Source organism: Rhodococcus sp. WB9, assembly GCF_007558985.1.
Classification (GTDB): Bacteria; Actinomycetota; Actinomycetes; order Mycobacteriales; family Mycobacteriaceae; genus Rhodococcus_F; species Rhodococcus_F opacus.
Window position 1 is genome coordinate 3293061 of sequence record NZ_CP041769.1, and the last position, 229673, is coordinate 3522733.

At 68.0% G+C, this 229673-nt stretch carries 222 protein-coding genes and 4 pseudogenes (2 of these 226 cut by a window edge); 151 read left to right on the top strand and 75 right to left on the bottom strand.

All coding sequences use genetic code 11. The features are described 5' to 3' along the window. The 6 genes from ffh to trmD all read left to right on the top strand — a co-directional run. A protein-coding gene (ffh, locus tag FND50_RS15205; RefSeq protein WP_005564859.1) for a signal recognition particle protein crosses the window boundary here: on the top strand, positions 1-308 show its 3' portion. Its footprint begins 1279 nt before the window's first position; the window shows 308 of its 1587 coding nt (coding positions 1280-1587); its start codon lies off the left edge, out of view; its stop codon occupies positions 306-308. A 3-nt stretch (positions 309-311) separates the two neighbouring features. After that, a complete protein-coding gene (locus FND50_RS15210) occupies positions 312-1397 on the top strand; it encodes an amidohydrolase family protein (RefSeq protein ID WP_144286259.1) in 1086 nt (361 codons plus the stop codon). A 179-nt stretch (positions 1398-1576) separates the two neighbouring features. Then, complete coding sequence (gene rpsP, locus FND50_RS15215) at positions 1577-2026, top strand: 30S ribosomal protein S16 (protein ID WP_144286260.1); 450 nt, start codon at positions 1577-1579, stop codon at positions 2024-2026. Beyond that, a complete protein-coding gene (locus FND50_RS15220) occupies positions 2023-2265 on the top strand; it encodes an RNA-binding protein (RefSeq protein WP_005240479.1) in 243 nt (80 codons plus the stop codon). The genes rpsP and FND50_RS15220 overlap by 4 nt, the downstream gene beginning before the upstream one ends. Positions 2266-2278: 13 nt before the next feature. Next, the gene (gene rimM, locus FND50_RS15225; protein ID WP_005564862.1) at positions 2279-2830 is read left to right on the top strand and encodes a ribosome maturation factor RimM; all 552 of its coding nucleotides are present in this window, start codon (positions 2279-2281) and stop codon (positions 2828-2830) included. 10 nt (positions 2831-2840) lie between these two features. Beyond that, complete coding sequence (trmD, locus tag FND50_RS15230; protein WP_005259386.1) at positions 2841-3533, top strand: tRNA (guanosine(37)-N1)-methyltransferase TrmD; 693 nt, start codon at positions 2841-2843, stop codon at positions 3531-3533. Positions 3534-3558: 25 nt separating this feature from the next. On the opposite strand, the gene FND50_RS15235 is transcribed toward trmD, so the two are convergent. Further along, positions 3559-4596, bottom strand: a complete 1038-nt coding sequence (locus tag FND50_RS15235; RefSeq protein WP_186301288.1) for a serine hydrolase — start codon at positions 4594-4596, stop codon at positions 3559-3561. A gap of 75 nt (positions 4597-4671) precedes the next feature. Here FND50_RS15235 and FND50_RS15240 point away from each other — a divergent pair, with 75 nt between their 5' ends. From FND50_RS15240 to FND50_RS15270, 7 genes are all read left to right on the top strand, one after another. Next, a complete protein-coding gene (locus FND50_RS15240; RefSeq protein WP_186301289.1) occupies positions 4672-7005 on the top strand; it encodes a Tex family protein in 2334 nt (777 codons plus the stop codon). Between the two features lie 74 nt (positions 7006-7079). Further along, complete coding sequence (locus FND50_RS15245) at positions 7080-7985, top strand: hypothetical protein (protein ID WP_005571203.1); 906 nt, start codon at positions 7080-7082, stop codon at positions 7983-7985. Positions 7986-8079: 94 nt separating this feature from the next. Beyond that, entirely contained in the window at positions 8080-8421 is a 342-nt protein-coding gene (gene rplS / locus FND50_RS15250; RefSeq protein ID WP_005240490.1) for a 50S ribosomal protein L19, read from the top strand. An 81-nt stretch (positions 8422-8502) separates the two neighbouring features. Beyond that, positions 8503-9285: a signal peptidase I gene (gene lepB / locus FND50_RS15255; protein ID WP_005259374.1), complete on the top strand. Its 783-nt coding sequence runs from the start codon at positions 8503-8505 to the stop codon at positions 9283-9285. Further along, entirely contained in the window at positions 9282-9962 is a 681-nt protein-coding gene (locus tag FND50_RS15260; protein WP_081315320.1) for a ribonuclease HII, read from the top strand. The genes lepB and FND50_RS15260 overlap by 4 nt, the downstream gene beginning before the upstream one ends. Before the next feature lie 37 nt (positions 9963-9999). After that, positions 10000-10317: a DUF2469 domain-containing protein gene (locus FND50_RS15265; RefSeq protein ID WP_005240496.1), complete on the top strand. Its 318-nt coding sequence runs from the start codon at positions 10000-10002 to the stop codon at positions 10315-10317. Between the two features lie 33 nt (positions 10318-10350). Then, positions 10351-11394, top strand: coding sequence for a patatin-like phospholipase family protein (locus tag FND50_RS15270; protein ID WP_144286262.1), 1044 nt, complete (start codon positions 10351-10353; stop codon positions 11392-11394). Between the two features lie 57 nt (positions 11395-11451). Here the strand turns inward: FND50_RS15270 and FND50_RS15275 are convergent, their stop codons facing one another. Beyond that, positions 11452-12786, bottom strand: a complete 1335-nt coding sequence (locus tag FND50_RS15275) for an MFS transporter (RefSeq protein ID WP_144286263.1) — start codon at positions 12784-12786, stop codon at positions 11452-11454. Beyond that, complete coding sequence (locus FND50_RS15280; protein WP_144286264.1) at positions 12783-14501, bottom strand: amidohydrolase; 1719 nt, start codon at positions 14499-14501, stop codon at positions 12783-12785. The genes FND50_RS15275 and FND50_RS15280 overlap by 4 nt, the downstream gene beginning before the upstream one ends. A 222-nt stretch (positions 14502-14723) precedes the next feature. Between FND50_RS15280 and FND50_RS15285 the strand changes: the two genes are divergently transcribed. The 7 genes and pseudogenes from FND50_RS15285 to FND50_RS15315 all read left to right on the top strand — a co-directional run bounded on the left by FND50_RS15285 (position 14724) and on the right by FND50_RS15315 (position 21875). Further along, positions 14724-15626, top strand: coding sequence for an Lrp/AsnC family transcriptional regulator (locus FND50_RS15285; RefSeq protein WP_144286265.1), 903 nt, complete (start codon positions 14724-14726; stop codon positions 15624-15626). A 53-nt stretch (positions 15627-15679) separates the two neighbouring features. Beyond that, positions 15680-16552, top strand: coding sequence for an LLM class F420-dependent oxidoreductase (locus FND50_RS15290; protein ID WP_144286266.1), 873 nt, complete (start codon positions 15680-15682; stop codon positions 16550-16552). Positions 16553-16761: 209 nt separating this feature from the next. Beyond that, positions 16762-17118: a YraN family protein gene (locus tag FND50_RS15295; protein ID WP_005259362.1), complete on the top strand. Its 357-nt coding sequence runs from the start codon at positions 16762-16764 to the stop codon at positions 17116-17118. Continuing rightward, complete coding sequence (locus FND50_RS15300) at positions 17118-18626, top strand: YifB family Mg chelatase-like AAA ATPase (protein WP_005259360.1); 1509 nt, start codon at positions 17118-17120, stop codon at positions 18624-18626. The genes FND50_RS15295 and FND50_RS15300 overlap by 1 nt, the downstream gene beginning before the upstream one ends. Then, positions 18623-19777, top strand: a complete 1155-nt coding sequence (gene dprA, locus FND50_RS15305; protein WP_260850989.1) for a DNA-processing protein DprA — start codon at positions 18623-18625, stop codon at positions 19775-19777. Before FND50_RS15300 ends, dprA begins: the two co-directional genes overlap by 4 nt. A 355-nt stretch (positions 19778-20132) precedes the next feature. After that, positions 20133-21023: pseudogene (locus FND50_RS15310) on the top strand (acyl-CoA carboxylase subunit beta); the annotation flags it as partial. Between the two features lie 72 nt (positions 21024-21095). Further along, complete coding sequence (locus tag FND50_RS15315; protein ID WP_144286267.1) at positions 21096-21875, top strand: siderophore-interacting protein; 780 nt, start codon at positions 21096-21098, stop codon at positions 21873-21875. 18 nt (positions 21876-21893) lie between these two features. Here the strand turns inward: FND50_RS15315 and FND50_RS15320 are convergent, their stop codons facing one another. Next, positions 21894-23063, bottom strand: coding sequence for a multidrug effflux MFS transporter (locus tag FND50_RS15320; RefSeq protein ID WP_144286268.1), 1170 nt, complete (start codon positions 23061-23063; stop codon positions 21894-21896). An 85-nt stretch (positions 23064-23148) separates the two neighbouring features. Between FND50_RS15320 and FND50_RS15325 the strand changes: the two genes are divergently transcribed. Beyond that, a complete protein-coding gene (locus FND50_RS15325; RefSeq protein ID WP_037204602.1) occupies positions 23149-24075 on the top strand; it encodes a tyrosine recombinase XerC in 927 nt (308 codons plus the stop codon). Between the two features lie 125 nt (positions 24076-24200). Next, complete coding sequence (locus FND50_RS15330) at positions 24201-25226, top strand: MinD/ParA family protein (RefSeq protein ID WP_144289066.1); 1026 nt, start codon at positions 24201-24203, stop codon at positions 25224-25226. Here the strand turns inward: FND50_RS15330 and FND50_RS15335 are convergent. Further along, the gene (locus FND50_RS15335) at positions 25223-25825 is read right to left on the bottom strand and encodes a M23 family metallopeptidase (RefSeq protein ID WP_144286269.1); all 603 of its coding nucleotides are present in this window, start codon (positions 25823-25825) and stop codon (positions 25223-25225) included. The two genes, FND50_RS15330 and FND50_RS15335, sit on opposite strands and share 4 nt — an antisense overlap. A 243-nt stretch (positions 25826-26068) precedes the next feature. On the opposite strand from FND50_RS15335, the gene rpsB reads away from it, so the two are divergent. From rpsB to FND50_RS15365, 6 genes are all read left to right on the top strand, one after another. Continuing rightward, positions 26069-26953, top strand: coding sequence for a 30S ribosomal protein S2 (rpsB, locus tag FND50_RS15340; RefSeq protein ID WP_144286270.1), 885 nt, complete (start codon positions 26069-26071; stop codon positions 26951-26953). 112 nt (positions 26954-27065) lie between these two features. Further along, positions 27066-27893 carry a translation elongation factor Ts gene (gene tsf, locus FND50_RS15345; protein WP_005259342.1) on the top strand — a complete coding sequence of 276 codons (828 nt, stop codon included), beginning with the start codon at positions 27066-27068 and terminating at the stop codon, positions 27891-27893. Positions 27894-28067: 174 nt separating this feature from the next. Next, positions 28068-28796, top strand: a complete 729-nt coding sequence (pyrH, locus tag FND50_RS15350; RefSeq protein ID WP_005240535.1) for a UMP kinase — start codon at positions 28068-28070, stop codon at positions 28794-28796. 81 nt (positions 28797-28877) lie between these two features. Next, a complete protein-coding gene (gene frr / locus FND50_RS15355; protein ID WP_005240537.1) occupies positions 28878-29435 on the top strand; it encodes a ribosome recycling factor in 558 nt (185 codons plus the stop codon). 28 nt (positions 29436-29463) lie between these two features. After that, the gene (locus FND50_RS15360) at positions 29464-30390 is read left to right on the top strand and encodes a phosphatidate cytidylyltransferase (protein ID WP_007296898.1); all 927 of its coding nucleotides are present in this window, start codon (positions 29464-29466) and stop codon (positions 30388-30390) included. Between the two features lie 10 nt (positions 30391-30400). Continuing rightward, positions 30401-31102 carry a class I SAM-dependent methyltransferase gene (locus tag FND50_RS15365; RefSeq protein WP_054247394.1) on the top strand — a complete coding sequence of 234 codons (702 nt, stop codon included), beginning with the start codon at positions 30401-30403 and terminating at the stop codon, positions 31100-31102. 9 nt (positions 31103-31111) lie between these two features. Here the strand turns inward: FND50_RS15365 and FND50_RS15370 are convergent, their stop codons facing one another. Then, positions 31112-31963, bottom strand: a complete 852-nt coding sequence (locus FND50_RS15370; protein WP_005259336.1) for a CoA ester lyase — start codon at positions 31961-31963, stop codon at positions 31112-31114. A gap of 83 nt (positions 31964-32046) precedes the next feature. Next, positions 32047-32460 (bottom strand): lipopolysaccharide assembly LapA domain-containing protein, encoded by a 414-nt coding sequence (locus FND50_RS15375; protein WP_144286271.1) that lies wholly within the window; start codon positions 32458-32460, stop codon positions 32047-32049. A 114-nt stretch (positions 32461-32574) separates the two neighbouring features. On the opposite strand from FND50_RS15375, the gene rlmN reads away from it, so the two are divergent. Beyond that, positions 32575-33684, top strand: a complete 1110-nt coding sequence (rlmN, locus tag FND50_RS15380; RefSeq protein WP_005240549.1) for a 23S rRNA (adenine(2503)-C(2))-methyltransferase RlmN — start codon at positions 32575-32577, stop codon at positions 33682-33684. A 75-nt stretch (positions 33685-33759) separates the two neighbouring features. Here rlmN and FND50_RS15385 read toward each other — a convergent pair whose 3' ends face one another. Then, positions 33760-34029, bottom strand: a complete 270-nt coding sequence (locus FND50_RS15385) for a DUF2631 domain-containing protein (RefSeq protein WP_005259333.1) — start codon at positions 34027-34029, stop codon at positions 33760-33762. An 81-nt stretch (positions 34030-34110) separates the two neighbouring features. On the opposite strand from FND50_RS15385, the gene dxr reads away from it, so the two are divergent. The 8 genes from dxr (at position 34111) to FND50_RS15425 (ending at position 41905) form a co-directional block, all read left to right on the top strand. After that, positions 34111-35307 (top strand): 1-deoxy-D-xylulose-5-phosphate reductoisomerase, encoded by a 1197-nt coding sequence (dxr, locus tag FND50_RS15390; RefSeq protein ID WP_397493990.1) that lies wholly within the window; start codon positions 34111-34113, stop codon positions 35305-35307. Between the two features lie 6 nt (positions 35308-35313). Continuing rightward, positions 35314-36534 carry an RIP metalloprotease gene (locus FND50_RS15395; RefSeq protein WP_144286273.1) on the top strand — a complete coding sequence of 407 codons (1221 nt, stop codon included), beginning with the start codon at positions 35314-35316 and terminating at the stop codon, positions 36532-36534. 41 nt (positions 36535-36575) lie between these two features. Beyond that, positions 36576-37733 (top strand): flavodoxin-dependent (E)-4-hydroxy-3-methylbut-2-enyl-diphosphate synthase, encoded by a 1158-nt coding sequence (ispG, locus tag FND50_RS15400; RefSeq protein ID WP_144286274.1) that lies wholly within the window; start codon positions 36576-36578, stop codon positions 37731-37733. A gap of 94 nt (positions 37734-37827) precedes the next feature. Beyond that, complete coding sequence (locus FND50_RS15405; RefSeq protein WP_005240559.1) at positions 37828-38664, top strand: GNAT family N-acetyltransferase; 837 nt, start codon at positions 37828-37830, stop codon at positions 38662-38664. A 53-nt stretch (positions 38665-38717) separates the two neighbouring features. Continuing rightward, positions 38718-40532, top strand: coding sequence for a penicillin-binding transpeptidase domain-containing protein (locus FND50_RS15410; protein ID WP_186301290.1), 1815 nt, complete (start codon positions 38718-38720; stop codon positions 40530-40532). 158 nt (positions 40533-40690) lie between these two features. Next, positions 40691-40996, top strand: coding sequence for a hypothetical protein (locus tag FND50_RS15415; protein WP_005259328.1), 306 nt, complete (start codon positions 40691-40693; stop codon positions 40994-40996). A 1-nt stretch (position 40997) separates the two neighbouring features. Continuing rightward, positions 40998-41480: a GyrI-like domain-containing protein gene (locus FND50_RS15420; RefSeq protein ID WP_144286275.1), complete on the top strand. Its 483-nt coding sequence runs from the start codon at positions 40998-41000 to the stop codon at positions 41478-41480. Further along, positions 41477-41905 carry a GyrI-like domain-containing protein gene (locus tag FND50_RS15425; RefSeq protein WP_007296907.1) on the top strand — a complete coding sequence of 143 codons (429 nt, stop codon included), beginning with the start codon at positions 41477-41479 and terminating at the stop codon, positions 41903-41905. Before FND50_RS15420 ends, FND50_RS15425 begins: the two co-directional genes overlap by 4 nt. Positions 41906-41921: 16 nt before the next feature. On the opposite strand, the gene FND50_RS15430 is transcribed toward FND50_RS15425, so the two are convergent. Further along, the gene (locus tag FND50_RS15430; protein ID WP_054247398.1) at positions 41922-43343 is read right to left on the bottom strand and encodes an APC family permease; all 1422 of its coding nucleotides are present in this window, start codon (positions 43341-43343) and stop codon (positions 41922-41924) included. Positions 43344-43397: 54 nt separating this feature from the next. Continuing rightward, entirely contained in the window at positions 43398-44273 is an 876-nt protein-coding gene (locus tag FND50_RS15435; RefSeq protein ID WP_144286276.1) for a LuxR C-terminal-related transcriptional regulator, read from the bottom strand. 109 nt (positions 44274-44382) lie between these two features. Between FND50_RS15435 and FND50_RS15440 the strand changes: the two genes are divergently transcribed. Beyond that, a complete protein-coding gene (locus FND50_RS15440; RefSeq protein ID WP_144286277.1) occupies positions 44383-46005 on the top strand; it encodes an AMP-binding protein in 1623 nt (540 codons plus the stop codon). A gap of 60 nt (positions 46006-46065) precedes the next feature. Here the strand turns inward: FND50_RS15440 and FND50_RS15445 are convergent, their stop codons facing one another. Genes FND50_RS15445 through FND50_RS15460 form a run of 4 tightly spaced genes read right to left on the bottom strand, consistent with a single transcriptional unit; the run spans position 46066 to position 49934 of the window. Then, positions 46066-46851, bottom strand: a complete 786-nt coding sequence (locus tag FND50_RS15445; RefSeq protein WP_144286278.1) for an iron ABC transporter permease — start codon at positions 46849-46851, stop codon at positions 46066-46068. Then, a complete protein-coding gene (locus FND50_RS15450) occupies positions 46826-47728 on the bottom strand; it encodes a 2-aminoethylphosphonate ABC transporter permease subunit (protein ID WP_144286279.1) in 903 nt (300 codons plus the stop codon). The genes FND50_RS15445 and FND50_RS15450 overlap by 26 nt, the downstream gene beginning before the upstream one ends. Continuing rightward, positions 47725-48894 (bottom strand): ABC transporter ATP-binding protein, encoded by a 1170-nt coding sequence (locus FND50_RS15455; protein ID WP_144286280.1) that lies wholly within the window; start codon positions 48892-48894, stop codon positions 47725-47727. The genes FND50_RS15450 and FND50_RS15455 overlap by 4 nt, the downstream gene beginning before the upstream one ends. A 2-nt stretch (positions 48895-48896) precedes the next feature. Beyond that, positions 48897-49934 (bottom strand): 2-aminoethylphosphonate ABC transporter substrate-binding protein, encoded by a 1038-nt coding sequence (locus FND50_RS15460; RefSeq protein WP_144286281.1) that lies wholly within the window; start codon positions 49932-49934, stop codon positions 48897-48899. A gap of 127 nt (positions 49935-50061) precedes the next feature. Here FND50_RS15460 and FND50_RS15465 point away from each other — a divergent pair, with 127 nt between their 5' ends. From FND50_RS15465 to FND50_RS15480, 4 genes are all read left to right on the top strand, one after another. Then, positions 50062-50463 carry a hypothetical protein gene (locus FND50_RS15465; protein WP_144286282.1) on the top strand — a complete coding sequence of 134 codons (402 nt, stop codon included), beginning with the start codon at positions 50062-50064 and terminating at the stop codon, positions 50461-50463. After that, entirely contained in the window at positions 50460-51167 is a 708-nt protein-coding gene (locus tag FND50_RS15470; RefSeq protein ID WP_144286283.1) for a GntR family transcriptional regulator, read from the top strand. Before FND50_RS15465 ends, FND50_RS15470 begins: the two co-directional genes overlap by 4 nt. A gap of 61 nt (positions 51168-51228) precedes the next feature. Next, positions 51229-52086 carry a type I methionyl aminopeptidase gene (gene map, locus FND50_RS15475; protein ID WP_005259297.1) on the top strand — a complete coding sequence of 286 codons (858 nt, stop codon included), beginning with the start codon at positions 51229-51231 and terminating at the stop codon, positions 52084-52086. Then, positions 52083-53621 carry a cobyric acid synthase gene (locus tag FND50_RS15480; protein ID WP_144286284.1) on the top strand — a complete coding sequence of 513 codons (1539 nt, stop codon included), beginning with the start codon at positions 52083-52085 and terminating at the stop codon, positions 53619-53621. The genes map and FND50_RS15480 overlap by 4 nt, the downstream gene beginning before the upstream one ends. On the opposite strand, the gene FND50_RS15485 is transcribed toward FND50_RS15480, so the two are convergent. The 3 genes from FND50_RS15485 to FND50_RS15495 are packed head-to-tail and all read right to left on the bottom strand — an operon-like array spanning position 53618 to position 55577. Next, positions 53618-54316: an ABC transporter permease gene (locus tag FND50_RS15485; RefSeq protein ID WP_144286285.1), complete on the bottom strand. Its 699-nt coding sequence runs from the start codon at positions 54314-54316 to the stop codon at positions 53618-53620. The two genes, FND50_RS15480 and FND50_RS15485, sit on opposite strands and share 4 nt — an antisense overlap. Continuing rightward, positions 54313-55218: an ABC transporter ATP-binding protein gene (locus FND50_RS15490; protein ID WP_144286286.1), complete on the bottom strand. Its 906-nt coding sequence runs from the start codon at positions 55216-55218 to the stop codon at positions 54313-54315. Before FND50_RS15490 ends, FND50_RS15485 begins: the two co-directional genes overlap by 4 nt. Beyond that, positions 55215-55577 carry a GntR family transcriptional regulator gene (locus FND50_RS15495; RefSeq protein WP_005259287.1) on the bottom strand — a complete coding sequence of 121 codons (363 nt, stop codon included), beginning with the start codon at positions 55575-55577 and terminating at the stop codon, positions 55215-55217. The genes FND50_RS15490 and FND50_RS15495 overlap by 4 nt, the downstream gene beginning before the upstream one ends. Before the next feature lie 103 nt (positions 55578-55680). Between FND50_RS15495 and FND50_RS15500 the strand changes: the two genes are divergently transcribed. After that, positions 55681-56247 (top strand): alpha/beta fold hydrolase, encoded by a 567-nt coding sequence (locus FND50_RS15500; protein WP_005259286.1) that lies wholly within the window; start codon positions 55681-55683, stop codon positions 56245-56247. Between the two features lie 30 nt (positions 56248-56277). Here FND50_RS15500 and FND50_RS15505 read toward each other — a convergent pair whose 3' ends face one another. Genes FND50_RS15505 through FND50_RS15515 form a run of 3 tightly spaced genes read right to left on the bottom strand, consistent with a single transcriptional unit; the run spans position 56278 to position 58996 of the window. Further along, positions 56278-56607: a YnfA family protein gene (locus tag FND50_RS15505; protein ID WP_144286287.1), complete on the bottom strand. Its 330-nt coding sequence runs from the start codon at positions 56605-56607 to the stop codon at positions 56278-56280. Beyond that, positions 56604-57989 (bottom strand): mycothione reductase, encoded by a 1386-nt coding sequence (gene mtr, locus FND50_RS15510; protein WP_144286288.1) that lies wholly within the window; start codon positions 57987-57989, stop codon positions 56604-56606. The genes FND50_RS15505 and mtr overlap by 4 nt, the downstream gene beginning before the upstream one ends. After that, positions 57986-58996, bottom strand: coding sequence for an alpha/beta hydrolase (locus tag FND50_RS15515; RefSeq protein WP_105419344.1), 1011 nt, complete (start codon positions 58994-58996; stop codon positions 57986-57988). Before FND50_RS15515 ends, mtr begins: the two co-directional genes overlap by 4 nt. 121 nt (positions 58997-59117) lie before the next feature. On the opposite strand from FND50_RS15515, the gene mqo reads away from it, so the two are divergent. The 10 genes from mqo (at position 59118) to FND50_RS15565 (ending at position 69907) form a co-directional block, all read left to right on the top strand. After that, positions 59118-60662, top strand: a complete 1545-nt coding sequence (mqo, locus tag FND50_RS15520) for a malate dehydrogenase (quinone) (protein ID WP_037204597.1) — start codon at positions 59118-59120, stop codon at positions 60660-60662. A 64-nt stretch (positions 60663-60726) separates the two neighbouring features. Further along, a complete protein-coding gene (locus tag FND50_RS15525) occupies positions 60727-61299 on the top strand; it encodes a GNAT family N-acetyltransferase (protein WP_007296922.1) in 573 nt (190 codons plus the stop codon). Between the two features lie 211 nt (positions 61300-61510). Beyond that, on the top strand, positions 61511-63424 hold the full coding sequence (locus tag FND50_RS15530; protein ID WP_144289068.1) for a magnesium chelatase subunit D family protein: 1914 nt from the start codon (positions 61511-61513) through the stop codon (positions 63422-63424). Positions 63425-63460: 36 nt separating this feature from the next. Continuing rightward, entirely contained in the window at positions 63461-64075 is a 615-nt protein-coding gene (cobO, locus tag FND50_RS15535; RefSeq protein ID WP_005259271.1) for a cob(I)yrinic acid a,c-diamide adenosyltransferase, read from the top strand. Beyond that, the gene (locus FND50_RS15540; RefSeq protein ID WP_144286289.1) at positions 64069-65469 is read left to right on the top strand and encodes a cobyrinate a,c-diamide synthase; all 1401 of its coding nucleotides are present in this window, start codon (positions 64069-64071) and stop codon (positions 65467-65469) included. Before cobO ends, FND50_RS15540 begins: the two co-directional genes overlap by 7 nt. Continuing rightward, entirely contained in the window at positions 65462-65842 is a 381-nt protein-coding gene (locus FND50_RS15545) for a cobalamin biosynthesis protein (RefSeq protein WP_144286290.1), read from the top strand. Before FND50_RS15540 ends, FND50_RS15545 begins: the two co-directional genes overlap by 8 nt. A 47-nt stretch (positions 65843-65889) precedes the next feature. Further along, a complete protein-coding gene (cobA, locus tag FND50_RS15550; RefSeq protein ID WP_144286291.1) occupies positions 65890-67116 on the top strand; it encodes a uroporphyrinogen-III C-methyltransferase in 1227 nt (408 codons plus the stop codon). A gap of 101 nt (positions 67117-67217) precedes the next feature. Next, a complete protein-coding gene (locus FND50_RS15555) occupies positions 67218-68651 on the top strand; it encodes an MFS transporter (RefSeq protein WP_051055328.1) in 1434 nt (477 codons plus the stop codon). A gap of 56 nt (positions 68652-68707) precedes the next feature. Further along, on the top strand, positions 68708-69079 hold the full coding sequence (locus FND50_RS15560; RefSeq protein ID WP_005259260.1) for a glyoxalase superfamily protein: 372 nt from the start codon (positions 68708-68710) through the stop codon (positions 69077-69079). 60 nt (positions 69080-69139) lie between these two features. Then, entirely contained in the window at positions 69140-69907 is a 768-nt protein-coding gene (locus tag FND50_RS15565) for a serine protease (RefSeq protein WP_144286292.1), read from the top strand. Between the two features lie 9 nt (positions 69908-69916). On the opposite strand, the gene FND50_RS15570 is transcribed toward FND50_RS15565, so the two are convergent. Then, a complete protein-coding gene (locus tag FND50_RS15570; RefSeq protein ID WP_025432363.1) occupies positions 69917-70591 on the bottom strand; it encodes a response regulator in 675 nt (224 codons plus the stop codon). Positions 70592-70621: 30 nt separating this feature from the next. After that, positions 70622-72238 carry an ATP-binding protein gene (locus FND50_RS15575; RefSeq protein ID WP_054248023.1) on the bottom strand — a complete coding sequence of 539 codons (1617 nt, stop codon included), beginning with the start codon at positions 72236-72238 and terminating at the stop codon, positions 70622-70624. 67 nt (positions 72239-72305) lie between these two features. Between FND50_RS15575 and FND50_RS15580 the strand changes: the two genes are divergently transcribed. Genes FND50_RS15580 through FND50_RS15595 form a run of 4 tightly spaced genes read left to right on the top strand, consistent with a single transcriptional unit; the run spans position 72306 to position 75775 of the window. Next, positions 72306-73295: a tripartite tricarboxylate transporter substrate binding protein gene (locus FND50_RS15580; protein WP_144286293.1), complete on the top strand. Its 990-nt coding sequence runs from the start codon at positions 72306-72308 to the stop codon at positions 73293-73295. Then, a complete protein-coding gene (locus FND50_RS15585) occupies positions 73292-73831 on the top strand; it encodes a tripartite tricarboxylate transporter TctB family protein (RefSeq protein ID WP_144286294.1) in 540 nt (179 codons plus the stop codon). Before FND50_RS15580 ends, FND50_RS15585 begins: the two co-directional genes overlap by 4 nt. Before the next feature lies 1 nt (position 73832). Then, positions 73833-75392, top strand: a complete 1560-nt coding sequence (locus tag FND50_RS15590) for a tripartite tricarboxylate transporter permease (RefSeq protein WP_144286295.1) — start codon at positions 73833-73835, stop codon at positions 75390-75392. Further along, positions 75389-75775, top strand: a complete 387-nt coding sequence (locus tag FND50_RS15595) for a universal stress protein (protein WP_144286296.1) — start codon at positions 75389-75391, stop codon at positions 75773-75775. Before FND50_RS15590 ends, FND50_RS15595 begins: the two co-directional genes overlap by 4 nt. Before the next feature lie 50 nt (positions 75776-75825). Here the strand turns inward: FND50_RS15595 and yaaA are convergent, their stop codons facing one another. Continuing rightward, complete coding sequence (yaaA, locus tag FND50_RS15600) at positions 75826-76569, bottom strand: peroxide stress protein YaaA (RefSeq protein ID WP_144286297.1); 744 nt, start codon at positions 76567-76569, stop codon at positions 75826-75828. A gap of 56 nt (positions 76570-76625) precedes the next feature. Between yaaA and FND50_RS15605 the strand changes: the two genes are divergently transcribed. The 6 genes from FND50_RS15605 to FND50_RS15630 all read left to right on the top strand — a co-directional run bounded on the left by FND50_RS15605 (position 76626) and on the right by FND50_RS15630 (position 83033). Beyond that, positions 76626-78371 carry a proline--tRNA ligase gene (locus FND50_RS15605; RefSeq protein ID WP_144286298.1) on the top strand — a complete coding sequence of 582 codons (1746 nt, stop codon included), beginning with the start codon at positions 76626-76628 and terminating at the stop codon, positions 78369-78371. 68 nt (positions 78372-78439) lie between these two features. Then, entirely contained in the window at positions 78440-80170 is a 1731-nt protein-coding gene (locus tag FND50_RS15610) for an acyl-CoA dehydrogenase family protein (protein ID WP_144286299.1), read from the top strand. 136 nt (positions 80171-80306) lie between these two features. Beyond that, positions 80307-80708 carry a hypothetical protein gene (locus tag FND50_RS15615; RefSeq protein ID WP_144286300.1) on the top strand — a complete coding sequence of 134 codons (402 nt, stop codon included), beginning with the start codon at positions 80307-80309 and terminating at the stop codon, positions 80706-80708. Between the two features lie 122 nt (positions 80709-80830). Continuing rightward, complete coding sequence (locus FND50_RS15620; RefSeq protein WP_005261398.1) at positions 80831-81127, top strand: hypothetical protein; 297 nt, start codon at positions 80831-80833, stop codon at positions 81125-81127. 267 nt (positions 81128-81394) lie between these two features. Continuing rightward, on the top strand, positions 81395-81853 hold the full coding sequence (locus FND50_RS15625) for an Hsp20/alpha crystallin family protein (protein WP_144286301.1): 459 nt from the start codon (positions 81395-81397) through the stop codon (positions 81851-81853). A 217-nt stretch (positions 81854-82070) separates the two neighbouring features. Continuing rightward, on the top strand, positions 82071-83033 hold the full coding sequence (locus tag FND50_RS15630; protein WP_005261400.1) for an alpha/beta fold hydrolase: 963 nt from the start codon (positions 82071-82073) through the stop codon (positions 83031-83033). Here the strand turns inward: FND50_RS15630 and FND50_RS15635 are convergent, their stop codons facing one another. Further along, positions 83034-83681 carry an FHA domain-containing protein gene (locus FND50_RS15635; RefSeq protein ID WP_043943784.1) on the bottom strand — a complete coding sequence of 216 codons (648 nt, stop codon included), beginning with the start codon at positions 83679-83681 and terminating at the stop codon, positions 83034-83036. It abuts the gene before it with no gap. A gap of 30 nt (positions 83682-83711) precedes the next feature. Next, entirely contained in the window at positions 83712-84338 is a 627-nt protein-coding gene (locus FND50_RS15640; RefSeq protein WP_065490564.1) for a TetR/AcrR family transcriptional regulator, read from the bottom strand. Between the two features lie 102 nt (positions 84339-84440). On the opposite strand from FND50_RS15640, the gene FND50_RS15645 reads away from it, so the two are divergent. Next, positions 84441-85886 carry a DHA2 family efflux MFS transporter permease subunit gene (locus tag FND50_RS15645; protein ID WP_144286302.1) on the top strand — a complete coding sequence of 482 codons (1446 nt, stop codon included), beginning with the start codon at positions 84441-84443 and terminating at the stop codon, positions 85884-85886. Positions 85887-86387: 501 nt separating this feature from the next. On the opposite strand, the gene FND50_RS15655 is transcribed toward FND50_RS15645, so the two are convergent. Continuing rightward, positions 86388-86528 (bottom strand): hypothetical protein, encoded by a 141-nt coding sequence (locus FND50_RS15655; protein ID WP_054248028.1) that lies wholly within the window; start codon positions 86526-86528, stop codon positions 86388-86390. A gap of 985 nt (positions 86529-87513) precedes the next feature. Between FND50_RS15655 and FND50_RS15670 the strand changes: the two genes are divergently transcribed. Continuing rightward, entirely contained in the window at positions 87514-87822 is a 309-nt protein-coding gene (locus tag FND50_RS15670) for a hypothetical protein (RefSeq protein WP_260850991.1), read from the top strand. Positions 87823-87839: 17 nt separating this feature from the next. Here FND50_RS15670 and FND50_RS15675 read toward each other — a convergent pair whose 3' ends face one another. The 4 genes from FND50_RS15675 to FND50_RS15690 all read right to left on the bottom strand — a co-directional run bounded on the left by FND50_RS15675 (position 87840) and on the right by FND50_RS15690 (position 90218). Then, positions 87840-88667 (bottom strand): SDR family NAD(P)-dependent oxidoreductase, encoded by an 828-nt coding sequence (locus FND50_RS15675; protein WP_144286303.1) that lies wholly within the window; start codon positions 88665-88667, stop codon positions 87840-87842. Further along, positions 88664-89149: a nuclear transport factor 2 family protein gene (locus FND50_RS15680; protein WP_144286304.1), complete on the bottom strand. Its 486-nt coding sequence runs from the start codon at positions 89147-89149 to the stop codon at positions 88664-88666. The genes FND50_RS15675 and FND50_RS15680 overlap by 4 nt, the downstream gene beginning before the upstream one ends. Before the next feature lie 101 nt (positions 89150-89250). After that, positions 89251-89694, bottom strand: a complete 444-nt coding sequence (locus tag FND50_RS15685) for a ferritin-like domain-containing protein (RefSeq protein WP_144286305.1) — start codon at positions 89692-89694, stop codon at positions 89251-89253. Beyond that, positions 89691-90218 (bottom strand): hypothetical protein, encoded by a 528-nt coding sequence (locus tag FND50_RS15690; RefSeq protein WP_144289069.1) that lies wholly within the window; start codon positions 90216-90218, stop codon positions 89691-89693. The genes FND50_RS15685 and FND50_RS15690 overlap by 4 nt, the downstream gene beginning before the upstream one ends. Before the next feature lie 197 nt (positions 90219-90415). Here FND50_RS15690 and rimP point away from each other — a divergent pair, with 197 nt between their 5' ends. The 12 genes and pseudogenes from rimP (at position 90416) to truB (ending at position 101422) form a co-directional block, all read left to right on the top strand. Beyond that, positions 90416-90988, top strand: a complete 573-nt coding sequence (gene rimP / locus FND50_RS15695) for a ribosome maturation factor RimP (RefSeq protein ID WP_005240669.1) — start codon at positions 90416-90418, stop codon at positions 90986-90988. Next, the gene (gene nusA, locus FND50_RS15700; protein ID WP_005240670.1) at positions 90985-92016 is read left to right on the top strand and encodes a transcription termination factor NusA; all 1032 of its coding nucleotides are present in this window, start codon (positions 90985-90987) and stop codon (positions 92014-92016) included. The genes rimP and nusA overlap by 4 nt, the downstream gene beginning before the upstream one ends. A gap of 44 nt (positions 92017-92060) precedes the next feature. Next, positions 92061-92414, top strand: a complete 354-nt coding sequence (locus FND50_RS15705; RefSeq protein ID WP_144286306.1) for a YlxR family protein — start codon at positions 92061-92063, stop codon at positions 92412-92414. Positions 92415-92537: 123 nt separating this feature from the next. Next, a pseudogene (locus tag FND50_RS37775) lies at positions 92538-92612 on the top strand (translation initiation factor IF-2 N-terminal domain-containing protein); the annotation flags it as partial. Between the two features lie 179 nt (positions 92613-92791). Beyond that, positions 92792-95446, top strand: a pseudogene (gene infB / locus FND50_RS15710) (translation initiation factor IF-2); the annotation flags it as partial. A 101-nt stretch (positions 95447-95547) separates the two neighbouring features. Continuing rightward, entirely contained in the window at positions 95548-95838 is a 291-nt protein-coding gene (locus FND50_RS15715) for a DUF503 domain-containing protein (RefSeq protein WP_005240674.1), read from the top strand. Positions 95839-95952: 114 nt separating this feature from the next. Further along, positions 95953-96441 (top strand): 30S ribosome-binding factor RbfA, encoded by a 489-nt coding sequence (gene rbfA / locus FND50_RS15720; RefSeq protein ID WP_005240675.1) that lies wholly within the window; start codon positions 95953-95955, stop codon positions 96439-96441. An 11-nt stretch (positions 96442-96452) separates the two neighbouring features. Continuing rightward, positions 96453-97454, top strand: a complete 1002-nt coding sequence (locus FND50_RS15725; protein ID WP_144286307.1) for a bifunctional oligoribonuclease/PAP phosphatase NrnA — start codon at positions 96453-96455, stop codon at positions 97452-97454. 12 nt (positions 97455-97466) lie between these two features. Continuing rightward, complete coding sequence (locus FND50_RS15730) at positions 97467-98855, top strand: MATE family efflux transporter (RefSeq protein WP_144286308.1); 1389 nt, start codon at positions 97467-97469, stop codon at positions 98853-98855. Position 98856: 1 nt separating this feature from the next. Beyond that, complete coding sequence (locus tag FND50_RS15735) at positions 98857-99786, top strand: metallophosphoesterase (RefSeq protein ID WP_025432371.1); 930 nt, start codon at positions 98857-98859, stop codon at positions 99784-99786. Beyond that, positions 99783-100466 (top strand): 4'-phosphopantetheinyl transferase Npt, encoded by a 684-nt coding sequence (gene npt, locus FND50_RS15740; RefSeq protein WP_025432372.1) that lies wholly within the window; start codon positions 99783-99785, stop codon positions 100464-100466. Before FND50_RS15735 ends, npt begins: the two co-directional genes overlap by 4 nt. A 38-nt stretch (positions 100467-100504) precedes the next feature. Next, on the top strand, positions 100505-101422 hold the full coding sequence (gene truB / locus FND50_RS15745) for a tRNA pseudouridine(55) synthase TruB (protein WP_144286309.1): 918 nt from the start codon (positions 100505-100507) through the stop codon (positions 101420-101422). Between the two features lie 4 nt (positions 101423-101426). Here truB and FND50_RS15750 read toward each other — a convergent pair whose 3' ends face one another. Next, positions 101427-102140 (bottom strand): metal-dependent transcriptional regulator, encoded by a 714-nt coding sequence (locus FND50_RS15750; RefSeq protein WP_144286310.1) that lies wholly within the window; start codon positions 102138-102140, stop codon positions 101427-101429. 176 nt (positions 102141-102316) lie between these two features. On the opposite strand from FND50_RS15750, the gene FND50_RS15755 reads away from it, so the two are divergent. The 3 genes from FND50_RS15755 to FND50_RS15765 all read left to right on the top strand — a co-directional run bounded on the left by FND50_RS15755 (position 102317) and on the right by FND50_RS15765 (position 106257). After that, the gene (locus tag FND50_RS15755) at positions 102317-103291 is read left to right on the top strand and encodes a bifunctional riboflavin kinase/FAD synthetase (protein WP_037205628.1); all 975 of its coding nucleotides are present in this window, start codon (positions 102317-102319) and stop codon (positions 103289-103291) included. 110 nt (positions 103292-103401) lie between these two features. After that, complete coding sequence (rpsO, locus tag FND50_RS15760; RefSeq protein ID WP_005240682.1) at positions 103402-103671, top strand: 30S ribosomal protein S15; 270 nt, start codon at positions 103402-103404, stop codon at positions 103669-103671. A 312-nt stretch (positions 103672-103983) separates the two neighbouring features. Next, positions 103984-106257 (top strand): polyribonucleotide nucleotidyltransferase, encoded by a 2274-nt coding sequence (locus tag FND50_RS15765; protein WP_005240683.1) that lies wholly within the window; start codon positions 103984-103986, stop codon positions 106255-106257. Between the two features lie 83 nt (positions 106258-106340). On the opposite strand, the gene FND50_RS15770 is transcribed toward FND50_RS15765, so the two are convergent. Both FND50_RS15770 and FND50_RS36760 read right to left on the bottom strand, forming a co-directional pair. Next, a complete protein-coding gene (locus FND50_RS15770; protein WP_144289070.1) occupies positions 106341-106784 on the bottom strand; it encodes a protein phosphatase in 444 nt (147 codons plus the stop codon). Between the two features lie 10 nt (positions 106785-106794). Next, a complete protein-coding gene (locus FND50_RS36760; RefSeq protein ID WP_260850992.1) occupies positions 106795-107064 on the bottom strand; it encodes a hypothetical protein in 270 nt (89 codons plus the stop codon). Positions 107065-107117: 53 nt separating this feature from the next. Between FND50_RS36760 and FND50_RS36765 the strand changes: the two genes are divergently transcribed. Continuing rightward, the gene (locus tag FND50_RS36765) at positions 107118-107270 is read left to right on the top strand and encodes a hypothetical protein (protein ID WP_260850993.1); all 153 of its coding nucleotides are present in this window, start codon (positions 107118-107120) and stop codon (positions 107268-107270) included. Between the two features lie 22 nt (positions 107271-107292). Here the strand turns inward: FND50_RS36765 and FND50_RS15780 are convergent, their stop codons facing one another. Further along, on the bottom strand, positions 107293-108207 hold the full coding sequence (locus tag FND50_RS15780; protein WP_144286311.1) for a LysR family transcriptional regulator: 915 nt from the start codon (positions 108205-108207) through the stop codon (positions 107293-107295). 11 nt (positions 108208-108218) lie between these two features. On the opposite strand from FND50_RS15780, the gene FND50_RS15785 reads away from it, so the two are divergent. Continuing rightward, positions 108219-109520 (top strand): MFS transporter, encoded by a 1302-nt coding sequence (locus FND50_RS15785; protein WP_144286312.1) that lies wholly within the window; start codon positions 108219-108221, stop codon positions 109518-109520. A gap of 290 nt (positions 109521-109810) precedes the next feature. Here FND50_RS15785 and FND50_RS15790 read toward each other — a convergent pair whose 3' ends face one another. Next, on the bottom strand, positions 109811-110611 hold the full coding sequence (locus FND50_RS15790; protein WP_144286313.1) for a trans-aconitate 2-methyltransferase: 801 nt from the start codon (positions 110609-110611) through the stop codon (positions 109811-109813). A 217-nt stretch (positions 110612-110828) separates the two neighbouring features. Between FND50_RS15790 and FND50_RS15795 the strand changes: the two genes are divergently transcribed. Together FND50_RS15795 and FND50_RS15800 are read left to right on the top strand one after the other, a co-directional pair. Beyond that, entirely contained in the window at positions 110829-111284 is a 456-nt protein-coding gene (locus tag FND50_RS15795) for an SRPBCC family protein (RefSeq protein WP_144289071.1), read from the top strand. Positions 111285-111389: 105 nt separating this feature from the next. Beyond that, on the top strand, positions 111390-112013 hold the full coding sequence (locus FND50_RS15800; protein ID WP_007296960.1) for a maleylpyruvate isomerase family mycothiol-dependent enzyme: 624 nt from the start codon (positions 111390-111392) through the stop codon (positions 112011-112013). A 126-nt stretch (positions 112014-112139) separates the two neighbouring features. On the opposite strand, the pseudogene FND50_RS36770 reads toward FND50_RS15800, so the two are convergent. The 4 genes and pseudogenes from FND50_RS36770 to FND50_RS15820 all read right to left on the bottom strand — a co-directional run. Beyond that, positions 112140-112289, bottom strand: a pseudogene (locus FND50_RS36770) (mammalian cell entry protein); the annotation flags it as partial. 60 nt (positions 112290-112349) lie between these two features. After that, positions 112350-124166 (bottom strand): amino acid adenylation domain-containing protein, encoded by an 11817-nt coding sequence (locus FND50_RS15810; RefSeq protein WP_144286314.1) that lies wholly within the window; start codon positions 124164-124166, stop codon positions 112350-112352. A 1-nt stretch (position 124167) separates the two neighbouring features. After that, entirely contained in the window at positions 124168-127050 is a 2883-nt protein-coding gene (pabB, locus tag FND50_RS15815) for an aminodeoxychorismate synthase component I (protein ID WP_144286315.1), read from the bottom strand. A gap of 1032 nt (positions 127051-128082) precedes the next feature. Next, positions 128083-128265 (bottom strand): hypothetical protein, encoded by a 183-nt coding sequence (locus tag FND50_RS15820; protein WP_005264887.1) that lies wholly within the window; start codon positions 128263-128265, stop codon positions 128083-128085. A gap of 429 nt (positions 128266-128694) precedes the next feature. Between FND50_RS15820 and FND50_RS15825 the strand changes: the two genes are divergently transcribed. Then, positions 128695-128901: a hypothetical protein gene (locus tag FND50_RS15825; RefSeq protein WP_025432377.1), complete on the top strand. Its 207-nt coding sequence runs from the start codon at positions 128695-128697 to the stop codon at positions 128899-128901. On the opposite strand, the gene FND50_RS15830 is transcribed toward FND50_RS15825, so the two are convergent. Beyond that, positions 128867-129592 carry a class I SAM-dependent methyltransferase gene (locus tag FND50_RS15830; RefSeq protein WP_144286316.1) on the bottom strand — a complete coding sequence of 242 codons (726 nt, stop codon included), beginning with the start codon at positions 129590-129592 and terminating at the stop codon, positions 128867-128869. The genes FND50_RS15825 and FND50_RS15830 overlap by 35 nt on opposite strands. 494 nt (positions 129593-130086) lie before the next feature. On the opposite strand from FND50_RS15830, the gene FND50_RS15840 reads away from it, so the two are divergent. The 3 genes from FND50_RS15840 (at position 130087) to FND50_RS15855 (ending at position 133018) form a co-directional block, all read left to right on the top strand. Then, positions 130087-130746 carry a TetR/AcrR family transcriptional regulator gene (locus FND50_RS15840; protein WP_144286317.1) on the top strand — a complete coding sequence of 220 codons (660 nt, stop codon included), beginning with the start codon at positions 130087-130089 and terminating at the stop codon, positions 130744-130746. A gap of 29 nt (positions 130747-130775) precedes the next feature. After that, positions 130776-131969: a hemerythrin domain-containing protein gene (locus FND50_RS15845; protein WP_144286318.1), complete on the top strand. Its 1194-nt coding sequence runs from the start codon at positions 130776-130778 to the stop codon at positions 131967-131969. A gap of 752 nt (positions 131970-132721) precedes the next feature. Continuing rightward, positions 132722-133018 carry an MTH1187 family thiamine-binding protein gene (locus FND50_RS15855; protein ID WP_009479982.1) on the top strand — a complete coding sequence of 99 codons (297 nt, stop codon included), beginning with the start codon at positions 132722-132724 and terminating at the stop codon, positions 133016-133018. Positions 133019-133025: 7 nt separating this feature from the next. Here FND50_RS15855 and FND50_RS15860 read toward each other — a convergent pair whose 3' ends face one another. Then, positions 133026-133988 carry a YafY family protein gene (locus FND50_RS15860; RefSeq protein WP_144286319.1) on the bottom strand — a complete coding sequence of 321 codons (963 nt, stop codon included), beginning with the start codon at positions 133986-133988 and terminating at the stop codon, positions 133026-133028. A gap of 89 nt (positions 133989-134077) precedes the next feature. Between FND50_RS15860 and FND50_RS15865 the strand changes: the two genes are divergently transcribed. The 4 genes from FND50_RS15865 to FND50_RS15880 all read left to right on the top strand — a co-directional run bounded on the left by FND50_RS15865 (position 134078) and on the right by FND50_RS15880 (position 137029). Continuing rightward, complete coding sequence (locus FND50_RS15865) at positions 134078-134494, top strand: VOC family protein (RefSeq protein WP_144286320.1); 417 nt, start codon at positions 134078-134080, stop codon at positions 134492-134494. Beyond that, a complete protein-coding gene (locus tag FND50_RS15870) occupies positions 134494-135099 on the top strand; it encodes a YdeI family protein (protein WP_144289073.1) in 606 nt (201 codons plus the stop codon). The genes FND50_RS15865 and FND50_RS15870 overlap by 1 nt, the downstream gene beginning before the upstream one ends. Positions 135100-135149: 50 nt before the next feature. Continuing rightward, entirely contained in the window at positions 135150-135707 is a 558-nt protein-coding gene (locus tag FND50_RS15875; RefSeq protein WP_144286321.1) for a DinB family protein, read from the top strand. 65 nt (positions 135708-135772) lie between these two features. Then, positions 135773-137029, top strand: coding sequence for a serine hydrolase (locus tag FND50_RS15880; protein ID WP_144286322.1), 1257 nt, complete (start codon positions 135773-135775; stop codon positions 137027-137029). Here the strand turns inward: FND50_RS15880 and FND50_RS15885 are convergent. Then, a complete protein-coding gene (locus FND50_RS15885) occupies positions 137026-137421 on the bottom strand; it encodes an SRPBCC family protein (protein WP_144286323.1) in 396 nt (131 codons plus the stop codon). The genes FND50_RS15880 and FND50_RS15885 overlap by 4 nt on opposite strands. 156 nt (positions 137422-137577) lie before the next feature. Here FND50_RS15885 and FND50_RS15890 point away from each other — a divergent pair, with 156 nt between their 5' ends. From FND50_RS15890 to FND50_RS15905, 4 genes are all read left to right on the top strand, one after another. Beyond that, entirely contained in the window at positions 137578-138261 is a 684-nt protein-coding gene (locus tag FND50_RS15890) for a HemK2/MTQ2 family protein methyltransferase (RefSeq protein ID WP_144286324.1), read from the top strand. 229 nt (positions 138262-138490) lie between these two features. Beyond that, entirely contained in the window at positions 138491-139837 is a 1347-nt protein-coding gene (locus FND50_RS15895; RefSeq protein WP_144286325.1) for a pitrilysin family protein, read from the top strand. A 35-nt stretch (positions 139838-139872) separates the two neighbouring features. Next, positions 139873-140979, top strand: a complete 1107-nt coding sequence (locus tag FND50_RS15900) for an alcohol dehydrogenase catalytic domain-containing protein (RefSeq protein WP_144286326.1) — start codon at positions 139873-139875, stop codon at positions 140977-140979. A 33-nt stretch (positions 140980-141012) separates the two neighbouring features. Beyond that, positions 141013-141330, top strand: coding sequence for a YdeI/OmpD-associated family protein (locus tag FND50_RS15905; protein ID WP_144286327.1), 318 nt, complete (start codon positions 141013-141015; stop codon positions 141328-141330). Between the two features lie 22 nt (positions 141331-141352). Here FND50_RS15905 and FND50_RS15910 read toward each other — a convergent pair whose 3' ends face one another. After that, positions 141353-141838, bottom strand: a complete 486-nt coding sequence (locus tag FND50_RS15910) for a MarR family winged helix-turn-helix transcriptional regulator (protein WP_005563883.1) — start codon at positions 141836-141838, stop codon at positions 141353-141355. Positions 141839-141928: 90 nt separating this feature from the next. Between FND50_RS15910 and FND50_RS15915 the strand changes: the two genes are divergently transcribed. From FND50_RS15915 to FND50_RS15935, 5 genes are all read left to right on the top strand, one after another. After that, positions 141929-142546: a TIGR03086 family metal-binding protein gene (locus FND50_RS15915; RefSeq protein WP_144286328.1), complete on the top strand. Its 618-nt coding sequence runs from the start codon at positions 141929-141931 to the stop codon at positions 142544-142546. A gap of 103 nt (positions 142547-142649) precedes the next feature. Further along, positions 142650-143408 carry a 4-hydroxy-tetrahydrodipicolinate reductase gene (dapB, locus tag FND50_RS15920; RefSeq protein WP_005261171.1) on the top strand — a complete coding sequence of 253 codons (759 nt, stop codon included), beginning with the start codon at positions 142650-142652 and terminating at the stop codon, positions 143406-143408. Then, entirely contained in the window at positions 143405-143884 is a 480-nt protein-coding gene (locus FND50_RS15925; RefSeq protein ID WP_005261170.1) for a hypothetical protein, read from the top strand. Before dapB ends, FND50_RS15925 begins: the two co-directional genes overlap by 4 nt. A gap of 29 nt (positions 143885-143913) precedes the next feature. Then, complete coding sequence (locus FND50_RS15930; protein WP_005261169.1) at positions 143914-144372, top strand: flavodoxin family protein; 459 nt, start codon at positions 143914-143916, stop codon at positions 144370-144372. Between the two features lie 43 nt (positions 144373-144415). Continuing rightward, on the top strand, positions 144416-145648 hold the full coding sequence (locus FND50_RS15935) for a winged helix-turn-helix domain-containing protein (protein WP_144286329.1): 1233 nt from the start codon (positions 144416-144418) through the stop codon (positions 145646-145648). Positions 145649-145652: 4 nt separating this feature from the next. On the opposite strand, the gene FND50_RS15940 is transcribed toward FND50_RS15935, so the two are convergent. The 3 genes from FND50_RS15940 to FND50_RS15950 all read right to left on the bottom strand — a co-directional run bounded on the left by FND50_RS15940 (position 145653) and on the right by FND50_RS15950 (position 146957). Further along, positions 145653-146087: an SRPBCC family protein gene (locus FND50_RS15940; RefSeq protein WP_005261167.1), complete on the bottom strand. Its 435-nt coding sequence runs from the start codon at positions 146085-146087 to the stop codon at positions 145653-145655. Positions 146088-146189: 102 nt separating this feature from the next. Then, positions 146190-146666 (bottom strand): toxin-antitoxin system HicB family antitoxin, encoded by a 477-nt coding sequence (locus tag FND50_RS15945; RefSeq protein ID WP_005261166.1) that lies wholly within the window; start codon positions 146664-146666, stop codon positions 146190-146192. A gap of 27 nt (positions 146667-146693) precedes the next feature. Further along, a complete protein-coding gene (locus FND50_RS15950; RefSeq protein ID WP_260850995.1) occupies positions 146694-146957 on the bottom strand; it encodes a tyrosine-protein phosphatase in 264 nt (87 codons plus the stop codon). Between the two features lie 205 nt (positions 146958-147162). On the opposite strand from FND50_RS15950, the gene thyX reads away from it, so the two are divergent. The 6 genes from thyX (at position 147163) to FND50_RS15980 (ending at position 155423) form a co-directional block, all read left to right on the top strand. Continuing rightward, positions 147163-147915, top strand: coding sequence for an FAD-dependent thymidylate synthase (gene thyX / locus FND50_RS15955; protein WP_005261165.1), 753 nt, complete (start codon positions 147163-147165; stop codon positions 147913-147915). Positions 147916-147958: 43 nt separating this feature from the next. Continuing rightward, entirely contained in the window at positions 147959-148867 is a 909-nt protein-coding gene (gene dapA / locus FND50_RS15960; RefSeq protein ID WP_005261164.1) for a 4-hydroxy-tetrahydrodipicolinate synthase, read from the top strand. Beyond that, a complete protein-coding gene (locus tag FND50_RS15965; RefSeq protein WP_144286330.1) occupies positions 148864-150870 on the top strand; it encodes a ribonuclease J in 2007 nt (668 codons plus the stop codon). The genes dapA and FND50_RS15965 overlap by 4 nt, the downstream gene beginning before the upstream one ends. A 25-nt stretch (positions 150871-150895) precedes the next feature. Beyond that, on the top strand, positions 150896-151519 hold the full coding sequence (locus FND50_RS15970) for a TIGR03085 family metal-binding protein (RefSeq protein ID WP_144286331.1): 624 nt from the start codon (positions 150896-150898) through the stop codon (positions 151517-151519). A gap of 80 nt (positions 151520-151599) precedes the next feature. Continuing rightward, positions 151600-154230, top strand: a complete 2631-nt coding sequence (locus FND50_RS15975) for a DNA translocase FtsK (RefSeq protein ID WP_144286332.1) — start codon at positions 151600-151602, stop codon at positions 154228-154230. A 209-nt stretch (positions 154231-154439) separates the two neighbouring features. After that, on the top strand, positions 154440-155423 hold the full coding sequence (locus FND50_RS15980) for a TerC family protein (protein WP_007296384.1): 984 nt from the start codon (positions 154440-154442) through the stop codon (positions 155421-155423). A gap of 43 nt (positions 155424-155466) precedes the next feature. Here the strand turns inward: FND50_RS15980 and FND50_RS15985 are convergent, their stop codons facing one another. Then, positions 155467-155751: a YciI family protein gene (locus FND50_RS15985; protein WP_005240736.1), complete on the bottom strand. Its 285-nt coding sequence runs from the start codon at positions 155749-155751 to the stop codon at positions 155467-155469. Positions 155752-155824: 73 nt separating this feature from the next. Next, positions 155825-156349: an amino-acid N-acetyltransferase gene (locus FND50_RS15990; protein WP_005240737.1), complete on the bottom strand. Its 525-nt coding sequence runs from the start codon at positions 156347-156349 to the stop codon at positions 155825-155827. A 117-nt stretch (positions 156350-156466) separates the two neighbouring features. Here FND50_RS15990 and pgsA point away from each other — a divergent pair, with 117 nt between their 5' ends. The 13 genes from pgsA (at position 156467) to recX (ending at position 166581) form a co-directional block, all read left to right on the top strand. Further along, the gene (gene pgsA, locus FND50_RS15995; RefSeq protein WP_005261154.1) at positions 156467-157129 is read left to right on the top strand and encodes a CDP-diacylglycerol--glycerol-3-phosphate 3-phosphatidyltransferase; all 663 of its coding nucleotides are present in this window, start codon (positions 156467-156469) and stop codon (positions 157127-157129) included. Then, positions 157126-157626 carry a CinA family protein gene (locus FND50_RS16000; protein WP_005261153.1) on the top strand — a complete coding sequence of 167 codons (501 nt, stop codon included), beginning with the start codon at positions 157126-157128 and terminating at the stop codon, positions 157624-157626. The genes pgsA and FND50_RS16000 overlap by 4 nt, the downstream gene beginning before the upstream one ends. A gap of 71 nt (positions 157627-157697) precedes the next feature. Beyond that, positions 157698-158084, top strand: a complete 387-nt coding sequence (locus FND50_RS16005; protein ID WP_007296380.1) for a helix-turn-helix domain-containing protein — start codon at positions 157698-157700, stop codon at positions 158082-158084. Between the two features lie 157 nt (positions 158085-158241). Next, positions 158242-159069, top strand: coding sequence for a PspA/IM30 family protein (locus FND50_RS16010; RefSeq protein ID WP_144286333.1), 828 nt, complete (start codon positions 158242-158244; stop codon positions 159067-159069). Between the two features lie 18 nt (positions 159070-159087). After that, a complete protein-coding gene (locus tag FND50_RS16015; RefSeq protein ID WP_260850996.1) occupies positions 159088-159918 on the top strand; it encodes a phage shock envelope stress response protein PspM in 831 nt (276 codons plus the stop codon). Positions 159919-160108: 190 nt separating this feature from the next. After that, positions 160109-160285 carry a hypothetical protein gene (locus FND50_RS36110; RefSeq protein WP_007296377.1) on the top strand — a complete coding sequence of 59 codons (177 nt, stop codon included), beginning with the start codon at positions 160109-160111 and terminating at the stop codon, positions 160283-160285. Positions 160286-160301: 16 nt separating this feature from the next. Beyond that, positions 160302-161018 carry a PIG-L deacetylase family protein gene (locus FND50_RS16020; RefSeq protein ID WP_144286334.1) on the top strand — a complete coding sequence of 239 codons (717 nt, stop codon included), beginning with the start codon at positions 160302-160304 and terminating at the stop codon, positions 161016-161018. A gap of 271 nt (positions 161019-161289) precedes the next feature. Next, positions 161290-161922, top strand: coding sequence for a TetR/AcrR family transcriptional regulator (locus FND50_RS16025; RefSeq protein ID WP_144286335.1), 633 nt, complete (start codon positions 161290-161292; stop codon positions 161920-161922). Next, positions 161919-163463: a glycerol-3-phosphate dehydrogenase/oxidase gene (locus tag FND50_RS16030; protein ID WP_144286336.1), complete on the top strand. Its 1545-nt coding sequence runs from the start codon at positions 161919-161921 to the stop codon at positions 163461-163463. The genes FND50_RS16025 and FND50_RS16030 overlap by 4 nt, the downstream gene beginning before the upstream one ends. Positions 163464-163490: 27 nt before the next feature. Beyond that, entirely contained in the window at positions 163491-164639 is a 1149-nt protein-coding gene (locus FND50_RS16035; RefSeq protein ID WP_144286337.1) for a glycosyltransferase, read from the top strand. Between the two features lie 33 nt (positions 164640-164672). Next, positions 164673-164867, top strand: coding sequence for a DUF3046 domain-containing protein (locus tag FND50_RS16040; RefSeq protein ID WP_005240748.1), 195 nt, complete (start codon positions 164673-164675; stop codon positions 164865-164867). A 145-nt stretch (positions 164868-165012) separates the two neighbouring features. After that, on the top strand, positions 165013-166056 hold the full coding sequence (gene recA, locus FND50_RS16045) for a recombinase RecA (RefSeq protein WP_005240749.1): 1044 nt from the start codon (positions 165013-165015) through the stop codon (positions 166054-166056). A gap of 9 nt (positions 166057-166065) precedes the next feature. Continuing rightward, entirely contained in the window at positions 166066-166581 is a 516-nt protein-coding gene (gene recX / locus FND50_RS16050; protein ID WP_144286338.1) for a recombination regulator RecX, read from the top strand. A 101-nt stretch (positions 166582-166682) separates the two neighbouring features. On the opposite strand, the gene FND50_RS16055 is transcribed toward recX, so the two are convergent. From FND50_RS16055 to FND50_RS16070, 4 genes are all read right to left on the bottom strand, one after another. Further along, positions 166683-167582: an amino acid ABC transporter permease gene (locus FND50_RS16055; protein WP_144286339.1), complete on the bottom strand. Its 900-nt coding sequence runs from the start codon at positions 167580-167582 to the stop codon at positions 166683-166685. Beyond that, positions 167579-168259 carry an amino acid ABC transporter permease gene (locus FND50_RS16060; protein WP_005261143.1) on the bottom strand — a complete coding sequence of 227 codons (681 nt, stop codon included), beginning with the start codon at positions 168257-168259 and terminating at the stop codon, positions 167579-167581. The genes FND50_RS16055 and FND50_RS16060 overlap by 4 nt, the downstream gene beginning before the upstream one ends. A gap of 92 nt (positions 168260-168351) precedes the next feature. Further along, positions 168352-169185, bottom strand: a complete 834-nt coding sequence (locus tag FND50_RS16065) for a glutamate ABC transporter substrate-binding protein (protein WP_144286340.1) — start codon at positions 169183-169185, stop codon at positions 168352-168354. Between the two features lie 79 nt (positions 169186-169264). Beyond that, a complete protein-coding gene (locus tag FND50_RS16070; protein WP_005261142.1) occupies positions 169265-169993 on the bottom strand; it encodes an amino acid ABC transporter ATP-binding protein in 729 nt (242 codons plus the stop codon). A gap of 210 nt (positions 169994-170203) precedes the next feature. Here FND50_RS16070 and miaB point away from each other — a divergent pair, with 210 nt between their 5' ends. Both miaB and FND50_RS16080 read left to right on the top strand, forming a co-directional pair. Further along, entirely contained in the window at positions 170204-171721 is a 1518-nt protein-coding gene (gene miaB / locus FND50_RS16075; protein ID WP_144286341.1) for a tRNA (N6-isopentenyl adenosine(37)-C2)-methylthiotransferase MiaB, read from the top strand. Continuing rightward, a complete protein-coding gene (locus FND50_RS16080) occupies positions 171718-172338 on the top strand; it encodes a hypothetical protein (RefSeq protein WP_005261140.1) in 621 nt (206 codons plus the stop codon). The genes miaB and FND50_RS16080 overlap by 4 nt, the downstream gene beginning before the upstream one ends. Positions 172339-172344: 6 nt before the next feature. Here the strand turns inward: FND50_RS16080 and FND50_RS16085 are convergent, their stop codons facing one another. Further along, positions 172345-173730: a DUF349 domain-containing protein gene (locus FND50_RS16085; RefSeq protein WP_005563802.1), complete on the bottom strand. Its 1386-nt coding sequence runs from the start codon at positions 173728-173730 to the stop codon at positions 172345-172347. A 204-nt stretch (positions 173731-173934) separates the two neighbouring features. Between FND50_RS16085 and FND50_RS16090 the strand changes: the two genes are divergently transcribed. The 7 genes from FND50_RS16090 (at position 173935) to FND50_RS16120 (ending at position 181364) form a co-directional block, all read left to right on the top strand. Next, positions 173935-174651, top strand: coding sequence for a class III extradiol dioxygenase subunit B-like domain-containing protein (locus tag FND50_RS16090; protein ID WP_144286342.1), 717 nt, complete (start codon positions 173935-173937; stop codon positions 174649-174651). Then, positions 174648-175577, top strand: coding sequence for a tRNA (adenosine(37)-N6)-dimethylallyltransferase MiaA (miaA, locus tag FND50_RS16095; RefSeq protein ID WP_186301291.1), 930 nt, complete (start codon positions 174648-174650; stop codon positions 175575-175577). Before FND50_RS16090 ends, miaA begins: the two co-directional genes overlap by 4 nt. Further along, positions 175574-176422 (top strand): RNA methyltransferase, encoded by an 849-nt coding sequence (locus FND50_RS16100; RefSeq protein WP_144286344.1) that lies wholly within the window; start codon positions 175574-175576, stop codon positions 176420-176422. Before miaA ends, FND50_RS16100 begins: the two co-directional genes overlap by 4 nt. Before the next feature lie 60 nt (positions 176423-176482). Beyond that, positions 176483-177352, top strand: coding sequence for a diaminopimelate epimerase (gene dapF / locus FND50_RS16105; protein WP_144286345.1), 870 nt, complete (start codon positions 176483-176485; stop codon positions 177350-177352). Between the two features lie 58 nt (positions 177353-177410). Continuing rightward, positions 177411-178865 (top strand): GTPase HflX, encoded by a 1455-nt coding sequence (gene hflX, locus FND50_RS16110; RefSeq protein ID WP_005240762.1) that lies wholly within the window; start codon positions 177411-177413, stop codon positions 178863-178865. Further along, positions 178858-179973: a hypothetical protein gene (locus tag FND50_RS16115; protein ID WP_144286346.1), complete on the top strand. Its 1116-nt coding sequence runs from the start codon at positions 178858-178860 to the stop codon at positions 179971-179973. Before hflX ends, FND50_RS16115 begins: the two co-directional genes overlap by 8 nt. A 68-nt stretch (positions 179974-180041) precedes the next feature. Continuing rightward, positions 180042-181364, top strand: coding sequence for an esterase family protein (locus tag FND50_RS16120; protein ID WP_144286347.1), 1323 nt, complete (start codon positions 180042-180044; stop codon positions 181362-181364). Between the two features lie 14 nt (positions 181365-181378). On the opposite strand, the gene FND50_RS16125 is transcribed toward FND50_RS16120, so the two are convergent. From FND50_RS16125 to FND50_RS16140, 4 genes are read right to left on the bottom strand one after another with little or no spacing between them, the layout of a single operon-like run. Then, positions 181379-181636, bottom strand: coding sequence for an HPr family phosphocarrier protein (locus tag FND50_RS16125; RefSeq protein WP_005240765.1), 258 nt, complete (start codon positions 181634-181636; stop codon positions 181379-181381). 55 nt (positions 181637-181691) lie between these two features. Further along, the gene (locus FND50_RS16130) at positions 181692-183800 is read right to left on the bottom strand and encodes a fructose-specific PTS transporter subunit EIIC (RefSeq protein ID WP_144286348.1); all 2109 of its coding nucleotides are present in this window, start codon (positions 183798-183800) and stop codon (positions 181692-181694) included. Positions 183801-183816: 16 nt separating this feature from the next. Beyond that, on the bottom strand, positions 183817-184797 hold the full coding sequence (gene pfkB, locus FND50_RS16135) for a 1-phosphofructokinase (RefSeq protein ID WP_144286349.1): 981 nt from the start codon (positions 184795-184797) through the stop codon (positions 183817-183819). Continuing rightward, complete coding sequence (locus FND50_RS16140; RefSeq protein WP_005261129.1) at positions 184794-185561, bottom strand: DeoR/GlpR family DNA-binding transcription regulator; 768 nt, start codon at positions 185559-185561, stop codon at positions 184794-184796. The genes pfkB and FND50_RS16140 overlap by 4 nt, the downstream gene beginning before the upstream one ends. Positions 185562-185758: 197 nt before the next feature. On the opposite strand from FND50_RS16140, the gene ptsP reads away from it, so the two are divergent. The 3 genes from ptsP to FND50_RS16155 all read left to right on the top strand — a co-directional run bounded on the left by ptsP (position 185759) and on the right by FND50_RS16155 (position 190101). Then, positions 185759-187429 (top strand): phosphoenolpyruvate--protein phosphotransferase, encoded by a 1671-nt coding sequence (gene ptsP, locus FND50_RS16145; RefSeq protein ID WP_144286350.1) that lies wholly within the window; start codon positions 185759-185761, stop codon positions 187427-187429. A 156-nt stretch (positions 187430-187585) separates the two neighbouring features. Further along, positions 187586-188827 carry a uracil-xanthine permease family protein gene (locus FND50_RS16150; protein ID WP_007296358.1) on the top strand — a complete coding sequence of 414 codons (1242 nt, stop codon included), beginning with the start codon at positions 187586-187588 and terminating at the stop codon, positions 188825-188827. 131 nt (positions 188828-188958) lie between these two features. Then, complete coding sequence (locus tag FND50_RS16155; protein WP_144286351.1) at positions 188959-190101, top strand: acyl-CoA dehydrogenase family protein; 1143 nt, start codon at positions 188959-188961, stop codon at positions 190099-190101. A gap of 79 nt (positions 190102-190180) precedes the next feature. Here the strand turns inward: FND50_RS16155 and lexA are convergent, their stop codons facing one another. After that, positions 190181-190912 carry a transcriptional repressor LexA gene (gene lexA / locus FND50_RS16160; protein WP_144286352.1) on the bottom strand — a complete coding sequence of 244 codons (732 nt, stop codon included), beginning with the start codon at positions 190910-190912 and terminating at the stop codon, positions 190181-190183. Positions 190913-191188: 276 nt separating this feature from the next. Here lexA and FND50_RS16165 point away from each other — a divergent pair, with 276 nt between their 5' ends. Both FND50_RS16165 and nrdR read left to right on the top strand, forming a co-directional pair. Beyond that, positions 191189-191686, top strand: a complete 498-nt coding sequence (locus FND50_RS16165; RefSeq protein WP_144286353.1) for a LysM peptidoglycan-binding domain-containing protein — start codon at positions 191189-191191, stop codon at positions 191684-191686. Between the two features lie 180 nt (positions 191687-191866). Beyond that, a complete protein-coding gene (nrdR, locus tag FND50_RS16170) occupies positions 191867-192331 on the top strand; it encodes a transcriptional regulator NrdR (RefSeq protein ID WP_007296355.1) in 465 nt (154 codons plus the stop codon). A 9-nt stretch (positions 192332-192340) separates the two neighbouring features. Here nrdR and hrpA read toward each other — a convergent pair whose 3' ends face one another. After that, positions 192341-196228, bottom strand: a complete 3888-nt coding sequence (gene hrpA, locus FND50_RS16175; RefSeq protein ID WP_144286354.1) for an ATP-dependent RNA helicase HrpA — start codon at positions 196226-196228, stop codon at positions 192341-192343. 70 nt (positions 196229-196298) lie between these two features. Between hrpA and FND50_RS16180 the strand changes: the two genes are divergently transcribed. Then, a complete protein-coding gene (locus FND50_RS16180) occupies positions 196299-196943 on the top strand; it encodes a Pr6Pr family membrane protein (protein WP_144286355.1) in 645 nt (214 codons plus the stop codon). Between the two features lie 97 nt (positions 196944-197040). Continuing rightward, positions 197041-198120, top strand: a complete 1080-nt coding sequence (locus FND50_RS16185; protein ID WP_039950742.1) for an alpha/beta fold hydrolase — start codon at positions 197041-197043, stop codon at positions 198118-198120. Here FND50_RS16185 and FND50_RS16190 read toward each other — a convergent pair. Then, positions 198082-198300, bottom strand: coding sequence for a VOC family protein (locus FND50_RS16190; RefSeq protein WP_260850997.1), 219 nt, complete (start codon positions 198298-198300; stop codon positions 198082-198084). The genes FND50_RS16185 and FND50_RS16190 overlap by 39 nt on opposite strands. Before the next feature lie 222 nt (positions 198301-198522). On the opposite strand from FND50_RS16190, the gene FND50_RS16195 reads away from it, so the two are divergent. Continuing rightward, positions 198523-199887 carry an MFS transporter gene (locus FND50_RS16195; protein ID WP_007296350.1) on the top strand — a complete coding sequence of 455 codons (1365 nt, stop codon included), beginning with the start codon at positions 198523-198525 and terminating at the stop codon, positions 199885-199887. A 27-nt stretch (positions 199888-199914) separates the two neighbouring features. Here the strand turns inward: FND50_RS16195 and FND50_RS16200 are convergent, their stop codons facing one another. Then, positions 199915-201051, bottom strand: coding sequence for a cation:proton antiporter (locus FND50_RS16200; protein ID WP_144286356.1), 1137 nt, complete (start codon positions 201049-201051; stop codon positions 199915-199917). 223 nt (positions 201052-201274) lie between these two features. Here FND50_RS16200 and FND50_RS16205 point away from each other — a divergent pair, with 223 nt between their 5' ends. Next, a complete protein-coding gene (locus FND50_RS16205; RefSeq protein WP_144286357.1) occupies positions 201275-202507 on the top strand; it encodes an aspartate aminotransferase family protein in 1233 nt (410 codons plus the stop codon). On the opposite strand, the gene FND50_RS16210 is transcribed toward FND50_RS16205, so the two are convergent. Further along, positions 202471-202725 (bottom strand): hypothetical protein, encoded by a 255-nt coding sequence (locus FND50_RS16210; protein ID WP_144289075.1) that lies wholly within the window; start codon positions 202723-202725, stop codon positions 202471-202473. The two genes, FND50_RS16205 and FND50_RS16210, sit on opposite strands and share 37 nt — an antisense overlap. A gap of 66 nt (positions 202726-202791) precedes the next feature. On the opposite strand from FND50_RS16210, the gene FND50_RS16215 reads away from it, so the two are divergent. Beyond that, positions 202792-203508: a hypothetical protein gene (locus tag FND50_RS16215; protein ID WP_144286358.1), complete on the top strand. Its 717-nt coding sequence runs from the start codon at positions 202792-202794 to the stop codon at positions 203506-203508. On the opposite strand, the gene FND50_RS16220 is transcribed toward FND50_RS16215, so the two are convergent. Next, positions 203494-204174, bottom strand: a complete 681-nt coding sequence (locus FND50_RS16220; protein ID WP_065490634.1) for a PhzF family phenazine biosynthesis protein — start codon at positions 204172-204174, stop codon at positions 203494-203496. The genes FND50_RS16215 and FND50_RS16220 overlap by 15 nt on opposite strands. A 111-nt stretch (positions 204175-204285) precedes the next feature. Between FND50_RS16220 and FND50_RS16225 the strand changes: the two genes are divergently transcribed. Beyond that, on the top strand, positions 204286-205209 hold the full coding sequence (locus tag FND50_RS16225; RefSeq protein ID WP_025432399.1) for a hydrogen peroxide-inducible genes activator: 924 nt from the start codon (positions 204286-204288) through the stop codon (positions 205207-205209). Positions 205210-205218: 9 nt separating this feature from the next. Here FND50_RS16225 and FND50_RS16230 read toward each other — a convergent pair whose 3' ends face one another. After that, positions 205219-205968, bottom strand: coding sequence for a LysR family substrate-binding domain-containing protein (locus FND50_RS16230; protein WP_144286359.1), 750 nt, complete (start codon positions 205966-205968; stop codon positions 205219-205221). Between the two features lie 58 nt (positions 205969-206026). Between FND50_RS16230 and FND50_RS16235 the strand changes: the two genes are divergently transcribed. Then, positions 206027-206431, top strand: coding sequence for a DUF5997 family protein (locus tag FND50_RS16235; protein ID WP_005240786.1), 405 nt, complete (start codon positions 206027-206029; stop codon positions 206429-206431). Positions 206432-206434: 3 nt separating this feature from the next. On the opposite strand, the gene FND50_RS16240 is transcribed toward FND50_RS16235, so the two are convergent. The 3 genes from FND50_RS16240 to FND50_RS16250 all read right to left on the bottom strand — a co-directional run bounded on the left by FND50_RS16240 (position 206435) and on the right by FND50_RS16250 (position 211130). Continuing rightward, positions 206435-208939: an RNA helicase gene (locus FND50_RS16240; protein WP_144286360.1), complete on the bottom strand. Its 2505-nt coding sequence runs from the start codon at positions 208937-208939 to the stop codon at positions 206435-206437. A 40-nt stretch (positions 208940-208979) separates the two neighbouring features. Continuing rightward, positions 208980-210017, bottom strand: coding sequence for an alpha/beta fold hydrolase (locus tag FND50_RS16245; RefSeq protein ID WP_005240793.1), 1038 nt, complete (start codon positions 210015-210017; stop codon positions 208980-208982). Between the two features lie 144 nt (positions 210018-210161). Beyond that, on the bottom strand, positions 210162-211130 hold the full coding sequence (locus FND50_RS16250; RefSeq protein ID WP_005568502.1) for a proteasome assembly chaperone family protein: 969 nt from the start codon (positions 211128-211130) through the stop codon (positions 210162-210164). Positions 211131-211410: 280 nt separating this feature from the next. On the opposite strand from FND50_RS16250, the gene FND50_RS16255 reads away from it, so the two are divergent. The 3 genes from FND50_RS16255 (at position 211411) to FND50_RS16265 (ending at position 214143) form a co-directional block, all read left to right on the top strand. Then, positions 211411-212037, top strand: coding sequence for an MBL fold metallo-hydrolase (locus tag FND50_RS16255; protein ID WP_005261108.1), 627 nt, complete (start codon positions 211411-211413; stop codon positions 212035-212037). Positions 212038-212177: 140 nt separating this feature from the next. After that, complete coding sequence (locus tag FND50_RS16260) at positions 212178-212843, top strand: DUF5642 family protein (protein ID WP_144286361.1); 666 nt, start codon at positions 212178-212180, stop codon at positions 212841-212843. 160 nt (positions 212844-213003) lie between these two features. Next, the gene (locus FND50_RS16265; RefSeq protein ID WP_144286362.1) at positions 213004-214143 is read left to right on the top strand and encodes a DUF4192 domain-containing protein; all 1140 of its coding nucleotides are present in this window, start codon (positions 213004-213006) and stop codon (positions 214141-214143) included. A 19-nt stretch (positions 214144-214162) separates the two neighbouring features. Here the strand turns inward: FND50_RS16265 and galE are convergent, their stop codons facing one another. Next, positions 214163-215155 carry a UDP-glucose 4-epimerase GalE gene (gene galE / locus FND50_RS16270; RefSeq protein ID WP_005261105.1) on the bottom strand — a complete coding sequence of 331 codons (993 nt, stop codon included), beginning with the start codon at positions 215153-215155 and terminating at the stop codon, positions 214163-214165. Positions 215156-215158: 3 nt separating this feature from the next. Then, complete coding sequence (locus tag FND50_RS16275) at positions 215159-215851, bottom strand: metal-dependent transcriptional regulator (protein ID WP_005240804.1); 693 nt, start codon at positions 215849-215851, stop codon at positions 215159-215161. Between the two features lie 134 nt (positions 215852-215985). Between FND50_RS16275 and FND50_RS16280 the strand changes: the two genes are divergently transcribed. Together FND50_RS16280 and FND50_RS16285 are read left to right on the top strand one after the other, a co-directional pair. Beyond that, the gene (locus FND50_RS16280; RefSeq protein ID WP_005261104.1) at positions 215986-217257 is read left to right on the top strand and encodes an acetoin utilization protein AcuC; all 1272 of its coding nucleotides are present in this window, start codon (positions 215986-215988) and stop codon (positions 217255-217257) included. Beyond that, positions 217250-220012 carry a bifunctional GNAT family N-acetyltransferase/acetate--CoA ligase family protein gene (locus FND50_RS16285; RefSeq protein ID WP_144286363.1) on the top strand — a complete coding sequence of 921 codons (2763 nt, stop codon included), beginning with the start codon at positions 217250-217252 and terminating at the stop codon, positions 220010-220012. Before FND50_RS16280 ends, FND50_RS16285 begins: the two co-directional genes overlap by 8 nt. A gap of 85 nt (positions 220013-220097) precedes the next feature. On the opposite strand, the gene FND50_RS16290 is transcribed toward FND50_RS16285, so the two are convergent. The 3 genes from FND50_RS16290 to FND50_RS16300 all read right to left on the bottom strand — a co-directional run bounded on the left by FND50_RS16290 (position 220098) and on the right by FND50_RS16300 (position 223104). Further along, complete coding sequence (locus FND50_RS16290; RefSeq protein ID WP_005261102.1) at positions 220098-221069, bottom strand: sigma-70 family RNA polymerase sigma factor; 972 nt, start codon at positions 221067-221069, stop codon at positions 220098-220100. 166 nt (positions 221070-221235) lie between these two features. Then, a complete protein-coding gene (locus FND50_RS16295) occupies positions 221236-222714 on the bottom strand; it encodes a methyltransferase (RefSeq protein WP_144286364.1) in 1479 nt (492 codons plus the stop codon). Positions 222715-222744: 30 nt separating this feature from the next. Next, a complete protein-coding gene (locus FND50_RS16300) occupies positions 222745-223104 on the bottom strand; it encodes a DUF3099 domain-containing protein (RefSeq protein WP_005261100.1) in 360 nt (119 codons plus the stop codon). 77 nt (positions 223105-223181) lie between these two features. Between FND50_RS16300 and FND50_RS16305 the strand changes: the two genes are divergently transcribed. Further along, entirely contained in the window at positions 223182-223418 is a 237-nt protein-coding gene (locus FND50_RS16305) for a DUF3039 domain-containing protein (RefSeq protein WP_005240826.1), read from the top strand. On the opposite strand, the gene FND50_RS16310 is transcribed toward FND50_RS16305, so the two are convergent. Beyond that, positions 223391-224563 carry a YihY/virulence factor BrkB family protein gene (locus tag FND50_RS16310; RefSeq protein ID WP_186301293.1) on the bottom strand — a complete coding sequence of 391 codons (1173 nt, stop codon included), beginning with the start codon at positions 224561-224563 and terminating at the stop codon, positions 223391-223393. The genes FND50_RS16305 and FND50_RS16310 overlap by 28 nt on opposite strands. Before the next feature lie 255 nt (positions 224564-224818). Between FND50_RS16310 and FND50_RS16315 the strand changes: the two genes are divergently transcribed. Next, positions 224819-226579: a DEAD/DEAH box helicase gene (locus FND50_RS16315; RefSeq protein ID WP_144289077.1), complete on the top strand. Its 1761-nt coding sequence runs from the start codon at positions 224819-224821 to the stop codon at positions 226577-226579. 109 nt (positions 226580-226688) lie between these two features. Here the strand turns inward: FND50_RS16315 and FND50_RS16320 are convergent, their stop codons facing one another. Further along, the gene (locus FND50_RS16320) at positions 226689-226883 is read right to left on the bottom strand and encodes a hypothetical protein (RefSeq protein ID WP_005240831.1); all 195 of its coding nucleotides are present in this window, start codon (positions 226881-226883) and stop codon (positions 226689-226691) included. 260 nt (positions 226884-227143) lie between these two features. Here FND50_RS16320 and FND50_RS16325 point away from each other — a divergent pair, with 260 nt between their 5' ends. The 3 genes from FND50_RS16325 to FND50_RS16335 are packed head-to-tail and all read left to right on the top strand — an operon-like array spanning position 227144 to position 229207. Then, positions 227144-227497 carry a DUF952 domain-containing protein gene (locus FND50_RS16325; RefSeq protein ID WP_005261097.1) on the top strand — a complete coding sequence of 118 codons (354 nt, stop codon included), beginning with the start codon at positions 227144-227146 and terminating at the stop codon, positions 227495-227497. Positions 227498-227544: 47 nt separating this feature from the next. Beyond that, positions 227545-228027: a cation:proton antiporter regulatory subunit gene (locus FND50_RS16330; protein WP_005240833.1), complete on the top strand. Its 483-nt coding sequence runs from the start codon at positions 227545-227547 to the stop codon at positions 228025-228027. A gap of 7 nt (positions 228028-228034) precedes the next feature. Next, positions 228035-229207: a cation:proton antiporter gene (locus FND50_RS16335; protein WP_144286365.1), complete on the top strand. Its 1173-nt coding sequence runs from the start codon at positions 228035-228037 to the stop codon at positions 229205-229207. An 81-nt stretch (positions 229208-229288) separates the two neighbouring features. Here FND50_RS16335 and FND50_RS16340 read toward each other — a convergent pair whose 3' ends face one another. Next, positions 229289-229673, bottom strand: partial view of an RNA polymerase sigma factor gene (locus FND50_RS16340; protein WP_005569767.1) — the end only. It continues 989 nt past the right edge of the window; only the last 385 of its 1374 coding nucleotides appear in the window; its start codon lies off the right edge, out of view; it ends in the stop codon at positions 229289-229291.

Here is a 229673-nt window from a genome sequence, read left to right on the forward strand (position 1 = left end):
TCGTCGACCGTTTCTTCGAGGCCCGCAAGATGATGGCCGCGATGGCCGGGCGGATGGGCATGCCCGGTTCACGGAAGCAGCAGCGCAGCAAGAAGGGCAAGAAGGGCAAGAAGGGTGGCAAGGGACCGACGCCGCCGAAGGTGCGCGGAGGATTCCCCGGCGGCCTGCCCGGTGGGTTCCCGGGAATGCCGCCCGGCGGTCTTCCCGCGGGGATGCCGGATTTGTCGAACATGCCGAAGGGCCTGGACGAATTGCCGCCCGGACTCGAGGGCATCGACCTGTCCCAGCTGAAGCTGCCCAAGAAGTAGCCGATGGCTGCACTGCACTTCCGGGGGACCGGTCTGCCCGACGAACAGCCGGTCGAGTTCTGGGTCGACGGCGGTGTGATCTCGACGGAACCGGTTCCCGGCGCCGAGACCGTCTGCGAATCGGGATGGATCGTGCCCGGTCTCGTCGACGCTCACTGCCACGTCGGCATCCGGTTCGGCGGTGGGGGCGGCGAGAGCGTCGAAGGGTTGATCGCGCAGGCGGAGACCGAGCGCGACTGTGGGGTCCTGCTGATCCGTGACGCGGGTTCGCCGGTCGACACCCGGTTCGTCGACAACCGCCCCGACCTGCCGAGGATCATCCGCGCCGGGCAGCACATCGCCGCGCCCAAGCGGTACATCCGCGGACTCCCGGTCGATCTGGAGGATGAGTCGCAACTGCCGGACGAGGTGGTGCGCCAGGCCCGGGCCGGCGACGGATGGGTCAAGCTCGTCGGCGACTGGATCGACCGCTCCGCGGGCGACCTGGCGCCCTTGTGGAGCGACGACATCCTCGTCGAGGCGATCGCGGCCGCGCACCGCGAAGGGGCTCGTGTCACCGCGCACGTCTTCGCCGAGGATGCGCTTCCGGGCCTGATCAACGCCGGAATCGACTGCATCGAGCACGGCACCGGGCTCACCGACGAGACGATCGAGCTGATGGTCTCGCACGGAACCGCCCTCGTCCCGACGTTGATCAACATCGCGACGTTCCCGGACATCGCCGAGTCAGCTTCGCGGTTCCCGCTCTACGCCGCGCACATGCGTGACCTGCACTCGCGGGTGAAGGACACCATCGGTGCCGCGCACGACGCGGGGATCCCGATCTACGCCGGCACCGACGCCGGCGGATCGATCGTCCACGGCCGCATCGCCGACGAGGTCGAGGAACTGAAGGCGGTCGGACTGACCCCGTCCGAGGCGCTCGGCGCCGCATGCTGGGACGCGCGCGTGTGGCTCGGACATCCGGGAGTGGAAGCGGGTGCGCCCGCGGATCTGCTGGTCTTCCGGAACGACCCGCGCGCGAGCAGCGACGCCCTTGCCGCGCCCGATGTCGTGGTGCTGCGGGGCACCGTCGTCAAGACCCGATGACCTGGTTTCCCCCTGACGGTGTTCGTCTGGCAGAATGAACCGCTGTTCGTCGCATCCGGTCACGCACCGCGCGGCGGTCACAGGTTAGAGGCAAAACCGGGCGCGCTATTCCTGCGCGTCGCCGAATTGCACGTGACACGTGGGCACACTCGTGTGCGCACTGAAGGAGAAGTACAGCAGTGGCTGTCAAGATCAAGCTCACCCGGCTCGGCAAGATCCGGAACCCGCAGTACCGCATCGTCGTCGCCGACTCCCGCACCCGCCGCAACGGCCGTGCGATCGAGACCATCGGCAAGTACCACCCCAAGGAAGAGCCCTCGCTGATCGAGGTCGATTCCGAGCGCGCTCAGTACTGGCTCGGCGTCGGCGCCCAGCCCACCGAGCCCGTCGAGGCCATCCTCAAGATCACCGGTGACTGGCAGAAGTTCAAGGGCCTGCCGGGCGCCGAGGGCACCCTCCGCGTCAAGGAAGCCAAGCCCTCCAAGCTGGAGCTGTTCCAGGCTGCGCTCGCGCAGGCCGAGAACGAGCCCGTCGGCGAGGCCATCACACCCAAGAAGAAGAAGGCGAAGGCCGAGGACGCCGAGGCTGCTGCCGACGCTCCTGCAGAGTCCGAGGCTGCTGACAAGTGAGTGCCGTCGTCGCCGATGCCGTGGAGCACCTCGTTCGTGGCATCGTCGCCAACCCCGACGACGTTCGTGTCGAGCTGATCACCGGGCGTCGGGGGCGCACTGTCGAGGTGCACGTCAACCCTGACGATCTCGGCAAGGTCATCGGTCGCGGTGGCCGCACCGCGACCGCTCTGCGGACGCTGGTCTCCGGTATCGGTGGCCGCGGGATCCGTGTCGACGTCGTCGACACCGATCAGTAGAGGCCTTACAGCAGTGGAGCTCGTCGTCGGCCGTGTCGCCAAGTCGCACGGCATCAAGGGTGAGGTCGTGGTCGAGGTTCGCACCGACGAACCCGAGGATCGATTCGCCGTCGGTGCCGTGCTGCGGGGACACAAGCCGCGCGAGCAGACTGTGAGCACATACACGGTGGAAGCCGCCCGGGACCATTCCGGGCGGCTTCTGCTGCGCCTCGAAGGAGTGTCGGACCGCACCGCGGCGGATGCCCTGCGGGGCACGCTGTTCGTCATCGACAGCGCCGAACTCGAGCCGTCCGACGACCCTGACGAATTCTACGATCACGAACTCGAGGGACTGTCGGTGCGCCTCGCGGACGGTACCGAGGTGGGAACCGTCATCGAGGTATTGCATTCCGCGGCAGGCGAATTGCTCTCGATCCGCCGGGCCGGCGAACAGTCCGGCGAACTTCTCGTCCCGTTCGTGGCCGCGATCGTCACGTCGGTGTCCGTCGCCGACGGCGTCGTCGAGATCGATCCGCCGGAAGGTTTGCTCGATCCCGACTTCGGTGAATCCGCCGACGGGAAGTGAGTCGGTAGCCATGCGTCTCGACGTGGTCACCATCTTCCCCGAGTACCTCGAACCGCTTCGAGCGGCGTTGCTCGGCAAGGCCATCGACAAGGGCCTCATCTCCGTCGACGTGCACGATCTGCGGGACTGGACGCACGACGTCCACAAGGCCGTCGACGATTCTCCGTACGGCGGCGGGCCGGGGATGGTCATGAAACCCACCGTGTGGGGGCCCGCGCTGGACGATGTCCTCGCCGCGGGCGACGGCGATTCGGACACGCTGCTGGTCGTCCCCACACCCGCCGGTGTTCCTTTCACGCAGGCCACCGCCGAGCGCTGGGCGGGGGAGAAGCACATCGTCTTCGCCTGCGGACGTTACGAAGGCATCGATCAGCGCGTGTTCGACGACGCCGCCCGCCGGGTGCGCGTCGAAGAGGTGAGCATCGGCGACTACGTCCTCATCGGGGGCGAGGCGGCCGTGCTGGTGATGACCGAGGCGTTCGTGCGCCTGATCCCCGGAGTGCTCGGCAATCAGCAGTCGCACCAAGAGGATTCGTTTTCCGACGGCCTCCTCGAAGGACCCAGCTACACGCGGCCGGCGACGTGGCGCGGACTCGACGTCCCGCCCGTCCTGCTGTCGGGTGATCACGCGAAGGTGGCTGCGTGGCGACACGAGCAGTCGCTGCAACGCACGGCCGAACGCCGTCCGGACCTGTTGCCCTGAACCGATTTCCGGTCCTCCCCGGGCGCTAGCCCTGGGGACGTGCCCAGTCGTCGACGACACCGGTGGGGAACAGGGACTTCACGAATCCGGTCATCGTGTCCCGTGCATGCCGGGCGCTGGAATCCTCGGTGACATCCGTGGTCGCGGTGTCCGGGTACGACTCCTCGTCGTCCTCGTACCGGATGCCCTCGCGGGACGCGACGGCCACGATGTAGCGGTTGTCGTCACCGATCAGGCCCGTCGACACGTGGATCCACCGATCGCCCACACAGCACATCCAACCCTGCTTCACCCCGACGACGTTCTCGCCGGGCAACCCGTCGGGGATGCCGAACCGCTGGTCGTAACCGTCGATGCCCTCGGGCGTCGACGAGCGCAGGTAGTCGACGAACTCGGCGATGCGACCCGGGCCCAGGCCGTCACGGTCGTCGAGAAGCCCGGCATAGAACGTCACGAGGTCGGCGGCGGTCGTCTCGGTGTTCCACCACAACCCGTCCCAGGGCGGTGTGGTCGCGGCGAGTCCGTACCGCCCGGCGACGTCGACGACGACGTCCGAGCCGCCCAGATCGTCCCAGAGAGTGTTGGCCGCGTCGTCGTCGGACGCCTCGAGCATCCGCTTCAGGAGGAGGCGGTCGTAGTCGGACAGTGTCCGCTCACCAAGCGCGTCGAGGTGGTACATCTGGGCGGCGATGAACAGCTTGGCCAACGACGCCGTTTCGACCGGTTCGGCGGCGGCGCCCTCCAGATAGCTGCCGGCGGCGCGGTCCAGAACGGCGATAGACACGTCGGCGCCGCGCTCGGTGGCCGCCGTCGCGACCGCCGCCGAGATGCGTTCGGCGAGGGGTGCGGTGACGGGGACTCGCGCGGACGGGAACGGCTCGGGGCTCACGGTCACGCCGTCACCCGCCGCCGGTTCGTCGGCCGGGAGGAGGTCGGGGGTCGCGACGGCGGGTGACGTCGCCGGGATGTCGACCACGGAGTTCGTCTCGGTCGGGATGGTGCAGGCCGGCGGCGCAGCCAGCAGGAAGACCAGGACCGTCAGGCAACGGATCAGCCTGGACATGAAATTCTCCCGAGATTTCCGTGACGGCCTCACCGCCGACGATATTGTCTCAGGGTAGCGGTAGGGTCCATTTCCGTGACTCTCAAGACCGTGAACCAGCGCATTGCCGAGGAGCTCGACGTCCGGGAGGGACAGGTCGCGGCCGCCGTGGACCTCCTCGACGGCGGAGCCACCGTGCCCTTCATCGCCCGGTACCGCAAGGAAGTCACCGGAACGCTCGACGACGCTCAGCTCCGCCAGCTCGAGGAACGCCTGCGTTACCTGCGGGAACTGGACGAGCGCCGGGTTGCCGTGCTCGAGTCGATCGACTCGCAGGGCAAGCTCGACGACCAGTTGCGTGGGCAGATCATGACCGCCGACACGAAGGCGCGCCTCGAGGACATCTACCTGCCGTTCAAGCCGAAGCGCCGCACGAAGGCGCAGATCGCCCGCGAAGCCGGGCACGAGCCCGTCGCCGACGCGCTGATCACCGATCCCTCCACCGATCCGGCGTCCTACACGGCCGAACAGCTCGAGGGTGCGCGCGCGATCCTCGTCGAGCGTTTCGCCGAAGACGCAGACCTGGTGGGTGAGCTCCGCGAGCTGATGTGGACCCGTGGGCAGCTGGTGTCCGCGGTCCGCAAGGGCAAGGAGACCGAGGGCGCGAAGTTCGCCGACTACTTCGAGTTCTCCGAGCCGTTCGGCAAGCTCCCGTCCCACCGCATCCTGGCGGTGCTGCGCGGCGAGAAGGAAGAGGTGCTCACGCTCACCCTGGCACCCGACACGGAGGAGCCCGTCCCCGGCGAGCCCACCGTCTACGAGGGCCGGATCGCCGGCCGGTTCGGCATCGCCGACCGCGGCAGGCCCGCCGACCGGTGGCTGCTCGACACCGTGCGGTGGGCGTGGCGCACCAAGATGATCGTCACGCTGGGCATCGACACCCGGATGCGCCTGCGGCAGTCGGCGGAGAAGGACGCCGTCGACGTGTTCGCCAACAACCTGCGCGACCTGTTGCTGGCAGCGCCTGCCGGTACCCGCGCCACGATGGGCCTCGACCCCGGTTTCCGGACCGGTACGAAGGTCGCGGTCGTGGACGCCACCGGCAAGGTGGTGGCCCACGACACGATCTACCCGCATCAGCCGCAGAACAAGTGGGACGCCTCCCTGGCCACCCTCGCCGGTCTCGTCGCCAAGCACGGCGTGGAGCTCATCGCCATCGGGAACGGCACCGCCTCCCGGGAGACGGATGCACTCGCGACCGAGTTGATCGCCAAGTCGGGCACCACCAACCTGACGAAGATCGTGGTGTCCGAGGCCGGCGCGTCCGTGTACTCGGCGTCCGCGTACGCCTCGGCGGAGTTGCCTGACCTCGACGTGTCGATCCGTGGAGCGGTCTCCATCGCGCGTCGACTGCAGGATCCTCTCGCCGAACTGGTGAAGATCGACCCGAAGTCGATCGGCGTCGGGCAGTACCAGCACGACGTGTCGGAGACGCTGCTCGCACGGTCGCTCGGCGCGGTCGTCGAGGACGCGGTGAACGCGGTCGGCGTCGACGTGAACACCGCGTCGGTGCCGCTGCTGTCCCGCGTGTCCGGTATCGCAGGTTCGCTGGCCGAGAGCATCGTCGCGCACCGGGACCAGAACGGCCCGTTCCGCACCCGCAAGGGGCTCAAGGATGTCGCGAGACTCGGTCCGAAGGCGTTCGAGCAGTGCGCCGGCTTCCTGCGCATCCCCAACGGGGACGACCCGCTCGACGCGTCCAGCGTTCACCCGGAGGCCTACCCGGTGGTGCGCAAGATCGTCGGCGCCAGCGGCACCGACGTGCGCGAGATCATCGGCAACACGTCCGCGCTCCGCAGCCTGAACCCGGCAGACTTCGTCGACGACCGGTTCGGCCTGCCCACGGTCACCGACATCATCGGTGAGCTCGAGAAGCCCGGCCGCGACCCCCGCCCGGAGTTCAAGACGGCCACGTTCGCGGCCGGCATCGAGAAGGTGTCACACCTGAAGCCGGGGATGACGTTGGAGGGTGTCGTCACCAACGTGGCGGCGTTCGGCGCGTTCGTCGACGTGGGCGTCCACCAGGACGGCCTCGTTCACGTGTCCGCGATGTCCCACAACTTCGTCAAGGACCCGCGGGACGTAGTGAAGTCGGGCGACGTCGTGAAGGTGAAGGTCCTCGAGGTGGACGAGGCCCGTCAGCGCATCGGGCTGACGCTGCGGCTCGACGACGAGGTCGGGGCCGGCCGCAAGAACGACGGTCCCCGCGGCGGCGGGCAGCGGCCGGACCGACGCGGTGGCGGGCAGCCGCAGGATCGGCGCGGCGGCAAGCCGCAGCAGCAGGGTGGACGCGATCGCGGGCGTGACTCCCGCACGGCGCCCGGCGGTTCGATGGCCGACGCGCTGCGGAAGGCGGGATTCGGAAAGTAAACAGGTCACCATCCCGACACGAGCCACCACTTTTCGATGGAGTGACCAGTTCTTTACTGGGATAGTGGATGCCGATGTACGAATGGCTGGATCGGGAAATCGTCGGGCACGGGCGGCTGCCTCTGCTCTTTTTCCTGCTCGGGTTTCTCGCGGCTTTCCTGTTCATCCGGTTGAGCGTGCGGATGATCCGCGCCGAGGTGTCGTGGTGGCCGGGCAACGTGAAACCCGGCGGGCACCACGTCCACCACGTGGTGTTCGGCGTCGTCACGATGCTCGTGTCGGGAGTTTCCCTCATCGCCGTGTACGAGGACGGCACCCAGACCACCGGCGCCGTCCTCGCCACGTTCTTCGGGATCGGCGCCGCGCTGGTGCTGGACGAATTCGCGCTGATCTTCTACCTGCAGGACGTGTACTGGGCGGATGAGGGCCGGACGTCGGTCGATGCCGTGTTCGTGGCGATCGCGGTGACGGGTCTGCTGCTCCTCGGACTCCGGCCGCTCGAACTGATCAACGTCACCGACTTCCGGGATTCGCCCGATCCGTGGGTGCGGGTCGCGATCGGGGTGTCGTCCGTCATCAACCTGCTCATCGCGGCGGTGGTGCTGCTGAAGGGGAAGATCTGGACCGGGCTGCTCGGCCTGTTCATCTTCCCGATCCTGCTGATCGGTGCGCTCCGATTGAGCCGGCCGAGCGCGCCGTGGGCGCGGTGGCGGTACACCTCCAAGCCGAAGCGGATGCTCCGCGCACTCGAACGGGAGCGAAAATGGCGTCGGCCGGTCATCCGGGCCAAGATCTTCGTGCAGGACTTCATCGCGGGGACGCCCAGCGCGGAGCACGTGAAGGAAGCCGCGGAGCATGCCAGGGTGGCGGCGGAGGTGGAACTCGACCATGTGGTGCACGCGGCGCCACCGCCGATTTCTCTTCACCCGGTGGCGTCTGGCACAATGGACGGGTTGCCTGGACCAGGCAGCAATACTTGATCTGGGCACGAACCAGACGAGCACCGGTGTTCTCCGAACGTCCGGGTGCCGCTCGGTTCCTCTGCTCCTGCGAAAACGCAAGGATGGAACACCGATGAACACTCTCGATTTCCTGGACAAGAAGTCCCTCCGCGACGACATTCCCGAGTTCCGTCCCGGCGACACCCTCAACGTGCACGTCAAGGTCATCGAAGGCTCGAAGGAGCGCGTGCAGGTCTTCAAGGGCGTCGTGATCCGCCGTCAGGGTGGCGGCGTCCGCGAGACCTTCACCGTCCGCAAGGTCTCCTTCGGTGTCGGCGTCGAGCGCACCTTCCCGGTCCACAGCCCGAACCTGGCGCAGATCGAGGTCGTCACCCGCGGTGACGTCCGGCGCGCCAAGCTGTACTACCTCCGCGATCTGCGTGGCAAGGCCGCCAAGATCAAGGAAAAGCGCTGACCTTTCCGATGAGCCCGGCACTGCGTACTCGCAGTGCCGGGCTAATCTGACTTCGTGACAGATTCTTCGAAGGAGCGGGCATTGTCGTCGGAATCCGAGACCACCGGCGATTCGGCCGCCACCTCCGCCGTGAACGGCGGTACGGCGGAGCCCGAGAAGAAGCCCCGCTCCTTCTTCCGCGAGTTGCCGATCCTGATTCTGGTCGCGCTCGTTCTGAGTTTCCTGTTGCAGACGTTCGTCGCCCGGGTGTATCTCATTCCGTCCGAATCGATGGAACCGACGCTGCACGGGTGCGCGGGCTGCACCGGCGACCGCATCGTGGTCGAGAAGATCGGTTACCGCTTCGGTGAACCGCAACCGGGTGACGTCATCGTGTTCCGAGGCCCCGATTCGTGGTCGCAGGATTTCGTCTCCACCCGGTCCTCCAACGTGGTGATCCGCGGTGCGCAGGAACTCGGTTCCCTCGTCGGACTCGTCCCCCCGGACGAGAACGACCTCGTCAAGCGGGTGATCGCCACCGGCGGTCAGACCGTCGAATGCTGCGACGACCAGGGCCGCATCCTGGTCGACGGCACACCGCTCGACGAGCCCTACGTCGTCATGGACTTCCCGTTCGTCCCCGGCTCGCAGGCCTGCGACACCGCGTTGAAGTCGGCACGCTGCTTCGGTCCGGTCACCGTCCCGGACGGCCACCTGTGGGTGATGGGCGACAACCGCAGCAACTCCGCGGACTCGCGGTACCACGTGGGCGACGACATGCAAGGCACCATCCCGCTCGACAACGTGATCGGTAAGGCGGTCTTCATCGCGTTGCCGCCGGCGCGGATGGGCACGATCAGCTCACCCGATATCCAGGGCAAGTGACTTCCTGGCCTCCACGCATCGTCATTCGCAGGTCGTCCGGTCTGCGGACGATGGAGTCGGCCCTGGTCCGGAGCGGCCTCGGGCCGGTGGCCGGTGTCGACGAGGCGGGCCGGGGTGCGTGTGCAGGCCCGCTCGTCGTGGCGGCCTGCGTGCTCGCACCGAAACCGTATCCGGCACTGGCGCGCCTCGACGATTCGAAGAAACTCACCGAACGCACGCGTGAAGAGCTGTTCCCGGCCATCACCCGGCTGGCAGTGGCGTGGAGCGTCGTGTCTTTCCCGGCCGAGGAAGTCGACCGCATGGGTGTCCACGTGGCCAACATCGAGGGCATGCGACGTGCCGTCGCCGGCCTCTCGACCACCCCGGGTTACGTTCTCACAGACGGCTTCCGCGTCCCGGGGCTCCCGGCCCCGTCGCTACCGGTGATCGGCGGCGACGCCGCGGCGGCATGCATCGCGGCGGCGAGTGTGCTGGCCAAGGTGTCTCGTGACCGGGTGATGGTCGCGATGGACGAGACACATCCCGGTTACGGTTTCGCGATCCACAAGGGCTACAACACGCCCGCGCACCTGACGGCACTCGAGGAGCTGGGCCCGTGCCCGGAGCACCGCCGCTCGTGGTCGAACGTCGCGGCGTTGATACACCGGGTGGATAACAGTTCCGGAAGTGCGAGATGATGACAATTCACACCAGAGCAGGAGGACTCCGAGACCGATGAGTGCCGAGGATCTCGAGAAGTACGAAACCGAGATGGAGCTGTCGCTCTACCGCGAGTATCGGGACATCGTCGGTCAGTTCTCCTATGTCGTGGAGACCGAGCGCCGGTTCTATCTGGCCAACTCGGTGGAGTTGCTGCCGCACAACGCGGACGGGGAGATCTACTTCGAACTGCGTATGTCCGATGCATGGGTGTGGGACATGTACCGTCCCGCACGCTTCGTGAAGTATGTCCGCGTCATCACGTTCAAGGACGTGAACATCGAGGAGCTCGACAAGCCGGACCTGCGGCTCCCGGACAACGGTCTGTCCTGACGGGCGAAGTCCTCGTCCGCGTAGGATCGTTCGATGACCGGACGGAGGCGCGTCGCGCTGGCTCTGGGTAGCGGCGGCGCACGAGGGTACGCCCACATCGGGGCGATCCAGGTACTCGAGGAGCGCGGATTCGAGATCGTCGGTGTCGCGGGCTCGTCGATGGGCGCCCTCGTGGGTGGCCTCCACGCCGCGGGAAAGCTCGACGATTTCACCCGGTGGGCGATCAGCCTGACCCAGCTCGACGTCGTGCGGCTTCTCGATCTGTCCGTGTCCGCGCCCGGTGCCATCCATGCCGAGAAGATCCTGCAACGGGTCAGGGAGATTCTCGGCGAGATCCGCATCGAAGACCTTCCCATTCCGTATACGGCGGTGGCCACGGATCTCGCTGCAGGCCGGTCGGTGTGGTTCCAGCGAGGACCCGTCGACGCGGCCATCCGTGCGTCGATCGCGATTCCCGGCGTCATCACGCCGTATGTACTCAACGGCCGCGTCCTCGCCGACGGCGGGGTGCTCGACCCGCTGCCGATGGCCCCGCTCGTCTCGGTGAGCGCCGACCTGACCGTCGGGATCAGCCTGGGCGCCGAGGATCGGGACGGTCGCTCTCTGGCACCGGAGAACGTCAGCGCGGACTCGCGGCCCGTGGACGAGTGGATGACACGTTTCCGCCGGAGCGCTGCGCAGCTGCGCGATCTGGACATCGTGCGGTCGGTCGTCGGACGGTTCGGCGCCGCGCAGACCGATCCGGATCCGTCGGACGACCCGGACGGCCAGGCGATCGACGGTCAGGCGGTGGTCGAGGACGAGGCGGTGGCTGTCCCGAAGTTCAGCCGGTTCGCGGTGATGAACCGCTCGCTCGACGTGATGCAGGCGACGTTGGCTCGCTACCAGCTCGCCGCGTACCCGCCGGACGTGCAGGTTCGCGTGCCTCGGAACGCCTGCCGGAGTCTCGATTTCCATCGCGCCGCCGAGATGATCGAACTGGGTCGTGCGCTCACCGAGCGCGCCCTCGACGACGCCGGGCTCACCTCGACGACCGTCGCCGTCTCTCCGGCAGATTCGGATGGCGAGCCCACCTGACAGGAGAAGGGGCCGGTGCTGACCATGCTGCACCGGCCTCTCCGAGTCACGGGGTGTTCAGTTCGAGGCCGGCGTCCGGGCGGCGCCGAGGTCGCTCACGGACTCGCCGTCCACGTGATCTACGTGCTGTGGTGCCGCGAGCAGGCAGAGGATGCTGACCGCGCACATTCCGATCAGGAGCGCGATCACCGGCCACACGCTGCCGGTGGCCTGGTACATGAGGGTCGAGACCAACGGCGACAACCCACCGAAGAGTGCACCCGCCCCCTGATAGGCGAGGGAGATGCTGGTGTACCGGGCCTGCGGCCGGAACATCTGCGACAACACTGCGGCGATCGGACCGTATGTCGCGGCCAGGACGAGTCGCATGACGGCGAAGGTCAGGAAGATCAGGACCACCGAGCCGGAAGTCAGGACCAGGAACTGTGGTGCCGCGAGCACCGCGACGGCCAGCAGCCCGTAGATCACCACGCGGATCCGGCCGATCTTGTCACCGAGCCACGCCACTGCGAGGGTGGCGATCAACTCCACCACGGCGGCGACGCTGAGCGCGTTGAGGACGAGGGTCTCGGACAGTCCGACATCCGGGTCGGTGGCGTAGGCCGTGATGAACGTCGTCACCAGGTAGTAGCCACCCACCGCGACGGGCAGGATGCCCATGCCGAGCAGAATCGGGCGCCAGTTCGTGACGATGGCGTACTTCAGTGGCAGCGCCTCGGGGACGGTTGCCGTCTGCACCTCGGATTCGAAGACGGGGGATTCCTCCACCTTCAGACGCACCAGCAGCCCCACGCCGATCAGCAGCGCCGAGCACAGGAACGGCAGGCGCCACGCCCAGTCCCGCAGAGCGTCGTCACCGAAGGTCGAGAGGACGCTGAAGAACCCGGTGGCGAGCAGCGCGCCCGCGGGGTTGCCCAACTGTGCGAATCCGCCGTAGAAGGTCTTCTTGTCCTCGGGGGCGTGTTCGACGGCCATCAGCACGGCCCCGCCCCACTCGCCGCCCACCGCGAAGCCCTGCACGAACCGCAGCATCACCAGCAGCAGCGGCGCCCAGAATCCGATCTGCGCGTACGTCGGCAGCGCACCGATCAGGAACGTGCCCGCGCCCATCAGGGTGAGCGTCACGACGAGTGCCGTCCGCCTGCCGATCCGGTCGCCGACGTGTCCGAAGACGATGCCACCGAGTGGGCGGGCGAAGAAGCCCACCGCGTAGGTGGCGAACGCAGCGGCGATGCCCGTCAGGCGGTCGGTGTCGGACGGGAAGAAGACCTCCCCGAACACCAGGGCCGCCGCCGTGGCGTACACGTAGAAGTCGTACCACTCGATGGTGGTGCCGACGAAGGCCGCGAAACCCGCCTTGCGGGCCTTCGCGATCTGAGTGTCGTGACTCATGACTGATCCTCGGTGGTTGCGGTGGTCGAGAATAGGTCGCTGCGAGTGGAATGCGCCAATTCGCCGTCGATCCAGGTTTCACGGACCTCGATTTCGGCGATGGTGTGCGGGTCGACGGTGAGAGGGTCGGCGCCGAGGACCACGAAATCGGCGCGCTTGCCGGGGGAGATGCTGCCGAGTTCGGATTCGCGCCCGAGCGCGCGGGCCCCGTTCAGCGTGTGCGCGGTGAGGGCCTGGGCTGCTGTCAGTCGCAACGCGTTCGAGCCGAGTTGATGTCCCTGCCGGGTGATGCGGGTGACCGCGGCCTGGATGGCCTCGAGAGGCTTCGGCTCGGCGACCGGCGCGTCGGAACTGATCGTGACCGGCACGTCGGCTTCGACGAATTCGCCCAGGGGATTGAACCGCTCACCCGGGGTGCCGATGGCCGCGGTGACGCCCTCGCCCCAGTTGTAGTAGTGCTGCGGCTGGTTGACGGGGTACACGCCGAGTGAGTGCATCCGAGCGATCTGCTCGGGGGTCGGCAACCCGCAGTGCTCGATGCGGTGACGGGCGTCGGCGTCGGGATGCGCCTTCTGCGCGGCGTCGATCGCGTCGAGGACCATGTCGATCGCGGTCGGCGACTGCGCGTGTGTCGCAGTCTGCAGGCCGACGGCGTGCGCCTTCGCGATCAGCGCCGCATAGTCGGCGGGCTCGTGATAGAGCTGTCCGGTCCGGCACGGGTCGCCCACGTACCCGTCCGGGAAATACGCGGTCCAGCCGCCGAGAGTGCCGTCGGCGTAGAACTTGATCCCGCCGAACGCGAGACGTGAGTTGCCGAACGCACCGTGCAATCCAGTGTCGAGCGCGTGATCGAGCAAGTGGCTGAGCAGGTACATGCTTACCCGGGTCTCGAGCCGGCCCTGCTCCGCCAGGCGCAGGTACATGTCGAACTCGCGCCGGGTCACCTGGCAGTCGCCGATCGTGGTGACGCCGCCCTCGAGGAACTTCTCCTGCGCCACGGAGAGCTGCCGCAGATGTTCCTCCGGTTCGTCCTCGAGGTGGAAGTTCGGGCCGTGGTGACCGACCTTGACGCCGTTCACACCGGTGAGGATGTTGCAGGCGGCGTCGGACAGTTCGCCGGTCAGTTCACCGTCCGCGTCGCGGAAGAACTCGCCGCCGGGCGGATTCGGGGTGTCGCGGGTGACGCCGTGGAATTCGAGGGTGAATGTGTTGACGACGCCGCCGTGGCCGCTCGCGTTCATCAGGTACACCTCGCGGTCGGTACCGACCTGATCGAGTTCTTCCTTCGTGGGATGACGGCCCTCGACGAGGTTGCGGTGCTCGTAGCCGTACCCGCGCACCGGGATCCCGGAAGGCTGGTTCCGGGCCGCTTCCTGCAGCAGAGCGACGATCTCGGGGATGGTGCGCGCCTTCCCCGGGCCGCAGTCCACCCAGCTGAGCATCTGGCCGTACATCAGGGGGTGAGCGTGCGGATCGACGAACCCGGGCACGACGGTCGCCCCGGCGAGATCGATGACGTCCGTGGTCCGGTTGCCGATCCTCCGCGCTTCCTCACGGCATTCCGCAACGGTGCCGACGGCGGCGAACCGGTTACCGAAGACGAGGAAGGCCTCGGCGCCCTCGGTGTCTGCGTCCACCGTGCGGAGCGTGCCACCGGTGAAGACGGTGGCGGTGGCGTCGAGGGGGGACGCCTCGTGGTGAAACAGCGTGCGCATGGGAATCCTTCGCGATGGTGGTGTGGGTCACGTTCGGCTGGGAGGGAAAATTACGCCCTGACCAGCGGCTGCGCAATACATCAAACTTCCGGACCAAGCGGTTGACGACAAATAGGTTCAGACTTCCGAGCAGATTCGCACCGATTCGCAGAATCTGGCGATGTGTGCGATTCTTCTTCTCTATCGGGAGTGCAGAAAGAAATCGAGAAATCTCGGGGCATCATGAGTGTCGAACTGGATTCCAAGCTCATCGCGGCGTTGCAGTCGAATGGTCGCGCGACTTATCGGGAGCTCGCCGCGACCGTGGGCGCGCCCCGTGCCGCGGTGTCCACGCGCGTGCAGACGCTGCTCGACACGGGCACGGTGAGCGTCGTTGCCGTCGCCCATCCCGAGTTGCTGGGCCTCAAGGCGATGGCTCACGTGTCCGTCGCCGTGTCGGGACCGGTGGGTCCCGTGGCCGAGGCGCTCTGCGCGTCGGAGGTGGCCGTCTACATTTCCGCGGTGAGCGGGCAGTACAACATCATCGCCGAGCTGCGCGTCCCCAGCCAGCAGGACCTCTACGACGCCATCGCCGCGATCCGTGCGGAACCCGGTGTCCGCACCGTCAACACGCTGTTCTACGCCGATGTCATCAAGGGAATCTTCATGCCCAAGAGCGCATTGCGCGCCGATGTTCGACTGGACGCGAAAGACGTCGCGCTCATCGAGTTGCTGGAAAGGAACGGGCGCATGCCGTTTCTGGAACTGGCCGAACGCACCGGGCTCTCGCCCAGTGCGGCGCGGAATCGAGTGAACCATCTGATCGACAGCACCGCGTTGCGCGTCGGAGCCGTCGTGAAGCGCCGCGGCGGCGGCAGAACACTCGCCATGGGCATCGGCGTCAGCCTCGGATCGCGGGACCGGGAGGCGTGCGCGCAGATCGAGGCTCTGCCGGGTATCGAGTTCCTGGCGCGCACACTCGGCCGATTCGACCTGATCGGAACGGTCGCCGCCGATTCGTCGGGTGACCTCTACTCTCTCGCCGAGCACATGCGGACGATCGACGGAGTGAGGGCCCTGGAGACCTGGACGCATCTCGAGGTGTTCAAGGAGCACTACGCCCGCAGCCTCGACGTCCGCGGATAGGAGCGTGCCGGAAGCGAGTCACTTGGGTCGGGCAACTGTGAGACGATCAGCCGATGCGCCTCGGGTTGCACGCACTCGGGATCGGCACCGGCGCTCGTCGCGCGGTGATCGACTCGGTCGCGGTTGCCGCCGAGAACAGCGGATTCGCCACGCTGTGGGCCGGCGAGCACGTCGTGATGGTGGACCGGTCGGAGTCGCGGTATCCGTACGCGGACGACGGCCGGATCGCGGTCCCCGCCGTCGCGGATTGGCTCGACCCGATGATCGGGCTGAGCTTCGCCGCCGCTGCCACCCACACGATCGGCGTCGCCACCGGTGTGCTGCTGCTGCCCGAACACAATCCCGTCCTCATGGCCAAGCAGGCGGCCACGTTGGATCTGATGAGTGGTGGCCGGCTGACGCTCGGCGTGGGGATCGGCTGGTCCAGGGAAGAATTCGCTGCGCTCGGCATTCCGTTCGAGGGCCGTGGCGCGCGGGCGGCCGAGTACGTCGCGGCGATGCGCACGCTGTGGCGTGACGACGTCGCGACGTTCGAGGGTGAGTTCGTCCGTGTCGACTCGGTGCGGGTCAATCCGAAACCCGTGCGCGATCGCCGGATTCCGGTCGTGCTCGGGGGCAACAGCGACGCCGCGCTCCGCCGGGTCGCGGCGTGGGGCGACGGCTGGTACGGGTTCAACCTGGACGGCGTCGACGCCGTCACCGAACGGATCCGGACGATCCACGCACTGTGCCGGGACGCGGGGCGCGACGCCGAGGAGTTGCGCCTCGCCGTCGCCCTTCGGGAGGTGGATCCCTCCGACGTCGAGTCGCTGGTCGATGCGGGAGTCGACGAACTCGTCCTCGTCGAGTCGCCACCCGGGGATCCCGGTGAGGCCGCCGACTGGGTGGTGGCTCTCGCGCGCCGATGGATGCCTGCGCTCGGCTGACCGTCCGATTGCAGGCTTGACAGCCCTGGCCTGGGCCTATGGGGTGATCGCGGGCCGCGGAGTGCCGAGTTGTCCACAACGTGCACTTCATGCACAGCCCAGTTCGTTCGCCCAGTTCGAGTGCCTCTTCCCGGAATCAGGTCGGGCACGGTGGTGCGAGAGGCGCGGTTCGCATCGGTGGGCCGCCGGGGGACGGGGTGGAGGCTGCTGTGGCGCACAATCTCGCGCTTGGAGCACATGGGGAGGATCTGGCCGCCCGGTATCTCACCGAGGCGGGCATGGAGATCGTCGACCGAAACTGGCGATCCCGATACGGGGAAGTCGATCTCATTGCAGCAGAGGGAGACTGGCTCGTGTTCGTGGAAGTGAAGACACGGCGCGGCCTGGGATACGGCAGCCCGGCCGAAGCGGTGACGTTCTCGAAACAGCGCAGGATCCGCCTGTTGGCCGTGGAGTGGCTGCGGGACTCGGGCCGGCACTGGTCGCGGGTGCGGTTCGACGTGGTCGCGATCATGATCGGGCACGGTCCGCAGCCCCAGATCGAACACGTCCGGGATGCGTTCTGATGGCACTGGGGCGAGCACATTCGGTGGCGGTGACCGGGGTCGACGGTCAACTGGTCGAGATCGAGGCCGATATCGGCCGCGGGCTCCCCGCGGTGCATCTGGTCGGGCTGCCGGACACCGCGCTGCAAGAGGCTCGGGACCGGATCAGGGCTGCCGTGGCGAATTCGGGCGAGGAGTGGCCGGATTCGAAGGTGATCCTCGCGTTGTCGCCGGCGACGCTGCCGAAGGTCGGGTCGGTCTACGATCTCGCGCTCGTCGCTGCCGTGCTGGACGCGGCCAAGCAGGTGAAGCGGCAGCGGCTGCGCGAGACCGTTCTGCTCGGAGAACTGGCGCTGGACGGGCGGCTCCGGTCGGTGCGCGGGATCCTGCCCGCGGTGCTCGCGGCGAAGAATGCGGGGTGGGCGACGGTGGTGGTCCCGGTGCAGTCGCTGCCCGAGGCGGGACTCGTCGGTGGTGTCGAGGTGCTCGGCGCGCACGATCTGAGGGCGGCGATCGCGTGGCTGCGGGAGGAGCGCGATCTCGAGTACCCGGAGCCGGCCCAGTGGGTCGCGCAACCGGTGCGCGCCGATCTGAGTGAGGTGGTGGGTCAGGCCGAGGCGCGCTGGGCCATCGAGGTGGCGGCGGCGGGAGCGCACCACCTGATGCTCACCGGCCCACCCGGTGTGGGGAAGACGATGCTGGCGCAACGACTTCCCGGCGTTCTGCCCCCGCTGACCGAGAGTGAATCGCTCGAGGTGACTGCCATCCACTCCGTGGCCGGGCTCCTGCCGCCCGAGCGTCCCCTCATCGACGTGCCGCCGTTCATCGCACCGCACCACACCGCGTCCGTGAGCGCGCTCGTCGGCGGCGGAAGCGGTGTCGCGAAGCCCGGCGCCGTCAGTCGCGCCCATCGTGGGGTGCTGTTTCTCGACGAGTGCGCCGAGATCGGAACCAAGGTCCTCGAAGCACTGCGGACCCCGCTCGAGGACGGGGAGGTGCGTATCGCGCGGCGGGACGGGGTCGCCCGCTATCCGGCGCGCTTCCAGCTGATCCTCGCGGCCAATCCCTGCCCGTGTGCGCCCGCGCGGGAGGCCGACTGCGTGTGCGCGCCGACCGCCCGGCGACGCTACCTCGGGAAGCTGTCGGGACCGTTGATGGATCGGGTGGATCTGCGGGTGCGGATGCAGGCCGTCGCGACCGGGGCGTTCATCGACGAGGTCGGTGAGAGCACCGAGGACGTCCGGCAGCGGGTGGCCGAGGCGCGGGCCGCCGCCGGCGAGCGGTGGAGCGACTACGGGTGGCGCACCAACGCGGAGGTGCCCGGACCGGCCCTGCGGCAGAAGTTCCGGTTGGCGCGGCCCGCGCTGGCGCCGGTGGAGCGAGCGCTGCGGAAGGGACTGATCACGGCCCGAGGCGCCGATCGGGCGTTGCGTGTGGCCTGGACGGTGGGCGATCTGGCGGGGCTCGACATGCCGGGCCCGGAGCAGGTGGTCACCGCGTTGGGATTTCGTGATCGGAGCTTTCAGTGACGGTGGAAAGTCGGAGTGGTGCAAGCGATCCGAGTGGGGTTCAGGATCCGCGGCGGTTGGCGTGGGCGTATCTGTCGAAGGTGGTTCAGGGGCCGTGCCCGGCGCTGTCGCGGCTCGTGGAGGAGGTGGGTCCGGAGGAGGCTGCGCGTGCCGTGCGGGAGCGGGACCTGTCGGAGATGCTGGGGGAGCGCACGATTGCCCGGGCGCATGTGGATACCGCCGCACACGATCTCGAACTGGTGGCGGGGATGGGTGGCCGGCTCGTGACGCCGGACGACGACGAGTGGCCGCAGTGGCGGCTTCTCGGTTTCGGGAATCTGTCCCGGTCGCGGGACGAGGGCCCGCCGTTGGCGTTGTGGGTGCTCGGTTCGCGGCCGGTGGCCGAATTGACCGATCGGGCGATCTCGATCGTGGGGACGCGGGCGGCGAGTGGATACGGCGAGCACGTGACTGCGGAGATTTCCGGTGATCTCGCCGTCGACGGGTGGACGATCGTGTCGGGCGCGGCGTTCGGGGTCGATGGTGCCGCGCATCGTGCGGCGTTGGGTGTCGGGGGGCTGACGGTCGCGGTGCTGGCGTGTGGTGTGGATCGTGCGTACCCGGCGGGGCATGCGCGCATGCTGCGGCAGATCGCGCAGAACGGTGCGGTGATCAGTGAGTACGCGCCGGGCACGACACCGGCGAAGCATCGGTTTCTGGCGAGGAATCGTTTGGTGGCGAGCCTGTCCGACGGGCTGGTCGTGGTGGAGGCGGGGTGGCGCAGTGGCGCGCGGAACACGGCGAGTTGGGCCCGCAAACTGGGGCGTCCGGTGATGGCGGTACCGGGGCCGGTGACGTCGGCGTCGTCGATGGGATGCAATCGGATGATTCGGGAAGGGGAGGCGCGGTTGGTCGCGAATGCCGGTGACGTGGTGGAGGAAGCCGGACCGATCGGGCTGCGGGAAGGCGTCGACGTGGTCCGCGATCTCGATGCGCTGTCCGGTGCTGCCCTGCTGGTGTACGAGGCGTTGCCTGCGGTCGGGCCGCGTGGGGTCCGGGAGTTGTCCGAACTGTCCGGCGTCGCGATGGAGCAGGTTCGGGCCGTGCTGCCGTTATTGGAGATGGAGGGCTTCGTCGGATCAGACGACACCGGATGGTCGCGGCAGAGGTGACACCTGAGGCCGAGCCCGTCGAGAGTCCGCTCGGCGCACTTCATCGTGCTCGGAAGTCCGAAGTGCGAGTCGAAGCGACCCATCGACGACAGGTTGGGGTAGAAACTTTCGTAGAACGCACCTCACAACCACACGAAGGAGCGAGATATGGGGTCAGCCGAGGACTTGTGGCGGAACTTCGTCGCGCAGGTGTTGAGCCTGTTGATCGCTTCCGGCTCGTAGCGGAGCTACTACCTCCTCACAGCGCCTCCAGTCGGTTCACCGATGCAGCGCCGGGTCGGTGCACGTACGGTCTCCGGTGAGGCAACTACCGGCGCGCCGCGAGTGCAGTCCGCTCGAGGGTGCGTCTCGAGGAGGGAACGTCCACCACGTCGCGCCGAGCGAAGAGGCGGCGTTCGCGTGGGTGCGGGAGTATCTCGGCTTCCTCCCGGCCAGCAGGCACGAAGAAGCGCCGATCGTGAACCCGGGCCTCGAACCCGAGATCACCGACAACGATCTGGCGTTGAACGAGTTCATGCCGGACGCCGACAACGCCGCCTACGACATGCACGACCTGCTGTTGAACATTTTCGACGACGGTGACTTTCACGAACTCGCCGCGCAGACGGCACCGAACGTGATCACCGGATTGTCCCGGGTGGACGGGCGATCCGTCGGAGTCGTGGCCAACCAGCCGCAATTCCTCAGTGGGGCACTAGATCAGGTCGGCGCAGACAAAGCGGCCCGCTTCGTGCGGATCTGCGACGCCTACGAGATTCCCCTCGTGTTCGTCGTCGACGCACCGGGCTTCCTGCCCGGGCTGGAACAGGAGCGGAACGGTGTGCTCCGCAGCGGCGGCCGCTCCCTGCAGGCGTTCGCGGCGGCCACGGTGCCGAAAGTGACTGTGGTGGTTCGCAAGTCCTACGGGGGCGGATACGCGGTGATGGGGTGCAAGCAACTCGGTGCCGACGTGAACTTCGCCTGGCCGACCGCACGCATCGCGGTCATGGGCGTCGAGGCGGCGATCAGTCTCCTCTACCACCGCGAGCTCGAAGCCGCCGGCGAGGAACAGGACGCGATGCGGCAGCAACTCGTCGACGCCTACAACGAGAACGTCGCGACACCGTATTCGGCCGCCGAGCGCGGCTACATCGACGCGGTGATCGATCCGTCCGCCACCCGGCTCGAGATCCGGCGGGCGCTGACGTTGCTCCGCGACGAGCGCTCCGCCCGCGGCGAGCAGAAGCACCACCTGATTCCGCTCTGACCGCCGTCGGCAGTCACTCGTGTACCGTAGTTAGGTAACACTAACCAACTTGAGTTCATTGGAGAGATGCCTGTGGCAAAGCCGACTGCGACACTGACCGTGCTCCGGACCGAATGGCTGACCCCGCACATGGTGCGGGTATTCCTCGGTGACCCGGGGTTCGACAGCTTCGTTTCCAATGCCTTCACCGATGCGTACGCGAAACTCGAATTCGGAAGTCCCGAAGAGCCCGTCCTACGCACGTACACGATCCGGTCGGTGGATCCGGTGAAGCGTGAGATCGCCATCGACTTCGTGGTGCACGGCGACGCCGGTGTCGCCGGGCCGTGGGCGGCGTCCGCGGCGGCCGGCGACGTCCTCCGGCTGCGCGGCCCCGGAGGCGCGTTCGCGCCGGACCCGGCAGCCGACTGGTACCTGCTCGCGGGCGACGAGACCGCAATCCCCGCCATCTCGGCGTCCGTCGAGAAGCTGGACCCGTCGGCGGTCGGACGGGTGATCATCGAGGTCGCCGGCCCGGGGGACGAAATCGCCTTCGGCTCGCCCGCGGGCGTCGACGTCGCGTGGATCCACCGCGGCGACACGTCGGACCGGATCGGGGAAGAGGCGTCGGGGGACAACGCACCCCTCGTCGCGGCAGTGCGCGACACCGCATGGCTGCCCGGAACGGCGCAGGTGTTCATTCACGGTGAGGCGCAGGCCGTCATGCACAACCTGCGCTCCTACGTGCGCAAGGAACGGGGCGTTCCCGCGTCGGCCGCGTCGATCTCCGGTTACTGGCGTCGCGGTCGCACCGAGGAGGGCTTCCGGGTGTGGAAGTCCGAGCTCGCCGCGAGCGAGGGTGCCTCGCGCTGACCCACTGCGGCGGACGCGCTACGAGATGTGCGTCCGTCGCGTCAGCACCAGCAGTGACAGCATCGCCACGGCGCCCGCCGACGGGATCGCGACGGCCATCGGAACCGCGGTGTCGGGGCCGGCGATGCCGACGAGCGGCGAGACCACCGCGGCGAGGCCGAACTGGCCGGCACCGAGGAGCGCGGACCCGGTGCCGGACGCCTTGGTCACCTCGCCCTGAGCCAGCGCCGTCGCGTTGCCCATCACGAAACCGATGCTCGACACCGAGACGAACAGCGGAATCAGGATCGCCCACCAGGGCGGCGAATCGATCAGCGTCGCGGCGAGCAGCAGCACGAGGCCCGCTGCCAGGAGCAGCGTGACCCCGAAACCCAGCAGCTGCCGCGCATGGAAGGTGCCGACGAGCCGCGTGTTGACGATCGCGGCGCCCACCATGCCCGCCGCGTTCACCGCGAACACCATGGAGAACTGCCCCGGGCTGAGCCCGAGGACGTTCTGCACCACGAACGGGGACGCGGAGATGTACGAGAAGAGCGCGACGAACCCGAACATGAATGTGAACGCGTAACCAAGATAGACACGGTTGCCGACGACGTAGCGCAGGTTCCGGACCAGTGCAGTGAGCCCGCCGCCGTGCCGGTTCTCCACGGGAAGCGTCTCCGGGACCAGGATCAGCACTCCCGCGAACATCACCACACCGGCGGCGGTGAGAACCCAGAAGATCCCTCGCCAGCCGACCGGCCCGAGCAGGGCACCGCCCATCAGCGGCGCGACGACCGGCGCGACCCCGCCGATGATCATCATGATGCTGAAGAGCCGGGCGGCGTTGTCTCCGCGGGCCCGGTCGGCAATGCAGGCGCGTGCGAGCACGATCGCCGCGCCACCGCTCAGCCCCTGGAAAAGTCGTGCAGCGATGAGGGTTTCGACGGTCGGCGCGAGAGCGCACGCCATCGCGGCGAGGGTCGTGACGACGGTGGCGCCGATCAGCAGGCGCCGGCGCCCGAGGCCGTCCGACAGCGGTCCCACGACGAGCTGACCGATGCCGAGCCCGGCCATGAATGTGGTCAACGTCAGCTGCACGCTCGGCGCGGACGTGTTCAGGCTCTCCGTCATCAGGGGGAGACCGGGGAGATACATGTCGGTGGCCAGGGGAGCGATCGCGGACAGTAACGCCAGGACAGACAACATCGGGATGGGGATCGTTCGCGGCACAAAAGAACTCTAGCGGCGCGGCTGCTTGATTTATCTCCCGCCCGAGTCGACTGTTGCCTCTATGAGCAGCGACCTGCCGGCACCGTTGGAGCTGGTACTCGAGGAGTACGCGCGGCATCTCGGGCTCGAACGCGGCCGATCGCAGCACACCGTGAAGGCGTACGTCGCGGACGCGAAGTCGCTGCTGCAGCACTGGTTGTCGACGTCACCGGAGGCACACCTCGGCGAGCTCGACATCCAGGTGCTGCGGTCGTGGCTCGCGGGCCAGTCCGCGGCCGGCATCGCCCGGACGACCCTCGCCCGGCGGACGTCGTCGGTGCGCAACTTCACAGCCTGGCTGCTGCGGACCCGGCGTATCGCCACCGATCCCGGCGCCCGGCTGGGTGCCGCGAAGGCCCACCGCACGCTGCCCCCGGTGCTGCGACAGTCGCAGGCGGCCGATGTGATGGATGCCGCCGAATCGGGCGCGCAGCAGAACGATCCGATCGCCTTGCGCGACCGTCTCATCGTGGAACTGCTCTATGCGACGGGAATACGGGTGGGGGAGCTGTGCGGCCTCGACCTCGGTTCGGTGGATCGCGAGCGGTGGCTGCTGCGTGTGATCGGCAAGGGAGACAAGGAGCGCTCCGTGCCGTATGGGAAACCGGCCGCGGACGCCGTGGACCTCTGGTTGCACGTCGGCAGGCCCGCGGTCGCGACGGACAGTTCCGGGCAGGCGCTACTCCTTGGCAAACGAGGGAAGCGGCTGGACCAGCGGCAGGCGCGCAGCGTCGTCCACGAGGTCCTGTCCGCGGTCCCCGGCGCACCGAACCTGAGCCCGCACGGCCTGCGCCACACGGCCGCGACACACCTCCTCGAAGGCGGAGCGGACCTGCGCGTCGTGCAGGAACTCCTCGGCCACGCGAGCCTCGCGACCACGCAGCTCTACACCCATGTGTCCGTGGCGAGGCTCCGCGCGGTGCACGATCAGGCGCATCCCCGTGCCTGACCGGGTTTGGTAGCGTCGCGCCACGAATCTGCAGTTGTTTCTGCACAATCTCGGGGGAAGTAGTGGACCGCGAAGACTTGACTCGACCGCAGCCGTCCTGGCTGAACGACGGTGGCGGCGCCCCGGTGGGTGACACCGCGGCAGATCCGTGGGGGCAGCAATCCTGGGACGGTCCTGGCCCGGAGCCGAGCCGGCATCAGGTGACCAGTCAGGATCTGGTGGCGGATGCTCTCCTCGAACGGGCACGCAGGGCGCCGAGCCGAGGGTGGCGGCGCGGACTGCACCGGCTCACCGGGGGATCGGTGAATCCGGGGGAGTCGGCAGGTGAGGCGCGCGAAGCGGCACTGCTCGACCGCATCCGGCAGCCGATCCAGGGGGACTATCGAATTGCATTCCTGTCCTTGAAGGGCGGCGTCGGCAAGACGACGACCACGATCGGGCTGGGATCGACGTTCGCGTCACTGCGCGGCGACTGTGTGATCGCCGTCGACGCCAACCCCGACTTCGGGACACTCGCGCAACGCGTGCCGCTGCAGACGCATTCGACCGTCCGCGATCTCATCGCGGCGGAGTCGACGATCCGGCGTTACTCGGATGTGCGGGCCCACACGTCGCAGGCGCCGAGCCGTCTCGAGGTGCTCGCGAGCGAACAGGACCCGGCGATCTCCGAGGCGTTCAGCGAGGACGACTACCGGCGGGTGATCGACATCCTGCAGGTGTACTACAACATCATCCTCACCGACTGCGGCACCGGCATCATGCATTCGGCGATGAACGGCGTTCTGCAACTCGCCAATTCCCTGGTGCTGGTGAGCTCGCCGGCAATAGACGGCGCCCGCAGTGCCGCCGCCACGCTGGACTGGTTGCAGCACCACGGTTACGGGCACCTGGTCTCGCGGACGGTCGTCGTGATCAGCGCCGCCCGGCCCGGCTCGAGCACGATCGACATGACGGAACTGACCAATCACTTCCTGCTCCGGTGCCGGGCCGTGAAGGTGGTGCCGTTCGACGAGCACCTCGCCGAGGGTGCGGTGGTGGATCTGGATCTGCTGCGTCCCGCGACGCGAAAGGCGTTCGTCGAACTCGCGGCGATGGTCGCGGACGACTTCCCGGAGTCGGCAGGCAGGCACGCCGTCGCGGAGTGGCGCTAGCCGCCGACGGGTTCGAGCCGTACCGGAGCCACGCGGACGAGTCCGAGCGGGTCGAGGTATTCGCGGTCGCGGCGAAGACCCCAGTGCAGGCACGCGGCGACGGGTGCGATGCAGCCCGGGTGTCCGGGTTCGAGCGTGCCGAGGACGGTGCCGCGACCCACGCGCTGTCCGGGGGTGACCCGGGCGGTCACCGGTTCGTACGTGGTGCGGAGCCCACCCGGGTGGTCGACGGAGACGACGGGCTTGCCGGCCACCGTGCCGGCGAATACCACCACACCCGCACCTGCGGACAGGACGGCCTCGTCGGGCACGCCACCCAGATCCACGCCGCGATGGCCGGGAAGCCAGTCGTGCTCGGGGTTGTCGAACGCCCGGACCACCCGCGGTCGTGGGTGCAGCGGCCAGTCGAAGTCGCCGCTCGGCGCGGCATCGGCGGGCGGGGCGACGAGCGCCGCGGCGGTCAGCAGCGTGGACGCCGTGGCCGTCGCCGTGAGCGCCCGCAGAATCGCCCCGAACTTCGTCATGGATGAACGATCCCGCACGTCCGGGTCGATGAACGGGCAGTGGGCGAGAATGTGGATCGAATGCGCTTTGTCCACAGATCCCGCAAAACCCTTGCACGCGGGGCCGCGGTGTGGCAGGGGCGGTTAGGGCGTTCGGCGTGGAGGCCGTACACTGATCGAGCGGTCTGTGCTCCCACAGTCCGACTTCGCGCGCCCGCGCAGGTTATCGGCCATCGGCTGGTCTCGCATCTCGGTGTGAGTCCGATGGTCTGCGGGCGCCAGGGTGGAGCGTCTCGAGACGCTCTGCATCAACCGGCAATGAAAGAGAGATACACAGCCATGGCTGTCGTAACAATGAAGCAGCTGCTCGACAGCGGCACGCACTTCGGTCACCAGACCCGTCGTTGGAACCCGAAGATGAAGCGTTTCATCTTCACCGACCGCAACGGCATCTACATCATCGACTTGCAGCAGACGCTGACGTACATCGACAAGGCGTACGAGTTCGTCAAGGAGACCGTTGCCCACGGCGGCACCGTCCTCTTCGTCGGCACCAAGAAGCAGGCCCAGGAGTCCATCGCGGCCGAGGCCACTCGCGTCGGGATGCCCTACGTCAACCAGCGTTGGCTCGGCGGCATGCTCACCAACTTCACCACCGTCCACAAGCGTCTTCTCCGCCTCAAGGAGCTCGAGGCCATGGAGCAGACCGGTGGCTTCGAGGGTCGCACCAAGAAGGAAATCCTCATGCTCACGCGTGAGATGACCAAGCTGGACCGCACTCTCGGTGGTATCCGCGACATGGCCAAGGTCCCCTCCGCGGTGTGGGTCGTCGACACCAACAAGGAGCACCTGGCCGTCGCCGAGGCTCGCAAGCTGAACATCCCGGTCATCGCGATCCTGGACACCAACTGCGACCCCGACCTCGTCGACTACCCGATCCCGGGCAACGACGACGCCATCCGCAGCGCCGCCCTGCTGACCAAGGTTGTTGCTTCCGCAGTGGCCGAGGGCGTGCAGGCCCGTGCCGGACTGAGCGCCGACAAGGACGCGAAGCCCGAGGCCGGCGCCGGCGAACCCCTCGCCGAGTGGGAGCAGGAACTGCTCTCGCAGGCAGCGCCCGCCGTTGAGGCTGCGCCCGCCGCAGAGGCCGCTCCCGCAGCTGAGGCACAGGCGGCTCCGGCTGCCGAGGCCCCCGCAGCAGAGGCACCCTCCACCGAGGCCTGATCTGATGCACACGGCCCTGACCAGAGATCTTTTGGTCAGGGCCGTTTCACGGTCTGGTCCGAGTACTACCCTGACTTACGTCCCGACAGACATATGAGGAGGCTCGCTCACCATGGCGAACTACACCGCCGCTGACGTCAAGCGGCTCCGCGAGCTCACCGGCTCCGGAATGATGGCCTGCAAGAACGCTCTCGCTGAGGCCGAGGGTGACTTCGACAAGGCTGTGGAGCAGCTGCGCATCAAGGGCGCCAAGGACGTGGGCAAGCGTGCCGAGCGCACCACGGCCGAGGGCCTGGTCGTTTCCAAGGACGGCGTCCTGCTCGAGCTCGACTGCGAGACGGACTTCGTCGCGAAGAACGAGGACTTCCTGAAGCTCGCCGAGTCGATCGTCACGGTCGCCGCGGCAGCGAAGCCCGCCGACGTCGACGCGCTCAAGGCGCTCGAACTCGACGGCAAGACGGTCGACACCGTCATCCAGGAGCAGTCCGCGAAGATCGGCGAGAAGCTCGTCCTGAGCAAGATCGCCTCGTTCGACGGACCGGTCGCGGTCTACCTGCACAAGCGCAGCGCCGACCTGCCGCCCGCCGTCGGCGTCCTCGTCGAGTACACCGGTGAGGGCGACGCTGCTGCGGAGGCCGCTCGCGGTGCCGCCATGCAGGTCGCGGCGCTCAAGGCCAAGTACGTCACGCGTGACGAGGTCCCCGAGGACATCGTCGCCAACGAGCGTCACATCGCCGAGGAAACCGCTCGCGCCGAGGGCAAGCCGGAGCAGGCTCTGCCGAAGATCATCGAAGGCCGCGTCAACGGTTACTTCAAGGACGTCGTGCTGACCGAGCAGTCCTCGGTGCAGGACTCCAAGAAGTCCGTGAAGGCGATCCTCGACGAGGCCGGCGTCACCATCAAGCGCTTCGTTCGCTTCGAGGTCGGTGCTTCGAGCTAGTCGTGTGAGTCGTATGGCCCCGTCGGACGAGTGCGCTCGCCCGGCGGGGCCTACGTGTACCGCCACCGTCCTCATGAGGCAGGATGAAGATGGCCGTCTGAATGGGTCGAGTAGGCGCGTGGGTGCGCTCGGCCGCTGTCGAAATCGACGAGTGCTGTGGAACTGAGGAGAGCAATGTCCGAACCAGCCAACGAACGTACGGGATTCCATCGAGTCCTTCTCAAACTCGGCGGAGAAATGTTCGGTGGTGGCAAGGTCGGCCTCGACCCCGACGTGGTGACCAAGGTCGCGGAACAGATCGCCGAGGTCGTGCGGTCCGGGGTGCAGGTGGCGGTGGTCATCGGCGGCGGCAACTTCTTCCGTGGTGCGGAACTGCAGCAGCGAGGTTTGGACCGCGCGCGTTCCGACTACATGGGCATGCTCGGCACCGTAATGAATTGCCTTGCTCTGCAGGACTTCCTGGAGAAAGAGGGCATCGACAGCCGCGTGCAGACGGCGATCACCATGGGACAGGTGGCGGAGCCCTATATTCCGCTGCGCGCTCAGCGTCACCTCGAGAAGGGCCGCGTCGTGATCTTCGGCGCCGGCATGGGCATGCCCTACTTCTCGACCGACACGACCGCGGCGCAGCGCGCACTCGAGATCGGCGCCGAGGTCGTTCTGATGGCCAAGGCCGTCGACGGCGTATTCACCGCGGACCCGAACCTCGACCCGACCGCGACGATGTACACGCAGATCACGCACCGTGAGGTCATCGAACAGGGGCTCAAGGTGGCCGACGCGACGGCCTTCAGCCTCTGTATGGACAACGAGATGCCGATCATGGTGTTCAATCTGCTGACCGAGGGGAATATCGCTAGGGCAGTATCCGGTGAGAAGATCGGAACGCTCGTCAAGTCATGACGCGAGTGACACGCTCGACACAGGGTTTTCTCGAAACAGAGGCAGTGACGAATCGATGCAGAACGACATGGAGGAACAGCCGTGATTGATGAAGCTCTCTTCGAAGCCGAGGAGAAGATGGAGAAGGCTGTCACGGTGGCCAAGGACGATCTCGGATCGATCCGCACGGGCCGCGCGAATCCTGGCATGTTCAATCGCATCGGAATCGACTACTACGGCGCGTTCACCCCGATCACGCAGCTCGCCAGCATCAACGTGCCGGAAGCGCGACTGGTCGTCGTCAAGCCGTACGAGGCCTCGCAGCTCGGCGCCATCGAGACGGCGATCCGGAACTCCGACCTGGGCGTGAACCCGTCCAACGACGGAAACCTGATCCGCATCTCCGTCCCCCAGCTCACCGAGGAACGCCGCCGCGAACTGGTCAAGCAGGCCAAGTCCAAGGGCGAGGACGCGAAGGTGTCCGTGCGGAACGTGCGCCGCAAGGCGATGGACGAGCTGTCCCGGATCCAGAAGGACGGCGAGGCGGGCGAGGACGAGGTCGGTCGGGCCGAGAAGGAACTCGACAAGACGACCGCCCGGTACGTCGCGCAGGTCGACGAACTGGTGAAGCACAAGGAAGCCGAGTTACTGGAAGTTTAGTCACGAGACGAGGAGTGGATCGGGGACAGTGACCGTGCCAGCAGAACACGGGACCCCAGGGGGACCCATCTCCGAGGGCGACCCCTCGGAACCGGTCTCCGAGGGTGCGCCCGCGCCGGAGGCGGCCCCGGCCGCGAAGTCGAAGGCCGGGCGTAACCTCCCCGCCGCGATCGGCGTGGGCGTCGGTCTCGGCGTCGCGTTGATCCTGATCCTCGTCTACGTGCCGCTGGTGTGGATCGGCGTGGTGGCCGTCGCGATGGCGGTCGCCACCTGGGAGGTCACCAAGCGCCTGCGGGAGACCGGGATCAGCGCCCCCCGGATCCCGCTGCTCGCGGGCGGTCAGGCGATTCTGTGGCTCGGGTGGCCGTTCGGCCCGGTCGGGGTGCTCAGCGCCTTTGCGGGGACCGTGCTGGTCTGCATGGTCTGGCGGCTGTTCGACCACGGTCTGAAGGCGACACCGCAGAATTTCCTCCGGGACACCGCGATCACCGTGTTCGTCGCCTCCTGGATCCCGCTGCTGGCGTCGTTCGCCGTGCTGATGGTGTTGCAGGACGACGGCGCCGGGCGGGTGCTGTGCCTGATGATCGGCGTGGTCTGCTCCGACGTGGGCGGCTACGCGGCGGGTGTGCTGTTCGGCAAGCATCCGATGGTGCCGGCGATCAGCCCCAAGAAGTCGTGGGAAGGGTTCTTCGGTTCGCTGCTGTTCTGTGTCATCGGCAGCCTGCTCACGGTCACCCTGATCCTCGACGAGAACTCGATGATCGGCGTGCTCCTCGGTGTCGTCCTGGTGGTCACCGCCACGCTCGGCGATCTCATCGAATCCCAGGTCAAGCGAGAGCTTCGCATCAAGGACATGGGCACCCTGCTTCCCGGGCACGGCGGCATCATGGACCGTCTCGATTCCCTGCTGCCGTCGGCGTTCGTGACGTGGCTGGTGCTCACGGTCCTCGTCTGACCGCCCTGCCGTGACCATTCCCAGCCCGAACATCTGGCACTGGCCGGAGTGGTACGAGGTCGAGAATCGCGCCCAGGACGTGGACGGGGCGATCTTCCGGCACCTGCGCGGGGCCGTGGACTGGACGGGCGGCATCGTCGCCGACGTGGGCTGCGGCTCCGGCTTCCACCTCCCGGTCTTCGCCGAGTCAGCGGCCACGGTCTACGGAATCGAACCGCACCCGCCGCTGCTGGAACGTGCCCGCACCCGTGTGGGGCACCTGCCGAACGTCCGCGTGATCGACGGCTCGGCCGAGGGTATACCCCTCGGCGACGCGAGCGTGGACGTCGTGCATGCGCGGACCGCCTATTTCTTCGGCCCCGGCTGTGGCCGCGGAATCTGCGAGGCGATGCGGGTGCTGCGTCCGGGCGGCGCGCTCGTGGTGGTCGATCTCGATGCCACGGCCCATCCCTACGGCGAGTGGATGCGGGCCGACCTGCCGCAGTACAACCCGGCGACTGTCGAGGCCTTCTTCGCGGCGCAGGGGTTCGGCCTCATGCGCGTGGAGACGCGATGGCGATTCCCGGACCGGGAAGCGCTGCGCGGAGTCCTCGGTATCGAGTTCACCAAGAAGACGGCATCGAAGGCGTTCGCGCAGACACCCGGCGTGGCTCTCGACGTGCGCTACCGCGTGCACGTCCGCCGAAAGCCCGCCGGGCTGGAGATGCTCTGACCGGTGTCGTTACCGCGGTGCGATGTGGAAAAGCTGTGCGAGTGCGTTGATCTTCTTGGCCTTCGCCAGCTTGGGGAGGTCACTGCCGTCCCGCACCCGGGAGCCGTCCTCGCCGAGGTCCGCGATCACGTCGCGCGCCCATTCGGCCTCGGCCGGGGACGGGCTCAGTGCGTCGTTGACCGGGGCCGTCTGCGCGATGGTCATGCACAGCTTCCCGGTCATGCCCATCGACAGGGTCAGCGCCGACGCGCGGACCAGGGCGTCGACGTCCGTGCCGAGGGTGGGGCCGTCGATCGGCGGTGCGATCCGGGCGGCCCGGCTGGCGACCGTCAGCCGGGAGCGGGGATAGGCCATCGCCAGCGGCGAATCGTCCATCCCGGTGTCGCGACGGAAGTCGCCGCTGCCGAACGCGAGCCGGAACGTGGCCTCCGTCCGGGCGATCTCGGGTGCCGCCTCGAGTCCCATCGCGGATTCGACGAGGGCGAGCACCTTCGTGCCCTCGGGGAGCCGCTCGGCGGTGGCGTCGACCTGCATTCCACTCTCGGTCTTGGCGAGCATGACGCCCTCGAGCCCGGGAACACCGTTCAGGGCTGCCAGATCGTCCGCCCAGTAGGGGGTGGTGGCGTCGTTGATCCGCACCCACGCGCGGCGGTTCTCGCCGAGCCAGGCGACGACGTCGGCGCGCGCCCGGGGTTTGCGGTCGGGGGTGACGGCGTCCTCGAGGTCGAGGATCACGGCGTCGGCGGCGCTGGCATGGGCCGCCTCGAAACCCTCGGGTTTGCCGGCGGGAACCAGCAGCCAGGATCGTGCTTGTTCAGCCGCGATACGCGGTGCCACAGTCGTCTCCATGTCGGCCTTCACAGTCGTGCCGTTCCGGTGATATCCACGACAGTAATTCTGCTCGCTCAGTGTCTGCGCAATCCACTTGCGTAACTAATGTTCAGTTAGAAATTACTGTTCAGGCGCCGCTGCCGGTTCGCTGCCCGACGGATCTGGATGATGCGGACCCCGCCCGCGAGGGCCATGATCACCGCGCCTGCGATCGCCGCGAACAACAGTGTGACGCCCAGCGGGAGGGTGAATTCCCAGGCGAACATTTCGAGGGTCACGCTGTCGAGGTTCTGCAGGATGAACACGAGAAGCACTACCAGAACGACGATTCCGATCACCAGACCGGTCCACGTGGCGCCCACCCGGGTGTGCTTGATGCCCTTGCGGCGTGCGACGTCGGGATGCTCGGCGCCGGCCGGTGTCGTGTCGGAGTGCGGCGGGTCGGTGGGCACCGGACCGGTGCTCGGACCACGGTGTGCCGGAACGTCCGGAGGGAAGTTCGAGGGGTCGTCCGGTGTTGTCGACATAAGTTGATCTTCACCCACCTCGGCGGGTTCCGCATGCGCATCGGGCGGCGAAACGACGTCGATCAGGCATCCGCACGACAACGACCCCCGAATCAATGGGACAATGGAGAAACTATGGCTGTCTCGCTTCCCCTCGTTTTCACCGCGCCCCGGCGTGGGATGCCGCCCAAGCATCTCGCGGACCTCGACTCCGCCGAGCGGCGGGAGGCCGTCAAGGAGCTGGGTCTGCCCGGGTTCCGGGCCGACCAGCTGGCCCGGCAGTACTACGCGCGGCTCGAGGCGGATCCGGAAAAGATGACCGATCTCCCCGCCGCCGTGCGCGAGCAGGTGGGCGCGGCCCTGTTCCCGACGCTGCTCACCCCCGTCAAGCACCTGGCCTGCGACGGCGGAGACACCCGCAAGACGCTCTGGAAGGCGAACGACGGGACGCTGCTCGAAAGCGTCCTCATGCGCTACCCCGACCGCGCGACGCTGTGCATCTCCAGTCAGGCGGGATGCGGAATGGCGTGCCCGTTCTGCGCGACCGGTCAGGGCGGGCTGCAACGCAACCTGTCGACCGCCGAGATCGTCGACCAGGTGCGTGCGGCCGCGGCCGCACTGCGCGACGGTGACGTCCACGGCGGTCCGGGCCGGTTGTCGAACGTCGTCTTCATGGGGATGGGGGAGCCGCTCGCCAACTACAAGCGGGTAGTCGCCGCCGTCCGTCGCATCACGTCACCCGCCCCCGACGGTCTCGGGTTGTCGCAACGCTCCGTGACGGTGTCGACGGTGGGTCTGGCGCCCGCGATCCGCAAGCTCGCCGACGAGGACCTCAGCGTGACGTTGGCCGTGTCTCTGCACACCCCGGACGACGAACTGCGCGACACCCTCGTGCCCGTGAACAACCGCTGGTCGGTGGCGGAGGTCCTCGACGCCGCCCGCTACTACGCGGACAAGTCCGGCCGGCGCGTCTCGATCGAGTACGCGTTGATCCGGGACGTGAACGATCAGCCGTGGCGCGCCGACCTGCTGGGCAAGAAGCTGCGCAAGGCGCTCGGACCGTTGGTGCACGTGAATCTCATTCCGCTGAACCCCACACCGGGCAGTGAGTGGGACGCGAGCCCGAAGCCGGTGGAGAAGGAATTCGTCCGGCGCGTGCTGGCGCAGGGTGTGTCCTGCACCGTGCGGGACACCCGCGGCCAGGAGATCGCGGCCGCCTGCGGGCAGCTCGCCGCCGAGAACTGAGCGTCTGCCGAACAGGCAGAAACGACAAACCCCTCGCCTGAGTGATCGGGGCGAGGGGTTCGCTCGTGGTTCGTGTTACCGGGGCTTGCGCCGCAGGACGATGTCGCGAACGAGGATCAGGACCATCAGGGCCGCGCAGCCGATCAGCCACAGGTCCTCGACCAGGCCGGTGTGGTTGCCGATGATCATGAGCAGCAGGAAGACGGCGAAGAACCATCCGAAGAACCGGAACGTCTTCGGCGCCTCACCGCTCCAGCCCCATGCCGCCGACGGGACCTCCGCGGTGTCGATGTGTGCGGCCACGATGGGGTCGCTGGACGAGGGCTCCAACTGGGTACCGGCCACGATCGATCCTCCTGCAGATTCGGTTGCGCTACTCGACATATCGTGACATACGACTGCCCGTCGTAAGTAGCGGGGCCATCCATGGCGGGCGGTCCGCATTTCATCAGGAACAATGGGTGGGTGGATGAAAACAGGCCCACTCGCGTCCTGCTGCTCGGCAGCACAGGTTCGATCGGTACCCAGGCGTTGGAGGTGGTGGCCGCCAATCCGGACAAGTTCACGGTGGTGGGACTCGCGGCCGGCGGCGGAAGCGTCGAACTGCTGAACCGGCAGATTCTTGAGACGGGTGTGTCCTCCGTCGCAGTCGCGGATCCGCGGGCGGCCGCATCGCTGGATCGGCCCGGCGTGCTGAGCGGACCGGACGCCGTCACCGAACTCGTGCGGACCACGGAAGCGGACGTCGTGCTCAACGCGCTCGTCGGTTCGCTGGGACTGGAGCCGACCCTGGCCGCGCTCGAGTCCGGTGCGCGGCTCGCCCTGGCCAACAAGGAGTCGCTCGTCGCCGGCGGCCCCCTCGTCACCGCAGCGGCGGCCCCGGGACAGATCGTGCCGGTCGACTCCGAGCACTCCGCGCTGGCCCAGTGCCTGCGGGGCGGCAGCGCGGACGAAGTGGATCGGCTGGTTCTCACCGCCTCGGGCGGACCGTTCCGCGGCTGGACGGCCGATCGGCTCGAATCGGTCACACCCGAGCAGGCCGGTGCCCATCCCACGTGGTCGATGGGGCCGATGAACACGCTGAACTCCGCGACACTCGTCAACAAGGGCCTCGAACTGATCGAGACCCACCTGTTGTTCGGCGTCGACTACGACCGGATCGACGTCACCGTTCACCCGCAGTCCATCGTGCACTCGATGGTCACGTTCACCGACGGGTCGACGCTGGCGCAGGCCAGCCCACCCGACATGAAACTCCCGATCGCCCTGGCGCTCGGCTGGCCGCACCGGGTGGCCGGCGCCGCCGCGGCCTGCGACTTCAGCACGGCGTCCACCTGGGAATTCGAGCCACTCGACTCGCAGGTTTTCCCTGCCGTCGACCTCGCCCGCGAGGCGGGCAAGGGTGGGGGATGCCTCACCGCGGTCTACAACGCTGCGAACGAGGTCGCGGCTCAGGCATTCTTGGACGGGATCATCCGGTTCCCGCGCATCGTCCGCACCGTCGCCTCCGTGCTGTCCGAGGCGCACGAGTGGTCAGCGCCACCGGCTACCGTGGAAGACGTACTGGCCGCCGACGGCTGGGCACGTGAGCGAGCACGTCAGCTCGTGAAGCAGGAAGGCTAGAACTGCATGGTGTTCGCAGTGGGCGTTGTTCTCTTCGCCCTCGGGATCGCGCTGTCGATCGCACTTCACGAAGCGGGGCACATGTGGGTGGCGCAGGCCACCGGCATGAAGGTCCGCCGGTACTTCATCGGGTTCGGACCCAAGATCTTCTCCTTCCGCCGCGGTGAGACCGAGTACGGGCTCAAGGCGCTCCCGCTCGGCGGGTTCTGCGACATCGCCGGGATGACGGCGCTGGACGAACTCGAACCGGACGAAGAAGACCGGGCCATGTACAAGAAGCCGACCTGGAAGCGCCTCGCGGTGATGTCCGGCGGCATCGGCATGAACTTCGTCCTCGGGCTCGTGCTGGTCTACGTCCTCGCCGTCGGGTGGGGGCTGCCCGACCTCAACCGGTCCACCGACGCGGTCGTCGGCTCGGTCGGGTGCGCGGCGCCGACCCAGGGTCCCGGCCCCGACTACGCCCTGTCCGAGTGCACCGGACCGGGCCCCGCCGAGCAGGCGGGCATCAGGACCGGCGACGTCATCACCGCGGTCGACGGCAAGGACACGCCCTCGTTCGCCGACGTCGCCGCCGCCACGCGTTCGCTGTCCGGTCCGGTGGACTTCACCATCGAGCGGGACGGCGAAGAGCACACGATCGTCGTCCCGGTCCAGCAGGTGCAGCGCTGGGTGCAGGAGGAGGGGGAGAGCGAACCTCACGAGGCGACGGTCGGCGCGATCGGCATCGGCGCGACCCCGAGCGTCGTCGAGCACTCGGCCCTCTCGGCGGTGCCCGCCTCGTTCGACTTCACCGGCGACATGTTCGTGATGACCGCCGAGCGGCTGGTGCAGATGCCGAGCAAGGCCGTCGACCTGTGGCACGCGGTGACGGGCGGCGAACGCGACCCGGAGACCCCGATCTCCGTGTACGGCGCCAGCGTCATCGGCGGTCAGATCGCCGAACAGGGCATCTGGGAAGCGTTCGTGCTGCTGCTCGCGAGCCTGAATTTCTTCCTCGGGATGTTCAACCTCCTGCCGCTGCTGCCGCTCGACGGCGGGCACATGGCGGTCACCGTGTACGAGCGGGTCCGGGACTGGTTCCGCAGCAGGCGCGGCCTTCCCAGCGGGGGGCCCGTCGACTACATGAAACTTCTGCCCGTCACCTATGTGGTGATCGTCATAGGCGGCGCATACATGCTCCTCACCCTGACCGCCGACATCGTCAACCCGATCAAGCTCTTCCAGTGATCGCTAAACTCGGACTTGAAGCTACGAAAGAAGGCACCCACGTGACCAGCCCTGTCGGATTGGGTATGCCCGAAGGCCCGGCCGCCGTTCTCGCACCCCGCCGCAAGACTCGCCAGCTCCAGGTCGGAACTGTCGGAGTCGGCAGCGACTTCCCGGTATCCGTGCAGTCGATGTGCACCACCAAGACCCACGACGTCAACGCCACCCTGCAGCAGATCGCCGAACTCACGGCGTCGGGCTGCGACATCGTCCGTGTCGCCTGCCCGCGGCAGGAGGACGCCGACGCGCTCGCGACCATCGCGAAGAAGAGTCAGATCCCGGTCATCGCCGACATCCATTTCCAGCCCCGGTACATCTTCGCCGCCATCGAGGCCGGCTGCGCGGCCGTCCGTGTGAACCCCGGCAACATCAAGGAGTTCGACGGACGCGTCAAGGAGGTCGCGAAGGCCGCGGGCGACGCAGGCATCCCGATCCGCATCGGCGTCAACGCCGGTTCCCTCGACCCGCGGCTGATGCAGAAGTACGGCAAGGCCACGCCGGAGGCGCTCGTCGAGTCCGCGCTGTGGGAGGCGGGACTGTTCGAGGAACACGGGTTCGGCGACATCAAGATCTCGGTGAAACACAACGACCCAGTGGTCATGGTCGAGGCCTACCGGCAGCTGGCGGCGCAGTGCAACTACCCGCTGCACCTCGGGGTGACCGAGGCCGGTCCGGCGTTCCAGGGCACGATCAAGTCGGCGGTGGCGTTCGGTGCGCTGCTGGCGGACGGCATCGGCGACACCATCCGGGTGTCGCTGTCCGCCCCGCCCGCCGAGGAGATCAAGGTCGGCACGCAGATCCTGCAGTCGCTGAACCTGCGACCCCGGAAGCTCGAGATCGTGTCCTGCCCGTCGTGCGGGCGCGCCCAGGTAGACGTGTACACGCTCGCCGACGAGGTCACCGCCGGTCTCGAGGGCATGGAGATCCCGCTGCGCGTCGCCGTCATGGGGTGCGTCGTCAACGGTCCCGGTGAGGCCCGCGAGGCCGACCTGGGTGTCGCGTCCGGCAACGGCAAGGGGCAGATCTTCGTCAAGGGCAAGGTCATCAAGACCGTGCCGGAGGCGCAGATCGTCGAAACCCTCATCGAGGAAGCCATGCGGATCGCCGAGGAGATGGAGGGTGATGCGACGTCCGGATCACCCGTCGTGACGGTCAGCTGAGTCGGCGCAGGCAGCGGGCAACGAAACGTCTCCCGTTTCCGGCGAGTTCATGGCAATCTGGTGGGCAGGTCCACTAGCTGACAAGGTTGGGTAGATGCTCAAGCTCCTCGGTGCCAAACAGTTGAGCAGTCGGGACGCAGCACACGTGCTCCGCGTTCTCGACGCCGATCCTGTCGCCGCCTGCATGGTTGCCGCTCGCGTAGAAGAGGGCGGCATCGATCCCCGGATGATCCACGGAGAGTTGTGGAGTCGGGGCGGGCCGCTCGAGTCGTTGTGCTTCTCGGGCGCGAATTTCGTGCCGCTGCGCGGCAGCATCGACGACATGCGGGCGTTCGCCGACCGCGCCTGTCGCACCCCGCGCATGTGTTCGTCGCTGGTCGGCCGGGCCGAACTGACGCTGCCGCTGTGGGAGATGCTCGAGATGGATTGGGGGCCTGCCCGCGAGGTCCGGCCCGACCAGCCGCTACTGGCGCTGGCGAGTACTCCGCAGTGCCGCCCGGACCCCCTGGTCCGGCAGGTGCGGATGCACGAACTCGAGCAGTACCTGCCTGCCGCGGTCGCGATGTTCATCGAAGAGGTCGGCATCGATCCCCGCGCCAACGACGGAGGACGAGGGTACCGGCGCCGCGTCGCCAATCTCATCGCCGCAGGCCGGGCGTGGGCCAGATTCGACGACGGTCAGGTGGTGTTCAAGGCCGAGGTCGGCTCGGTGTCCTCGCGGGTGGGGCAGATCCAGGGTGTGTGGGTGCATCCGATGTATCGCGGGCACGGGTTCGGGGCGGCGGGTACCGCGACGGTCGCGGAGGCCGTCATCGCGGAGGGCCGCATCGCCAGCCTCTACGTCAACAGTTTCAACACGGTGGCCCGCAGCGCGTACGCGCGCATCGGCTTCAGCCAGGTCGCGACGTTCGCCACAATTCTTCTGGACTGACTCGCTGTCCGCTTACCGGGTCGGCGGTGTCCGCCGACATAGCATGGGCGGCGATGAACCTGCGGCCATATTCTCACTTACGCGTCGTCCAGTCGATCGCCCTGTGCGGCGCCGCTGTGCTGACGGTGGGTCTCACGGCGTGCACGCCGAGACCGGACGGTCCGGAACCGGCCGCGCAGGCGTTTCTGACGGCCTTCGCCGAGCAGGATTCGGAGCAGGCCGCCGATCTGTCGGATCGTCCCGACGTCGCCCGCCAGGCCCTCGAGTCCGCGTGGACGTCGCTGCAGGCCGAGTCTCTCGACGCCCGGACGACGGACGTTCACGTCAGCGGTGACACGGCCACCGTCGGGTACACGTACGAGTGGCATCTGCCGAAGGACCGGGTGTGGACGTATTCGGGTGAACTTCAGATGGGGCGGCGCGGCGGCGACTGGGCCGTGCGCTGGAGTTCCACCAACGTCCATCCCCGGCTGGGGGACCGGCAGACGATGTCGCTGCGTTCCACGGCCGCCCCGCGGGCGCGGGTCAACGAGCATTCGGGGTCGGACGTCCTCGTCCCCGGCGTGGTGTACCGCGTGAAGTTCGATGTGGCGCAGTCGGGCAACGTGATCGGCAGCGCCCAGTCCCTCGCATCGGCGCTCGCCACGTTCGACAACACGCTCACCGCGCAGTCGATCGCCGAATCGGCGACGGCGGTCAAGGGCGACTACCTCGTCACGAGGCTGCGGTCGGACGACTACGAACAGGTCGCCGGCGTGCTCGGCGCCATTCCCGGTGTGAGCGTGTCCGACGAGGCGGATCTCGTGGCCACCGACCGGAACTTCGCACCCGATCTGGTCGGTCAGGTGAAGAAGACCGTGATCGACGAGGTCGACGGCAAGGCCGGCTGGAGTGTGGTGACGGTGAACCAGAACGGTGTGGACACGGACGTGCTCACCGAGACGTCGCCGCAGACTTCCCCGTCGTTCTCGATCAGCCTCGACCGTCCCATCCAGATCGCTGCGCAGAACGCCGTCAATGCTCGCACCGACCAGACGATGATGGTCGTCATCCAGCCGTCGACCGGCGACGTCCTGGCCGTCGCGCAGAACAAGGCCGCGGACAGGGACGGTCCGGTCGCGCTCACCGGCCTGTATCCGCCCGGTTCGACGTTCAAGATCATCACCGCGGGCGCCGCGATCTCGTCGGGGATCGCGACACCCGACACGATGGTGCCGTGTCCGGGACGCATCGAGATCGGTGAGCGCAGCGTTCCGAACTACAACGAATTCGCGCTCGGCACCGTGCCGATGGCCACGGCGTTCGCCCGCTCCTGCAATACGTCGTTCGCGAAACTTGCCAGCGAGATGCGTCCCGACGCATTGACGGTCGCTGCGTCGCAGTACGGAATCGGCCCCGACTACGAAGTGGTGGGCCTGCCGACCGACTCGGGTTCGGTGCCGCCGGCCGAGGATCTGGTGCAGCGAACCGAGGACGGATTCGGTCAGGGCAAGGTGGTGGTGAGCCCGTTCGGGATGGCGTTGGCCGCCGCGACCATCGCACACGGTTCGACGCCCGTGCCGCGGTTGATCGCCGGACGGGAAACCACGATCGACGGCGAGCATCCGCAGATCAGCCCGGAGATGGTCGACGGGCTGCGCGGAATGATGCGTCTCGTGGTGACGAGCGGTACCGCGGAGCGGATCGAAGACCAGGGCGAGGTGTACGGCAAGACGGGTGAGGCCGAGGTCGAGGGCGGTTCGCACGCCTGGTTCGTCGGCTACCGCGGCGACCTCGCGTTCGCGACGCTGGTGGTGCGCGGCGGCAGTTCCGACAACGCCGTCGCCGTCACCCGCGACATGTTCGCCGCGCTGCCCGAGGGGTACTGACGCCGGCCGCTGTCCACCGATCGGGGGACGCGGAATTCATCCTGGTCAGGGGCTGATCGGTGGACAGACGCTGCCGCCGGTGCGGTCCATAGTTGGTTGCAGACGGAAGAACCCGCACAGTCGGGATCGAAAAGCCAACGTGGACAGGAAGTCGGACCATGACCATCAGTGCAGAAGTGAACGGCCTGGAGACAGCGAACGGTACCCGGAGGGTGTTGTTCGTCGGGCGCCCGGGCGCCGGCACCGAGCTGACGCGGTGGGTTGCGTTGCGGCAGTGGGCTTCCGACCGCGGAATCGAATCGATCAGTGATTGCGAGGGTGACGTCGTCTGCGCGATCGTGACCGAGGACGTCCTGGACGGACTCTGCTCGCCGTCCGATGCGATGGCGATGCAGCTGGCGCGGGCTCGAGGGGTGCCCTGCGTCGGCGTTCGCGACGCACATGTTCTCGAGGATGCGATCTGACATGGGCTTCGAGATCATCGAGCGCGGCGAGACCCTGGTGGCCGGTCTGCCCGTGCGAAGCCCCCAGCGCGCGTTGGGGAAGCTGAGCGACCCTCGCCTGGACCGCGCATGGACGAGAGTGCTCCACCACGAGGTCGGGGGGCCGCTCGCCTCCACCTACATCGACTTCGCTCCCGACGTCGAGTCGTATTACACCCAGATCGTCGGGTACGAGTGTGCGACGGTGGACGACGCCACGCGGGGTCACGTCATTTCGCGGATCCCGCCCGGCACGTACGCCAAGTTCTCCTCGCGGGGAATGTTTCCCGACGTGATGCTGCGGCTGTGGGCGCAGGTCAGCGAGGCGGAGACGAACGGCGACATCGAGCGGACGTACACCGGTGACCTCGAAGCGTATCCCCACGCCTACGCCGTGGACCTGTACATTCCGATCCGCGTGGACGAGTCCGGGGCGCCGTCGAGTGCGACGGGTGAGAAGCGATGATCGAGATCGTCAAGCGGCAGGCCGAAACGTTTGTGGGCCTGACCATTCCCGAAGGCAAACCCGGGCGTCCCGGGCCGGGCCGGGAACTCGTCGACTACACGGTGGAACGGATCAGGGATCGGGGGATCTCCGAGATCTTCGTCATCTACGCGGCGTCTCCGCCGCCGCGCACGTTCACGGTGGTCGTCGGATATCCGTGCGATTCGCCCGACAAGATGGAGCCCGGCGACGTCCTGGTCGGCGTACGTGCCGGCTACTTCGCCCGATTCTGTTGCGAGGACGAATCGGAACCGGATGCGCTCGCCGAGACGTGGAGCGTCGCCGACTACGCGGCGGCGCGCGGCCGGATTGAACGTGCTTTCACCGAGGACCTCGAGGTGCATCATCCGGACGGGTCGGTCGATCTGTTCCTCTCACTGCACTGAGCGGCAACCGGGCGGGTCACTCGTGCTCGGCGAGTTTCTCGGGGTCGATCCGGGGCCCGCCCTTGCCGAGCCTCTTGTTCACGAGGACGGTCCCGGCCCACAGCACGACACCGATTCCGAGGAGAACGCCCGCGATCTGGTACTGCACCGCGGGACGGTCGGCGAAAGGAGTGACGAGGAAGCCACACGTGAGGGCGCCGATGATCGGAAAGATGGTCGGCACCCGGAAATGCTTGTGCTCCACCGGCTGTTTGCGCAAGACGAGCACGGTGATGTTGACGATCGTGAACACGCCCAGCAGCAGCAGCGCGGTGGTGCCGCCGAGTTCGGGGACCTCACCGACGAACGTGATGAGGCCGAACGCGAGGATCGTGGTGAAGACGATGGCAACGTACGGTGTGCGCCGCGTGGCGTGAACCTTGCCGAGCGGGGGAGGCAGTACGCCCTCGCGGCTCATGCCGTACAGCAACCGGCTCGCCATCAGCATGTTGATCAGTGCCGTGTTGGCGACGGCGAACATGGTGATGAACGCGAAGATTCCGATCGGGAACCCGGGCGCTCCGGCCTGAACGACCTTCAGCAGCGGAGTGTCACCCTCGCCGAGCTCGCTCACGGGTACGAGGGCGATCGCGGTGATCGACACGAACACATAGATGCAGCCGGTGATGATCAGGCCGGTCAGTAGGACCTTGGGGAAGATGCGGCTCGGTTCCTTGCATTCCTCGGCCATGTTGACCGAGTCCTCGAACCCGACCATCGCGAAGAACGCCAGGGCGGTTCCCGCGACGACCGCGCCGAGTGCGGATCGGTCGCCGGTGTCGAACGTGGCCACCCGGGAGAAGTCGCCGTCGCCGACGCCGAGGGCCCACAGCCCGATCATGATGATGATCAGGAGACCGGACAGCTCGACGCAGGTGAGTACGACGTTGGTCTTGACGCTCTCGCTGACCCCGCGGAAGTTGACGAGACCCACCAGCGTCATGAAGCCGAGACCGAGCAGGGTGATGCCGATCCCGGTGGAGAAGTCGAGGTCGAACGCCTCCACGAAATTGGCGGCGAACGCCCGCGACGCCGTCGATGCGGACGTGATTCCCGAGCACATCACCGCGAACGCCACCATGTACGTGAGGAAGTGCACCCCGAACGCCTTGTGCGTGTACAGCGCGGCGCCCGCGGCCTTCGGGAACTTGGTGACCAGCTCCAGATAGCTGAATGCGGTGATGATCGCGACGACGAACGCCACCAGGAACGGCAGCCACACCGCGCCCCCGACCTGATTGGCCACCTTTCCGGTGAGCGCGTAGATACCGGTGCCGAGGATGTCTCCGACGATGAACAGCAGGAGCAGCCCCGGGCCCATCACCCGCTTGAGGCTCGGCTGTTCGGGCGAATTCGAATCTGGTGCATTCGAACTCGTGGCGTCCGCTGTCGATCCCATGATCCACCGCCTTTCGCTACCGCCTGCGTCCCTCGTTCGAGAAGACTGTGTTCGCTAGGGGAGCAGCCCGAGCCTGCGCGCGGTGACCACCGCCTCGTGCCGCGACCGTGCGTCGAGCTTGCTCATGGCACTGCGCAGGTAACTCTTGACCGTCTCGGGTCCCACCGAGAGGCGCTGTGCTGCTTCGCTGTTGGTGCATCCCAGGGCCACGTGGGACAGGACGTCGATCTCACGTGGAGTGAGGTGGACGCCGGGGTCCTCGTCGCCGCCGTCGGCGTCCGGACACAGAATGCCCGCCAGTCGCTGCGACAGCCCGCGGAGACGGGCCTGCAACGACGTGTCGGCGACGGTCTGCGCCACACTCCGCAGCTCCGCGTGGATGTCGCGGAGCTCCTCGGTGGTGGCGCCGCCGGCACCGCCCACGTCGAGCGTCTTCATCATCTCGAGGCGGCGATCGACCTCGTCCCGGATGGCGATCTCGGTGCCGAGGCGCCGGGATGCCGCGACGACGATGTCGGCGGTGCGGTCGCCGATCGGTGCGCAGTCGCGGATGGCGGCGTAGAGCACGGCGCGCGAGCTGCCCCGCACCATGACCGGCACCGCGAGGATGGACCGGAGTCCCTCACTGAGGACGGGCCGGTCGTAGTGGTGGGTAATGGTCGAGGAGCGGCCGTAGTCGTTGACCGCCACCGGTGTGCGCTGGGCGACCACGCGGCCACCGAGACCGGAACGCGAGGGGATCGCGAGGCCCTTGAGGTTGTTGGTGCGCGTGCCGACGAACTCGCTGAGGTGCAGTGTGCCGTCCTGGACCTCGCCGCCGAACAGGACCGGCGCGAGGCCGTGAGCTGCGATGGAGCGCAGCTCACCCCGAAGTGCGTCCCCGTCCCGAGGGCGCAGCAGCGACGGTGCACGAGCAACCAAGTCGGTCACCCCTTTCCGGGGGTAGTCACAGCGGTCTGTGAGCTAGATCATAACCGTAGTGAGTTCGGGCGACGGCCCGACCATCTGTCACGGGCCATGAGAGCACAAGGAGTACCGCATGACCACCGATCCCACCGCACGCGTGCGTGAGCTGCTGGACCTGTACGACACGCCGACGGCGTCCGCCGCGGAACTGCTGTGTGATCGACACCCCGCCGACGACGTGGCATTCACCGTCGTCGAATCGGATCTGTCGTCGACGGACCTCACCTACGGCTACCTGCGCGAGCAGTCGACGCGATTCGCCGCCGCACTCGCGGACCTCGGCGTCGAGCCGGGTGACCACGTCGCGACGCTGATGGGCAAGTCGGCCGAACTGGTCGTCGCGCTGCTCGGCATCTGGCGGCGGGGTGCCGTCCACGTTCCCCTGTTCACCGCGTTCGCGCCGCCCGCGATCGCGTTCCGGCTGGGTGCGAGCGGGGCGAAGGTCGTGGTCTCCGACGCCAACCAGCTGGACAAGCTGACTCCCGGGGAGGACATCCCCGCGGACGCGTCCTGGCAGGTCGTCGTCGTGGGCGGGGCCGGCGCCGACGCGCTCGACTTCGCGACGCTCGTGGAGTCGCACGACGCCGCGGATGCGAAGGGTGCGGCCGTCACGGTCGGCGGCGACGGACCCCTCGTCCAGTTGTTCACCAGCGGCACAACCGGCACGCCGAAGGGGGTGCCGGTGCGGCTGCGGGCCCTGGCGTCCTTCCACGCCTACCAGGAGTTCGGCCTCGACGTCCGCAAGGACGACGTGTTCTGGAACGCCGCCGACCCCGGCTGGGCCTACGGCCTCTACTACGCCCTGCTCGGACCCCTCGCCGCGGGCACCCGCAGCATCCTGCTGCACGCCGGATTCTCCGCGCCCCTCACCTGGCAGGTGATGGAACGCTTCGGCGTCACCAACTTCGCCGCCGCGCCGACGGTCTACCGCAGCCTGCGGGCCGACCCCACGCCGATCCCCGAGACGGTGACACTGCGACGCGCGTCGTCGGCGGGTGAACCGCTCACTCCCGACGTGATCTCGTGGGCCGAGGCCAACCTGAACGTGTTCGTGCGCGACCACTACGGCCAGACCGAGCACGGCATGTTCATCGCCAACTCCTGGGCCGACGGACTGCGGGAAGAGGTGCGCGACGGGTCCATGGGCAAACCACTGCCGGGGTGGGCGTGCGCCGTGCTCGAGGACGACTCCGACGCGATCGCACCGCCGCGGACCCCCGGTCGGGTGGCGATCGACACCCTGGGCAGCCCGCTGATGTGGTTCACCGGCTACGTCGACGCCCCGGAGAAGACCGCGCAGCGGTTCACCGCCGACGGTCGCTGGTACCTCACGGGCGATGCCGGGCAGACCGACGAGGACGGCTTCTACTTCTTCTCCGCGCGCGACGACGACGTGATCATCATGGCCGGCTACCGGATCGGGCCCTTCGATGTCGAGAGTGTGCTCGTGATGCACGACGAGGTCGTCGAGGCTGCGGTCGTCGGGATGCCCGACGAGTTGCGGGGTGAGGTGCTCGAGGCGTTCGTGGTCCTGCGCGACGGCGTCGACGGGACCGACGAACTGGAGGTCGAGCTGCAGACGCTGGTGAAGAAGAAGTTCGCGGCGCACGCCTACCCGCGCACCGTGCACTTCGTCCCCAACCTGCCGAAGACCCCCAGCGGCAAGGTGCAGCGCTACCTGCTCCGCCAGAAGTAGGCCCTCCGGGCCCGTGCGCCTTTCCGGTAGCTCCAGCTACCAGAAAGGCGCACGGGTGCGTCAGCGCCTGCGGAGGCGGCCGACGACCAGCAGGGTGAGGAGGGTGACCGCCAGCAGCAGGGTGGTGTCGGCGGCGGCGAGGAACACCTGACCGCGGTCGGTGAGCCCGAAGATGCTCACCGGCAACGTCTTCCATGTTGCCGGGTACACCATCACGGTGGCGCCCAGTTCGCCCATCGACAGCGCGATCGACAGGCCCGCGGCGGCGCCGAGCGCTGGAAGCAGGAGCGGCAGTGTGATCCGCAGCAGGACGCGGGTGGGACCGGCGCCGAGGGATTCGGCCGCCTGCCGGTAGGCCGGATCGAGCCGGTCCAGTGCCGCCGACACGGCACTGAACGTGAAGGCCAGCACGAGGATCGTGTGTGCCAGGATCACGATCCACTTGGTTCCGCCGAGCAGGAGCGGTCGCGAGTTGAACGTGATCAGCAGGCCCAGACCGATCGCCACGGACGGGATCGCGATCGGCAGGTGAAAGACGGCGTCGGTGGTGCGGCGCAACCACGTCGGCGCCTCCCGCGCAGCGAGTGCCGCCCACGTCCCGGCCGCCAGCGCCAGTGCGCCCGCGACGAACGCCGTCTGCAGGCTGACGGTGAGGCTGGCGAGATTCTCGTCGGACAGCGCCGCCGCGAAGTTCCGGACGCCGAGGTTCGAGGGCAGTGGGCCCGTCCAGGATCCGGCCAGCGCGGCAGCAATCACGGTGACGATCGGTGCCGCGAACACGACGGTCACCACCAGGGCGAACAGGCTCAGGGTCAGCGCCCTAGATCTTGTCGTCCACAGCAGCACGGCTGCCTCCCGTCAGCTTGGCGAACACGAATCGGTACGTGCAGTACAGGGTCAGCGACAGCGCCACCTGGACGGTGGCGATCACGGCGGCGCCCGGCAGGTCGAACGTGACGATGCCGCGCGTGTAGATCAGGACGGGCAGCGTCACCACGTCCTTGGCGCCCGTGAACAGGACGATGCCGAACTCGTTGAGGGTGAGCAGCAGCACCAGCGATCCACCCGCCAGCAGTGCGGGCCATGCCTCGGGCATCACCACGGTCCGGAGTACCCGCAGCGGCGACGCCCCGAGACTGGCGGCGACGTCGAGTTGTTCGCGGGGGATCTGGGTGAACGCGGCGAGCAGGGGGCGGACGACGAACGGCGTGAAGAACGTGATCTCCGCGGCGATCACCCCGAGTGGGGTGCCGAGGAAGTTCAGCGGTCCGTCGGCGTCGCCGGTGATCCGCGCGATCAGCGCGTTCACTGCCCCGGCCGTGCCGTAGAGGAACGTGAACGCCAGCGTGATCAGGAACGACGGCAGCGACAGCACCGCGTCGATCAGCCGTCCCACGACCTTCGATCCCGTGAACGGGACGAACGCCAGCACGAGCGCCAGGAACGTGCCGAGGATCAGGCAGCCGACGGTGGAGAGGGCGGCGATCTGCACCGTCCGCCACAGCGCGGTGCGGAACAGTTCCGACCCGAGGACGCCGGACCAGGTGTCCAGACCCGAACCGGTTTCGGAGTCGAGGGATTCGGTGAGTACCCGGGCCATCGGGTAGGCGGCGAATCCGAGCACGAGGAGAAGGGGTGGGAGCGTCCACGCGATGCCCCGCCACCGGACCGGCTCGGGGCGGGGTGGGGCCGGCGCGGGCGAACGCTCGAGTGTCGCGGTCATGTCGCCGGCACCAGGACGCTGCCGTCGGACGGGAATTGCACGCCGATGACGGTGCCCGGAGCGCGCTGGTCGTGCCCGGACACGTCCGCGTCCACCTGCACTCCCTCGAAGTCGTCGACGGCGAGCGTGATCCGCGTGGTCGATCCCCGCCACACCGTCGAGACGATCCGTGCCGAGAACGAACCCCGCGCGCCGGGCGCCGTCAGCGTCACCGCATGCGGGCGGACACACAGGAACGCGGGCAGGTCCGACTCCCATTCCACGTGCCCGATGTCGGGTTGAGGGGCGGTGGCAGTGACGGGCACCCCGCCGATCGACACGAGCGCCGACGTCCCGATCACCCGGGTGACGGTGCACGGCAGCAGGTTGGCACCGCCGAGGAGTCCCGCGGTGAAACTGCTCGGTGGCCGCTTCCAGAGGTTCTCGGCGGTGTCGATGTCGGCGAGCCGAGAGTTCCGCATGACGGCGATCCGGTCGGCCAGCGCCAGCGCCTCGCTCTGATCGTGCGTGACGTAGAGCATCGCGGTGTCGGGCAGGGCCGCACGCAGTCGCGAGAGCTCACCGAGCATGCTCTCGCGCAGTTGCGCGTCCAGCGCGGCGAGTGGTTCGTCGAGCAGCAGGACTGCGGGCCGGATCGCGAGGGCCCGCGCGATCGCGATCCGCTGCTGCTGTCCGCCCGACAATTCGCGGGGCAGGCGTTTGCCATAGGCGGCCATGCCGACCATGTCGAGGGCCTCGGCCACCCGCGCGCCGATCTCCGCGCGTGGCACCCGTTGGCAGCGGAGGCCGAACGCGACGTTGTCGGCCACCCGCATGTGCGGGAACAGCGCATAGGACTGCACGACGACGCCGATTCCCCGTTTCGCGGGCGGTAGGTCGGTGACGTCGCGGGATCCGAGCCGCACGGAACCCGAAGTGGGGCGGACGAATCCCGCGAGCGCCGCGAGCGCGGTCGACTTCCCGGAACCGCTCGGGCCGAGCAGGGCCACCGTCTCACCGCGGCCGACGCGCAGGGTGAAGTCGATCAGGGCGTGGGTGACGCCGTTGCCGCGGCGGTAGCCGACGGTGACGCGGTCGAACGTGATGGCCGGCGCGGAGAAGTCGGTGGCTCCGCAGACCGCGGTGGTGTGCGACGGGTGTGCCCGCCTGGCTGGAAGTCCCGACACGATCAGCTCCCGGTGGCCTTCTGGTACGCGGCGACGTCCGAATCGAGTTCGGTGAGTACGTCGTTCCAGTTCGGCGACCAGACCTGGACCCCCTGCAGTGCCCGTGCCGGGGCGCTCTCGCCCGCGGCGGCGCGCACGTCCTCGCGGACCGGCATGCCGAGCGCCTCGTCGGCGACCGTCTTCTGCGACTCCGCGGAGAGCAGGAACTCCATCAGCTGCCTGCCTTGCTCGCTGCGGGGCGCCCCCTTCGCCAGACCCATCACGTACGGCAGGGCGACGGTGGTGCGGGTGCCGTCGGCGGCAGCGGGGAAGAAGAGCTCGAATTTCGAGCCGTCGTCGGCGATCGACGTGAGGTTCATCTGCACGTCACCGTTGGCCACGAGCAGTTCGCCGTTGCTGACCTTCGGCTGCAGCTTGCCGGTCGAGGACGACGGTCCCACGTTGTTGGCCTGTAGCTTCGCGAGGTAGTCGAGCGCGCCCTCCTTGCCCCTCAGATGCTGGAGGAGCAGTAGCACCGCGGTGCCGTCACCGGCCTGGCCGGGGCTGGAGTATTGGATCTTGCCCTCGAACTGGTCGGACAGCAGGTCGTCCCAGGTCCGGGGAGCAGGTGAGGCCGCCGGGTTGGCGATGAAGGACAGGTAGTTCTCGACGACGGGAACGTAGTGACCGCCCGCGTCCGTCTCCGCCGCGGGAACCGCGGAGGTGTCGACACCGCTCGGAACGAGGAGTCCCTGGGAGTCGGCCTTCTGGATGAACGGCGGCAGCGTGACGACGACGTCGGCCTGTGGGTTCGACGGTTCCTTCTCGAGACGGGAGACGACTTCGCCGGATCCGGCCTCGACGAGGTTCACCGCGATTCCGGTCTGTGCGGTGAAGGCGTCGAAACGCGACTGGTACCAACCGGATAACCCGTCGGCGCTGTACACGGTGACCGTGTCGGTGCCCGAATCGGCGGCGGTGCCGGTTCCGCCGCAGGCAGTTCCGAGGGTGAGGAGGGCCGCGGCCAGTGCGGCCGCGACGATCCGGGGACGAAGACGCATGGGGTGTTCCTAACGATGAGGGGACTGTGAAAAGGAGCTTGCCGTTTGGTCTAGACCATTGGGCCACCGCGTGGAGAACGGCAGGTGAACAATTGGTACAGACCATTTTTCGGGTACGCTCGGCCGCATGAACGACGACGGCAGCGCGTCCGGAGAGTCCGTGCTGATCGATACTGCCGGGGCGCTGTGGTCGCTGCGCGGCGTCTGCGAGGCACGTGACTGGCTCACGCCGCGATTCGGAGAACGCGTCGGGTGGCTCGCCGGGACGCACGTCGCGGCCAAGCGCTATCTGGTGGCCACCGAATCCTGTTACGCGGCAACGCTGTCCGACCAATCGGTGGCCACGCTGGAAAAGCGGGGCGGTGCCGCCGTCGACGCCGAGTTCATCAAGCATTCCTACTGGCCCGACGTCGTCCGGCTCCGGCGTTACGACGACGCCGCGAAAATCCCCGGGGCGCAGGCCCCGAGCGTCCACGACGTGATCGCCGTCGCGCACAGGGTGCGGCTCGCGGTGATACCCACGCCATGACGGAAACGCCGAACGTCCCCAAGTACTACCGGGTCCGCACCGAACTCGAGTCGATCCTCGCCGAGCTCGAGGTGGGGGACGCGATCCCTGCGGAGCGGGAACTGGCCGTCCGGTTCACGGTGTCCCGCGAGACGGTGCGGCAGGCCATCCACGAACTGCTGGTCGAGGGTCGCGTCGAGCGTCGCGGCCGCGGCACCGTCGTCGCCGGCCCGAAGCTCGTGCAACCGCTGTCGTTGCGGTCCTACACCGAGGGTGCGGTCAGCCAGGGCCGGGTGCCCGGGCGCGAACTGGTGACGTTCGAGGAACTCGGCGCCGAAGCGGATCTCGCCGAGGCGCTCGGTCTCGCGTTCGGAGCGCCGGTGATCCACCTCGAACGCGTCCTGCTCGCGGACGACGAGAAGATCGGGCTCGAGAGCACCCATCTGCCCGCCGACCGGTTCGGGGCGATGGCGCGCCGATTCGATCCGGGTACCTCGCTGTACGCGGCGATCCGCGAGACCGGCGTGGTGTTCGCGTCGGCGACCGAGCGGATCGAGACCGTGCTGGCCTCCCCGCGGGAGGCCGCGCTGCTCGACTCGACCACCGCGATGCCGATGCTGCGGCTCCACCGCGTCTCGCTCGACACCGACGGCGTGCCGATCGAACGGGTGCGTTCCCTCTACCGCGGCGACCGGATCGCCTTCCTCACCACACTGCGGGAGTGACGTCGACGCGCCCGACGGGTCCGGAGGCGCCCGGGCCGTGCACGGGGCTAACCTGGTACTCATGTCTGTCCGCACAGCACTGAGCCCCGGAACCGTGTCTCCCGTCCTCGCCGTACCGGCGGGGATCGAGCGTCCCGAGTACGCGTGGAAGCCCACGGCGAAGGAAGGCAACGAGCCGTGGGTTCAGACCCCGGAGACCATCGAGGCCATGCGGGTGGCGAGCAAGATCGCCGCCCAGGCCCTGCAGGAGGCCGGTAAGGCGGTGGCGCCGGGTGTCACCACCGACGAGCTCGACCGCATCGCGCACGAGTACATGATCGATCACGGCGCCTATCCGTCGACGCTCGGCTACAAGAGTTTCCCCAAGTCGTGCTGCACGTCGCTGAACGAGGTGATCTGCCACGGCATCCCCGACTCTACGGTGATCCAGGACGGCGACATCGTCAACATCGACGTCACCGCCTACATCGGCGGCGTGCACGGAGACACCAACGCCACGTTCCTCGCCGGGGACGTCGCCGAGGAGAACCGGTTGCTGGTGGAGCGGACCCACGAGGCGACGATGCGCGCCATCAAGGCCGTCAAGCCGGGCCGTGCGCTCAACGTCATCGGCCGCGTCATCGAGTCGTACGCGCACCGCTTCGGCTACGGCGTGGTCCGCGACTTCACCGGGCACGGCATCGGCACCACCTTCCACAACGGACTCGTCATCCTCCACTACGACGAGCCCTCCGTGGACACGGTCATCGAACCCGGCATGGTGTTCACGATCGAACCGATGATCAACCTCGGCGACATCGGCTGGGAGATCTGGGACGACGACTGGACCGTCGTCACCAAGGATCGCAAGTGGACGGCTCAGTTCGAGCACACCATCGTGGTCACCGAGACCGGCAACGAGATCCTCACCCTGCCTTGAGCGAGAGCCGGTGGAAGGGCGCCCTGCTCGTCGCCGGCACCACGTCCGACGCGGGCAAGAGTGTGCTCGTCGCGGGACTGTGCCGGATGCTCGCGCGGCGAGGTGTCCGGGTGGCGCCGTTCAAGGCGCAGAACATGTCGAACAACTCCGTCGTCACGCTGGACGGCGGCGAGATCGGCCGGGCGCAGGCCCTGCAGGCCGCGGCCTGCGGACTGGAGCCGAGCGTCCGCTTCAACCCCGTGCTGCTGAAACCGGGTAGCGACCGTACGTCGCAACTGGTGGTGCGCGGCCGCGCGGTGACGTCCGTCGGAGCCCGCGACTACATCGAGCACCGGCAGCACTTGCGCGCGGTGGTGGCCGAGGAACTGGCGTCGCTGCGCGCCGAGTACGACGTGGTGATTTGCGAGGGAGCGGGCTCACCCGCCGAGATCAACCTGCGGGCGACGGACCTCGCGAACATGGGGCTCGCCCGGGCGGCCGACCTGCCGGTGGTCGTCGTCGGCGACATCGACCGCGGTGGAGTGCTCGCCCACCTGTTCGGCACCGTGGCGGTCCTTGCACCGGAAGACCAGGCGCTGATCGCGGGATTCGTGATCAACAAGTTCCGCGGCGACGTGTCGTTGCTGGCGCCGGGCCTCGAGCAGTTGACGGCCATGACGGGACGTCCGACGCTCGGGGTGATTCCCTTCGCCGAGGACCTGTGGCTCGACGCGGAGGATTCGCTCGGTGTGGTGGGGGACGCCCCGGTCGGACGTCCGGCACCACCGATCGGCGACGACTGGCTGCGGGTGGCCGCGATCCGCCTGCCCCGCATCTCCAATTCGACGGACGTCGAGGCGCTCGCGTGCGAACCCGGGGTGTCGGTGCGCTGGGTCACCGACCCGTCGCGGCTGGAGGACACCGACCTGATCGTCCTGCCCGGCAGCAAGTCGACCGTGTCGGATCTGGAGTGGTTGCGCCGCAACGGCATCGCGGATGCGATCGCCGTGCACGCGAAGCGCGGCGGCCCGGTGCTCGGCGTGTGTGGCGGTTACCAGATGCTCGGTTCCGTGATCGTCGACGACGTCGAATCCGGCCGGGGCGCGGTGCCGGGCCTCGGACTGCTCGACCTCGAGGTCGAGTTCGCCCCGGACAAGGTGCTCGCGCAGGTGCGCGGCGACGCCCACGGAGTTCCGGTGTCCGGGTACGAGATCCATCACGGCCGGGTGCGGCGCAACGGCGACCAGCCGCTGCTCCACGCGGGCAGCGGCGCCGCGGAAGGCAGTATCCGCGGCGCCGTCTACGGCACGCACTGGCACGGAGTGCTCGAGACCGACCGCTTCCGCCGGCTTCTGCTGGACGACGTGGCCGAACACGCGGGGAGGACCGGTTTCGTCACCGCGCCGGACACGGATGTCGCCGCGATCCGGACCGCTCAACTCGATCTGCTGGCGGACCTGGTGGAGCAGAATCTCGATCTCCGCGCCCTCGAGGATCTCCTCGGCGCGGGCGCCCCGGAAGGTCTCCCCGCCATCGCGTCGACCCTGGTCCGCTAGGCCGTCGCGCGGCGGACGAGCGCCCACGCCGCGACGATCCCTGCCGTCGCGGCCAGTGCCGGAAGCCACACCAGCGGCACCGACCGGGGCACGTCGGCGAACCAGTGGCCGATGTCGGGCCACCACTGCTGCCACGTGATCACGAACGCGGCGGCGCCCGCGGCGAGGAGAGTGCCGACGCCGAGCGTGAAGAGCCCCACCACCCGCCACCGGTGATGCAGTGCGCCCAGGAACATTCCCGCCGCCGCCGTCAGCGACAGGAAGGCGAAGTCGGCGCCCAGCTGGATCGCCGGGTCGGACGTGAAATAGTTGGGTACCGCGAACATCCGCATCCCCACACCCCAGCCGCCGGTGGCCTCCTCGATCAGCGACAGTCCGTAGAGCATCACCCCGAACACGAGAACCTGGACGGCGGCGACGATCAGGGTGGCCGCGAAATAGTCGCGCCGGGTGACGCTCATCCCCAGTGCGAACGGGAACGTCTGTGTCATGGCCTGCAGGTAGAACGCGAGGGCGATCCCGAACAGGGAGAAGACGCCGCCGGTGAAGTTGGTATCGCTGCCGGTGTCGCCGACCATCGCGAAGATGGCCGCCGCGATCGTGAACGACGCGACCAGCACGCCCAGTGGCCACGCGACGAGCAGGGGCCAGGCGACGGTGTGGATGCGGGAGACGGTCAGGACCCGGGTTGTCATCGTGCCTCCTCCTTGGTGGCCGTGGTGCTGCGGACCACGAGTTGTTGAAGGCTGAGCGGCTCGAAATGCAGGCCGTCGTCCACCGCCCGGTCCCGTTCGGAGTCCGACAGGCTGGCCTGCACGGTCGCCCGTTCGTGATTCCCCAGCGATTCACGGTGCAGGACGGGCTTGTTCGAGGTGAAGTCGGCGACGAGCGAGGCCAGGCCGGAGACGACGACGGCCCCTTCCCGAAGCGCGTCGGTGTCCTCGTCGAGGACGATCCGTCCCTTGTCGATCAGGATCACGTGTTCGATCAGGTCGCTGACCTCGTCGATGAGGTGTGTGGAGAGCACCACCGTGCGCGGGTGTTCGGCGTAGTCGCCGAGAAGCCGGTCGTAGAAGAGGTGCCGTGCCACCGCGTCGAGGCCGAGATACGGCTCGTCGAACAGGGTGAGCGGTGCGCGGGAGGCCAGACCGACCGTCACACCGAGCGCGGACGTCATGCCCCGCGACAACTTCTTCACCTTGCGGCACAACGGAAGATCGAAATCCTCCAGCAGTGTCTGTGCGAGTTCCTCGTTCCAGTGGGGGAGCAGGTGCCGTGCGGTCGCGAGGACGTGCCCGACCCTGAAGTCGTCCGGGTACTTCTGGCTCTCCTTGACGAAGCAGACGTCGGTGAGTACCCGGGAATTCTCGTGCGGGGCCTGACCGAAGATCTCGACTACACCCGAAGTCTGGAACTCCTGCCCGGTGAGGATCTGCATGAGCGTGGTCTTGCCGGCCCCGTTTCGGCCGAGGAGACCGTAGATCTTGTTCTCCTGCAGGGAGAAGTCGATCCCGTCGAGTGCGACGAAGTCGCCGAATCTCTTGCCGAGGCCCCGCGCCGAGGCGACCGTCTTCGTGTCGAACGCTGTGCCGATCATCGTGCTCCCTCCCGTTGGTCGAGCATGGTCTTGAGTTCGGCGATGCTGACGCCGAGTTTGTCCGCCTCGGTGACGAGCGGATCGATGAACTGGCGCGCGAACCGCTCGCGACGCCGGAAGCGCAGCGCGTTCCGGGCGCCGGAGGTGACGAACATTCCGATTCCCCTCTTCTTGTAGAGGATCCCGTCGGCGACGAGCTGATTCAGTCCCTTGGCTGCGGTCGCCGGGTTGATCCGGTGAAAGGCGGCGAGCTCGTTGGTGGACGGCACCTGGCCTTCCTCGGGAAGGGTTCCGTCGATGATCGAGTTCTCGATGAGCTCTGCGATCTGCTGGAACAGCGGTCTGCCGTTGTCGATCATCGACGCCCGCCCCGCCGGTTGATCGGTTCATTACTCATGTAACGAACCATAGAACCAGGGAGGTCCGAGCGCAAGACGTCCCCGATCGCGTAGTTTTTAGCCCATGGAACTGACGCACGTGGCGGTGGGAAATGGAACCTGCACGGTCCGCATCGACGGACCGGAGAGCAAACACACCGTTCTCCTGCTACCGGGGGCCGGCGACGGACCGGATGTCTACGACGGCGTCTGCGAGCGCCTGCACAATTCCGATCTGCGCACGATCGTGCCCGAGGACATCACCGGTCTCGACGAGACGACGATCATGGCGCTGCTCGACGAACTGAAGGTCGGGTGGGTCAACCTCGTCGGCAGCCGGGAAGGAGCCGAACTGGCGTGGTCGCTGGCGGCTCGCCAGTTCGGACGCTTCGCCAGCCTCGTGGTCGCCGACCGGGGGCATCCGGCCGCACCCGACGGCGCCGGTGCGGTCCGCGGATCCGACTGCCCGCCCGTCGAACTCCCCACGACCGTGATGATCGGCAGCCCCGACCGGCGTGCCGAGGCGGACGCGAGCGGACGCTTCGTCTACTCCGACTTCCGCGTCGTTCAACTCGACGACGTCACCAACGTCCCGGCGGCCGCGGCGGCCGAGCTCGCCACCGAGATCGTTCTCCGCACCAGCCCCTGGTAGACCCCGGCCCCACGCCGAGCACGACCGTGCTCAGCGTGGGGCGTACATGATGACGGCCATGCCCAGCAGGCAGATTAGGGCGCCCGAGACGTCCCAGCGGTCCGGGCGGAAACCGTCGGCCACCATGCCCCAGATCAGCGAGCCCGCGACGAACACCCCGCCGTACGCGGCGAGGATGCGGCCGAAGTTGGCGTCCGGCTGCATCGTCGCGACGAACCCGTACGCCCCGAGTGCCGCGACACCGGCGCCGATCCAGATCCAGCCCCGGTGCTCGCGGACGCCCTGCCACACCAGCCACGCGCCGCCGATCTCGAACAGCGCCGCGATGGCGAACAGCGCGACGGACTTGGCGACCGTCACTCGGCCGGTAGGTCGAGGCCGAGGAGGGCGTTCTCGACGACTTCGGGCAGCGCCGGGTGGATCCAGTACTGCCCCCGCGCCATCTGCTGCGCCGTCAGCCCGAAACTCATCGCCTGGATCAGCGGCTGGATCACCGTGGGTGCCTGGGCGCCGATCACGTGCGCACCGAGCAGCCGCCCGGTGCCGCGTTCGGCGATGACCTTGCACAGACCCTCGTCGTCCTCCATCGCCCACCCGTAGGCGACGTCGCCGTACGCCTGCACCTTCACGGTAATGTCCCAGCCAGCCTCCCGGGCCTCGGCCTCGGTCAGCCCGACGTGCGCGATCTGCGGGTCGGTGAACACGGCGGCGGGAACGAACCGGTGGTCCGCGGCGCGCAGACCCGACGTGTCCCTCCACGCGTCCTGCAGGAGGTTGTGCTGAACGACACGCGCCTCGTGGTTGGCCACGTGCTTGAGCTGGTACGGCGAGGAGACGTCACCGAGCGCGAACACGCCTTCGGCACTGGTCCGTTGATAGTCGTCGACCACGACGCGTCCCTCGTCGTCGAGGTCGATGCCGCCGGCGGCGGCCCCGATGGCGTCCCCGTTCGACTGCCGCCCGGTCGCCACCAGGAGAACGTCACCCGAGACGACGCTGCCGTCCTCGAGTTCGACCGCGACGCCGTCACCGTCGCTGCGCACGGCTGCGACGGCGCTGCCGCGGTGCACGTCCCATTTCTTCTGGGCGAGATCCGTGAACCGGCGGGAGACGTCTTCGTCGAGGTGCCGCAGCAGGTGAGCGCTGCGCGCGATCAGCGACACCCGGGTGCCCAGCGCGGAGAACACGTGTGCGAACTCGGCGGCGATGTATCCCGCACCGATGATCACCATGCGCTCGGGCAGCTCCGGCAACCGCATGATGTCGTCGTTCGTGTAGTACCGCGCGCCGGATTCCCGGACCACGTCGGGAATGATCGGGCGGGATCCGGCCGCGATCACCACCTGGTCGGCGGTGACGACCTCCCCGGTTCCGGTGTCGAGGGTTCGTGGGCCCACGAACGTCGCGTGCCCGCGGAACAGCGTGGTGTTCGGGCTGTCCTCGGCGCGGTAGCGCTCCCCGCCGGCCGAGATCGGGTCGATGCGGCCGAAGACCCGTTTGACGATGTCCGGCCAGCGCACCCCCTCGAGCTCCGCGTCGACGCCGTACTTCGCGGAATTGCCGACCGTGCGGGCCACCTCCGCGGCGTAGACGAACATCTTCGTCGGGATGCAACCCACGTTCAGGCACGTCCCGCCGAACGTGCCCTCCTCCAGGATCGCGACCGTCTTGTCCGCGAACCGATCGTCGGGCAGCGAGTTGCCGGACCCCGAACCGATGATCGCCAGATCGAAATGTGTCATCGGTTGGCCTCCGCGGCGTTGTGGCCGTGCAGCCAGTCGAGCCAGAGGTCCACTTCGGCGAACGCCTCCGCCCGGGGCTGGTCGGCAGACAGGAACACGTCGTGCCGGGCGCCCGCGATGGGCACGATCGTGGTGCGGTCGCCGAGGCACCCCGCCCAGCGGGCGATCTGCCGGACGTCGAGGACGGCGTCGGCCGTGTCGACCCTGGGGTCGTACCGCGGCGCGAAATACGACGCCTTGGATCGGAGGATCAGGGCGGGAACCCCGATGTCGAGACCCCGGTGCAGTTGGGCATGGCCGCGGCGTACCGCGCGCAGCCACCCGAACGTGACCGGGAAACCGCTCAGCGGCTTCCAGTCGAGGTTGTAGTTCCAGATGCCGTTGCCCTCCACGTGCAGGCTCACGCCGTATGTGTCGAGCCCGGTCTTCGGGATGATCGACTTACGTTTGACGCGCCCGAGCGCGTCGACGGCCACCGTCCCCACGTTCCGCAGGTACGACGGACCCTGCAGGTCGAACCACGGGCTGTTGAGGATGACCCCGCTGATGCCGAGTGCGGCGGTGCCGCCCGGCTTGCGCTGCAGGCGGTGCAGCCACAGCGGCAGAACCAGACCGCCCGTCGAATGCGCGACCAGCAGGACCTCGCCGTCACCGGTCTGTTCCCGGACCTGGCGCAACGCCTCGTTGAGTTCGGCGTCGTACAGCGTCAGATCGGAGACGAAGTGCGGCGTCTGGCCGGGTTCGAGCGAGCGCCCGCACTTGCGCAGATCGAGTGCGAAGAAGGCGTAACCCTGTTCGGCGAAGTGCTCGGCCAGGTGTTTCTGGAAGAAGTAGTCGGTGAATCCGTGGACGTAGAGCACGGCGCGGCCGGTCTTCTTCGTCTCCTGCGCGGGCTGGTAGCGGATCAGCGTCGCCTTCACCTCGCCCTCGCCGTCGGGGTCGGTGCCGAGAGGGATGGTCAGCTGTTGATAACCGTCGCCGAGAACGTCGGGAGCCCATGTAGTCACAGATCACAATCTAATGTGCGATTCCGGGGCGCGGGGAGGCGCACAATTGGGGCAGGTGATTCTCGCTCATACGCGCGGGTAACCTATCCGGCGAACACGGCAGGCGTATGCGCGTACGGCTATGGACAAGGAAGTCGATACTCCAGTGTCAGATCAGAATGCGGTAGAGACGAAAACGGATGTAGTGCTGGTTGGCGCGGGCATCATGAGCGCGACGCTGGGAGCGATCCTGCGTCAGGTGCAGCCCGATTGGTCGATCACCACATTCGAGCGGCTCGACGCAGTAGCCGCCGAGAGCAGCGACCCGTGGAACAACGCGGGCACCGGCCACTCTGCGCTGTGTGAGCTCAATTACACCCCGCAGAACGCCGACGGCACCGTGGACATCACGAAGGCCGTCAACGTGAACGAGCAGTTCCAGGTGTCGCGGCAGTTCTGGGCGCACGGCGTCGAGAGCGGTGTGCTGACGCAGCCCAAGGAGTTCATCAACCCCATCCCGCACGTGAGCTTCGTGCACGGCGAGGCCAACGCGAAGTACCTGCGGGCCCGCTACGACGCCCTCGCCGGTCACCCCCTGTTCGCGGGCATGGAGTACATCGACGCCCCCGACGAGTTCACCCGTCGCCTGCCGTTGATGGCGAAGGGCCGCGACTTCAGCGATCCCGTCGCTCTCAACTGGACCCAGGACGGCACCGACGTCGACTTCGGTGCCCTGACCAAGCAGCTCCTCGGTTACGTCGGCGCGTCCGGCGGCGTCGTCCACTTCGGGCACGAGGTCACCGACCTCACCAAGCAGTCCGACGGCACTTGGGTGGTCAAGGTCACCAACCGCCGCAACGGTGTGAAGAAGGTCGTGCGCGCCAAGTTCGTGTTCGTCGGCGCCGGCGGCGGTGCGCTGCACCTGCTGCAGAAGTCCGGCATCGAGGAGGCCAAGGGCTTCGGCGGGTTCCCCGTGAGCGGCGCGTTCCTGCGGTGCACCAACCCGGAGCTCATCGACCAGCACCGCGCCAAGGTCTACGGCAAGGCCGCCGTCGGCGCGCCGCCGATGTCGGTTCCGCACCTCGACACCCGCGTGATCGGCAACAAGCCCGGACTGCTGTTCGGCCCCTACGCCGGCTGGTCGCCCAAGTTCCTCAAGCAGGGCCGCGTCACCGATCTGCCCAGTTCGGTCAAGCCGAACAACCTGCTGTCGATGCTCGGGGTCGGCGTCAGCGAACTCGGTCTCGTCAAGTACCTGATCAGTGAGCTCGCGATGTCCGAGGCCGGCCGGATCGAGACCCTGCGGGAGTTCGTCCCGAAGGCGCTCGGCAAGGACTGGGAGCTGATCACCGCGGGCCAGCGCGTCCAGGTCATCCGTCGAGCCAAGGGCAAGGGCGGTGTCCTCGAGTTCGGCACCGCGGTCGTCAACGCCGCCGACGGCAGCATCGCCGGACTGCTCGGCGCGTCGCCGGGTGCGTCCACCGCGGTGCCCGCCATGCTCGACGTTCTGCAGCGCTGCTTCCCGACCCAGTACGAGTCGTGGAAGCCGAAGCTCCAGGAAATGGTTCCGTCGCTGGGCATCAAGCTCTCCGACGACACCGCACTGTTCTCGCAGGTGTGGGATTGGACGTCGAAGGTGCTCCAGCTCGACACCAGCAAGGTGGAGGACGCGTCCGTCGCGGTCTGACGCACCGCCCGGCCCGGGTCCACGGGCGCGCACACTTGCCGGTGCTGTGCGATAGTTGCCTGTCATGACGGCAACTGCAGCACTCAAGCGTTCGTGGGCACTCGATCTCGACAACAAGACGCTCTACGAGTTGCTCAAGCTCCGCGTAGAGGTCTTCGTCGTCGAGCAGGCGTGCCCGTACCCGGAACTCGACGGCCGTGATCTGCTGGTCGAGACCCGCCATTTCTGGCTGGAACAGGACGGTCAGGTGGTCTGCACCCTCCGGCTCCTCGAGGAGCACGCCGACGGCACCACGTCGTTCCGCATCGGTCGGCTGTGCACGTCGCGGCCGGCGCGCGGTCAGGGACACACGACGCGTCTGCTGCGCGCCGCGCTCGCCGAGGTCGGCGACGCGCCGTGCCGCATCAACGCGCAGACGTATCTGGTGGACATGTACGCCAAGCACGGTTTCAAACCGGACGGCGAGGAGTTCGTCGAGGACGGCATCCCGCACGTCCCCATGCGGCGCGGCGGCGGTGCCGCCCATGGTGTCGGCGGCGGTGCCGCCCATGGTGTCGGCGGCGGTGCCGCCCATGGTGTCGGCGGCGGTGTCGCGTACGAGGTGGCGGAGGCGGCCCCGTCGAGCGCCGGGCAGTAGGCCCCGACTAGGGTCGTCAGGTGAATGTCCGCGGGGAAGTCCTGTTCGAATCAGGCGCGGTCCCGCCACTGTGACGGATCTCTGACCGGCTGCCACCACCCTGGTTGCCGATCCGGTCTCCCAGCCAGATTGCCGCGGCGTTCGTACCGGCCAAAGCTCTCGGCGAGGAAACCGGGACGTGAAGGGATGCAGCGTGCGTACGGATCGTGAAGTGGACCAGGTTCGACCCGACTTTTCGTGGGGATTCCCGTTCAGCGCGGTGGTCGGTCAAGACCGGTTGCGGCTGGCCCTCATCCTCTGCGCGGTCCATCCCGGTATCGGCGGCGTCCTCGTCCGCGGTGAGAAGGGGACGGCCAAATCGACGGTGGTCCGCGCTCTCACCGCGCTGCTGCCGGCGGTGCACGACGAGCACGGGACCCGCCCGGCGCGACTGATCGAACTGCCGGTCGGAGCCACGGAAGACCGCGTCGTGGGTTCCCTCGACCTCGAGAAGGTCCTGCGCGACGGTGAGCGCGCGTTCCAACCCGGACTGCTGTCGGCCGCCCATCAGGGTGTTCTCTATGTCGACGAGGTCAATCTTCTGCACGACCATCTGGTCGACGTGCTCCTCGACGCGGCGGCGATGGGCCGCGTCCACATCGAGCGTGACGGCATCTCGCACTCGCACGCCGCGCGGTTCGTGCTGGTCGGCACGATGAATCCTGAGGAGGGCGAGCTCCGGCCGCAGCTCCTCGACCGGTTCGGGCTGGCCGTCGACGTCGCCGCGTCGCGGGAGGTGGACGTGCGCATGGAGGTGGTCCGGCGTCGACTGGACTTCGAGCGTGACCCCGCACGGTTCGCCGAGCGCTACGCCGAGCAGGACGCCGCCTTGGCCGCCGCCATCCTCGAGGCCCGCGACCGGCTCGACTCCGTCGAGCTCGACGACGTCGAGTTGCGCCGAATCTCTTCTCTCTGTGCGTCGTTCGACGTGGACGGCATGCGCGCCGATCTCGTCCTCGCCCGGACCGCGACCGCGCACGCAGCATGGCGGGGCGCCGGCGCCGTCACCGCGGAGGACGTGCGGGTCGCCGCCGAGCTGACCTTGCCGCACCGCCGTCGCCGGGATCCGTTCGACGAACCCGGCCTCGATGAACAGCAGCTCGACGACGCCCTCCGCCAGGCCGACGAGGACGCCAGGTCCGGTGCCGAGGAACCACCGGAGCAGGAGCCGGGAACTCCGCCCGGCACCCCGACCGGACCGGACGGCGGGGGCACCGAGCCCGGCGGACCCGACGATCCCGACGGGCCCGGAGGCGGGGCTCCGGCACCCCCCGAACACCCGGCCGGGCCGACCGGCACCCAGTTCACCACCAAACTCCTCGAGGTACCCGGAGTCGGCGACGGCGCACCGGGCCGGCGTTCCCGATCGCGCTCGTCCCGCGGTCGCGCGGTGCGCTCGACCGCCGAACAGGGGCACGGACTCCACCTGGTGGGCACGCTCTTCGCCGCCGCCGAGCGGCAGGTGGCCCGCGGCCGGACCGCCGGTCGGATGATCCTGGACTCCGCCGATCTGCGCGGGGCGATTCGCGAGGGCCGCGAGGGCAACCTCGTGGTGTTCGTCGTGGACGCGTCCGGGTCGATGGCGGCCCGTGACCGATTGTCGGCCGTCACCGGTGCCGTCGTCTCACTGCTGCGCGACGCCTACCAGCGCCGCGACAAGGTGGCGGTGATCACGGTTCGCGGACGAGCCGCGGAACTGGTCCTGCCGCCCACCTCGTCGGTGGACATCGCCGTCCGCCGCCTCCGAGGAATGAAGACGGGCGGCAAATCCCCACTGGCAGAAGGATTCCTGCGCGCGCGTGAGGTCGTGTTGCGGGAACGTCTCCGCGACCCGCAGCGTCGCGCGCTCGTCGTCGCACTGACGGACGGGCGGGCGACGGGCGGCAAGGATGCACTGCACCGGGCCAAGGTGGCCGCGGGGCTGCTCGCCGACAGCTCGGTCGCGTCGGTGGTCGTCGACTGCGAGACCGGCATGGTCCGGCTCGGGCTGGCCGCGGAGCTGGCCCGCCGGCTGCGGGGCGGCTACGTCCGCCTCGGTGAATTGTCCGCGCAGCAGGTTGCGGGCGTCGTCCGCGCCGCGGCGTGATCCGGACGCGGATTCGGTAGGGGAGAGAGAAGACACATGCCCAAGGGTGTTCCCGAGAACGTTCCGAACGACGGCCTCACCACACGTCAACGACGCAACGCTCCCGTGCTCGCGGTCCACACCGGACCGGGCAAGGGGAAGTCGACAGCCGCGTTCGGCATGGCGCTGCGTGCCTGGAATCAGGGATTCGACGTCGGGGTGTTCCAGTTCGTCAAGAGCGCCAAGTGGAAGGTGGGGGAGGAAGCAGCCTTCCGCGCCCTCGGCCGGCTGCACGAGGACACCGGTGTCGGTGGGGCGGTGCAGTGGCACAAGATGGGCGAGGGCTGGTCGTGGACGCGCAAGCACGGCAGCGAGGAAGACCACGCCGCCGCGGCCGCCGAGGGATGGCGCGAGATCGCCCGCCGGCTGGGAGCCGAGGAACACCGGTTCTACGTGCTGGACGAGTTCACGTATCCCCTGAAGTGGGGGTGGGTGGATGTCGACGAGGTGGTCGAGGTCCTGCAGAACCGGCCCGGCAACCAGCACGTGGTGATCACGGGCCGCGACGCCCCGCAGGCGCTGATCGACGCGGCGGATCTCGTGACGGAAATGACCAAGATCAAGCATCCGATGGACGCCGGCCGGAAGGGCCAGCGGGGCATCGAGTGGTGACCACGCTCCCCGCGGCGCCCGCAGTAGTTATCGCCGCCCCCGCGTCGGGTAGCGGAAAGACCACCGTCGCAACCGGTCTGGTGGGAGCGCTGCGTGAGTCGGGCTGCGGGGTGGCACCGTTCAAGGTCGGCCCCGACTACATCGACCCCGGATACCACGGGCTCGCGGCCGGACGGCCGGGACGCAATCTCGACCCGGTCATGGTGGGCGCGCAGCGGATCGCCCCGCTGTACCGGCACGGCAGTTCGGGGTGCGACCTCGCGGTCGTCGAGGGCGTCATGGGCCTGTTCGACGGCAAGATCGACGCCGCGTCGCAGGAGCCGTCGGCCGAGGGATCGACGGCACAGGTGGCGGCTCTGCTCGGCGCCCCGGTCGTGCTCGTGGTCGACGCCCGCGGGCACAGTCAGAGCCTGGCCGCGGTCCTGCACGGCTTCTCCACCTACGACACCGGGGTCCGCATCGGCGGGGTGATCCTCAACCGGGTGGGAAGTCCGCGGCACGAACAGGTACTGCGGCAGGCATGCGAGCGCGTCGGACTTCCCGTGCTCGGCGCCGTGCCGCGGATGGCCGAACTGGAGGTCCCGTCCCGTCACCTCGGGCTGATCCCGGCGGCGGAGCACGGAGCCGACGCGGTCGACGCCGTCGACGCGATGACCCGATTGGCCGCCCGCCACCTCGACCTGCCCGCCATCCGCGCGCTCGCGGCCTCGGCGGTCGACGGGCCGGTGTGGGACCCCGCCGCCGAGGTCGGGCCGATTCCGCCCGGTCCGCGCCCGACCGTGGCGATCGCCGGTGGCCGGGCGTTCACGTTCGGGTACGCCGAACACCGCGAACTCCTGGGTGCCGCCGGTGCGGACGTCATCACGTTCGACCCCCTGCACGACGCGTTGCCGTCCGGCACGAGCGGCGTGGTGCTGCCCGGTGGTTTCCCCGAGGAGCACGCCGTCGGTCTCGCGGAGAACTCCGCGCTCCTGACGCAGATATGCGCACTCGCGACAGCGGGGGCGCCGATTCATGCGGAGTGCGCCGGTCTGCTCTACCTCGCCCGAAGCCTCGACGGGCACGCGATGGCCTCCGTGGTCGGGGTCGACGCCTCGTTCGGGTCCCGTCTCACGCTCGGGTACCGCGAGGCGGTGGCGGTCACGGACTCCACACTCTTCGCGGCAGGTGAGCGGGTGGTCGGCCACGAGTTCCATCGCACGTCGCTCGCCGCGGCCGAGGCGGACGGCTTCGCGCCGGCCTGGGGCTGGCGGCCCTGGGACGGCGCCCCTGCGCGTGAGGGTTTCGTGCGCGGCGGCGTGCACGCGTCGTACCTGCACACGCACCCCGCGGGTCACCCGGAGGCGATCACCCGTTTCGTGGCCGCAGCCCGGACCTTCGCCGCGCATGGGTGACGTCAGCGTCGGCGTCGGGTTCCGTGCGGCAGCGGGCAGCGCGGACATCCTGGCCGCCGTCCGGCACGTGCTGACGTCCACGAACCTGGGTCCGGACGCGACACTGGACTGCCTGTGCACCCTCGACCGCAAGGCCGCGGATCCGGCTGTCCACGATGCGGCAGCGGCGTTGGGTGTCCCCGTCCGCGGATTCGCCGCGGGGGAACTGGCCGCCGTCGAGGTGGCGAACCCGTCGGACCGGGTGCACTCGGCGACGGGATCGCCGAGCGTCGCGGAAGCGGCGGCGGTGCTCGGCGCGGGCGGAGGGCCCCTGATCATGACCAAGTGGTCCGCGAATGGCGTCGTCGTCGCGGCAGCCCGTAAAGTTTCGTAGGTTCGAGACGAGACGTGCAGGATTTTCTGGAGAAACGGGGAGAGCGCGTGACTGCTGCCACCGGAGACGAGACCAACTACCTGGTCGGACTCAATTTGGCCGATCGTCGTGTGGTCGTGGTCGGTGGCGGAACAGTGGCACAGCGCAGGCTCGGGCTCCTGATCGCATCGGGGGCGCGGGTGCACCTGATCAGCCGCGCGGTCACGCCGGCGGTCGAGGGGATGGCCACCGCGGGACAGATCACAGTAGACCTTCGCGAATACCGGGACGGCGACCTCGCCGACGCCTGGTACGCCATTGCGTGCACGGACGAACCGGACACCAACGCGGCGATCGTCGCCGAGGCGGAGCGGAATCGTGTGTTCTGCGTCCGCGCCGACAACGCCCGCTTCGGCACCGCCGTCACTCCGGCGAGCGCGAGCTACGACGGGATGAGCATCGGCGTGCTGGCCGGCGGCGACCACCGCCGGTCCGCCGCAGTGCGCACCGCCCTCGTCGAGGGCCTGCAATCCGGTGTGGTCGCCGACACCGCCGAGTCACCGGCGGCCGGTGTCGCATTGGTGGGCGGCGGTCCGGGGGACCCCGATCTCATCACCGTGCGCGGCCGGCGACTGCTGGCCCGGGCCGACGTGGTGGTTGCAGACCGCCTCGCCCCGCCGGAACTGCTCGCCGAACTGGGCTCCGACGTCGAGGTCATCGACGCCGCGAAGATTCCCTACGGCCGTGCGATGGCGCAGGAGGCGATCAATGCCGCCCTCATCGAGGGCGCGAAGGCCGGAAAGTTCGTGGTGCGGCTCAAGGGCGGCGACCCGTACGTGTTCGGGCGCGGCTACGAGGAACTCGAGGCGTGCGCCGCGGCGGGCGTGCCCGTCACGGTCGTCCCCGGAATCACCAGTGCCATCTCGGTGCCGTCGGCCGCCGGCATCCCGGTCACTCACCGGGGCGTCACCCACGAGTTCGTCGTCGTCAGCGGTCACGTCGCCCCCGACCATCCGGATTCCCTCGTCGACTGGTCGGCGCTGGCCCGGTTGAAGGGCACGATCGTGCTGCTGATGGCCGTCGAGCGCATCGAGGCGTTCGCGACGGTCCTGATGGAGGGCGGACGTCCGGTGGACACCCCGGTCACGGTCATCCAGGAGGGCACGCTTCGCACGCAGCGCACCGTGCGCGCCGATCTCCAGACCGTCGCCGCCCGGGTGAAGGAAGAGCAGATCCGGCCGCCCGCCATCGTGGTCATCGGGCCCGTGGCCGGGTTTTCTGTGGACGCTGGGTAACGTGAACCCTCGTGTCTGAATCCCGAGTGCCCGAAGGCGCATCCGCGTCGAACAAGTCTGCGGCGAGAGCCACGGTGAATCCGCCCGCCGCCACCCGTGTGATGGGGCTTGCGATCATCGTGCTGAGCGGGCTGCAGATGATGGTGGTCCTCGACGGCACCGTCGCCAACCTGGCGCTCGCGCCGCTGCAAGCCGATCTCGGTCTCAGCGACAGCGGCCGCAACTGGGTGCTGACGTCCTACGCGCTGGCGTTCGGTGGCCTCATGCTCCTCGGCGGCCGGCTCGGCGACGCGTTCGGCCGGAAGAAGATGTTCGTCGGCGGTGTCGCCCTGTTCACCGTCGCCTCGCTGCTGTGCGGTCTCGCGGTGGGCGAGTTCATGCTGATCGCCGCCCGGTTCCTGCAGGGTGTCGGCGCCGCGGTGGCGTCCCCGACGGCGCTGGCCCTGGTCGCGACCACGTTCGCGGCCGGACCTGCGCGTAACCAGGCCATCGCGATCTTCGCGGCCATGACGGGCATCGGATCGATCGCGGGCTTGATCATCGGCGGCGCGCTCACCGAGGTGTCGTGGCGACTGATCTTCCTCATCAACGTGCCCATCGGTGTCGTCATCGTGGGGTGCGCGTTCGTGGCATTGAAGGAGACCGCGGGCGAGCGCCTGGCCCTCGACGTTCCCGGGGCGGTTCTCGCCACGGTCGCGGCGACGGGCGTCGTATTCGCGCTGACCGAGGGTCCGGAACTCGGCTGGGGGAGTCCCTACGTGATCGGGGCGCTCGTCGCCGGACTGCTGCTGTTCTGCGCGTTCCTGTACGTCGAACGGACCGCCGACAACCCGCTGCTGCCATTCTCCCTGTTCCGCGACAAGAATCGGGTGGCGACGCTCGTCGCGATCTTCTTCGCCGGTGCCGTCATGTTCACCGTCGCCGCCTTCGTCGCGTTGTTCGTGCAGGACATTCTCGGTTACAGCCCCCTCGAGGCGGGCCTCGCGTTCATCCCGTTCGCGTTCGGCCTCGGCGGCGCGGCCGCGGTGGCGTCCAAGCTCGCTGTGCGGATCCAGCCCCGGTGGCTCGTGGTCGCCGGCGCGGCGATCATGGTGGTAGGGCTGCTCTACGGCTCGACCCTCGACAGTTCCGCCACCTACCTCGGCAACCTGTTCGTGCCGGTCATCGGGATCGGATTCGGTGTCGGACTTGCCGTCGTCCCGCTCCCGCTGTGCGCCATCGCCGGAGTGTCGGAGACGGAGATCGGTCCGCTCGCCGCCATCGCCCAGGTGGCGCAAACCCTCGGCGGACCCCTCGCCCTGGCCGTCATCGGGGCGATGGCCACCTCACGCACGTTGTCCCTCGGCGGCATCTCCGGCAAGGTCGCCGACATGAATCCGACGCAACTCGAGGCGCTCGGCAACGGGTACACCTTCGCCCTCGTCGGCAGCGCAGGCTGCGCCCTCATCGCGGGACTGGCCGCGATGTTCATCCGCTTCACCCCGCAACAGGTCGCGCAGGCGCAGGCCGCCGAGAAGGCCGCGCAACAGGCGTGAACGCGGTCCGGTCCGGTTTCGGCCCGGTTGTCGGACGCCGTCTATAGCATCCGGTCATGGATTACAAAATCGAGCTGATCATCCTGCCGGTGTCCGACGTGGACCGGGCCAAGACGTTCTACGCCGACCAGGTCGGCTTCGTCGTCGACCACGACCACCGCGTGAACGAGAACGTGCGTTTCGTCCAGCTCACACCGCCCGGGTCAGCGTGCTCGATCGCCGTCGGTGAGGGCCTGGTCGACACCCCGCCCGGCTCGGTGCACGGGTTGCAGATCGTCATCGACGACGCCGATGCCGCCCACGCCGAGCTGTCGGCCCGCGGCGTTCCCGTCAGCGAGGTGCAGGACCTGGCGTGGGGGCGCTTCGTGTACTTCGCCGATCCCGACGGCAACGAGTGGGCGCTGCAGCAGCTTCCGCCCCGCAGCTGACCGGCGGCCGGTAGCAGAAATCGGCCTACCCGAGCGCGACGAGCGGAGCATGATGATCCTGTGGTCACGCCCTCCCGCTCGTCCGTCACGGGGGCAGCCGCGGCGGTCCTGCTCCTGGCTTCCTGCGTAGCCGGGGGTTCGGCTGCCGCCGCGCCTGCGCCCGACGCACCGGATCCTCGCGTCGGCCCGCTGTTCCTGGCCGGCACACCGCTCCACGTCTGCACCGGATCGGTTCTGGACAGCGCGGACGGCGACCTCGTGCTCACTGCCGCTCACTGCATCGCAGGGTCCGGCGGTGCGCTGTCGTTCGCACCCGGATTCGATCGTGGCGTGTCCCCGTTCGGACTGTGGACGGTGTCCCAGATCTACGTCGACCCCGCCTGGCTGGAGTCGCAGGACCCGCATCACGACTACGCCGTTCTCCGGGTGGCCCCGAGCGGAACCACTGTGCCGGCGTCCGTCGAATCGGTGGTCGGTGGGGGATTCGAGTTGGCGTCCGCGCCCGAACCCGCGACAACCGTGGCCGTGACCGGCTATCCGACCCTCGGTGACGGTCCGGTGTCGTGCACCGCCGCGACCACGTCGACGGACAGCTACCCCACGGTGGTCTGCGACGGGCTGGGCGAGGGAACGAGCGGCGGCCCGTGGATCACGGGTTCGCGGGTCGTCGCCCTCGTCGGCGGCCTCGACCACGGCGGGTGCACCGACTCGGTGTCCTACTCGCCGACGTTCGGTTCCGGAACGATCGCCCTGCTGGACCGCGCGGAGCGTCGCGGTGCCGGCGACTCGACACCGTTCGCCCTCGCCGGCGCCTGCACCCGATCCTGACCGACCGTGTCAGCGTGGGGCAGGCCGGTACCGGCGGACGGGCCTGCCCGCGCCCCCGTATTCGAGCCGGACCTCCAGCAGACCCTCGGACAGGTAGTGCTCGAGGTAACGGCGCACGCTGACCCGGGACAGTCCGGCGAGTTCGGCGCATTCGGTCGACGACAGCTCGCCCTTCGACCGCAGGATGTCGAGCACCAGGCGCCCGGTTTCGGCGCTGAGCCCCTTGGGGAGCCGGCTCGGTTCCGGATTCTTGCCCTTGCCCCCGAACAGGGAGTCGATCAGGGATTGGTCTGCGCCGGACTGTGATTCGAGGGCGCGGGCCCGGCGGCGGAAGTTCTCGAGTTTTTCCTGCAGCTGCGTGTAGTCGAACGGTTTGACCAGATAATCGGAGGCGCCGCCGTGTAGTGCGCGGCTGACGGTGTCGATTTCCCTGGCGGCGGTGATCATGATGACGCCGACCGCGTTGCCCTCCGCGCGCAGTCGTTGCAGGACGTCGAGGCCGGACATGTCCGGCAGGTACACGTCGAGGAGCACGAGGTCGGGGTGTGCGGTGCGCACCGATTCGAGGGCCTCGGCGGCGGTACGCGCCACCCCGACGGTGGTGAACCCCGGTGTCTTGTCGACGAATCGGCGGTGGATCTCCGCGACCATGAAGTCGTCGTCGACGACCAGGACCTCATACATCGCCACGCCGTCCCGTCATGATCGGAGAGTCTAGCTACGCGGAACGTGGACGGTGAACAAGGCACCACCGGTGCCGGGTGCGTCCGAGACGGCCGCGGACCCGCCGTGCTGGGAGCTGACGAGACGGACCAGGGCGAGCCCGATTCCGCGGCCACCGGGTGTGCCCGGCTTTGACGTGACACCGCGCGAGAAGATCTCCTCCCGCATCGTCTCGGGAACGCCGGGGCCGGAATCGGCGACCTCGATGAGAATGCCGTCGTCGTCGGTGATCCGGATCGAGATCCGCGCGTCCCGGCCGCCCTCGGACACGTCGACGGCGTTGTCGATGAGGTTGCCGAGGACGGTGATCACGTCGGTGGCGAGCTCGGGGTCGAGGGCGTGCAGGTGCGAGTCGGGTTCCAATGTCAGCGACACCCCGGTCTCGGCGGCGAGCGACGTCTTCGCGATCAGCAGTGCGGCGACGGCCGGATCCGAGATGCGTTGCGTGACAGCGTCACTGATCTCCGCTCGACGGCGGGTGAGGGTGCCGACGAATTCGGTGACGGCGTCGTAGTCGCCGAGCTGCGTCAGCCCCGAGATCGTGTGCAGCTGGTTGGCGAACTCGTGCGTCTGCGCGCGCAGGGTGTCGGTGACACTCTTGTGCGAAGACAGCTGGCTCTGCATGGACGCCAGTTCGGTGCTGTCGCGCATCGTGGTGACGGTGCCGATCTTGTGCCCCTGGCTGGTGGCTGCTCGCCGGCTCAGCGCGAGCATGCGCGACGACGTCGACAGCACCACGTCGCGGCCGTCCTCCCCGTTGAGGAGGTACTGCCGGACGGCGGGGTCGAGCGCGACGTCGTCGACGTGTCGGCCGACGGCGTCGTCGGTGAGGTCGAGAAGTTCCTGGGCGCTGTCGTTGAGCACGGTGATCACCCCGTCGGGGTTCACCGCGACCACACCCTCGCGAATGCTGTGCAACAGGGCCTCGCGATGGTCGGCAAGGCTTGCGATCTCGGCGATCTCGAGTCCACGGGTGTGGGTCTTGATCCGGCGGGACAGCAGCCACGAGCCGAGAAGCCCGAGACCGGCACCGATTCCGAGATACAGGAGCAGGCGCGCCCCGGCGCTGCTGAGCAGATCCCAGACCGACGGGTAGTCGTCGCTGACGGAGACGACCGCGAGGACGTCCCCGGTCGCGGACAGGATCGGAACGTGTCCGACGATGGCGCGGCGTCCGTCGACGTCGACGTCGCCCGACCAGGCCCGCCCGGTCATCACATCGCTGGCGCCGAGTTCCGCGGGCACCCCGAGCCGCGTCGGATCGGACGACACGGTCACCGCCCCGTTCGGCGCGACGATCTCGGCGAGTGTGGCGCCCGACAGGTTGACGGCGCGATCGACCTCGGGCGCCAGCACGCGCTCGACCGAGCGGTCCGACAGCTGGTCGCGCACCACCGGCGTCGACGCCACGTTCTCGGCGACCGCGATCATGCGCTGCCCCTGGAGGTCACGGAACTCCACGGTCGACTGGTGCACCGACACGGCGGCCACCGCGAGCAGCACGACGCCGACGACGACGAGCTGGAGGAGCAGGACCTGGCCCGCAAGGCTACGCACGCGGGGATGAAGTGGTGACCACAATGAACTTAAGTTCCGTTTCGTTCGCATAGGTGACGTGCATCACCCCTGAGGTTCAGTATTGCGTGAGATTACATTCATGGCGAAATGAGGAACGATGTCGAGAACAGGTAGCGGGAGCAGGGTACGCGCGCTGCTCCTGCTCGCGCTCGTAGGCCTCCTCGTGGCCGGCTGCGGGGTCACCCGCGGCGAGGACGAGGGCCTGCACAGGGTGCGGATGATGGTTCCGAACAGTCCAGGCGGCGGCTACGACCTCACGGCGCGGACTGCGGTGAAGATCATGGAAGACGAGGGCATCACCGGACGCGTCGAGGTCTTCAACGTGATCGGCGCAGGTGGAACGGTCGCGATGGCCAGGCTGATGAACGAGGCCGGCAACGACGACCTCATGATGATGATGGGCCTGGGCGTCGTCGGCGCCGGCTACACCAACGGATCCACCGCACGCGTGTCCGAGGCCACCGCGCTTGCCAAGGTGGTCGAGGAGCCGGAGGGCATCCTCGTGCCCGCGGATTCACCGTTGCAGACCATCGACGACTTCGTGGCCGCATGGCGCGCCGACCCGGCGTCGATCACCATCGGCGGCGGTTCCTCGCCCGGCGGGCCGGATCACCTGTTCCCGATGGAGACGGCGCGCGCGGTCGGAGTGGACCCGAACGCGGTGAACTACGTGTCCTACGACGGCGGTGGCGACCTGCTGACAGCACTTCTCGGCCAGAAGATCACCGCGGGCACGTCGGGACTCGGCGAGTACGTCGACCAGATCGAGGCAGGCCAGGTCCGGGTCCTCGCGGTGTCGGGGAACGAGCGGGTCGAGGGTATCGACGCGCCGACACTTACGGAGGCCGGGGTGGACCTCACCTTCACCAACTGGCGGGGAATCCTGGCGCCGCCCGGACTGTCCGACGGTGCCAAGGCCGACATGGTCGAGGCGCTCGAAAAGTTGCACGGCACACCGGAATGGAAGGAGGCCCTGGTGAAGAACGGTTGGAGTGACGCCTTCACGACGGGACCGGAGTTCGAGCAGTTCCTCCGGGACCAGGACGAGCGGGTCTCGTCCACCCTGGCCGAATTGGGGCTGACATGACCGCGCCCGCAGAACCGTCCGCCGTTTCCACGGACACGGCGCCGGCGCCGAAGCGTAGGGACTACGCACAGTTCATCGTCTGCGCGGTGATGGCCGTGATCGGGGTGTTCCTCATCATCGACGCACTGTCGCTCAGCGACGGCTTCGCGAAGGTCGACCCGGTGGGTCCGCGACTGTTCCCGCTCGTCATCGGTGGGGGATTGCTGGTCTTCGCCGTGGTGCTCGCCGTCGCGATCGTGAGGGGCTCGACCGGGGAAGCCGACAGCGGCGAAGACGTCGATCCGGAATCCCCGGGTGACTGGAAGACGGTGGGCCTGCTCGTCGGGTTGTTCGTGGTGACCATCGCGCTCGTCGACTTCCTGGGCTGGGCGATCATCGGCACCATCCTGTTCGCCGGGGCCGCAACCATTCTGGGCAGCCGGCACTGGGTGCGGAACATCGCCATCGGGGCCGTGCTCGGATTCGGCAGCTTCTACGTGTTCTACGTCGGGCTCGGAATACCGCTGCCCGCAGGCATTCTGGACGGAATTCTCTGACATGGACAATCTGAACTGGCTGCTGCAGGGGTTCGAGCAAGCAGCCACCCCCATGAATCTGCTCTACGCGTGCATCGGCGTCCTTCTCGGCACGGCGGTCGGCGTCCTCCCGGGCATCGGACCGGCCATGACCGTGGCACTCCTGCTTCCCGTCACCTACAACGTCAGCCCGAGCGCAGCGTTCATCATGTTCGCCGGCATCTACTACGGCGGCATGTACGGCGGGTCGACGACGTCGATCCTGCTGAACACGCCGGGGGAGTCGTCGTCGGTGATCACGGCGATCGAGGGCAACAAGATGGCGAAAGCCGGCAGGGCCGCGCAGGCCCTGGCGACCGCCGCGATCGGGTCGTTCGTCGCCGGGTCGATAGGCACGATGCTCCTGGTGCTGTTCGCGCCCATGGTGTCGAGTTTCGCGGTCACCCTTGGCGCCCCGTCCTACCTCGCTATCATGCTGCTCGCCCTCGTGGCCGTCACGGCCGTCCTCGGAACCTCGAAGCTCCGCGGATGCATCTCCCTGCTGCTCGGTCTCGCGATCGGGTTGGTCGGCATCGACTTCCTCACCGGCCAGCCGCGTGCCACGTTCGGCATCCCGCAGCTGTCCGACGGGATCGACATCGTCGTCGTCGCGGTCGCGGTGTTCGCACTCGGTGAGGCCCTCTGGGTGGCCGCTCACCTCCGCCGCAAGCCGGCCGAGGTCATTCCCGTCGGCAGGCCGTGGATGGGCAAGAGCGACTGGAAGCGTTCGTGGAAGCCGTGGTTGCGGGGCACCGCCTACGGGTTCCCGTTCGGCGCACTTCCCGCAGGCGGTGCCGAACTGCCCACCTTCCTCTCCTACATCACCGAGAAGAAGCTGTCGAAGCACAAGGACGAATTCGGCAAGGGCGCCATCGAAGGTGTCGCCGGTCCCGAGGCCGCTAACAACGCGTCCGCGGCGGGCACACTCGTGCCGATGCTGTCGCTGGGCCTGCCGACCAACGCCACGGCCGCGGTCATGCTGACGGCATTCGTGTCATACGGAATCCAGCCGGGACCGACACTGTTCGAGAAGGAGCCGCTGCTGATCTGGACGCTGATCGCGAGCCTGTTCATCGGCAACTTCCTGCTCCTGGTGCTCAACCTTCCGCTCGCACCGCTGTGGGCGAAGCTGCTCCGCACGCCGCGCCCCTACCTCTACGCCGGCATCCTGTTCTTCGCCGCGCTGGGCGCGTTCGCCGTCAACCTCCAGTGGCTCGACCTCGCACTGCTGCTGACGTTCGGGCTGATGGGTCTGATGATGCGGAGGTTCGGGCTGCCGGTGCTGCCGTTGATCATCGGCGTCATCCTCGGACCGCGCATCGAACGGCAACTGCGGCAGAGTCTGCAGCTCGGTGGCGGCGACTGGGGCAGTTTGTTCACCGAGCCCGTCGCGATCATCGTCTATATCGTGATCGCAGTGCTCCTCATCGCCCCCCTCGTCGTCAAGGTCGTCCGCGCGCACTACCCCGTCGCGGCACCCGATTTCCCCGACGGACCGGCCGGTGGCGACTCCACCGACACCAGAGAGAAGGCACACGCATGATCGTCGTCGGATACACCCCCGACCAGTTCGGAGCGGCGGCCCTCGAACACGGCGTCGCGGAGGCGCAGCTGCGCGGTACGTCGCTGCTCGTGATCAACACGTCGAAGGGCGACTCCCTCGCCGACCAGTCGTTCGCCGACAACGCTCACCTGGAGGAACTCGAAGGCAAGCTGGCCGCGAGCGGGGTCTCCCACGAGGTCCGGCAGATCGTGGGAGACGAGACCGTCGACGTGATTCTCGAGGCCATGACGGCGCCCAGCGCGGAACTGCTCGTGATCGGCATCCGCGACCGCACCCCGGTCGGGAAGCTCCTGATGGGCAGCACCGCCCAGCGCCTGCTGCTGTCCTGCCGCAAACCGGTCCTGGCAGTCAAGCCCGAATAAAGCCCCTGTGAGTACTTATTAACCGCCGGCGGTTAATAAGTACTCACAGGTCAGTCGGTGAGGATGATCAGCTCGCGGTCCGACGCCACCTCGACGCGCAGGCCCGCCTTCGACGCCACCCGCGCCACCCCGCGCACGTCCTGGGGTTCGGCGCGGGAGACGGTGAGCGCGCGCGCCAGCAGACCCTTGTGGTGTTTGTTGAAATGACTGACGACGGTGCGGGTGCCGTCCGGCTTCTCGGTGAGGACGGTGGCGATCACGGCCTCGGGGATCGGTCCGAGTTGCTGGTACGTCCCCGACCGCAGGTCGACGACGAGGCCGTCCGATTCCGCGGCGATCGCCCGGCTCAGTTCCGGTTTCCACAACGCGCGGAGAGTGCCCAGCCCCGGGATCTTGGATCCGCCCGACAATCGGTAGGCGGGGATCAGGTCACCCGCGCGCACAGCACCGAACAGCGCGGACCCCATTGCCAGCCGCGACAGCGCCTTGGACTTCTGCGCCGTGGTGAACGACTTCGCGTCGAGCGCGTCGAACAGCACACCGGTGTAGCGCTCGAGTGCGGGCCGGGTGGGGGAGACCCATAGTTTGGCGTTGCGCTCGATCTCGTCGGCCTGGGTGGGGCCGAGGCCGAGCGCGAGCTGCGACGCCTCCCCGTCTGCCGCCAGCGCGACCAGCGCCTGGACCAGCACTTCGCGGGTTTCGGTGAGCTGCGGCATCGACAGCTCGGCCAGGTCGAGGGGCGCGTCGGCGCCGCCGTCGGACTTGGTTTCGGAGGGAGGAATTAGCACCAGCACGCACGAAACCCTACCGACGCGCCCGTCCCCGTCCCAGCCGACTATTCTGGTATCCCGTGATTACCCGCCTGTCCCACCTGTTCCTCCGCACTCTGCGCGACGACCCCGCCGACGCCGAGGTCCCCAGCCACAAGCTGCTGGTCCGCGCCGGTTATGTGCGTCGCATCGCGCCCGGCGTCTACTCGTGGTTGCCGCTGGGTCTGCGCGTGCTGCGTGAGGTCGAGCGGGTGGTGCGGGAAGAGATGAACGGCATCGGTGCCCAGGAGATCTCCCTGCCCGCGCTCCTGCCGCGCGAACCGTACGAGGCGTCCAACCGCTGGACCGAGTACGGCGACGGACTGTTCCGGCTGAAGGACCGCAAGGGCGGCGACTACCTGCTCGGCCCCACCCACGAGGAACTGTTCGCGCTCACCGTCAAGGGCGAGTACAACTCGTACAAGGATTTCCCGGTCACCCTGTACCAGGTGCAGACCAAGTACCGCGACGAGGAGCGCCCGCGGGCAGGCATTCTCCGCGGCCGCGAGTTCGTCATGAAGGACTCGTACTCCTTCGACCTCACCGACGAGGGACTCACCGAGTCGTACCGGGCGCATCGCGACGCCTACGAGCGGATCTTCAGCCGGCTCGGCGTCAAGTACGTGATCGTGTCGGCGACGTCCGGTGCGATGGGCGGCAGCGCATCGGAGGAGTTCCTCGCGGAGAGCGAGATCGGTGAGGACACCTACGTCCGCTGCCTCGAGTCGGGTTACGCCGCCAACGTCGAGGCCGTGAAGACCCTGGCTCCCGAGCCGGTGCCGTTCGACGGACTGCCCGCCGCGAAGGTGTACGACACCCCGGACACCCCCACGATCGCGACGCTCGTCGAGTGGGCCAACGGCGCCGACCTGGGCAGGACTGTTACCGCCGCGGACACGCTGAAGAACATCCTCGTCAAGACCCGGCAGCCCGGTGGCAAGTGGGAACTGCTCGGCATCGGCGTTCCTGGCGACCGTGAGGTGGACGACAAGCGTCTCGGCGCCTCCCTCGAGCCCGCGGAGTTCGAACTGCTCACCGAGGCCGACTTCGCGGCCAACCCCTTCCTGGTCAAGGGATACGTCGGACCGAAGGCGCTGCAGGCCAACGGAGTTCGCTACCTCGTCGACCCCCGAATCGTGGACGGCACCAGCTGGATCACCGGAGCCGATGAGAAGGGCAAGCACGTGGTGGGGCTCGTCGCGGGCCGCGACTTCACCCCGGACGGCACCATCGAGGCCGCTGAGGTCCGCGACGGCGACCCGTCCCCTGACGGAGCCGGTGCGCTCGTCGCGGCCCGGGGCATCGAGATCGGTCACGTCTTCCAGCTCGGCCGCAAGTACACCGACGTGTTCTCCGTGGACGTGCTCGGCGAGAACGGCAAGCCCGTCCGCCCGACGATGGGCTCCTACGGCGTGGGCGTCTCCCGCCTCGTCGCCGTGATCGCGGAACAGCACCACGACGAGAAGGGCCTCCGCTGGCCGGCCGAGGTGTCGCCCGCCGACGTGCACGTGGTGATCGCCAACAAGGACGAGACCGCCCGGGAAGGCGCCGAGGGACTCGCCGCCGAGCTCGACAAGGCCGGTCTCGAGGTGATCCTCGACGATCGCAAGGCGTCGCCCGGCGTGAAGTTCAAGGACTCCGAACTGCTCGGTGTCCCGCTCGTCGTGGTCGTCGGCCGCGGCTGGGGCGAGGGCAAGGTGGAGGTCCGCGACCGCTTCACCGGCGAGAGCCGCGAGGTTGCCGCCGAGTCCGCGCTGAGCGAGATCGTCGAGACCGTCAGGGGCTGATCAAACCGCCCCACGCCTTTCGTCCGGACTGTTAGCTTGGCCTGACACGTCCGGACGAAAGGCCTGCTGTGACGAATTCCCTGCTGTTCGATCCGACCTCCTACGATCCCGAGCATTTCGATCCGGAGACGCGCAGACTGCTGCGGGCGCTGATCGAGTGGTTCGAGTCGCGGGGCAAGAAGCGGCTGCTCGAGGACGATCTCGAGGCCGTATGGCCCGACGACTTCCTGGAGTTCGTGAAACGGGAGAAGCTGTTCGCGAAGTTCCTCACCCCCGCCGACCTGGCGGGCGGCGATCCGGACAAGCGCTGGGATGCCGCACGCAACGCCGCCCTCAGTGAGATCTTCGGTTTCTACGGTCTCGCGTACTGGTACGCGTGGCAGGTGACCATCCTGGGTCTCGGCCCCATCTGGATGAGCGGGAACCGCGCCGCGAAGGAACGGGCAGCGACGCTCCTCGACGACGGCGGGGTGCTGGCGTTCGGTCTGTCGGAGAAAGAGCACGGCGCGGACGTCTACTCGACGGACATGCTGCTGACCCCCGCCGACAACGACCCGGATCTGGCGTTCACCGCGAGCGGCGACAAGTACTACATCGGCAACGGCAACGTCGCGGGCATGGTGTCGGTGTTCGGCAGGCGCACCGATGTGGAGGGCAGCGACGGGTACGTCTTCTTCGTCGCGGACAGCCGCCACCCGGCCTACCACCTGCAGGGCAATGTGGTGCACGGCCAGATGTACGTCAGCACGTTCCGGCTCGAGGGCTACCCGGTGCGGGAAGAGGACATTCTCCACACGGGGGTGGCCGCGTTCGAGGCGGCGCTCAACACGGTCAACGTCGGCAAGTTCAACTTGTGCACAGGATCCATCGGGATCTCCGAGCACGCGTTCTACGAGTCGATCACCCACGCGCACAACAGGATTCTGTACGGCAACCCCGTCACCGACTTCGCGCACGTGCGCGGAAACTTCGTCGACGCCTACAGCCGGCTGATCGCGATGAAGCTGTTCAGCGCACGCTCCGTCGACTACTTCCGCAGCGCGAGTCTCGACGATCGCCGGTACCTGCTGTTCAACCCGATGACGAAGGCGAAGGTCACCTCCGAAGGAGAGAAGGTGATCGCGCTGCTGCACGACGTGATCGCGGCGAAGGGCTACGAGAAGAACACCTACTTCCGCGAGGCCGCCCAGCTGATCGGCACTCTGCCGAAGCTCGAGGGCACCGTGCACGTCAACGTCGGCCTGATCCTCAAGTTCATGCCGAACTACCTGCTCAACCCGGCGGAGCACCCGGAGATCGGCACCCGGCTCGACGCCGCCGACGATGCGTTCTTCTGGGCCCAGGGCCCGACCCGCGGTGCCGGCAAGATTCAGTTCCACGACTGGACGAAGACCTACGAGGCGCACTCGGCCGTCCCCAACGTGGCTCGCTTCCACGAGCAGGCGACCGCGCTGAGGGAACTGCTCACCACCGCCCCGCCCGACGCGGCCCAGCAGAAGGATCTCGACTTCCTGCTCGACCTCGGGCACTTGTTCTCGCTCGTGGTCTACGGGCACCTGATTCTCGAGCAGGCCGCGATCACCGGCGTCGACCGCGATCTGATCGACCAGATCTTCGATTTCCAGATCCGCGATTTCTCCGGTTATGCCGTTGCGCTGCACGGCAAATCGTCTGCCACCGAGGCGCAGCAGAAGTGGGCGCTCGGCGCGATACGCCGCCCGGTGGTCGACGCGGAGCGGTTCTCGCGGGTGTGGGCGCAGGTGGAGAACTACGACGGCGCCTACGAAATGCGGCCGTAGACACGGCACTACGGGGGTGGGGTGGCGTCATCCCTCGGGGTGCCGGTTGCGCCCCCTGGGGTACCTGGTCGGGTGGGTCCGATCGGCGCATTCTTATGTGGCAAGCAAAACCACACCCCCACAGAAAGATCCACACATGACACACACCCTCAAGCGCACCCTTTCCGCTCTCGCCATCGCGGGCTTCGCCCTCACTGCCGGAGCAGGAATCGCCTCGGCCGACCCCGCTGGTGGAGCCGGCGGTGCTGGGGCTCCGGGTAGTTCGCAGGGCGGCGCCGGCGGCGCAGGCGGTAGTGCCAACGGCGGCTCCGCAAATGGCAACGTCGACAACTCCGGCGGCGTCATCATCGGTGGCGCAGCGGTCGGAGACGGTGCAACGGTCAACACGAACGTCGGCAACGGCGGCAACGCCAACGGCGGCAACGCCAACGGCGGCAACGGTGGAAACGGTGGTCCTGCCACCGGTGGTGCGGGTGGCGCCGGCGGCGCGGGCGCCGGGGACAGCACAGAAAACTGCTCGTTCATCTTCTGCATCTGACCGCGTCGTGACTGCGCGATCTTCCTGAAGTTCGAGGGGCCGCCACCCGCGGGTGCCGGCCCCTCGGCGTCAGTACTGCCCACGCCGCCTCCCCGGCACCACACACTGTGAAAGGTTCTTTCATGTCGATGTCCTTCGACTTCACCACTGCTCTGACGCGCACGGGTGCCACCGTCGCCGCCGCATTCTTCGTCCTCGCCGCAGGCGCCGGCATCGCGTCGGCGGCACCCGACGCCCCCGCCGACGACCCGTCCGTGAGCAACCTCGCGCCCGGACAGAACCCTCAGGGCGGCACCGTGACGATCGGCGGAGCGGCTGTCGGCACCGTGATCGCGATCGACGGCATCAACGCCGGTCCGGACGGAGCGAGCGTCGGCGGCTACGACTTCGGCGGCGGCCAGGGGCAACCCTGGGGGTGACGGGATTCGCACCCCAGGGTGCCTGGTCGCGTCGGTCCGTGCACCGCATTCTGAAGTGGCAGCGGAGAATACCCTCCAGTCGCGAGCGGCCCGGACCGGTCGGTACGTCGCGGCGAGGACCCCGGAACCGGACCTCACAAGGCGAAGATTCCAGGGTCCTCCCGAACTGGCACTCTCGGGTGTCGAGTGCTAAATTAGCGATGCACAGTGAATCTGGCTGCCCGTCGGGGTGGCGGGCGCCTCGAGTGATGCAGGAGGTGTGTTGCTGTGCTTCGCTTCGATCCTTTCAATGACCTCGAATCCATGACCAAGAGTCTCCTCGGCACGGAATCCGGAACCGCGCGGGTCCCACGATTCATGCCGATGGATCTGTACAAGGTCGACGACCACTACGTCCTGCACGCCGACCTGCCGGGCGTCGATCCCGGTTCCGTCGACGTCAGTGTCGACAACGGCACGCTCACCTTGACGGCTCATCGCACCGCGCCGTCCGAGGAAAACGTGCAATGGATCGCCTCCGAGCGGTTCAGCGGAACGTTCCGGCGCCAGCTGTCGCTCGGCGACGGCGTCGACCCCGACCGCATTTCGGCGTCCTACGAGAACGGTGTCCTGAGCGTGACAATCCCGCTCGCCGAACGGGCGAAGCCGCGGCGGATCGAGGTCTCCAGCCTCGGAACCGGTGAGCATCGCACGATCGAGGCGGGTCCCGCGAGCGAGACGACCTGACGCTGCGGCGGGAACATCTGCTGTGCGGAAGCCCCCTCGCCGAGGGGGCTTCGGCGTGCCCGCGTCCACCCACCCCAGGGGTGGAAAGCACAACACCTCCGGGTGCACCGGCCACCACTGGGGGTCCTGGTCGGGTCGGACCGTGCGCGGCACAGTAGAGGACAAGCAAGAACGTAACGCTTTACCAGCCGCGAGCGAAGAAACCGAGGAGGCCATCATGACGAACACCCCGGTTGCACACGAGCACGAGGGCCGTCGCCTCACGGTTCGGACCGACGACGGGATCGCGCTGGCGGTTCGCGAGTTCGGTTCGCCCGACGCAGCCACCACCGTGGTGTTCGTTCACGGTCACTGCCTGCGCACCGAATCCTGGTGGGCACTGCGTGAACAGCTGGTTCGTTTCTGGCGCAACGATGTTCGTATGGTCTTCTACGATCACCGCGGACACGGAGAGTCGGGGGAGGCGCCGGCCGCCACCTACACGATCGATCAGCTCGGCCGCGACCTCGGCTCCGTGCTCGACGCCGTCGCACCGCATGGTCCGGTCGTCCTCATCGGGCACTCGATGGGCGGGATGACCGCGCTGTCGTACACGCGGCAGAACCCGCACACGATCGGTTCGCGGATCGTCGGCATGGCCCTGATCTCCACTGCGGCGTTCGATCTCGCCGAGGCCGGTCTCGGTCGTCACCTGCGTAGCCCCGCGGTGTCGCTGTTCCGCACCGCGGTGCGCCGGGCACCCCGGGTCGTGCACGGATCGAAGCGAGTGGGACGCACCGTCTGCACGGCGATTGCCCGCGCGGCGAGCGCCCGCAACCGGGCCGTCGATCCGAGGCTTGCCGCTCTGGTCTCGGCCATGGTCAACACGACGTCCGTCGTCACCATGTCGAGTTTCCTCGAATCCCTGCTCGGGTTCGACGAGCGGCACTCCCTGGCCGCACTCGCTCACATTCCGTCGCTGATTCTGTGCGGCTCGGTGGACATGCTCACCCCGTTCCAGCATTCGGTCGCCATGGCCTCGAAGCTCCCCGCTTCGGAACTCGTGAGCGTCGACGGAGCCGGGCACTCGGTAATCCTCGAGCGCGCCGCCGACGTCGCCCTCGCGATCATCGGCCTCGTCGAGCGCATCGCGCACGGTGAGACCGCCGCTTTCGACCGCGAACTGATGGCCGTCGGCTGATCAGAGATCGCGCTCGTTGATGATGCCGCTGCGCATGGCCCGTTCGGCCAGGCTGACCCGCTTCTGATTCTGCGGGAGATCGCCGACGCCGAATTTCGCGAACAACGCCCGGAGATGAGTCTTGATCGCGTCGACACTGAGAAACAGTTCCTGGGCGATCTGCTGATTCGACGCGGGATTCGCGAATGCGGCGCCGTGCTTGTACGGCCGGCACAGCGCCGTGAGGACCGCGCGCTGGGTGTCGGTGAGGGACCGGACCTCGGGCATGTCGGTTCCCATCCGGGTGGCCTCGTCGAGAGAACCGCCGAATTCCAGGTACCGGATCTTCGTCCCGCCGATGCGGATGCTGTCGCCCTGGCGGAGCCGTCGACGCCCCGCCAGCCGTTCGCCGTTGACGAACGTGCCGTTGCGGGAGAGCCCGTCGTCGAGGATGGTCCAGTGCGAGCCGACGCATTCGAGGACGGCATGGAGCCGCGAGACCTCGTCGTCCTCGGTGAGGAGCAGATCGGAACCGGGCGACCGTCCGATCGTGACGCGCGCGGAAGCGGGGGAGAGGTCCACGGTGTGGTGGTGACCCTCCCGGTCGGAATAGCTCAGTCGAGACTCAACGGCTCGGTCCACGGCGACGCCCCTTCCGCACGCTTCCATCGTGCCCCGCCCTGTGTCCGATGAGCAAGATCAAGAGCGGAAATCCCCGATCTCGGATGCGTTCTCGGAGCCCGCGGCGTCCAGGGCGTTGCCGAACGCGCACACGGCGAGCTCCTCGAGCGCCGGATCCTGCCCGGCGTGCTCGGGTACCTGCATGGCGAGCAGGGTGTTGAGCAGCATTCCGTTGGCGATGAAGGTGCGGGCCTGTTCGGGGCTGCACCCGGTGCGCGTTCGGATCTGCGTGTAGAGCCGGGACATCCAGTCGCGGGCCAGCGCGCCGATCTCCGGGTTCGCGCCGGACGTGAAGCCGTGCATCATCACGAGCAGGAGGTCGCGGTCCTCGAGCAGTTCGGTGTACGCGATGCCCATCGGGAGCCACGACTCGTCGTTCTCGGGGTCCGCGGCGACATCGTCGAAGTGCGGCTCGAAGGTGTCCATGATCCGACGCATCGCGCGGTCGAAGACGTCGGCGAACAGCCGTGACTTCGAACCGAACATGCGCACCACGTAGGGCTGGGACACCCCGGCCTCGCGTGCGACGGCGTCGGTGCTGGTGCCGTGATAGCCGTCCCTGGCGAATGCGCGGGAGGCCGCGGCCAGTACGAGTTCGCGACGTTCGGTCGCGCTCATGCGGGTCTGTTTCACGGGCGATGCCATGTTGACATGTTATCAGTCGATTACTAGTCTTCGAAATAAGTAATCATCTGATGCTTACAACTTCTTCTTCCCGTGCTCACGACCCGGATGCGAGGACCCGTCATGACGACAGTCTCCGAACGCCTGGAACACGAATCGGCGGCGCCTCCCCCCGGGTGGGGCCGCGGCCGGCGGGTGCCGGTATGGCTGGCGATCGTCGCCGCCTCGATACCGATGTTCATGGCCACACTCGACAATCTGGTGATGACCAGCGCCCTCCCGGTGATCCAGCGCGACCTCGGCGCGTCGGTGGGGCAGTTGCAGTGGTTCATGAACGCCTACACGCTCGCCTTCGCGACGTTGATGCTGACGCTGTCCGCGCTGGGCGACCGCCTCGGCCGTCGCCGTGTATTTCTGTGGGGCATAGTGCTCTTCGCGCTGGCGTCGATCGCGTCGGCCCTGTCGACCACCTCCGAGATGCTGATCGCCGCGCGCGCCGTCCAGGGCGTCGGCGCGGCAGCGATCATGCCGCTCTCCCTCACCCTCCTCGCCGGTGCCGTGCCGCTCGCCAAACGCGCGCTCGCCATCGGGATCTGGGGCGGCGTCTCCGGACTGGGCGTTGCCCTCGGCCCCGTGGTCGGCGGCGCCGTCGTCGACGGGGTGTCGTGGCAGGCCGTGTTCTGGATCAACGTCCCCGTCGCAGCGGTCGCGATCCCGTTGGCGCTCTACGCGCTCGGCGAGTCGAAGGGAAAGCGGCAGCCGCTGGATCCGCTCGGCGTCGTCCTGGCCGGAGCCGCCGTGTTCCTCGGAGTCTGGGGCATCGTGCACGGCAACGACGAGGGCTGGACCAGCGCCACGGTGCTCGGTGCTCTCGTCGCATCGGCGGTGCTGCTCGCGGCGTTCGTAGTGCGCGAGTTGCGCACCCCCTTCCCCGTGATGCCGCTGCGGCTGTTCCGGTCCCGGCAGTTCTCCCTGGCCAACGTGATCGGGCTGACGTTCACGCTGGGAATGATGGGCGCCGTCTTCCTCCTGTCGCAGTACCTCCAGATCGTCATGGGGTACTCACCGTTCGAGGCCGGCCTGCGGACCCTGCCGTGGACGGCCGCACCTATGCTGGTGGCGCCGATCGCAGGCCTGCTCGCGCCGCGGCTGGGAGTCCGGACCCTCCTCGTCACCGGACTGGTCCTGCAGGGGTTGTCGCTGCTCTGGATGGCGTCGCTCATCGTCCCCGGCGCCACGTACGGCAGCATGATTCCGGCGTTCGTGATGGCGGGCGCAGGGATGGGTTTGACGTTCGCCCCCAACGCGACCGCCGTCCTCGCCGACATGCCCGAGGCCGACCACGGCACAGCCAGTTCGACCAACGCAACGCTCCGTGAGATCGGCGTCGCGCTGGGGATCGCGCTCCTGACCGCGGTGTTCCTCGGTGCGGGCGGCAGTCTGACGCCGACGGGATACATCGACGCCCTCGCGCCCGCCCTGTACGTGGGAGCCGGATTCGTGGCGGTCGCGGTCGTCGCCGCCGCCCTCATGCCGGGACGATCGAAGGCGGTCCTGGCGTCGACGTGACCCTGCCGGAATGCGGGCGGGCCCGGACCGTGAGGTCCGGGCCCGCATCAGTTCCAGGGCAGGGAGGAACGCATCGGCGAGTTCGCCGGGAACGGCGTACTCGCCGCACCTGCGTGACCTGGCGGGCGTCCCACGCCGGAAATCCGACGTCACCGCCCCGACGAGCTGGGTCACACCCATACTCGACCGCGAGTACCGGGGCGGTGTGTTCGCCGAAGCCGATCAGCGACTCGGTGAGCCGAATCGGCCGATCGGCCGAAGGGCTTCGTCACCGCTAGACCCACGGCACGGGTGCATTCGACCACACCGTCCAGGTCCCGAATCCGTGCGATGGGCGCGATCGACGGGCTGTCCTCGCCGAAACCCGCAGTGACGACAACAGCGCGTGGACGTTGCCGATCGCGTCGCGGCTCGTGAACTTGATCGTGGACAGCTCTTCCTGGGACCTTTCGGGTCCGCTGTCCCACAGCTCGAGTGAGACCGAGGCCTGCACGTGATCAGTTAGAGGCTGTGTGCGAGAACATCGTGCAGTTTGCGGGCGATCGCGAGGCGCTCCCTGCTGGCGCATCGACACTGCTCGTCCAGGGCGCTGCATTCCGCCGCCTCGGCACGTTGCCGGCGGGCGTCGAGTGTCCCGCGCATCTGCCGGATGATCGCGGCGGCGGGGAGGGAGCATCAGCCAGGCCGCGATACCCGTGAGGACGCACAGCGACGGCGACTCGGCAGACTGCGCAGCCGGCACGGTGAAGACGATCCGGACGTAGCCGATCGCAAGGACCGGGTAGGTGCGCCATCGGGACCCGGCAGTCATGGCGCAGAGAAGCGCGACCACGAGCGAGAGGAACACCGGACCGTACCTGTAACCCCGGGCTACGTAGAGCATCGTGACGGCCAGCACGACGAGCAAGACCGTGACGGGAAGCCGGCGCCGTGTGCGTCGCTCGCGGCGGGTCGGCCGTCGATGTGCTTGCGGGCGAACAGAAGTGGTTGCTCCACAGGTTTTCGCATTTGCGTCCGGGGAACGCTTGCCGTAGACGGCGGGTGGACACGCCTGTGAGGCTGTTGACCAACGCGCAGAGTTGCACTGTGGGTGGATCAGTAGGTGCACGTGATGGTTTCGCCATCGTATTCAGTAAGAGTTGCCCCCGGGACTTGTCGGACCCCTCTGTCATGCTCTATTCACACATCGGGTCGGTGAAGGCTAGTCGGCTGGGGGAGGCGGTGGGTGCGAGGTGAAACGGATTGTGGTGGTCAAGCTCGTACCCACTGCTGATCAGTTTGCGGCGCTGGAGTCGACGATGGTGTTGTGCAATGAGGTTGCCAACGAGGTTGCCGGGGTGGCTCAGTCGAGGAGACTGCGGTCGCGGCGGGCGTTGCAGGTCGCGCTGTATCCGATGGTGAAGACGCGGGGGCTGTCGGCGGAGCCGGCGTTGCATGTTCTGCGGGAAGTTGGCGACGCGTACGCCACCCGGCAGGCGAACCTGACCAACGGAAACTACGGTCGGCCGGGGTCGAGGGGGAAACGGACCTCGTCTACCGCGACGGGCACTTCTGCCTGTACGCCACCGTCGACGAACCCGCACCGGAACCGGCCCCGCCGCCGGACACCGCCGAAGGCTGGGTGGGTGTGGATCTGGGGATCGTGAACCTCGCCGTCACCACCGACGACGATCCCGCAGCCCTCGACGTGCGGTGGTCCGCCGGGGCGGTGACGGCGGTCGCGGCCGTCCTGGACCCCGTGTCGGTGGTGACGGACGTCCTGCCCGGCACCGCCGCGGGCTCGCTCGCCGGATCGCGCCGCGACTTCGGCGGTGACACCACCCCCGGCGTCCTGAACATCCTCGACGACGGCACGTCGGTGCTTCTCCTGGCCGGGTACGTCGCCGCGTTCACGCTGGGAACGGTCTGGCTCGTCCGCCGGCGCGACGTGAACTGACCGCGCGAGGCGGCAGCTCAGAACAGGGGGCCGCCGCCGAACGGTTCCCGGTGCGACGGCGGGGTCCGGCCCTGCGTGTCGGTGATGCCGTATTCGACGGCCAGCTCCGCCGTGACGAAGGTGTGGCCGCTGCGCTGCGGGAGGGTCGGGTCCGAGTGCAGGGCGCAGATCACCTCGCCGATGAACTCGGGGGACTCGGCGTCCGCGACGGGGAACCCGGCGATGGTCTCGAGGCCGCTGGCGACGATCATCTCCGTCCGCACAATTCCCGGCCACAGCGAGACCGCGCGCACGTCGTGCGGAGCCAGCTCCGCCGCCATGTCGCTGGCCATCTTGTCCAGCCCGGCCTTGGACATGCCGTACAACACCGAGTGCAGATGCCCGCGGGTCCCGAACGACGAGATGTTCGCGATCAACCCGGAGCGGCGGGGCACCATCAACCGCGCAGCCTCCACGGACGCGACGTAATGGGCGCGCAGTCCGACACCGATCAGCGAGTCCCAGTCGTCCAGTGGCCGCTCCCAGAACGGGGTGCTGAACCCGCCGAATCCCTCGGGGGCCGCCCACACGTTGTTGACCAGCAGGTCGAGTCGGCCGGCCTGCTCGTCCGCGATCCGGGCGAACAGGCTGTGAACGTCCTCGTCGTCGCGGTGATCGCAGGCCACCGCGATGCCGGTCCCACCGGCGCCGGTGACCGTTCGCGCCGACACCGACAGCGGGCCGTCCTCCGTCATCGGGCCGCGCCCGGTGACGTAGACGGTCCACCCGGCGGCTCCCAGCGCCGTCGCCACGCCCTTGCCGACGCCGCGGCTCCCCCCTGTGACCAGTGCTACCCCGGCGCTCACTGGACCACCACCGTGTCCTGGGTGAGCGGGCGGGTGATCGACCATCGAGTGGTGAAGTGGCATCGCGACATTCGCCAGTCGCCGTCCTCGAGGCGGTAGGCGTCGTCGTACTCGCCGGAGGACACGGTCTCCGTCCGCTTCAGCAGATCGACCTGGCGGAACTTCAGCGTCCACGCGCCCGACGCATCGGTGTCGCTGTGCAGCACGATGTCCGGATGGAAGCCGTGGTGCATGTCAAGGATCACGTGCTTGCCGTCGACTTCGTGGAGCGCGATCCTGCGGAAGATGTCCGTGAGCCGGTCGGCGTCGTCGAACCGGCCGAGTGGGCCGAAGTCGATCGACGCACCGGACGAGACGAAGCAGGCACGGAACGTGTCCGGATCCTTGCCGTCGCACGCTCGCCAGTAGCGGTACTTGAGCGCCTTGATCGCGTCGATCCGCTCCAGGTCCGCCAGACGCTGCTCCACCGAGCGCTCGTCCACGCCGCCGTCCTCCCGTTGCCGTTCACCGTGTCGGGAGAGACGCTAGGCCGGGAACGCACCGGGTGGGTGCAGAATCCCGGTGGGCGGGAACCTGCGCGTCGTCAGGGCTGGCCGGGGAACGGGTCGGTCACCGGATCGGTCCCGAGAGCCACGCGCCAGGTGGCTTCCCGGACGGCCGCCTCGGTCAGCGCGGTGACGCCGAGCGTGCGGGTGTCCTCGGTCTCACCGTGTTCGACGACCGCCCGCCACGCGACGGCGGTGTCGGCCTCGACCTGGGCCGCCAGCTGCGCGGCCGTGATCGGATCGGTGACCGGGAACGGCAGGGTGTAGCCCGCCTCGGCGGCCGGGGCCGTCAGTCCTGCCGCGGTCAGCGTGTCCAGGAGTCCGTCCCGGCGCGCCCGGTGGGCTGCGGCGGCGGTGGCCACCTGGGTGGCCCGGGTGGGATTCGAGAAGGCTGCGACCACTCCGTAGGCGAACACCGCGGAATGCTCGGCGGTCAGTGCGGCGGCGAGGCTCGTACCCTCGGCTTCGGTGGGTGTCGTCACGGCAGCACCACCGCCAGGTACGTTCCGCACGCGGCGCTGATCGAGGCGCACAGCCCCGCCCGGTGGGCGGTCAGCGCGCGCGCCGAATCGGCTGCGGTGCGCTGCGACTCGGCCAGGTCGGCGCGCAATTGATCGAGACCGGGCGGCGGCGCCGGTGCGGTCGGAGTCGGCGACGGGGGAGCGGACGTGGTCGGTGCTGTGCCGTCGGGGTAAGTTCCTGCAGCCCTGGCGATTTCGGCATCCAACGCGTCGGCGTGCGCGGTGCGCTGGGCGCGGACGAGTTCGAGTGCCGCGCCGCGATCCGGGAGCAGCGCGATCGTGGCCGCCGCACCGGCGGCGTCGCGACGAGCCAGACGCGACTGCGCGACGAGTGAATCGACCTCGGTGTCGGAGTCCGCGTCGTCGGCGCACCCCGCCAGCAGGGTGACGCTCGCGACGCCGAAGGCCGAGGCTGCTGCGAACCGGAGAGCGGTGCGCCGGGACACGGCCGGACCGGATGTCGGCGGGCGGGAGACGGTGGGCATGAGCACCGGTCCATGGTGCCAGGTCGGGCCGCGATCCCGGGAATCGAGCACCGGGGCTGGTCACGGGCGCCTCGAATCGGCGTTACTCTTAGATGCTCGAACCCGTTCCGGCGGGTTCGCGGTGCTGCGTGCGCGGCACGATGACCTGCCAGACCACGACATACGACGAGCGACAACTGAAACGAGGAGCTTCCCCGATGCCGGTTCCATCCAAGGAGAGGGTGACGGAGCTCATCTCCGATCTGGTGCAACGCCAGGGCTACGACTTGGAGGGCGTTGCGGTCACCCTCGCGGGTCGGCACAGCGCAGTCCGGATCATGGTGGACAGCGACGCCGGACTCGAACTCGACGCGGTTGCGAACCTGAGCCACGAGATCTCCGAGGTCTTCGATTCGGTGTCCGATTTCGGGGAATCGCCGTACACACTCGAGGTCACGTCTCCCGGTATCGACCGGCCGCTCACACACGAGCGGCACTGGCGCCGGGCCCGCGGCCGCAAGGCGCGTATCGACCTCGCCAACGAAACCGTCGTGGGTCGGATCGGCGTCCTCGACGGCGACTCGGTCGCGGTGGTGATCGGCTCGCGCACGGGCCCGGAGGTTCGGCGCGTCGCGCTCCCGGACATTCAGAAAGCTGTTGTGCAGGTGGAATTCTCGAAACCCGACCCGAGAGAGCTGGAACTCGCGGGCGGGATTCCCGAGGGTCGTGTGGCACCCGCGGACGCAGACGCGTCGGAAGATGAAGAAGTAGTAGAGGGGTTGGACAAGTGAATATCGACATTGCGGCGTTGCGCGCCATCGAGGCCGACAAGGGCATCTCGATCGAGACCGTCATCTCGACCATTCAGACCGCGTTGCTCACCGCCTACCGGCACACCGAGGGGCATCAGCAGCACGCACGGATCGACGTCGACACCAAGAGTGGCATCGTGCGGGTGATGGCGCACGACGTCGACGCCGACGGCAACATGGTCGGCGAGGAATGGGACGACACCCCGGAAGGCTTCGGCCGGATCGCCGCGACCACCGCCCGCCAGGTCATCCTCCAGCGGCTGCGCGACGCCGAGCACGAGCGGAGCTTCGGTGAGTACGCCACTCACGAGGGTGAGATCGTCGGCGGCGTGATCCAGCGCGACACCCGCGCGAACTCGCGCGGCATGGTCGTGGTGCGGATCGGCAGCGAGGCCAGCGGCGCCGAGGGTCTGATCCCGCCCGCCGAGCAGGTGCCCGGCGAGAACTACGAGCACGGCGAGCGGCTCAAGTGCTACGTCGTCGGTGTGGCCCGTGGACAGCGCGGACCGCAGATCACGCTGTCGCGCACCCACCCGAACCTCGTCCGCAAGCTGTTCGCGCTCGAGGTTCCGGAAATCGCGGACGGTTCGGTCGAGATCATCGCCGTCGCCCGGGAGGCCGGGCACCGGTCGAAGATCGCCGTCCAGTCGCGGGTGCAGGGGCTGAACGCCAAGGGTGCGTGTATCGGGCCGATGGGCCAGCGGGTGCGCAACGTGATGAGCGAACTCGCCGGCGAGAAGATCGACATCATCGACTTCGACGAGGACCCGGCCAGGTTCGTCGGCAACGCGCTGTCACCGTCGAAAGTGGTCTCCGTCACTGTCGTGGATCCCGAGGCGCGCGCCGCGCGTGTCGTCGTCCCCGACTTCCAGCTGTCGCTCGCCATCGGCAAGGAAGGGCAAAATGCCCGTCTTGCTGCGCGCTTGACCGGGTGGCGGATCGACATCCGCAGCGACGCCGCACCCGCCCCCGAGTCGGCAGGCGGACCCGCCGCGACCAGTCGTTGAGCCGGGAATGCGGAGATCGGGGCGAGTCGGCGGTAGAGTGGTCAATGGTTCAGCATGAGCATCCCGATTCTGCGCGCGTTCCTACCGGTTCACCGGTGCGAACATGCATAGGATGTAGGGAGCGCGCGCTGGCTGTCGATCTGCTCAGGGTTGTGGTTAGTGAGAGCGGGCCGCAAGGTCATGTTCTCGCCCCGGACCCGAGGCGCAGGCTTCCCGGTCGAGGTGCGTGGCTGCACCCCGTCGAGGCTTGCCTGAGTCTCGCGGAACGACGCCGAGCATTCGGCAGAGCGTTGCGAGTGTCCGGAAGTGTTGACGCGTCAGAAGTCGACCACTGGGTACACGCAGGGCACCCACCCAGAGCAGTACCTCTCGAACAGAACAGGCACAAGCACTCATGAGCACACCGTGAAGCACCAGCGATGATCGTCCATCGGAGATAACCCGAGGTCGTGCGGGCCCCTCTCAGGGGAGCCTCCTGCTCGACCTCATCAGTGAGGAGAGCAGTGGCAGGCAAGGCCCGCGTGCACGAGTTGGCTAAAGAACTCGGTGTCACAAGTAAAGAACTACTCGCAACGCTCAAGGAGCAGGGCGAGTTCGTGAAGTCGGCGTCCTCCACGGTGGAGGCGCCCGTCGCCAGGCGTCTGCGGGAATCCTTCCCGTCGGCGAAGTCCGCCGATTCCGCAGCCCGTCCGGCTGCCAAGCCCGGCGCGCCCGCACCGAGCACCCCGGCGACCGCAGCGAAGCCGGGCGGTCCCCGTCCCGGCCCGAAGCCGGCAGCCCCGGCTCCGGCTCCGGCCGCACCCGTGGCGGCAGCCCCTGCGGCCACCCCGAGGCGCAGGCCCCGGCTCCGGCCGCACCCGCAGCAAGCGCAGCCACCCCGGCTGCACCGGCGACCAACGCTCCCAAGCCCGGCCGCCCCACCCCGGCTGCCCCGGCGCCGGCCGCACCTGCAGCCCCGGCCGCCCCGGCTGCCAGTGCCCCCGCGGCTCCGTCCACGGGCGCCAAGCCCGGCGGACCCCGTCCCGGCCCGAAGCCCCCGCGTGTCGGTAACAACCCGTACTCCTCGGCTCCCGCCGAGCGTCCGGCGCCCCGCCCCGCTCCCGGCGCACCGCGTCCGGGTGCACCCCGTCCGGCTCCCGGTCAGGGTGGACCCCGTCCGGCTCCCGGTCAGGGCGGTCCCCGTCCGGCTCCCGGTCAGGGTGGACCCCGTCCGGCACCGGGTCAGGGCGGTCCCCGTCCGGCTCCCGGTCAGGGCGGACCCCGTCCCAGCCCCGGCTCGATGCCTCCTCGCCCGAACCCGGGCGCGATGCCCGCTCGTTCGGCACGTCCCGCCCCCGGCGGTCGTCCCGGCCGTCCCGGCGGAGCCCCCGGCGGTCGTCCCGGTGGCGGCGGCGGTGGATACCGCGGTGGCGGAGCCCCCGGTGCCGGAGCAGGTGCGCCCGGTGGCGGAGCACCCGCAGGTGGTTTCCGCGGTCGTCCCGGTGGCGGTGGACGCCCCGGTCAGCGCGGTGCCGCAGCAGGTGCGTTCGGTCGCCCCGGTGGTGCCCCGCGTCGTGGTCGCAAGTCGAAGCGTCAGAAGCGCCAGGAATACGATTCGATGCAGGCGCCCGCCGTCGGCGGCGTGCGGTTGCCCCGTGGCAACGGCGAGACCATTCGCCTCGCCCGCGGTGCATCCCTGTCGGACTTCGCGGAGAAGATCGACGCGAACCCCGCAGCGTTGGTGCAGGCACTGTTCAACCTCGGCGAGATGGTGACGGCGACCCAGTCGGTCAACGACGAGACGCTGGAACTGCTCGGCGGCGAGATGAACTACGTCGTCCAGGTCGTCAGCCCGGAGGACGAGGACCGCGAGCTGCTCGACAGCTTCGACCTCACCTACGGCGAAGACGAAGGTGGCGAAGAGGACCTCGAGTCCCGTCCGCCGGTGGTCACCGTCATGGGCCACGTCGACCACGGTAAGACCCGACTGCTCGACACGATCCGTAAGGCCAACGTCCGCGAGGGCGAGGCCGGCGGCATCACGCAGCACATCGGTGCCTACCAGGTGCTGACCGAGCTCGACGGCAACGAGCGTCTCGTGACGTTCATCGACACCCCCGGTCACGAGGCCTTCACGGCCATGCGTGCCCGTGGTGCCAAGGCGACCGACCTCGCGATCCTGGTCGTCGCCGCCGACGACGGCGTCATGCCGCAGACGGTGGAAGCGATCAACCACGCCCAGGCGGCCGACGTGCCGATCGTGGTCGCGGTGAACAAGATCGACAAGGAAGGCGCGAACCCGGACAAGATCCGGCAGCAGCTCACCGAGTACGGACTGGTCGCCGAGGAATACGGCGGAGACACCATGTTCGTCGACATCTCGGCGAAGCAGGGCACCAACATCGACGCACTGCTCGAAGCCGTGCTGTTGACGGCGGACGCTGCCCTGGACCTGCGGGCCAACCCGGACATGGACGCTCAGGGTGTCGCCATCGAGGCGCACCTCGACCGTGGACGCGGCCCCGTCGCGACCGTGCTCATCCAGCGCGGAACGCTGCGGGTCGGCGACTCGATCGTGGCCGGCGACGCGTACGGACGTGTGCGCCGCATGGTCGACGAGCACGGCGATGACGTGCTCGAGGCCCTGCCTTCGCGTCCCGTCCAGGTGGTCGGCTTCACGTCGGTCCCCGGTGCAGGCGACAACCTGCTCGTGGTCGACGAGGACCGCATCGCCCGTCAGATCGCCGACCGGCGCAATGCGCGTAAGCGCAACGCTCTGGCCGCGAAGAGCCGCAAGCGCATCAGCCTCGAGGACCTGGATTCGGCTCTCAAGGAGACGTCGCAGCTCAACCTCATCCTCAAGGGCGACAACTCGGGAACCGTGGAGGCCTTGGAAGAGGCCCTGCACGGCATCGAGATCGACGACGAGGTGCAGTTGCGGGTCATCGACCGTGGTGTCGGTGGCGTCACCGAGACCAACGTCAACCTGGCCGCTGCGTCGAACGCGATCATCATCGGGTTCAACGTCCGCGCCGAGGGCAAGGCGACCGAGTTGGCGAACCGCGAGGGCGTCGACATCCGGTACTACTCGGTGATCTACCAGGCCATCGACGAGGTCGAGAAGGCTCTCAAGGGCATGCTCAAGCCGATCTACGAAGAGGTCGAGCTGGGCAAGGCGGAGATCCGCGCGATGTTCCGTTCGTCCAAGGTCGGCAACATTGCCGGTTGCCTCGTCACCTCGGGTACCATCCGTCGCAATGCGAAGGCCCGGCTGCTGCGTGACAACACGGTTGTCGCCGAGACCGTCACCATCTCCTCGCTGAAGCGGGAGAAGGAGGACGCTGTCGAGGTACGCGAGGGTTACGAGTGCGGTTTGACGCTCACCTACTCCGACATCAAGGTCGGTGACGTCATCGAGGCCTACGAGCTTCGGGAGAAGCCGCGCGACTAGTCGCCATCCGTTTGGGGTGACGCAGCAGCGTCATCCGGCGTGCGCTTCTCCGGCCGACTCGATCGGCCGGGGAAGCGCACGTCTCCCCGAAGGAGGAAAGTTTGTACGTCGGTGCGCTCGAGCTCGACATCTTGCTCGGTGACGTGCGATCTCTGAAAGAGAAGCGTGCAATGGTCAAACCGGTTCTGGCGGAACTGCGACGCTATGGCGTCTCGGCGGCGGAGACCGGAGAACAGGATCGGTATCGCCGGTCGATGCTCGGCGTCACGATGGCGAGTTCGGCGGTCGATCACGTACACGAGGTACTCGACACGTGCGAACGGCACGTCGCCGAGCTGCCGGAACTGCAACTCCTTGCGGTCCGGCGAAGGATTTTCGGCCCCGAGGACTGACTCGGAGTGCCCTGCCCGCCCCGCCGCATCTGCGGCCCGGCGTGCAGAATGAACTACAGCTACACACGCAACTTCACAACTTATCCAGCGGCCAGGGAGAGGAGTCTGATTGTCATGGTGGATCCCGCCCGGGCACGCAAACTCGCCAAGCGCATCGGCACGATCGTCGCGACAGCGATCGACCACGAAATCAAGGACCCTCGCCTGGCGTTCGTCACGATCACCGATACCAAGGTGACGGCCGACCTCCACGACGCCACCGTGTACTACACCGTGATGGGCGCCGACCTCGAGTCCGAACCCGACCTCGCCTCCGCAGCCGCAGGGCTCGAGAAGGCGAAGGGCGTTCTGCGCTCGAAGGTGGGTGCAGGCACCGGAGTCCGGTTCACGCCGACGCTCACGTTCGTCGCGGACACGGTCCCCGACACGGCACGGCACATGGAGGAACTCCTCGCCCGCGCTCGCGCCGCAGACGACGAGGTCGCGCGTGTCGCGGCCGGCGCGTCCCCGGCCGGCGACCCCGACCCGTACAAGGAGCCCCGAGCCGAGGACGCGGACGACGCCGAAGTCGACGAGCCCTCCGGTTCCCGCCAGGCGGACTGACACGAACCGATATGACCCACACTCAGGAGACGTCCCTGTCTGATCTCGATCGTCACGAGGTGTTCCTGCCGCAGGCGGTCGCTGTTCTCGAGAACGCGACGTCGGTGACGGTTCTGTGTCACGTCCAACCCGATGCCGACACGATCGGCAGTGGGCTCGCCCTGGCGTTGGTGCTCGAGCGCAAGGGAATTCCGGTGCAGGTCGCGTTCGGCGCGCCCGACGAACTGCCGGAGTCGATGCGTGAACTGCCGGGCACCCACCTGCTGGTGCCTGCGGATCAGGTGCGCCGCAACGTCGATCTGCTCGTGACCGTCGACTGCGGCAGCGCCGGGCGGCTCGGGAAGCTCGCCGACCGGCTCGCGAACGCGGGGGAGACACTCGTCATCGACCACCACCGGTCCAACACCCGCTTCGGTCGCATGAACCTGATCGACGAGTCCGCGGAGTCGACGACCGCGGTCGTGGCGCAGATGTTCGACCTGTGGGGTGTGGACATCGACGCCGACCTCGCGCACTGCCTGTACGCGGGACTCGTGACCGACACCGGTTCGTTCCGCTGGGTGCAGCCCGGCACCCACACGCTCGCCGAGAGGCTGCTCGCCACCGGAATCGACGGGGCCCGCATCGCGCGGCGCCTGCTCGACACCCACCCGTTCGGCTGGTTGCCCATGCTGTCCTCGGTGCTCGGGTCGGCGACCCTCGTCCCCGACGCAGCGGGAGGGCGGGGACTGGTCTACGCCGTCATCCGGCAGGCCTACGTCGGAGACCTCCGCTCGGAGGAGATCGAAAGCGTCATCGACATCGTCCGGACGACGTCCGAGGCCGAGGTCGCCGCAGTCCTCAAGGAGGCCGTGGACGGCACCTGGTCGGTATCGCTGCGATCGAAGTCCGACGTGGACGTGTCGGTCGTCGCCGGATATCTCGGCGGCGGCGGTCATCGGTTCGCCGCCGGCTACACGGCCGAGAACTCTGCGGACGAGATCGTGACCTCCCTCGTCGAATCGCTCGGCTGAGGTCCGAATTCGTTGGCTGAAGTCTCGGAAGTCACGGGCGACGCGACCGCCCGGACGGTGTTCGGGCTGGCGTTGCCCGCGCTGGGCGTCCTCGCTGCCGAACCGATCTATCTGCTCTTCGACATCGCCGTCGTCGGTCGGCTGGGCGCTTTGGCGCTCGCGGGCCTCGCCGTCGGCGGTCTCATCCTCGCCCAGGTCAGCACGCAGCTGACATTCCTGTCCTACGGCACGACGGCGCGCGCGTCCCGCATGCACGGGGCCGGCGACGAGCGCGGCGCGGTCCGGGAGGGCGTGCAGGCCACGTGGCTGGCGCTGGGGATCGGCGCGCTCGTGATCGCGCTGGCCCACCTGTTCGCGCGGCCGGTAACGTCGGCGATCGCGGGCGGCTCCGACATCGCGGCGGCCGCCGAGAGCTGGCTGCGGATCGCGGTGTTCGGGGCCCCGCTGATCCTCGTCGCGATGGCGGGCAACGGGTGGATGCGTGGTGTGCAGAACACGGTGCGACCGCTGCGGTTCGTGATCGCCGGTCTCGTCGTGTCGGCCGTGGCCTGCCCGGTTCTGGTGCACGGATTGTGGGGTGCGCCGCGGCTGGAACTCGAGGGATCGGCGGTCGCGAACGTGATCGGGCAGGCGGTGTCCGCGAGCCTGTTCATCGGAGCGCTGGTGGTCGAGCGGGTGCCGTTGCGCCCGCGGTGGCACGTCATGCGCGCCCAGATGGTGCTCGGCCGGGACCTGATCCTGCGGAGCCTGGCCTTCCAGGCGTGCTTCCTCTCGGCCGCCGCCGTCGCGTCCCGGTTCGGTGCCGCCGCGGTCGCCGCCCACCAGGTGGTGCTGCAGCTGTGGAACCTCGTCGCCCTCACCCTCGACTCCCTGGCGATCGCCGCACAGGCGCTGGTCGGTGCCGCGCTGGGCGCCGGACACGCCAAAGGCGCCACGCGACTGTCGTGGCGCATCACCCGATGGTCGACGATCTTCGCGACAGGGCTCGCCCTGATCTTCGCCCTCGGCCACGGGGTGATCCCCGAGCTGTTCACCTCCGACCAGGCCGTGCTCGACGAGATGGCGGTGGCCTGGTGGTTCTTCGTCGCGATCATGCCGGTCGCCGGAGTGGTGTTCGCCCTCGACGGGGTACTGCTCGGTGCCGGCGACGTCGCCTTCCTCCGGAATGCCACGCTGTCCTGCGCGTTGGTCGGATTCCTGCCACTGATCTGGCTGTCGATGCTGCACGACTGGGGCCTGGCGGGAATCTGGACGGGACTCACGGTGTTCATAATTCTTCGGATGCTCGCGGTCGTGTGGCGCGTCGGAACGGGCCGCTGGGCAGTGGTCGGGGCCGACCTGCAGACACGGCACGGATTGGCCAGCGATCCCGCGGCGGAACACGATCGGAAAGGTGGTTGACGTGGCACCCAAGCTGATGGCGGTGAGCGACGTCCATGTGGGGCACCGGGGCAACCGCCCGATCACCGAGGACATCTATCCCGACTCGCCCGAAGACTGGCTGATCGTCGCGGGCGACGTCTCGGAGAAGACCGACGACATCCGGTGGGCGCTGAAACTCCTGCGCAGTCGTTTCGCCGAGGTCATCTGGGTCCCCGGCAACCACGAACTGTGGACGACGGCGAAGGATCCGGTGCAGATCCACGGCGCCGCCCGCTACGACTACCTGGTCACCATGTGCCGCGAGATCGGCGTCATCACCCCCGAGGACCCGTTCCCGGTGTGGGAGGCCGAGGACGGCCCGATCACCCTGGTCCCGATGTTCCTGCTGTACGACTACACGTTCCTCCCCGACGGCGCCACCACCAAGGAGGAAGGTCTCGCGATCGCGCGCGAGAAGAACGTGGTGGCCACGGACGAGTTCCTGCTGTCGAGTGAACCGTACGGAACCCGGGATGCCTGGTGTCGCAACCGCGTCGAGACGACGAAGGCCCGGTTGGACGCCCTGCCCGCCGGAACCCGCACCGTCCTGATCAACCACTTCCCGTTGGTGCGTCAACCGACGCAGGTGCTGTGGTACCCGGAGTTCTCCTTGTGGTGCGGCACCGAACTGACCGCGGACTGGCACACCCGGTACAACGCCGTCTGCGCCGTGTACGGGCATCTGCACATTCCGCGGACCACCTACTACGACGGGGTGCGGTTCGAAGAGGTGTCGCTGGGCTACCCGCGGGAGTGGCAGCGGCGGGGACTCCCGGACCGCCTCCTGCGGCAGATCCTCCCGGTGCCGGAGTACCCGCCGGGAACCCTGAACAAGTGGGGAGGCCACTTCAAGGTCACTCCCGAACAGGAAGCCGAAGTGGAGAAGATGCGGGCGAGGGGGGCCCTGTGATCGAGAGAATTCTGCCTGCCGGAGTGGTGTCGTCGGAACTGTTCGAGGATCCGCCCGGCCTGCGTCCGCACCCGCAGGAGGAGGCGCTGATCGGCAGGGCCGTGGAGAAGCGCCGCCGCGAATTCACCACCGCACGGCACTGCGCCCGCCTGGCGATGACGAAGCTGGGCGTGGACCAGGCCCCTGTTCTGCGGGGCGACAAGGGTTCCCCCGTGTGGCCGCGCGGCGTGGTCGGGAGCCTCACCCACTGCGACGGTTACCGCGGCGCGGTGCTCGGCTACGCCATGCAGGTGCGGTCCGTGGGGATCGACGCCGAACCGCACGAGGCGCTGCCCGACGGTGTGCTGGACGCGGTGAGCCTGCCCGCCGAACGCGACTGGCTGTCGGGCACGGCGGACTCCGGGCAGTGGCGCTCCGCCACCGGCGGTCCGGTGCACCGGGACAGGCTGCTGTTCTGTGCCAAGGAGGCTACGTACAAGGCGTGGTTCCCGCTCACCGCCCGGTGGCTCGGGTTCGAGGACGCGCACATCACGTTCGAGGCGTCCGGAGACGGCACGGGCACCTTCCATTCGGATCTCCTGATCTCGGGCGAGACCGTCGACGGTCCACCGCTGGCGTCGTTCGACGGACGGTGGATGGTGTCCGACGGCCTGATCATCACCGCGATTGCGGTGCACTGATTTCGGTGCGGTGACGACGGCTGGCAGAATCGGGCCTCGTGTCTGCACGTGAAAAGCCCTCTTCCGGTCTCGTCGGCGCCGGACTGCTCATCGTCGACAAGGACGCGGGCGTCACCAGCCACGACGTGGTGGCCCGGTGCCGGAAACTGCTCGGCACCCGGAAGGTCGGGCACGCGGGCACTCTCGACCCGATGGCCACCGGGGTGCTGGTGCTCGGGGTGGAGCGGGCGACGAAGCTGCTGGGGCTCCTCGCGCTGACCACCAAGGCGTACACGGCCACGATCCGGCTGGGTCAGGCCACCACCACCGACGACGCCGAGGGTGAGGTCGTCGCGTCGGCCGATGCGTCCGGCGTGACGGACGAGGAGATCGCCGCGCAGGTGCACACCCTCACCGGAGACATCCAGCAGATCCCGTCGAGCGTCAGCGCCATCAAGGTCGACGGCCGGCGGGCGCACGCACTGATCCGTGCGGGCGAGGAGTTCGAACTCGCTCCCCGGTCGGTCACGGTGTCTCGGTTCGAGGTCGTCGCGAGGCGAACCGAGGGCACGTTCGTCGACCTCGACGTCGAGGTGGAGTGTTCCTCCGGCACCTATGTCCGGGCGCTCGCGCGTGATCTGGGGATCGCGCTGATCGGCGTCGGCGGGCATCTCACCTCGCTGCGACGGACCCGGGTGGGACCGTTCACGCTCGAGCACGCGCGCACGCTGGAGCAGCTTGCCGAGGAGCCGGTGGTCAGCCTCGACATCGACGCCGCTGCGCAGACCGCGTTCCCGCACCGGCAGATCGACGCGGCCGAGGCCGAATCGATCAGTCAGGGCCGGTGGCTCGAGCCGATCGGAATCAAGGGTGTCTACGCCGCCATCGATCCGAGCGGGCACACGATCGCGCTGCTCCAGGAACGTGGACGGCGGGCCAGCTCGGTGATGGTGGTCCGCCCCGCGACCCTGAGATAGCGGTTCACACCAGCCAGATGGCCTGGGCTGCGGGGTTTCCGAGCTCGATGGAGTCGTCGTGGGCGCCGAGCCGGATCGACACGGTTCCGGCGTAGTCGCGTCGCTCCAGCACTGTGACCGTGACGTCCAGTGCCACACCGACCGAGTCGAAGTACCGCAGCATCGCCGGATCGGAGTCCGAGATCCGGGCGATGCGCCCGCTCTCGCCGTTGACGAAGTCGCTGAGCTGTCGTGCCGGGGGAGTGGGCACCGAGCCGTCGACCGCGGGAATCGGATCGCCGTGCGGATCGCGTTCGGGATGGCCGAGCTTGGCGTCCATCCGGGAGATCATCAGATCCGAGACGGCGTGTTCGAGTACCTCCGCCTCGTCGTGCACCTCGTCCCAGCCGTACCCCAGTTCGTGCACCAGATACGTCTCGATGAGGCGGTGCCTGCGGACCATTCCGACGGCGGCGACGCGCCCCGCCTCGGTGAGGGCGATCGACCCGTACCGGGCGTGATCGACGAGACCCTGGTCGGACAGTTTCCGGATGGCCTCCGACACGGTGGACGCCGACACCCCGATCTTCTCGGAGAGCAATTTCGTGGACACCCGCTCCTGCGACCACTCCTGAACGGTCCAGATGACCTTGAGGTAGTCCTGCGCCACTGCCGAGAGAGCCCCGGTCTCGGAGGTCGAACCCTCGGTCACGCTCTGGTCATTCTTGTTCACGGCCACGCCAACGAGCTTAGGCAAGTCTTACCGGCGAGACACATCGACACACCTGATCCGCCGCCGGGGGACGGCCCGGGCGACCGCGAACCGCGAGGTCGTGGCGCTTCCCCGGCGCGCGGGGCGGCCGGACACCCGGTCCGGAGATGAACATCGGCGCGCGGCACCGTAGGCTGCCACTCGTGCTGAGATGGCGTGGTCTCGACGAGGTTCCTGCCGACTGGGGTCGTTGTGTTCTCACGATCGGCGTATTCGATGGCGTGCACCGAGGTCACGCCCAACTGATCAGTCGAGCGGTGGCGGCTGCCCGCACGCGTGGAATACCCAGCGTGCTCATGACTTTCGATCCTCATCCGATGGAAGTGGTTCGTCCGGGCAGTCATCCCGCCCAGCTCACGACGCTCGCCCGCAGGGCGGAGCTCGCGGAGGAGTTGGGCATCGACGTGTTCTGCGTCATGCCGTTCACCGCCGAATTCATGAAGCTGACGCCGGAGCGGTACGCCCACGAGATCCTCGTGGAGCGCCTGCACGTGGCGGATGTCGTCGTCGGAGAGAACTTCACGTTCGGCAAGAAGGCCGCGGGCAACGTCGACCTGCTGCGTCAGATCGGCGAGCGGTTCGGGTTCGCGGTCGACGGTGTGACGTTGCTCGCCGAGCACGCGGTCACATTCTCGTCCACCTACATCCGTTCGTGCGTGGACGCCGGCGACATGGCCGCCGCGACGGAGGCCCTCGGCCGCCCGCACCGCGTGGAGGGTGTCGTCGTCCACGGCGACGGGCGTGGACGGCAGCTCGGCTATCCGACCGCGAACGTCGCACCGCCCATGTACGCCGCGATTCCCGCGGACGGCGTGTACGCCGCCTGGTTCACCGTGCTCGGACACGGGGTCGACCTGGGCACGGTCACCTCCGGCGAGCGGTACATGGCCGCCGTCTCGGTGGGCACCAACCCCACGTTCTCCGGGCGGACGCGCACCGTGGAGGCCTTCGTCCTGGACCGGGAAGCCGACCTGTACGGCCAGCACGTGGCCGTCGATCTGGTGGAGCGCCTCCGCGGGATGGAAAAATTCGATTCGGTCGACGACCTGATCGTCGCGATGGGCAAGGACGCCGAGCGTGCGCGTGCGATCCTGGCGGCGTCGGAGGACGTGCGGTAAAGCCGTCCCATTTCAGCTGGTAAAGTAGACCGCTGGCGTGCGCTGCGGTTCGCGGCGGCCGCGCCGAGTTTCGATCCTTGCACGCGAACGTCATCACCAGGAGTGAACCAGTGGCATTGACCACCGAAGAGAAGAAGCAGGTTCTGAGCGAGTACGGCCTGCACGAGACCGACACCGGTTCGCCGGAGGCGCAGGTGGCCATGCTCACCAAGCGCATCGTCGATCTCACCGAACACCTCAAGATGCACAAGCACGACCACCACTCCCGCCGCGGCCTCCTGCTGCTGGTCGGACGCCGTCGTCGTCTGCTCAAGTACGTCCAGAAGGTCGACATCGAGCGTTACCGCTCGCTGATCGAGCGTCTCGGTCTGCGTCGCTGAGTTTCGCACACAGCGGTCATTTCGATCGCAAATCACTCCGGTAGCCGGCCGGGCCTTGCTTAGACTGGGCCTCGCTGGCTATCGGCGTTAGCTGCCGAGGGCAGCACTACCGTATGCACCCGAGAATGTGGTGTCGGTCTTCGGTAGTGGTCTTCCGGACACGGTCCGGGGGACTTCGATCGACGGCCGCCTCCGCACAGCGACATCCCGAGAACTCGAGAGGGGGATGTCCCTCAGGTGCGCAGTTCTCGCCAGGAGGGTGAGAACGCCCCCGCGGGTACGGCGAAGACGAGAGGGAAGTGAAAAGAAGAGATGACAGAGAACTCCGCAGTAGAGGTCGATGAGGGCGTGTTCGAATCCACCGCCGTGATCGACAACGGGTCCTTCGGAACCCGCACCATTCGTTTCGAGACCGGTCGCCTCGCGCAGCAGGCCGCCGGCGCCGTCGTCGCCTACCTGGACGACGAGACGATGCTGCTGTCCGCGACGAGCGCCAGCAAGCACCCCAAGGAGCACTTCGACTTCTTCCCCCTGACGGTGGACGTCGAGGAGCGCATGTACGCGGCGGGCCGTATCCCCGGCTCGTTCTTCCGTCGTGAGGGCCGTCCCTCCACGGACGCGATCCTGACCTGCCGTCTGATCGACCGCCCGCTGCGCCCGTCGTTCGTCGACGGTCTGCGCAACGAGATCCAGGTCGTCGTCACGGTGATGAGCCTGAACCCGCAGGACCTGTACGACGTGGTCGCGATCAACGCCGCGTCCGCTTCCACCCAGATCGCGGGACTGCCGTTCTCCGGACCCGTCGGCGGTGTGCGCGTCGCGCTCATCACGTCGGACGAGAACAAGGCCGGCCAGTGGGTTGCATTCCCCACCGTCGAGCAGCTCGAGAACGCCGTCTTCGACATGGTCGTCGCGGGCCGCATCGTCTCCGGTAGCGGTGACGACGCCGACGTCGCGATCATGATGGTCGAGGCCGAGGCCACCGACAACGTGATCTCCCTGATCGACGGTGGCGCACAGGCTCCCACCGAGGCGATCGTGGCCGAGGGCCTCGAGGCCGCCAAGCCGTTCATCGCCCGCCTCTGCACCGCGCAGCAGCAGCTCGCGGCCAAGGCCTCCAAGCCGACCGGTGACTTCCCCGTCTTCCCGGCGTACCAGGACGACGTGTTCGCAGCCGTCGAGGCCGCCGCTGCGGAGAAGCTCAGCGCGGCACTGACCATCGCGGGCAAGCAGGAGCGCGACGACAAGACCGACGAGGTCAAGGTCGAGGTCCTCGAGCAGGTCGCCCCGAACTTCGAGGGTCGCGAGAAGGAACTGGGCGCGGCGTTCCGCTCGCTGACGAAGAAGCTGGTCCGTCAGCGCATCCTGCGCGACCAGTTCCGCATCGACGGCCGTGGCATCACGGACATCCGTTCGCTGTCGGCCGAGGTCGCCATCGTTCCGCGTGCGCACGGTTCCGCTCTGTTCGAGCGCGGCGAGACCCAGATCCTGGGTGTCACCACCCTCGACATGGTGAAGATGGCGCAGCAGGTCGATTCGCTCGGACCCGAGACGACCAAGCGGTACATGCACCACTACAACTTCCCGCCGTACTCCACCGGTGAGACGGGACGCGTCGGTTCGCCGAAGCGCCGCGAGATCGGTCACGGCGCGCTGGCGGAACGGGCACTCATGCCCGTGCTGCCCAGCGTCGAGGAATTCCCGTACGCCATCCGCCAGGTCTCGGAAGCTCTCAGCTCCAACGGCTCCACCTCGATGGGCTCCGTGTGCGCGTCGACGCTCGCACTGCTCAACGCCGGTGTGCCGCTGAAGGCTCCGGTCGCCGGCATCGCCATGGGCCTCGTCTCCGACCAGGTCGACGGTGAGACCCGCTACGTCGCGCTCACCGACATCCTCGGTGCCGAGGACGCGTTCGGCGACATGGACTTCAAGGTCGCGGGCACGAAGGACTTCGTCACGGCCCTGCAGCTCGACACGAAGCTCGACGGCATCCCGTCGAAGGTCCTCGCCGGCGCGCTGTCGCAGGCCAAGGACGCGCGTGCGACGATCCTCGAGGTCATGGCCGAGGCCATCGACACCCCCGACGAGATGAGCCCGTTCGCCCCGCGCGTCACGGCCATCAAGGTCCCCGTCGACAAGATCGGTGAGGTCATCGGCCCCAAGGGCAAGATGATCAACTCCATCACCGAGCAGACCGGCGCCAACATCTCCATCGAAGATGACGGCACCGTGTTCGTCGGTGCGACGGACGGCCCGTCCGCGCAGGCTGCGATCGACATGATCAACGCCATCGCCAACCCGCAGCTGCCGAAGGTCGGCGAGCGCTTCCTGGGCACGGTCGTCAAGACCACCGCCTTCGGTGCGTTCGTGTCGCTCCTTCCCGGCCGTGACGGATTGGTGCACATCTCGAAGCTGGGCAGCGGTAAGCGCATTGCCAAGGTCGAGGACGTCGTGAGCGTCGGCTCGAAGTTGCGTGTCGAGATCGCCGACATCGACAACCGTGGCAAGATCTCGCTGATCCCCGTCGAAGAAGACGGCGCCGCGGCTCCGGCCGAGCAGAGCGAAGAGGCGGCTGCCGAGAAGTAGTCTTCTCCCGGTCATCACGCCGGCTGCCCGCACGGATCCCGTGCGGGCAGCCGGCGTCTTCCTGTCCGGTGTCGGTGGGCGCGTCAGGAGGTCGGGCCCGTAGTGAACCGTCCGACATACCGGCGCTGCCACGGTGTCTCGACAGCGTGACGGTGGTAGTGCTGGCGGACGTACGCGACGGCGGCCCGCGCCGGGACCCCGTCGAGCACGGCGATGCAGGCGAGGGCTGTGCCCGTCCGGCCGCGACCGCCTCCGCACGCCACCTCCACCCGCTCCGTCGCGGCGCGACGCCACACCTCACCCATCGCATCGCGGGTGTCGTCGCGGTCCCGCGGCAACGCGAAATCGGGCCAGCGGACCCACCGCGAGTCCCACTGCACCGGCGGCGGCGTTCGCCCCAGCAGGTATACGGCGAAATCGGGGAGGGGACCCTCGGGGAGTGGTCGCCTCAGCCCCCGGCCGCGAACCAGGCGCCCGGACGGCAGGCGGAGGACTCCAGGCGCGTCGGCGTCCCAGGTATCGAACATGGCGCCCACTTTATTGCGAAGCCGTTCGGAAGACCCGATCGTCGAGGACCGGGACTGCGGGAGGGTCTGCCAGGCGATCATGGCCGCCAGAGCTTCCGGCGAAGAGTCTGCGTCCCACCCAGGTCGCCGACAGTGCGGACAGCACAGCGCCCGCGCCCCACAGATCCTCGATCGCCGGCCGGAGTTCGCCGCCCGGCCATTTCTCCCCGGCGGCGATCACCGACACCACCGACGTCGACGTGCAGTGCCGGGCGATCCAGTTCTGCGACAGCGGTCGCATTCCGTAGGGACGCCCCGACGCACACGCCGGTTCCGGCGCCGAGCTCGAAGCTGATGGTCGATCCGTTCGGCGAGGGAAGCACCAACCTGCGCGGCGCCGCGGTCCGTCGAATCGTATTCGGCGACAAGCTGATCTGCCCGTTCGTCACCCGGCTGCGTCCGACGGCTTTCGCCCCCGGCAGGCCCCAGTCGAAACGGAGGCCGTAATCGAGCTGGAGATGTTCGCGGTTCACGTCGACTTCCCGCTCTCCGTGGAGGTGAGCGTCGTGAGGGCAGCGATAACCGTGGTGACCGCGGCGCTCGGGGGACCGGGTAGCCGCGCGGCACCGATGTCGCGGAAGGCCCGGGGATCGTCGAGGCGAATCTGCGCGCACCCGGGTGGGGGAGTGTCCGTGGCCGGCACGATGCCCACACCCAAGCCGGATGCGACCAGGCCGTGCACGGTGTGCACGTCCTCTCCTTCGAACGCGATCGTAGGTAGGGCACCGGCTCGCGCGAACAGGTCGTCGAGCGATCCCCGCAGCCCGTAGCCCGGCTTGAGGGTGACGATCGGCTCGGAGGCGAGGTCACGGATCGTCGTCGAGGTCGAGGTGGCCCGCGGGTGCTCGGAGGGCACCAGGACGACGAGCGGCTGTTCGAACAGCGGCGTGACCGTGAGGCCCTCGGGCGGTGGGGTGAGACGGGAGGCGAGCGCGATGTCGGCCTCACGGTTGAGGAGGGTGTCCAGGCACGTGCGGCGCGCGCCCTGACTGAGGACGAACCGGATCGTCGGATCCGTCGCGCGGACGGTGCGAATCAACTCGGGCACGAGGTGCTCGCCGAGCGACATCTGAAAGGCGACGCGAACGGTGGCCCGCGCCTGTCGGTCTTCGGACTGCACGGCGTCGAGGCCGTCCACCACCGCCTCGAGTGCGCGTTGTGCGTAAGGCACCAGTGTCCGGCCGGCATCGGTCAGGCGCACGCCGCGGCCGTCCGGTTCCAGGAGCGAGATGTCGAGTTGCTTTTCGAGTCGGCGGATTATCCGGCTGACCGTGGGCTGGGGCATCCCGAGCATCGCGGCAGCGACAGTCACATGTTCGACTTCGCCGAGGGCGACGAGGACGGGGAGGTGCGGCAACAGCGCCTTGACGGTCTCGCTATTCATGACTCAACTGTATGAGTGGATGGATAGTTCTGCATTGGATTCATCAGTTCTTCGAATCTAACATCGACTCCATGCCCTCCACACGCCTCACGGAGAAGGAGACCCGCGCAGCGACCGCCCGGCAGCCCACGCCGCCGACGGGCAATCCGGACCGCCGACTCTCGGCTGCGCTGTGGTGTGCCGGTGTGGCGACCTTTGCCCTGATGTACGCGCCTCAAGGGCTCCTCACGCAGATCGGGCACGACGCGTCCGTGAGTCCGGCGCAGGCTTCTCTCCTGGTCTCGGCGTCCACGCTCGGGCTGGCGTTGTCGGTTCTGCCGTGGGCCCGGTTCTCGGATCGGGTGGGGCGCCCCACCGCGATGCGGTACGCGGCGGCAACCGCGGGACTGCTCGCCGTGGCCGTCCCCTGGCTCCCGACGTTCGACGCGCTGGTGGCGGGACGATTCGTCCAAGGGGTGGCGCTCGGCGGACTGCCAGCGCTGGCGATGACACTGCTCCACGAGGTCGCCGCGCCGGCGCGGACCGCGGCATTGGCCGGTTCCTACGTGGCAGCAACATCTTTGGGTGGTTTGAGCGGTCGACTTCTGGTCGTCCCGGTCGCCGATCACCTCGGGTGGCGTCCGGCACTGGCGATCCTCGGCGTAGGTCTGGCGACCCTGATGACCATCCTGATCGCGCTGCTTCCCGCCGGACGGGGGCGGCGAGTGCCCGTCCCGTCCACTGGGAGCCTTGCCATCCACTTGCGGGATACCCGCCTGCTGGCATTGTTCGGCATCGGTGCGCTACTCGTCGGCGGCATGGTGGCCGTCTTCAACTACCTCCCCTTCCGCCTCGAGGCCGCTCCGTACCACCTCGCGCCCACGGTGGTGTCGCTGATTTTTCTCGCCTATCTGGCGGGCACGGCGGGCTCTCGCGCCGCCGGCTGGTTGGTGGGCCGGCTCGGTCACCGAACCGTGCTCGTGTCGGCCTGCACCTTCATGGCAGGCGGGACGATGCTCAGCGTCGCCGGATCGCTGGTCCTGATCCTCCTCGGCGTGGCCGCGATCACCGCCGGGCTCTTCGTCGGCCATGCCGTCGCATCCGGCATGGTCGGCGCCCACGCGAAAACGGGTCGCGCACAGGCAACGGCGCTGTACAACGTCTCCTACTACGCCGGATCCAGCCTGTTCGGCTGGGTCGGAGGAATCGCCTGGGCGAGCGGACAATGGCTCTACGTGGCCGTCCTGGTCCTCGTGCTGACGGCGCTGGCCCTCGTCCTCGCGCTCCTCCCGTCGACAACCGCACGTCGCGTCGTCGCCGTCGAGTCCTGCTGAAGCGGGAGTTGGGATCTGTCCGGCAGGCCGGGGCCCGTGTCCGGGTGGGGGCCTGCTGTAATGGGGACAGGACAAAGGGGAGGGTCTGATGAGTGGAATGTTCCTACTCGGTGCGGTGTTGGCCGGCAGTGGAGGTGTTCTGGGGTTGGCAGTCGCACTGTTCGGAGGTGCGGAACCAAGCCGCCTTCGCCTATGTGCGTTGGACGGCCACACCGAAGTCTGTGATGCGCCTCGGGCTTGACCGGAGAGTCGGTCGGGTTGTCGGCCGTCTGGCGCGAAATGCGTGAAGATCAGCTGCGACGGCGGGCAATGTGCAGGACCGCGCCGAAGTGCCGCCGGATGCGGTGATCGGGCCGCTCGGCGATTCGGCGACGAATCTCGCTGTAGAGCCGTTCCCTTTGCCACTTCGCCATGGCGATGTGACCGGAGAAGGTGTCGAGAAGGTCGCGGTAGCCGTCCACGTCGTAGCTGACTTCCCAGTCGAAGTGACGGACCACGACATTGTCGAAGAGCCCGCACTTCCACATTTCGGCCCGATGATCGGCGAGTTCACCCTGGCGCGGCCACGTCGCGGCATCTGGGAGACCTTCGCCGATCTCCTCGTAGACGGGCTGAATGTCACGAAAGATCGGGTCCCCGCCTTCCGGGAACACGTGTTGTGCACCCCAGAAAGCCAGATGTCCTTCGGGTCGAATGAGGCTGGCCGCCTTGATGTATCGCGTCGAGGGATCGATCCAGTGCCAGGAGGTTGCCGCGAACACGAGGTCGTAGGTCACGCCTGGCGCAGGCCTCCATTGCTCGAAATCGGCGCAGATCACCTCGGCGTGAGGGAACGGCGCTACATTCGCACGCGCGATCGCTGCCAGGTCATGCCCGAGTTCGACCGACGTGATGGTGAAGCCCCGCCGCGCGAGCTCGACGGTGGCCTTGCCCGTACCTCCTCCGATCTCCAGTAGCGAGTCACCTGGGCGCAGCCCGGACGTGAGGACGAGTTCGTCGTAGAGCGCTGACGGATAGCTGGGCCGAGCGGCGTGGTACTTCCCGGCGGCCAACTCGAAGGTGCTTCGAAGCGTACGGCGATCCGTTGTCATGATTCGATCATCTCTGCTCCTCTGCAGGTGAACCAGTTCTATCGGCGATTCGTGGGCCTATCGCACCGTCTACCAGCGCTTTGACGCGCTAATCATCAGTGACAGCGACCCCGCACAGAGAGGAAGATCAAACAGACCGGTCTCCAGTCTTCTGGCTGAACGTCGCCTGAGGAGCGTGACGAGGTCGGTCGAATCCGATCCAGCCACCACCAAAGGGATGATCACCATGCCGGTTGTCGAGCAGTCCGTCGTCATTGCCCGTCCTGCGTCGGAAGTGTGGAATTTTGTCACCGTTGCGGAGAACTGGCCGTCGTGGGAGGCGTCCACCGTTGAATGCGAGCAGCTCACCGACGGGGAACTCGGGGTGGGCACCCGGTGGCGCGGGGTAACCCGCATTCTGGGTAGGCGGCTCGACTGGGTCACCGAATTCGTCGAGTACGAGCCGTTGAAGGTGGCTGCGTCCAGGTCGGTGGAGAGCAAGATCGCCTTCACCGCGACGACAAGGCTCGAGAAAGTCGACGGCGGCACCCTGTTCACCTATCGGACCGACAGCGAAAGTGGCCTCGGAGGAATCTTCGGCAAGCTGGCTGACCCGATAGTCGCGAAGGCGTACTCACGCACGGTGCGAGCAAGCCTGGACAACCTCGCAGACCTGCTCACCATCGACAGCTGACCATGCGGGTCGGCTCTCATTCGGTCGTTCCTCGAGCAGCGATGAGTTTCCGTGTCTCGACGAGTCGTGCCTTGCATACGATGTGGCCGACCGAAGGAGCGAGCTGTGGAAGATGTCTGGTCGATGGTGCACGCGGAGCGTGCGGCGCTGATCGACGACCTCGGGAATCTCGACGCCGCGCGGTGGGACGAGCCCTCGCTCTGCGGCGAGTGGACCGTGCACGACGTGGTCGCACACCTGGTCGACACGGCTCGGACGACGCGCCTCGGTTTCATGCTCGGCCTCGCCCGGGCGCGATTCGACTTCGACCGCCAGAACGCACGCGGCGTGGAACGCGAGCGTGGCGCCTCACCGCAGGAGACATTGGAGCGGCTTCGTCGGGCAGCGTCGCGCACGTCGACGCCTCCGGCACCCCTCGACAGCAGGCTCGTCGAGGAGATCGTCCACGGTGAGGACATCCGTCGGCCCTTGGGACTCACCCGCTCCTACCCGGCGGAGGCCGTCGACAGATCGCTCCGCCTCCAGACGCGCACCCCGGCGTCCTTCGGCGGCGCCAAAGAGCTTGTGTCCCGTGTCCGGCTGACGGCAGCGGACGCCGACGTGTCGATCGGCGACGGCCCCGAGGTGAGCGGCACCGCCCTTTCGCTTCTCCTGGCCGTCTCCGGTCGGAGAGTGGCGCTCGACGACCTCGACGGACCGGGCGTGGAGGTCCTCGCGGCGGCGATCTGACGATCCACCGTCCGGAACCCGGGCGACGGTCCACTTGCGGGCGTGATCCGGGCTCCGTATCCCGGGACCTGATCGGGGACCCGGTGACGTCGTCGTAGCAAGCCGGTCCGCGATTGTCGAGCAGGCGCGGCTCGTGTCGCCCGCCTGGATCGGCGGAGCCGTGTCGCCCTCGGGAACGATGAGCGACACATAGCGTTCGCCGAATAGCGCCTCGGGCAGCAACCGCGCCGTCGCGGTGGACGGAATCAGCTGCGCCTTGTCCGGCTGGATCGCGAGATGGCGATTTCAGGCGTTCGTTGCACCATCGAGTAGTTCGTTTGACACAGGGAGGCGCCGCTAACTGACAGCGTCGACGAGGTAGGTGTTGAGAACTCGTGCAATGTCCGCCAACGCTCGCGGCGTGGTCATACGAATATGCGTGGCATCGATGGGATGATAGTCGATTGAACCAGTTATATATGGTTGCCAGCAACTTTCGGCAACATCCTGGGTCATCTCGCCAGCTGCGGCGGCGAAGAAAAGCATGTCTCCGTCGAACCCGGCGGGGTGGTAGTCGGCGACCAACCGTGGCGCGTCATTGAAGGATTCGACGATCCGCTTCACGTGTGATGGCTGGAGAAACTCGAATGCTCCGGTTCGCAGATGAATCAGTTCGGTCGCTTGTTCAGCCGACATGGTTTCCCCCGCGGCATCGAAGTCTTCGGCACCGAATCCAAACAGATCGGCTAGCTCGACCAGGATGTCTTCAACAGTGAATTCCTGGTTTGCAGTCGATTCCGCTTCGCGGAACCGGCTGTCCAGCATAGCCAGCATCGAGACCTGTTTCCCGAGAAGGCGAAGTCGTGTGGCTACGGCGTGGGCAATAACTCCGCCCAAGGACCAGCCGAGCAGGTGATATGGCCCATCTGGTTGCACGGCCTGGATCTCCCGGACGTAGTGCTCCGCCAACTGTTCGATCGAACGGGGATGCGGGTCGTCTTCGACGAGTTCGGGGGATTGCAGCCCGTAGATTCGCCGTCTCGGTTCGGTGTATCGAGCCAAACCTGCGTAGCACCAGGCCAATCCGCTAGCCGGGTGTATGCAAAAGATCGGGTCGGAATCGCCAGCTGATCTGATCGGGAACAGGACATCGAATGCCGAAGGTCCGGTCGGCACAATAAGTGTCGACCCGTCGGAGACCGCCTCGACTCTACTGGCGATCGCTTCCACCGTGGAGCCACTGAAGAGCCATGTTACTTGCATCTCGACGTCGAGAGCCTCGCGCAGCCGCGCACTGACCTTTGTGGCGAGCAGCGAGTTGCCGCCCAGGGTGAAAAAGTCGTCGTCGAGTCCGATTCGGTCGTGGCCGAGGACGTCGGTGAAGACGTCGGCGATGGTCTGTTCGGTGGGGGTGACCGGTGGTCGGAACTGCCGGTTCAACGGTGTTGGTGCGGGGAGTGCTCGCCGGTCGATCTTGCCGTTGGTGGTCAGGGGTAGTGCGTCGAGGATGGTGATGGGGGTGGGCACCATGTAGTCGGGGAGGTGGTCGGTGGCGAAGGTGTGGATCGTGGTGGGGTCGAGGGGGGTGTGGTTGCGGGGGACGACGTAGCCGACGAGTCGGTCGCCGGTGTGGTGGTCGTGGTGGACTGTCACTGCGGCGTGGGTGATGTCGGGGTGGGTGGTGAGGGTTGCTTCGATTTCGCCGAGTTCGATGCGGTGGCCGCGGATTTTGACTTGGAGGTCGCGGCGGCCGAGGTATTCGAGGTTGCCGTCGGGGTGCCAGCGGACGAGGTCGCCGGTGCGGTACATGCGTTCGCCGGGTGGGCCGTAGGGGTTGGCGACGAACCGTTCGGCGGTCAGTGCGGGTCGGCTGTGGTATCCGCGGGCCAGCTGGATCCCGGCCACATACAACTCGCCCACCACCGCCACCGGTACCGGATGCAAGCGGTGGTCCAGCACGTAGGCGTGGCAGTTGGGCTGGGGTGTGCCGATGGGTACCACCGACTCTTCGTGTTGGGTGCAGCGGTGGCAGATGACGCTGACGGTGGTTTCGGTGGGCCCGTACTGGTTCCACACCGTCGCCGGACCGAACTCCGCCAACCGCGCCACCGTGTGCCCGGACAGCGTTTCACCGCCGAGGTAGACCACCCGCACGCCGCGGAGGACGTCGGGTGATCGGCCGGCCATCAGGGCGATCAGTACCGTCGGCACCGACGCCACGTGAGTGACCTTCTGTGCCCGGATGAGTTCGGCGAGGTAGTCGGGGTCGCGTTGGCCGTCGGGCCCTGCCAAGACCACGCAGCCCCCGACCTGCAGCGGTGCGAAGAGGTCGGGGGTCGATGCGTCGAAGGTCACCGCGTTGCTCTGCAGAAGACGATCACCGGCACGGTGATCGAACGCCTCGACCACCCACTGAGCCTCGTTGACGATCGCGCTGTGCGCCACGGTCACTCCCTTTGGGCGGCCGGTCGATCCCGAGGTGAACATCACGTAGGCCGTGTTCTGCGGGCGTAGCGGTGCGCGGCGGTCCGCGTCGGTCACCGGCGCCCCGGACAGCGGTGACAGATCGATGGTGTCGAGGTGGAGGACCGGTACCGGGTCGGGCGGATCGTCTTGGTCGTCGTGGGTGGTGGTCAGCATGCAGGTTGGTTGTGCCACTGCGAGTATGAAGTGTGTGCGCTCGGCCGGGTGGTGGGGGTCGATGGGCAGGTAAGCTGCACCGGCGGTGAGGGTCGCGTAGACGCCGACGACGAAGTCGATGGAGCGGCGCATTCGTAGTGCCACGATGGTTTCCGGGCCCACACCTTGGGTGATCAGGTGTCGGGCGAGACGATTGACGCGTGCATCGAACTCGGCGTAGGTCAGTGTTCGGTTTCCGTCCACCACCGCGGGCGCGTCGGGTGTGCGCGTCACCTGCGCACCGAACATCGACACCAGTGTGTCGGTGGTTGTCGCATGATCGGTGTGGTTCCAGTCCTCGAGGATCAGCTGTTTTTCGGTGGGGTCGAGGAGGTCGAGGTCGCCGACCGGGCTGTCGGGATCGGCCACCGCTGCCTCGAGGAGTCGGGTGAACCGGTCGGCGAATCCGTGGACGGTGTCCTCGTCGAACAGGTCCTGCGCGTAAGTCAGCGCGGCGGTCAAACCTCGAGCGGCACCATCGCGATCGACGCGTTCGCTCACCACCAGCGTGAGGTCGAACTGGGTGGCGGTGTGGTCGATGTCCTCGATACGGGCGGTCAGTCCCGCCAGTTCGAGCTTCGGGTGCTCCTGGTTCTGGAAGACGAGCATGACCTGGAACAGTGGGTGTCGGGTGGTCGATCGTGTCGGGTTGAGGGCTTGTACCACCCGTTCGAACGGCACGTCGGCGTGCTCGAATGCGGCCAGGTCGGTTTCTCGCACCGTCGTGAGCAGTTGGGTGAAGCTGCTGGCAGCATCGACCGGGGTTCGCAGTGCGAGGGTGTTGACGAACATGCCGACCAGGTCGTCGAGGGCCGGGTCGCCGCGGCCGGCGACGGGGGTGCCGATCGCGATATCCGCGGTGCCCGATGTTCGGGCCAGGAATATCGCGAATGCGGTGTGCAGCACCATGAACACGGTTGCGGTGTGTTGTCGTGCGAGTTCGGCTGCCGCGCGGTGGGTGGGCGTGTCGATGGTGAACGTGTGTGTTCGTCCACGGTGGGTGACGGCGGGCGGCGTTCGGTTCCCGGGCAGTTCGAGCTGTTCGGGCAGCCCGTCGAGTGTGGAACGCCAGTAGGTCAGTTGCCGGGTGAGCAACGAGTTCGGGTCGTCGTCGGAGCCGAGTAGTTCGCGTTGCCACAGGGTGTAGTCGGCGTACTGCGCCGCCAGTGGTGGCCACGATGGCGTGTGTCCGCCGGCTCGGGCCGTATAGGCGGTCATGAGATCCCGGGCCAGCGGGGCGATCGAGGAGCCGTCGGCGCAGATGTGGTGCAGCGCCACGGCGAGCACGTGCTCGTTGTCGGCCGTCTCGAACAAGGCGGCCCGCACCGGTACCGATGTGGTGACGTCGAACTCGGACGAGGCCATCGACAGCAGTCGCGTGGCGAGCTCGTTCTCGGTCACCGCGGCGGTGGCGAATCCGCCGCTGGCCTCGGCCGCCGGGACGACCACTTGGTGCGGGCCGGTCTCGGATTCGGGGTAGATCGTCCGGAGGGTCTCGTGCCGGTCCACGACGTCTGCGATCGCTGCCAGTAGTGCGGCCGTGTCCATGGTTCCCGACAGGCGCACGGCGAATGGAATGTTGTAGACCGGTGAGTGTGGGTCGAACCGGTTGAGGAACCAGATGCGTTGCTGCGCATACGATAGCGGGATGTGTTCGGGTCGGGTCCGCGGAACCAGGGGTGGGTGTGCACCCGCCGTCGCCCGGGACTCGAGCCACGTCGACAGTGCCTGCACCGACGACGCCTCGAACAGCACTCGCATCGGTACCCGCGCATCCATCGCCACACTGAGCCGCGACACCACCTGCGTCGCGAGCAGCGAGTTGCCGCCCAGGGTGAAGAAGTCGTCGTCGACTCCGACGCGGTCGACGCCGAGGACGTCGGCGAAGACGTCGGCGATGGTCTGTTCGGTGGGGGTGACCGGTGGTCGGAACTGCCGTTTCAACGGTGTTGGTGCGGGGAGTGCTCGCCGGTCGATCTTGCCGTTCACGCTCACTGGCATCCGGTCGAGGGTCACGAACACCGACGGCACCATGAAATCGGGCAGGCGCGCACCGACCGTCGCGGCGAGCGTGTCGGGGTCGACGTGGGCGCCCGGGGTCGGCACCACGTAGGCCACCAGTTGCTCGGTGACTGTGCCTTTGTGGACTGTCACTGCGGCGTGGGTGATGTCGGGGTGGGTGGTGAGGGTTGCTTCGATTTCGCCGAGTTCGATGCGGTGGCCGCGGATTTTGACTTGGAGGTCGCGGCGGCCGAGGTATTCGAGGTTGCCGTCGGGGTGCCAGCGGACGAGGTCGCCGGTGCGGTACATGCGTTCGCCGGGTGGGCCGTAGGGGTTGGCGACGAACCGTTCGGCGGTCAGTGCGGGTCGGCTGTGGTATCCGCGGGCCAGCTGGATCCCGGCCACATACAACTCGCCCACCACCGCCACCGGTACCGGATGCAAGCGGTGGTCCAGCACGTAGGCGTGGCAGTTGGGCTGGGGTGTGCCGATGGGTACCACCGACTCTTCGTGTTGGGTGCAGCGGTGGCAGATGACGCTGACGGTGGTTTCGGTGGGCCCGTACTGGTTCCACACCGTCGCCGGACCGAACTCCGCCAACCGCGCCACCGTGTGCCCGGACAGCGTTTCACCGCCGAGGTAGACCACCCGCACGCCGCGGAGGACGTCGGGTGAGCGGCCGGCCATCAGGGCGATCAGTACCGTCGGTACCGACGACATGTGGGTAATCGCTTGGGTGCGGATGAGTTCGGCGAGGTAGTCGGGGTCGCGTTGGCCGTCGGGCCCTGCCAAGACCACGCAGCCCCCGACCTGCAGCGGTGCGAAGAGGTCGGGGGTCGATGCGTCGAAGGTCACCGCGTTGCTCTGCAGAAGACGATCACCGGCACGGTGATCGAACGCCTCGACCACCCACTGAGCCTCGTTGACGATCGCGCTGTGCGCCACGGTCACTCCCTTTGGGCGGCCGGTCGATCCCGAGGTGAACATCACGTAGGCCGTGTTCTGCGGGCGTAGCGGTGCGCGGCGGTCCGCGTCGGTCACCGGCGCCCCGGACAGCGGTGACAGATCGATGGTGTCGAGGTGGAGGACCGGTACCGGGTCGGGCGGATCGTCTTGGTCGTCGTGGGTGGTGGTCAGCATGCAGGTTGGTTGTGCCACTGCGAGTATGAAGTGTGTGCGCTCGGCCGGGTGGTGGGGGTCGATGGGCAGGTAAGCTGCACCGGCGGTGAGGGTCGCGTAGACGCCGACGACGAAGTCGATGGAGCGGCGCATTCGTAGTGCCACGATGGTTTCCGGGCCCACACCTTGGGTGATCAGGTGTCGGGCGAGACGATTGACGCGTGCATCGAACTCGGCGTAGGTCAGTGTTCGGTTTCCGTCCACCACCGCGGGCGCGTCGGGTGTGCGCGTCACCTGCGCACCGAACATCGACACCAGTGTGTCGGTGGTTGTCGCATGATCGGTGTGGTTCCAGTCCTCGAGGATCAGCTGTTTTTCGGTGGGGTCGAGGAGGTCGATGTCGCCGACTCGGCTCTCCGTATCGGCGATCATGGTTCCGAGGACACGCAGGTATCGGTTTAGCAGGGCTTGGACGTATGGTTCGTCGAACAGGTCGTGGAGGTAGGTCAGGGTTAGTCGGATTTGGGTGTCGTCGGTGATTTTCAGGGCGAGGGGGTAGTGGGTGTTGTCGTTGGCTCTGACGTCGGTGAGGGTCATGCCGTCGGGTGCGTCGGCCTGTTCGGTAAGTGTGGTCTGCTCGACGGGATACGATTCGAATACCGTCAGCGTGTCGAACAGGGCGTCGGTTGTTCCGGCGGCTTGCTGAATGTCGGTGAGCCCGAGATAGAGGTGGTCGAGCAGGTCGGCCTGTTCTCGGTGCATCCGCGTCAGTAGTTGGGTGATCGATTCGTCCGGGTCCGCTCGCACCCTGACCGGCACCGTGTTGATGAACAGTCCGATCATCGATTCCACGCCTGCGAGCTGGGGTGGCCGTCCTGACACGGTGCTGCCGAAGACTGTGTCGCCGCGGCCGGTCATCCGCATCGTCAGAATTCCCCAGGCCGCCTGCATCACCGTGTTGACGGTGACATCGAGTCGGGCGGCCAACTCGGACAGGGCACGTGTTTTGTGCTCGCCGAGATCGGCGGTTACTTCACCCGCCCGCGAGGAGATCTCTCGGCCGGGGTCGGCGGGGGCGAGCAGAGTCGGGCCCTCGACACCCTCGAGCGCCGCCGCCCAGGCCCGCCGCGACGCTGCCTCGTCCTGTTCGGCGCGCCACTCGAGATAATTGCGATACGGACGGGCGGGAGGCAACGCCGACGGCTGGTCGCCGGCGGCATAGAGTGCGAGCATGTCCGTCATCAGCAGTGGCATGGACCAGCCGTCGAGCAGGATGTGGTGGTTGGCGACGACCAGTTCGTACCGGTCCTCGGCGACGGTGACCAGGGTGAACCGGATCAACGGTGGTGCGGTCATGTCGAAGTGTGTGGCCTGGTCGTCGGCCAGCAGTCGCGTCAACGCGTCGGGGCGAGTGGTGTCGTCGATTTCGCGGAGATCGACCTCGGACCATGGCACCGGCACCTTGTCGAGGACCAGCTGCACGGGTATGCCGTCGGCTCCCTCGACGAACGCCACCCGCAAGTTCGGGTGCCGATCCAGTACCGCCTGTGCCGCCCTATGCAACCGGGTGGCGTCCACCCGGCCGGTGAGGGTGAACACGACCTGCATCGAGTACACGTCGACCGACGACGCGGCCAACAGAGCGTGGAACAGCAGACCCGACTGCAGCGGCGTCAGGGGCCACACGTCCGTGACCGCCGGATACGCCGCTTCCCAGCGGTCGATGTCCGATTGACGTGCGGTGACCAACGGTAGATCCGACGGTGTCAGCCCGCCGGCGTCGGGGGTCTGCGCATGGGTGGCGAGCGCGGCGAGCGCAGCACACCATTCTCCCGCCAAGTCCTGCACATCGGTCCGCCCGATTGCCCCCGTCGGGAACGTGAATGTGGCGCCCAGCACCGGACCCTCGCTGCCGTCGGTGACGATCGCATTGATGTCGACGACGCCGTTCGCCGGCATGTCGGCATCTCCCGGAGCGGCGATGTCGCCGAGATGGCCGCACGGTGCCCACTGCGTCCCCGGCATCTCGTTCGGAACACCACCGCCGGACACCCGGCCGAGGTAGTTGAAGCTGATCTGGCCGACCGGCAGCGACCGTAGCTGCTCGGCTGTTTCCTGATTCAGGTAGCGCAGCAGCCCGTAGCCGATTCCCCTGTCCGGTATAGACCTCAGCTGCTCCTTGATCGACTTGACCACCACACCGGCGCCGGCGCCACCGGTGAAGGCCTCGTCGAGGTCGGCGGCTCCGATATCCAGACGCACCGGCAACACTGTGGTGAACCATCCCACCGTCCGAGACAGATCCGCTCCCGCGGCAATCTGCTCCTGACGGCCGTGTCCCTCGAGTTGGATCAGCGTCGAGGATTCGGAGACCTGTCGCGCGCGCCGCCACCGGCAGACGGCTAATGCCAATGCCGCCAACAGTCCATCCTCGACGCCGCCGTGGAACCGTGTCGGCAAGGTCGTCAGGAGTGATGCCGTCACCGGCGCCGGTACGCTCACCTCGACCCGGTCGAGGGTGGATCCCACATCGATAGCCGCGTTGAACGGGCGGAGGCCCAATACCGGGTCGGGGGCCTGCAGCAGCGCCTGCCACATCGGCAACTCCGCCAGCCGCGCCGGGGCCGACGACTCCTCGACCAACGCGTGCGCCCACCGACGCATCGACGTTCCGGCGGGATCCAACACCGGAGTGTGCCCAGCGGACACCTGCGCCCACGCGGAGGCCAAGTCCGGCAGGAGTATCCGCCACGACACCCCGTCGATCACCAGGTGGTGCGCGACGATCAGCAGCCGGCCCGGCCGCTGCGCGGTGCTGCATCCCGACCGGAAATCGAGCCACACGAACTGCACCATCACGCCCGTCGTCGGCGCCAACCGCCCCAATGCCGCATCCAATTGCGCCGACGCCAACGCCGCCGCGGCTTCCTCGTCGAGATCGGCGGTGACCTCCACCCGACGAACAAGGCCGTCCACATCGACGGCATCCGACCCACCGACTTCCAGACCCCACCCGCGTTCGTCGCCGACAAGTCGCGAGCGGAAGATGTCGTGGTGATCGAGGACGGCCTCGACCGTCGCCACCAGCTCACCGCGCTCAATTCCGGGCGGCAACTCCACCAACATGTGTTGCGAGAATCGACCGAAGCCACCGCCCCGCTCGATCAGCGCCCGCGCGACCGGGGTCAGCGGCATCCACCCGATACCGCCGCCCGGCAACTCCTCGAGCGCCACCGGCAGTCCGGAGTCCTCGGGACGCTGCGCGACTTCAGCCAAGCCGCCAACAGTCCTGCGCTCGAAAACATCGCGTGAGGAGAACACCACGCCCCGGGCTTTCGCGCGCGAGACCAACTGAATCGCGACGATGCTGTCGCCACCGAGAGCGAAGAACGACTCGTCAACCCCGACGCGGTCGACGCCGAGGACGTCGGCGAAGACGTCGGCGATGGTCTGTTCGGTGGGGGTGACCGGTGGTCGGAACTGCCGTTTCAACGGTGTTGGTGCGGGGAGTGCTCGCCGGTCGATCTTGCCGTTCACGCTCACTGGCATCCGGTCGAGGGTCACGAACACCGACGGCACCATGAAATCGGGCAGGCGCGCACCGACCGTCGCGGCGAGCGTGTCGGGGTCGACGTGGGCGCCCGGGGTCGGCACCACGTAGGCCACCAGTTGCTCGGTGACTGTGCCTTTGTGGACTGTCACTGCGGCGTGGGTGATGTCGGGGTGGGTGGTGAGGGTTGCTTCGATTTCGCCGAGTTCGATGCGGTGGCCGCGGATTTTGACTTGGAGGTCGCGGCGGCCGAGGTATTCGAGGTTGCCGTCGGGGTGCCAGCGGACGAGGTCGCCGGTGCGGTACATGCGTTCGCCGGGTGGGCCGTAGGGGTTGGCGACGAACCGTTCGGCGGTCAGTGCGGGTCGGCTGTGGTATCCGCGGGCCAGCTGGATCCCGGCCAGGTGCAGTTCTGCGGTCACGCCGGTGGGGACGGGCCGGAGTCGGTCGTCGAGGACGTAGGCGTGGGTGCCGCGGATCGGGCCGCCGATGGTGACCGGGCCGCCGGGTGGCAGTGGTCCGCTGCAGTTGCTCATCACGGTTGTTTCGGTGGGGCCGTAACCGTTGAAGAAGCGGCGGGGTGTGTGGGTGGGGGAGGTGTCGGTGTGTGTGGCCCAGCGGGTGAGCAGGTCGGGGGTGCAGGCCTCGCCGGCCGAGAGGACGGTGTGCAGGGTGTGGAGGTGGGTGGGGTCCATCGTGGCCAGTGCGGCCGGTGTGATCACGGCGTGGGTGACGTGGTTGGTGTGGAGGAGTTGGGTGAGTTCGTCGCCGCCGAAGAAGGTGGGTGGGGCGATGACCATGGTGGCGCTGGATCCGGCGGCGAGGAGCAGTTCGAAGACCGAGGCGTCGAAGCTCGGGGATGCCACGGCCAGGGTGCGGGAGTCGGGGGTGATGGTGAATCGTTCGCGTTGTTCGGCGGCAAGGTTGGCCAGCCCTTGGTGGGTGACGACGACGCCTTTGGGGGTGCCGGTGGAGCCGGAGGTGTAGAGCAGGTAGGCGGTGTTGGTGGTGTGCAGGGGTCGGAGTCGGTCGGTGTCGGTGATCGGACCTGAATCCATGGTGTTGCAGCGGGTTTCGAGGTCGGGGGTGTCGATGACGAGCCAGGGCAGTGGTTCGGGCAGGGTGGTGGCGTGCTCGGTGGTGGTCACTCCGAGTGCGGCTCGGGAGTCCGAGAGCATGTGGGTGATGCGGTCTTTCGGGTAGTTGGGGTCGATCGGGAGGAACGCGGCGCCGGTTTTGGTGGTCGCCCAGACTGCGAGGATCGCTTCGAGGGAGCGGGGGAGTGCGATGGCGACGGTGTCTTCGGTGCCGATGCCTTCGGCGATCAGGATCCGTGCCAGTTGGGAGGATGCGGTGTCGAGTTGTTCGTAGGACAGGTGGTGGTCTTCGTATGTCACCGCCGGTGCGGTGCGGTCGTGTGCTGCGGCGGTGGTGAGCAGTTGTGGCAGTGTCGTTGCGGGGTGTTCGGGGCCGCCGGTGCGGTCGAGCAGGTTCCGTTTTTCGTCGGTGTCGAGGAGGTCGAGGTCACCGACCCGACTCCCCGCATCGGCAGAAAGGAAGCGGTCGAGAAAGGACAACAAGCGGTCGTGATGACATTTGAGAACCTCGTCGTCGTACAGGCTTGGGTTGGCTTGGAAGTCGATGTGCGTCGTGGTGCCGCCCACGCTCGGGTAGATGTTGACGAAAAGATCGTCGACGAGCCCGGAGGTCAACACGTTCAGTCGGCCGAGGTGCGGGCCCAGCCGGATCTCTCGGTCGGCCGGCATGATGTTGAGAGTCGGACCAAACGAGCGATTGCGGCTGATGTCCCTGCCGAGATCACGGCAGATGTCCTCACGGCGGTACCGCTGCCGCCGCAGCGCCCCGGTCAACTCGAGCTGGGCGGAGTGGATCAGTGTCCCGATCGTCACGTCCGCGCTCACGTCGAGCTGCAGCGGCACGACATTGGCCACCATCCCACCTGAGCGTCGCAGCGGTGCGGTCGTTCGGGCCGAAACCGGCAGACTGAGTACGATGTCCGATCTGCCTGTCATCCGGCACAGGAAGCCGGCAAGAGCAGCGACCAAGACCGTTGCTGCACTCGAGTTGTGCTTCGTTGCGACCGAATCGAGCAATGAGGCTACGTCGTGTGACAAGGCCGCGCTGGCCACTCGCGGATGCGCCTCGACGGGCGCCGACCGCCCGGCCAGGCTCGCAGGTTCCGGCAGTCCCGAGGTCCGTTCCGCCCAGTACCGCCGATCCGCCTCGAAGCGATCCGAGTTCCGGTAGGCAGCATCGATTTCAACGATCTGTGCGAGGTCCAGCACGCGGAGCGGCGGGGCCTCGACACCGGCAACTGCGGCCGTATACAACTCGGCAATACGCTGCATCAGCGTCATGGCGCCGTAGCCGTCGAGGGCGATGTGGTGAACGCGTGAGTACCAGTAGTAGTGCCGGTCGCCGACTCGGAGGATCGCCGAGACTGCGAGCGCATCGTGGAGGAGGTCAATCGGGGTGCTGAACTCGCTGCGCATCCACTGCTGCGCGACGACGCTCGGGTCGTCCTCCGCGCGAAAGTCGATTCGCCGGACCCCGCTGTCGGAAGAGTCGTCGACCAGTTGATAAAGCTCACCGTCGTGATCGACCAGGCGTAAGAACCCGGAACCGAACTCCCTGGCCGCGACGCGACTGGTCGCCTCGAGCAAATCGATATCCAACTCGCCGAAGACCTCGACGTACTGCGCGATCGTGATCGGGAGCTCGCCGGCCAGTTGCTGGGCGAACCAGATTCCCTTTTGCGCGGCCGATAAACGGCATGCCTCGGACGGAAGGGCTCCCGAGCACATTTCAATTCCTGGAATCGGTGGCGGGACGGCGTCCACGACTCTTCTCCGATCTGCTCTTCGCACCAGGAGGCGTGCAAGGGTTGGGCTCGGGCCCGACCTCGGCGTGCTGGAGTTGCATGGATGTCCGCGCGCACGTGGTGTAGGCCGCTTCTCCCGCCTGATCGAAATGTGTTGCCACGTTGGCGAAGAACTTGTTCTCGTCGAGTAGTGCGAGCACTGTCGTGTAGCGGTCGGGACGGTGCTCGACGACGAGGCTGCCGCCCGCGTGCAGGAGCCGTGCCGCCGCAACAATCGTTTGCCGGGCGAGCTTCAGCCCATCCGTGCCGCTGACCAAGGCCGGTCGGCGGTACTCGCCGCACTGTGAGGGAAGGTCTTCGTCGTCGGGAATGCACGGTAGACGGGCGAGGACCAGATCGGCCGTTCCGGCAAGGCCGGACAATAGATTGGGCGTGCTGACGGCGCTTTCGTGAAGCACGATCGGCCTCTCGCCGAGGCGGATCTGACGTTCGATGTTGCGTCGCGCCACGTTCAGGGCTGTCGGATCCGCATCCACGGCATGTACACCGGCATCGGCTCGGGCATGCGCGATTGCCAGGGCGATTGCTCCCGAACCGGTGCACAGATCCACGACCACTGGAGTCGTGACATGTGAAATATCGGCGAGGGCCTCGGCAAGTACAAGTTCGGTGTTGGCCCTGGGTGCTGGCACACCGGGGCAGACCCACACTTCTACACCGCCCAGTTCGGCCCGCGAGAGTCGTCGCCTAGCTCGATCGATGGCGTCACTCGAGGTCTGCAGACCAACGCTGTGGGCGACGGCGGGGGATCTGCCGGCGCTGATCGTGAGGGCCCTGCGCATGGCGGCCGCCTTGACCAGGGTCTCGGTGAACTCTTCGTCGGGGTCGGATAATGCGACGATGGCGCCCCCGCTCCCGAAGCTCACTGTCCCGTGCCGGGACACCATGGTTCGGATGACGATGCTGAGGTCGGCGGTGCCGTTGATGGACAGCCAGCCGAGGGCGCCCGAGTACACGCCTCGCGGCCCCTCCTCCAGCCGATCGATGATTTCCATGGTGCGTATCTTCGGTGCTCCGGTCATCGAGCCACCCGGGAAGCAGGCGCGCACGCACCCGACTGCAGTCGCGTCGCTGCGCAGCGTCCCACGCACCGTCGACACGAGTTGGTGGACCGGTGCGTAGGTTTCGACGTCGAACAATCGCGGTACGTGCACCGAACCGGGAGTGCAGACCCGTGAGAGATCGTTGCGCACGAGGTCGACGATCATGAGGTTCTCGGCCCGGTCCTTCTCGCTCGTCAGCAGGTCCTGGCGGAGCGCGTCGTCCGTCGCAGCGGTTGCTCCCCGCGGCCGGGTGCCCTTGATCGGCTTGGACTCCACTACCCGGTCGGCGTCCACGCGCAGAAACCTCTCGGGGGAGGCGCTGAGTATGTCCGCTGCCTCGAACCTCAGGAGTGCTGCGTAGGGCACTGGAGTGATCGATCGGAGGTAGGCGAAGGTTTCGACGGGGTCTATCTCGACATCGATCTGGGCGTGGTTCGTCAAGCACACTTCGTACGTTTCGCCGACCCGAATGTTCTCCAAACAGGTACGGATCTTGTCGAGGTAGGTTTCACGGTTGTGGCGCAGCGTCATGCGCGGGTCTGCCGCGGACCTGATGAGCGGCCGCGCGGGAAACGCATCGTCGGTCGTGACGGGCAATCGGTTGATCACCTGGGCCGTACGGCGCATCCAGTCACGGGTTTCGGGTTCGTGGGCCTGCTCGCTGAGCGCTAGCAGGTAGCAGCTGCCGTCGACGTGGTCGATCACGACTGCGCGGTCGGCGAAGACCAGGGCAGCGTCCGGTGTGTCCGCGGAGTGTTGCGTATTGCCGTCGGCTTCGGCCTTCAACTCGTAGCCCAGGTAGCCCACGTAACCCAGATTGAACGAGAACGGCAGGTCGGGCGATGGCGGCACAGCGCGGGCCCGCAACTGTTCGTCGAGATAGTCGAAGAATCGCACGCGTCGTCTGCCGGCCGGAACGCCGGAACGGTGCACCAGGACGGTGCCGTCCGCGACGTCGTACGTGATGTACTCGGCGCGTGGGCCAGATGCGTCGCCCATGATGGTGAAGCGGGCGTCCGACTCCACTGTGGAGCTGCCATCGAGCCAAAAACTGTTGGGGCCGTCTGCGAACAGGCGCTCATACACCGTCTGTGGGTCGACTCGCCGATCTATCCGTCGTGTTTCCACCACGTATGGCGACAAGGTCCGCGGCCGACGCCGAGGCTTCGGGGCGGATCCCTTCCGGCGGGTCGGGGTGAGGTCACGGAAGTTGGCGAGGAGTTGATGTCCATGATCGGTGCAGACCGACTCCGGATGAAATTGCACCCCCCACAGCGGGCGCTGGCGGTGCCTTACCCCCATGAGGATCCCGTCGGATGTCCACGCAGTTGGCTCCAGCTCATCAGGGAGATCTTCGACGGCGAGAGAGTGGTACCGGACGACCGACAGGGGCGAGGGGAGGCCCGCGAACAATTCTCTTCCGTCGTGGAATACCTCTGAGTTGCGACCGTGCCTCGGCTCTGGTGCCAAGACGACATGCGCACCGAACAGTTGGCATAAACCCTGATGGCCGAGGCACACTCCTAGTGTCGGAAGCCCACCCTGCAGAATGGCCCGCGAGCTGATGCCGAAGTCGCGTTCGCTTGCTGGACGACCGGGCCCCGGAGAGATCACGATATTGTCGAACTCGGTCAGTTCGATCGCACGCCAGTCGATGTCGTTGCGCACCACCGTCGGTGGGCACCCGTTGACCTCGCTGAGAAAGCTGTAGAGGTTGTATGTGAAGGAGTCGTAGTTGTCGATCAACAACGTCTTGGTAAACATCGTTCGCCCGGTTCTCGGCGTGTGAGGGATGCGACACTGCGGTGTCACTCGCCGGTGCACCGACGTGAAGAGGTCCCTCGACTTATTGCAGGAGCTTTCGTCTGAGCGCGCACCACCCGTGGCGCCCTCCTCCAGCATGGGGAAAGCTCGTGTGATTCATTGACTGGGGGCGTTGCCACCAAGACCTCTCGACGTGTCGGGCCCGTTGGGAGGCTCCGCCGACCTGAGGAAAACTGACCGGCTGCGCCTGAGTGCCGGCGATGCCCGCTCGTGCATTCTTGGGGACGAGCCGGCCGGGGGGCAACTGGGTCCTTGTACCGTCGATGCGGTGGGCCTGATGGACATGATCAATCCTTAGGAGGGCTATTTAGCCTGTCTATCAACGCAACCCGCCCAGGCCCCGACACGCCGCGCGAGGCGCGCACTCCACCTTAAGTCACGAAAGTCTGTGGATACAAGGGCACCCATCCGGGTAATCCACAGAGCAAATGGTCGGTTTCATTCGCGGAGGGTGACGGTGTGACCTGGGGCCTCTGGCGCACGAAAGTGATTGCGTCTCTTGACCTCAGGGGTGCTGTGTCTGCTGTAATGATCACGAGGATGGAACGGCCGACCGCGACGATGGCGGGCGCGTTTCCCCGTTTCGCCAGTTGGGGACGGCGCAGCCGGGGATTGCATCGGCATGAAGCTTTCTGTGCCTCGTGCGCGGTCGTATCGCCTGGCGGCAATGCCGATCGAGTTCCCCCGGCCGGGACGGTGCACGCGGTCTTCGCCCGCTCCAGTCGAGCGGCGAGGACCTGGTGGGGGGTGGGCGAGGTTGCGGGCACCAGGCGGAGGTCGGGCGAGATCCGCAACAGCCACGTCGTCGAGGCGGAAGTGAGCGAAGAGACCGTGCAACCCTCGGGACCGTTGAGAAGCGAGATGTCGAGTCTCCCACAATTTGCCGATAACAATTGGTACGTCAACTACCTATCTGAACGCGAACTGTCCCAACAGCTTCCGTTCTCGGTGTTGCGCGAGCAGGCGGGAATGTCAGGGGTGTGGGCGCATGGTTTCGAGCATGTAGTCGAGTTCGGCGATGGTGCGGTGGGGTGGGAGGGTGAGGATGGGCATCTCGGCGCCTGCCGTGTACCAGTGCTGGAGCTGGTCTCGAGCGGTGTCGGGTGTGCCCCAGACGGTGAGCTCGTCGAGCAGAACATGGGCTGCGGCTGGCACGTCAGCGTCGTCGTGGGTAGCGGCGGCGGTGAAGTGGGCGGCAGTCCGGGAAGCTGCAGATCCGTGGGCAGGGTTCCCGGCAACTCCCGATGAGTGCCATGCAGTCACGCTAGTGGTGCCCACATTCGTCTGCGCACGCAAGAAGCCGCCGGCACCTTACGGTGTCAGCGGCTTCGCTTCCTTCCCAGGCACGCTACGCAATGTAGGTCTGACCCGGGCGGGTGGTGACGGTGCCCGCCAGTGCGCCTCTCGGCAAGTGGTCGCTCGAAGCGACAATTTTCAATGTGGTACCCGGGGCATCGGGTCGAACACCGTCGAGTGTGTCAACGGTTCGCGGGGCAGCGGTATTCCTTCCCCGATGGGCAGCTTTCAGTGGTGCGCTTCGGCCCGTCGGCGCGCAAACTGGAACCAGGAGGTCAGGAGGTCGTCATGCGATTACTACGGGGCCTGCTCGACGTGGTGCTGGGCATCCTCACAGCCATTCTCGGCACGGTGCTGGGCATTGTCGCGGCGGTGGTATGGCTTGTCGGTGGGGTGCTCTGCGTGACAGTCATCCTGCTTCCTCTGGGCCTCCCCGTGGTGAGGCTGGCGCGCCGCCTCTTCACCCTCGCCAGGAAGCTGATGCATCTTCCCTGACGCGCAGTGTGAAGAAGATGAACGGTGCCTCACGGTTGAGCCGCTCGAAGTGTTCGGGGGAGCGATCGTGCACCGCCGCACCGGGCCGCGGCTCCGAAATACGTTCGACGGTGAATCCCGCTGCGGTGAATGCGTCGAACATGGCGTGCAACGGCCTGTGCCAGAACTTCATGTGGGCCGTCTCGCCGGACTTCACCCATTCCTCGGTGAACTCGTACGTTCCGAGATAATCGCCCTGCCCGGCAAGCCTGAAGTCGACGAACGGGTGATGGGTCGAGATGACGACGTACCGGCCTGGCGCGAGTACCCGGCGGAACTCGGTCAACGGTCTCGACCAATCGTGGACGTAGTGCATCACCAACGACGCGACGACGACGTCGAAGATCGATGACCGGATGGGTAACTGCTGGTTGAGATCGGCCCGGATCAACGACACGTCGGGACCCAGGCGCGTTCGGGCGATCGCGAGCAGGCCCGTGCTGAGATCGACGCCGGTGACGGCGGCACCGGCGGCGACGAGTGCACGCGACAGCGCACCGCTGCCGCAGCCCGCATCCAGCACTTTCCGGCCTGCGACGTCGCCGACCAGCGCCAAGGTCGCAGGTCGCTCGTACAACGCGTTGTACACGTTGTTCTCGGTGTCGGCGTCATACGCCGACGCGTACGTGTCGTAGTCGTTGAAGGTTGCCACGGTGTGATCATTGCGGATCGGCGCCACCGTCGTGCCCCGACCGCCGCGGCAGCCCTGGTGCCGCCCGGGTCATCCCGCAATTCGACCGGACTCGCCACCCGGTGCCGACTGTCAGAGCGCCCCGGTGGGGGAGTCAATGCGCCCCGACGTATTCCTCCCTGCGGTGCAGCATTGCCGCTGCCATTGCGGGGCATCAGCACATGGCCGGCGAGCATCAGGCCGTCGCCGGAGAGCAGGCCGAGCCAGAGCGGCCGGAACAGCACGACGAACGCGAGATACATCGCCACCCCCATCTCGGCGATCGCCGGCCACGAATGCCGCCGCCGCGCCATCCATGCCGTCATCGGGGTGGCCATCGGCAACGAATGCACTTCGACGCGCGCATCGTGGCATGCACGGATGGCCGCTTCGGAGGAGTGAAGCGTCCGGACGAGCATGCCCGAAATCGCTTGAACAGTATTGTATTGAAAACTTGTGCGTTCTAGGATTGGGATATGGCGAGGGTCGAGTACGACTCTGCGGAGCCGGGCGGATCTGGGACCCGCCGGTACCGCTCTCCGCTGCGTCGGATGCAGGCAGCCCAGACGCGGGCGGTCGTACTGGAGGCCGCCACCCGGCTGTTCGCCGAGCACGGCTGGGTCGCCACCGGGATGAGGGATGTCGCGCGGGCCGCGGCGGTTTCCGTCGAAACCGTCTACACGACATTCGGATCCAAGGCGGACCTGTTGAAGTCGGCGCTCGAGGTCGCCATTGTCGGCGATGACGCACAGGTGCCGTTGGCCGACAGGCCCTTCTACATGGCGATCGGTACGGGGCGGACGACCGGCGACCGCATCGAGATGGGTGCGCGCATGATCGCCATGATCAACGAGCGCATATACCGCCTGGCCGTGGCAATCCGCCAGGGTGCGACGGCGGATGCCACGCTCGCAGCGGTGGCCGCCGACCTGGAGGGGCAGCGCAGGCGCTCGGTCGCCGACGTCGCAAACCTGATCATGGGCCATCACCCCGATCCTGGTCAGGTCGACGAACTGTGGGTCCAAACCCACGATCAGGTCTATGCCCTGCTCGTGGACGAATGCGGTTGGAGTCGCGTCCGCTACGAGTCATGGCTGATCGACCGCATCGCAGAAATCTTCGACCGCCCGGTGTGACATACGGGCACCATTGTCTGGAGTAGGTCATGACAACCGATACTCGGCCACCCGCCGACACTCGCATCATGCGCATCGTCCACAGCGCGCTACGCCGCGATATTGCGCGCGCCGCGCAGGTGCTGCGCACAGCACCTCCGCCCGCGCAGACTCAGCGGGTCGCCCTCGCCGATCATCTCGTGTGGATGATGCATTTCCTGCACCTGCACCACAGCGGCGAGGACGGTGGACTGTGGCCGCTGGTCCGCGAGTTGAACCCGGCCGCCGGGGCGCTGCTCGACGTGATGGACGCCGACCACGCGCGAATCGGCCCCGAGATGGAGCGGGTCGCCGCTGCGGCAACCGAGTACCGTGTGCATCCGGCTGCCCGAGAAGACCTTTCGCGTTCCCTCGCCGCTCTCGAACAGGTTCTGCTGCCGCACCTGCAGCGCGAAGAGCACGAGATGATGCCGGTCGTCGCCCGCACCCTGACCTGTCGTCAGTGGGACGACGTGGAGCGGGAGGTGTTCATCGCCTCGAAGACCAAGCGGGAGCTGGGGATCGAAGCGCACTGGATCGTCGACGGTGTCGATCGGGAAGACTACGACGTCACCGTTCGCAAAGTCGATCCCGCCACCCGGTTCATGCTGCTCCACGCGTTCAAGCGACCATATCGGCGGGCATGCGCCGCCCGGTGGGGCGCCGACCTCGACGTGAGCCCCCGGCTCCACCAGCCACTCCGCACCGAGGGCTCGGCAGAACTGTGGATCGACATCCCGGCCCGGCAGCTGTACGACGCGGTCGCCGATGTCACCCGCATCAGCGAACGGAGCCCCGAGTGCCGCAGCTGCGCGTGGCTACCGGGACGGTCGCCGGGGGCCGTGGGCGCCCGATTCCGGGGGCACAACCGCGCGCATCACATGCGCTGGTCCCGGGTCTGCGAGGTGACCGCCGCCGATCCGGGGCGGAAGTTCGAGTTCCATACGGTGTCGGATCGGCGCAACCCGCTGTACCACGACTCGACCACCTGGTCATACACATTCAGAGCGGACGGCGACGGGACCCGGGTGACGCACGCGTATCGGATCGACGTACTGCCGTACCGCCCGCTGCTCTGGCTCTACTCTCGCCTGCAGCCGCAGCACCGGGACATGCGGCCGCAGATGCAGCAGAATCTCGAGGCGCTGGGGCGGCAGGCGCGCGCCGGCACGCCTGGAGGGTCGTCCCTGCCCCGAACGGCCTAGTGCCCATCACTCGCTGTTATCTGCAGGTGGAGCGTCCGTGTTGCGGTGAGTCATGCTGTGGTCGGCAAGGGTCGGGCGCTTGTCGGAGGGTGCGGATTCTCTCGCTTCGGTACTGTCGCAGCCTCGCGCTTCGGCGGAGACCTGGTGCTCCCAGTACGCATCCGATCGTGCCCGTGGTGCCCACGGAACTCCCATGCGAAGTCCTCTCTGTGCGTGTGGCTGGAGGAGATCGCTCTTCCTGTCACGTAGATCGCGCGGGTGGCGGCTTGTCGCGCCACTGCCGAGCCTCCTGGGTGTCTTTCCTTTGTACGCCTCGGCAGTGAGTTCTGTCGTGCCCAGCGGACCGGGTCGGTGACCTTGCAGCTCGGCTATTGGGCGAATTGGACGTATCGGCCGGCGCGCTCGAGCTCGGGTTCGTTGCCTTATCCGGATATGCGGGGTAGACCTGAGGTACGGATCCACGGCAGACCAAGGTTGGACCGGAAGAGAAGATTCCACCTCTCGGTCGTGGCACCCAGCACGAGTTGTAGGCACCCACGCAGAAAGCACAGCCCACTAACTGGGCTCAGCGCGGTGGGCTTGCGTCAGGCGGGGGGATGTCTGACGCCGAGGCCACATTTCACCCCGCGCAACCATGCAGCTTGGTAACCAGACGTTCGTGCTCGCGGGCGGCGTCCCCTTGATCGGGGGCGCCGTCCGACGTGTGTCTGTGGAACGTCCGCGAAGTTTCGATGCCCGGAGAAGGAGAGCACATGCTGGTGGCATTCAGTGTCAGTCCGATGGGCGGGGACTCCGACAGCGTCGGTGCCGCGGTCGCCGCGGCTGTGCGGGTGGTCCGCGAATCCGGGCTGTCCAACGAGACCACGTCGATGTTCACCACCGTCGAGGGTGAGTGGGACGAGGTCATGGCCGTCGTGAAGCGTGCAACGGACGTTCTGCTGGAACAGTTTCCGCGGGTCAGTCTGGTTCTCAAAGCGGATATCCGGCCGGGGCGGAGCGATCAGCTGCGAGCGAAGGTCGAGACGGTCGAGCGCTACCTCACCGACTGACGCTCGGTCATCCGCCCGCACCATGTTCGCCGGCATTGTGGTGGGCGAGTTGCGTGCCGATCCGGGCGAGCTCGGCCCGGACCGATCGCGGTTCGAGCACCTCGACCGTCGAACCCCAGCCGGCGAGGTTCCGGGCGATATCCAATGGGGTCGGGGCGGCGAGGCGGACCCGGGCGCGACCGTCGTCGTCCGCACCGGCGGGGTGGCAGTGCCGCCCGAAGTGATCGCGCAGGATCGGCACGAATCTGGCGTCGATGAGCACGGTCGCCCAGGTCGTCGAGCGCCGCTGTTCCACCTCGCCGACCACTTCGTCCCACGCCGCGGCGAGTGTGAAGTCGTCGGGGCGCTCGGCGGGCTGCTCCGTCGATTCGGCGTGGACGATCCGGTCGACTCGGAAGGTCCGCCGGCCCTGTTCGGTCCCGGCGAGGAGATACCAGATGTCGTCCTTGTCGACGAGACCCCACGGGTCGACCAGTCGCTCGGACCGTTGCCGGGCGCTGTTCGTGTACGTCAGGCGCACTTTCCGGCGCCGAATCACGGCGGCCTGCAGCAGGTCGACCATCTCGGGCCTGCGGCGATCGCGTTCGCCCCAGCGGGTGGGATCGATCATGGTGGCGCTGGCGGCGGCCTCGGCGTCGGCCCGGAAGGTCTGCGGCAGCGCCCGCACGAGTTTGCGCAGCGCGGCCTTGGCCTCGCCCGAGACGGCGGCCGCCGGGCCGACCAGAAGGAACAGCGCCTGCGCCTCCGTCGCGGACAACCCGCTGAGGTCGGTGCGGGCGCCGCCCACGAGCGACCACCCGCCGCCGCGCCCGGACTGCGGATACACCGGGATGCCGGCGGCGGACAGCGCTTCCAGGTCACGGCGAGCGGTCGCGACGGACACCTCGAGTTCGTCCGCCACCTCGGCGGCGGTCACTCGACCCCGGGACTGCATCAGCAGAAGGGTGGCGACGAGTCGGTCAGCGCGCATGTCCTCAGTTTCCCTCGAAAAGTGCTCAATTGATGAGCACTTTGAGTCGGAGGATGAATGTTGTCACCGACCGAGGAAGGGAACCACCCATGTTGCGAGGACTCACCACCGTCAACTTCTACGCCGACGACCTCACCGCCGCCCAGGCCTGGTACACCGAACTGCTCGGAATCGAGCCGTATTTCGTGCGCTCGGTGGCGGGGGCACCCGCCTACATCGAATTCCGGATCGGCGACTACCAGCACGAACTCGGCATCATCGACAGCCGATTCGCGACGCCCGACCGGTCACGCGAAGCCGAGAACACGATGACCTACTGGCACGTCGACGATCTGGAGGCGACCGTCGAGCGGCTGCTGTCCCTGGGGGCCACCCTGCACGGAAAGCCGGTCGAACACGGGCCGGGATTCGTCACCGCATCCGTGGCCGACCCGTTCGGGAACATCCTCGGCGTCATGTTCAACCAGCACTACCTGGACATCCTGGCTGCGAAGGCAGGCGCGTGATGGACACCCACGAGGTGAACACCGTCGTCGCTCGCACGACCGCGCAATGGCGCGCCTGGCTTTCGGAGAACTGCCGGACCGAGAAGGAGGTCTGGCTGATCATCGACCACAAGGACAGCGGAACGCCGAGCCTGCGATACCACGAGGCGATCGAGCAGGCCTTGTGCTTCGGGTGGATCGACGGCCTGCTCCGCAGACGAGACGCCGACAGTTCTCAACTGCGCTTCACGCCGCGCACCCCGCGCAGCACCTGGAGTGCGGTGAACCGGCGGCGCGCGGCGGACATGATCGAGCAGGGACTGATGACCGAGCACGGCTACGCCGCCATCGATCTGGCCAAGGCCAAGGGGACCTGGGAGAACACGGCGAACGGGGACAGCTCGGTCGTCCCCGGCGATCTGCGGGCAGCGTTCGGGCGAAACGACGCTGCACGCGCGAACTTCGACAAGTTTCCGCCGTCTTCGACACGGCTGATCCTGGAGTGGATAGCGTCAGCCAGGAAGCCGGACACGAGGCAGCGGCGGATCGAGCGGACGGTCGCGCTGGCGACGATGAACCTCCGGGCCAATCATCCGCGGGTCCGGGTCCCGGACGGTGTGCGGTAGCCGTCTCGAGATCGACGTCCGATCGGCGACAGGGAGAGGGGAGTCAGGACATGGACTGGCCGCACGAACTTGCCGATCAGCTCAGCTGGCACTGGCAGCATCAGTTGCGTCCCCGGCTGGAGGGGTTGACCGACGAGGAGTATTTCTGGGAACCCGCGCCCGATGGCTGGAGTGTGCGCCCGCGCGGCGAGTCGCCGGCGCCAGTCCAGGCCGGGAGTGGTGCGTTCACCATCGACTTCGCCTTCCCCGAACCGGACCCGCCACCGGTCACCACCATCGCGTGGCGGCTTGGGCATGTGATCGTCGGCGTCTTCGGTGTGCGCATCGCCAGTCACTTCGGCGGGCCGCCCGTCGACTATCAGACGTTCGAGTACGCCGGCACCGCGGCCGAGGCGCTCGCGCAACTCGACGAGAACTATGCGGCCTGGTCTGCGGGTGTCCGGAACCTCGGAGTCGAGGGGTTCGCCCGGTCGTGCGGCCCCAGCGAGGGACCGTTCGCGGATTATCCGATGGCTGCGCTGGTGCTGCACATCAACCGGGAGGTCATCCATCACGGCGCCGAGGTGGCGCTGCTCCGCGATCTCTTTCTGCGCCGGCCGATCATCTGACCGGAATCCTCGCCGGCTCCACAGGTTTCACCCCCAGCGGCCGCCCGGATCTGCCAAGCTCGGGTATGACACCGAACCGGCGGGTTCTCCTGCTGACGTGCGTCCTCGCACTCCTGGCCGCGTGCACGTCGAACACCTCGTCCTCCGATTCTTCCTCCTCGGACGCGAGCAGCGGTTCTGCCCTCGCGTCGGCCGATCCGGCGCAGGCCGACGCGGTGATGAAGATCGTGCGCGACACCATGGCGGAAAGCCACCTGAAGGCGGTGATCGTGCGTGTCACGGTCGACGGCAAGGAAATCGTCACCCAGGCGCTCGGGGAGTCGATGACCGGGGTGCCCGCCACCACCGACATGCACTTTCGCAACGGAGCCGTCGCCATCTCCTACGTCTCCACGTTGCTGCTCCAGCTCGTCGACGAGAAGAAGGTGAGCCTCGACGACACGGTGTCGAAGTGGCTGCCCGACATTCCGCACGCCGACCGCGTGACGCTCCGTCAGCTCGCCCAGATGACCTCGGGCTACGTCGACTACGTCATCGGCAACACCGAATTCGCCGAGGCCCTCTACGCGGCGCCGTTCCGCAACTGGACGCCTGAGGAACTCCTGGCGTTCGCGACGTCGAAGCCGCTTCTCTACGAACCCGGGACCAATTGGAACTACGCCCACACCAACTACGTCATCCTCGGGTTGGCTCTCGAGAAGATCACCGGTCAGCCGATGACGGAACTCATGCAGGACAAGGTGCTCGGTCCGCTCGGCCTCGACAACACCACGGACCCGGGGACGGCGGCGATCACCGAACCCGTCCTGCACGCGTTCTCGTCCGAGCGGCGCGAGGCCCTGCAGATCCCGCCCGGTGCGCCGTTCTACGAGGAATCCACGTACTGGAACCCGTCCTGGACCATCACCCACGGAGCCATCCAGACCACGAACATCTACGACCTCCACGACACGGCCGTCGCCATCGGCACGGGCGAACTTCTCTCGTCCGAGTCCTACGAGGCCATGGTGTCGACCGACCTGCGCGGCAAGACGACCACCCTGCCCGGCTGCACCACGTGCTTTCCGCAATCGGAGGACTACACCTACGGGCTCGGACTGCCGATCGTGGGCAACTGGCTGATGCAGAATCCGCTGTTCAGCGGATCCGCGGCGGTGGAGGCCTATCTGCCCTCGCAGAAGATCGCCGTCGCCGTCGCCGTCACCTACGAGCCGGCCGCCTTCGACGACACGGGGGCTTACAAGAACGAGGCCGACAGGCTGTTCCGGAAGATCGGCGCTCAACTCGCTCCGGACGACGCGCCGCCGATGGCCGTCGGCTAGCGTTCGCCCGCGACGCGGGCGAGTCGACGGACGAGAGTTCGCACCACCGGGCCGTGGGTGGCGGCGAGCACCGAGTCGAGGGGGCCGGGAGCGGACATGGTCATCGTGATCCGCGAGCCGGCACCGTGGGCCTCGACGGCGTGATCGAGCGTCATCGGTCCCACCCGCCAGGCCCAGGAACGGCCCGGTGTCTTGGCCGAGATCGACGCGGGAACAGGCACGATCCAGAGCAGTCGCGCCGCTCCACGCCGGCCGGCCTGAACCTCGGGGGACCCGAGACCCCACGCGCCGCGCAGGTGCGGCGCCCACTCGGACCAGCGCGAGGGCCGAGCGACGAGGGCCCACGCGACGCCCACCGAGGCGTCGGAATCAGCTGAGAAGGAATGCGGCACTGCGAAGGAATACCCGTTTTCGACCCCGGCAGACACCGCAGACGCGGCTCGGGGAGGGGTCGGACGTGAACACCGGGTGAATTGGTCCGTGTCGAGTTGCATGTAACTCGGGGTACTGGCCACGCTTGTAGGGAACGGCGAGGGAGGGAGCCGATCATGCTCGTTCGTCTGCCGGGGGTGTATCGCCCCCAGCGTGACACCTGGCTGCTCGCCGAGGTGCTGGCGGCCCGAGATCTCGGACCGGGCACCCGGGTGCTCGATCTCTGCTGTGGCACAGGGGTGTTGAGCGTCGAGGCGTGTGCTGCGGGGGCGGGGTGGGTGACTGCGGTCGACGTGTCGCGCCGAGCCGCGATCAGTACCTGGCTCAACGCCAAACTGAACCGCCGGACGATCCGCGTCGTGCGGGGCGACCTGGTGGACTCCGTCCGGACCCTTCGCTTCGACGTGGTCGTGGCCAACCCGCCCTACGCGCCGGCGACGGACGACGGCAGACCGGGCCGGATACTCGCGCGGGCCTGGGATGCCGGCGTCGACGGGCGGGCCGTGCTCGATCGGATCTGCAGCGAAACCCCCGACCTTCTCGCTCCCGGCGGTACCCTGCTCCTCGTCCAGTCGACGCTCAACGGGGTGGACAAGACACGGGCGATGCTGGAGGAACGGGGACTTCGGGTGGACGTGGTCGCGTCGGAGGACGTGCCGTTCGGTCCCGCCCTCTCGTCCCGCGCGAGGATGTTGGAGGCGAGGGAGATGATTCGGCCGGGCCAGCGCACCGAGCGCATCGCGGTGCTGGCCGCGACCGACCTCCGGTCCGGCGACGCCCCACGCCGACCCGGACACTGACTGCGGCGTCGAACTGTTCTCGCCGCGGCGCGCAGGTGAGTGGTTCGAGTGCCTCGCCGCAACCCGGGACACGATGCCCAGGATGTTGTTCGCGCTGTGGCCGTCCTCGGGAACAGCGACTGATCGGGTTCGCAACCACATCGTCGACGCTGGTGAACGACGGCTGGGTGCCGCGTGTAAAGTTTGCCGTTCGACGACGCCCAGCTTTCGAGGACTGCTGAACTACTACATGGCCAAGATCGATCGCAGCCGCACTGCCGCACTGACCCAAGCGCCGACCCTCCACGAGCCGGATGCCGGCGTCCGGCGCACCGTGCTCCCCGGCGGACTCCGGGTGGTCACCGAATACGTTCCCGGTGTCCGATCCGCGTCCGTGGGCGTCTGGGTGGGTGTCGGATCACGCGACGAGCAGCCCACCGTAGCCGGGGCCGCGCACTTCCTCGAGCACCTCCTGTTCAAGGCCACGCCGTCGCGCAGCGCCCTCGACATCGCGCAGGTGATGGATGGCGTCGGCGGCGAGCTCAATGCGTTCACGTCCAAGGAACACACCTGTTTCTACGCGCACGTGCTCGACGACGACCTGCCCCTCGCCATCGATCTCGTCAGTGACGTCGTCCTGCGGGGCCGTTGCCGGTCCGCCGACGTCGACGTGGAACGCCAGGTGGTCCTCGAAGAGATCTCGATGCGCGACGACGACCCGGAAGACCTCCTCGGCGACGCGTTCCTGACCGCGCTGTACGGCGACCATCCCGTCGGCAGGCCCGTCATCGGCAGCGTCGAATCGATCGAATCGATGACCCGCACCCAACTCCACTCGTTCCACGTGCGGCGCTACACGCCGCCGCGCATGGTGGTGGCCGTCGCCGGCAACGTGGAGCACGAACCGACGGTCGAGCTGGTCCGGCGCGCGTTCGCCGGGCACCTCGAATCGGCGTCCGAACCCGCCCCCCGACGCGCAGGCACCCTGCGCCTGCGGACGGAGCCGACACTCAGCCTGACCAACAGGGACAGCGAACAGGTCCACCTCTCCCTCGGGGTGCGCGCGTTCGGGCGGCACGAGTCGCACCGCTGGGCGCTGTCGGTGCTCAACGCCGCGGTCGGTGGCGGACTCAGTTCCCGGCTCTTCCAGGAAGTGCGGGAGATCCGGGGCCTCGCGTATTCCGTGTACTCGGGCATCGACACGTTCTCCGACACGGGTGCCTTCTCGATCTACGCCGGGTGCCAGCCCGAGAACCTCGGCGAGGTCACCACGGTGATCCGAGAGGTGCTGTCGAACGTGGCCGCCGAAGGCATCACCGACGCCGAGTGCGCCCGCGCCAAGGGATCACTGCGGGGCGGACTGGTTCTGGGACTGGAGGATTCGGGTTCCCGGATGCATCGCATCGGTCGCAGCGAGCTCAACTACGGCAATCACCGCAGCATCACCGAAACCTTGAGCAAGATCGACTCGGTCACCACCGACGAGGTGCGCGAGGTCGCGCGAGTTCTGCTGCAGCGCCCGTTCGGTGCCGCCGTCGTCGGACCGTATCGTCGCAAGCGTGACCTGCCGGCCTCGGTGCGCGGCATCGTCCGGTAACGAGGATTCGCCGACAACAAGAGGAGAAGCCCGAAATGAAGATCCGCGGAGCGGTACTCGAGGAGATCGGGAGAACGCGCCCGTTCGCCGAGTCGGCACCGATCTCGATCTCCGAACTCGACCTCGACCCGCCCGGCGAGGGCGAGATCCTCGTCCGGATCGAAGCGGCGGGCCTGTGCCATTCCGACCTGTCCGTCGTCGACGGGAACCGGGTGCGCCCGGTCCCGATGCTGCTCGGGCACGAGGCCGCGGGGCGGATCACCCAGCTCGGAGCCGGGGTCGACGACGTCGCGGTCGGACAGCGTGTTGTCATGACGTTCCTTCCTCGCTGCGGTGAGTGTGAGGGCTGCGCCACCGACGGCCGCATGCCGTGCGTGCCGGGGACCAGTGCGAACAACGACGGGACCCTGCTCGACGGGGGAGCGCGACTGCACCGCGGCGGCGACCCCGTGCACCACCACCTCGGGGTGTCCGGATTCGCGACGCACGCGGTGGTCAACCGCCGCTCGGTCGTTCCCGTCGGCGACGACGTCCCCGCCGATGTGGCGGCCGTGCTCGGATGCGCCGTCCTCACCGGCGGCGGTGCCGTCCTCAACGCGGGCGATCCGCAACCCGGCCAGGCCGTGATGGTCGTCGGGCTCGGCGGAGTGGGGATGGCCGCGATCCTGACGGCGGTCTCCCGGGGCGCCGGCGAGGTGATCGGCGTCGACGCCGTACCCGAGAAACTGCAGACCGCACGCGAACTCGGCGCGACGGCCGTCTACACCCCCGCGGAGCTCGAGGAAGCCGGTATCCGGGCGCCCATCGTCATCGAGGCCGCGGGGAACGCGCGCGCATTCGAATCGGCTGTTCGCGCAACCGCTCCCGGTGGGAAGACGATCACCGTCGGCTTGCCGTCGCCCGACGCGCGGTCGTCGATCTCCCCGCTCATCCTGGTGGCCGAGGCCCGCACGATCATCGGCAGCTACCTCGGGTCGGCGGTGCCGTCCCGGGACATCCCGATCTACGAGGACCTCTGGCGCGCCGGGAAGCTTCCCGTGGAGAAACTCATCTCCTCCCGCATCACCCTCGACGACATCAACCGCGGCATGGACGAACTCGCCGACGGCAGGGCGATCCGGCAGATCATCGTGTTCGACTGACCCGGCGGGCCGGTCGCGGGCAGAACTCTGCCCGTGAGGTTCCGCACCACCATCGAGCTGGGCGGCAAGACCGCGACCGGTTTCCGGATCCCCGAGAACCGGGCAGGTGCGGGGGTCGCGGCAGGCGACGAGGTGGAGGTCGACGTCGAGCTCGACACCGAACCCAGGTTCGTCACGGTTCCGCCCGACTTCGCCGAGGCGCTCGACCGGCAGCCGGACGCGCGAAAGGCGTTCGACGCACTGTCATACAGCAACCGGCGCCGGCACCTGCTGTCGGTCGAGGGGGCCAAGACGGACGAGACGCGGCAGCGCCGGATCGGCAAGGCCGTGGACGCGCTGCGGCACGGCTGAAGGGGAGCCGGCGCGAACTCCGTCAGGTGGAGTCGCCCGGGCGCCCGGTGACGTCTTCGACCGGCAGTGCCGACAGCGCGATCAGGGCGGACACGAAACCCTCGCGGTCGCGCTCCGGCAACCTGGCCAAGAGCCGCTCCTCGCCCTGCCGGATCGCCGCCTGCGCCGAGTCGCGCACGTCGTGCCCGTCCGGGGTCAGCGACAGCAGGCGGGCCCGGCGGTCCGCGGGATCGCGCTGACGGTCGATCAGGCCACGGTCCTGCAGGTCGTCGAGCACGCCGATGATCCGGGTCTTGTCGGCGCCGATTGCCTCCGCCAGCGCGGCCTGGGTGCGCAGCGGGTGCTCGTCGAGGGCCAGCAGCACGACGTATCCCCACATGGTCAGCCCGTGCTCCGCGAGCACGGGGAGTTCCGCCGCCACCAGCGAGCGGTTCAGGGCGGTCGTCATCGCCGCGAGATCGGGGCGGGTGCGTTCGTGCTGTCCGTGCGTCGGGTCGCGGCTGGGCATACCGCAGAAAATACACCTTGACCGATCATCTACCGAGGTAGATGATAAGCGAACGCGTATCAAATCGATTCGAGTGACGAGGTGTCGACGATGGATGTGGGCGAGGTCCGGCGCTGGGATATCCGCGCCGTGCAATCGAGTGTGGAGTTCGTGTCGCAGGTGACGCGCGACGATCTGAAGCGCGCGACACCGTGTGCGCAGTGGACTCTCGGGGAACTGCTGGACCACATGACCGTGCAGCACCGGGGATTCGCCGCAGCGGCAGCGGGCGGAGGTCCCGACCCGTCGAACTGGCGGCCGCACGTGTCGGCGGATCCCGTCGCCGCGTACCGCTCGGCGGCCGACACCGTCATCGAGGCCTTCACCCGGGACGGCGTCGGGGAGCGGCAGTTCTGGTTGCCGGAGATCAGCACCGAGTTCCCGTTCCCCGCAGCCATCGCCGTCGGGTTCCACTTCCTCGACTACGTGGTCCATTCGTGGGACGTCGCCCGGTCGCTCGGGCTCGACTTCGCGCCCGAATCCGGCATGGTGGCCGCGGTTCTCCCGATCGCACGACTCGTCCCGGACGGGGCGGACCGGTTGCGCGAGGGGGCCGCGTTCGCGCCCGGCCTGCCGACCGACCCCGACGCCGCCGATTTCGGCGCGGTGCTGTCGCTGCTCGGCCGATCACCGCACTGGCACCCCGAGTACGAGGCCGGCCGCGTCTGACGGCGAGACGTAGGTCTCCCGCCCCGCCCCTGCGCACCGGCCGGCACCCGTCGGTTGCGTAGGCTTTCGGGCGAATCGTTGTGACTGGACGGAGCGTGGAGAAGTGAGCGCAGCAGCACCCATCAAGGTCGGGGTTCTCGGAGCGAAGGGCAAGGTCGGCCGAGCGATCTGCGAGGCGGTGGAGCAGGCACCGGACCTCGAACTCGTCGCGGAGGTCGATCACGGCGACCGGCTGGAGACATTCGTCGAGGCCGGCACGCAGGTCGTCGTCGACTTCACTCACCCGGACGTGGTGATGGACAACCTGAAGTTCCTCGTGTCCAACGGTATTCACGCGGTCGTGGGCACGACGGGATTCGACGACGCGCGGCTCGACACGGTGCGGTCGTGGGTGTCGGAGCGGCCCGAGGTCGGTGTGCTCATCGCCCCGAACTTCGCGATCGGTGCCGTCCTCTCCATGCGCTTCGCCGAGGCGGCAGCACGATTCTTCGATTCCGTCGAGGTCATCGAGTTGCATCACCCCAACAAGGCGGACGCGCCGTCCGGCACCGCCTACCGGACCGCCGCCCTCATCTCGGAGGCACGCCGCAAGGCGGGCGTCGGACCGAGCCCCGACGCCACGACCACCGAACTGGACGGTGCGCGCGGCGCCGACGTGGACGGCGTGCGGGTGCATTCCGTGCGGCTGGCAGGGCTCGTCGCCCATCAGGAGGTCATCCTCGGCACACAGGGGGAGACGCTGACCATCCGGCACGATTCGATCGACCGCAATTCCTTCGCCCCCGGCGTCCTGCTCGGGGTGCGGGAGATCGGCTCCCGTCCCGGCCTGACCGTCGGTATCGACCCCCTTCTCGACCTGTGAAGGACGGCTCGACCAAGACCGTCGTCACGATCGGACTGCTGGTCGCGGCGCTGGTGTTCTACTTCGTCCTTCTCGGCCGACGCGGGATCGAGCTGATCCAGGCCGGCGGAGCGGCCGCGATCGGCCTGGGTGTCGGCGTCCTGATCCTGCCGTTCCTGGGCGCCTGGATCGTCTACGCCACGCTGCGTGCCGGATTCCAGCATCAGCATCTGTCCCGCCGCATCGCCGACGAGGGGCTCGAACTGGACGTCAGCGATCTGCCGAAGCGCCCCTCGGGCCGCATCGACCGGGACGCCGCGGACGCACTGTTCCAGCAGGTGAAATCCGAATGGGAAGCAGAACCGGACAATTGGCGGAACTCGTACCGCCTCGCCCGCGCCTACGACTACGCCGGCGACCGCGGCAGGGCCCGGGAGACGATGAAACGGGCCGTGGAACTCGAACGCGTCGAACGGGAAGGCGAGCCCGGCCGATAGGAAGCGGGCCCGGTCGTACGCTGACGACTGTGAAGTCACTACTCGTCGTCCACCACACGCCGTCGCCGGTGACCCGTGAGTGCCTCGAAGCCGTGCTGAAAGGCGCGCGGGACCCCGACATCGACGGGGTCGACGTGAAGTCGATTCCCGCTCTCGGCGCGACCGTGCCCGACGTCCTGGCAGCCGATGGGTTCCTGTTCGGGACGTCCGCCAACTTCGGCTACATGTCCGGTGCGCTGAAGCACTTCTTCGACACCGTCTACTACCCGTGCCTCGACGCGGTCGCCGGCCGCCCCTACGGGCTCTGGGTGCACGGCAACAACGACACCGCCGGGGCCGTGAAATCGGTGCAGAAGATCGTGACCGGGCTGGCGCTCACCCAGGTGGCCGAGATCCTGGAACTGACCGGATCGCTCGACGCGAGCGCGCGGGAGCGGTGCTACGAACTCGGTGCGACGGTCGCCGTGACGCTGGCCGAGGACGTCTGACGTCGCGGTGGAACGTGTCGGTGGTTGATGGCAGGCTGCGGGCATGCGTGAGATGACCGCTGCCGCGGCCCGGAGATCGGCGCTCTGGGCGCAGGGGTTCGCCGACCGGAAACCGGCCGGGGCGCCGACGCGCCGGCACGTCCGTTCGGTTCTCGACCGGGTACGGCTGTTCCAGATCGACTCGGTCTCGGTGGCCGTGCGCGCCCACTACGTCCCGCTGTTCAGCCGCCTCGGCGTCTACGACCGCGGGCTGGTCGATTCGGCGGCGTGGTCACATTCGGCCCGCGCACCCCGGATGCTGGCGGAGTACTGGGCGCACGAGGCGGCGTTCATCCCCGTGGAGGACTGGCCGCTGATGCGCTGGCGGATGCACCGGTACCGGCACGGTCGCTGGTCCGGCGAATCCCGCGTACTCGACCGCAATCCCACGCTCGCCGCCGACGTGCTCGACGTGATCGGCGCCGTCGGTGCGTGCAGCGCGAGCGACGTGGAGAAACACCTCGAGGTCGACCGTCCGGACCGCAAGGGCCCGTGGTGGGATCGCAGCGACACCAAAGTGGTGTGCGAGCAACTGTTCGCGTCCGGCGCGCTGGCGGTGGACAAGCGGGTCGCCTTCACCCGTCACTACGACCTGAGCGAACGTGTGCTGCCGAAAGCGATACTCGCCGAGGAAGTCTCGGAGGAGGATGCCGTCCGTGGCCTCGTGCAGCGGTCCGCGCGGGCCCTCGGTGTGGCCACCGAACCCGACCTGCGTGACTACTACCGATTGTCGCCGGCGCAGACCGCCTCGGCCATCGAGGAACTCGTCGAGGACGGGGTGCTCGAACGGGTGGGGGTCCGCGGCTGGGATGCGCCGGCATTCGTCCACCGCGACGTCCGGGTTCCCCGGAAGGTGGAGGGAGCGGCGCTGTTGTGCCCGTTCGATCCGCTGGTCTTCTGCCGTCCGCGGACCGAGCGGATATTCGACTTCCGGTACCGCCTCGAGATCTACACCCCCGCGCACAAACGTGTCCACGGGTACTACGTCTTTCCGTTCCTGCTGAACGGTGAACTGGTCGCGAGGGTCGATCTCAAGGCCGACCGCGCGTCGGGAACGCTCGAGGTGCGATCCGCGTTCGTGGAACCCGACCGGAATCCGGGGTGTGTGGTGGAGGCGTTGCTCCCGGAACTGCGAAGAATGGCAACGTGGTTGGGTCTGGACGACATCCGGGTGGACGATCGCGGCAACCTCGGTGCCCTCCTCGCGGCCGCGGCGGCGCTGCCGCGAGGAGAGTGAGGAACTACAGGCTCTCGACGAACTTCGTCAGGCCCTTGCTCGCCGTCTCGAGTGCCGTCTTCTGAGCCTTCTTCACGAGGAACCCGGGCAGCGGAATCTTCGGGTCGACCGTCAACTCGAACGTGACCTTGGTGCCTGCGCCGGACTCGGTGAGGACGTACGAGCCGTCCTGGGCGTTCTGCTGGCCGCTCTCGACGAGGTGCCATGACACGGTGTCGTCGCCCTCGAACGTGTAGTCGACGACCTGCTCGTCGTTGATCCCGAGGATGGAGACGCTCATTCGGACACGATGGGGGCGGCCGTCGTCGTGTGTGCTCTCGATGGTGACCGACTTGTGGGCCGAGGACCACTCGGGCAGGCGATCCACCGCAGCGATCGCGGCCATCACCGTGGCCGGATCGGCCTTGATCTCGAATTCCTTGACGCCGGAAACGGCCATGTTCTTCGCTCCTTCGAGCCCGTGGCGACTCTCACCGTGTGGCTGATGCGACGTAATTACATCACCGCCGCCGACGGAGGCGTGGAGTGAGTGCGCCGGTGCTCAAAAATTGTCTCTCCCGTTGCGGCGCATCTGGTCCTTGAGTGCGCCCTGGACCGCCTGCGACACCCAGGAATTGAGCGACACCCCGTTCTGGGAGGCGGCTTCCTCGGCCTTCGACTTGATCTGATCCATCAGACGCAGAGTGACGCGGCTGATGTCACCGGTGACGTCATCGAAGGCGGCACCGAGGTCCTCGGCTGTCGTGGTTCCTTCCCCCTCCGGTCCGGGCGCGGTGGGGGTGCGATGCACGTCGACCGCCACCTCGCTGCCGTCCAGTCGCACACCGACGGTGCGATTGCCGAGTTCGGACGTCACCTCACCTGCAAAATCGGTGAGCGCCGAGAGCAGGAGCAGCCGGGCGGCGGGTTCGACCGCGGCGGCGAGCGCCGCTGCCGTCGCCCGCGTCTGCTCGTCGCCGAGTGCGGCTGCTGCGTTCAGGTCGTCTCGCAGCCGGGAGACGTAGATGCCGAGGTCCATGACGCCAGCATGGCGTCATTGGTGACGTCAGTCAAGTAGGCGTGACTTCAGTTGGGCGATGTCGCCCTCGGACAATTTCAGCCCCTCCGACACGTAGGCGTCGAAGCCGCCGTAGGTGGCGACGGGCAGTCGACCAGAGAGGTGATCGGTGACTGCCCGAGCACGTCGGGCCAGTTCCCGGCCGCTCCGGCCGGAAGCCGGTCCGGCGAACGCCGGGGGAGCGGCCCCGAGAACCGCTGTCCCGAGAACTGCGATCACGACGGCGCGTGCGCGGCCTGTCCGGTACTGCACAGGAAGTCTCCCGGCGAATCTGCGGTGTCACCGAAAGTATGGGCGAGACGAGACTGACACGCGCGGGTGAACACCGCGGGTGAACACACGGCAACCAGGCCGCTGCCGGAACGGGGCACGCCGAGACCCCGATCACCGCTGCGACTAGGGTCGATGCATTCAGGAGGGACTCCCGACCAGGGAGTTCGGTAGGAGGAACAGCGCAGTGCCGCAGACCGTGCCGCTCAGGGTGCAACTCGTCGCGAAGACGGAGTTCTTTCCGCCGGCGGACATTCCGTGGGAGACCGACGCCGACGGCGGCGAAGCGCTGGCGGAGTTCGCGGGCCGGGCGTGCTACCAGAGCTGGTCCAAGCCCAACCCCCGCACCGCAACCAACGCCGGATATCTGCGCCATCTGCTCGAGGTCGGGCACGAGTCGGTCCTCGAACACGGCACCGTCAGCTTCTACATCACCGGCATCTCCCGGTCCTGCACCCACGAGTTGATCCGGCACCGCCACTTCTCCTACTCGCAGCTGTCGCAGCGCTTCGTGCGCGAGAACGACGGCAATGTCGTCGTTCCGCCCGCGATCGCCGGCGACCCCGAACTCGAGGAACTATTCGCGAAGGCCACCGACGCGAGTCGGGCGGCGTACGGCGAACTCCTCGAGGCCCTCGAAGCGAAACTGGCGGACACCTCCAGCGTGCCGCTGCGCAACAAGCAGGCGAGGCAGGCCGCGAGGGCCGTCCTGCCCAACGCTACGGAGACCCGCGTGGTGGTCACCGGCAATTACCGGGCGTGGCGGCACTTCGTCTCGATGCGGGCCACCGAGCACGCCGACGTGGAGATTCGCCGCGTCGCGGTCGAGTGCCTGAGGCAGCTGCAGGCGGCCGCGCCGAATGTCTTCGGCGACTTCGAGGTACTGGACTGGGGCGACGGCACGGAGGTGGCGCGGAGCACGTTTTCCGCCGACGCGTGACTGGTGTGCAAAAGTACCTGGGTCACCGGGTAGCCTTCTGACCATGACCTACGGTGATTCCGCTTCTCCCGTCGAGCGTCCGTTCGGCACCGTGTCCACAGCGATGGTGACGCCGTTCACCTCGGACGGAAAGCTGGACGTCGACGCCGGTGTCCGCCTCGCGGCGTACCTCGTCGACAACGGATGCGACTCCCTCGTCCTCGCCGGTACGACCGGTGAGTCGCCGACGACCACCGAGAACGAGAAGCTCGAGCTGCTCCGGGCAGTGATCGACGCGGTGGGCAACCGCGCGAAGATCATCGCCGGCGCAGGCAGCAACGACACCGCGCACAGCGTCGAACTCGCCCGTGACGCCGCCCGCGCGGGCGCGCAGGGCCTCCTCGTCGTCACCCCCTACTACTCGCGTCCGCCGCAGGCCGGACTGTTCGCGCATTTCACCGCCGTCGCCAATGCCACCGACCTTCCGGTCATGCTCTACGACATTCCACCCCGCTCCGTGGTCCCCATCGAGACGGAGACCATCCGGCGCCTCGCCGAGAACCCGCGCATCGTCGCGGTCAAGGACGCCAAGGGCGACCTCAACGCGGGCGCCGAGCTGATCGGCACCACAGACCTCCAGTTCTACTCGGGTGACGATCCGCTCAATCTTCCGTGGCTGTCGGTGGGCGCGACGGGGTTCGTCAGCGTCATCGGGCACCTCGTGCCCGGCCGGTTGCGTGAACTGCACACGGCATTCGCGGCCGGTGACATCGCCCGCGCCCGCGCGATCAACCTCAGCCTGATCCCGGTCATCCGCTCGGTGGCGCGTCTCGGCGGCGTCAGCGCGTCGAAGGCGGGTCTGCGCCTGATCGGCCTGGACGTCGGCGAACCCCGGTTGCCGCAGGTGGCGCCCACCCACGATCAACTCGACCTCCTGGCCGCCGATCTGCACGCTGCGGGGGTGCTCGCGTGACCCGACCGCCTCGTCGTCGCAGCGCCAGCCGTCAGGCCGGTCCCCCTTCTCCCACCGCGAGCGAGCCGACCAAGGCGGCGCCCGTGGCCGCCGAGCCGCCGAAGTCGGCGCCGGTCGTCGCCGAGCCGCCGAAGTCGGCGCCCGTCGTCGCAGACCAGCCGTCGGCTCCGAAGTCAGCGCAGGCGAAGTCCGCGCCCGTGAAGACCTCCTCCACGAAGGGCGGCGCCGCCAACAAGTCCTCGTCCCGCTCCGGCAGGCGCGGCGGCGGCAACAAGCGTCAGGACACCCGGCCGGCTTCGGTCGATCCGACGGCCCGGCTCGGCGCCCCGCCGAAGGCTCCGTTCAAGGGTCTGCGGGTGGTGGCGCTCGGCGGTATCGGCGAGATCGGTCGCAACATGACCGTCTTCGAGCACCAGGGCAAGCTGCTCGTCGTCGACTGCGGTGTGCTGTTCCCGGAAGACCAGCAGCCGGGTGTCGACCTGATCCTCCCGGACTTCCGGCACATCGAGGACCGGATGGACGACGTCGAGGCCGTGGTCCTCACTCACGGCCACGAGGACCACATCGGCGCCATCCCGTTCCTGCTGCGCCTGCGGCCGGATCTGCCCGTGGTGGGTTCGCGGTTCACGCTTGCACTCGTCGCGGCCAAGTGCCGTGAGCACCGCCAGCGCCCCAACCTCGTCGAGGTCGTCGAGGGGCAGCGCACCGATCACGGTCCGTTCCAGTGCGAATACTTCGCCGTCAACCACTCGATCCCCGACGCCATCGCCGTCGCGATCCGGACCGACGCCGGAGTCGTGCTGCACACCGGTGACATCAAGCTCGACCAGCTGCCGCTCGACGGCAGGCTCACCGACCTCGCCGGCTTCTCCCGTCTCGGTGACGAGGGTGTCGACCTGTTCCTCGTCGACTCCACCAACGCCGAAGTGCCAGGCTTCGTCACCCCAGAACGTGAGATCGGGGGAGTGCTCGACAACGTGATCGGCAAGGCGAAGCAGCGCGTGATCGTGGCGTCCTTCGCCAGCCACGTGCACCGCATCCAGCAGGTGGTCGACGTCGCCCACCGGTACAACCGGCGGGTCGCGTTCGTGGGCCGGTCGATGGTCCGCAACATGCAGATCGCGCAGGATCTCGGATATCTGAGCGTGCCGGACGGCCTGGTGGTCGACATCGACACCGCGGCCAACCTGCCCGACGACCGGCTCGTCCTGATCTCCACCGGCTCGCAGGGTGAACCGCTGTCGGCGTTGTCGCGGATGGCCCGCGGTGAGCACCGGCAGATCAACATCCGGGCCAACGACCTCGTCGTGCTGGCGTCCTCGCTGATCCCCGGCAACGAGAACTCCGTGTTCGCCGTCGTCAACGGACTCGCCAAGCGCGGCGCCACCGTCGTCACCCAGCAGAGCGCGAAGGTGCACGTCTCCGGTCACGCGTCGGCGGGCGAGCTCCTGTACCTGTACAACGCGGTCCGGCCCACCAACGCCATGCCGGTCCACGGCGAATGGCGTCACCTGCGCGCCAACGCCGCCCTCGCGAAGGCCACCGGCGTGCCGGAGGACCGGATCGTGCTCGCCGAGGACGGGGTGGTGGTCGACATGGTCGACGGTCTCGCCGAGATCGTCGGGCAGGTTCCCGTCGGACACGTCTACGTCGACGGACTGTCCGTCGGCGACGTCGGCGACTCCACGCTGTCGGACCGGCTGGTCCTCGGCGAGGGCGGGTTCATCGCCATCAACGTCGTCATCGACGACCACACAGGACGCGCGGTCAGCACCCCCGAGGTGTCAGGACGCGGATTCTCCGACGACCCCACGGCCCTCAAGGACGCGGCGCAGCTGGTCGAGGCGGAACTCCTGCGCCTGGCCACCGAGGGCATCAACGACGCCCACCGCATCGCCCAGGCGATCCGGCGCGTCGTCGGCAAATGGGTGGCGGACAAATACCGTCGCCGGCCGATGATCGTCCCGACCGTCATCGCGGTACCCTCGGCCGAGGGCAAGTAGTTCTCCGGCAGGTAGATTCGGACGGGTGACCTTCGCCCGAGATGAACGCCTCGCCCTCGTCGACTCGATGGCCGAATTCGGTCCCGACGCCCCGACCCTCTGCGGGACGTGGACCAACCGGGACCTGGCCGCCCACCTGATCGTGCGCGAGCGACGCCTCGACGCTGCCCCCGGCATCGTCGTGGGTCGGCTCGCCGGCTACACGGAGCGCGTCCAGAACGACACGGCGACGCGTCCGTGGAGCCGACTGCTGGACGAGGTCCGGTCGGGTCCGCCGGTGTGGTCGCCGATGTACTGGGTGGACGCACAGGTGAACCTGGGGGAGATGTTCGTCCACCACGAGGATGTGCGCCGCGCCCACGACGGCTGGGAGCCGCGGGTCCTGCCCGACGAGCGCCAGGACGCGCTGTGGGGTCTCGCACGCAAGGTCGGAAAGCTCGGCTACCGGCACGCCCCGGTGACGGTCGTGCTCGAGCGGCCGTCCGGGGAGCAGGCCACCGTCCGCAAGGCCGGTGCCGGCCGGGTGATCCTGCGCGGCGAACCGTCGGAACTCGCCCTGCACGCGTTCGGCCGGGACCAGGTGCGCATCGAGACCGACGGTGAGGCTGCCGACATCGACGCCGTGACCTCCCTCGACCGGGGGTTCTGAGGGCATTTCACCGCAGGTCTCGCCGTGTTACGGGTGTTGCGGATGGTCCGGAAGGTGCCGTAGCGACTAATCTGAGAACCATGGCAGGTAAGGCGAGCGCCCGCGGTTCGAGCACGACGACGTCCACGGCGAGGACGGGCGTGCGAGGCGGCTCGACCTCGTCCAAGCCCAAGTCCCGCACGACCCGGACGGTCAGTACTCCGCGTAAGTCCACCTCGCCGCGCGGCGGCAGCTCCCGCGGCGGCGCCCGGAGGCCCGCCGCGAAGAAGTCGTCCGCGTCCGGCCCCCTCAAGTCGGTGGGCCGGGGGATCGGTGCCGGCTGGTCGCTGATGGCCAAGGGCGTCGGGGCCACCACCCGCACCGTCGGCAAGGCTGCCGAGATCGAACAGGGTCACCGCCGCGACGGCATCGCGCTCGGGTTGATCGCGATCAGCGTCGTGGTCGCCGGCGGAATCTGGTTCTCCGCGGGCGGTCCGGTGGGCGAGTGGATCGAGACCGGAGTCCGTGCCGTGTTCGGTGGGGCGTCCGGCGTCCTGCCCCTGATCGGTGTCGCCGTCGCGGTGATCCTGATGAGGACCGAGCCGAAACCCGAGATCCGGCCGAGGCTGGTCCTGGGGTCGCTGCTGGTCGGTCTGCCCGCTCTCGGTCTCTGGCACATCGCGACCGGTTCGCCCACTGCCGCCGAGGGCAGGGCACGTGGCGCCGGGTTCGTCGGGTACGCGGCGGGAGGTCCACTGACGGACGGCCTGACCGTGTGGCTCGCCGCGCCGCTGCTGCTGATGGCGGCACTGTTCGGTGTCCTGTTGCTGACCGGAACCACGGTCCGCGAGGTGCCCGGCAAGCTGCAGTCGTACTTCGGGACGTCGTTCGGCCGCGACCACTACGCCGACTACGACAGCGAGTACTACGAGGACGGCGAATACGACCCCACACTGTTCGACGCCGACGGCTACCCGGTCGACGACTACAAGACCGGGACTCGGGGTGCACCGGCCGACAACTATCCCACCGACGAGTACGACGTCAGCGATACCGCGAAGACGGAGGTGCTCGGTCTGTGGGAGACCGAGCCCGCCACGGAACCCGTGCCGGCGCCTGCGCCGGCGCCGAAACCGGCGCGTGCCAAGGCCAAACCGGTCGTCGCCCCCAAGCCGGAACCCGAACCGGAACCGCTGCCCGACGTCGACAAGTTCGTGACCGACCGGGTCGTCGAGGGCGACTACACGCTGCCCCCGACGTCGCTGCTCATCGAGGGCGATCCGCCGAAGAAGCGCAGTTCCGCCAACGACGCGATGATCGAGGCCATCACCGAGGTCCTCGAGCAGTTCAAGATCGACGCGGCCGTCACCGGATTCACCCGCGGCCCGACCGTCACCCGCTACGAGGTGGAACTCGGACCGGGCGTGAAGGTCGAGAAGATCACCGCGCTCGCCCGCAACATTGCGTACGCCGTCGCCACCGACAACGTCCGCCTGCTGGCACCGATCCCCGGCAAGTCCGCGGTCGGCATCGAAGTCCCCAACTCCGACCGCGAGATGGTGCGCCTCGCCGACGTGCTCACGGCCCCGAGCACCCGCAAGGACCACCACCCGCTGGTGATCGGTCTCGGCAAGGACATCGAGGGCAACTTCGTCAGCGCCAACCTCGCGAAGATGCCGCACCTGCTCGTGGCGGGTTCCACCGGTTCCGGTAAGTCGAGCTTCGTGAACTCGATGCTGGTGTCGCTGCTGTCCCGTGCGACACCCGACGAAGTGCGGATGATCCTCATCGACCCCAAGATGGTGGAGCTGACGCCCTACGAGGGCATACCGCACCTCATCACGCCGATCATCACCCAGCCGAAGAAGGCCGCAGCCGCGCTGGCCTGGCTGGTGGAGGAGATGGAACAGCGCTACCAGGACATGCAGGCCAACCGCGTGCGCCACATCGACGACTTCAATGCCAAGGTGAAGTCGGGGGAGATCACCGCGCCGCTCGGCAGCGAACGGGTCTACCGGCCGTACCCGTACATCCTCGCCATCGTCGACGAACTCGCGGACCTCATGATGACCGCGCCGCGTGACGTCGAGGACGCGATCGTGCGGATCACCCAGAAGGCGCGCGCCGCCGGTATCCACCTCGTGCTGGCCACACAGAGGCCGTCGGTGGATGTCGTGACCGGTCTGATCAAGACCAACGTGCCGTCACGGCTCGCCTTCGCGACGTCGTCGCTGACCGACTCGCGGGTCATCCTGGACCAGCCCGGCGCCGAGAAGCTGATCGGTATGGGTGACGGGCTGTTCCTGCCGATGGGCGCAGGCAAGCCGACACGCCTGCAGGGTGCGTTCATCACCGACGAGGAGATCTCCGCGGTCGTCGATTTCAGCAAGAACCAGGCGGAGCCGGAGTACACCGACGGCGTCACCGCCGCCAAGGTCGGGGAGAAGAAGGACGTCGATCCCGACATCGGCGACGACATGGACGTGCTGTTGCAGGCGGTGGAACTCGTCGTCTCCAGCCAGTTCGGGTCCACGTCGATGCTGCAGCGCAAACTGCGTGTCGGGTTCGCGAAGGCAGGCCGCCTGATGGACTTGATGGAGACCAGGGGAGTGGTGGGTCCCAGCGAGGGCTCGAAAGCCCGTGAGGTGCTCATCAAGCCCGAGGAACTCGACGGTCTGCTGTGGTCGATCCGCGGCGGCGATCCGAACGAGGCCCCGTCCGACCAGGAGTAACCCCCGTGCGCGTGTCCGAAATGGGCGATTCTCGCGCAGTGTGGTTGAATGGTCACCGAATTGGAGGGGAGTATCCCCACCTCTGTGACTGCATCGTCAACACGATCGGCACCATTGCCGATCCGGTGCTGTCAGTCGCGCTGACAAGAGGTTCCGGCGCGGCGGGAGAGACCTCCGGTACCCGATAGGTCTACCGGAGGTCTGTGTTCATGCATGTGTCACCGCTGGTCTGGGTCATCACCTGTGTGGTGATTCTCGGACTGTTCGTCTTCGACTTCTTCGCGCACGTGCGCACCCCGCACGCCCCCACCTTCCGTGAGTCGGCGTTCTGGTCGTCGGTCTACATCGGTGTCGCGATCCTGTTCGGCCTGGTCGTGATGTGGTTGTGGGGAAGTCAGTACGGCGGCGAGTATTTCGCCGGTTACGTCACCGAGAAGGCGTTGTCGGTCGACAACCTCTTCGTGTTCGTCATCATCATGGGAACATTCGCGGTGCCGCGGGAGTACCAGCAGAAGGTACTGCTGATCGGCATCGTGATGGCACTGGTGATGCGCGGCATCTTCATCGGGGTCGGTGCCGCGGCGATCAACGCCTACAGCTGGGTGTTCTACCTGTTCGGTGCGTTCCTCATCTACACCGCGTACACGCTGGTACGTGATCACGGGCACGAGAAAGAGGTGGAGGAGGAGCGCGACAGCAAGATCGTCGCCGTCGCGAAGAAGATCCTCCCCACCACGGACACCTACGACGGCGACAAGCTCGTCACGCGGATCAACGGCAAGCGCGTCGTGACGCCGCTACTGCTCGCGCTGGTCGCCATCGGCTTCACCGACGTGCTGTTCGCACTCGACTCGATTCCCGCGATCTACGGACTCACCCAGGAGCCGTACCTGGTCTTCACGGCCAACGCGTTCGCGTTGATGGGTCTGCGTCAGCTGTACTTCCTCATCGGCGGCCTGCTGGACCGCCTGGTGTACCTGTCGTACGGCCTGTCGATCATTCTCGCGTTCATCGGTGTCAAGCTCGTGCTGCACGCCCTGCACGAGAACACGCTGGGCTTCATCAACGGCGGCGAGCACGTGGCCGTACCGGAGGTGTCCACGGTGTTCTCGCTCGCCGTCATCATCGGTGTGCTGGCAGTGACCACCGTCGCCAGCCTTCTCAAGACGCGGAACACGACGCCGGTGAAGTAGGTCCGCCGGCCGTCGTGCTCGAGGGTGTCTGGTGCTCGGCGAGTCAGGAACTGAATTCGCCGAGCACCGGAACCCATTCCACGATCCGCGAGGCCGCCACGAGTCCGTTGCGGGCGAACGGGTCGTGGGTGAAGAGCAGTTCTACGGTCTCCGCGTCGGCGGCGTCGACGATGATGAATGCGCCGCTGCCGTCGGCGAACGGGCCGGACGACACGACGGTCTTCCGCTCGGCGAGCTCACCGAGCCACTCGCGGTGGGCGGGGCGATGCTCGTCGCGTCCTGCGACGGTGTCGGCCGAATACGTGTACTCCACTACGAACAGGGACATGTTCTCGCTCTCTCGGGACGTGTTCGTCTAACAAAAATGGGATCAGGGCACTTCTGTCTCACACACTGGGATTTCAGAGGGTGAGAAGCATTCGGGTATTGCCGAGGGTGTTCGGCTTGACGTAGCTCAGATCGAGGAATTCGGCGACACCGGTGTCGTACGAGCGGCACATCTCGGCGTAGACCTCGGCGGTCACGGGTGTGCCGTCGATTTCGACGAATCCGTGCTTGCCGAAGAAGTCGACCTCGAACGTGAGAACGAAGAGACGCTCGAGTTCGAGTTCCCGCGCGACCTCGATCAACTTGGCCACCACGTGGTGTCCCGCACCCTGGCCCTTGGCCGACGGATCGACCGCGATCGTGCGTACCTCGCCGAGGTCGGCCCAGAGCACGTGCATTGCGCCACAACCGATCACGTTGCCGTCGCGTTCGGCCACCCAGAACTCCTGGACGGATTCGTACAGGGTCACGAGGTTCTTCTCGAGCAGGATCTTGCCGGAGTAGATGTCGATCAGGCGCTTGATCTCGGGAACGTCGGAGGTTCGTGCTCGCCGCACGATCAGCTGATTGTCGGCGGTGTCCGGCGTCCGAGAAGTCATGTCGTGAACATTAGCCAACGGCCGTACCGATATTCTTAGGCACGTGCCGGTACGACCTACGATTCCTCCCCACTCCCCGCTGCGTCCCGGGGTGCAGTTCTCCGCTGCGGTGCTCCGATGAGCACGCAGCGCGAGGATTGGACGGCCGCCGGCCAACCGGCGGCCCCGGACCCGTCGGTGGAGCCTGCGAGTGAGACGGCCGTACCGCTTCTGAACATCGCGAACATCCTGACGATTCTCCGGATCCTGCTGGTCCCGGTCTTCCTGGTCGTGCTGTTCGTCGGCGACGGACACTCGACGACGTGGCGCCTGATCGCCACCGGCGTGTTCGCCGTCGCGGCCATCACCGACCGGATCGACGGGCAACTCGCCCGCAAGTACGGCCTCGTCACCGATTTCGGCAAACTCGCCGATCCCATCGCGGACAAGGCGCTGATCGGAGCGGCCCTCGTGGGGCTGTCGATCCTCGGAGACCTGCCCTGGTGGGTGACGGCGGTGATCGCGGTCCGGGAGCTGGGCATCACGCTGCTCCGATTTGCGGTCCTGCGACACGCCGTCATTCCCGCGGGCCGGGGCGGCAAGCTCAAGACTCTCGTGCAGACGATCGCGATCGGTTACTACCTGCTGCCGCTGCCCGACGGGTTCGAGGTCGCCGGCTGGATTCTCATGGGCGCCGCCGTGCTGCTGACGGTGGTGACCGGGCTGGACTACGTCGTGCAGGCGGTCCGCCTTCGAGCCGGCGTGCACAAGGTCGAGGCGAACGCGAGCACCGGGGCGTGACCGACCCACTGGTAGACGGCACGCGGGCCGGTGACCTGGTCGCCGTGCTCACCGACCGCGGCGAGACGGTGGCCACCGCGGAATCGCTCACCGCGGGACTGCTCACCGCGACCATCGCCGGAGTGCCCGGTGCCAGCAACGTGCTCCGTGGCGGGCTCGTCGTCTACGCCACCGACCTCAAGGCCACCCTCGCCGGGGTCGATCCCACCCGACTGGCTGCGGACGGGCCCGTGGCGGCATCCACGGCACGCGCACTCGCGGACGGGGCCCGCGCCCGCTGCGGCGCCGACTGGGGCGTCGGACTGACCGGTGTCGCCGGCCCCGACATGCAGGACGGACACCCGGTCGGCACCGTGTTCCTGAGCATTTCCGGGGCATCCGGAACGGCCGTCCGCGAGCTCGGATTGACCGGGGACCGGTGGCAGATCCGTAAATCTGCGGTTTCCGCCGCCGTGTCGGGACTACTCGATCGTGTGCAGGAAACATCCGCAGGCTAAGGTCGGGAACCAATCGGTCCTGTTCGCGCGTTGAGATAGGCGAGACAGGTGACGGATGAAGGAGGAGCGAGATGGCGCTGCTATTGCGTGAGGCAATCGGTGACAGTCTTCGGCGTACGCGCGTTTCGCAGAGCCGGACCCTGCGTGAGGTCTCCAACAGTGCTCGTGTGAGCCTCGGATACTTGTCCGAGGTCGAACGAGGGCGCAAGGAAGCCTCGAGTGAGCTCCTGGCGGCGATCTGCGACGCGCTGGAGGTCCCACTCTCCGATGTGCTCGTCGACGTCAGCGAATCGCTGTCCGACGGTTCTTCGGCCAAGCGTGCGGACACCGACCGGCACGCCGTCGAATCCGCGCCCGCCGAGGCTCCCGCCGCGAGCGCACGACCGGGTTCGACGACCATCGCCCGCGACACCCGGGTGGTCATCCCTGCACCCGCGCAGGCGCTGGCTGCCGCGTAGCAACACCCGTGCCGAACCGATAGATTTCAGTTAACCGCCGGTCTCGTTGTCGGCGGGGCAGACAGGCAGTCGGGGCGCAGCCCTTGTTCCGGTGCGTGACGGTCGCGTATCGGGTCGCGCATCGCGCGGCGCAACAGATGGAGGCAGGATCAAACCCATGGCTAATCCTTTCGTCAAGGGATGGAAGTACCTGATGGCGCTCTTCAATTCCAAGATCGATGAGAAGGCTGACCCCAAGGTTCAGATTCAGCAGGCGATCGAGGATGCGCAGCGCCAGCACCAGGCCCTGTCGCAGCAGGCCGCGTCGGTCATCGGCAACCAGCGCCAGCTCGAGATGAAGCTCAGCCGGCAGCTCGACGAGGTGGAGAAGCTCAACGCCAACGCCCGTCAGGCCGTCAACCTGGCCGACCAGGCCCAGTCCGCGGGCGACACCGAGAAGGCCATCCAGTACACCAACGCCGCCGAGGCGTTCGCGGCGCAGCTCGTCACCGCCGAGCAGGGCGTCGAAGACCTCAAGGCGCTGCACGACCAGTCGCTGCAGGCGGCCGCACAGGCGAAGAAGGCCGTGGAGCAGAACGCGATGGCTCTGCAGGCCAAGGTCGCGGAGCGCACCAAGCTGCTCAGCCAGCTCGAGCAGGCCAAGATGCAGGAACGGGTCAGCGAGTCGCTGCGCTCCATGGACAGCACTCTCTCGGCTCCCGGCAACACGCCCAGTCTCGATGCCGTGCGCGACAAGATCGAGCGCCGCTACGCCGACGCCCTCGGTTCCGCCGAGCTGGCACAGAACTCGGTGTCGGGCCGCATGATGGAGGTGCAGCAGGCGAGCATCCAGATGGCCGGACACAGCAGGCTCGAGCAGATCCGGGCTTCGATGAAGGGCGACGCCCTGCCGTCCGGCGGTGCCGCCAACGCGCCTGCGACCCCGGCCGCAAACCCGAACCTCGACAAGCAGCCGCCGGCAGCGGGCCAGGCCGGGACTGCGTAGCAGCCGAACAGTATTCGCATGAGTTCCACCCGACGTGGCCGACCTGGACGCGCAGTCCGGTCGGCCACTGTCGTGTCCGGACTCGCCGGGATCCAGGGCGCGCTGCGTGACGCCGGTGAGTCCGTCGCGGACGCGGCGCAGAAGTGGCGCGACCCCCGGGAACGTCTGCTGCGGAAGAAGCGGCGGGCCAGGCGTCGCGCGAAGCGTTTCGGCATCGTGTCCGGGTCCTCGGCCACCGGTGCCGCCGGTCTCGCTCTGATGGCCGCGCCGGAGTGGTCGATGCTGATGGCCGGCGGCGGCGCCGTCGTGTTCGCGGTCCCCGCCGTGCTGGCCGTCAGCCGATACCGCAAGCTCGACGCCGTGACGTTGCCACCGGGCCTGCCTGCCCGCCGGGTCCTTCCGGCGCCGTCCTCGGCCGCCCGCGAGCCGATGGAACGACTCGTGCACAGCGAGCGCGCACTGCACGGCATCCTCGGTATGCTGTCCCGGTCCGGGACGATCAGCGGTGAGGACATCGAGGACACCCACGCCACGGCCCGCTCCGCGGCAGCCGCCCTGCAGGCGGTCGCCCTCGACATCACGTCCATGGAGGACGCCGCCCAGGGCAGCCGTGCCGCGGCCGCACCGCTCCACCGGGCGATCACCTCCGCCGCCGCGCAACTGGACGACGGCGTCGACCAGTTCGAAGAACTGGTGGCCGCTGCCGCCGAGGTCGCCGTTCCCGGAGCCACGAGTGCCGTCGGCGAACTGGCGTACGAACGTGCAGAACTGGTGTCTGCGACGGAAAAGCTCGCCGGCCTCGCGGCGGCTCTCGGTGAGATCGACGACATCGTTCGCCGCTACCGCTGATGTCGTCGATCGACCGGTCCGGTGACTTTCGGTACATCGTGTGGGGGAGAACCCTGATCTTTCCCTGATCTTTACGCTGACCTGGTGATTTACCCGCTCCGCCGTGCCACGCTGGTGTGCGAACCCGATAAGTGGGGTCGACCAGATGTCGGGCGCAGAATCGATCGGGGAGACGTGAGTGGAGGAAATCATGTTCTGGAAGATTGTTCTGGCGGTCGCGGCGATCTGGATCGCATTGGCGGTCGTCGGTGCCCTCGTCAAGGGTCTGTTCTGGATTCTCGTGGTCAGCGCCGTGGTGTTCGGCGTGTACCTATTGATCAAGGCGATGTCCGGATCCGGCGAGAAATCGGACATCACGCGGAGCTGACAGGCATGCTCTACCCATGGAACCGGTACCCGAGGACTGGCATCGTGGGCTCGTCGTCGTCGCGCACCCCGACGACATCGAATACGGCGCAGCGGCGGCCGTGGCGCGCTGGACCGAGCAGGGCAAGGACATCCGCTACGTGCTCGCCACCAGCGGGGAAGCGGGGATCGCGGGCCTGCACCCCGCGGCGTCGGGCCCGCTCCGGGAGGCGGAGGAGCGGCGTTCCGCAGCCGTGGTGGGAGTGACCGACGTCGAGTTCCTCGGGTACCCCGACGGCACTCTCGTGGAGAGTCTCGCGCTCCGCCGCGACCTTGCGACGGCGATCCGTCGTCATCGCCCGGATCTCGTGGTGACGGCGAACTTCGCGGACACGTGGGGGCCCGGCCAGCTGAACAGCGCGGACCACCGCGCACTCGGCCGTTCCGTTCTCGACGCCACCGCGGACGCCGCGAACGAATGGATCTTTCCCGAGCTGGGGGAGTCGGGGCTACCGCCGTGGCGCGGTGTCCGCTGGGTCGCCGTCAACACGATGACCCCAACCCACGCGGTGGATGTCACCCACACGGTGGATCGGGCGGTGCTCTCGCTGGCCGAGCACACCCGCTATCTCGAAGCGCTCAGCGACGTCCCGGTGGGGCAGCAGGCGAGGGCCCAGGTCGAGATGGTGACCGGGCCGCAACCGGGATTCGCCGCCGAACGCGCGGTGGGATTCGAGCTCTACTTCTTCGGCTGAGGCTGCGACCGAGAACGAACGTGGCGGAGCTCCTATCTGGCGATTAAATCCGACCCGGACGGAACAGAGAAATTATCCGAATAATTCGGTGGTTGCCCTCCGCTTTTCTCCGACGCGCTGGCACCTTCTGTCACCTCGCCCTCTGATCGCGTTGGCGCTACTCACATCCCCGAGGTAGGGGAGTGGGGCGTGCATCGTGCGAGCCTGGCGATGTGCTTCGAGGATCGGTTCGGTGCCGACAGGGGATTCATGCGTTACGGTGTTACACACAATGTCTATCCGTAATTCTCCGTCGCGTGACGACACCTCAGCGAGCGTCGAGGACTCCATTCTCGACGCCGCACGCTCGTGCATCCTCGATTTCGGACTGCGTCGCACCACACTGGCAGAGGTCGCCCGGCGCGCAGGCGTCAGCAGGCCGACCGTCTACCGACGCTGGTCCGACACCAGGGCCGTCGTCGCCGATCTCATGACCTGCGAGATCGCTGCCGTGATGCCCGAATTCTCCGCCGAGGAATCGGTCCACCGCCAGCTGGTCGACGCCGTGGTCCACGTGTCCACCGAGGTGCGCGACCATCCGCTGTTCGTGAAGATCCTGCGTTCGGATCAGGAACTGTTCACCACCTACATCCTCGAGCGGCTGGGTACGAGCCAGCGGGCGATCATCGACCAGGTTGCGTTCGCGGTGTCGACGGGTCAGGACCAGGGCTCGATCCGCGCGGGGGACAGCCGTCAGATCGCCACGATGATCCTGCTCATCGCGCAGTCCGCGGTCCAGTCGGCCGTGATGGTGGCCGAGGAACTTCCCGGCGACGCCCTGACGGAGCAACTCCGGCACGCTGTCGGCGCCTACCTGGCACCGGACGCCGCCGGCAACCACCCGACAGAACGAGGAGACCGGTGAACCACCCGAACACGCCGCCCGTGAGCCGCTCGTCGGTTCTGAACGCCGCGCGAAGGGCGCGCGAACTCGACCGGCTGTCGGACGGTGCAGTCATCGACGTGCTGGTGATCGGCGGCGGAGTGACCGGTGTCGGCGTCGCGCTCGACGCGGCGTCACGCGGCCTCGACGTCGTGCTCGTGGAGAAGCGGGATCTCGCGTTCGGGACCAGCCGGTGGAGTTCGAAACTCGCCCACGGCGGGCTGCGGTATCTGGCATCGGGCAACGTCGGCATCGCCCGCAAGAGCGCGGTCGAACGCGGAATCCTCATGACCCGCACCGCCCCCCACCTCGTCCGAGCGCTCCCGCAGCTCGTCCCCGTTCTCGATTCGACGACGCTGTTCGGCAAGTCCCTCGTCCGCACGGGCTTCCTGGCCGGTGATCTGCTGCGTGCAAGTGCTCGCACACCGTCGTCGGTCCTGCCGCGATCCCGGTCGGTCCGGGCCGACCGGGTGGTCGAACTCGCCCCCGCGGTGCGGCGGGAAGGCCTGCGCGGCGGTCTGATGGCATTCGACGGCCAGCTCATCGACGACGCCAGACTCGTGGTGTCCCTCGCGCGCACCGCCGCGCTCCACGGTGCGAAGGTGCTCACCCGGACGGGCGCGTACGACGTGACCGGGACGTCCGCGACCCTGCGCGACGAGCTGACCGGCTCGGAACTGCCGATCACGGCGCGCGTCGTGGTTAACGCGGCGGGCGTCTGGTCGGGTGAGATCGATCCCGGGATCACGCTGCGGCCCAGTCGCGGCACACATCTGGTGCTCCCGGCCGAGCGGCTCGGGAACCCGACCGCGGCGCTCACGGTTCCGATCCCCGGTGAGACCAATCGCTTCGTCTTCGCGCTGCCCGCACAGCTCGGCCGCGTGTACCTCGGCTTGACCGACGAGGCGGCGCCGGGACCCGTTCCGGACGTCCCGGTGGCGTCGGAGCAGGAGATCGACTTCCTTCTCGACACGGTCAACACCGCGCTCGAGGTTCCGTTGCAGCGCTCGGACGTTGTCGGGACCTTCGCCGGGCTGCGACCTCTGCTCGACACCGGGGACGGATCCACCGCGGACCTCTCGCGCAATCACGCCATCCTGCGTTCGGACACGGGTCTCGTCAGCGTGGTCGGCGGCAAGCTCACCACCTATCGCAAGATGGCGGAGGACGCCGTCGACGCCGCGGTCGAGGTGGCAGGACTCGACGCGGGCCCGTGCCGGACGCGGGCCCTGCCGCTCGTCGGTGCCGCGACACCCGAAGCGCTGCGGAAGGTCTCGGCCCCGCCGGCGCTGCTCGCCCGCTACGGAACGGAGGCGGCGCTGATCGCCGCCGCCGACCCCGAACTGCTGGCGCCGATCTCCGAGGGTGTGGACGTGAGCCGCGCCGAGCTCGAGTTCGCGGTGACTCACGAGGGGGCACTCGACGTCGACGACCTACTCGACCGGCGCACCCGGATCGGACTCGTCCCCGCCGACCGTGCGCGGTCCCTCGCCGCCGCCGAAGCCGTGTTCGAGAAACGGTGACGCCGACCGTGTGACACTCTGTGGTTCGTGCGAGTCGCCGTGGTCGCCGGGCCTGATCCCGGACATGCCTTCCCTGCCCTTGCGTTGTGCCTCGCCTTCATCGAGGCCGGAGACGATCCGGTCCTGTTCACAGGTACACGGTGGGTCGAGCCCGCACGGGCGGCCGGTGTGCCTGCCGAGTTGCTGAAAGGTCTCGCGCCCCGCCCGACGGACGACGACCTCGATGCGGGCGCGCGCATTCACGCCCGTGCCGCGCACATCTCCACCGAGTTGCTCCCCGACCTGCGCGCGATGGGACCCGACCTCGTCGTCTCGGACATCCTCACCGCCGGCGGGGGCATGGCCGCGGAGCGGCTGGGGATCCCGTGGGTCGAGCTGTCCCCGCACCCGCTCTACGCCGCGTCCAAGGGGTTACCGCCCATCGGAAGCGGTTTGGCCCCGGGCGTGGGAATTCGGGGCAGGCTCCGCGACACGCTCATGCGTACCGCGACGGCGCGGTCGATCCGGCAGGGTGAGCGGCAACGCTCCGAGGCCCGGGTCGGCGTCGGACTGCCTGCGAAGGACCCGGGGCCCGTTCGGCGGCTGATCGCGACACTCCCCGCGCTCGAGGTGCCGCGACCGGACTGGCCCGCCGAGGCGCACGTGGTCGGGCCGCTGCTGTGGGAACCGACGAACGAGGTGCTCGAACCGCCGGACGGCGCCGATCCTCTGGTCATGGTGGCTCCGTCGACTGCATTCACCGGCGCCGAGGGCATGCTCGAGACGACGCTCGCGGGGCTCGACGGGGCAGGTGTTCGTGTGATCGCGTCGATACTCGACCGATCGCCGGCCACGGTTCCGCCCTGGGCGCGAGCTGGTCTCGGCCGTCAGGACGCGATGCTGCGCGAGGCCTCGGCCGTCGTCTGCGGCGGCGGACACGGAATGCTGGCCAAGGCCCTGCTCGCAGGGGTTCCGGCGGTGGTGGTTCCCGGCGGCGGCGATCAGTGGGAACTCGCGAACCGGGCCGCGCGGCAGGGGAGCGCCGTCGTGGTGCGTCCCCCGAGTGCGGAAGCCCTCCGCGCGGCAGTCGAACAGGTGCTCTCGAACGGTGCCCACGCGGACGCCGCGCAGCGGGCGGCGCGGAGTATCGCGGTTGTCACCGATCCGGTGGAGGTGTGCCGCGCCGCGCTGCGGTGAGGGCCCGGCACGCGGTTCGGCTAGCGTGGACGTGTGCGACTGACCGAATTTCACCAACTCGTCCGCGAAGAGTTCGGGCAGATGCGCGGCGACGCGCTGCTCGTCGACCACGTGCTGCTCAGTCTCGGGGGCAAGACCGCCGCCGAAGCCATCGAGGACGGCCGGGAACCCCGCGAGGTGTGGCGTGAACTCTGCGTCGAGTTCGACGTCCCGCCGCAGCGCCGGTAGAGATCCGGCGTGTCGAACGGACCGACCGCACATATCGAACACACGTTCCCCTATGCTGGGGATGTTCGGTGGTCACGGTTCTTGTCGGTACCTGGATCTAACCTGACCGCAGATCACTGATGAGACTCGAGGAATGGGGACGACGATGGCACCACAGGCACACGATCGAGACAAGGCGCTCGACCTCGCGCTGGCGCAGATCGACAAGAACTTCGGCAAGGGCTCGGTGATGCGCCTGGGCGAAGGTGTCCGTCAGCCCATCGCCGTCATTCCGACCGGCTCCATCGCGCTGGACGTCGCCCTCGGCATCGGCGGGCTGCCCCGCGGCCGTGTCGTCGAGATCTACGGCCCGGAGTCCTCGGGTAAGACCACCGTGGCTCTGCACGCGGTCGCCAACGCCCAGGCTGCCGGCGGCATCGCCGCGTTCATCGACGCCGAGCACGCGCTCGACCCCGACTACGCCCAGAAGCTCGGCGTCGACACCGACGCGCTGCTGGTGTCGCAGCCCGACACCGGTGAGCAGGCGCTGGAGATCGCAGACATGCTGATCCGCTCCGGCGCCCTCGACATCCTCGTGGTCGACTCCGTGGCCGCTCTGGTCCCGCGCGCCGAGATCGAGGGTGAGATGGGCGACAGCCACGTGGGTCTGCAGGCGCGTCTGATGAGCCAGGCGCTCCGTAAGATGACCGGTGCGCTCAGCAATTCCGGCACCACCGCGATCTTCATCAACCAGCTGCGCGAGAAGATCGGCGTCATGTTCGGTTCCCCCGAAACCACCACCGGTGGTAAGGCATTGAAGTTCTACTCGTCGGTGCGCCTCGACGTGCGGCGGATCGAGACCCTGAAGGACGGCACCGACGCGGTGGGTAACCGTACCCGCGTCAAGGTGGTCAAGAACAAGGTTGCGCCGCCGTTCAAGCAGGCAGAGTTCGACATTCTCTACGGCCTGGGAATCAGCAAGGAAGGCTCGCTGATCGACATGGGTGTCGAGCACGGGTTCATCCGTAAGTCGGGTTCCTGGTACACCTACGAAGGCGACCAGCTGGGACAGGGCAAGGAAAACGCCCGCAAGTTCCTGTTGGAGAACACCGACATCCGGGACGAGATCGAGAAGAAGATCAAGGAGAAGCTCGGAATCGGCGCCGACGTCACTGCTGCTACGGATGACGCCGCCCCGGTCGAATTCTAAGGCGCCGCCGTGCGTCCGACGGGCGAAGGTGGGACGGAGACGCAGGCCAAGGATTTGTGCCTGCGTCTCTTGACGGACCGTGCCCGGAGCCGAGCGGAATTGACCGAGCGTCTGGCGAAAAAGGGCTACTCGCACGAGATCGCTGAGCGTGTGCTGGATCGCCTCACTGAGGTCGGACTCGTCAACGACGCCGACTTCGCCCGGCAATGGGTGCATTCGCGGCACACGTACTCCGGCAAGGGGAAACGTGCGCTCGCACTGGAACTGCGCCGCAAGGGCATCGGTCAGGAGGACGCCACCGAGGCGCTCGCTCAGATCGACAGCGAAGACGAACGAGCGCGAGCCACCGAACTGGTCGCGAAGAAACTGCGGACGGTGTCCGCGGACGATCGGGACCGGGCGGTTCGCCGACTGGTGTCGATGCTCGCGCGCCGCGGATTCCCCCAGGGCATGGCATTCGAGGTGGTCAAGGAACAACTCGATCGCGCGGGTGCGGAAACCGACGGCCTGTTCGACGAGACCTGATTACGACGAGACGACGACAACACCGACGAGACGACAACACTGCGGTCGGACGGAACAGAGTTCCCGTCCGACCGCAGTGCTATTTCGGGGCGAATGTCACATCACAACCGCTTGTCGGTGATGTCCATACCCGGAACCGACACCGCCGGAAGCTCGGGAACGGCCCCCTTGGGGCCTCCGCCCTTGCGGCTGGCCCGGAGTCGCTTCTCCACCTTGGTCGCCACCACGGTGAGCGTGTAATTGAGGACGATCATGATGATCGCCACCACGATCAGGGCGGGCAGGTAGTTGCCGTAGAACGCACCGAGCTGCTGACCGGACCGCACCACTTCGACGTAGCCGATGAGGTAACCGAGCGCGGAGTCCTTCAATGCCACCACCATCTGCGAGATGATCGCCGGGAGCATCGCCGTGACGGCCTGCGGAAGCAGGATAGTGCCCATGACCTGGCCCTTGCGCATACCCAGCGCCATGGCGGCCTCGCTTTGCCCCTTGGGGAGCGAATTGATGCCTGCCCTGACGATTTCGGCGATCACCGAGCCGTTGTACAGCGTGAGGCCCACGATGACCGCGGCGAGCGCAAGGTATTTCGACTTGAAGACCTCGTACTCGGCGAACAGCTGGTACGAGAAGATCATCAGGATCAGCACAGGGATGGCGCGGAACAATTCGACGATCCCGCCGGCGACCCATCGCACCGGCCGGTGGTTCGACAGGCGTCCGATGCCGAGGATCGCGCCGAGGATCAACGCGAACAGGATCGATACGGCGGCTGCCACGAGGGTGCCGCGGATACCGGGGATCAGGTATGTCGTCCACGACGTCGATTCGAGGAACGGATCCCATTTCGCCGCCGTCAGCTGACCTTTGTCGTCGAGCGCGGCGTAGACGAGGTAGCCGATTCCCAGTAGCGCGACAGCGACCACGACCGAGACCAGGCGATAGATGTTCTTCGCCTTCGGACCCGGTGCGTCGTAGAGGACGGTGGCGGCATTGCTCATCGTGCAACCTCGAATCGCTTGCTCAGGTATCCGAAGAGAAGCCCCATCGGCAGGGTCAGGATCACGAAGCCGAGCGCGAAGATGCCACCGACGACGAAGATGGCGGCCTCGTTCTCGATCATTTCCTTCATCAGGAGCGACGCCTCCGCCACGCCGATCACCGAGGCGATCGTCGTGTTCTTGGTCAAGGCGATCAGCACACTACCGAGTGGGGCGGTGACCGCGCGGAAAGCCTGCGGCAGCACGATCAACCGCAGATTCTGGGAGAACGTGAGGCCGAGCGACCGGCCCGCCTCCGCCTGTCCGACGTGCACCGTGTTGATACCGGACCGCAGCGACTCGCAGACGAACGCTGCGGTGTAGACGCTGAGGCCGAGCACGGCGAGCCGGAAGTTGTTCTCCTCGAAGAACGTCGGCGACTGCTCGGGGGCGAGCTTGACGCCCATCGTCTGGAAGAGCCCGAAGGAGCAGAAGATGATGATGAGCGTCAGGGGAGTGTTGCGGAAGATCGTCACGTACGCCGTGCCGACGCCACGCGCGACCGGGATCGGTGACACCCGCATCGCCGCGAGGATGGTGCCGAGTATCAGAGCACCGACAGCCGAGAACGCGGTGAGTTGCACCGTCGTCCAGAATGCGTCGATCAGCTGATCGCTGTATTTGCTCAGTAGGTCCACTTACCGTCTCCCCAGGTGACCGGTGGTTGGTGTCGAACCGGGCCGGACGATTCCGCGAATGGGGAGTCGTCCGACCCGGATGAGTGAGTTGCTCAGTACCGATCGACGGTCGGCGGGGCGGGGATCGGGTAACCCGACGCGCCGACGGTCTCGTTGAACGCGCGCTCCCACGAGCCGTCCGCGATCATGGCGTCGATGGCGTCGTTGATCTTGGCGCGGGTCTCGTCGTCGCCCTTGGCCAGGCCGATGCCGTAGCGCTCTTCGGTGAACGGCGCGCCGACCACCTTCAGCTCGCCGGGGTACTGCGCCGCGTAGCCGGCGAGGATGATGTCGTCGGTGGTGACGGCGTCCACCGCACCGTTACGCAGCGCCTCGACGCACGCCGAGTACGTGTCGAATTCCTGCAGCTGCACGTCCTGCGCGTACGTGTCCTTGACCTTCTGCGCCGGGGTGGACCCGGTGACGGAGCACAGCTTCTTTCCGCCGTTGAGCGAATCGGGGCCGGTGATGTCGGTGTTGTCGGACTTCACCAGGAGCGACTGTCCGGCGATGAAGTACGGCCCGGCGAAGTCGACCTTCTCCTTGCGGGCGTCGGTGATCGAGTAGGTGGCGACGATGTAGTCGACCTCACCGTTCTGGATCAACGTCTCGCGCTGAGCCGACGGGGACTCCTTGAACTCGATGTTCTCGGGCGCGACACCCAGCTTGCCGGCCACGTATTCGGCCACCTCGACGTCGAAGCCGCTGAAGGAACCGTCGGGGTTGCGCAATCCGAGGCCGGGCTGGTCGTACTTGATTCCGACTGTGAGCTTGCCCTCCGACGCGCTCTGGGATGCGCTCTTCTCTTCACCTCCGCCACAGGCAGATGCGACGACGGCGAGCGCCATGACGCCGATTCCCACGCGAATCGCGCGATTGATCCTCATCGAGTTCCTCCAATTGAAATGACGGGTGTTGCGTGTGGAGCACGGTCGACCGAGAGCACCGCATCGGCGCTCCTTCGGGTCAGTGGCTGAGAATCTTGCCGAGAAAGTCCTTCGCGCGCTCGGATTTGGGAGCGGTGAAGAACGTGGTGGGCTCGGCGTCCTCGACGATCTGGCCGTCGGCCATGAAGAGAACACGGTGGCCGACCTTGCGGGCGAAGCCCATCTCGTGGGTCACCACGAGCATGGTCATGCCGTCCTTGGCGAGTGAGGTCATGACGTCCAGGACCTCGTTGACCATTTCCGGGTCGAGTGCGGACGTCGGCTCGTCGAACAGCATGACCTTGGGGTTCATGGCGAGTGCGCGTGCGATTGCGACTCGCTGCTGCTGACCGCCCGACAACTGCGCCGGGTACTTGTCCGCCTGGTTGGCTATGCCGACCCGCTCGAGAAGCTCGTAGGCCCTCGCCTTCGCGTCGGCGCTGCTCTTCTTCCGCACCTTGACCGGTGCGAGCATCACGTTCTCGAGGATCGTCTTGTGGGCGAACAGGTTGAACGACTGGAACACCATGCCCACGTCGGCGCGCAGCGCCGCCAGGGCCTTGCCCTCGGCCGGTAGTACCTTCCCGTCCACCGCGATCTCACCGGAGTCGATGGGCTCGAGGCGGTTGATGGTGCGGCACAGCGTCGACTTACCCGAGCCGGACGGTCCGAGGACGATCACGACCTGTCCGCGAGGGACTTCGAGGTCGATCTCCCGGAGGACGTGGAGGGCGCCGAAGTGTTTGTTCACCGATTTCATCGAGATCATGGACGGGGCCGCGCCCGTGGAGGGTGTCGGCGTCGCGTCGTCGGCTTGCGTCATAGTCGATGACCCTATGTGTTGGGAGCGGGAGCACCTGCCATTTGCCCCGAGAATCCTCGGGATGTCACGGAAACTTTACTGTCCGGCTTCGGGTGTGTGTCCGGGCGCACACCGGCCGCGACGAGGCGATCTGGCGCGGGCCGTACCCTGGCATACGTGGACACGATCGACCAGACCCCTCCCCGCAGCTACGAGGTGCGCACGTACGGCTGCCAGATGAACGTGCACGACTCCGAGCGGCTGTCGGGGCTCCTCGAGGACGCCGGCTACACGAAGGCGGCCGCGGGGCAGGCGCCCGACCTCGTCGTCTTCAACACCTGCGCGGTCCGGGAGAACGCCGACAACAAGTTGTACGGCAACCTGAGCCACCTCGCGCCTGCGAAGGAACAGAACCCCGACATGCAGATCGCGGTCGGCGGGTGCCTGGCGCAGAAGGACCGCGACGTCGTCGTGAAGAAGGCGCCGTGGGTGGACGTCGTGTTCGGCACCCACAACATCGGTTCGCTCCCCGCATTGCTGGACCGGGCCCGCCACAACCAGCGGGCCGAGGTCGAGATCCTCGACGCGTTGGAGGCGTTCCCGTCGACGCTGCCCGCCAAGCGGGAGTCGGCATACGCGGGCTGGGTGTCCATCTCGGTGGGATGCAACAACACCTGCACGTTCTGCATCGTGCCCGCGCTGCGCGGCAAGGAGGTCGACCGGCGCCCCGGCGACATCCTGGCCGAGGTGCAGGCACTGGTGAACGAGGGCGTCGTCGAGGTCACCCTGCTCGGGCAGAACGTCAACGCGTACGGCGTGTCCTTCGCCGATCCCGACCAGCCCCGCGACCGCGGCGCGTTCGCCGCGCTGCTGCGCGCGTGCGGAGAGATCGACGGGCTCGAGCGGGTGCGGTTCACGTCTCCGCACCCGGCCGAATTCACCAACGACGTCATCGAGGCGATGGCCGAGACCCCCAACGTGTGTCCCCAGCTGCACATGCCGCTGCAGTCCGGATCGGACCGCGTGCTGAAGGCGATGCGCCGCTCCTACCGGAAGTCGCGGTTCCTGGGGATCATCGAAAAGGTCCGCACCGCGATGCCGCACGCGGCCATCACCACCGATATCATCGTGGGCTTCCCGGGTGAGACCGAGGAAGACTTCCAGGACACCCTCGACGTGGTCCGGCAGGCACGCTTCACCAGCGCCTACACCTTCCAGTACTCCAAGCGTCCGGGCACCCCGGCAGCGGAGATGGACGAGCAGCTGCCCAAGGCCATCGTCCAGGAACGGTACGAGCGTCTCATCGCGTTGCAGGAACAGATCACCCTCGAGGAGAACCAGAAGCTCGTCGGCGCCGAGGTGGAACTGCTCGTCGCCGCCGGGGAGGGCCGCAAGAACGCGGAGACCGCCCGGATGAGCGGGCGCGCCCGCGACGGCCGCCTCGTCCACTTCCGGCCCGCGGGCAACCTCGACGGGAACGTCCGGCCCGGCGACGTCGTCACGGTCGTCGTCAGTGCCGCCGCCCCGCACCACCTCGTCGCCGACACCCCGGTCCTGACCCACCGCCGCACCCGCGCGGGCGACTCCTTCGAGAAGGGCGTCACCCCGAAGACCCCGCCGATCGGCGTGGGACTCGGACTGCCGCAGATCGGTGCGCCCGCACCACTACCCGCCCAGATGGGATGCAACGCATGACCACCCCGTTCGACGACAAGCGGCACGACGGAAACCGGACCGGCGACAACGGTTCGGGTTCCGAGAGCGAGCCGATCGAGAGTTACCTGAAGGATTTCGACGCCGCCGAGAAGAAGGTGGCCGGCGAGATCGATCCCGGCGCGCGTGCCCTCGTCGTCGCGGTCGCGGTGGTCGTACTCCTCGGTTCGCTGACGTTGCCGCACTCCGGCATCGCGAACGGCTGGGAGGTGCTGGTGTACGGGGACGACGCCCGCGCGGAGACGATCGCGCTGCCGTCGCGGCTGTTCGTGTGGTTCGAGGTGGTGTTCGGGGTCGTCGTGTCGATGCTGGCGCTCGTCACCCGCCGCTGGGCGCTCGCCTGGGTGGCCCTCGCCGGTACCGCCGTGTCCATCGTGTTCGGCATGCTCGCCATCTGGTCGCGGCAGACCCCGGCGCCCGGCGTCGAGGCGGCCGGACCGGGGATCGGTCTGATCATCGGCTGGCTCACCGTCATCGTGCTCACGTTCCACTGGTTGAAGGTGGTCTGGAGCCGCACCGCCCTGCAGCTGGCCGCGGAAGAAGAACGCCGCGCCGCTGCCGCCGAAGCGGAGCGACGCGGCGACTGGAACGTCGGCTGATCGTGCCTACGGACCGCTGACGGCGCCCTCGGCCGCCTCGGCCCATTCGCGCCACTGCTGGGCCTGTGCAAGGGCGCTCTCGGCGTCCTTCGTCTTGCCCGCGGCGGTCGCCTTGGCGGCCTGCTCCTCGAACTGTGTGACCCGCTCCCGGAACTGCGCGGCCCTGGCGAGGGCCTCCGGGTCGGTGCGGCGCCATTCCTCGTCGGCGGCGTCGCGAACACGCTTCTCGATGGCGCGCAGCTTGCCCTCGAGGTCGTGCATCCGCTCGCGGGGCACCTTGCCGATGGCGTCCCACTTCTCCTGCAGGTCGCGGAGCGCGGCCCTCGCCGCGTCGATGTCCTTGGCCGGATCGATGTGGCCGGCGTTCTTCAGCAACTCTTCCTTGGCGACCGCGTTCTCCTCGAACTCGGCGTCGCGTTCGGAGGACGCGGCGTTGCGGGCGGCGAAGAACACGTCCTGAGCGCCCTTGAACCGCCTCCACAGGTTGTCGTCGGCTTCCCGCGGTGCGCGGCCCGCGGCCTTCCACTCGGCGAGCAGATCACGGAACGCTCCGGCCGTCGGACCCCAGTCGGTGGAGTCGGACAGTGCCTCGGCCCGTTCGACGAGCTCTTCCTTCTTGGTCTTGGCGGCGGCGCGCTCGCGGTCGAGTTCGGCGAAATGGGCGCCGCGACGCCGGTTGAACGCCTCCCGCGCCTTCGAATACCGCTTCCACAGGGCGTCGTCGACCTTCCGGTCGATACCGCGGATGGTCTTCCACTCGTCCAGGATCTCGCGCAGCCGGTCGCCGGCGGCCTTCCACTGTGTGGATTCGGCACCGATCTGTTCCGCCTCCGCGGCCAGCGCTTCCTTGCGTTCGGTGTGCGCCTGCCGCGACAGTTCCTTTTCGTGCTTGGCGTGGGCCGCTGCCTCGTCGGATCCGGCGATGATGACGTCGAGCCGCGCCGCGAGAGAATCGATGTCACCGATCACCGCGGCGGTCGGGAGGGATTCGGCGAGCGCGAGCGCGGCCGCCTTCGTCTTCTTCGCGTCGCCCGCGCCGGAACTGAGCCGGGCCTCGAGGAGTGCCACTTCCGTTGCCAGATCGTCGAAGCGCCGACCGAAGTGCGCCAGACCTTCCGCAGCGTCTCCGGCCTGCCACGACCCGATCTGCCGTTCGCCGTCCGCGGTCTTCACCCAGGCGGTGCCGTCGTCGTCCACGCGGCCGAACTTGCTCGGGTCACTGTGGGCGGGGGCGGCGACGGCGGGGGCGGAGAGGGCGTGTGTCGGTGTGGGGTGGGGCTTGGGTGCACCCGGTTTCGCGGCGGCACCGGGCTTCGGGAGGCTGGGCTTCGGTGTGTCGTGCTGCTGAGCGGCAGGCTCCACGGCGGGCTTCGCGTCGCTGCTGTCGGTCATCGGTTCCTCATCTCTGCCGCGCGTCACGGCTGCCTGAACGCAATACTGGCTCCATACGACCCGGGGACGGGTGCTGGCTCCATTCAACCCGGTACGGGCCCTGTGGACTATTGAATCAGGTCGGACGGTCCGCGTTGGTACCGATTGACGGCACCGCCAGAATCGGATGTCGGGTCCGCACGGACGGTCGACTAGCGTGACTGTGTGTTCACCGCCGCAATCCTCGTGCCGTCTCCACCGCTGCTGGTACCCGAACTGACCGGGGCGGCCGCTGCGGAGACGGCGCCGTTGCGGGATGCGGTCCAGACGGCGGCGAAGGCGTTGTCCGCGCTCGCCACCGAGTGGGTGGCGGTCGGAGCGGCGCCCGCCGCGGTGGCGGTACGTTCCGACGCCCAGGGCACCTATCGCGGCTACGGCGTCGACGTGCGGGTCGCGTTGCGGCCCGGTCCGGCAGGCGATCCCGACCCGGACCTGCCGCTCGCGGCGCTGACGGCCGGGTGGATCCGGGGGACGTGCGCGCCGGACGCCGTCGTCGACGTGCGGATCCTCGCCGCCGACCTGTCGCCGCAACAGTGCGCCGAGTACGGCGCGGAACTGCGCACCCTTCTCGACCGGGATCCGGAGCCGCGGGGTCTGGTGATCGTCGCGGACGGGGCGAACACTCTCACGGCGAAGGCGCCGGGCGCGTTCGACCCGCGTGCGGAGGGCGTGCAGGCCAGGATCGACGCCGCGCTCGACACCGGCGACCGCGACGCGCTGCTGGCCCTCGAACCCGCGGAGTGCGATTCCCTCGGCATCGGTGGGCGCGTCCCGTGGCAGGTTCTCGCCGGCGTGTTCGACGCGCCACCCGCATCCTGCCGGACGCTGTACAGCGCGGCACCCTATGGAGTCGGTTACCACGTGGGGGAGTGGCGTCCGTGACGTCGCCCGTGCCGATCGCCGTCGTCGGACCGACCGCAACCGGAAAGTCGGATCTCGCACTGGACCTGGCCGAACGTCTCGGCGGCGAGATCGTCAACATCGACGCGATGCAGCTGTACCGGGGCATGGACATCGGCACCGCCAAACTCGCCCCGGCCGAACGCCGCGGAATCCCGCACCACCAACTCGACGTGCTCGACGTGACGGAGACGGCCACCGTCGCGAACTATCAGCAGGCGGCGGTCCGCGACGTCGAGGCGATCGCCGCACGCGGCGCAGTGCCGGTCATCGTCGGCGGATCGATGATGTACGTGCAGTCGCTGCTCGACGAGTGGAGCTTCCCGGCCACCGATGCGTCCGTGCGGGCGCGGTGGGAAGCCGTCCTCGCCGAGAAGGGCGTCGCGGCCGTCCACGCCGAACTCGGCCGGGTGGATCCCGACGCCGCCGCGTCGATCCTCCCCACCGATGGCAGACGCCTGGTTCGGGCCCTCGAAGTCGTGGAGATCACCGGGAAGCCGTTCGCGGCGTCGGCCCCGCGGATCGGCGAACCGCGCTGGGGCACACACATCGTCGGTGTCGACCGGGATACCGCCGAACTCGACGACCGGATCCGGCTCCGCACCCGGCTGATGTTCGAACGGGGACTCGTCGACGAGGTGAACGGGCTGATCGAGCTGGGACTGCGCGACGGGGTCACCGCACCCCGGGCCATCGGCTACGCACAGGTCCTCGCCTGGCTCGACGGCGAATACGACCTCGACGAGGCGCAGGAACGCACATTCATCGGCACCCGGCGCTACGTGCGCAGGCAACGGTCGTGGTTCCGCCGCGACACCCGCATCCACTGGGTCGACGGAAGCGACCCCGACCTCGCGGACACCACGATCCGCACCCTCGGCGAGACCCGAACACTGGGAGAACGATGAGCCGCGCACCATCCGGACGCAACCGTCCGGCCCCGTCCCTGCTGGTGACCACCCGCAACGCCCGCTTCCAGCAGTGGCAGTCGTACCTCACCAACCGCGCCAAGCGAACGAAGGCGGGACGCTTCCTGATCCAGGGCGTCCGTCCCCTCAACCTGGCGCTGGAACACGACTGGCCGATCGAATCGCTGCTACACCGCATGGACGGCCCGCCACTGTCCGACTGGGCACGGGAACTGCTCGACACCCGATCCGTCGAACAGATCGGTGTCAGTGCCGAACTGATGGCCGAACTGGGTGAGAAGACCACCACCGCGCCGGAACTCATCGCCGTCGCGAAGACACGAACCCCGCGACTGAAGGACCTGAGACTGCAGGCCGTCCCTCTGATCGTCGTGTTCGACCGGCCCGCCTCACCCGGAAATCTGGGCACCCTCGTCCGTTCCGCCAACGCGTTCGGCGCCGACGCGGTCGTCGTCGTCGGCCACGGCGCAGATCCGTTCGACCCCCGGAGCGTCCGTGCCTCCACCGGATCCCTCTTCGCGATGCCCGTCGTGACGGTGTCGTCCGTCGACGAGATCCTCGCCTTCCGTGACGCCCGGCGGGCGTCCGGAACCGACCTGCACATCGTCGGCACCGACGAGACCGGCTCCGTCACCATCGACGCCCACGACTTCGGCGGCGGCACCGTGCTCGTCATCGGCAACGAGACCCGCGGGATGAGCGCTGCGTGGCGTGACGCCTGCGACACGGTGGTCAACATCCCGATCGGAGGCGCCGCGAGTTCCCTCGGCGCCCCCTCCGCCGGCGCCGTCGCCCTCTACGAAATCGCCCGGCAGCGTAAATGAACCGCACCGCGGTCGCGCAGATGAACAGCACCTGCTCGACCGTTGGTTAGAGTGGTGCGCATGGATTTCAGCAAGGGACACGGCACCGAGAACGACTTCGTGGTCCTCCCGGATCCCGACGTCCGCATCGACCTGTCGGCCCCTCGGGTAGCGGCGCTGTGCGATCGCAGGCGTGGGCTCGGCGCCGACGGAATCCTGCGCGTCGCGAAGGTCGGTGCGCTGGCCGCCGCCGGTGTGCTCGCCGAACTCCCGGACGGCACGTCCGAGGACGACTGGTTCATGGACTACCGCAACGCCGACGGCTCGATCGCGGAGATGTGCGGCAACGGCGTCCGTGTCTTCGCGCACTACCTCCGCGCGGCGGGGCTCGAGACACGCGACGAGTTCGTGGTCGGCAGCCGGGCCGGCGGCAAACCGGTGATCGTGCACTCGGCCGACGGCGCCTTCGGCGAGGTCACCGTCGACATGGGTGTGGTGCGGGATCTGGGAACCAGTGCCGCGACCATCGACGGCAAGGTGTTCAACGGAATCGGCATCGACGTCGGCAACCCGCACCTGGCGTGTGTCGATGCGCACCTCACGGCGGCGTCCCTGTCGGCCCTCGACCTGACGGCCGCACCCGGGTTCGATCCCGGCTTCTTCCCGCACGGCGTGAACGTGGAGATCCTCACCCGCATCGATTCCGGTGCCGTGGACATGCGGGTACACGAGCGCGGGGTCGGCGAAACACGGTCGTGCGGCACCGGGACGGTGGCCGCGGCCACCGCCGCTCTGCGCTTCGACGGGGCCGACTCCGGTGAGGTGAATGTCCGTATTCCCGGTGGTCAGGTCACCGTTGCGGTGTCCGACGGCCGGGCGACGTTGCGCGGACCGTCCGTCCTGGTGGCGTCCGGGAACCTCGACGACGGCTGGTGGAACGGCCTCGCCTGATCGCCCTGCGCGAAATGCACGTGCGCACCCTCGACATTCCGTGGGATCATGAGGGTGTATGACGAAAACACATCGCACAGAAGAATCGCCGATCTCCGACTCCACTGAGTTCGCCTACGACGACGGGCGGCCTTCGGTCGGCGAGATGCAACTCGAGGACCGCAGCGCGCTGCGCCGAGTTGCCGGGCTCTCCACCGAGCTCACAGACGTCACCGAGGTCGAATACCGACAGCTGCGCCTCGAACGCGTGGTGCTCGTCGGTGTCTGGACGCAGGGAACCGCGGCGCAGGCCGAATCCAGCATGGCCGAGCTCGCGGCTCTGGCCGAGACCGCCGGGTCCGAGGTCCTCGAGGGCCTCGTCCAGCGGCGGGACAAACCAGACGCGGCCACCTACATCGGTTCCGGCAAGGCCGAGGAACTCCGTGAGGTCGTCCTCTCGACCGGCGCCGACACCGTCATCTGCGACGGTGAACTCACTCCCGCGCAGCTGACCGCGCTGGAGAAGGTCGTCAAGGTCAAGGTCATCGACCGCACGGCCCTCATCCTCGACATCTTCGCTCAGCACGCGACGTCCAGGGAGGGCAAGGCGCAGGTTGCACTGGCCCAGATGGAATACATGCTGCCGCGACTGCGTGGCTGGGGTGAATCGATGTCCCGGCAGGCGGGTGGTCGCGCCGGCAGCAACGGCGGCGTGGGGCTGCGTGGTCCCGGTGAGACCAAGATCGAGACGGACCGCCGGCGAATCCGTGAGCGGATGGCGAAGCTGCGGCGCGAGATCAAGGGCATGAAGGCCGCCCGCGACACCAAACGCACCAGGCGTCTGCGGAGCGAGACCCCGTCCATCGCGATCGTCGGATACACCAACGCAGGCAAGTCGAGCCTGCTCAACGCTTTGACCGGGTCCGGGGTGCTGGTGCAGAACGCGCTGTTCGCCACCCTCGACCCCACCACCCGGCGGGCGGCGCTGGACGACGGCCGCGAGTACGTCCTCACCGACACCGTCGGGTTCGTCCGGCACCTGCCGACGCAGCTGATCGAGGCGTTCCGCTCGACGCTCGAGGAAGTCACGGACGCGGATCTGCTGCTTCACGTCGTCGACGGTTCCGATCCGCTGCCCACGGATCAGATCAGGGCCGTCCACGAGGTGATCACCGAGGTGATCCGGGAGAACGACGCCGCAGCGCCGCCGGAACTCATCGTGGTGAACAAGATCGACGCGGCCGACCCGGTCACGCTGACCCAGCTGCGCGGCCTGCTGCCCGGAGCGGCGTTCGTCTCCGCCCGGACCGGGGAAGGCATCGCCGAGTTGCGCGCGCATCTCAGCGATGTGCTGGTCCGCCCGGAGATCGAGGTCAGCGTTCTCCTCCCGTACAACCGGGGAGACCTGATGGCCCGGATCCACTCGGACGGACAGATCCTCGACTCGTCCCACGAAGAGGACGGCACGCGCGTCCACGCGCGGGTGCCCGAAGCGCTGGCGTCGGCACTGGTTCAGTACAGCGGCAGTGCCTGACCGCTCACGGTGGTCGGCCCGTGTCGCGGTCGCGGTTCTCGCTGCGTGCACACCGCTCGCGGCGGCGGGTTCCGGGTCCGCAGAGCCGTTCTTCCGCGATCAGACCGCCGTCGACGCGTCGGAATTCGGTCCGCTCTGCACTCCCGACGATTCGGGGGTCGGCACCCCGGACGAGGCCTCGCTGGAAGAGCTGTCGGGGCTCGTGTCGGCGGGGAGACTGCTCTACGCGGTCGGTGACAGCGGGTCCGATCGCGCGGTCGCGGTGATGGACGGGAACTGCGCCGTGCAGCGGTGGCTTCCGCTGCCGGTCGATCCGTACGACGTCGAGGACATGGCCTCCGGCCCCGACGGCCGGCTGTGGCTCGCCGACACCGGGGACAACGGACGCCGACGCGACACGGTGGCACTGATCGCGATGGACCGCGACACCGGCGCAGGGGAACTGCATCGGCTGACGTATCCGGACGGCCCGCACGACGCCGAGACCGTTCTCGTACAGCACGATGGCACCCCGCTGATCGTCACGAAGGAAGTGTTCGGGGCGGGCAACGTGTACCGTCCTGCGGGGGGCGCCGGTGTGGGCGGCCTCGCCAGCCCCGGCCCGACCCCGCTCGAGAAAGTGGGGACGCTGGACGTCGCCGAGACGAACGGCGCCGACGACGCCACCACCGGGAGCGGCACCACGGCTCCGGCCCTGCATTCGACGATGTTCACCGGCGGCGCCGTGTCCGCCGACGGAACCGTGGCCGCCGTCCGCAGCTACTCCGACGTGTTCCTGTTCTCGGCGCCGGACGGCGACCTGGCCGCCGCGTTCGCCGCGGGGCCGGTGGTGCGCGCACACGTGCCGCAGCAGCCGCAGGGGGAGTCGATCGCGTTCACCGAGAACGGCGACCTGCTGATCGCCTCCGAGGCGCGGGAGGGCTCCGTTCCGCCGATTCAGGCGCTGCCCGGGGCGGTGTCGAGGGTGCAGCAGCAGGCCCGCACGGAGACAGTCGCGGACGAGGCATCGGCGCATTCGTCGGGAAAGTTGTGGGGGATCGGCATCGCCGGCGGCGCGGTCGTGCTCGTGGTCGGCGCCGGCTTCCTGGTCCGCCGCCGTGCCCGATAGGTCTGTTTTGCGAGAAATGCTGCGAGCCTGATTCTTTCGGTGGCCGGCACGGTGTGAATACTGGCGGGGTGCAGGCCCACGAGTTGTTGTCGCGTATCGCCCACCTGTCACTCGAGCACGGTCGCGCCCAGACCGCATCGACCGTCGCCGTGGTGGCGGGCACCGTCGTAATGCTCGCGGCGTCGCGTTCCGCCCGGCCGCCGATCCTCCGCGCCGCGGCAGTCGCGGTGCCCGTGACCGTGGTGATCGGGGGTGCCGTGTGGGCGACGTACCGGCCGCTTCCCAATCAGATACCGCCGGCGGGATACGCGTGGATCTGGCTCGCCGTCGGCACCCTCGTACTCGCAGCGGCTCTCCTGCTCCGGAAGCCCGGCGTCCGGCGCGCAGTGGTGATCGGGACGGCGGGTGCCATGGTCGCGGCCGCGGCGGTCGGGCAGGTCAATGCGGAGGTCGGCGTCTTCCCGACCGTCGGTTCGCTGGCCGGGCACCGCCCGCCGACGGTAGTCGAGCCGGTGTCGTTCGGTGCCGTCCCCGGGTTCGAGAGCGCCGTGCAATCCGGGATCCCGATGGACTCGGTGTGGACACATCCGGTGCGCACACCCGGCTCCGGTGTGGTGACGGAAGTGGAGATCCCCGGCACCGAATCCGGATTTCCGGCCCGGCCGGCCGTGTTGTATCTGCCGCCGGCGTACCTGACGTCGCCCCGCGCCGTGCTCCCCGTCATGGTGATGATCGCGGGACAGCCGGGGCGCCCCCAGGACTGGTTCGGCAGCGGACGACTGGGGTCCACGGTGGACGCGTATGCCGCGCGGCACGACGGCCTCGCGCCGGTCGTCGTAGTGGTCGACGCACTGGGTTCGCAGGACGCGAATCCGCTGTGCCTGGATTCGGCGCTGGGCAATGCTGCCACCTATGTGGCCCGCGACGTGCCCGCGTGGATCGAGAAGTCCCTGCAGGTGTCTCGCGATCCGGCGCAGTGGGCGATCGGCGGATTCTCGTACGGAGGAACCTGTTCGATCCAGCTGGCCGTGAACTATCCGGCGATCTACCCGACGTTTCTCGACTTCCTCGGTCAGGACGAGCCCTCGCTGGGCGATCACGCGGGGACGGTTGCGGCGACGTTCGCCGGCGACGAGCGTGCGTTCGCGGCGGTCAATCCGGTCGACGTGCTGAGGACGCGGCAGTTCCCGGAGCTGACCGGGGTGTTCGTCGCCGGGGCGGCGGACGACGAATACCGCCCGCAGCAGCAGCGGATGTTCGCTGCCGCGCGGGCGGCCGGTCTGAACGTGCGGTACTACGAGCTCCCCGGTGGCCACGAGGGCGCAACCTGGGGTGCGGCGCTCGAGCGGGAGATGGACTGGACCGGCCGTCAGCTGGGTCTCACCAGCTGACGGCCGGAGAGCGGTCAGGCGTCGAGGTCGGCCGCCACCAGCTGGGCCACCTTTTCGACGGCGTCGGCGTCGTCGCTGGTGACCGTGACGTCGGTGCCCTTGGTGGCGCCGAGCGTCATGATGAGCAGTGCGGAACCGGCGTCCACGGGTTCGCTGTCCGCCACGGCCAGTGTGACGGGCACACCGGCGGCGGCGACCGCTTCGGCGATGACGGCGGCGGGACGGGCGTGCAGGCCGATGGACGAACCGACGGCGACTGTGGTGCTGGGCATGGACTCTCTCCTCTGTCGGGGGGTGGTGCGGGACGAGCGGGTCGATCTGTTTCTCTTACGCTGCGACTGTCGCAACGTCGGGGTCGAGTTCGGCGTCGGACGCGCCGGGCTTGATGAATTCCTTGGCGCCGACGACGCACAGCGCGGCGACGACTACACCGGCGGCCAGCGCCACCAGGAACCACAGCAGGTTGCCGATGGCGAAGAAGACGAAGATTCCGCCGTGCGGTGCGCTGAGGGTGACGTTGAACGCCATGATCAGGGCGCCGGTGACGGCGCCGCCGGCCATCATCGAGGGAATGACGCGCAGCGGGTCGGCGGCGGCGAACGGAATGGCACCTTCGGAGATGAACGCCGAGCCGAGAAGCCAGGCCGCCTTGCCGTTTTCGCGTTCCGCCTCGCTGAACAGGCTGGGACGCAGGACGGTCGACGCGAGAGCCATCGCCAGCGGCGGGACCATGCCCGCAGCCATCACGGCCGCCATGATCCGCAGCGAGGCGGGATCGTTGACGTTGAGGCCGGCCACCGCGAACGCGTAGGCGGCCTTGTTCACCGGGCCACCGAGGTCGAAGCACATCATCAGGCCGAGGATGATGCCGAGGAAGATGACGGAGCTGCCGGACAGACCGTTGAGCCAGTTCGTCAGTCCCGACGTGATCGAGGCGAGCGGACGGCCCAGGACCAGGAACATGAGTGCGCCGACGATCAGCGTCGCGAACAGCGGGATGATCACCACCGGCATCAGGCCGCGCAACCACTGGGGAACCGGGATCCGGCTGATCCACAGCGCGACCACGCCGGCGATCAGACCACCGACGAGGCCTCCGATGAATCCGGCGCCGACGAAGACAGCCACGGCGCCCGCGGTGAAGCCCGGAGCCAGACCGGGCCGGTCGGCGATGGCGAAGGCGATGTAACCGGCCAGAGCGGGTACGAGGAAGCTGAACGCCAGCGAACCCAGTTGGAACAGCACCGCGCCCAGGTACGTCGCCAGGCCACCCTCGGGGAGTTGGCCGAGGGAGTTGCTGAGGACGATGTCCTCCGCGGGACCGGAGATCTCGTACCCGCCGAGCAGGAAGCCGAGGGCGATCAGCAGACCGCCGGCGGCGACGAACGGGATCATGTAACTGACACCGGTGAGCAGCACCTGGCGCAGGTGGGTGCCCCAGCCGATCGATCCGGCCGGCTCGTCCGCCGCGCTGCCGGCGCTACCGGCGTCCACGGTGGCCGCGGACGGGTTCATGCCCGCGCGCAGTGCCTCGGTGATCATGGTGTCGGGCTCGTTGATGGCGCGCTTGACGCCCGACGCCACCACCGGCTTGCCTGCGAAGCGTTCCTTGCCTTTCACCCCGACATCGGTGGCGAAGATGACGGCGGACGCGCCCGCGATCACTCCCGGGGCCAGCGGTGTGCTTCCGCTCGAACCCTGAGTCTCCACGTGGACGACGACGCCTGCGCGTTCGCCGGCGGCGACGAGGGAGTCGGCGGCCATGTACGTGTGGGCGATGCCGGTCGGGCAGGCCGTGACCGCGACGATGTGCTTCGGTCCCTCTTCGGGCTCGGGTTCCTTCTCCGGGGCGACCGGTTCGGGCTTCGGAGCCGGGGCCGCGGAGGCCGCGGAGGCCGCCACGGGTGCTGCGGCTGCGGGAGCGGCGGCCGCCGGCGTGGCGGCGGGTGCGGGTGCGGGTGCCAGGACGTCGTTCACCAGGGTGACGATCTCGGCGGGGGACTTCGCATCACGGAGCGCTCCGACGAAGGCGGGGCGAACCAGCGCCCGCGCGAGCGAGGAGAGCAGCTTCATGTGCTCCGCGCCCGCACCTTCGGGCGCGGCGATGAGGAACACCAGATCTGCAGGTCCGTCAGGGGCACCGAAGTCGACCTTCGGGGCGAGCCGGGCGAATCCGAGGGACGCCGCCACAACAGCTTCGGAACGGCAGTGTGGGATCGCGATCCCACCGGGAAGTCCCGTAGCCGATTGTGATTCACGCGCCAGTGCGGCGTCGCGGAGAGCGTCGGCTTCGGTGGCGCGACCGGCGTCGGCCAGACGCCGGGAGAGCGCGGAGATCACGTCCTCCTTGGAGGCTCCGAGGTCGGTGTCCAGGGAGATCAGATCTTCGCTGATGATCTGCGGCCCCGAATCGCGGTCGGGTGTCGAGTGAGACATGGTGTTTCCTTCTGGTTCAGGCCGGATCGGGGGCGGGGGAGATGAGGGCGGTGACAGTGACGGCGTCGATGTCGACGTGTTCGGGGGTCGGCAGGGTGGTGCCGGGAAGGGCTGCTGCCGCGCTGCCGTAGGCGACGGCGGATCGGAGGCAGTCCGCGGGGGTCGCGCCGGACATCTGCGCTGCCAGGTAGCCAGCCAGCGACGAGTCGCCGGCGCCGACGGTGCTGCGGGCAACGATCGGTGGTGGCGTGGCCCACCAGGCGCCGGCCTCCGTCACGAGAACCGCACCCGCGGCACCGAGCGTGGCGAGGACGGCTTCGACCCCGCGGTCCACGAGTTGCCTGCCGGCATGGGCGGTGGCCGTCGGGTCCCCGCGCAGCGCGGATTCCTCGAGCAACTGCCCGTCGGCGCCGGTGAGCTGAGCGAGTTCCTCGCTGTTCGGTTTCACGAGGTCGGGGGCGGCCGCGGGGAACCGTTCCGCGAGCGCGAGCAGCGGGGCGTCCGACGTGTCGACGGCGACTCGGCATGGTGCCGAGCGGAGTGCCTCGACGAGCGTGGCGTACCAGTCGGTGGGAATGCCCGGGGGAAGGGAACCGGACAGCACGACCCACTCGGCCCGGGACCCGCGTTTGATGATCTCCGACTGCAGATCGGCGAGGGACTCGGCCGACATGACGACGCCGGGTTCGTTGACCTTGGTGGTGGTGCCGTCGGGTTCGGTGATGGTGATGTTGGTGCGCGCCGGACCGGACGTCGCCACGGTCACGTGCTCGATCCCGTGCTCGGACAGGGCGGTGAGCAGGGGATCACCCTCGTTGCCCGGGAGTACCGCGACAGCGGCGACACCGGCCGACGTGAGCGCGCGGGCGACGTTGACGCCCTTGCCTCCCGGGTCGCTGTGGGTGGCGGCCGCGCGCAGAACGGTTCCTCGTTCGAGGCGCCCCACCAGGTTGACGGTGCGGTCGATGCTCGGATTGGCGGTCAGCGTGACGATCATGCGATCACCACCTCGATTCCCTGGTCGTGGAAGTGGGCTCGGTCTGCGGAACTGATGTCGGCGTCGGTGACGAGGATGTCGACGCTGTGGATGGGGGCGAAGCTCACGAGGTGTTCCCTCCCGACCTTCGACGAGTCGGCGACCACGACGACGTGGTTGGCGCACCGGACCATCGCGCGCTTGACCGCGGCCTCCTCGGTGTCCGGTGTGGACAGGCCGTGGCCGACGCTGAGCGCGTTGGTGCCGATGAACGCGACGTCGACGCGGAGGACGTCGAGGATGCGCAGCGCCTCCTCGCCGACGGCGGCCTGCGTGATGCCGCGCACCCGGCCGCCCAGCATGTGGAGCGTCACCGAATTGAGTCCCGCGAGCCGGGCTGCGATCGGCACGGAGTTGGTGATCACGGTGAGGTCCAGATCGGACGGGAGTTCCGGGATGATGCGCCCCGTCGTGGTTCCCGCGTCGAACAGCACGCTGCCACCGGACGGAGGCAGGTAGGCGGCGGCGCGCTTGGCGATCCGGTCCTTCTGCTCGGCGCGGGTGTGATCGCGCTCCGTCATGCCGGGCTCGGTGACCGTGAGGGACCCCGCAGGCACCGCGCCGCCGTGCACGCGGCGGACGTGGCCGAGACGCTCGAGAAGAGCGAGGTCACGGCGCACGGTCTCGGTGGTGACGCCGAACGTGTCGGAGAGGTCCGCGACCGACATGCGTCCCCGCTGCGAGATCAGCGTGGTGACCGCTTGCTGGCGTTCTTCCGGATACACCGTGACCCCGTTCCTGTTCTCGTCGGTGAAGTGTTCGGTGATGTGATCCGTTATGGTCTGCATCACACGAAATGTTGTGTCATGTTGTTTTACGCCCGAGTGTGTTGACATGTCAAGAGTTGAGAGTAATCTCCGTCACATAGTCGATTCGCATTTCCGACTGTGTGAAGACAGAACGAGCCGGCCAGGAGGACCCGATGACCGAAGACCGTGAAATCGTGCGAGGTACGCCGGTGGTACCCGGCATTGCCTACGCGCCGGTGATCTGGCCGGCTCCGCGGCCGGAGGTCGCACCCGGATCGGCCAGGATCGACGAGGCGTCGCGCGACGCGGAGAAGGTCCGCTTCGAGGAAGCGGCCGCCGTCGTGTCGCAACGACTCCGCGACCGCGCGGCGAGCGTCTCCGGGGCCGCGGCAGAGGTGCTGCAGGCGAACGCGGCGATGGCTGCCGACCGCGGCTGGCTCGGTGCCGCGCAGAAGCTGATCGCCGGTGGAGCCCCGGCCGAGGAAGCGGCGGCCGAAGCCACCGAGCAGTTCGCCACCCTGTTCACCAAGATGGGCGGGCTGATGGCCGAACGGGTGACCGACCTGCGCGACATCCGGGACCGCGTCGTGTCCGAACTCCTCGGCCTGCCCGAACCCGGCATCCCCGTGCCCACGACACCGTCGATCCTGTGTGCCCAGGACCTCGCGCCCGCCGACACCGCCGGTCTCGATCCCGAATTGATCGTCGGACTCGTGACCGTCCTCGGCGGCCCGACGAGCCACACCGCGATCATCTCGCGGCAGCTGGGCATTCCGTGTGTGGTCGCGGTGCGTGACCTCGAATCCGTCGTCGCGGGCACTCCCGTCCTCCTCGACGGGTCGGCGGGTGAACTCGTGGTCGAACCGGACCCCGTGGAGGCCCGTGCCGCCGTGGAACACGGCCGCGCCGAACGGATCCGCATCCAGTCGTGGGAAGGACCCGGCCGCACGAGCGACGGGCATTCCGTGTCGATTCTGGCCAACGTCCAGGACGGGGCCGGTGCGCGCTCGGCGGCCACGACCGCCGCCGAGGGCGTCGGACTGTTCCGCACCGAGTTGTGCTTCCTGGACCGCGATTCCGAGCCCGGTGTCGACGAGCAGGCCAAGATCTACGGAGAGGTGCTCGACGCGTTCGCCGGCCGGAAGGTGGTGATCCGGACGCTCGACGCGGGATCGGACAAGCCGCTGCGCTTCGCCAACCACGCAGAAGAGGCGAACCCGGCGCTCGGGGTCCGCGGAATCCGGATCGCCGAACAGAACCCGGGAATCCTCAGCAGGCAACTCGACGCCGTCGCCGCCGCGGCGAAGCAGACACAGTCGCAGCCGTGGGTGATGGCGCCGATGATCTCGACTCCCGCCGAGGCCGAATCCTTCGCGACGGAGGTCCGCGCCCGCGGACTCGTGCCCGGCGTGATGGTCGAAGTACCGGCCGCCGCGCTTCTGGCCGACCGCCTCCTGCGCCACGTCGACTTCCTGTCCATCGGCACGAACGACCTCGCGCAGTACACGATGGCCGCCGACCGGATGTCCTCCGACCTGGCATCGCTCACCGACCCCTGGCAACCGGCGGTCCTCGCGCTCGTCGCCCGCACGGCCGAGGCGGGCATCGCGGCGGGCAAACCGGTCGGCGTCTGCGGCGAGGCGGCCGCCGACCCGCTACTCGCCTGCGTGCTGATCGGACTCGGGGTCACGTCGCTGTCCTGCGCCGGTGCCGCCGTGTCCGGTGTCGGGGCGAAGGTGGGATCGGTCTCGCTGGACGACTGCCGTCGTGCCGCCGAGGACGTGCTCGCCACGAGTGATCCGGCGGAGGCGCGGGCCGCGGCGGTACGGGTGCTGGGCGCGTAGTCCCGGTTTGCCGCGGGATCCGGTCCCGAAGACGCGAAACTCCCAGATCGTGCCTACTATTGGCGAACTGTGACGAAAAGAGAAACCGACGCCCCCGACGGTCCGGCCGGCGGCTCTGCCGGCCCGTCCACCCCCACGCGGGCGTTCGGGTGGACGATGCACGGCGACGGCAGGCGGATCGGTGAGGGTGAGGTGGTCGCTCCCGGCGAGCGCCTCACCTGGCCGCGCACAGTCGGAATCGGGATGCAGCACGTCATCGCGATGTTCGGCGCCACCCTCCTGGTGCCGACCATCACCGGGTTTCCGGTCACTACGACACTGCTGTTCTCGGGTATCGGTACGGCCCTGTTCCTGCTCATCACCCGCGGCCGCATCCCCAGCTATCTCGGGTCGTCGTTCGCGTTCATCGCGCCGCTGACGGCGTCGCAGAGTTCGGGTCCCGCCGCGCAACTCGGCGGCGTCGCCGCGGCGGGTCTGTTGCTGCTCGTGGTGGGCATCGCGGTGAAGCTGGCCGGATCGCGGGTCATCGACGCCGTCATGCCACCCGTCGTCACCGGCGCCGTGGTCGCCCTGATCGGGCTCAATCTCGCACCCACCGCGGTGGATTCGTTCGAATCGCAACCGCTGATCGCCGGGGTGACCCTGCTGGCGATCCTGCTCGTGACAGTGCTCGGTCCGGGACTGCTGGGCCGTCTCGGAATCCTCGTCGGTGTCGTCGTCGGCTGGGTGTTCGCCGCCGTGATCGGCGGGCTCGCCGAGGAGCGGGTCACAGCGCTGCGGGAGGCGGCCTGGTTCGGTGTGCCCGAATTACGGGGGCCGACGTTCGAATGGTCCGTGATCGCGCTGACCCTGCCGGTGGTCATCGTCCTGATCGCCGAGAACGTCGGCCACGTCAAGGCGGTGTCGGCCATGACGGGTCGGTCGCTCGACGACGTCGCCGGCGACGCCCTCGTCGCGGATGGACTGGCCACCACCCTCGCCGGATTCGGCGGCGGCTCCGGGACCACCACGTACGCCGAGAACATCGGAGTCATGGCCGCGACGCGGGTCTATTCCACCGCCGCCTACTGGGTCGCGGCCGCCACCGCCGTGGTCCTCGCGTTCTCACCGAAGTTCGGTGCCCTCGTGTTCACCGTGCCGAACGGTGTCATCGGCGGCGCCACCCTCGTGCTGTACGGACTGATCGGTGTCCTCGGTGTGCGCATCTGGATGGACGCCGAGGTGGATTTCACCGACCCCGTGAACCTCACCGTGGTCGCCGCGGCGCTCGTCGCCGGCATCGGCGACCTGACGCTGACGATCGGATCCGTGGAACTCGGTGGCATCGCGTGGGGTTCGGTGGGCATCCTCGTCGCCTACCCGGTGATGCGCTCGCTCGCGCGGTTCCGCAAGCCCTGAGACCGTGACCGGATGGGTCACGAATCCCGATCACCTGGGTCATTCACCACGTAGTTCCTCGCCTCTACCGTCGAACGAGACGTACCCAGATAGAACGAGACGTACCCAGATAGTTGATACGAGGAGTCGGCGTGGAGCGCACCCTGTTCGAACCGGAGCACGAACTGTTCCGGGAGTCGTACCGCAAGTTTCTCGCACAGCACGCCGAGCCGAACCACGCCAAGTGGGAAGAGCGGAACATCGTCGACCGCAGCCTGTGGGTCGAGGCCGGCAAGCAGGGCTTCCTCGGAATGGCCGTGCCGGAGGAATTCGGTGGCGGCGGAGTGCGCGACTTCCGGTACAACGCGATCGTCACCGAGGAGACCACCCGGGGCGGGTACAGCGGCATCGGCTTCACCCTGCACAACGACGTCGTCGCGCCGTACCTGCTCGAACTGAGCAACGAGGAGCAGAAGCAGCGCTGGCTGCCCGGCTTCGCGTCGGGTGAACTGATCACAGCCATCGCGATGACCGAGCCGGGCACGGGCAGCGACCTGCAGGGCATCAAGACCCGCGCCGTGCGCGACGGCGACGACTGGGTCCTCAACGGTTCGAAGACCTTCATCACGAACGGCATCAACGCCGACCTCGTGATCGTCGTCGCGTGTACCGATCCCGACAAGGGGGCGCAGGGATTCAGCCTCCTGGTCGTCGAACGGGACATGCCGGGCTTCGAACGTGGCCGCAACCTCGACAAGATCGGTATGAAGGCGCAGGACACCGCGGAACTCAGCTTCACCGATGTCCGCGTTCCCGCCGCCAACCTCCTCGGCGAGGAGGGGATGGGCTTCCTCTACCTGATGAAGAACCTTCCCCAGGAGCGGCTGTCGATCGCCGTGGTGGCCGCCGCCGCAATGGAATCGGCACTGGACATGACGATCCAGTACTGCCGCGACCGGAAGGCTTTCGGCAAGTCGATCGGCAGCTTCCAGAACACCCGCTTCGTGCTCGCCGAACTCGCCACCGAGGCAACGGCCGTCCGAGTCCTCGTCGACAAGTTCATCGAACTGCTGAACGACGAGAAGCTGTCGGTGCAGGACGCGGCGATGGCCAAGTGGTGGACCACCGAGGCGCAGGTCCGGCTGATCGACCGGTGCCTGCAGCTGCACGGCGGCTACGGATATATGAAGGAGTACCCGATCGCCAAGGCGTACATGGATTCTCGTGTCCAGACCATCTACGGCGGTACCACCGAGATCATGAAGGAAATCATCGGTCGCGGCCTCAATCTCTGACGAGGCACGACCTGCGTATCCGGGGTGGATGCGAGGAGGGCCCCACGGCGATCGCCGTGGGGCCCTCCTCGTGCCGGGACTAGATCTTGCGCATGACCGTGACGACCTTGCCCAGGACGACCGCGTCGTTGCCGGGGATCGGATCGAACAGCGGATTGTGCGGCATCAGCCACACCTCGTTCTCGGTGCGCTTGAACGTCTTGACGGTGGCTTCGCCGTCGATCATCGCTGCCACGATGTCTCCGTTCTCCGCCACGTTCTGCTGACGGACCACCACCCAGTCGCCGTCGCAGATCGCGGCATCGATCATCGATTCGCCGACGACCTTGAGCAGGAACAGCGAGCCCTGGCCCACCAGTTCGCGGGGAAGCGGGAAGACGTCCTCCACTGCTTCCTCGGCGAGGATCGGGCCACCGGCCGCGATCCGGCCGAGGACCGGGACGAACGTGGGTTCCGGCAGGAGTGCGCCGTCGGCGCCGGACTTGACCGCGGCCAACCCGACGGCGGCGGTGGCGTTCGCCGCGGCTCCCGCCGCCACCTCGTCGAGGCCGCGCACGTCCACGGCGCGAGGACGATTGGGATCCCGGCGGAGGAAGCCCTTCCGCTCCAGCGTGCGCAGCTGATGAGCGACGGACGACGTGGAAGTGAGCCCCACGGCGTCGCCGATCTCGCGGATGCTCGGCGGATATCCGCGCTCGTTCACGGACGTGCGAATCACCTCGAGGACACGGCGCTGCCGGTCGGTCAACCCGGCGGCGGAGCCACCGCTCACACGTGGAGTCGAACCGTCGGTCGAGCTGTCGTCCTTCATGGCGAGGTGCCTCCGTCTGTATGTGGATCTTCTCGGTATGGGTCGCATGTGACTGCTGTGCCGCGTGACACGAATCTATCCCGCTTTCCTCGGAGTTTCAAACATCTGTTCGACACGTGTCGTGAGAAGTAGAGACATTGTCGGAGTGCCGTGGTAGAAATCGAACATGTGTTCCTTCGAACGCGTGATCGAACGCCCGGAGGAATCGGACGCCGACCGGGTCGGTAGCGGATACGACAACGGATCTGACAACGGATACGAGCAGCGGAGGTACCGATGAGCAACGCAGTTCTCCATCGGCAGGCAGTGCTGAACCGGCAGGCCCTCGAACGGGGTGTCGTCCGTTCCGGCGCCGCACGGTCGTACCGGACCGAGCCGCGTCGCCGGCGCACCGACGGCGAGCTGCGGCGTCCCTCGTCCGGCGCCGTCGCGTACCGGCCCACCTACACCGGTGTCTCCCGCGCCGATCACGCGCGCGGGGCGAACGACGTCGGCTGGCGGATGGTGCTCGCGAGTGTCGTGATCACGGCGGGTGTGCTGTGCGGGCTCGTCGGGGTGGCTCAGCTGGCCACCACCGACGGTGTGAGTAACTCGGCGGCCACGGAGGTCGTGCAGGTGCAGCAGGGGGAGAGCCTGGCAGCGCTCGCGGCGCGGATCTCCCCGGAATTGCCGGTGGCACAGGTGGTCGAGCGGATCATGGAGCTGAACGCCATGTCCAATTCGGCGCTCCACCCAGGCCAGAGTCTGATCGTCCCGTCGTCCGCTATCCGGTGACGGGGGTGGCTCTGCATGTCTGTCCCGTCGGGCGGCCGAGTAGTCTCGGATGCTGTCAGTCCCACCACTTCGTGTGGTCGCGTCGAGATCGTGCATCCGCTGCGTGAATCCGTTTTCGTCGGTTCGCCATCGGGGGAGGCGAACAGTTGCGGCCACGACGGCTACAACGAAGGAATCGCCATGCACTGCCCGTTCTGCCGGCACCCCGATTCACGTGTGGTCGATTCTCGAGAAGCCGACGAAGGACAGGCCATCCGTCGCCGCCGTTCGTGCCCTGAGTGTGGTCGCCGATTCACCACTGTCGAGACGGCCGTGCTGTCGGTGGTCAAGCGCAGTGGTGTCACGGAACCGTTCAGCCGGGAGAAGGTGGTGCGGGGTGTGCGCCGCGCCTGCCAGGGCCGGCAGGTAGACAACGACGCACTGAATCTTCTTGCCCAGCAGGTCGAGGACGCGGTCCGGGCGTCGGGCTCGGCGGAGATCCCGAGCAACGAGGTCGGCCTCGCCATTCTCGGTCCGCTTCGGGATCTCGACGAGGTGGCGTACCTGCGCTTCGCGTCGGTGTACCGGTCGTTCAGCTCCGCCGAGGACTTCGCCCGCGAGATCAAAGAGCTACGCGAACACCGCGAATCCCGAGACGACGTCTGAGCCTGCGCGTCAGCGCACCTTCTCCATAGCACTGAGCACGCGTTTCTCCGAGACCGGGATCGGTGTCCCGAGTGTTTGAGCGAACAGGCTGACGCGCAACTCCTCGATCATCCAGTGAATCGCGTCGACCTCGGGTGAGTGCTGTCGTTCTTCCGGCAGGCCCGCGAGCATGCGTTCGTATCCGGCGTACACCCGGTCGAGAACGTCCATCCCCTTCTGGTCACGCGGTGCGCTCCCCGGGAGGGCTTCGAGACGTGCCGCCGCGGCGGCGAGGTAGCGGGGAAGTTCGCGGAGGCGAGTGGCACCGATGTCGGCGACGAATCCGGGAAAAAGCAGCGACTGCCGTTGTTCCCGCACGTCGTCGGCGGCTTCACCGGTGGCGCGTTCCAGCACGACGGCGAGCCGGTGGTCCGCTTCGAGCACGGGCGACACCAGTCGTAGGTGCACCGCCACGTTCCGTGCCATCTCAGCGCGCGCCGTCGCCACGAGGGCGTCGAATTCTTGCGGTGTGCGCACCGGCGTGCCGTGTGCGGCGATCAATTGGTTCGCGGCGGCGTTGCGGCAGTCGTCGATCAGGGCGTCGAGGCCGCCGTCGGGATTCTGCCCGAGCGCCAGTCGCTGTGCGTTGCTCAGGCCGGACGTGACCGTCTTCGCCTGGGTGGGAACGGCAGCGAGGAGCAGCTGGCGCGTTCCGGCGCGCATGGCGGCTCGTTGCGCCGCGGCGGTGCTGAGCACGCGGACGGCGACACCGTCACCCTCCGGGACCAGGGCGGGGTAGCCGGTGACCTTCTGGCCGCCGAGTTCGCGGGTCACGGTGGCCTCGAGCGAACCGAGGGTGGCGGGGGTCCACGTGAGTGCGGGCGGCCGCTCCGAGTTCGAGGCCGCCTTCGCCACTTCCACCTGGACGCGGGGAGCGAGCGACTTGCGCAGCGACACGAGGTCCTTGTTCCGGCCGAGGACGGCACCCTTCTCGTCCACGGCAGCGAACGTCATGCGCAGATGGTCGGGGAGCGCGGTGACGGCGAAGTCCTTGGGATCGATGCGACAGGCGCCGAGCCGCGACAGTTCGCGCGCCATCGCCGTGGTGAGCGGTTCGGAGCGGGGCTTCACGGCGGCTAGTGCGGCGGCCGCGAAGTCCGGTGCCGGAACCACCTGTCGGCGAAGGGTCTTCGGGAGCGTCTTGATCAGGGCGGTGACCAGTTCGACACGCATGCCGGGGACCAGCCAGTCGAAGCCGACCGGGCGGAGGCCCGCCAGTAGCGCGATCGGGATGCGGGCGGTGACGCCGTCGTCCTCGGTGCCGGGCTCGAACTGGTAGGTGAGGGGGAACTGCATGTCGCCCTGGCGCCAGGCGTCGGGGTATTCGCCGCCGAGTACTGCGGCCGATTCGGCGTTGACGACCGTCGCCTGGGTGAACGTGAGCAGGTCGGGATTCTTGCGGCGGGCGACCTTCCACCAGGAGTCGAAATGCCGGGCCGAGACCGCTTCCGGGCCGACGCGCTGGTCGTAGAAGTCGTAGAGGGTGTCGTCGTCCACGAGGATGTCGCGCCTGCGGGCGCGATGTTCGAGTTCTTCGACGTCTTCGAGGAGTGCGCGGTTGGCGTGGAAGAACTTGTGCTGTGTCTGCCATTCGCCCTGCACCAGGGCGTGGCGGATGAACAGGTCGCGGGACATTTCGGGGTCGATGGTGCTGTAGGTGACGGCACGCCGGGCGACGAGCGGGATGCCGTACAGCGTGACGCGTTCGTAGGCCATGGCGGCGCCGCGTTTCGACGACCAGTGCGGTTCGGAGTAGGTGCGTTTCACGAGGTGCGGCGCCAGCTTCTCGGCCCACTCGGGTTCGATTCCGGCCGACATCCGTGCCCACAGCCGGGACGTCTCGACCAGCTCGGCGGCCATGACCCATCGCGGGGGCTTCTTGAACAGGCTCGAGCCGGGGAAGACCGCGAATCGGCTTCCGCGGGCCCCGAGGAAGTCTCGTTTGTCACCCTCGCGGAGCCCGATGTGCGACAGCAGCCCCGCGAGCAGGGACTGGTGGATCGCCGCCTCACCGGCCGGGGTGTCGGTGGTGTCCCAGCCCAGCCCACGGGTGATCTGACGGAGCTGACCGTGCAGGTCCTGCCATTCGCGGATGCGCAGCCAGTGCAGGAATTCGTTTCGGCACATCTTCCGGAACTGGTTGGACGACAACTCGTTCCGTTGCTCGCGCAGGTACTTCCACAGTTCGAGGAAGGCGAGGAAGTCGGAGTTCTCCACCGTGAACCGGGCGTGCTTCTCGTCCGCTGCCTGCTGGAATTCGGCGGGACGTTCCCGCACGTCCTGGATCGAGAGGGCGGAGACGATGACCAGCACCTCGGACAGGCAGCCGTTGCGGTGCGCCTCGACGAGCATCCGGGCCATGCGCGGATCGACGGGGATCTGCGCGAGTTCGCGTCCGACTGCGGTGAGGACGGGCTGCTCGTTCTGGGCTTTCCGTTCGATGGCCCCGAGTTCCTCGAGGAGGCCGATGCCGTCGCGGACCGCCCGGGGGTCGGGCGGCTGGACGAACGGGAACGCGGCGATGTCGCCGAGGCCGAGCGCCGTCATCTGCAGGATGACGGACGCGAGGTTGGTGCGCAGGATCTCCGGTTCGGTGAACGCGGGCCGCGCCTCGAAGTCCTCTTCCGAGTAGAGGCGGATACAGATGCCTTCGGCCACACGGCCGCAACGCCCGGAACGCTGGCGGGCGGACGCCTGTGAGATCGGTTCGATGGGCAGGCGCTGCACCTTGGTGCGCACCGAGTAGCGGGAGATGCGGGCGGTTCCCGGGTCCACGACGTACCGGATGCCGGGCACGGTGAGCGACGTTTCCGCGACGTTCGTCGACAGCACCACCCTCCGCCCGGTGTGGGGCGTGAACACCTTGTGCTGTTCCGCCGCCGACAGCCGGGCGTAGAGGGGCACGATCTCGGTGCCGCGCAGTCTGCGGTCTCGGAGCGCGTCGGCGGTGTCGCGGATCTCCCGTTCGCCGGAGAGGAAGACCAGGATGTCGCCGTCGCCCTCGCCGGAGAGCTCCTCGACCGCCTCGCACACCGCGTCGACGGGGTCGCGGTCGAACGTCTGGTCGCCCACTTCCACCGTGAGTGGGCGGTACCGCATCTCGACGGGGAATGTGCGCCCGGACACTTCGACGATCGGGGCGGGCACGCCGTCGATGGCGAAGTGCTGCGCGAAGCGTTCCGGATCGATCGTGGCCGACGTGATGATCACTTTCAGGTCGGGCCGGCGGGGGAGTAGCTGTCGCAGGTATCCGAGGATGAAGTCGATGTTGAGGCTGCGTTCGTGGGCCTCGTCGATGATCAGCGTGTCGTACCGGCGCAGCATCCGATCGCGTTGGATCTCGGCGAGCAGGATTCCGTCGGTCATCAGTTTCACCAGCGTGCCGTCCGACACCTGGTCGGTGAATCGCACGGTGTAGCCGACGGTCTCACCGAGTTCGCTGCGAAGTTCCTCGGCGATCCGTTCGGCGACGGTCCGCGCCGCGAGACGGCGGGGCTGGGTGTGTCCGATGAGGCCGCGGACGCCGCGGCCGAGTTCGAGGCAGATCTTCGGGATCTGCGTCGTCTTGCCGGATCCCGTCTCGCCGGCGACGATGACGACCTGGTTCTCGGAGATCGCCTTCGCGATGTCGTCGCGGCGCTGGCTGACCGGCAGCGTGTCGGGGTAGTCAATGACGGGGACGCTGTCGAGTCTTCGTGTGATGCGTCCGCGTGCGGCGGCGATTTCGTCGGACAGGGATGCGAGTGCGTCGGGTGTGCGCGCACGGTCGAGTCGCCGGCGGAGCCGGTGTTCGTCGCGCAGTGTGAGTTCGCCGAGGCTGTTCTTCAGTTCCCGCCGGCTGGGTGCTGTGGTGGACATGCTGGACCCCAGCCTAGCCAACCCGGTGGATCGCCCTGTGCCGCGCCCGCCCGTGTGCGAATATCGGCGGATGGACGCTGCCGTCGTCACGGACCTGCGAGGTCGGAGGATCGTTCGGGTTCTGCGGGCGGTCTTCGCCGCCTACGGGCTGATCGCGTTGCTGTGGATTCCTCTCCGTAGCGCCGGCAGCGACGACTTCTCACTGGCCAATTTCCTCAGCTACTTCACCATCGAGAGCAACATCCTCGCCGTCGTCGTCCTGTTCGTCGGCGCGATCCGGGATCCGCAGTCACGGGGCTGGCAGCTGTTCCGGGGTGCGACCACGCTGTACATGGTCATCACCGGAATCGTGTACGCGGTGCTGCTGGCGAACATCGACGTCATGCTGCAGGACGCATGGATCAACACGGCCCTGCACCGACTGCTGCCGCTCGTCCTGCTGCTGGACTGGGTGGTGGCCCCGTCCCGGGTGCGGATCTCCGAGGCGCAGAGCCTGAGCTGGCTGGTGTTCCCGGCCGTGTACGGCGCCTATTCCCTGATACGGGGTCCGATCGTCGACTGGTACCCGTACCCGTTCCTGGACCCCCGGCAGCAGGGGTACCTTCAGCTCGCCGTGACGGCGGTCGTGTTGTTGCTGGCGATGGTGTTGATGGCGTTCGCCGTCAACGCGGTGGGACGTCTCGGTGCACGCCGGCGGTACGACGAGGATTGGTAGCGGCGAAGGTGCGCGCGGACGATTCGCGGACCGCGCTATCCTCCACACGAATGGCGTCCGCGCGATCATCCGTGACTTCGGCAACGGCTGGGAGACTATGTTCGACGAGTTCGCAGGCGAGACCTTCGACCTGCTCGGCCGCGACCGCGGCAGTGTCGTGGCCGCCGACGACGGTGTGCCGCTCGCGGTGCGCGAGGTGGGTCCGGCGTTCGCGCCCTTGACGGTGGTGTTCGTCCACGGCTTCTGCAACAGGATGACCGGGTGGCACTTCCAGCGGGTTCAGCTCGAGGAGGCGTGGGGCTCGACGATTCGCATGGTGTTCTTCGACCTGCGGGGGCACGGCGACTCCGGGGTGCCGCGGCGCGCCACCTGCACCATTCCGCATCTCGCGCAGGACGTCGACGCCGTGATCCGTGCGCTCGTGCCCGAGGGGCCGATCGTGCTGGTCGGCCATTCGATGGGCGGTATGGCGGTCCTGTCGTACGTCGGACAGCATCCCGATCTGATCGGGTCCCGCATCGTCGGGGTGGGCCTGATCGCCACCGCGGCGGAGAAGCTGGGTGACGTGGGGCTCGCGCGGACGCTCAACACGCCGGTGGTTGCCGGATTCAGCACCGCGGCCCGCCACCTGCCCCGGGTCGTCCAGAGCGGTCGCGGCGCGAGCAAAAGGGTGCTGGCGCCGATCCTGAGGTCGGCGTCGTTCGGTGACCGCAGCATCAGCCCGGCGATCGTGTGGCACTCCGAGCAGATGATCAACGACACGTCCCTCAAGACGCTCGTCGACTTCCTGCCGTCGTTCAAGAATCACGACGAGACGGCGGCGGTGCCGTTGCTCGCACCCATCGAGACGCTGGTGGTGTGCGGCGACCGCGACCTCCTGACCCCCTTCCGGTATTCGAAGGCGATCGCTGGGCATCTGCCCGACGCGGAACTGGTGAAGGTCCCCGGTGCGGGGCACATGGTGCAGTTGGAGCGCGCGGAGCTCGTGTCGGACGCGATCGATCGTCTGCTGACCCGTTCGGTCGAAACCCTTCCCACGCCGAGTGCCTGGAGTGAGTGGGTCCGGGTGGCGACGGATTACGTGGACCACGCACGGCACTGGGTCGCCCACGGCGGGCCCGCCGCCTGGTGGCGAGGGCTACGTGGTCGTCCCGTCGTCGGCCCCACGTTCCGGTAACACGCAGAATTCGTTGCCCTCGGGGTCTGCGAGGACCACCCAGGGAACATCCGGGTGGTCGCTCAGCCGGCGTGCGCCGAGCGAGAGGAGCCGCCGGACCTCCTCGTCGCGGGTACCGGACGACGGCGCGATGTCGAGGTGCAGGCGGTTCTTCCCGGACTTCGCCCCAGGGCGTCGCACCAGAATCGTGACAGTGATTCCGCGTCACGGCAGTCGACGGCGATGGCGATGATTCGGCTGGTCATGGGTTGTGGATACCCGCGCGACGGTGGTCGCACACTGTCACGGGGACGGCTCGGGCGCGCCTCCGTGGCGTGTCTGTAACCGGCAAACGCGCGACAACACGTGCCACTCGGGCCACAATGAGTGAACGCGAAACCGGCCCGAGGAGACGGGATCACCATGGCATCTGCGAGTTCGTCAGCCGAGCAGGAAACCCTCCCACCAGGTGTTCTCCGTCGCGCGATCGCGGCGTCGGCGATGGGTAACGCCACCGAATGGTTCGACTACGGCGTCTACGCGTTCACCGTGTCGTACATTTCGGCCACGTTCTTTCCCGGCGACACCGGTTCGGCCACCTTGTACGCCCTGCTCGTGTTCGCGGTGTCGTTCGTCGTGCGACCGCTCGGCGGCCTCGTGTGGGGTCCGCTGGGTGACCGGCTCGGACGCCGCCAGGTTCTGGCACTGACGATCATCCTGATGGCGGGTGCGACGTTCTGCGTGGGCCTCGTGCCGGGATACGACGTCATCGGTTTCTGGGCGCCCCTGCTGCTGGTGCTGCTGCGCATGATCCAAGGCTTCTCGACGGGCGGCGAATACGGCGGCGCGGCAACGTTCATGGCCGAGTACTCGCCGGACCGCAAGCGCGGTTTCTGCGGAAGTTTTCTCGAGTTCGGCACGCTCGGCGGGTATGCGCTGGGTGCGATCGTGGTCCTGGCGGTGGAGTTGTTCTCCAGCGATCCGTTCATGTCCACCTGGGGCTGGCGTATCCCGTTCCTGATCGCCGGACCGATGGGTCTGATCGGCCTCTACCTGCGGACCAAGCTCGAGGAGACACCCGTGTTCAGGGAACTGGACGCGGAGGGCGAGGTGGAGTCGACGCCGACCCACGAGTTCAAGGATCTGGTGACCGAGTACTGGAAGCCGTTGCTGCTGCTCGGCGGCCTCGTCATCGCGTTGAACGTCACCAATTACACCCTGCTCAGTTACATGCCGACATATCTGGAGACACAGATCGGCCTGACGTCCACCGCGTCGCTGTCCCTGTTCATCGTCGGGCAGCTCGTGATGATGGCCGTCATTCCGTTCGCCGGCGGGTTGTCGGACCGAGTGGGCCGAAAACCGTTGTGGTACGGCTCGCTCGTGGGATTGATCGTGCTCGCCGTCCCGATGTACCTGCTGATGCGTCAGGGTTTCGGATGGGCGATCCTCGCGTTCGCGGTGCTCGGGTTGCTGTACGTCCTGCAGCTGTCCACGATTTCGGCGACGTTCCCGGCCATGTTCCCGACGCACGTGCGGTTCGCGGGTTTCGCCATCGCGTACAACGTGTCGACGTCGTTGTTCGGTGGCACCGCACCCGCGGTCAACGAACTGCTCATCGAATGGACCGGCAACACGCTGATGCCGGCGTTCTACATGATGGCCGCGTGCGCGATCGGCCTCGTCGCGCTGTACTTCGTGGCCGAGACGGCGGGCGCGTCCATCCGTGGTCGCGGGATACCGGGAATCGACACGGAGCCACACCCCACCGCCCTGGCGGAGAAGTGACGCGTGTGGGTGTGCCCCTGACGCCTGTCAGGGCGCGCGGAACCCCCGACGTGCCGCCATCGCGCCGGCGAATGTGGTGGAAGCGATGGTGACCAGCGCGCCGAGGATCAGTGCCGAAGGCTCGCCTGGGCCCAGGAGATGCGATTGCGCACCGATCGCCGCCGCGGCCACGGGCACGCCGAGTTGAGCGGCGGCTAGTACGCCGAGGGGCAGCGGCACACCGACCAGCCGTGTCAGGCAGTGGACGAGAACGGCAGCAAGGCCGAGCGCAACGCCGAGCAGTATCGAGGAGGGGTCCGCCCCGAGGTCCCGGACATTCAAGGATGCGCCGAGCCAGACGAAGAACAACGGCCCGAAGAATCCTTCGGTGATCGAGAACAGCTGCTTGGCCAGGCGTCGCGGCTCGCCCACTGCCGCGATCACCAGTCCGAGTGCGAAACCGGCGAGCATGATCGACACGTGGGAGTGAATGGCCAACGCCGCCAGGAGACACAGGACCCCGAGATTGATCCGCAGTTCCAGTGCGAAGCCGCGTTCCTTGGACTCGTGATGCAAGCTGTGAAGCCAGCCGCGTTTGTCACTCGCATGGAGGACCGCGTAGAAGACGGCGGTCGCCCCCGTCACGGCTACTGCGCCTGCTGCGGCGCGTGGGGCCTGCGCCGGATCGATCACGAGCGGCAGAGCGACGATGCACGCGATGTCGGCAACCGCGACCTGGGCTACGGTCTGCACGATCGGTGTGCCCTCGAGCCCGAGCGAGTCGATCAGGGGTAGGACGAGCGCTGCGGACGACGACGCGATGAGGACCGCGTACAGAGCGGCGTGGCCGGTACCGAATGCCTGAGCGATCCCGAACCCTGCCAGGGTGGCACCGACACCGACGAGAACAGCCCGAACCACGCCTTTCGCGAGCGCAGGCCGGATGCGTGCGTCCCGGATCGGCACATGTGTGCCGGCCACGAACATGACGAGTGCGAAGCCGATGTCCGCGAGGAATGTGAAGGTGGGATCGCCGGGATCGAGTATGCGCAGACCCGTAAAGCCGAGGAGGATTCCGGCAAGCAACTCGCCGAGAACGACCGGTAGATGCCAGGTCCGGCGACTCGCGAGCACGGGGCCGGCCAAGGCTGCGGCGGAGATCAGCGCGAGTACTTCGAAGGACATGCGTATGTCAGTTCGGTGCAGTCGAGCTCGACGGCCGGCACGGGGTCTTCCAGTTCTCGCGACATCTCACTCCGGGCATGGAGAGATTGTGCCTGCCGAAGCCCGCGGTCCGACTCCGATCGAGGCAAGGAGGTCGGGCCGACCAGTCGAGGGACGCGTGAGTCGGGCGAGGGGATTTCCAGGCCACATGGCATAGTCGGCTCGGGGCGGGTTTCACGAAGGGATGAGCATGGCGTCGGCACTGTGGCACGGATTCGCGGACATGGGCGCGGTGGAACAGAAGGGGCCCTTCGTGGTGTCCCGCGGCGAGGGCGCCTACATCTGGGACGACCGCGGCAACCGTTACCTCGACGCGACGGCCGGGCTGTGGTTCACCAACGTGGGGCACGGCCGTGCGGAGATCGCGGACGCCGTCGCGCAGCAGTTGCGGACCGTGGCCCATTTCTCGAACTTCGGCGACTTCGTTCCCGAGACCACCGCGACCCTGGCCGATCGTCTCGCGACCATCGCGCCGGTGCCGGGCAGCAAGATCTTCTTCACGTCCGGTGGTTCGGATTCCGTGGACACGGCGGCCAAGCTCGCCCGCCGCTACTGGCATGAGATGGGCAAGCCGTCCAAGACGATCGTGGTCGGCCGCCAAAAGGCCTATCACGGGATGCACGTGGCGGGCACCGCTCTGGCGGGAATTCCCGCCAACCGCGAGGGTTACGGCGAGTTGATGGCCGACGCCGCCACGGTCGCCTGGAACGACGCGAAGGGCCTGCTCGAGCTGATCGAGAAGATCGGCGCCGACACGATCGCCGCGTTCTTCTGCGAACCCGTGATCGGTGCGGGCGGCGTCTACCTGCCGCCGGAGGGTTACCTCGCGGAGGTCCGTGACATCTGCCGCGAGCATGACATCCTGTTCGTCGTCGACGAAGTGGTCACGGGATTCGGTCGCATCGGCGGCGAGTGGTTCGCGTCGACGCGATTCGACCTGCAGCCCGACATGATGACGACGGCAAAGGGTCTCACCTCCGGATACGTCCCGATGGGGGCGGTGTTCATCGCCCCGCGTGTGGCCGAGCCGTTCTACGCCGGCGGGATCTGGTGGCGGCACGGCTACACCTACGGTGGGCACGCGGGTGCCGCCGCGGCTGCTCTCGCCAACCTCGACATCATCGAGCGCGAGAACCTGCTGGCAGAGTCGAAGCGGCTCGAGTCGTCACTGCACGAGCACCTCGCGCCCCTCGCCGACCACCCGCGGGTCGAGGAAGTGCGCAGCGGTCTCGGTGCGGTCGCGGCGGTGCAGCTGGCCGATCCGGCGGAAGCGCTCCCGTTCGTGAACACGCTGCGCGAACACGGGATCTCGGGGCGCGCCGCCGGTCAGGGTGCCATGCAGATCTCGCCGGCATTCGTGATGACGGACGAGCAGGTCGCTCAGCTCGTGGACGGAATCCGCCGGGCCTTGGGCTGATCGGTCCCGGTGCCCCGCCTGCGGAGGCGACGCAGGGCACCGGTCACCCGGTCCCGCCAGGTGGGCGGGGTCAGGTCGATCTCCTTCTGCCCGTCGTGCACCGCATACGCGCGGGTGTAGCGCTCATGGAGACGCGCCCGGACCTCGTCCGGTGTGTACGCCTTTCGTTGCCGATCTGCGCGCACCGCGACGACCCCGGTCGCGGCGACACCCACCACACCGGCGAGTCCGAGAAGTTTCCACCATTGCCTGCCACGGGGTCGCATGCTTCTAGGCTAGGGCCCATGGACGCGCCACCGCACACGGACGCACGACGACACGGCTCCACCATCGACCTCGACACCGCGGTCGAGGTCACCCGCACCGGCGACATCTGGATCTTCCGGGGAGAGTCTCCGGCAGACAGGGCCATTCAGACGCTGACGAACAGTCCGGTCAACCACGTCGGCATGTCGGTGGTCCTCGAGGACCTGCCGCCGCTGATGTGGCACGCCGAGCTGGGACATTCGCTTCAGGACATGTGGACGGGACGCTTCCAGCGCGGTGTGCAACTCCACGACCTGCGCGGCGCGGTCCAGGTGTGGGGCGCGCGGTACGGGCAGCGGGGATGGCTGCGCCAGCTCGCCGAACCCGCGACGTCGCAGCAGGAGGACGCGTTGCTGCGGACGATCGCCCGGCTCGACGGAACCCCGTTCCCGTCCACCGCGAAACTCGCGTCACGGTGGTTCGGCGGGCGCCTGCCCGGGACGGGGCGCCGGCGGGAGACGTCGGGCGGCCTCGAAAGTGCCTATTGCGCCGAGGTGGTTGCGCAGACGTACGAGGAGATGGGTCTGATCAGTGGGCGCAGGCGCACCAACTGGTACGACCCCGGCAAGTTCTGGAGCGGCGACAGGCTTCCCCTCGCTCCCGGTGTGACGCTGGGCCGGGAGATCGAGGTGACTCTGAGCGAAGCCGACCTCACCGCGGGCCGAGGTCGGCGGCCGTCGTCAGAGGGTGCGTGACTTCTCGGGGTGGACTCGTCCGCCGACCTCGATCCAGCCGGCGGGGTCGTAGGTGGTGCGCAGTTCGGATCCCTTGCCCTGGGTGATCAGGAGGGCGTGCCGGAGGTGCGCGGTGATCCGGACGGCCGCGGCTCCGGTGGCCTCGTCCTCGGTGATGCCCATGTCCGGGGCGAACATTCGCGACCGGATCGAATGCTCGACCTTGTCGGTCCAGGCCCACAGATAATGGTGTCCGGCCCCGAACTTCTTCGGGTCCGCAGACTGAACCTCGCGCACGCTGTTCATGGGGTACAGCGAGAACTCGGGCGCCCACTCCGACCGGGCCCGCACCCAGGTGAAGGCGCCGGAACGGCGGGTGGCGACCGGGCCCGCGGGCACGTCGAGTGTGGTGACCGCGGCGCCGCGCTCGTGCAGCCACCAGGACAGTCCGACCGTGGGGTGTCCGGCGAAGGGCAGTTCGGTGGTGGGGGTGAAGATCTGGGCGCGCGCGTGCTCGTCGCCGGGTCCGGGCACGTCGACGAAGATCGTCTCGCTGTATCCGAGTGCGGCAGCGACGGACTGCCGGTTTTCGGGCGGGACGGCCGAGGAGTCGACGATGCCGAGCGGATTGCCGTGGCGTCCTTTGTCGTCGGTGAACACCCGGACGACATCTACGTGGATGGGCATTGACGCACCCTATCGCCAGTCGACTTCGAGGCAGTGCCTCGACGGTGGGAGAGTTCGCCACCGGCCCCCGGTCAAAAGGCAGAGGTGATGGATAGCGCTAGGCTGATAGGCATGGCTGATCAGAGTTATCAACCCACACTGTCGCAGCTGCGTGCGTTCGTGGCAGTCGCGGAATACCGCCATTTCGGCACGGCGGCAGCGCGATTGAGTGTGAGTCAACCCACACTGTCGCAGTCGCTCGCCGCCCTGGAGAACGGGCTCGGCGTGCAGCTCATCGAGCGCAGCACCCGACGCGTCCTCGTCACCACTGCCGGGGAGCGGCTCCTCGGTCAGGCCAAGGTCATCCTCGAGGCCGCGGACGGTTTCGTCGCGACGGCCGCGGGTGTCGGCGACCGGTTGGCCGGACCGCTGCGTATCGGGCTGATTCCCACCGTGGCCCCGTACGTACTGCCAGCCCTGTTGCCGGCGCTGCGCGAGGAGATGCCCGCCCTCGAGCCGCAGGTCATCGAGGACCAGACGGCGCGACTTCTGGAGGCGTTGCGTGTGGGAGCGCTCGACGTCGCGGTGCTGGCATTGCCGAGTGGTGTCAGCGGTCTCGTCGATATTCCTTTGTACACAGAAGATTTCGTGATGGTCGTCCCGGAGGGGCACGCACTCGCGGGTCGCACCGACGTCTCGCCGCAGATGCTGGACGCGCTTCCCCTCCTGCTGCTCGACGAGGGGCACTGCCTGCGCGACCAGACCCTCGACCTGTGCCGCTCGGTCGACGCGCACCCGGTGGCGGGCGACACCCGCGCCACGTCACTGTCGACAGTGGTGCAGTGCGTCGCCGGCGGGCTCGGCGTCACCCTGGTCCCGGAATCCGCCGTCCAGGTGGAGACCGGACGGGGACCGCTCGCGACCGCCCGCTTCGCGGCTCCGGCGCCCGGCCGCACGATCGGCCTCGTATTCCGCTCGTCCAGTGCCCGTGCGGACGGCTACGGGCAACTCGCCGCCCTCCTCACGAAGACGGCGTCGGTCGGCGCGCCCGCCTGACGGTCGGGCCTAGGACCGCCGCCGTGGTTTGCCCTTCTTGCCACTCTTCGCTCCGGAGCCCGACCGGGACGTCCTGGCTCCCGTGGCCGGTTTCTGGCGTGCAGTCGCCGCGGCGGGACGCTTCTTCTTCGGCTGCGCCGGCGTCGGGGTGCGGCCCCGGGAACTGTTGACGGTCCGGCCTCGGACGATGCCGATGAACTCCTCCACCAGTTCGGTGGTCTCGTCCTCGGGCCACGACAGCGCGATCCGTGACTCCGGGCCGTCCGACACCGTCCGGTAGACGAGGTCCTTGCGGTGGTGGAGCCGAGCGAGCGACTGCGGGACGACGAGCAACCCGATCCCGGCAGCGACCAGTTCGATTGCGTCGGCCGTCGTGGCGGGGCGGTCCTGGGCCGGAAGTCCCGGCACGCTGTCCCAGACGAGGACGTCGTCGAGCGGGTGCAGCACGATCTCGTCGGCCAGATCCGCGATCGACACCTCGTCCACCGCCGCCACCACGTGGTCCTTCGGCGCCACGACCACGGGGATCTCGGTGTACAGGGGGATGGCGCTGAGACCGGTCCGGTCGATCGGCAGCCGCACCAGGCCCGCGTCCGCGCCGCCGCCGCGCAACTGGTCGGGTGCGGCGGCGGCCGCTGCCGGGACGAGGGTGAGCGGGACGTCGGGCAGCCGTTCGTTCCAGATCCGCACCCACTTGGTGGGGGTCACGCCCGGGACATACGCGAGCCGGAACGAAGGGGATGCATCCGCGTCTGTCACTCCGTCAGGCTACCGGCCTTGGTCAACGACGCCGCACACGCTCGTTACTCTTGACACCATGACGTCGCACAAGAGCCCTCAGACTATGAAGCCCGCCACCGCGGCGAAGAAGCTGGGTGTGTACCTCGAGGCCACCCCCGCGGAGTTCCAGGAGGGTCTCGTCTCCCGCGACGAGCTGAGCGCACTGCAGAGCGATCCGCCGGAGTGGCTGCTCGAGCTGCGCCGCAACGGCCCGCACCCGCGGCCGGTGGTCGCGGCGAAGCTGGGGGTGTCCATCGCGGGCCTCGCCCGAGGCGGCGTCACCGAGGCGCTCACCACCGAGCAGATCGACGCGCTCATGGCCGATCGACCCGAATGGCTGCAGCAGGAACGTGCCACCCAGGCCGAGGTCCGCAAGGAGACCGTCCGCATCAAGGAGAAGAACGCGGCGCGGCGTGATCAGCCCCGCCGGCCGCGTTCCTGACCGCTAACCCTCGACGATGCTGAGCTCGTCGAAGATCACTTCGCCGGCCGCGTCGGACTCGGGAAGGTCGACGACCGCCGTCAACGCCCACCCGTGATCGCCCTGCGGGTCCTCGAGGACCTGCCGCACCCGCCACAGCTCGGGCGCGGTCTCCACCTGGAACAGTTGGGGGCCGCGCGCCGAGGGGCCGGTGCCGAGGGAGTCGTATTCGTCGAAGTACGCCTGGAGCTGGTCCTCCCACTCCTCGGCGTCGATGCCGTCGTCGAGTCCCTCCAGTTCGGCCCACCGCCGCCGCGACGCGAGTTCGATACGCCGGAACATGGCGTTGCGCACCATCACCCGGAATGCCCGCGTGTTCGCCGAGATCGGGCGCGGCACATCGGCGCCGAACGCGACCTGCTGGTCGTCTCCCTCCGCGCCGGGGTCGGTGAGAGATTCCCATTCGTCGAGCAGGCTCGAATCCACCTGGCGGATCAGCTCGCCCAGCCACTCGATGAGGTCGTCCAGCTCCTCCGTCCGGGCCTCGGCCGGAACGGTCTGGCGCAGTGCGCGATACGCGTCCGCGAGATATCGCAGCACGAGCCCCTCCGAACGGGCCAGACCGTAGTGGCTGACCATTTCGGCGAACGTCATGGCCCGCTCGACCATGTCGCGCACTACCGACTTGGGCGACAGCGCGAACTCCGTGATCCACGGATGCCCACCGCGGTACATCTCGAACGCCGGGAACAGCAGGTCCGCGAGAGGCTTGGGCCAGGTGACCTCCTCGAGCAGTTCCATTCGTTCCTCGTACTCGATCCCGTCGGCCTTCATCTGCGCGACCGCCTCACCGCGGGCGAAGTGCTGCTGCGCCATGAGGACCTGCCGCGGGTCGTCGAGGGTCGACTCGATCACCGACACCACATCCAGTGCATAGGAATCGGATTCGACGTCCAGGAGTTCGAGGGCGGCCAGGGCGAACGGGGACAGCGGCTGGTTGAGTGCGAAGTCCCGCTGGAGTTCCATGGTGAGCCGGGCCATGCGGCCGTCGGCGTCGGGTTCGTCGAGTCTCTGCACCACGCCGGCGTCGATCAGCCCGCGGTACAACGACAACGCCTTGAGGATGTGCTTGCGCTGCGCGGGTCGCGACTCGTGGTTGTCCTCGAGGAGGTGCCGCATGGACTCGAAGCAGTTGCCCGGTCGCGCGATTACGTTGAGCAGCATGGAGTTCGACACGGAGAACCGTGAGACGAGCGGTTCGGGTGACGCGGCGACGAGCCGATCGAACGTGGCCTCGCTCCACGACACGAAGCCGTCCGGCGCCTTCTTGCGCTGCACCTTCCGGCGCTTCTTCGGGTCGTCGCCCGCTTTGGCGAGTGCACGCAGATTCTCGACCTCGTGTTCGGGGGCCTGGACGACCACGGTGCCCAGGGTGTCGTAGCCGGCGCGTCCCGCGCGTCCCGCGATCTGGTGGAACTCGCGGGCGCGGAGGTGCCGCGTGCGGGTGCCGTCGAACTTGGTCAGCCCGGTGAGGAGCACGGTGCGGATGGGGACGTTGATCCCCACACCGAGGGTGTCGGTACCGCAGATGACCTTCAGCAGACCGTCCTGCGCCAGCTTCTCGATGAGACGGCGGTATTTCGGCAGCATGCCCGCGTGGTGGACGCCGATACCGTGCCGGACGAGACGCGAGAGCGTCTTGCCGAATCCGGTGGTGAACCGGAAGCCGCCCAGCGCTTCGGCAATGGCGTCCTTCTCCTCGCGCGAGCAGAAGTTGACGCTGGTCAGGGCCTGCGCGCGTTCGAGGGCTGCGGCCTGGGTGAAGTGAACCACGTAGACGGGGGCCTGATTGGTGGTCACCAGTTCCTCGATCGTCTCGCCTACCGGTGTCGTGGCGTACGAGAACATGAGGGGAACGGGACGCTCGGTGCCCGCCACCACGGTGGTGGGGCGGCCGGTCCGGCGGGTGAGGTCGGACGAGAAGAAGTCGACCTCGCCGAGGGTGGCCGACATGAGCAGAAATTGGGCGTGGGGGAGTTCGACGAGGGGGACCTGCCACGCCCAGCCCCGGTCGGGTTCGGAGTAGAAGTGGAACTCGTCCATCACGACCTGACCGATGTCGGACTCGGGGCCCTCGCGCAGTGCGAGGTTCGCGACGATCTCGGCGGTCGCGCAGATGATCGGTGCCCGCGAGTTGACGGCGGCGTCGCCGGTCATCATGCCGACGTTCTCCGCGCCGAACACCTCGCACAGGGCGAAGAACTTCTCGCTGACAAGGGCTTTGATCGGGGCGGTGTAGAAGGTGCGCTTGCCGGTGGCCATGGCGTAGAAGTGGGCGCCGACCGCCACCATCGACTTGCCGGATCCGGTGGGCGTCGCCAGGATCACGTTGGCCCCCGACACCAGCTCCATCACGGATTCTTCCTGCGCGGGGTAGAGCGTCAGACCCCGTTCTTCGGTCCAGGAGGTGAAGGCGTCGAAAACGGAATCGGAATCCGCGTTCTCGGGGAGCAGGTCGGAGAGAAGCACTGCTACAGGCTAGCCGGAAGGCGGTGCACCGCTGCCAGGCCTATGTCGCGCTGCGTTCGTCCGATCCCATCGCGTCGAGGACCGCCATGCGGGTGGACGCGCTGCCGGTGATGGTGCTCTCACCGACGCCGGTGACGAGCATCTGCCGCCACTTCGCTTCGTCGAACTGCAGGGGATGAGTCACGGACAGGAACTTCTCGATGGTGCGCAGGAACCGCATCGGGTCGTCGCGGAACGGGAAATGGCCTGCGCCGCGGAAGATCTCGAGATGAGAGCCGGGCATCGCCGCGTGCGCGAGGTGGGCGTGGCTCACCGGAATGACGGCGTCCTGATCGCCCCAGATGAGCTGCACCGGGAGATTCTCGGTCAGATAACATCGGTCGAGCATGGTGACGACCTGGCCGCGCCAGTCGACCACCGCGCGCAGGGTGCGCAGATATGCCTCGTAGGCCGTGGGGTCGTACAGCTCCGCCAGTACGCGCACCAGGTCGGGTGTGTCGTGCAGCATCGCACCGGGACGCAGTCGCGTCCCGTTCAGCTGGCTCAACACGTTGCCCACCAGACGCACGGTGGGCATCGCGCCGGGAATGCGCAGCAGTTTCAGCGCCTCGTTGACCACCGGCACCGAGGCGAGCCGCAGCAGCGGGTGAACGTCCTTGGTGACGCCGCCGGCCGAGACCAGGACGAGCCGGTCGACCATCTGCGGGAACTGGTAGGAGAACTGCATTGCGACACCGCCGCCGAGGGAGTGACCGACGACGGTGACCTTGTCGATCCCCAGGGTGGACAGCAGGTCGCGCATGCCGTTGGCGTACGCCGCGACCGAGTAGTCGGCCCGTGGCTTGTCGGAGCGTCCGTGACCCAGCAGATCGGGGGCGATGACGGTGTAGTTCTTGGCGAGGTGCGGGATGATCTCGGTCCAGGTGGACGAGTTGTCGCCGATGCCGTGGATCAGCAGCAGCGCGGGACCCTCACCTGCCATGCGGAACGCGCGGCGGTAGCCGTGGATCGTGCGGAACATCATGCGGGTTTCGGCGTTCGGAACGGGCCTGAGCTTACGAATGCGAGTGTCGCTCATGTCGCCTCCTGAACTGGGTGCACTCCCGAATGTTGACAGCTCAATCATCCGCTTGGTCTCGACGCTATTGCACCGCTCTCGGCCGAACAACTGGACCGTGCGGTCGCACAGTGACCGAGTGGCGACCGCACAACAGCTCCTCGGTCACGCCCCGCCCCGTGATCCCCCCTCCTCCTCGGAGCCGCCGTCCTCGCCGTCCTGCAGGGCCTGTTCGGCGAGGAAACGCTCGAATTCTGCACCGAGTTCGTCACCACTCGGCAGGTCTTCTTCGCTGGCCAGGAGCGTGGACTGCTGTTCTTGAGCTGTTACGTACGCATCGTACTGGCGTTCCAGGGCGTGGACGACGGTTTGTACCTCCTCGTTACCTGCGATGTGCTCGTCGACCTGTTCGCGGACGCGTGCGGCGGCCTCGCCGAGCGCGGCCAGCGGCAGGTCCAGGTCGGTGACGTCACTCACATTCTCGAGGAGGGTCTCGGCGGCGCCCGGGTAGTCCGTCTGCGCCAGGTAATGAGGGACGTGAACCGAGAACCCGACCGACTCGTGCCCGTGCTGCGCCATCCGCAACTCGATCAGCGAGGACGCGCTGCCGGGAACCTGCAGTTCGCCGGACCAGCGCTGGTGGTCCTTGATCAGGTCCTTGTTCGTGGAATGCGCGGTCACCCCGAGTGGGCGGGTGTGCGGGATGGCCATCGGAATGGCGTTGATGCCCACGGTCCGGCGTACACCGAGCTGCTCGGCCAGCAGGCGCACCGCCGTCGTGAACCGCTCCCAGCGGAGATCGGGTTCCATGCCGGCCAGCAGCAGGAACGGGGTACCCGCCGTGTCCTTCAGCGCATACAGGTTCAGCTCGGGCTGGTCGTAGTCCGAGAAGTGGTCGGCCTTGAACGTCATGGTGGGCCGACGGGAGCGGTAATCGACGAGTTCGTCGACCGCGAAGGAGGCGACCAGCTCGCTCTCGAGGCTCTCGCGGAGATGCGTCGTGGCGAGTTTGACGGCGTGGCCTGCGTCGGAGAAGCCCTCGAGTCCGTGGATCAGTACAGGTCCCTGGCCGTCCGCGGAGGACAGCTGCGGTGCCGGGAACTCCAGCTCGTACATCTTCGACTGTTCGTCCATTACAGACCTCTTCTCCTTCGTGCCTGGCCTCCAGTGTCCCCTATCGTCTCCGGCATCGATACGTCGGACTTTGCTCTCGGAGGTCCCGCTCTCGGGGAACACGGCGCGGGCGACCGATAATTCCCGTCCGGGGCCTTCCGGTGTTCGCCCACAGCGAGATCCCGCGCACGGTCTGTGGCAATGTGAGGAACGGGCCGAGACGGACGAGATCCTGGAGGTGCACGATGTCTGCACGGGTACGAAGAATTGCGTACCGGGTTCGGCGATCGGCGGTCGAGTCGTGAGCGTGCGCATCGACCGAGTGGTCACCTCCGGCACCTTCAGCCTCGACGGGGGCACCTGGGACGTCGACAACAACGTGTGGATCGTCGGCGACGACTCCGAGGTGGTGGTGATCGACGCCGCGCACACCGCCGCCCCGATCGTCGAGGCTGTCGGCGGCAGGCACGTGCGGGCCATCGTCTGCACGCACGGCCACAACGACCACGTCACGGTGGCGCCGGAACTGTCCACGGCGCTGGACGCCCCTCTCTACCTCCATGCGGCCGACGACGTGTTGTGGCGACAGACTCACCCCGCGGTCGTCTACACGCCGATCGAGGACGGGCAGGAGATCGCCGTGGCCGGGACCGACCTCCGCGTGCTCCACACGCCCGGGCACTCGCCCGGCTCCTGCTGTCTGTATCTGCCGGAGGCGGGGGAGTTGTTCAGTGGTGACACCCTGTTCTCGGGCGGACCGGGAGCCACCGGGCGCTCCTACTCGGACTTCCCGACGATCATCGGGTCCATCCGCGATCGTCTGTTCGCGCTACCGCCGTCGACGACGGTCCGCACCGGGCACGGCGACGGAACCACCATCGGGACCGAATCCCCGCATCTGGAGGAGTGGATCGCCCGCGGCAACTGAGCCGCAGCCTCCCCGCTGTCGGTGCGCCGGCGTGGCAGAGTGGCGGAAAGGCTCCCCGGGCGGGGGCACCACACATCCGACACGGGAGGTCGACGGTGAGGTCTCGGCGCACAGCGGTACGGACGGCCATCGTTGTCCCGGTGGTCTCGCTGGCCGCGGTGACGATTCTCTCCGGGTGTTCCTCGACGGTCTCCGGTGTCGCGCAGCCGAGCACGACCATCGCGGCCGGTTCGCCGTCCGGAAAGGGACTGTCGAAGCTTCTGGTCGATCCGGCCGACTTCCCGGCCCGGTACGAGGCGATCGTGCTGCCCGCCCAGGCCGTGTCGATGGCGGCACCCGACCTGACGGGAGTACCGCAGGGCGCGGTGGTCGACCCTGCGGACTGTGCGCCGCCTGCGCAGGACTACGGACCGACCGGCACCGTCATGGCGGTGGGCACGGACAACGCGAGCCGTTCGACGATCTCGGTCGAGCTCACCAGAACCGATACACCCCTCGACGAACTGGCGGCACAGACGAAGAAGTGCGGCGAGGTCACCGTGACGGACAGTGGGGCCGAGTCCACCGTCACCACCGCGGTCACGCCGGCCCCTCCGGTCCGGGCCGACGACACCCTCGCGCTGCGGCGGACCGTCAAGTCCGGCAATGAGAGCGACAAGGTCACCCAGTCGATGGTCACGTTGATCGCGCAGGTGGGGGACGTGCGGGTGTCCGCGACCTTCATGTCTTTCGGCGACGCGAAGGCCGACACGGTCGCGCTCGACGAGTTGTTCACCGCCGCGGTGCAGAAGGTGCAGACCAGCTGAGCGGGCACTAGCACAGGGCTCCGACGACTTCTCGGTCGATCGGCGCGTCTGCGCGGCGCGGCGGCCCGGTTGTCCACAACCGACGGCCCATCCACAGACCTCTGGGTTTTCCCAGTTCGCCCGCCGTGCGGCGACGCGTCGACCCGTCAGAGTCTGATGCATGACGACACCCGCATTCCCGCACGGTTCCGGTTTCTCCGACGATCCCGGCGGGGGACCGCCCCCGCACCAGCACACCGTCACGTTGTCCGCCCCGGGCGACCTTCTCGCCTCGGTTCCCGCACTGCTCGGATTCCGGCCCGCCCGCTCGATCGTGGCGGTGTGTCTGTCCGGGGAGCGCAACCCGTCGGTCGGAGCCGTCATGAGACACGACTTGGTCCTCAGCGGCGGCGACGTGCCGACCCCGCCGATGTACGCGGCGTTGGGTCAGTTTGCCACCGTCTGTGAGAGGGAGCAGGCCACCGGGGTGCTCCTGGTGCTCGTCGACGACCGCTTCACCGACGCGGCCGCGATCTCCCTGGACGAGCTGTCCGCGATCGTCGAAGAATTCGAAGAGCTCCTCGACTTCACACCGACCGAACTTCTCGACGTGTTCGTCACGGTGGAGATCGCGGCCGGCCGCGAATGGTTCAGCCTCCTCGGCGGCGGTGAGTGCGGAGCCCAGTCCGATCCGACGTCGTCCCGGGTCGCGCTCGCGCGGGTCGTCGAGGGCAGGGCCATCCGTTCTTCGCGCGAGGAGCTGGAAGCCACCATCGAGGTGGGCCCGGTGCTCGAACGGATGCAGATCGCCGCCCTCATCGAACGTGGCCGTCAATCATCGCTTCTGCGAAGGGAATTGGCAGCACGATCGGCCGCGCCGGAGCGTGGTCACCGTCTCGAACTCGAGCTCGTGCTGACACACGTCGCGCGGGTGTCGTCCGGGGAGCGGCTCCTCGCGCCGGAGTACGCGGAACTCGCGCTCGCACTGGAGAACGTCACCGTCCGGGACAGCGCGCTCGCTCTGGCCGTCGGCCCGTACGCCGACGACGCGGAGCAACTGTGGATTCTCCTCGCCCGCAACCTCCCGGATCCGGAACGCGCGAACCCGGCGGCGCTGCTCGGATACAGCGCCTACCTTCGTGGCGACGGGCCGTTCGCCGGCATCGCGCTGGCCGCCGCCCTGGACTCGGAGCCGGGGCACGTATTGGCCACCCTGCTCGACGGTGCACTGCACTCCGGACTCCGGCCGACCGAGGTGCGGGGCCTGGCCGACGTCGGTTACGAGCGAGCCGAAGCGATCGGTGTCGTGCTGCCCCGCTGAATCGCGGCCTGAGCGGGCGTCACCGGCGTGCCGCGTGCGACCGGTCGCCCAGCTCCTGCAGGTAGGCCCACGCGTCGGCGACGATCTCGTCGAGGTCGGTGTGCTCCGGCCGCCACCCGAGCTCCGCGATTGCACGATCACTCGACGCCACCAGTACGGCCGGATCGCCTGCCCGGCGCGGTGCGTCCTCGACCGCAATGGGGAGACCGGTGACCCGCGCGCACGCCGAGATGACTTCGCGCACACTGAAACCCGCACCGCTGCCGAGATTGTAGATGCGGTGCCTGCCCTCGATCGACGACTCCAGTGCCAGCACGTGCGCCTCGGCGAGGTCGAGCACATGGATGTAGTCGCGGATCGCCGTTCCGTCCGGAGTCGGCCAGTCGGTGCCGAAGATCGAGATCTTCTCCCGCTGACCGAGCGCCACCTGGAGCACGAGAGGAATCAAATGCGTTTCGACGACCCGGTTCTCGCCGGCCGACTTGTACGCTCCCGCGACGTTGAAGTACCGCAGGCTGGTCGCCGCGAGCGAATGGGCCACCGAGTACGACGTGATGGCATGGTCGATCGCGAGTTTCGTCGCCCCGTACGGATTGGTGGGACGGGTCGGATCGGCCTCCGTGATCGGCGAGTGCTCCGGCTCGCCGTACGTCGCGGCGGTCGACGAGAACACGAGTTTCCGTGTCCCCGAATGCCGCATGGCCTCGAGAAGCTCGAGCGTGGTGACGACGTTGCCGCGCCAGTACTTCTCCGGGTACTGGACGGACTCGCCGACGAGCGACTGCGCCGCGAAATGCAGGACGCCGTCGAAGCGGGGTGTGCCGCTCGTGCCGAGCACGTCCGACACCACCTCCGCGACGTCGCCCTCGACGAACTCGGCACCGAGCGGCACCGCGTCGGCGTTACCCGTGGACAGGTCGTCGATGATGACGACCTCGTGTCCGCGTTCGAGCAGGACCGTGCTACAGACGCTGCCGACGTAGCCGGCGCCGCCGGTGACCAGAAGTTTCATCGACTATCCCTGTACCTGCTTCACCTGGACGGCGTGTGCCATCTCCTCGGACAGATCGAACCCGCTGTGGCCGGGCACCGTGATGGTGACCGAACCGGGCTTGGTCTCGACGGTGACGCGCGCGTCCGGAACGACGCCCGCCTCGCGCAGCTGCCCGATGACGTCCGGATCCGACTGCACGTGCTCCGCGAGGCGCCGGACGACGACAGCGGTCGGCTTGCCGGGCGGCACGTCCGTGAGCCGGATGAGCGTCTCGGGGGCGTCGACCGGACGGTCCAGCCCGAGCAGCGCGAGCCCGGGAATAGGGTTGCCGTACGGCGAAGTAGTGGGGTTGTTGAGCACCTCCACGAGACGTCGCTCGACTTCCTCGCTCATGACGTGCTCCCAGCGGCACGCCTCCGCATGGACCTCTTCCCACTTGAGGCCGATGACGTCGACCAGCAGTCGTTCGGCGAGGCGGTGCTTGCGCATCACCGACACCGCGAGTTCGCGGCCCTTCTCCGTCAGTTCCAGGTGGCGGTCACCGGCGACCAGGAGGAGACCGTCACGCTCCATCCGGGCAACGGTCTGGCTGACCGTGGGACCGCTCTGCTCGAGTCGTTCGGCAATACGTGCTCGAAGTGGGACGACGCCCTCTTCTTCCAAGTCATAGATCGTCCGGAGGTACATCTCCGTGGTGTCGACCAGATCCTTCACACTCACACCCCTTCGTCTCGGTTGATTCTACCGGTGATTGCCCGCCACCGGCGCCGTCCGTCCCCGCAGCGCGTCGGTGCCGGTCGTGCCGGGGTCTGCTCGCACCCTCCGCGGGGGACCAGTAGCGTGAGTTCATGACCGCGTCGTTCAGTTCCGGGGAGGATTCGGCTGCACTGGTATCGCACCGTGCAGTCGTGTGGAGTCCGGACTATCTCAGTTATCGGTGGAGTGCGGACCACCCGATGAATCCCACCCGGCTCGAGCTGACCATGTCGCTCGCCCGCAGCCTCGGGATTCTCGAAGGGGTCGAACTGTTGCGGCCCGACGCCGCCTCGGACGCAGACCTGTTGCGGATCCACACTCCCGCGTACGTCGAAGCAGTCAAGCAGGCCGGGCACTCGGCGACGTCGGGTGTGCTCGGTGCGGACGCCCCGCACGGGCTCGGCACCGAGGACAATCCGGTCTTCCCCCAGATGCACGAGGCGAGCGCGATCCTCGCCGGCGGTTCCCTCGCCGCGGCGCAGGAGATCGCAGCGGGGCGCACACGCCGGGCGGTGAGCATCGGCGGTGGCATGCACCACGCGATGCCCGACTGGGCCTCCGGCTTCTGTGTGTACAACGATGTCGCCATTGCGATCTCCTGGCTGCTGGACCACGGTTTCGACCGGATCGCCTACATCGACGTCGACGCGCACCACGGGGACGGGGTCCAGCACGCGTTCGCGCACGACCCCCGGGTCCTGACGATCTCGCTCCACCAGCATCCGGCGACGCTCTGGCCCAACACAGGGTGGTCGAGCGAGGTCGGCGAGGGATCGGGGGAGGGCACCGCCGTCAACCTCCCCGTGCTGCCGGGCACCGTCGATGCGTTGTGGCTGCGCGGTTTCCACGCCGTCGTCCCGGGCGCACTCGCGTCGTTCCGGCCCCAGATCGTGATCAGCCAGTGCGGTGTCGACAGCCACCGCGAGGATCCGCTGGCCGACCTCGCCCTGACCGTCGACGGCCAGCGGGCCGCGTTCCTCGCGATGCGTGATCTCGCCGACCGCTACGCCGAAGGACGCTGGCTCGCCGTCGGCGGCGGCGGTTACGGCCTCGTCCGCGTCGTCCCGCGCGCGTGGACCCACCTCATCGCCGCCGCGCTCGACCGCGAGATCGACACGCGCCGTGCCGTACCCGAGGCCTGGCAGGAGCGGGCACACGCGCTCGCACCCAGCGTGGACCTGCCGGACACGATGGGCGACGGCGGCGAGGTCGACTACCGGCCCTGGGACGGTCCCGGCGGCACACCGGAAACCGGGATCCCCTCGGTCGATCGCGCCCTGACGCGGATCGACTCGGCCGTCATCGCCACTCGCCGCGCCTGCTTCCCGCTACTCGGACTCGACCCGGAGGATCCCCGTGACTGAGCCGACGGACGGCAGCGAGACCACCGACGGCATCCAGACGTCGGCGAGCGCGGAGACGTCGGGCGTCGCCGGGGCGGCGGTCAAGACCGAGGCGAAGGGGAAACCCGACGCCGCGCACAACTACCCGCGGCACTGGGTCGCCGACGTGCTGGCGGCGGACGGCGGAGCGGTGGCGTTACGGCCGATCGTGCCGGAGGACGCGGACAAACTCGTCGCGTTCCACGCGAAGCTTTCCGAACGCACCCGCTATCTGCGGTATTTCGGCCCCTACCCGACCATGTCGCAACGGGACATCGTTCATTTCACCACGGTCGATCACCACGACCGGGTGGCGTTCGTGGTGCTGCTCGGGGACGAGATCATCGCCGTCGGCCGGTACGAGCGGCTCATCGGCGAGGGGGACGGCAAGTCCGCGGAGGTGGCGTTCGTCGTCGCCGACGCGCATCAGGGCCGCGGACTCGGGCCCATCCTGCTCGAGCATCTCGCCGCGGCGGCCGCGGAGAACGGCCTGACGATGTTCGTCGCCGAGGTTCTCGCCGAGAACCGGAACATGGTGACGGTGTTCCGCGAGGCGGGATATCAGGTGAGCCGCAGCTTCGAGGGCGGAGTACTCAAGCTCGAGTTCGCGATCGACCCCACCGAAGCGATGGTGTCCGTGCGCAATTCCCGCGAGCGGGCCGCCGAGGCGCGCAGCATGCGCAACGTGCTCAGTCCGCGGTCGGTCGCGGTGATCGGTGCGTCCACCGACCGGGCGAAGGTCGGCAACGCCGTGCTGACCAACCTGCTGCGGGCGGGATTCACCGGCCCGGTGTACCCGGTCAACGCCGAGCACCGTTCGGTCCACGGAGTGCGGGCATACCCGTCGGTCCGCGACATCCCCGACGAGGTGGATCTCGCCGTCGTCGCGGTACCCGCCGAGTCGATCAACGCCGTCCTCGACGACTGCCTGGACAAGGGGGTCAAGGCACTCGTCGTCGTGTCGTCGGGATTCAGCGAAACCGGGCTGGACGGACGGCAGTCCGAACGTCGCCTCGTCCACGCCGCCCGAGCGCACGGGATGCGGCTGATCGGTCCCAACGCGCTCGGTGTGGCCAACAACGACAGCGAGGTCTCGTTGAACGCCACCCTCGCACCGGTGCTGCCCAGCCCGGGCAACGTCGGATTCTTCTGCCAGTCCGGCGCACTCGGCATCGCGATCCTCGACGAGGCCGCGCGGAGCCGAATCGGATTGTCCGCCTTCGTCTCCGCGGGAAACCGCGCCGACGTCTCCGGCAACGACCTCCTGCAGTACTGGGATTCGGATCCGGCCACCGAGGTGGTGCTGCTGTACCTGGAGAGCTTCGGCAACCCCCGCAAGTTCTCGCGCATCGCGCGCCGGGTGGCGCGGAACAAGCCGATCGTCGCGGTCAAGAGCGGCAGGCACGCCGTCCCGCCCGCATTGGCGGCCAGCGGTGGCGAGATGGACGATTCGATCGTCCGCGCCCTCTTCGAGCAGGCCGGTGTCGTGCAGGTCGGGTCGATCTCCCAGCTGTTCGACTGTGCGCTGCTGTTCGGATATCAGCCGCTGCCCGCGGGACCCCGGCTCGCCGTGGTCGGGAACTCCACCGCCCTCGGTGTGCTCGCCGCGGATGCGGCACGCAGTGAGGGTCTGCAGGTCGGCGACCCCGTCGACCTCGGTCCCCAGGCCGGTCCCGAGGAGTTCGCGGCGGCCGTGCGGACAGCGCTCACGTCCTTCGATGTCGATTCGGTGATCGCCGTGTTCGTACCACCGGTCGCCGTTCCCGTCGAACCCTATGCCCAGGCGCTGCGGGAGGCGGTGCGGGACGCCGACAAACCCGTCCTCACGACGTTCCTCGCGGCGGAGGGTGTGCCCGACGTCCTGGCGGTCCGTGGTGAGGACGGGCACCCGACGCGCGGTTCGGTTCCCTCCTATCCCGGTCCGGAACGCGCGGCGCTGGCACTGGCACGCGCCTGGCGGTACTCGGCGTGGAAGAGCAAACCGTCCTCGAAAGTGGTGCGCCCCAATGGGATCGATCCGGAGCGGGCGAAAACGATGGTCGACGGCTGGCTGGGGACGTCGTCCGGACGCTGGCTGTCGGACTTCGAGGCATCGCAACTCCTCGCGTGCTACGGCGTGAATGTCGTGGAATTCCGTTCCGCCACCACCGAAGACGAGGCCGTGCAGGCCGCCGAGGAATTGGGGTACCCGGTCGCGGTGAAGGCGACGGGGGAGCAGTGGCGGCACCGGCCGGACCTCGGTGGCGTCCGCCTCGATCTGGTCGGGCCCGATTCGGTCCGCTGGGCCTACCGCGACCTCGCCGCCGCGTCCGGTGAACCGCTACTCCACGTGCAGCGGATGGCCACGAAGGGAATCGGCTGTGTGGTGGGCGTCCAGGACGACCCGTCGTTCGGCTCGCTCATCTCGTTCGGGCTCGCCGGCGTGATCTCCGACCTCCTCGGCGACCGCGCCTACCGGGTCCTGCCCCTCACCGAGGACGCCGCAACGGAACTGATCGACGCACCGAAAGCCGCACCGCTGCTGTCCGGCTACCGCAGCGCGGTCCCGGTGAACAAATCGGCTCTCGTCGACCTCGTGCAGCGGATCTCGGCTCTCGCGGACGACCTCCCGGAGGTGCGGGAACTGGCCTGCGAACCCGTGCTCGCATCGGCCGAGGGCGCGCAGATCACCGATTCGCGTGTTCGGATCGGCCCGGAGCCCAGCGTCGCCGACCTCGGGCCCCGCCGCCTTCGCTGACCGGTCACCCGGCCTCGCAGACAGCGCAACGCCGGTGCCGGTCGCGTACGACCGGCACCGGCGCTGATTCCGGTGGAGGTTCTCGTCAGCTCGCGTAGGAGCGCAACCGCTCGGCGCGGTCGCCCTGACGCAGCTTGCCCATCACTTCGCGCTCGATCTGGCGGACCCGCTCGCGGGAGAGCCCGAAGAGCTTGCCGATCTGGTCGAGAGTGCGCGGCTGACCGTCGTCGAGACCGTAACGCAGCCGGATGACCTGCTGCTCACGCTCGTCGAGGGTGGCCAGCACGCTGCGCACGTCGCTGTGCAGGAGACCGGCGATCACGGCGTTCTCCGCCGACGTGGCCTCGGAATCCTCGATGAAGTCGCCCAGGGGAGCTTCCTCGTCGTTGCCGACCGGCATGTCGAGGCTCACCGGGTCGCGGCTGTGGTCGAGGAGATCCGCGATCTTGTGCGCCGGGATGCCCGACTCCTCGGCCAGCTCGTCGTCCGTCGCCTCACGCCCGAGCTGCTGATGCAGCTCACGCTTGATACGGGCCAGCTTGTTGACCTGCTCCACGAGGTGCACTGGGAGCCGGATCGTCCGGCTCTGGTCGGCCATGCCGCGGGTGATCGCCTGACGAATCCACCAGGTGGCGTACGTCGAGAACTTGAACCCCTTCGCGTAGTCGAACTTCTCCATCGCGCGGATCAGACCCAGGTTGCCCTCCTGGATGAGGTCCAGCAGGGGCATGCCGCGTCCGGTGTACCGCTTGGCGAGCGAGACGACGAGCCGCAGGTTGGCCTCGAGGAGGTGTGCGCGGGCTGACTGTCCTTCACGGACGACCGTCGCGAGGTCGCGCTTCTTGGCGGGAGAGAGTCGCTTCCCGGTCTCCAGGATGTGCGCGGCGTACAGCCCAGCCTCGATTCGCTTGGACAGTTCTACCTCGTCTGCGGCCGTCAGCAGAGCTGTGCGGCCGATTCCGTTCAGGTAGACCCGGACCAGGTCGGCAGCGGGGCTCTGGGCGTCCAGATCGGCAGCGCTGGGGCGAATGCGAGTAGTGGTGCTGGGGCTTGTCATGACTTGCCTCCTCATCGGTGGTGTCTCATATGGATCAACGCACCGAAGGCCTGGGAAAGTTCCCGGCCGGTAATTTGTGAAGGCGCTGTGACCTGCGGGTTCCTCGATTCAGTCCTGAGAAGTTGCTGAGAACACGTATAAGGGGCACGGATCGGGAACCCGGCGGCTACGCGGGAAGCACGAGTCCGTGCCGGACGAGAGCGTGCACGAGCGGCACGGCCGACTGCGCGAGTTCCTCGGCGTCGACGCCGTGGGCGGCGGCGAGAAGCTCGATCAGTTCGCCCAGCACGAGGCCGTCGCCGCGCATGCCCGCGACGAGCGAGGCGACGAGATCGTCGACCTCGTGCTGCCACGCCGGGCCGTTCCCCCGGTGCAGCCGGGCGACCACCTGGTTCCATCCCTCGTCGCCGGGCAGGAACACCCGCTCCAGGGCGGTGCTCTCCTCCACACGGAAACGCGCGGTGAGCACGTCGTGGTCGCGCAGCCACGCCACCCGCTCGAAGTACGCGAGCGCCTCCGCGCCCAAGGGGTCGCTGAAGCCGTGGGTGAGATCCTCCGCCATCAGATCGGTGGGTGCGTCGGTCCGGCGCAGGTAGACGAACCCGAAGCCGACCCCCTCGACGTTGGCGCTCGCGAGGTGATCCAGCCAGTCCTCGGCAATGGTCGCGGTGGCCGGGTCCCGGGTGTCGAGGCCGCCGTCCCGCATCCAGGTGCCGACGTAGAGGGCCGGGTCCGCGACATCCCGCTGCACCACCCACGCATCGATCCCGTGGGCGGGAAGCCAGGAGGCCACCCGGGCGCGCCAGTCCTCGCCCTCGACGTGGATCCAGGACGCCAGCAGCGCCGCGGTGCCGCCGGGCGCGAGATAGTCGGCCACGCGGGAGATCATCAGCTCACTCGCGCCGTCGAGGTCGAGTCCGGAGTCGCGGTAGGTGTGACCCACCCGGGCGCGGCTGACGACGAACGGCGGATTGGCCACGACCTGATCGAACGTGCGACCCTCGACCGGATCGAACCACGACCCGGCGAGCAGTTCCATCTCTTCCTCGTTGAGTGCCGCCGTGACGGCCGCCAGATCGACGGCACGGACGTTCAGGTCCGTGGCCGTGACCGAGTCGGCGTAGGACGCGCCGTGCAGGGCCTGGATGCCGCAACCGGTCCCGACGTCGAGCAGCGTCCCGACCGGCGCGGTCGGGGTGGCCTGCAGCAGCGACAGCGACGCGTGCCCGACGCCGATGACGTGGTCGACGGGGGTCTCGCGGGGGCGGAGTGAGCCGTCGAGGTCGGAGAGCACCCAGCGGTTGCCCCCGCCGATGTCCATCGGACGGAGATCGAGGGCCGCCCGGACGACGTCGCCGTCGGATTCGAGCAGGCCGGCCGCCACGGCGTCCTCGACCGGCAGCGGGGACAGCGCCGCGGCCACCTCACCGACGGGACAGTCGTCGGTGAGAAGGAACAGGCGGATCAGGCTGCCGAGTTCGCCGCAGGCCGCGCTGGCCCGGCGTACCGGGACCGGCTCGTTGCGGCTCAGCGCCGCATGGACCTCGGGGCCCAGCGCATCGAGCAGGGTGTCCGTGTCGTACCGGTTGCGGCGGAGGGCCGCACGCAGAGAGGGGCAGATCGACAGCAGCTCGTCACGGTTCACCCGTGCATTGTTGCAGCACGCCCGACTGTGTCAGCCCTCGATCGTGTGGTGCGGCGGCGCGGGCAGCGCGGTGGACGGCGACTCGCGGTGGTCGTACCGGCTGGGCTCGTCCTTGGTCCGCGGCGGGCGGTCGTTGGCGATGAGAACCGCGATCCACGGCAGCGGGATCGACACACCGATGATCGCCATCGAGATCCACGGGTTCTCCCAGATGCCGTACGCCACCGCCGCGAAGATCAGCGCGGGGAACCGGAAGGACATGATGAGAAGGTACTTGCGGACACGGGCGCGATGTTGATCCTCGATGGATCGCGCCGCCTCGGTGATGAGAACCGGATTGCTCGGGGAGCCGGCGTCGTGGGACCCACCGAACCCTGCACTTCGTGCCATGACTCCACTGTTCCACTGTCGGGCGGCAAATGCACACAGGGGGTGGGTTCGTCGGCCGGTTGCGGCATTATTGAGGGGTGAGCACTCAAACCAAGGAACGGCCCGACGTCACCACCGACGAGTCGACCGATGACGACACTCCCAAATTCTTCCACTACGTCAAGAAGAACAAGATCGCGGAGAGCGCCGTCATGGGCACTCACGTCGTCGCGTTGTGCGGCGAAGTGTTTCCGGTGACGAAGTCCGCGAAGCCGGGATCGCCGGTCTGCCCCGACTGCAAGAAGATCTACGAAGGATTACGCAAGGGCGACTGACGCTTCACCGGCGCTCGTCGCACACCCGGTGGCTCGGGAGGTTCTCGTACCGGGCCGTCGGGCTCGTCGTCGTTCCCGTGCTCCGGCTCGCCCGCATCCGGACGGGCACGGTCGCCGACGACCTTGATCGGACCGGTGGCGATGCGACGTGTGAGGCTGGTCACCGGACCCGTCGACGGCGAACTCTCGGCCTGTGCGGCGATCCAATCCCGCATCTGGTCGATGCGGGTGGCACGGGCGGGCCAGAACTCCTGGACGGTGGCGTTGAACTCGGCGCCGAGCACCACCGCGAAACCCAGGAAGAACGTGAACAGCAGGAACGCGATCGGCGTGGCCAGCGCCCCGTACGTGTATCCGGTTCCGGCCACCCAGGAGAGGTAGCGGCGCAGGCAGGTGCTCGCGCCGAGGAAGAACACCCCCGCCACGAGCGCGCCGCCGAGCAGCCGGTGCCAGGGCAGCGACCGGGGCAGTGCCACCTTGTACAGCGTCGTCAGGCCCACGATGAGCAACAGGCCCACGCCGGGGTAGTAGAACGTGTCGACGATCTCCGTCCCGATCGTGCGCCACGCCTCCGGGAGCACCCTGCCGACGAGCGTCGGCCCCAGCGCGACCAGCGGCAGGGTGAACACGGCGAGGATCAGGAACATCACGTAGAGCAGCAACGCGAACACGCGCTGCCACACCGGATGCCGCGCCTCCTGCTGGCCGTGGGCCTCGACGATCGAGTCCACGAACGTGGAAATGGCGGAGGAGCCGGCCCACAGGGACAGCAGGAAGCTCAGTGACACGATCTCGGGGCGCCCACGTTCGAGTACGTCGCCGACGGTGGGGCGGATGATCTGTTCGACGACGCTGTCGCTGAACACCGTCCCGCTGAAGTTGATGATCTTCGACTGGATGATGTCGACGGTGTCGGGCCCGAACCAGCCGCCGACGTAGCCGAGCATTCCGAGGAGCCCCAGCAGGAGCGGAGGCAGCGACAGTGTCTGCCAGAACGCCGCCGTGGCCGCCTTTCCGAAGATCGAATCATCCCAGGCCTTGCTCGCTGTGCGACCGATCACGCTCAGTGCACGACGTAGCGGATGCCACCCGGACCGGGGTGGGTCACCGCCACTCTGCGGCGTTGTCGAGGGTGTTTCGGTCATGATGTTTCCAGCATCCCTGACGACACGCCCGGTTGCCCACCGCTGCTGTCCTCGTGTCGCGACAAATCTGTCACTATCGGAACTCGCGAATGCGGTCCGCGTCGGATCCGGACGCTAGGCTCCTTGACGGACAGCGCCTTCGGGTCTGGACCCGGACATGTCGATCGAATACCGAGGAGTGCGAGCAAACAGTGCCATGCCAGCGGAGGGCAGCCCGTGAGTGCTGAGACAGTGGGCTCCCAGTCGGCGCCGAGAATGGAAACCGAGGCAGCGCAGATCGTGGGCACCGAGGCCTACCTCGCACAGACCGAACCTGCCAGACCCGCAGGATCACTGCGCGCCTGGCAGCGTCGTGCGCTGACGAAGTATCTGTCGACCGGACCGCAGGACTTCCTCGCGGTCGCGACGCCGGGCGCCGGTAAGACCACGTTCGCGCTGCGGGTCGCGTCGGAGTTGCTGCGCGACCGCACCGTCGATCAGGTGACCGTGGTCGCACCGACCGAGCACCTCAAGCACCAGTGGGCCGAGTCCGCTGCGCGCAACGGCATCGCGCTGGACTCGTACTTCTCGAACTCGACCGGGCAGACCTCCAGCGACTACCAGGGTGTCGTGGTGACGTACGCGCAGGTCGCCTCCCACCCGTTCAAGCACCGGGTCCGCACCGAGAGCCGCCGCACGCTGGTCATCCTCGACGAGATCCACCACGGTGGCGACGCCAAGAGCTGGGGTGACGCCATCCGGGAGGCGTTCGGTGACGCCACCCGCCGCCTCGCCCTGACCGGTACGCCGTTCCGCAGCGACGACAGTGCGATCCCGTTCGTGACATACGAACCCGATCGCGAGGGTCTGATGCGCTCGAAGGCGGATCACTCCTACGGGTACTCGGACGCCCTCGCGGACGGCGTCGTCCGGCCCGTAGTGTTCCTCGCCTACTCCGGCGAGGCACGCTGGCGGAACAACGCGGGCGAGGAGTTCTCCGCGCGACTCGGTGAGCCGCTCAGTGCGGAGCAGACGGCCCGGGCGTGGCGGACGGCCCTGGACCCGTCGGGCGACTGGATTCCCGCGGTCCTGCACGCCGCCGACACCCGGCTCGGCCAGCTGCGCACGGGCGGAATGCCCGACGCCGGAGGTCTCGTGATCGCCACCGACCAGACCGTGGCCCGTGCGTACGCGCAGACCCTGACGGCGGTCACCGGGGAAGACCCGGTCGTGGTGCTCTCCGACGACCCCACGGCGTCCAAGCGGATCGCCGAGTTCGGGGCGAGCACCCAGAAGTGGATGGTCGCCGTCCGCATGGTGTCGGAAGGCGTCGACGTTCCCCGCCTGGCCGTCGGTGTGTACGCCACCAGTGCGTCCACCCCGCTCTATTTCGCGCAGGCGATCGGGCGTTTCGTGCGGTCCCGTCGCAAGGGCGAGACCGCGAGCGTGTTCCTCCCGTCGGTTCCGGTGCTGCTCGACCTGGCCAGCCAGCTCGAGGCGCAGCGCGACCACGTGCTCGGCAAGCCCCATCGGGAGAAGGACGGCTTCGACGACGATCTTCTCGCCGACGCGAACAAGCAGAAGGACGAGCTCGGCGAAGAGGAGAAGGCGTTCACCTCGCTCGGCGCGGACGCCGAGCTCGACCAGGTGATCTACGACGGGTCGTCCTTCGGGACGGCGACGTTCTCGGGCTCCGACGAGGAGGCCGACTACCTGGGTCTGCCCGGACTGCTCGACGCCGATCAGATGCGCGCGCTGCTCCGTCAGCGTCAGTCGGAGCAGCTGGACAAGCAGGAGCCCGCCCCCGCGCCCGTGCACACGCCCGTGCCCCAGGTCGCGGACCGGGTGGCCGCCGCCGGACAGCTCGCGCAGCTGCGCCGGGAACTGAACAGTCTCGTCGCGATGCACCACCACCGGACCGGCAAGCCGCACGGCACCATCCACGGCGAACTGCGTCGCGTCTGCGGGGGCCCGCCCACGGCGATCGCCACCGTCGAGCAGCTCACCGAGCGGATCTCCACCCTGCGACAGTGGTGACCGCCGTCACTCGGTGACGCGAACGTAAAGAGAGACCGGCGAGTGCATCGCACTCGCCGGTCTCTTCGCTGAATAGGTGAGCCTGGGACGGGTCACCCGGGCTGACGTATCAGATTGCAGCTTCGGCTTCGGACACGATCGTGGCGTTCATCTCGCGAAGGCGGTCTGCGTGCTCGTTGGCGTGGTGACCGCAGAAGAGCAACTCTCCTCCGGTCGGAAGTACCGCGCGAACGCGGGCTCCCGCACCGCACCGGTCGCACCGGTCGGCTGCGGTCAACGGGGGGCTGGTCAGTGTTCCGGGCATGACTCCTCCGTACTGGCTTCGACTGACGCCGAGTGCCTGGGGCCTTGGTCCGCCGCGTCGGGGGTGGCGCGGTGGATCTACTCTGTCAGACGTTTGGGGTTTACGCGTTGTTCCCATCGGCGTTTCTCAGTGTTGCATCACACACGAAACCCGCCGGAAACGCCCAGTCAGGGGCGTGACGAGCGCAGATGTGAACAGACCGCGCGGTCCGAGTTCGCTGACAGCTGATTCGTTCCGAAGCGTGACGCTAGTCTCACCGTGTGAAATCCGAAGACCAGCTGGTCCACATCTGCAGTCGCGAGGAATGGCGCACCGCGGAACGCGAAGGCAGTCGAGTGCCCGCGACGTTCGCCGCGGACGGTTTCGTGCACCTCTCGACGCCGGCCCAGGTGCATCTGCCCGCCAACAGGTTGTTCGCTGGGCGTACGGACCTCGTCCTGCTGAGGCTCGACCCCGCCGCGCTCGGTGCGCCGGTGAGGTGGGAGCCGGGCGTGCCGGCGGATCCGGCGTCGATGCTGTTCCCACACCTGTACGGGACGCTGCCCGTCACGGCGGTCACCGCGGTCGAGGATTACCGCCCCGACGCCGACGGAATGTTCCCGGCCCGGCACTGACGCGAGCCTTCCGCGGTTGGTCACACCGACCGGTCTACCGTGGAGGCATGAACGTTGAAGTGACGCCACTACCGGGTATCGGGGTGCGTAAGGACTTCGAACTCGCCGCCGGTCGCCGCATCGGTGTCATCACCCACCGCGACGGTCGCACCGATCTGATCGTCTCGAAGGCCGACGATCCCGATGCGTGCGCTGCGTCCGTGCCGCTCACCACCGAGGAGGCGGCAGTCCTCAGCAACCTGCTGGGAGCACCGCAACTGGTGGCGCAGCTGGAGGAGGAGCACCGGGACCTGCCCGGAATCCGCACCAAGCAGCTCTACATCAAGGAGGACTCCCGGTTCGACGGCCGCCCGCTCGGTGACACGGCGATGCGCACCCGCACCGGAGTCTCGATCGTCGCGGTCATGCGGGCCGGTCAGGTGTACCCGTCACCGAAGCCCGATTTCCTGCTCACCTCCGGCGACCTCCTGGTCGCCGTCGGAACCACAGACGGACTGGACGCGTCAGCCAAGCTCCTGGCCAACGGCTGACGGTCCCGTGAACACCACTACGCTCGCGCTCATCGAATTGGGCGCGGTGTTCTTCGCGCTCGGATTGCTGGGCCGTCTGGCAGCTCAGTTCGGCATGTCGCCGATCCCGTTCTATCTCCTCGGCGGACTCTGCTTCGGCAGCGGCGGCTTCGTCAATCTCGGCGACATCAGCGAGTTCAGCCACCTGGCGGCCGAGATCGGCGTGGTTCTTCTCCTGCTTCTGCTGGGGCTGGAATACACGGCGTCGGAACTCGTCACCGGGTTGCGACGGTCGTGGATGGCCGGGGTCGTGGACGCCGTCCTCAACGCCGTGCCCGGAGCGGTCGTAGCACTGATGCTGGGGTGGGGACCCACCGGCGCGGTCGTGATGGCCGGCGTCACCTACATCTCGTCGTCGGGCATCATCGCGAAGGTGCTGAGCGACCTGGGTCGGCTCGGTAACCGCGAAACGCCGGTCGTGCTCTCGATTCTCGTGTTCGAGGATCTCGCGATGGCCGTGTACCTGCCCATTCTGACGGCTCTGCTCGCCGGGGTCAGTTTCGCCGGTGGACTCGAGGCGGTGGGTATCTCCCTCGTCGTCATCTCGGTCGTCCTCGTGATCGCCCTGCGGTACGGCCGCTACGTGTCCGCCCTGCTGGACAGCCCGGACAGCGAGACGCTGCTCCTGAAACTGCTCGGCGCCGCGCTCCTCGTCGCGGGGATCAGCTCGGCGATGCAGGTCTCGGCCGCCGTGGGGGCGTTCCTCCTGGGAATCGCGATCTCGGGAACGACCGCCCACAACGCGAGCCGCGTCCTCGAACCGCTCCGCGATCTGTTCGCCGCGATGTTCTTCGTGGTGTTCGGACTCAACACCGACCCCCGGGCGATTCCACCGGTTCTCGGCTGGGCCGTCCTGCTCGCCGTCGTCACCGCGCTGACGAAGATGGTCACCGGCGCCTGGGCGGCGAAACAGCAGGGCGTCGGGCGGCTGGGCCGGGCCCGGGCGGGGGTCGCGCTGATCGCGCGCGGCGAGTTCTCCATCGTCATCGCAGGCCTGGCATTGTCGGCCGGAGCGGTGGAGAGCGAACTCGTGGCACTCGCCACCGCGTATGTCCTTCTGATGGCCGTCATCGGCCCGGTGGCGGCACGGGTGGTCGAACCGGTGGCAGGGGCCTGGATCCGGGTCCGCACCAGCGCGTAGCGGGCCGTAGGCGGATGCCGCGGGCGCACACGACGATGCCCCCGGACTCGCTCGGAGTCCGGGGGCATCGAGGTGTGTTCGTCAGTCCAGGTAGTCGCGCAGCACCTGCGACCGGGACGGGTGGCGCAGCTTCGACATGGTCTTGGACTCGATCTGACGGATGCGCTCACGCGTGACCCCGTATACCTGTCCGATCTCGTCGAGGGTGCGGGGCTGTCCGTCAGTCAGGCCGAAGCGCAGGCGCACGACGCCCGCTTCACGCTCGGAGAGCGTCTCCAGCACCGACTGCAGCTGATCCTGCAGGAGGGTGAAGGACACGGCGTCGACGGCCACGACGGCCTCGGAGTCCTCGATGAAGTCGCCGAGCTGGCTGTCGCCCTCATCGCCGATCGTCTGGTCGAGGGAGATGGGCTCACGAGCGTACTGCTGGATCTCCAGCACCTTCTCGGGCGTGATGTCCATTTCC

Coding starts and splice junctions, on each gene's coding strand:
- FND50_RS15940 (WP_005261167.1), bottom strand. CDS start 146,087: ATGGCCGTTTCCGGCGTCAAGGAATTCGAGATCAAGGCCGATCCGGCC.
- tsf (WP_005259342.1), top strand. CDS start 27,066: ATGGCGAACTACACCGCCGCTGACGTCAAGCGGCTCCGCGAGCTCACC.
- FND50_RS16180 (WP_144286355.1), top strand. CDS start 196,299: ATGGACGCTGCCGTCGTCACGGACCTGCGAGGTCGGAGGATCGTTCGG.
- FND50_RS15915 (WP_144286328.1), top strand. CDS start 141,929: ATGGATGTGGGCGAGGTCCGGCGCTGGGATATCCGCGCCGTGCAATCG.
- FND50_RS16150 (WP_007296358.1), top strand. CDS start 187,586: ATGCACGGCGACGGCAGGCGGATCGGTGAGGGTGAGGTGGTCGCTCCC.
- recA (WP_005240749.1), top strand. CDS start 165,013: ATGGCACCACAGGCACACGATCGAGACAAGGCGCTCGACCTCGCGCTG.
- rlmN (WP_005240549.1), top strand. CDS start 32,575: ATGGCTGTCTCGCTTCCCCTCGTTTTCACCGCGCCCCGGCGTGGGATG.
- FND50_RS15425 (WP_007296907.1), top strand. CDS start 41,477: ATGATCGAGATCGTCAAGCGGCAGGCCGAAACGTTTGTGGGCCTGACC.
- FND50_RS15895 (WP_144286325.1), top strand. CDS start 138,491: ATGGCCAAGATCGATCGCAGCCGCACTGCCGCACTGACCCAAGCGCCG.
- FND50_RS15590 (WP_144286295.1), top strand. CDS start 73,833: ATGGACAATCTGAACTGGCTGCTGCAGGGGTTCGAGCAAGCAGCCACC.
- FND50_RS16205 (WP_144286357.1), top strand. CDS start 201,275: ATGAGCATGGCGTCGGCACTGTGGCACGGATTCGCGGACATGGGCGCG.
- FND50_RS15450 (WP_144286279.1), bottom strand. CDS start 47,728: ATGACCGCGACACTCGAGCGTTCGCCCGCGCCGGCCCCACCCCGCCCC.
- FND50_RS15320 (WP_144286268.1), bottom strand. CDS start 23,063: ATGTTGTCTGTCCTGGCGTTACTGTCCGCGATCGCTCCCCTGGCCACC.
- FND50_RS16025 (WP_144286335.1), top strand. CDS start 161,290: ATGTCTATCCGTAATTCTCCGTCGCGTGACGACACCTCAGCGAGCGTC.
- FND50_RS16055 (WP_144286339.1), bottom strand. CDS start 167,582: ATGAGCAATGCCGCCACCGTCCTCTACGACGCACCGGGTCCGAAGGCG.
- FND50_RS16225 (WP_025432399.1), top strand. CDS start 204,286: ATGGCTGATCAGAGTTATCAACCCACACTGTCGCAGCTGCGTGCGTTC.
- FND50_RS16015 (WP_260850996.1), top strand. CDS start 159,088: ATGAGTTCCACCCGACGTGGCCGACCTGGACGCGCAGTCCGGTCGGCC.
- FND50_RS15420 (WP_144286275.1), top strand. CDS start 40,998: ATGGGCTTCGAGATCATCGAGCGCGGCGAGACCCTGGTGGCCGGTCTG.
- dapA (WP_005261164.1), top strand. CDS start 147,959: ATGACCTACGGTGATTCCGCTTCTCCCGTCGAGCGTCCGTTCGGCACC.
- rimP (WP_005240669.1), top strand. CDS start 90,416: ATGCCGGTTCCATCCAAGGAGAGGGTGACGGAGCTCATCTCCGATCTG.
- FND50_RS15620 (WP_005261398.1), top strand. CDS start 80,831: ATGTCGATGTCCTTCGACTTCACCACTGCTCTGACGCGCACGGGTGCC.
- FND50_RS16130 (WP_144286348.1), bottom strand. CDS start 183,800: ATGTCTCACTCGACACCCGACCGCGATTCGGGGCCGCAGATCATCAGC.
- FND50_RS15865 (WP_144286320.1), top strand. CDS start 134,078: ATGTTGCGAGGACTCACCACCGTCAACTTCTACGCCGACGACCTCACC.
- FND50_RS15210 (WP_144286259.1), top strand. CDS start 312: ATGGCTGCACTGCACTTCCGGGGGACCGGTCTGCCCGACGAACAGCCG.
- rpsB (WP_144286270.1), top strand. CDS start 26,069: ATGGCTGTCGTAACAATGAAGCAGCTGCTCGACAGCGGCACGCACTTC.
- FND50_RS36765 (WP_260850993.1), top strand. CDS start 107,118: ATGGTCGATCCGTTCGGCGAGGGAAGCACCAACCTGCGCGGCGCCGCG.
- FND50_RS15795 (WP_144289071.1), top strand. CDS start 110,829: ATGATCACCATGCCGGTTGTCGAGCAGTCCGTCGTCATTGCCCGTCCT.
- FND50_RS15765 (WP_005240683.1), top strand. CDS start 103,984: ATGACAGAGAACTCCGCAGTAGAGGTCGATGAGGGCGTGTTCGAATCC.
- FND50_RS15495 (WP_005259287.1), bottom strand. CDS start 55,577: ATGATCGACAACGGCAGACCGCTGTTCCAGCAGATCGCAGAGCTCATC.
- FND50_RS15325 (WP_037204602.1), top strand. CDS start 23,149: ATGAGCAGCGACCTGCCGGCACCGTTGGAGCTGGTACTCGAGGAGTAC.
- FND50_RS15690 (WP_144289069.1), bottom strand. CDS start 90,218: ATGCCCACCGTCTCCCGCCCGCCGACATCCGGTCCGGCCGTGTCCCGG.
- FND50_RS15490 (WP_144286286.1), bottom strand. CDS start 55,218: ATGATCGGCACAGCGTTCGACACGAAGACGGTCGCCTCGGCGCGGGGC.
- FND50_RS15770 (WP_144289070.1), bottom strand. CDS start 106,784: ATGTTCGATACCTGGGACGCCGACGCGCCTGGAGTCCTCCGCCTGCCG.
- FND50_RS15595 (WP_144286296.1), top strand. CDS start 75,389: ATGATCGTCGTCGGATACACCCCCGACCAGTTCGGAGCGGCGGCCCTC.
- FND50_RS15415 (WP_005259328.1), top strand. CDS start 40,691: ATGACCATCAGTGCAGAAGTGAACGGCCTGGAGACAGCGAACGGTACC.
- FND50_RS16065 (WP_144286340.1), bottom strand. CDS start 169,185: ATGAGGATCAATCGCGCGATTCGCGTGGGAATCGGCGTCATGGCGCTC.
- FND50_RS15525 (WP_007296922.1), top strand. CDS start 60,727: ATGACGGCAACTGCAGCACTCAAGCGTTCGTGGGCACTCGATCTCGAC.
- FND50_RS15705 (WP_144286306.1), top strand. CDS start 92,061: ATGGTTCAGCATGAGCATCCCGATTCTGCGCGCGTTCCTACCGGTTCA.
- FND50_RS36760 (WP_260850992.1), bottom strand. CDS start 107,064: ATGCGACCGCTGTCGCAGAACTGGATCGCCCGGCACTGCACGTCGACG.
- FND50_RS15790 (WP_144286313.1), bottom strand. CDS start 110,611: ATGACAACGGATCGCCGTACGCTTCGAAGCACCTTCGAGTTGGCCGCC.
- FND50_RS15270 (WP_144286262.1), top strand. CDS start 10,351: ATGACCGGACGGAGGCGCGTCGCGCTGGCTCTGGGTAGCGGCGGCGCA.
- FND50_RS16215 (WP_144286358.1), top strand. CDS start 202,792: ATGGACGCGCCACCGCACACGGACGCACGACGACACGGCTCCACCATC.
- FND50_RS15640 (WP_065490564.1), bottom strand. CDS start 84,338: ATGGCATCGCCCGTGAAACAGACCCGCATGAGCGCGACCGAACGTCGC.
- FND50_RS16220 (WP_065490634.1), bottom strand. CDS start 204,174: ATGCCCATCCACGTAGATGTCGTCCGGGTGTTCACCGACGACAAAGGA.
- FND50_RS15285 (WP_144286265.1), top strand. CDS start 14,724: ATGAGTGTCGAACTGGATTCCAAGCTCATCGCGGCGTTGCAGTCGAAT.
- FND50_RS15785 (WP_144286312.1), top strand. CDS start 108,219: ATGAGTGGATGGATAGTTCTGCATTGGATTCATCAGTTCTTCGAATCT.
- FND50_RS15585 (WP_144286294.1), top strand. CDS start 73,292: ATGACCGCGCCCGCAGAACCGTCCGCCGTTTCCACGGACACGGCGCCG.
- FND50_RS15575 (WP_054248023.1), bottom strand. CDS start 72,238: ATGCGAACGAAACGGAACTTAAGTTCATTGTGGTCACCACTTCATCCC.
- FND50_RS15265 (WP_005240496.1), top strand. CDS start 10,000: ATGAGTGCCGAGGATCTCGAGAAGTACGAAACCGAGATGGAGCTGTCG.
- FND50_RS15615 (WP_144286300.1), top strand. CDS start 80,307: ATGACACACACCCTCAAGCGCACCCTTTCCGCTCTCGCCATCGCGGGC.
- FND50_RS36110 (WP_007296377.1), top strand. CDS start 160,109: ATGTTCTGGAAGATTGTTCTGGCGGTCGCGGCGATCTGGATCGCATTG.
- FND50_RS16290 (WP_005261102.1), bottom strand. CDS start 221,069: ATGACAAGCCCCAGCACCACTACTCGCATTCGCCCCAGCGCTGCCGAT.
- FND50_RS15465 (WP_144286282.1), top strand. CDS start 50,062: ATGAACGACGACGGCAGCGCGTCCGGAGAGTCCGTGCTGATCGATACT.
- FND50_RS15280 (WP_144286264.1), bottom strand. CDS start 14,501: ATGCGCACGCTGTTTCACCACGAGGCGTCCCCCCTCGACGCCACCGCC.
- FND50_RS16250 (WP_005568502.1), bottom strand. CDS start 211,130: ATGGACGAACAGTCGAAGATGTACGAGCTGGAGTTCCCGGCACCGCAG.
- mqo (WP_037204597.1), top strand. CDS start 59,118: ATGGACAAGGAAGTCGATACTCCAGTGTCAGATCAGAATGCGGTAGAG.
- FND50_RS16125 (WP_005240765.1), bottom strand. CDS start 181,636: ATGCCCAGCACCACAGTCGCCGTCGGTTCGTCCATCGGCCTGCACGCC.
- pgsA (WP_005261154.1), top strand. CDS start 156,467: ATGAGCACGCAGCGCGAGGATTGGACGGCCGCCGGCCAACCGGCGGCC.
- FND50_RS15630 (WP_005261400.1), top strand. CDS start 82,071: ATGACGAACACCCCGGTTGCACACGAGCACGAGGGCCGTCGCCTCACG.
- FND50_RS16080 (WP_005261140.1), top strand. CDS start 171,718: ATGACCACCCCGTTCGACGACAAGCGGCACGACGGAAACCGGACCGGC.
- FND50_RS15910 (WP_005563883.1), bottom strand. CDS start 141,838: ATGCCCAGCCGCGACCCGACGCACGGACAGCACGAACGCACCCGCCCC.
- FND50_RS15845 (WP_144286318.1), top strand. CDS start 130,776: ATGACAACCGATACTCGGCCACCCGCCGACACTCGCATCATGCGCATC.
- FND50_RS16185 (WP_039950742.1), top strand. CDS start 197,041: ATGTTCGACGAGTTCGCAGGCGAGACCTTCGACCTGCTCGGCCGCGAC.
- pfkB (WP_144286349.1), bottom strand. CDS start 184,797: ATGATCGTCACGCTGACCGCCAATCCGAGCATCGACCGCACCGTCAAC.
- FND50_RS15985 (WP_005240736.1), bottom strand. CDS start 155,751: ATGTCCCTGTTCGTAGTGGAGTACACGTATTCGGCCGACACCGTCGCA.
- FND50_RS16020 (WP_144286334.1), top strand. CDS start 160,302: ATGGAACCGGTACCCGAGGACTGGCATCGTGGGCTCGTCGTCGTCGCG.
- FND50_RS15635 (WP_043943784.1), bottom strand. CDS start 83,681: ATGGAAGCGTGCGGAAGGGGCGTCGCCGTGGACCGAGCCGTTGAGTCT.
- FND50_RS15935 (WP_144286329.1), top strand. CDS start 144,416: ATGCGTGAGATGACCGCTGCCGCGGCCCGGAGATCGGCGCTCTGGGCG.
- FND50_RS15570 (WP_025432363.1), bottom strand. CDS start 70,591: ATGTATGAGGTCCTGGTCGTCGACGACGACTTCATGGTCGCGGAGATC.
- FND50_RS15945 (WP_005261166.1), bottom strand. CDS start 146,666: ATGGACCTCGGCATCTACGTCTCCCGGCTGCGAGACGACCTGAACGCA.
- FND50_RS15245 (WP_005571203.1), top strand. CDS start 7,080: ATGTACGAATGGCTGGATCGGGAAATCGTCGGGCACGGGCGGCTGCCT.
- FND50_RS15725 (WP_144286307.1), top strand. CDS start 96,453: ATGACCCACACTCAGGAGACGTCCCTGTCTGATCTCGATCGTCACGAG.
- dapF (WP_144286345.1), top strand. CDS start 176,483: ATGGATTTCAGCAAGGGACACGGCACCGAGAACGACTTCGTGGTCCTC.
- FND50_RS15880 (WP_144286322.1), top strand. CDS start 135,773: ATGACACCGAACCGGCGGGTTCTCCTGCTGACGTGCGTCCTCGCACTC.
- FND50_RS16195 (WP_007296350.1), top strand. CDS start 198,523: ATGGCATCTGCGAGTTCGTCAGCCGAGCAGGAAACCCTCCCACCAGGT.
- FND50_RS16085 (WP_005563802.1), bottom strand. CDS start 173,730: ATGACCGACAGCAGCGACGCGAAGCCCGCCGTGGAGCCTGCCGCTCAG.
- FND50_RS16300 (WP_005261100.1), bottom strand. CDS start 223,104: ATGGCACGAAGTGCAGGGTTCGGTGGGTCCCACGACGCCGGCTCCCCG.
- FND50_RS15810 (WP_144286314.1), bottom strand. CDS start 124,166: ATGTGCTCGGGAGCCCTTCCGTCCGAGGCATGCCGTTTATCGGCCGCG.
- FND50_RS16005 (WP_007296380.1), top strand. CDS start 157,698: ATGGCGCTGCTATTGCGTGAGGCAATCGGTGACAGTCTTCGGCGTACG.
- ptsP (WP_144286350.1), top strand. CDS start 185,759: ATGACCGAAGACCGTGAAATCGTGCGAGGTACGCCGGTGGTACCCGGC.
- FND50_RS15470 (WP_144286283.1), top strand. CDS start 50,460: ATGACGGAAACGCCGAACGTCCCCAAGTACTACCGGGTCCGCACCGAA.
- FND50_RS16330 (WP_005240833.1), top strand. CDS start 227,545: ATGAACGTTGAAGTGACGCCACTACCGGGTATCGGGGTGCGTAAGGAC.
- FND50_RS15405 (WP_005240559.1), top strand. CDS start 37,828: ATGCTCAAGCTCCTCGGTGCCAAACAGTTGAGCAGTCGGGACGCAGCA.
- FND50_RS16320 (WP_005240831.1), bottom strand. CDS start 226,883: ATGCCCGGAACACTGACCAGCCCCCCGTTGACCGCAGCCGACCGGTGC.
- FND50_RS15780 (WP_144286311.1), bottom strand. CDS start 108,207: ATGAATAGCGAGACCGTCAAGGCGCTGTTGCCGCACCTCCCCGTCCTC.
- FND50_RS15825 (WP_025432377.1), top strand. CDS start 128,695: ATGCGATTACTACGGGGCCTGCTCGACGTGGTGCTGGGCATCCTCACA.
- FND50_RS16200 (WP_144286356.1), bottom strand. CDS start 201,051: ATGTCCTTCGAAGTACTCGCGCTGATCTCCGCCGCAGCCTTGGCCGGC.
- FND50_RS15395 (WP_144286273.1), top strand. CDS start 35,314: ATGGTGTTCGCAGTGGGCGTTGTTCTCTTCGCCCTCGGGATCGCGCTG.
- FND50_RS16165 (WP_144286353.1), top strand. CDS start 191,189: ATGAGCAACGCAGTTCTCCATCGGCAGGCAGTGCTGAACCGGCAGGCC.
- nrdR (WP_007296355.1), top strand. CDS start 191,867: ATGCACTGCCCGTTCTGCCGGCACCCCGATTCACGTGTGGTCGATTCT.
- FND50_RS16315 (WP_144289077.1), top strand. CDS start 224,819: ATGGAAACCGAGGCAGCGCAGATCGTGGGCACCGAGGCCTACCTCGCA.
- FND50_RS15855 (WP_009479982.1), top strand. CDS start 132,722: ATGCTGGTGGCATTCAGTGTCAGTCCGATGGGCGGGGACTCCGACAGC.
- FND50_RS15560 (WP_005259260.1), top strand. CDS start 68,708: ATGGATTACAAAATCGAGCTGATCATCCTGCCGGTGTCCGACGTGGAC.
- rplS (WP_005240490.1), top strand. CDS start 8,080: ATGAACACTCTCGATTTCCTGGACAAGAAGTCCCTCCGCGACGACATT.
- FND50_RS15890 (WP_144286324.1), top strand. CDS start 137,578: ATGCTCGTTCGTCTGCCGGGGGTGTATCGCCCCCAGCGTGACACCTGG.
- FND50_RS15900 (WP_144286326.1), top strand. CDS start 139,873: ATGAAGATCCGCGGAGCGGTACTCGAGGAGATCGGGAGAACGCGCCCG.
- FND50_RS15840 (WP_144286317.1), top strand. CDS start 130,087: ATGGCGAGGGTCGAGTACGACTCTGCGGAGCCGGGCGGATCTGGGACC.
- FND50_RS15290 (WP_144286266.1), top strand. CDS start 15,680: ATGCGCCTCGGGTTGCACGCACTCGGGATCGGCACCGGCGCTCGTCGC.
- FND50_RS15485 (WP_144286285.1), bottom strand. CDS start 54,316: ATGACAACCCGGGTCCTGACCGTCTCCCGCATCCACACCGTCGCCTGG.
- mtr (WP_144286288.1), bottom strand. CDS start 57,989: ATGACACATTTCGATCTGGCGATCATCGGTTCGGGGTCCGGCAACTCG.
- galE (WP_005261105.1), bottom strand. CDS start 215,155: ATGAAACTTCTGGTCACCGGCGGCGCCGGCTACGTCGGCAGCGTCTGT.
- FND50_RS15440 (WP_144286277.1), top strand. CDS start 44,383: ATGACCACCGATCCCACCGCACGCGTGCGTGAGCTGCTGGACCTGTAC.
- FND50_RS16310 (WP_186301293.1), bottom strand. CDS start 224,563: ATGACCGAAACACCCTCGACAACGCCGCAGAGTGGCGGTGACCCACCC.
- FND50_RS15645 (WP_144286302.1), top strand. CDS start 84,441: ATGACGACAGTCTCCGAACGCCTGGAACACGAATCGGCGGCGCCTCCC.
- FND50_RS16010 (WP_144286333.1), top strand. CDS start 158,242: ATGGCTAATCCTTTCGTCAAGGGATGGAAGTACCTGATGGCGCTCTTC.
- FND50_RS15860 (WP_144286319.1), bottom strand. CDS start 133,988: ATGCGCGCTGACCGACTCGTCGCCACCCTTCTGCTGATGCAGTCCCGG.
- dxr (WP_397493990.1), top strand. CDS start 34,111: ATGGCGGGCGGTCCGCATTTCATCAGGAACAATGGGTGGGTGGATGAA.
- hrpA (WP_144286354.1), bottom strand. CDS start 196,228: ATGTCCACCACAGCACCCAGCCGGCGGGAACTGAAGAACAGCCTCGGC.
- FND50_RS15460 (WP_144286281.1), bottom strand. CDS start 49,934: ATGCGTCTTCGTCCCCGGATCGTCGCGGCCGCACTGGCCGCGGCCCTC.
- FND50_RS15235 (WP_186301288.1), bottom strand. CDS start 4,596: ATGTCCAGGCTGATCCGTTGCCTGACGGTCCTGGTCTTCCTGCTGGCT.
- lexA (WP_144286352.1), bottom strand. CDS start 190,912: ATGAAGGACGACAGCTCGACCGACGGTTCGACTCCACGTGTGAGCGGT.
- FND50_RS15980 (WP_007296384.1), top strand. CDS start 154,440: ATGCATGTGTCACCGCTGGTCTGGGTCATCACCTGTGTGGTGATTCTC.
- FND50_RS15500 (WP_005259286.1), top strand. CDS start 55,681: ATGGAACTGACGCACGTGGCGGTGGGAAATGGAACCTGCACGGTCCGC.
- FND50_RS16265 (WP_144286362.1), top strand. CDS start 213,004: ATGACGACACCCGCATTCCCGCACGGTTCCGGTTTCTCCGACGATCCC.
- trmD (WP_005259386.1), top strand. CDS start 2,841: ATGCGTCTCGACGTGGTCACCATCTTCCCCGAGTACCTCGAACCGCTT.
- rbfA (WP_005240675.1), top strand. CDS start 95,953: ATGGTGGATCCCGCCCGGGCACGCAAACTCGCCAAGCGCATCGGCACG.
- FND50_RS15870 (WP_144289073.1), top strand. CDS start 134,494: ATGGACACCCACGAGGTGAACACCGTCGTCGCTCGCACGACCGCGCAA.
- FND50_RS16280 (WP_005261104.1), top strand. CDS start 215,986: ATGACCGCGTCGTTCAGTTCCGGGGAGGATTCGGCTGCACTGGTATCG.
- pyrH (WP_005240535.1), top strand. CDS start 28,068: ATGTCCGAACCAGCCAACGAACGTACGGGATTCCATCGAGTCCTTCTC.
- FND50_RS15875 (WP_144286321.1), top strand. CDS start 135,150: ATGGACTGGCCGCACGAACTTGCCGATCAGCTCAGCTGGCACTGGCAG.
- map (WP_005259297.1), top strand. CDS start 51,229: ATGTCTGTCCGCACAGCACTGAGCCCCGGAACCGTGTCTCCCGTCCTC.
- FND50_RS16235 (WP_005240786.1), top strand. CDS start 206,027: ATGACGTCGCACAAGAGCCCTCAGACTATGAAGCCCGCCACCGCGGCG.
- FND50_RS15275 (WP_144286263.1), bottom strand. CDS start 12,786: ATGAGTCACGACACTCAGATCGCGAAGGCCCGCAAGGCGGGTTTCGCG.
- FND50_RS15990 (WP_005240737.1), bottom strand. CDS start 156,349: ATGACTTCTCGGACGCCGGACACCGCCGACAATCAGCTGATCGTGCGG.
- FND50_RS15545 (WP_144286290.1), top strand. CDS start 65,462: ATGGGTGACGTCAGCGTCGGCGTCGGGTTCCGTGCGGCAGCGGGCAGC.
- FND50_RS15975 (WP_144286332.1), top strand. CDS start 151,600: ATGGCAGGTAAGGCGAGCGCCCGCGGTTCGAGCACGACGACGTCCACG.
- FND50_RS16100 (WP_144286344.1), top strand. CDS start 175,574: ATGAGCCGCGCACCATCCGGACGCAACCGTCCGGCCCCGTCCCTGCTG.
- hflX (WP_005240762.1), top strand. CDS start 177,411: ATGACGAAAACACATCGCACAGAAGAATCGCCGATCTCCGACTCCACT.
- cobO (WP_005259271.1), top strand. CDS start 63,461: ATGCCCAAGGGTGTTCCCGAGAACGTTCCGAACGACGGCCTCACCACA.
- FND50_RS15580 (WP_144286293.1), top strand. CDS start 72,306: ATGTCGAGAACAGGTAGCGGGAGCAGGGTACGCGCGCTGCTCCTGCTC.
- FND50_RS15375 (WP_144286271.1), bottom strand. CDS start 32,460: ATGTCGACAACACCGGACGACCCCTCGAACTTCCCTCCGGACGTTCCG.
- FND50_RS15655 (WP_054248028.1), bottom strand. CDS start 86,528: ATGCGCGGGACACTCGACGCCCGCCGGCAACGTGCCGAGGCGGCGGAA.
- FND50_RS16070 (WP_005261142.1), bottom strand. CDS start 169,993: ATGATCTCGATGAAATCGGTGAACAAACACTTCGGCGCCCTCCACGTC.
- FND50_RS15410 (WP_186301290.1), top strand. CDS start 38,718: ATGAACCTGCGGCCATATTCTCACTTACGCGTCGTCCAGTCGATCGCC.
- FND50_RS15430 (WP_054247398.1), bottom strand. CDS start 43,343: ATGGGATCGACAGCGGACGCCACGAGTTCGAATGCACCAGATTCGAAT.
- FND50_RS15300 (WP_005259360.1), top strand. CDS start 17,118: ATGGCACTGGGGCGAGCACATTCGGTGGCGGTGACCGGGGTCGACGGT.
- FND50_RS16245 (WP_005240793.1), bottom strand. CDS start 210,017: ATGAGCGACACTCGCATTCGTAAGCTCAGGCCCGTTCCGAACGCCGAA.
- FND50_RS15555 (WP_051055328.1), top strand. CDS start 67,218: ATGGGGCTTGCGATCATCGTGCTGAGCGGGCTGCAGATGATGGTGGTC.
- pabB (WP_144286315.1), bottom strand. CDS start 127,050: ATGTTTACCAAGACGTTGTTGATCGACAACTACGACTCCTTCACATAC.